Source organism: Ensifer sp. 1H6, assembly GCF_001976035.1.
GTDB classification, from domain to species: Bacteria; Pseudomonadota; Alphaproteobacteria; order Rhizobiales; family Rhizobiaceae; genus Ensifer; species Ensifer canadensis.
Genome location: NZ_MOAI01000009.1, coordinates 1 through 223140 on the forward strand (window position 1 = coordinate 1; position 223140 = coordinate 223140).

The 223140-nt window shown below is 62.3% G+C and carries 180 protein-coding genes, 13 pseudogenes and 3 riboswitches; of the genes and pseudogenes, 102 read left to right on the forward strand and 91 right to left on the reverse strand.

Annotated elements, in window-relative coordinates:
* A pseudogene (locus tag BKP54_RS12510) lies at positions 1 to 387 on the forward strand (hypothetical protein); the annotation flags it as partial.
* Positions 388 to 509: 122 nt separating this feature from the next.
* Positions 510 to 995 (forward strand): pyridoxamine 5'-phosphate oxidase family protein, encoded by a 486-nt coding sequence (locus BKP54_RS12515; protein ID WP_084814483.1) that lies wholly within the window; start codon positions 510 to 512, stop codon positions 993 to 995.
* An 87-nt stretch (positions 996 to 1082) separates the two neighbouring features.
* Here BKP54_RS12515 and BKP54_RS12520 read toward each other — a convergent pair whose 3' ends face one another.
* The 4 genes from BKP54_RS12520 to BKP54_RS12535 form a co-directional block, all read right to left on the reverse strand.
* A complete protein-coding gene (locus BKP54_RS12520; RefSeq protein ID WP_057209982.1) occupies positions 1083 to 1445 on the reverse strand; it encodes a hypothetical protein in 363 nt (120 codons plus the stop codon).
* A gap of 161 nt (positions 1446 to 1606) precedes the next feature.
* Positions 1607 to 2608: a Gfo/Idh/MocA family oxidoreductase gene (locus BKP54_RS12525; protein ID WP_084814484.1), complete on the reverse strand. Its 1002-nt coding sequence runs from the start codon at positions 2606 to 2608 to the stop codon at positions 1607 to 1609.
* 12 nt (positions 2609 to 2620) lie between these two features.
* Complete coding sequence (locus BKP54_RS12530; RefSeq protein ID WP_084814485.1) at positions 2621 to 3784, reverse strand: adenosylhomocysteinase; 1164 nt, start codon at positions 3782 to 3784, stop codon at positions 2621 to 2623.
* 72 nt (positions 3785 to 3856) lie between these two features.
* The gene (locus BKP54_RS12535) at positions 3857 to 4795 is read right to left on the reverse strand and encodes a LysR substrate-binding domain-containing protein (protein WP_244497405.1); all 939 of its coding nucleotides are present in this window, start codon (positions 4793 to 4795) and stop codon (positions 3857 to 3859) included.
* A 373-nt stretch (positions 4796 to 5168) separates the two neighbouring features.
* On the opposite strand from BKP54_RS12535, the gene BKP54_RS12540 reads away from it, so the two are divergent.
* The 5 genes from BKP54_RS12540 (at position 5169) to BKP54_RS12560 (ending at position 11347) form a co-directional block, all read left to right on the forward strand.
* Positions 5169 to 6134 carry a GGDEF domain-containing protein gene (locus tag BKP54_RS12540; RefSeq protein WP_025429400.1) on the forward strand — a complete coding sequence of 322 codons (966 nt, stop codon included), beginning with the start codon at positions 5169 to 5171 and terminating at the stop codon, positions 6132 to 6134.
* 225 nt (positions 6135 to 6359) lie between these two features.
* Positions 6360 to 6671 (forward strand): hypothetical protein, encoded by a 312-nt coding sequence (locus BKP54_RS12545; protein ID WP_025429399.1) that lies wholly within the window; start codon positions 6360 to 6362, stop codon positions 6669 to 6671.
* 637 nt (positions 6672 to 7308) lie between these two features.
* Complete coding sequence (locus BKP54_RS12550) at positions 7309 to 7830, forward strand: sigma-70 family RNA polymerase sigma factor (protein ID WP_025429398.1); 522 nt, start codon at positions 7309 to 7311, stop codon at positions 7828 to 7830.
* Positions 7831 to 7980: 150 nt separating this feature from the next.
* Positions 7981 to 8919, forward strand: coding sequence for a FecR family protein (locus BKP54_RS12555; protein ID WP_057209970.1), 939 nt, complete (start codon positions 7981 to 7983; stop codon positions 8917 to 8919).
* A gap of 184 nt (positions 8920 to 9103) precedes the next feature.
* Complete coding sequence (locus BKP54_RS12560; RefSeq protein ID WP_081789011.1) at positions 9104 to 11347, forward strand: TonB-dependent receptor; 2244 nt, start codon at positions 9104 to 9106, stop codon at positions 11345 to 11347.
* Between the two features lie 205 nt (positions 11348 to 11552).
* Here the strand turns inward: BKP54_RS12560 and BKP54_RS12565 are convergent, their stop codons facing one another.
* The 3 genes from BKP54_RS12565 to BKP54_RS12575 form a co-directional block, all read right to left on the reverse strand.
* Positions 11553 to 11837, reverse strand: coding sequence for a hypothetical protein (locus BKP54_RS12565; RefSeq protein ID WP_025429395.1), 285 nt, complete (start codon positions 11835 to 11837; stop codon positions 11553 to 11555).
* 250 nt (positions 11838 to 12087) lie between these two features.
* The gene (locus BKP54_RS12570; protein WP_025429394.1) at positions 12088 to 12396 is read right to left on the reverse strand and encodes a putative quinol monooxygenase; all 309 of its coding nucleotides are present in this window, start codon (positions 12394 to 12396) and stop codon (positions 12088 to 12090) included.
* Positions 12397 to 12624: 228 nt separating this feature from the next.
* Positions 12625 to 13638 (reverse strand): zinc-binding alcohol dehydrogenase family protein, encoded by a 1014-nt coding sequence (locus BKP54_RS12575; RefSeq protein ID WP_025429393.1) that lies wholly within the window; start codon positions 13636 to 13638, stop codon positions 12625 to 12627.
* 100 nt (positions 13639 to 13738) lie between these two features.
* Here BKP54_RS12575 and BKP54_RS12580 point away from each other — a divergent pair, with 100 nt between their 5' ends.
* Positions 13739 to 14092, forward strand: a complete 354-nt coding sequence (locus tag BKP54_RS12580; protein WP_084814486.1) for a winged helix-turn-helix transcriptional regulator — start codon at positions 13739 to 13741, stop codon at positions 14090 to 14092.
* A gap of 56 nt (positions 14093 to 14148) precedes the next feature.
* Here the strand turns inward: BKP54_RS12580 and chrA are convergent, their stop codons facing one another.
* From chrA to BKP54_RS12625, 9 genes and pseudogenes are all read right to left on the reverse strand, one after another.
* Positions 14149 to 15555 (reverse strand): chromate efflux transporter, encoded by a 1407-nt coding sequence (gene chrA, locus BKP54_RS12585; RefSeq protein ID WP_025429391.1) that lies wholly within the window; start codon positions 15553 to 15555, stop codon positions 14149 to 14151.
* A gap of 1 nt (position 15556) precedes the next feature.
* Positions 15557 to 16378 (reverse strand): sulfurtransferase/chromate resistance protein, encoded by an 822-nt coding sequence (locus BKP54_RS12590; RefSeq protein WP_025429390.1) that lies wholly within the window; start codon positions 16376 to 16378, stop codon positions 15557 to 15559.
* Between the two features lie 311 nt (positions 16379 to 16689).
* A pseudogene (locus BKP54_RS12595) lies at positions 16690 to 19921 on the reverse strand (multidrug efflux RND transporter permease subunit).
* 2 nt (positions 19922 to 19923) lie between these two features.
* A complete protein-coding gene (locus BKP54_RS12600) occupies positions 19924 to 21030 on the reverse strand; it encodes an efflux RND transporter periplasmic adaptor subunit (RefSeq protein ID WP_025429388.1) in 1107 nt (368 codons plus the stop codon).
* Between the two features lie 300 nt (positions 21031 to 21330).
* Positions 21331 to 23217, reverse strand: a complete 1887-nt coding sequence (locus tag BKP54_RS12605; protein ID WP_057222795.1) for a sugar phosphate isomerase/epimerase and 4-hydroxyphenylpyruvate domain-containing protein — start codon at positions 23215 to 23217, stop codon at positions 21331 to 21333.
* Between the two features lie 25 nt (positions 23218 to 23242).
* Positions 23243 to 24103, reverse strand: coding sequence for a shikimate dehydrogenase (locus tag BKP54_RS12610; protein WP_084814534.1), 861 nt, complete (start codon positions 24101 to 24103; stop codon positions 23243 to 23245).
* A 61-nt stretch (positions 24104 to 24164) separates the two neighbouring features.
* Complete coding sequence (locus tag BKP54_RS12615) at positions 24165 to 25181, reverse strand: TRAP transporter substrate-binding protein (RefSeq protein ID WP_084814487.1); 1017 nt, start codon at positions 25179 to 25181, stop codon at positions 24165 to 24167.
* 66 nt (positions 25182 to 25247) lie between these two features.
* Positions 25248 to 26528, reverse strand: coding sequence for a TRAP transporter large permease subunit (locus BKP54_RS12620; RefSeq protein ID WP_057209955.1), 1281 nt, complete (start codon positions 26526 to 26528; stop codon positions 25248 to 25250).
* 10 nt (positions 26529 to 26538) lie between these two features.
* Entirely contained in the window at positions 26539 to 27102 is a 564-nt protein-coding gene (locus BKP54_RS12625) for a TRAP transporter small permease (RefSeq protein WP_057209953.1), read from the reverse strand.
* A gap of 278 nt (positions 27103 to 27380) precedes the next feature.
* Here BKP54_RS12625 and BKP54_RS12630 point away from each other — a divergent pair, with 278 nt between their 5' ends.
* Positions 27381 to 28025, forward strand: coding sequence for a TetR/AcrR family transcriptional regulator (locus BKP54_RS12630; RefSeq protein ID WP_025429381.1), 645 nt, complete (start codon positions 27381 to 27383; stop codon positions 28023 to 28025).
* Between the two features lie 15 nt (positions 28026 to 28040).
* Here BKP54_RS12630 and BKP54_RS12635 read toward each other — a convergent pair whose 3' ends face one another.
* Positions 28041 to 28532 (reverse strand): Lrp/AsnC family transcriptional regulator, encoded by a 492-nt coding sequence (locus BKP54_RS12635; protein ID WP_025429380.1) that lies wholly within the window; start codon positions 28530 to 28532, stop codon positions 28041 to 28043.
* 123 nt (positions 28533 to 28655) lie between these two features.
* On the opposite strand from BKP54_RS12635, the gene BKP54_RS12640 reads away from it, so the two are divergent.
* Genes BKP54_RS12640 through BKP54_RS12645 form a run of 3 tightly spaced genes read left to right on the forward strand, consistent with a single transcriptional unit; the run spans position 28656 to position 31968 of the window.
* Positions 28656 to 31055, forward strand: coding sequence for a hypothetical protein (locus BKP54_RS12640; protein WP_084814488.1), 2400 nt, complete (start codon positions 28656 to 28658; stop codon positions 31053 to 31055).
* 16 nt (positions 31056 to 31071) lie between these two features.
* A complete protein-coding gene (locus BKP54_RS35820) occupies positions 31072 to 31248 on the forward strand; it encodes a hypothetical protein (protein WP_156407911.1) in 177 nt (58 codons plus the stop codon).
* 6 nt (positions 31249 to 31254) lie between these two features.
* Positions 31255 to 31968, forward strand: a complete 714-nt coding sequence (locus BKP54_RS12645) for a peptidoglycan-binding protein (RefSeq protein WP_057209950.1) — start codon at positions 31255 to 31257, stop codon at positions 31966 to 31968.
* Between the two features lie 125 nt (positions 31969 to 32093).
* Here BKP54_RS12645 and BKP54_RS12650 read toward each other — a convergent pair whose 3' ends face one another.
* Positions 32094 to 32513 carry an Rrf2 family transcriptional regulator gene (locus BKP54_RS12650; protein WP_057209948.1) on the reverse strand — a complete coding sequence of 140 codons (420 nt, stop codon included), beginning with the start codon at positions 32511 to 32513 and terminating at the stop codon, positions 32094 to 32096.
* Between the two features lie 166 nt (positions 32514 to 32679).
* Between BKP54_RS12650 and BKP54_RS12655 the strand changes: the two genes are divergently transcribed.
* Positions 32680 to 33648: an alpha/beta hydrolase gene (locus BKP54_RS12655; protein WP_057212826.1), complete on the forward strand. Its 969-nt coding sequence runs from the start codon at positions 32680 to 32682 to the stop codon at positions 33646 to 33648.
* A 142-nt stretch (positions 33649 to 33790) separates the two neighbouring features.
* Here the strand turns inward: BKP54_RS12655 and BKP54_RS12660 are convergent, their stop codons facing one another.
* Genes BKP54_RS12660 through BKP54_RS12675 form a run of 4 tightly spaced genes read right to left on the reverse strand, consistent with a single transcriptional unit; the run spans position 33791 to position 37749 of the window.
* On the reverse strand, positions 33791 to 34915 hold the full coding sequence (locus tag BKP54_RS12660; RefSeq protein ID WP_057212824.1) for a P1 family peptidase: 1125 nt from the start codon (positions 34913 to 34915) through the stop codon (positions 33791 to 33793).
* A gap of 2 nt (positions 34916 to 34917) precedes the next feature.
* Complete coding sequence (locus BKP54_RS12665) at positions 34918 to 35748, reverse strand: ABC transporter permease (protein WP_057209943.1); 831 nt, start codon at positions 35746 to 35748, stop codon at positions 34918 to 34920.
* A gap of 8 nt (positions 35749 to 35756) precedes the next feature.
* Positions 35757 to 36656, reverse strand: coding sequence for an ABC transporter permease (locus tag BKP54_RS12670; protein ID WP_057209942.1), 900 nt, complete (start codon positions 36654 to 36656; stop codon positions 35757 to 35759).
* Position 36657: 1 nt separating this feature from the next.
* A complete protein-coding gene (locus BKP54_RS12675; protein WP_057209940.1) occupies positions 36658 to 37749 on the reverse strand; it encodes an ABC transporter ATP-binding protein in 1092 nt (363 codons plus the stop codon).
* A 166-nt stretch (positions 37750 to 37915) separates the two neighbouring features.
* On the opposite strand from BKP54_RS12675, the gene BKP54_RS12680 reads away from it, so the two are divergent.
* The 8 genes from BKP54_RS12680 to BKP54_RS12715 all read left to right on the forward strand — a co-directional run bounded on the left by BKP54_RS12680 (position 37916) and on the right by BKP54_RS12715 (position 47627).
* Entirely contained in the window at positions 37916 to 38995 is a 1080-nt protein-coding gene (locus BKP54_RS12680) for a spermidine/putrescine ABC transporter substrate-binding protein (protein WP_082523732.1), read from the forward strand.
* 122 nt (positions 38996 to 39117) lie between these two features.
* Positions 39118 to 39972 (forward strand): MurR/RpiR family transcriptional regulator, encoded by an 855-nt coding sequence (locus BKP54_RS12685; RefSeq protein WP_057209938.1) that lies wholly within the window; start codon positions 39118 to 39120, stop codon positions 39970 to 39972.
* A 455-nt stretch (positions 39973 to 40427) separates the two neighbouring features.
* On the forward strand, positions 40428 to 41264 hold the full coding sequence (locus BKP54_RS12690; protein ID WP_082523731.1) for a MurR/RpiR family transcriptional regulator: 837 nt from the start codon (positions 40428 to 40430) through the stop codon (positions 41262 to 41264).
* Between the two features lie 24 nt (positions 41265 to 41288).
* A complete protein-coding gene (locus BKP54_RS12695; RefSeq protein WP_082523730.1) occupies positions 41289 to 42410 on the forward strand; it encodes an ABC transporter substrate-binding protein in 1122 nt (373 codons plus the stop codon).
* Between the two features lie 117 nt (positions 42411 to 42527).
* Entirely contained in the window at positions 42528 to 44213 is a 1686-nt protein-coding gene (locus tag BKP54_RS12700) for an iron ABC transporter permease (protein ID WP_128090415.1), read from the forward strand.
* Positions 44210 to 45310: an ABC transporter ATP-binding protein gene (locus tag BKP54_RS12705; protein ID WP_057209935.1), complete on the forward strand. Its 1101-nt coding sequence runs from the start codon at positions 44210 to 44212 to the stop codon at positions 45308 to 45310. Before BKP54_RS12700 ends, BKP54_RS12705 begins: the two co-directional genes overlap by 4 nt.
* The gene (locus tag BKP54_RS12710; protein ID WP_025429367.1) at positions 45307 to 45912 is read left to right on the forward strand and encodes a histidine phosphatase family protein; all 606 of its coding nucleotides are present in this window, start codon (positions 45307 to 45309) and stop codon (positions 45910 to 45912) included. The genes BKP54_RS12705 and BKP54_RS12710 overlap by 4 nt, the downstream gene beginning before the upstream one ends.
* Positions 45913 to 45941: 29 nt before the next feature.
* Positions 45942 to 47627, forward strand: coding sequence for a Na/Pi cotransporter family protein (locus BKP54_RS12715; RefSeq protein ID WP_025429366.1), 1686 nt, complete (start codon positions 45942 to 45944; stop codon positions 47625 to 47627).
* A 109-nt stretch (positions 47628 to 47736) separates the two neighbouring features.
* Here the strand turns inward: BKP54_RS12715 and BKP54_RS12720 are convergent, their stop codons facing one another.
* Positions 47737 to 47988 (reverse strand): hypothetical protein, encoded by a 252-nt coding sequence (locus tag BKP54_RS12720; protein ID WP_025429365.1) that lies wholly within the window; start codon positions 47986 to 47988, stop codon positions 47737 to 47739.
* Between the two features lie 371 nt (positions 47989 to 48359).
* Here BKP54_RS12720 and BKP54_RS12725 point away from each other — a divergent pair, with 371 nt between their 5' ends.
* Together BKP54_RS12725 and BKP54_RS12730 are read left to right on the forward strand one after the other, a co-directional pair.
* On the forward strand, positions 48360 to 48782 hold the full coding sequence (locus BKP54_RS12725; protein ID WP_025429364.1) for a RidA family protein: 423 nt from the start codon (positions 48360 to 48362) through the stop codon (positions 48780 to 48782).
* 196 nt (positions 48783 to 48978) lie between these two features.
* Positions 48979 to 49950 carry a 3'-5' exonuclease gene (locus BKP54_RS12730; protein ID WP_084814489.1) on the forward strand — a complete coding sequence of 324 codons (972 nt, stop codon included), beginning with the start codon at positions 48979 to 48981 and terminating at the stop codon, positions 49948 to 49950.
* A 256-nt stretch (positions 49951 to 50206) separates the two neighbouring features.
* Here the strand turns inward: BKP54_RS12730 and dinB are convergent, their stop codons facing one another.
* Together dinB and BKP54_RS12740 are read right to left on the reverse strand one after the other, a co-directional pair.
* Positions 50207 to 51247 carry a DNA polymerase IV gene (gene dinB / locus BKP54_RS12735; RefSeq protein WP_244497418.1) on the reverse strand — a complete coding sequence of 347 codons (1041 nt, stop codon included), beginning with the start codon at positions 51245 to 51247 and terminating at the stop codon, positions 50207 to 50209.
* Between the two features lie 100 nt (positions 51248 to 51347).
* The gene (locus BKP54_RS12740; protein WP_025429361.1) at positions 51348 to 53414 is read right to left on the reverse strand and encodes an ATP-dependent helicase; all 2067 of its coding nucleotides are present in this window, start codon (positions 53412 to 53414) and stop codon (positions 51348 to 51350) included.
* Between the two features lie 406 nt (positions 53415 to 53820).
* On the opposite strand from BKP54_RS12740, the gene recX reads away from it, so the two are divergent.
* Together recX and BKP54_RS12750 are read left to right on the forward strand one after the other, a co-directional pair.
* Positions 53821 to 54333, forward strand: a complete 513-nt coding sequence (gene recX, locus BKP54_RS12745; RefSeq protein ID WP_057212962.1) for a recombination regulator RecX — start codon at positions 53821 to 53823, stop codon at positions 54331 to 54333.
* Positions 54334 to 54652: 319 nt separating this feature from the next.
* Positions 54653 to 55387: a L,D-transpeptidase gene (locus BKP54_RS12750; RefSeq protein WP_057221919.1), complete on the forward strand. Its 735-nt coding sequence runs from the start codon at positions 54653 to 54655 to the stop codon at positions 55385 to 55387.
* Between the two features lie 55 nt (positions 55388 to 55442).
* On the opposite strand, the gene BKP54_RS12755 is transcribed toward BKP54_RS12750, so the two are convergent.
* The 10 genes from BKP54_RS12755 to BKP54_RS12800 form a co-directional block, all read right to left on the reverse strand.
* Positions 55443 to 56237: a L,D-transpeptidase gene (locus BKP54_RS12755; protein ID WP_025429358.1), complete on the reverse strand. Its 795-nt coding sequence runs from the start codon at positions 56235 to 56237 to the stop codon at positions 55443 to 55445.
* A 79-nt stretch (positions 56238 to 56316) separates the two neighbouring features.
* Positions 56317 to 57288, reverse strand: a complete 972-nt coding sequence (locus tag BKP54_RS12760) for a murein L,D-transpeptidase family protein (RefSeq protein WP_057210110.1) — start codon at positions 57286 to 57288, stop codon at positions 56317 to 56319.
* Between the two features lie 335 nt (positions 57289 to 57623).
* The gene (dhaL, locus tag BKP54_RS12765) at positions 57624 to 58271 is read right to left on the reverse strand and encodes a dihydroxyacetone kinase subunit DhaL (RefSeq protein WP_025429356.1); all 648 of its coding nucleotides are present in this window, start codon (positions 58269 to 58271) and stop codon (positions 57624 to 57626) included.
* A gap of 57 nt (positions 58272 to 58328) precedes the next feature.
* Positions 58329 to 60416: a bifunctional sugar-binding transcriptional regulator/dihydroxyacetone kinase subunit DhaK gene (locus BKP54_RS12770; RefSeq protein WP_081788964.1), complete on the reverse strand. Its 2088-nt coding sequence runs from the start codon at positions 60414 to 60416 to the stop codon at positions 58329 to 58331.
* 283 nt (positions 60417 to 60699) lie between these two features.
* Positions 60700 to 61341 (reverse strand): dihydroxyacetone kinase subunit DhaL, encoded by a 642-nt coding sequence (gene dhaL / locus BKP54_RS12775; RefSeq protein WP_025429355.1) that lies wholly within the window; start codon positions 61339 to 61341, stop codon positions 60700 to 60702.
* Positions 61342 to 61356: 15 nt separating this feature from the next.
* Positions 61357 to 62349: a dihydroxyacetone kinase subunit DhaK gene (locus BKP54_RS12780; protein WP_084814490.1), complete on the reverse strand. Its 993-nt coding sequence runs from the start codon at positions 62347 to 62349 to the stop codon at positions 61357 to 61359.
* 30 nt (positions 62350 to 62379) lie between these two features.
* The gene (locus BKP54_RS12785; RefSeq protein WP_025429353.1) at positions 62380 to 63153 is read right to left on the reverse strand and encodes an SDR family oxidoreductase; all 774 of its coding nucleotides are present in this window, start codon (positions 63151 to 63153) and stop codon (positions 62380 to 62382) included.
* A gap of 59 nt (positions 63154 to 63212) precedes the next feature.
* Complete coding sequence (locus BKP54_RS12790; protein ID WP_025429352.1) at positions 63213 to 64199, reverse strand: substrate-binding domain-containing protein; 987 nt, start codon at positions 64197 to 64199, stop codon at positions 63213 to 63215.
* 86 nt (positions 64200 to 64285) lie between these two features.
* A complete protein-coding gene (locus tag BKP54_RS12795) occupies positions 64286 to 65290 on the reverse strand; it encodes a sugar ABC transporter permease (protein ID WP_084814491.1) in 1005 nt (334 codons plus the stop codon).
* Between the two features lie 58 nt (positions 65291 to 65348).
* The gene (locus BKP54_RS12800) at positions 65349 to 66827 is read right to left on the reverse strand and encodes a sugar ABC transporter ATP-binding protein (protein WP_057210108.1); all 1479 of its coding nucleotides are present in this window, start codon (positions 66825 to 66827) and stop codon (positions 65349 to 65351) included.
* A gap of 301 nt (positions 66828 to 67128) precedes the next feature.
* On the opposite strand from BKP54_RS12800, the gene BKP54_RS12805 reads away from it, so the two are divergent.
* The 6 genes and pseudogenes from BKP54_RS12805 (at position 67129) to BKP54_RS12830 (ending at position 73348) form a co-directional block, all read left to right on the forward strand.
* Positions 67129 to 68199 carry an HlyD family efflux transporter periplasmic adaptor subunit gene (locus BKP54_RS12805; RefSeq protein ID WP_057222813.1) on the forward strand — a complete coding sequence of 357 codons (1071 nt, stop codon included), beginning with the start codon at positions 67129 to 67131 and terminating at the stop codon, positions 68197 to 68199.
* A pseudogene (gene rbbA, locus BKP54_RS12810) lies at positions 68199 to 70984 on the forward strand (ribosome-associated ATPase/putative transporter RbbA). Before BKP54_RS12805 ends, rbbA begins: the two are co-directional and overlap by 1 nt.
* A gap of 2 nt (positions 70985 to 70986) precedes the next feature.
* Positions 70987 to 72099, forward strand: a complete 1113-nt coding sequence (locus tag BKP54_RS12815; protein ID WP_057209922.1) for an ABC transporter permease — start codon at positions 70987 to 70989, stop codon at positions 72097 to 72099.
* A 3-nt stretch (positions 72100 to 72102) separates the two neighbouring features.
* Positions 72103 to 72318: a hypothetical protein gene (locus BKP54_RS36470; RefSeq protein WP_057222815.1), complete on the forward strand. Its 216-nt coding sequence runs from the start codon at positions 72103 to 72105 to the stop codon at positions 72316 to 72318.
* Positions 72312 to 72584: pseudogene (locus BKP54_RS36475) on the forward strand (phosphoketolase); the annotation flags it as partial. The gene BKP54_RS36470 and the pseudogene BKP54_RS36475, both read left to right, overlap by 7 nt.
* A gap of 266 nt (positions 72585 to 72850) precedes the next feature.
* Positions 72851 to 73348 (forward strand): pentapeptide repeat-containing protein, encoded by a 498-nt coding sequence (locus BKP54_RS12830; protein ID WP_198956834.1) that lies wholly within the window; start codon positions 72851 to 72853, stop codon positions 73346 to 73348.
* Positions 73349 to 73502: 154 nt separating this feature from the next.
* On the opposite strand, the gene BKP54_RS36480 is transcribed toward BKP54_RS12830, so the two are convergent.
* The 3 genes from BKP54_RS36480 to BKP54_RS37095 form a co-directional block, all read right to left on the reverse strand.
* On the reverse strand, positions 73503 to 73757 hold the full coding sequence (locus BKP54_RS36480; protein WP_057222818.1) for a hypothetical protein: 255 nt from the start codon (positions 73755 to 73757) through the stop codon (positions 73503 to 73505).
* A 116-nt stretch (positions 73758 to 73873) separates the two neighbouring features.
* A complete protein-coding gene (locus BKP54_RS35045) occupies positions 73874 to 74395 on the reverse strand; it encodes a hypothetical protein (protein ID WP_128090408.1) in 522 nt (173 codons plus the stop codon).
* A 309-nt stretch (positions 74396 to 74704) separates the two neighbouring features.
* Positions 74705 to 74839: a hypothetical protein gene (locus tag BKP54_RS37095; RefSeq protein ID WP_280951638.1), complete on the reverse strand. Its 135-nt coding sequence runs from the start codon at positions 74837 to 74839 to the stop codon at positions 74705 to 74707.
* A gap of 353 nt (positions 74840 to 75192) precedes the next feature.
* Here BKP54_RS37095 and BKP54_RS12845 point away from each other — a divergent pair, with 353 nt between their 5' ends.
* On the forward strand, positions 75193 to 81066 hold the full coding sequence (locus tag BKP54_RS12845; protein WP_158071691.1) for an alkaline phosphatase D family protein: 5874 nt from the start codon (positions 75193 to 75195) through the stop codon (positions 81064 to 81066).
* 27 nt (positions 81067 to 81093) lie between these two features.
* Here the strand turns inward: BKP54_RS12845 and BKP54_RS12850 are convergent, their stop codons facing one another.
* Positions 81094 to 82002, reverse strand: coding sequence for an SDR family oxidoreductase (locus BKP54_RS12850; RefSeq protein WP_057209914.1), 909 nt, complete (start codon positions 82000 to 82002; stop codon positions 81094 to 81096).
* Between the two features lie 89 nt (positions 82003 to 82091).
* Between BKP54_RS12850 and BKP54_RS12855 the strand changes: the two genes are divergently transcribed.
* From BKP54_RS12855 to BKP54_RS12870, 4 genes and pseudogenes are all read left to right on the forward strand, one after another.
* Entirely contained in the window at positions 82092 to 82691 is a 600-nt protein-coding gene (locus tag BKP54_RS12855) for a TetR family transcriptional regulator (protein WP_057221947.1), read from the forward strand.
* Between the two features lie 95 nt (positions 82692 to 82786).
* Positions 82787 to 83809: a serine hydrolase gene (locus BKP54_RS12860; RefSeq protein WP_057221914.1), complete on the forward strand. Its 1023-nt coding sequence runs from the start codon at positions 82787 to 82789 to the stop codon at positions 83807 to 83809.
* Between the two features lie 378 nt (positions 83810 to 84187).
* On the forward strand, positions 84188 to 84475 hold the full coding sequence (locus tag BKP54_RS12865; RefSeq protein ID WP_084814496.1) for a YHS domain-containing (seleno)protein: 288 nt from the start codon (positions 84188 to 84190) through the stop codon (positions 84473 to 84475).
* Positions 84457 to 84756 (forward strand): annotated as a pseudogene (locus BKP54_RS12870) (CoA transferase); the annotation flags it as partial. The gene BKP54_RS12865 and the pseudogene BKP54_RS12870, both read left to right, overlap by 19 nt.
* Here BKP54_RS12870 and BKP54_RS12875 read toward each other — a convergent pair.
* From BKP54_RS12875 to BKP54_RS12905, 7 genes and pseudogenes are all read right to left on the reverse strand, one after another.
* Positions 84757 to 84954 (reverse strand): annotated as a pseudogene (locus BKP54_RS12875) (CoA transferase); the annotation flags it as partial. It lies immediately after the preceding pseudogene.
* A 135-nt stretch (positions 84955 to 85089) separates the two neighbouring features.
* Positions 85090 to 86109, reverse strand: a complete 1020-nt coding sequence (locus tag BKP54_RS12880) for a LacI family DNA-binding transcriptional regulator (RefSeq protein ID WP_084814535.1) — start codon at positions 86107 to 86109, stop codon at positions 85090 to 85092.
* Positions 86110 to 86232: 123 nt separating this feature from the next.
* Positions 86233 to 87513 carry a D-tagatose-bisphosphate aldolase, class II, non-catalytic subunit gene (locus BKP54_RS12885; protein WP_057209901.1) on the reverse strand — a complete coding sequence of 427 codons (1281 nt, stop codon included), beginning with the start codon at positions 87511 to 87513 and terminating at the stop codon, positions 86233 to 86235.
* Between the two features lie 5 nt (positions 87514 to 87518).
* The gene (locus BKP54_RS12890) at positions 87519 to 88460 is read right to left on the reverse strand and encodes a sugar kinase (RefSeq protein ID WP_057209899.1); all 942 of its coding nucleotides are present in this window, start codon (positions 88458 to 88460) and stop codon (positions 87519 to 87521) included.
* Between the two features lie 19 nt (positions 88461 to 88479).
* A complete protein-coding gene (locus tag BKP54_RS12895; RefSeq protein ID WP_057209896.1) occupies positions 88480 to 89442 on the reverse strand; it encodes an ABC transporter permease in 963 nt (320 codons plus the stop codon).
* Positions 89439 to 90961: pseudogene (locus tag BKP54_RS12900) on the reverse strand (sugar ABC transporter ATP-binding protein). The gene BKP54_RS12895 and the pseudogene BKP54_RS12900 overlap by 4 nt, the downstream one beginning before the upstream one ends.
* Positions 90962 to 91137: 176 nt before the next feature.
* Complete coding sequence (locus BKP54_RS12905; protein ID WP_025429326.1) at positions 91138 to 92028, reverse strand: substrate-binding domain-containing protein; 891 nt, start codon at positions 92026 to 92028, stop codon at positions 91138 to 91140.
* Positions 92029 to 92371: 343 nt separating this feature from the next.
* On the opposite strand from BKP54_RS12905, the gene BKP54_RS12910 reads away from it, so the two are divergent.
* From BKP54_RS12910 to BKP54_RS12925, 4 genes are all read left to right on the forward strand, one after another.
* On the forward strand, positions 92372 to 93067 hold the full coding sequence (locus BKP54_RS12910; RefSeq protein WP_084814497.1) for an RNA polymerase sigma factor: 696 nt from the start codon (positions 92372 to 92374) through the stop codon (positions 93065 to 93067).
* Positions 93068 to 93154: 87 nt separating this feature from the next.
* Entirely contained in the window at positions 93155 to 93679 is a 525-nt protein-coding gene (locus tag BKP54_RS12915; RefSeq protein WP_084814536.1) for a DUF4142 domain-containing protein, read from the forward strand.
* Positions 93680 to 93688: 9 nt separating this feature from the next.
* On the forward strand, positions 93689 to 94009 hold the full coding sequence (locus tag BKP54_RS12920; protein WP_025429323.1) for a cupredoxin family copper-binding protein: 321 nt from the start codon (positions 93689 to 93691) through the stop codon (positions 94007 to 94009).
* 188 nt (positions 94010 to 94197) lie between these two features.
* Positions 94198 to 94482: an acylphosphatase gene (locus tag BKP54_RS12925; protein ID WP_025429322.1), complete on the forward strand. Its 285-nt coding sequence runs from the start codon at positions 94198 to 94200 to the stop codon at positions 94480 to 94482.
* An 83-nt stretch (positions 94483 to 94565) separates the two neighbouring features.
* On the opposite strand, the gene BKP54_RS12930 is transcribed toward BKP54_RS12925, so the two are convergent.
* On the reverse strand, positions 94566 to 95270 hold the full coding sequence (locus tag BKP54_RS12930) for a TetR/AcrR family transcriptional regulator (RefSeq protein ID WP_057210106.1): 705 nt from the start codon (positions 95268 to 95270) through the stop codon (positions 94566 to 94568).
* Between the two features lie 208 nt (positions 95271 to 95478).
* Here BKP54_RS12930 and BKP54_RS12935 point away from each other — a divergent pair, with 208 nt between their 5' ends.
* On the forward strand, positions 95479 to 96675 hold the full coding sequence (locus tag BKP54_RS12935) for a multidrug effflux MFS transporter (protein ID WP_057209894.1): 1197 nt from the start codon (positions 95479 to 95481) through the stop codon (positions 96673 to 96675).
* Between the two features lie 103 nt (positions 96676 to 96778).
* Here the strand turns inward: BKP54_RS12935 and nrdF are convergent, their stop codons facing one another.
* From nrdF to nrdH, 4 genes are read right to left on the reverse strand one after another with little or no spacing between them, the layout of a single operon-like run.
* Complete coding sequence (nrdF, locus tag BKP54_RS12940; RefSeq protein ID WP_057209892.1) at positions 96779 to 97768, reverse strand: class 1b ribonucleoside-diphosphate reductase subunit beta; 990 nt, start codon at positions 97766 to 97768, stop codon at positions 96779 to 96781.
* A gap of 16 nt (positions 97769 to 97784) precedes the next feature.
* Complete coding sequence (gene nrdE / locus BKP54_RS12945; protein ID WP_057222827.1) at positions 97785 to 99938, reverse strand: class 1b ribonucleoside-diphosphate reductase subunit alpha; 2154 nt, start codon at positions 99936 to 99938, stop codon at positions 97785 to 97787.
* Positions 99908 to 100324 (reverse strand): class Ib ribonucleoside-diphosphate reductase assembly flavoprotein NrdI, encoded by a 417-nt coding sequence (gene nrdI, locus BKP54_RS12950; protein ID WP_057222828.1) that lies wholly within the window; start codon positions 100322 to 100324, stop codon positions 99908 to 99910. Before nrdI ends, nrdE begins: the two co-directional genes overlap by 31 nt.
* A gap of 17 nt (positions 100325 to 100341) precedes the next feature.
* Entirely contained in the window at positions 100342 to 100563 is a 222-nt protein-coding gene (nrdH, locus tag BKP54_RS12955) for a glutaredoxin-like protein NrdH (protein ID WP_025429316.1), read from the reverse strand.
* Between the two features lie 301 nt (positions 100564 to 100864).
* Positions 100865 to 101091: riboswitch (cobalamin riboswitch) on the reverse strand.
* A 444-nt stretch (positions 101092 to 101535) separates the two neighbouring features.
* On the opposite strand from nrdH, the gene BKP54_RS35050 reads away from it, so the two are divergent.
* Positions 101536 to 102207, forward strand: a complete 672-nt coding sequence (locus BKP54_RS35050; protein WP_128090410.1) for a hypothetical protein — start codon at positions 101536 to 101538, stop codon at positions 102205 to 102207.
* Between the two features lie 178 nt (positions 102208 to 102385).
* Here BKP54_RS35050 and metE read toward each other — a convergent pair whose 3' ends face one another.
* Positions 102386 to 104740, reverse strand: a complete 2355-nt coding sequence (gene metE, locus BKP54_RS12965) for a 5-methyltetrahydropteroyltriglutamate--homocysteine S-methyltransferase (RefSeq protein WP_057222830.1) — start codon at positions 104738 to 104740, stop codon at positions 102386 to 102388.
* A 97-nt stretch (positions 104741 to 104837) separates the two neighbouring features.
* Positions 104838 to 105058: riboswitch (cobalamin riboswitch) on the reverse strand.
* 462 nt (positions 105059 to 105520) lie between these two features.
* Between metE and BKP54_RS12975 the strand changes: the two genes are divergently transcribed.
* Positions 105521 to 106465 carry a LysR substrate-binding domain-containing protein gene (locus BKP54_RS12975; RefSeq protein ID WP_057209885.1) on the forward strand — a complete coding sequence of 315 codons (945 nt, stop codon included), beginning with the start codon at positions 105521 to 105523 and terminating at the stop codon, positions 106463 to 106465.
* Here the strand turns inward: BKP54_RS12975 and BKP54_RS12980 are convergent.
* The 5 genes and pseudogenes from BKP54_RS12980 to BKP54_RS13000 form a co-directional block, all read right to left on the reverse strand.
* On the reverse strand, positions 106423 to 107160 hold the full coding sequence (locus tag BKP54_RS12980; RefSeq protein ID WP_057221902.1) for an aspartate/glutamate racemase family protein: 738 nt from the start codon (positions 107158 to 107160) through the stop codon (positions 106423 to 106425). The two genes, BKP54_RS12975 and BKP54_RS12980, sit on opposite strands and share 43 nt — an antisense overlap.
* Positions 107161 to 107165: 5 nt before the next feature.
* Positions 107166 to 107987: an ABC transporter permease gene (locus BKP54_RS12985; protein WP_025429311.1), complete on the reverse strand. Its 822-nt coding sequence runs from the start codon at positions 107985 to 107987 to the stop codon at positions 107166 to 107168.
* 1 nt (position 107988) lies between these two features.
* A pseudogene (locus tag BKP54_RS12990) lies at positions 107989 to 108819 on the reverse strand (ABC transporter permease); the annotation flags it as partial.
* A 173-nt stretch (positions 108820 to 108992) separates the two neighbouring features.
* Positions 108993 to 110291, reverse strand: coding sequence for a PotD/PotF family extracellular solute-binding protein (locus tag BKP54_RS12995; RefSeq protein ID WP_057209879.1), 1299 nt, complete (start codon positions 110289 to 110291; stop codon positions 108993 to 108995).
* Positions 110292 to 110323: 32 nt separating this feature from the next.
* The gene (locus tag BKP54_RS13000) at positions 110324 to 111412 is read right to left on the reverse strand and encodes an ABC transporter ATP-binding protein (protein WP_084814499.1); all 1089 of its coding nucleotides are present in this window, start codon (positions 111410 to 111412) and stop codon (positions 110324 to 110326) included.
* 530 nt (positions 111413 to 111942) lie between these two features.
* Between BKP54_RS13000 and BKP54_RS13005 the strand changes: the two genes are divergently transcribed.
* The 8 genes and pseudogenes from BKP54_RS13005 (at position 111943) to BKP54_RS13040 (ending at position 121749) form a co-directional block, all read left to right on the forward strand.
* A complete protein-coding gene (locus tag BKP54_RS13005; RefSeq protein ID WP_025429301.1) occupies positions 111943 to 112971 on the forward strand; it encodes a substrate-binding domain-containing protein in 1029 nt (342 codons plus the stop codon).
* A gap of 66 nt (positions 112972 to 113037) precedes the next feature.
* Entirely contained in the window at positions 113038 to 114585 is a 1548-nt protein-coding gene (locus tag BKP54_RS13010; RefSeq protein WP_057209874.1) for a sugar ABC transporter ATP-binding protein, read from the forward strand.
* A gap of 28 nt (positions 114586 to 114613) precedes the next feature.
* The gene (locus BKP54_RS13015) at positions 114614 to 115603 is read left to right on the forward strand and encodes an ABC transporter permease (protein ID WP_025429299.1); all 990 of its coding nucleotides are present in this window, start codon (positions 114614 to 114616) and stop codon (positions 115601 to 115603) included.
* Positions 115604 to 115605: 2 nt separating this feature from the next.
* Positions 115606 to 116616 (forward strand): sugar-binding transcriptional regulator, encoded by a 1011-nt coding sequence (locus BKP54_RS13020; RefSeq protein ID WP_057209872.1) that lies wholly within the window; start codon positions 115606 to 115608, stop codon positions 116614 to 116616.
* A pseudogene (locus tag BKP54_RS13025) lies at positions 116613 to 117607 on the forward strand (aldo/keto reductase). The gene BKP54_RS13020 and the pseudogene BKP54_RS13025 overlap by 4 nt, the downstream one beginning before the upstream one ends.
* Before the next feature lie 11 nt (positions 117608 to 117618).
* Complete coding sequence (locus BKP54_RS13030; RefSeq protein WP_057209869.1) at positions 117619 to 119367, forward strand: glycerol-3-phosphate dehydrogenase/oxidase; 1749 nt, start codon at positions 117619 to 117621, stop codon at positions 119365 to 119367.
* Entirely contained in the window at positions 119340 to 120182 is an 843-nt protein-coding gene (locus tag BKP54_RS13035) for a class I fructose-bisphosphate aldolase (protein WP_057209867.1), read from the forward strand. Before BKP54_RS13030 ends, BKP54_RS13035 begins: the two co-directional genes overlap by 28 nt.
* A gap of 34 nt (positions 120183 to 120216) precedes the next feature.
* The gene (locus tag BKP54_RS13040; protein ID WP_025429294.1) at positions 120217 to 121749 is read left to right on the forward strand and encodes an FGGY-family carbohydrate kinase; all 1533 of its coding nucleotides are present in this window, start codon (positions 120217 to 120219) and stop codon (positions 121747 to 121749) included.
* Between the two features lie 226 nt (positions 121750 to 121975).
* Here BKP54_RS13040 and BKP54_RS13045 read toward each other — a convergent pair whose 3' ends face one another.
* From BKP54_RS13045 to BKP54_RS13085, 9 genes are all read right to left on the reverse strand, one after another.
* Positions 121976 to 122614, reverse strand: a complete 639-nt coding sequence (locus tag BKP54_RS13045) for an outer membrane protein (RefSeq protein WP_025429293.1) — start codon at positions 122612 to 122614, stop codon at positions 121976 to 121978.
* A 201-nt stretch (positions 122615 to 122815) separates the two neighbouring features.
* Entirely contained in the window at positions 122816 to 124153 is a 1338-nt protein-coding gene (locus BKP54_RS13050; protein WP_084814500.1) for a HAMP domain-containing sensor histidine kinase, read from the reverse strand.
* The gene (locus BKP54_RS13055) at positions 124150 to 124824 is read right to left on the reverse strand and encodes a response regulator transcription factor (RefSeq protein WP_084814501.1); all 675 of its coding nucleotides are present in this window, start codon (positions 124822 to 124824) and stop codon (positions 124150 to 124152) included. Before BKP54_RS13055 ends, BKP54_RS13050 begins: the two co-directional genes overlap by 4 nt.
* Positions 124825 to 125273: 449 nt before the next feature.
* Positions 125274 to 127013 (reverse strand): M14 family metallopeptidase, encoded by a 1740-nt coding sequence (locus tag BKP54_RS13060; RefSeq protein WP_084814502.1) that lies wholly within the window; start codon positions 127011 to 127013, stop codon positions 125274 to 125276.
* Entirely contained in the window at positions 127010 to 127864 is an 855-nt protein-coding gene (locus BKP54_RS13065; protein WP_057219179.1) for an ABC transporter permease, read from the reverse strand. Before BKP54_RS13065 ends, BKP54_RS13060 begins: the two co-directional genes overlap by 4 nt.
* Positions 127865 to 127868: 4 nt before the next feature.
* Positions 127869 to 128792, reverse strand: coding sequence for an ABC transporter permease (locus BKP54_RS13070; protein WP_025429288.1), 924 nt, complete (start codon positions 128790 to 128792; stop codon positions 127869 to 127871).
* A gap of 61 nt (positions 128793 to 128853) precedes the next feature.
* Positions 128854 to 130386, reverse strand: a complete 1533-nt coding sequence (locus BKP54_RS13075) for an ABC transporter substrate-binding protein (RefSeq protein WP_057209860.1) — start codon at positions 130384 to 130386, stop codon at positions 128854 to 128856.
* A gap of 51 nt (positions 130387 to 130437) precedes the next feature.
* Positions 130438 to 132270, reverse strand: a complete 1833-nt coding sequence (locus tag BKP54_RS13080; protein WP_025429286.1) for an ABC transporter ATP-binding protein — start codon at positions 132268 to 132270, stop codon at positions 130438 to 130440.
* 13 nt (positions 132271 to 132283) lie between these two features.
* Positions 132284 to 132868 carry a winged helix DNA-binding protein gene (locus BKP54_RS13085; RefSeq protein WP_025429285.1) on the reverse strand — a complete coding sequence of 195 codons (585 nt, stop codon included), beginning with the start codon at positions 132866 to 132868 and terminating at the stop codon, positions 132284 to 132286.
* Positions 132869 to 132989: 121 nt separating this feature from the next.
* Here BKP54_RS13085 and BKP54_RS13090 point away from each other — a divergent pair.
* Both BKP54_RS13090 and BKP54_RS13095 read left to right on the forward strand, forming a co-directional pair.
* Positions 132990 to 136609 (forward strand): annotated as a pseudogene (locus tag BKP54_RS13090) (hydantoinase B/oxoprolinase family protein).
* Positions 136610 to 136892: 283 nt separating this feature from the next.
* Positions 136893 to 138794 (forward strand): methyl-accepting chemotaxis protein, encoded by a 1902-nt coding sequence (locus tag BKP54_RS13095; protein ID WP_057222835.1) that lies wholly within the window; start codon positions 136893 to 136895, stop codon positions 138792 to 138794.
* 71 nt (positions 138795 to 138865) lie between these two features.
* Here the strand turns inward: BKP54_RS13095 and BKP54_RS13100 are convergent, their stop codons facing one another.
* From BKP54_RS13100 to BKP54_RS13110, 3 genes are all read right to left on the reverse strand, one after another.
* A complete protein-coding gene (locus BKP54_RS13100) occupies positions 138866 to 140410 on the reverse strand; it encodes an aldehyde dehydrogenase family protein (RefSeq protein WP_084814503.1) in 1545 nt (514 codons plus the stop codon).
* An 18-nt stretch (positions 140411 to 140428) separates the two neighbouring features.
* A complete protein-coding gene (locus BKP54_RS13105) occupies positions 140429 to 141313 on the reverse strand; it encodes an NAD(P)-dependent oxidoreductase (protein WP_025429282.1) in 885 nt (294 codons plus the stop codon).
* Between the two features lie 243 nt (positions 141314 to 141556).
* Positions 141557 to 142546, reverse strand: a complete 990-nt coding sequence (locus BKP54_RS13110) for a zinc-dependent alcohol dehydrogenase family protein (RefSeq protein WP_084814504.1) — start codon at positions 142544 to 142546, stop codon at positions 141557 to 141559.
* 104 nt (positions 142547 to 142650) lie between these two features.
* On the opposite strand from BKP54_RS13110, the gene BKP54_RS13115 reads away from it, so the two are divergent.
* Positions 142651 to 143550, forward strand: coding sequence for a LysR family transcriptional regulator (locus BKP54_RS13115; RefSeq protein WP_025429280.1), 900 nt, complete (start codon positions 142651 to 142653; stop codon positions 143548 to 143550).
* A 159-nt stretch (positions 143551 to 143709) separates the two neighbouring features.
* Here BKP54_RS13115 and BKP54_RS13120 read toward each other — a convergent pair whose 3' ends face one another.
* The 5 genes from BKP54_RS13120 to BKP54_RS13140 form a co-directional block, all read right to left on the reverse strand.
* Complete coding sequence (locus BKP54_RS13120) at positions 143710 to 144075, reverse strand: VOC family protein (RefSeq protein ID WP_025429279.1); 366 nt, start codon at positions 144073 to 144075, stop codon at positions 143710 to 143712.
* Positions 144076 to 144182: 107 nt separating this feature from the next.
* Entirely contained in the window at positions 144183 to 145100 is a 918-nt protein-coding gene (locus BKP54_RS13125; RefSeq protein WP_245317829.1) for a LysR family transcriptional regulator, read from the reverse strand.
* A gap of 22 nt (positions 145101 to 145122) precedes the next feature.
* Positions 145123 to 146280 (reverse strand): M20 aminoacylase family protein, encoded by a 1158-nt coding sequence (locus BKP54_RS13130; RefSeq protein WP_084814538.1) that lies wholly within the window; start codon positions 146278 to 146280, stop codon positions 145123 to 145125.
* Positions 146281 to 146341: 61 nt separating this feature from the next.
* Positions 146342 to 146857 (reverse strand): hypothetical protein, encoded by a 516-nt coding sequence (locus BKP54_RS13135; protein WP_025429276.1) that lies wholly within the window; start codon positions 146855 to 146857, stop codon positions 146342 to 146344.
* A gap of 17 nt (positions 146858 to 146874) precedes the next feature.
* On the reverse strand, positions 146875 to 147690 hold the full coding sequence (locus BKP54_RS13140) for a DUF3100 domain-containing protein (RefSeq protein WP_025429275.1): 816 nt from the start codon (positions 147688 to 147690) through the stop codon (positions 146875 to 146877).
* Between the two features lie 463 nt (positions 147691 to 148153).
* Here BKP54_RS13140 and BKP54_RS13145 point away from each other — a divergent pair, with 463 nt between their 5' ends.
* From BKP54_RS13145 to BKP54_RS13170, 6 genes and pseudogenes are all read left to right on the forward strand, one after another.
* Positions 148154 to 149179 carry an ABC transporter substrate-binding protein gene (locus tag BKP54_RS13145; protein WP_084814505.1) on the forward strand — a complete coding sequence of 342 codons (1026 nt, stop codon included), beginning with the start codon at positions 148154 to 148156 and terminating at the stop codon, positions 149177 to 149179.
* Positions 149180 to 149246: 67 nt separating this feature from the next.
* Complete coding sequence (locus tag BKP54_RS13150) at positions 149247 to 150752, forward strand: sugar ABC transporter ATP-binding protein (RefSeq protein ID WP_025429273.1); 1506 nt, start codon at positions 149247 to 149249, stop codon at positions 150750 to 150752.
* Positions 150753 to 150825: 73 nt separating this feature from the next.
* A pseudogene (locus BKP54_RS13155) lies at positions 150826 to 151742 on the forward strand (ABC transporter permease).
* A complete protein-coding gene (locus tag BKP54_RS13160; RefSeq protein ID WP_025429271.1) occupies positions 151739 to 152695 on the forward strand; it encodes an ABC transporter permease in 957 nt (318 codons plus the stop codon). Before BKP54_RS13155 ends, BKP54_RS13160 begins: the two are co-directional and overlap by 4 nt.
* Positions 152692 to 153717, forward strand: coding sequence for a LacI family DNA-binding transcriptional regulator (locus BKP54_RS13165; protein WP_025429270.1), 1026 nt, complete (start codon positions 152692 to 152694; stop codon positions 153715 to 153717). Before BKP54_RS13160 ends, BKP54_RS13165 begins: the two co-directional genes overlap by 4 nt.
* Positions 153718 to 153791: 74 nt before the next feature.
* The gene (locus tag BKP54_RS13170; RefSeq protein ID WP_025429269.1) at positions 153792 to 155036 is read left to right on the forward strand and encodes a Gfo/Idh/MocA family oxidoreductase; all 1245 of its coding nucleotides are present in this window, start codon (positions 153792 to 153794) and stop codon (positions 155034 to 155036) included.
* A 75-nt stretch (positions 155037 to 155111) separates the two neighbouring features.
* On the opposite strand, the gene BKP54_RS13175 is transcribed toward BKP54_RS13170, so the two are convergent.
* A complete protein-coding gene (locus tag BKP54_RS13175) occupies positions 155112 to 155576 on the reverse strand; it encodes a pyridoxamine 5'-phosphate oxidase family protein (RefSeq protein ID WP_084814506.1) in 465 nt (154 codons plus the stop codon).
* A 275-nt stretch (positions 155577 to 155851) separates the two neighbouring features.
* Here BKP54_RS13175 and BKP54_RS13180 point away from each other — a divergent pair, with 275 nt between their 5' ends.
* Positions 155852 to 157336 carry an SLC13 family permease gene (locus BKP54_RS13180; RefSeq protein ID WP_025429267.1) on the forward strand — a complete coding sequence of 495 codons (1485 nt, stop codon included), beginning with the start codon at positions 155852 to 155854 and terminating at the stop codon, positions 157334 to 157336.
* A 166-nt stretch (positions 157337 to 157502) separates the two neighbouring features.
* Positions 157503 to 158675 carry a glycerate kinase gene (locus BKP54_RS13185; RefSeq protein ID WP_025429266.1) on the forward strand — a complete coding sequence of 391 codons (1173 nt, stop codon included), beginning with the start codon at positions 157503 to 157505 and terminating at the stop codon, positions 158673 to 158675.
* A gap of 128 nt (positions 158676 to 158803) precedes the next feature.
* Here BKP54_RS13185 and BKP54_RS13190 read toward each other — a convergent pair whose 3' ends face one another.
* Entirely contained in the window at positions 158804 to 160207 is a 1404-nt protein-coding gene (locus tag BKP54_RS13190; RefSeq protein WP_084814507.1) for a S8 family serine peptidase, read from the reverse strand.
* Between the two features lie 158 nt (positions 160208 to 160365).
* Between BKP54_RS13190 and BKP54_RS13195 the strand changes: the two genes are divergently transcribed.
* Complete coding sequence (locus BKP54_RS13195) at positions 160366 to 160908, forward strand: RNA polymerase sigma factor (RefSeq protein ID WP_084814508.1); 543 nt, start codon at positions 160366 to 160368, stop codon at positions 160906 to 160908.
* Entirely contained in the window at positions 160905 to 161717 is an 813-nt protein-coding gene (locus BKP54_RS13200; RefSeq protein WP_084814509.1) for a hypothetical protein, read from the forward strand. The genes BKP54_RS13195 and BKP54_RS13200 overlap by 4 nt, the downstream gene beginning before the upstream one ends.
* A 3-nt stretch (positions 161718 to 161720) precedes the next feature.
* Here the strand turns inward: BKP54_RS13200 and BKP54_RS13205 are convergent, their stop codons facing one another.
* Positions 161721 to 162215, reverse strand: a complete 495-nt coding sequence (locus tag BKP54_RS13205) for an Lrp/AsnC family transcriptional regulator (RefSeq protein WP_038578406.1) — start codon at positions 162213 to 162215, stop codon at positions 161721 to 161723.
* Between the two features lie 104 nt (positions 162216 to 162319).
* Here BKP54_RS13205 and BKP54_RS13210 point away from each other — a divergent pair, with 104 nt between their 5' ends.
* Genes BKP54_RS13210 through BKP54_RS13220 form a run of 3 tightly spaced genes read left to right on the forward strand, consistent with a single transcriptional unit; the run spans position 162320 to position 165992 of the window.
* Positions 162320 to 163528 (forward strand): diaminopropionate ammonia-lyase, encoded by a 1209-nt coding sequence (locus BKP54_RS13210; protein WP_084814510.1) that lies wholly within the window; start codon positions 162320 to 162322, stop codon positions 163526 to 163528.
* A 5-nt stretch (positions 163529 to 163533) separates the two neighbouring features.
* Complete coding sequence (locus BKP54_RS13215; protein ID WP_025429260.1) at positions 163534 to 164709, forward strand: M20 aminoacylase family protein; 1176 nt, start codon at positions 163534 to 163536, stop codon at positions 164707 to 164709.
* Between the two features lie 44 nt (positions 164710 to 164753).
* Positions 164754 to 165992 (forward strand): Zn-dependent hydrolase, encoded by a 1239-nt coding sequence (locus BKP54_RS13220; RefSeq protein WP_025429259.1) that lies wholly within the window; start codon positions 164754 to 164756, stop codon positions 165990 to 165992.
* 266 nt (positions 165993 to 166258) lie between these two features.
* On the opposite strand, the pseudogene thiC reads toward BKP54_RS13220, so the two are convergent.
* The 3 genes and pseudogenes from thiC to BKP54_RS13235 form a co-directional block, all read right to left on the reverse strand.
* A pseudogene (gene thiC, locus BKP54_RS13225) lies at positions 166259 to 168081 on the reverse strand (phosphomethylpyrimidine synthase ThiC).
* A gap of 94 nt (positions 168082 to 168175) precedes the next feature.
* A riboswitch (TPP riboswitch) is annotated at positions 168176 to 168307 on the reverse strand.
* 177 nt (positions 168308 to 168484) lie between these two features.
* Positions 168485 to 169846 (reverse strand): sigma-54 dependent transcriptional regulator, encoded by a 1362-nt coding sequence (locus BKP54_RS13230; RefSeq protein ID WP_025429257.1) that lies wholly within the window; start codon positions 169844 to 169846, stop codon positions 168485 to 168487.
* A 3-nt stretch (positions 169847 to 169849) separates the two neighbouring features.
* On the reverse strand, positions 169850 to 171718 hold the full coding sequence (locus tag BKP54_RS13235) for a sensor histidine kinase (protein WP_025429256.1): 1869 nt from the start codon (positions 171716 to 171718) through the stop codon (positions 169850 to 169852).
* A gap of 230 nt (positions 171719 to 171948) precedes the next feature.
* Between BKP54_RS13235 and BKP54_RS13240 the strand changes: the two genes are divergently transcribed.
* From BKP54_RS13240 to BKP54_RS13290, 11 genes are all read left to right on the forward strand, one after another.
* Positions 171949 to 173274: a dicarboxylate/amino acid:cation symporter gene (locus tag BKP54_RS13240; protein WP_025429255.1), complete on the forward strand. Its 1326-nt coding sequence runs from the start codon at positions 171949 to 171951 to the stop codon at positions 173272 to 173274.
* 250 nt (positions 173275 to 173524) lie between these two features.
* Positions 173525 to 174793 carry an ABC transporter substrate-binding protein gene (locus BKP54_RS13245; protein ID WP_084814511.1) on the forward strand — a complete coding sequence of 423 codons (1269 nt, stop codon included), beginning with the start codon at positions 173525 to 173527 and terminating at the stop codon, positions 174791 to 174793.
* Between the two features lie 37 nt (positions 174794 to 174830).
* Positions 174831 to 175706 carry a sugar phosphate isomerase/epimerase gene (locus BKP54_RS13250; RefSeq protein ID WP_025429253.1) on the forward strand — a complete coding sequence of 292 codons (876 nt, stop codon included), beginning with the start codon at positions 174831 to 174833 and terminating at the stop codon, positions 175704 to 175706.
* Positions 175703 to 176503, forward strand: a complete 801-nt coding sequence (locus BKP54_RS13255) for a hypothetical protein (protein ID WP_025429252.1) — start codon at positions 175703 to 175705, stop codon at positions 176501 to 176503. Before BKP54_RS13250 ends, BKP54_RS13255 begins: the two co-directional genes overlap by 4 nt.
* A complete protein-coding gene (locus tag BKP54_RS13260; protein WP_025429251.1) occupies positions 176500 to 177426 on the forward strand; it encodes an ROK family protein in 927 nt (308 codons plus the stop codon). The genes BKP54_RS13255 and BKP54_RS13260 overlap by 4 nt, the downstream gene beginning before the upstream one ends.
* Entirely contained in the window at positions 177423 to 178496 is a 1074-nt protein-coding gene (ugpC, locus tag BKP54_RS13265; RefSeq protein ID WP_025429250.1) for a sn-glycerol-3-phosphate ABC transporter ATP-binding protein UgpC, read from the forward strand. Before BKP54_RS13260 ends, ugpC begins: the two co-directional genes overlap by 4 nt.
* Before the next feature lie 4 nt (positions 178497 to 178500).
* Positions 178501 to 179415: a sugar ABC transporter permease gene (locus BKP54_RS13270; RefSeq protein WP_051509250.1), complete on the forward strand. Its 915-nt coding sequence runs from the start codon at positions 178501 to 178503 to the stop codon at positions 179413 to 179415.
* Between the two features lies 1 nt (position 179416).
* The gene (locus BKP54_RS13275) at positions 179417 to 180256 is read left to right on the forward strand and encodes a carbohydrate ABC transporter permease (RefSeq protein ID WP_084814512.1); all 840 of its coding nucleotides are present in this window, start codon (positions 179417 to 179419) and stop codon (positions 180254 to 180256) included.
* 37 nt (positions 180257 to 180293) lie between these two features.
* Positions 180294 to 181379, forward strand: a complete 1086-nt coding sequence (locus tag BKP54_RS13280) for a Gfo/Idh/MocA family oxidoreductase (protein WP_084814513.1) — start codon at positions 180294 to 180296, stop codon at positions 181377 to 181379.
* Positions 181380 to 181414: 35 nt separating this feature from the next.
* Positions 181415 to 181975: a TetR/AcrR family transcriptional regulator gene (locus BKP54_RS13285; RefSeq protein ID WP_084814514.1), complete on the forward strand. Its 561-nt coding sequence runs from the start codon at positions 181415 to 181417 to the stop codon at positions 181973 to 181975.
* Between the two features lie 41 nt (positions 181976 to 182016).
* Positions 182017 to 182868 (forward strand): cupin domain-containing protein, encoded by an 852-nt coding sequence (locus BKP54_RS13290; protein WP_084814515.1) that lies wholly within the window; start codon positions 182017 to 182019, stop codon positions 182866 to 182868.
* A 33-nt stretch (positions 182869 to 182901) separates the two neighbouring features.
* On the opposite strand, the gene BKP54_RS13295 is transcribed toward BKP54_RS13290, so the two are convergent.
* Positions 182902 to 183618: a YafY family protein gene (locus BKP54_RS13295; RefSeq protein WP_084814516.1), complete on the reverse strand. Its 717-nt coding sequence runs from the start codon at positions 183616 to 183618 to the stop codon at positions 182902 to 182904.
* A 76-nt stretch (positions 183619 to 183694) separates the two neighbouring features.
* Here BKP54_RS13295 and BKP54_RS13300 point away from each other — a divergent pair, with 76 nt between their 5' ends.
* On the forward strand, positions 183695 to 184306 hold the full coding sequence (locus BKP54_RS13300; protein ID WP_084814517.1) for a glutathione S-transferase family protein: 612 nt from the start codon (positions 183695 to 183697) through the stop codon (positions 184304 to 184306).
* Positions 184307 to 184390: 84 nt separating this feature from the next.
* On the opposite strand, the gene BKP54_RS13305 is transcribed toward BKP54_RS13300, so the two are convergent.
* The 4 genes from BKP54_RS13305 to BKP54_RS13320 all read right to left on the reverse strand — a co-directional run bounded on the left by BKP54_RS13305 (position 184391) and on the right by BKP54_RS13320 (position 188849).
* A complete protein-coding gene (locus BKP54_RS13305) occupies positions 184391 to 185308 on the reverse strand; it encodes an aldose 1-epimerase (RefSeq protein ID WP_158071692.1) in 918 nt (305 codons plus the stop codon).
* Between the two features lie 7 nt (positions 185309 to 185315).
* A complete protein-coding gene (gene araH, locus BKP54_RS13310; RefSeq protein ID WP_025429241.1) occupies positions 185316 to 186266 on the reverse strand; it encodes an L-arabinose ABC transporter permease AraH in 951 nt (316 codons plus the stop codon).
* Between the two features lie 2 nt (positions 186267 to 186268).
* Positions 186269 to 187795: an L-arabinose ABC transporter ATP-binding protein AraG gene (gene araG, locus BKP54_RS13315; protein ID WP_084814519.1), complete on the reverse strand. Its 1527-nt coding sequence runs from the start codon at positions 187793 to 187795 to the stop codon at positions 186269 to 186271.
* 70 nt (positions 187796 to 187865) lie between these two features.
* Positions 187866 to 188849 (reverse strand): arabinose ABC transporter substrate-binding protein, encoded by a 984-nt coding sequence (locus BKP54_RS13320; protein ID WP_084814520.1) that lies wholly within the window; start codon positions 188847 to 188849, stop codon positions 187866 to 187868.
* A gap of 198 nt (positions 188850 to 189047) precedes the next feature.
* Between BKP54_RS13320 and BKP54_RS13325 the strand changes: the two genes are divergently transcribed.
* The 6 genes from BKP54_RS13325 (at position 189048) to BKP54_RS13350 (ending at position 195599) form a co-directional block, all read left to right on the forward strand.
* Entirely contained in the window at positions 189048 to 189809 is a 762-nt protein-coding gene (locus BKP54_RS13325; RefSeq protein ID WP_025429238.1) for a FadR/GntR family transcriptional regulator, read from the forward strand.
* A gap of 71 nt (positions 189810 to 189880) precedes the next feature.
* Positions 189881 to 191029, forward strand: coding sequence for a galactonate dehydratase (gene dgoD / locus BKP54_RS13330; protein WP_025429237.1), 1149 nt, complete (start codon positions 189881 to 189883; stop codon positions 191027 to 191029).
* A gap of 38 nt (positions 191030 to 191067) precedes the next feature.
* Positions 191068 to 191844 carry an SDR family oxidoreductase gene (locus BKP54_RS13335; protein WP_025429236.1) on the forward strand — a complete coding sequence of 259 codons (777 nt, stop codon included), beginning with the start codon at positions 191068 to 191070 and terminating at the stop codon, positions 191842 to 191844.
* 292 nt (positions 191845 to 192136) lie between these two features.
* Positions 192137 to 193852, forward strand: a complete 1716-nt coding sequence (locus BKP54_RS13340) for an IlvD/Edd family dehydratase (RefSeq protein WP_084814521.1) — start codon at positions 192137 to 192139, stop codon at positions 193850 to 193852.
* A gap of 12 nt (positions 193853 to 193864) precedes the next feature.
* On the forward strand, positions 193865 to 194773 hold the full coding sequence (locus BKP54_RS13345; RefSeq protein ID WP_025429234.1) for a dihydrodipicolinate synthase family protein: 909 nt from the start codon (positions 193865 to 193867) through the stop codon (positions 194771 to 194773).
* 115 nt (positions 194774 to 194888) lie between these two features.
* The gene (locus tag BKP54_RS13350; RefSeq protein ID WP_084814522.1) at positions 194889 to 195599 is read left to right on the forward strand and encodes a FadR/GntR family transcriptional regulator; all 711 of its coding nucleotides are present in this window, start codon (positions 194889 to 194891) and stop codon (positions 195597 to 195599) included.
* An 18-nt stretch (positions 195600 to 195617) separates the two neighbouring features.
* Here the strand turns inward: BKP54_RS13350 and BKP54_RS13355 are convergent, their stop codons facing one another.
* The 4 genes and pseudogenes from BKP54_RS13355 to BKP54_RS13370 all read right to left on the reverse strand — a co-directional run bounded on the left by BKP54_RS13355 (position 195618) and on the right by BKP54_RS13370 (position 201439).
* Entirely contained in the window at positions 195618 to 196118 is a 501-nt protein-coding gene (locus BKP54_RS13355) for a hypothetical protein (protein WP_025429232.1), read from the reverse strand.
* Between the two features lie 477 nt (positions 196119 to 196595).
* Positions 196596 to 197516: a response regulator gene (locus BKP54_RS13360; RefSeq protein WP_025429231.1), complete on the reverse strand. Its 921-nt coding sequence runs from the start codon at positions 197514 to 197516 to the stop codon at positions 196596 to 196598.
* A pseudogene (locus tag BKP54_RS13365) lies at positions 197509 to 200894 on the reverse strand (ATP-binding protein). Before BKP54_RS13365 ends, BKP54_RS13360 begins: the two are co-directional and overlap by 8 nt.
* A gap of 113 nt (positions 200895 to 201007) precedes the next feature.
* Positions 201008 to 201439, reverse strand: a complete 432-nt coding sequence (locus BKP54_RS13370) for an OsmC family protein (protein ID WP_025429229.1) — start codon at positions 201437 to 201439, stop codon at positions 201008 to 201010.
* A 300-nt stretch (positions 201440 to 201739) separates the two neighbouring features.
* Here BKP54_RS13370 and urtA point away from each other — a divergent pair, with 300 nt between their 5' ends.
* The 7 genes from urtA to BKP54_RS13405 all read left to right on the forward strand — a co-directional run bounded on the left by urtA (position 201740) and on the right by BKP54_RS13405 (position 209626).
* Positions 201740 to 203032 carry an urea ABC transporter substrate-binding protein gene (gene urtA / locus BKP54_RS13375; RefSeq protein WP_025429228.1) on the forward strand — a complete coding sequence of 431 codons (1293 nt, stop codon included), beginning with the start codon at positions 201740 to 201742 and terminating at the stop codon, positions 203030 to 203032.
* A 187-nt stretch (positions 203033 to 203219) separates the two neighbouring features.
* Positions 203220 to 204836: an urea ABC transporter permease subunit UrtB gene (gene urtB, locus BKP54_RS13380; RefSeq protein ID WP_084814523.1), complete on the forward strand. Its 1617-nt coding sequence runs from the start codon at positions 203220 to 203222 to the stop codon at positions 204834 to 204836.
* Entirely contained in the window at positions 204833 to 205996 is a 1164-nt protein-coding gene (gene urtC / locus BKP54_RS13385) for an urea ABC transporter permease subunit UrtC (RefSeq protein ID WP_057219099.1), read from the forward strand. The genes urtB and urtC overlap by 4 nt, the downstream gene beginning before the upstream one ends.
* A gap of 5 nt (positions 205997 to 206001) precedes the next feature.
* Positions 206002 to 206766 carry an urea ABC transporter ATP-binding protein UrtD gene (urtD, locus tag BKP54_RS13390; RefSeq protein ID WP_057221052.1) on the forward strand — a complete coding sequence of 255 codons (765 nt, stop codon included), beginning with the start codon at positions 206002 to 206004 and terminating at the stop codon, positions 206764 to 206766.
* 40 nt (positions 206767 to 206806) lie between these two features.
* Complete coding sequence (gene urtE / locus BKP54_RS13395; protein WP_057219095.1) at positions 206807 to 207502, forward strand: urea ABC transporter ATP-binding subunit UrtE; 696 nt, start codon at positions 206807 to 206809, stop codon at positions 207500 to 207502.
* A 300-nt stretch (positions 207503 to 207802) separates the two neighbouring features.
* Positions 207803 to 208261 (forward strand): Rrf2 family transcriptional regulator, encoded by a 459-nt coding sequence (locus tag BKP54_RS13400; protein WP_025429223.1) that lies wholly within the window; start codon positions 207803 to 207805, stop codon positions 208259 to 208261.
* A 138-nt stretch (positions 208262 to 208399) separates the two neighbouring features.
* Positions 208400 to 209626: an acyl-CoA dehydrogenase family protein gene (locus BKP54_RS13405; protein ID WP_084814524.1), complete on the forward strand. Its 1227-nt coding sequence runs from the start codon at positions 208400 to 208402 to the stop codon at positions 209624 to 209626.
* A gap of 330 nt (positions 209627 to 209956) precedes the next feature.
* On the opposite strand, the gene BKP54_RS13410 is transcribed toward BKP54_RS13405, so the two are convergent.
* Together BKP54_RS13410 and BKP54_RS13415 are read right to left on the reverse strand one after the other, a co-directional pair.
* Complete coding sequence (locus tag BKP54_RS13410; protein WP_084814525.1) at positions 209957 to 211354, reverse strand: LLM class flavin-dependent oxidoreductase; 1398 nt, start codon at positions 211352 to 211354, stop codon at positions 209957 to 209959.
* Between the two features lie 82 nt (positions 211355 to 211436).
* Positions 211437 to 212654, reverse strand: a complete 1218-nt coding sequence (locus BKP54_RS13415) for an SfnB family sulfur acquisition oxidoreductase (RefSeq protein WP_084814526.1) — start codon at positions 212652 to 212654, stop codon at positions 211437 to 211439.
* Between the two features lie 392 nt (positions 212655 to 213046).
* On the opposite strand from BKP54_RS13415, the gene BKP54_RS13420 reads away from it, so the two are divergent.
* The 10 genes from BKP54_RS13420 to BKP54_RS13465 all read left to right on the forward strand — a co-directional run bounded on the left by BKP54_RS13420 (position 213047) and on the right by BKP54_RS13465 (position 223015).
* Positions 213047 to 213433 carry a hypothetical protein gene (locus BKP54_RS13420; RefSeq protein WP_084814527.1) on the forward strand — a complete coding sequence of 129 codons (387 nt, stop codon included), beginning with the start codon at positions 213047 to 213049 and terminating at the stop codon, positions 213431 to 213433.
* Between the two features lie 218 nt (positions 213434 to 213651).
* Positions 213652 to 214554: a LysR family transcriptional regulator gene (locus BKP54_RS13425; RefSeq protein ID WP_084814528.1), complete on the forward strand. Its 903-nt coding sequence runs from the start codon at positions 213652 to 213654 to the stop codon at positions 214552 to 214554.
* 153 nt (positions 214555 to 214707) lie between these two features.
* Entirely contained in the window at positions 214708 to 215196 is a 489-nt protein-coding gene (locus BKP54_RS13430) for a GAF domain-containing protein (protein WP_084814529.1), read from the forward strand.
* Positions 215197 to 215257: 61 nt separating this feature from the next.
* Positions 215258 to 216385, forward strand: coding sequence for an NAD(P)-binding domain-containing protein (locus BKP54_RS13435; protein ID WP_128090412.1), 1128 nt, complete (start codon positions 215258 to 215260; stop codon positions 216383 to 216385).
* Between the two features lie 345 nt (positions 216386 to 216730).
* Positions 216731 to 216910 (forward strand): hypothetical protein, encoded by a 180-nt coding sequence (locus BKP54_RS13440; RefSeq protein WP_057221051.1) that lies wholly within the window; start codon positions 216731 to 216733, stop codon positions 216908 to 216910.
* A 264-nt stretch (positions 216911 to 217174) separates the two neighbouring features.
* Positions 217175 to 218119 carry an ABC transporter permease gene (locus tag BKP54_RS13445; RefSeq protein WP_084814531.1) on the forward strand — a complete coding sequence of 315 codons (945 nt, stop codon included), beginning with the start codon at positions 217175 to 217177 and terminating at the stop codon, positions 218117 to 218119.
* The gene (locus BKP54_RS13450; RefSeq protein WP_025429213.1) at positions 218116 to 218934 is read left to right on the forward strand and encodes an ABC transporter permease; all 819 of its coding nucleotides are present in this window, start codon (positions 218116 to 218118) and stop codon (positions 218932 to 218934) included. Before BKP54_RS13445 ends, BKP54_RS13450 begins: the two co-directional genes overlap by 4 nt.
* Entirely contained in the window at positions 218931 to 220559 is a 1629-nt protein-coding gene (locus BKP54_RS13455; RefSeq protein ID WP_084814532.1) for an ABC transporter ATP-binding protein, read from the forward strand. The genes BKP54_RS13450 and BKP54_RS13455 overlap by 4 nt, the downstream gene beginning before the upstream one ends.
* Before the next feature lies 1 nt (position 220560).
* Positions 220561 to 221418: a serine hydrolase gene (locus BKP54_RS13460; RefSeq protein ID WP_025429211.1), complete on the forward strand. Its 858-nt coding sequence runs from the start codon at positions 220561 to 220563 to the stop codon at positions 221416 to 221418.
* Between the two features lie 52 nt (positions 221419 to 221470).
* The gene (locus BKP54_RS13465; protein ID WP_084814533.1) at positions 221471 to 223015 is read left to right on the forward strand and encodes an ABC transporter substrate-binding protein; all 1545 of its coding nucleotides are present in this window, start codon (positions 221471 to 221473) and stop codon (positions 223013 to 223015) included.
* Positions 223016 to 223140 lie beyond the last annotated feature (125 nt).

Here is a 223140-nt window from a genome sequence, read left to right on the forward strand (position 1 = left end):
GGCCTCGGGCTGATGGCGATCCCGGGCGTCGGCCCGGTGGTGGCGGCCGGTTGGCTGGCGGCAACAGCCGCGGGCGCGGCCGCCGGTGCCGTTGCCGGTGGTGCCGTGGGCGGCATTATCGGCGCGCTGACGGATTCCGGCGTGCCGGAAGAAGATGCCCATGTCTACGCCGAGGGCGTTCGCCGCGGCGGCACACTGGTTACTGCACGCGTCGCCGACAGCGATGTCGCCGAGGCCGAGGCGATCCTCACGCGCTCGAATTGGGTCGATGTCAACGCACGCCGCTCAGCCTACCGCGCGGAGGGCTGGAGCAGGTTCGATGAGAACCTCGATCCCTATAGCCCGACGCAGATCGAAGAGCAGCGCGCCCGATACGCCAACCGCTAAACCCGCGGATAGCATAGCAGACGCCGGCCGATCGGCCGGCGTCTGGTTTCGCGCCGTCTCACGAAGGCCATCCCAAAAAGGTGGGCAACGTCGGCGCGTCGAACCGTCAAGGAGATACGGCAGTGGCAACTCCCGAAGAACTCAAGAAGAAACTCTGGAAGACCTTGAAATCGGACATGACGGTCATGCTTGGCTTGTCCGAAAAAGAGCATGGGCACACGCGCCCGATGACGGCGAAGATCGAGGGCGAGCAGGGTCCGATCTGGTTCTTCACCGTCAGGAGTGCCGTCGTGGCCCAGAATGTCGCCGCGAACACACCGGCCATGTTTGCTTTTGCATCCAAGGATCATGAACTGTTCGCGACCGTTCACGGGCGCCTTCGCCTCGACAATGACCGCACTGTTATCGATCGGCTGTGGAACCAGTATATCGCCGCCTGGTACGAGGGTGGAAAGGACGACCCCGAACTGGCCCTGCTGCGTTTCGAGCCGAGCGAAGCGGAAATCTGGCTCAACGAGACCAGCCTGTTTGCCGGTATCAAGCTGCTCCTGGGCAGCGATCCGAAGGAAGAGTACAGGGAGAAAACCGCGAAAGTGGAGCTCTCCTAGACTGCCTGTCCAAAACAAAACACCTGCAACGGGCACATGCCCACTGCAGGTGTTTTCATGATAGCCGAGCGCATTCCGCCGAGAAGGTTACTTGGCTTCGGTCAGCGTTTCGGTGCCGCTGCCATCCTTGCCGGTGATCGTCCAGGTGCCATCAAGCGAACCGTCTCCGTTGACCTTGTAGACGACAAGGCCAAGGGCATCGCCGAGCACATAGGCTGCGGCGAAGGCATTGCCGTTGAGCATGCAGACGCCGGTCGATTTTACGCCGGCCGTGTCCCATTCGATGACGCAGGTGGTTTCGCTTGCAAGCGTGATTTCGGCCGTGCCGGAATAGCTGGAACCATCCAGGTTCGTGCCTTCGACGATGTATTTTCCGGCGTTGACGGTCTGGGCGTTTCCGGCCGCGGCCGCGGCGAGAAACAGCGCTGCGGTGAGCAACAATCTTTTCATAAGTCCCCCAAGGAAGCCGCGCGCCCCTCGCGCGGTTCGCAATTGTTACGCACAAACCATGACGTTTGAAACGGCGCGCCAGGTCCGCTCGCATTCATTTTTGGTGGGGTCGCGCGCCTTGTGGCTGGGTGCCTGAAAACAGGCTGTGGCGGGCGGGGATGCTACGCGCCGCTTGTCGATGACAGCCTTGCTTGGTCGTCCCAGGCGGAGAGCAAAGACATGATCTCGAGCGAATCGGTGAGTTGTGGTGCCGGACGCGGGGCATCCTTCAGTCCTGCCTTCAGGCAGTTCTCCACCAGTCGCACCTGATGGCCGAAGGCGTCATGGTCGGAAAGCACGACGATTTCTTCCGGAGCGCGGCCATATTCGCAAAGCTCGAGGCGATTTTCGCCAGCCACCGGCAGCCAAGGATTGGTTAGGAACCGCAGGGCGCCGCGCTCTCCATGGATGGAAAAGGCGAAGGACATGCCGAAGCTGTCGGTGGACTGAAGCGTGGCGAGAACGCCATTGTCGAAACGAACCGACAGGCTTGCGTCGCAGATATTGCCGTCGTGCGACGAGGCGTTTCCGAAGGCGCTGGTCGACCGGCTGGAAAAGGCATGCTGCCCGCATGCCGTCTGGATCACGTAGTGCAGCAGCGAGGCCGGGTAGCAGCCGAGATTGAAAATCGTCCCCTTGCCCATCGGGTTGACGAACTTCCAGATATCGGCGGCGTAGAGACCGGAAACCGAGCGGATCGCACCGAGCCCGGACTGCAGGATTTCGCCGGCCTTGGCCATCAACGGATGGCAGAGATACATCAAGCCTTCGAGAAAGAAGATACCGCGGTCACGCACGGCCTGCGCCAGGGCGTCGGCTTCGGCCATCGTCGTGGCCAGCGATTTCTCCGACAGGACGGCCTTGCCCTTTTCCGCGGCGCGGATCACCGCCTCATGATGCATGTTGTTGGGCAGACCGATATAGACGACATCGATATCAGGGTCGTCGAGCAGCGCGTCGTAGCCGGAATAGTGCTTTGCGATGCCGTGTCGCCCGGCAAAATCCGAGAGCCGCTGCGGATCGCGCCCGGCCACCGCTTCGATGCGGGACCCGTCGCTCGCAGAGATGGCCCCGGCCATCGTGTCGGAGATGAAGCTCGTTCCAAGGATTCCCCAGCGCAGCATCTGTCAGTTCCCTCAGCGGTGCAGTTCGAGATAGGCGGATGCCACCATGGCGTCGATGTCTCCGGGCACCGGCACGACACACATCGAGGCGTCAAGCGTGCGGCTCGCCACCCGCTCCAGGCAGCGGGCCTGGAGCGCAAAGCCGAGATCCATGGATTCGACCGAATTGCCAAGTGCCCTTGGTCCGGCAAGATTGGCCATGTGGCCTGCGCCGAGAATATGGATGCGCCGCCCATCGGCAAGGACGAGCGTCTCGATGCCCTCGTCGGCGTAGGTTTCCACCGCCACCACCGCGTCATCGGCGCGCATGCCGGCAACGTCGATCTCGTGCGGGAAGTGTCCGCCGTTGAGGAGGATCACGCCGTCCTTGAGGACCGCCAGATCGGACGTCCTCAAAATATCTGCGGAGCCCGTGACCGTGACGATGACGTCGGCCGAGCGTATGGCGTCATCGCGTCTCGGCGTCGAGAAACCGTCGAGATGGGCCTCGAGTGCTGCGACCGGGTCGACATCTACGACGCTGACCGCGCTGTAGGCACTGCGAAAGCAGGCGGCCGTGCCTTGGCCGCAGGCGCCATAGCCGAAAACCGTCACGCGCTTGCCATTGGTCGAGCGGTTGGTGAAGCGCATGTAGCTTTCGAACAGGCTCTGGCCGACCGCATGGCGGTTCTCGGCAAACTGCTTGATGGGGCTGTCGTTGATCACCAGCACCGGCAGGCCGATGGCACCGCGCATCGGCTCCAACCGGGTCCGACCGGAGGTTGTCTCCTCCGTGCCGCCGAGCAGCTTGCGATAGGGCCGCTCGGCCACGCGGGCGAAAAGGTCGCCCCCGTTGTCGAGCAGCAGGTCGGGTTGATGACCCATAAGGGCGTCGATGAAGCCGGAATGGGCAGTCGCATCGGTCGTCTGCCCACCGATGACGGTGATGCCCTGACGTTTCAGATAATCGACCGTCGCCGGCTGGGTGCTGTTCAGGTTGCCGGTCGCCACGAGCTGCGCGCCGCCGGCCCTGAGCGTCATCAGCAGCGCTATGGTCTTTGGCTCCAGATGGATTGCCGTTCCGATCGTCAGGCCCTTGAACGGGAGGGTTGTTTCAAACTCGGCAGCAATGGCGCGCAGAAGCGCGCAGCTTTGCCCGACCCACTCGATACGGGACGGATGGCTGGAGGTGGTCATGGTGAGGGTCCTGGCTGTCTGTCGATGGTGCCGGCAAAGATAGTCCGGGCAGCCTGTCCTATGGCAGAGACATTAAACTGCGGCGGAGGGCAGTTTTCCTTCCTGGCGCCGCCCCTCTGCGAGCAGCCAATTCCGCAGGGCAGCAATCGGCTTGCGGTCCCTGTCGGCAATGCGGCAGCAGAACCGATAGCCGGTCGGCCGGCTGACAAAACCAAACGGCGCTTCGAGCGCGCCGGAGGCAAGGTCCGTTTCGATCGATGCCGCCGGCGCGATGGTGACGCCAAGCCCGCTGCGGGCGGCACTGAGGGCCAGCGTCAGATCGTCCACCTCGATCCGTTTGCGGAAGCGGACCGGAGCATTGCCGCTTTCGCGAAACCAGTCGTCCCAGAGATAGGGCACCGTGCGGGCGACCAGTGCGGTCATGTCCGCGAGATCGGGCGGCGTAAGGCCGGGGGACGGTTGCCCGACGGTGAGCACCGGGCCAAACCGGTCGTCCATGAAGGCGGTCGCGGCTATATCGGGCAGCGGTCGGTATTCACCGCCAACGATCAGGGCATCGATTTCAGGCATGTCAGTCAGCGACTGGTTGACGGCAACCGGGATGATATCGACCTCAAGGCCCGAGACGGCGCTTTGCAGCGTTGCCAGGCGCGGCATAAGCCATGCCGAGGCCATCGGCATCGGCACGCCGAGCCGCAGCCGGACGGTGCTGCCGCTCGACGAGATCTCTTCCGCCGCACGCGAGACGATGGCGAAGGCGACACCGACGGCATCGGCGAGCCGCCCTCCGGCCGGATTGAGGGTCACGCGGCCACCGTCGCGATCGAGCAGGGCAAAGCCGAAATGCTCCTCGAGGCTTGCAAGCTGCTGGCGCACGGCACCGGGCACGACGCCGAGCTCGATTGCGGCTGCGCGCAGGCTGCCGCACCGGGCCAGCGCATCGAAGGCGCGCAGGGCGTTCAGCGGCGGCAACGGACGCTGGGATTTCAGGTTCAGGTCGTCTGTCTGCATCATACGCCTCGGCCAACGGCCCTTCTCGACCTCGTGCATAGCCTATCCGGAGACCGGCTGTCGAACATTGCGTTTGGGATGAACGAGCCGTCTGCTCAGCGGGTGCGCAGACAAGAGCGCCTATCCGCTCGGCAGCGAGAAGGCGTGCGTGCTTGTCCTATGTTGTTGTCACACTGATATGCCTATTTTCCGGGCATGGCTTGCGTTCCAGCTCGCATAGGGATGCGCTCCATGCTCGCTTAGGGGCGCTGGTGGATGTAGCTTAAAAAATTGAATATTTCGAAGGTTTTTTGCGACAGCATCACTTTGAGCCAAGTCTGTACCGCCTGCTCTTTCGTCTATGGGCCGAGGAGACAAGGGAAGAAGATAATGCATGGATGTCATCGTCATGAGCGTATCGCCTAGTCGTGCCGCCGCGGATGCACCTGTGAAGAACGAGGTGCGGTTTTCCCGCGATCAGCTCACTCTCATTCTTGCCGCCTTGCCCGACCCGGCGTTCATTCTGACGCGCAGCGGCCGTTATGCGGCCCTGTTCGGTGGGGCGGATCACCGCTACTATCACGATGGCAGCAGTCTTGTCGGTCAGAGTGTTTTTGATGTCCTTGCCCATGACAAGGCGCTGTGGTTCGCACTGGAAATCGAAAAGGCGCTCGGCTCCCGGGCATTGCACATCGTCGAATACAGCCTCGCCGGAAGCGACGTTAAGGGCCTTGAAGATGCTGGGCCCGATCATCCGATCTGGTTTGAAGGCCGGGTCCAGGCGCTCGATTTTCCTGTCGACGGCGAGGACGCCGTGGTCTGGGTTGCCAGCAATATCACCGAGAAGAATGCCATTGAGCATCAGTTGCGCCAACAAAGCGAAACCGATCCGCTGACCGGCCTCTACAATCGCCGAAAACTGCTCGACGTGCTTGCGATCGAGTTCGATCTGGCCACGCGCACCCGCCGTCCGACATGCCTGCTGATGTTCGACGTCGACAATTTCAAGGCAGTCAATGACGAACTGGGGCATTCCGTCGGCGACGAGCTGCTGGCGACGATTGCCACCGGCTGCCGGCGGGCACTGCGGTCTGACGACGTGCTGGCACGTCTCGGCGGCGACGAGTTCGTGGTGTTGATGCCGGCGACGACGCTCGACGAGGGCGAGCCGATCGCGGACAAGCTGCGCCAGCAAATCTCGCTTGAACTGCAGAACAGGCTGGAGCTTTTCTCTACGATCAGCGGCGGTCTCACCGAAATGTCCCGAAGGGATGCGACGATCGGCGATATTTTGCGACGGGCTGACGAGGGCCTTTATCAGTCCAAGCGCAACGGTCGAAATCAGATCACGGTCGTTTGACGCCATTGCGATCGGTGTCGCGCGATGTCGGTAAACTCGCCGGGAAAATGTGTCGTCGGTATCGCCCGTGTCCGTTCCCGCTCTTTTTACGCGCGCAACCTGTCTAGAGGGACTAAGGTTCCACCGTATGACGGATGTATGGCCGCCTTGATGCCCGTCTTGGTGCGTTGACCCGTGTCGTGCCTGCGTCGATCCTGTTGTTCTGAGTAAGAGTTGGGGGCAGCGATGTGTGAGGCGTGGCAGCGTTCGTTGATCGAAGAAGACGAGCTCGTCAAAAAGGCGGCGACAACCATACCAAGGCTGTTGGATCATCCCGGCATTACGCTCGACCAGCTATCCCGGTTGCACCTGAATATTGACGAGTGCGTCGAGCGAATGGATGTGCTGATCGAGACGCTTGAGGCGAACGGCATCGACCGATCCTGGATCCAGATGGCGACAACGATCAGAAACAGCTGGGAGATGCTTGCGGAAGACGCGGCAAAGAAGGGGCTCGTCGTCAGTGGCGATACCATGCGAAAGACAATGGGGGGCTAGCCGCCAATCCGTAGACGGCAATATGGCGGGGCCTGCAGCAAGCCCGTTGCCAAACACCCCGGCACTGGCCCACGCTTCGCGGCGATGATCCTTGAGGTCTTCGCACTGATTGTCGATTGATGCGTCGTGCGAAGCCGCAGCGTCCTGTTCGAACTGGCCGGACGCCAGCGAACAACCATCGGATTTCACGCGCTGCGGCCAATAATGACCTCCCGCCGAGATCAATCGTCACATGTCGTGCTCTGCACGTGACCGGCGCGCGTCTGGCTGGATGCGCGTTTCGCTTCACGTGGCGGCGCTGCGGCCATCAAAGACCAAGCTGCTGGGGCGGCTAAATTTTCATGCTACAGGATTGCCACAAACGCCAATGGCGCAAGGCTTTGACGATGCCATTGGTTTTTGCGATAGCCATCTCGCGTCTCTAAAACCGGCCGTCTGCAGGCCGTCCGTGGCGCCTGCCGCGCCCAACCGTAGTGGCGTGCACGATGGCGGCGATTGAGACACACCCTCGTTCTTCTCTGGGAAAAGTTCGCCGCTGACCGAATTTTAAACTTGACTATTATAGACATGTTTCCAATTTTACGCCCGTTCGCGCAAAGCAGTCGCCGCGGACGAACCCGCTCCCGGCCAGGATCCTATGACGACCGAGACCCAATCCGAAACGCGCGTCGATATCTTTATTGCCCATCGTCCGGCGCTCATCGCCTATGCGGTCCGCCTGCTAGGCTCGCGCGATGCTGCCGAAGATATCGTCCAGGATGCGTTTGTCCGGTTTCTGCCTTCCAGCACCCGGACGGTTTCAAAAGGCCAGCTCCTCGCCTATCTCTACCGCACGGTCAGGAACCTCTCGCTCGATGTGCTGAGGCGCCGGAAGGTGGCCGCGATCGGCCACCAGGACGATGTGCCGTTCTGGTCGGTTCCTGCCGACGTGCCGACGCCGGAACAATCGACCTTGCTGTGCGACGACGTTCGCCGGATTTCGCAGATGCTCTCGGAATTGCCTGTCGAGGCGCGGGTCGCCGTCGAGATGCACCGCTTCGGCGGCTACACGCTTGAAGAAGTGGCATCGCATCTGGGCATATCGACAGCCAGCGCCCATCGTTACGTCACGGCAGCGATGATGAAGATTGCCACGGCACTTCTGGTCAACGCGACTTAAAGTGGTCGCTCCCTGAGAAAAAAAAGCGCGTCATTCGTCTTTGTCAAAAGAGGGAATGTTCGGGTAGAAGTGCCTCGGAAGAGGCCCAGACCGGCGTAGGATATATTGACCCAGGATCAGGAAATCGCAGCCGCTACACTGGAAGAAGCCATGGACTGGTTTCTGCGGCTGAAGGGTGAGCCGAATTGTCCCGAGCTCACCGCCGACTTCCAGCGGTGGTTGCATCGCTCTGATGATCATCAGCGGGCCTGGCAATATGCGTTGAGGACCTGGCAGTTGATGGGAGAAGCGGCTCCGGCCCATGAACATCTGTGGGCAGGCGCGGCGCGCGCCAACGTCATTTCGATCACCAGGCGTCGTTGGCGCCGCCCGGTCATGAGCGCAGTCGCTGCCATTGCCGCGACCCTATTCCTCGTCCTTGCCGGCCCGTCGCTGCTGATCCGACTTCAGGCGGATCACATCACCGCCACCGGCCAGAATGCCAGAGTGACGCTGGAGGATGGAACGCTCATCGAGCTTGGCGGCGACAGTGCCATCAAGACGGAGATGACCGCCGCCGGGCGCCACGTCACGTTGCTTTCCGGTGAGGCGTTTTTCGATGTCGCGCATAATCCGGCGCGGCCCTTTACGGTGGAGGCCGGAGGCGTCACGGTTCTGGTCGTCGGTACCGCCTTCGACGTTCGGCTTGCGGGAGGGGAAACGACCGTCGAGCTGGAAAGAGGCGTCGTTCAGGTCTCGGTCGAGGACGCCAGGGAAACGTCGGACTTCAGGCTGCTTCCGGGCGAGATGGCTGTCGTGAATGCGAGCGACGGCGCGGTTACCCGCAACACCATCCAGCCCGATCAGGTCGCCGCCTGGCGCAGCGGCCGGATCTTCGTCAAGGATGCGTCCATCAGTGCGGTCGCCGAGCAGCTTCAACGTTACCACTCGGCGTGGATAGCGGTGCCGGACCGAAAGCTCGCGGGTCTTAAGGTCACCGGTCTGTATGATCTTCATGATCCGGACGGTGCGCTGAAGGCGCTGGTCGAACCCTATGGCGGCCGCGTCCGCACCTTTTCGACCTATGGTCGCGTCCTGACGCAATACTGAAAATCCTGACAATAAAATTCAATTTTTCTGAGAAAAGAAACTGAGGTCCTCGTCTTTGTTGAAAAGCGCTCGGCAACGGAGCGCAATTCAAGGAGATGAGACTACGATGTGCATATCGCAAGGCCGCAAGGGATCCCGTCGTTTGAATTGGGGCGACGACGGCGGGCGTCCGATGGGACGGCTGATGGCAACGACGGCAATGGCGATTTGCCTGGCCTCGTCGCTGAACTGGCCGAGCCCGGCATTTGCGCAGGATGCACTGGCACAAGTGAGTGCCGATCGCAACTTCAACGTGCCGGCACAACCGCTTGCCGACGCGCTCAACGTCTTTGGCCGGCAATCGGGCCTGCAGGTGACGCTTGCCGCTTCGGTGTCCCGTGGCGTCATGTCCAAGGCGGTCGTCGGTTCCTACGCGCCGGAGGAGGCGCTTGCACGGCTGCTTTCCGGCACGGGCATCGAGTATCGCATCTCCGGCGGGCGAACGGCCGTGATCGGGACAGGGACGGCCGGTGGCGGCGCGGCAGTGGCGCCGGCCGACGGCTCTACGGCGCTTGATCCGATTTCGGTATTCGGGGACGCCACCGGCGTCGGTGAAATCGTCATCAGCCAGAAGGAGCTCGAACTTCTCAACCCGGCGAATATCGCCGACGTCTTCCGCGGCGAGCCAGGGATCGAGGTTGGTAGCTCGCTGCCGATGTCGCAGAAGGTCTATGTTCACGGCATCGAGGAAAACAATCTCGCCGTTACCATGGATGGCGGCCGCCAGAACAACAAGGTCTTCCATCACAACGCAACCAACCTCATCGATCCGAGCCTGCTGAAGGCCGTGCGCGTCGATGCCGGCATCGCGCCTGCGGATGTAGGACCAGGCGCGCTCGGCGGCGCCATTGCCTATGAAACGAAGGATGCCCGCGACCTGCTCGACGGCGACGGCTATGGCGGCTTCGTCAGCTCCAACTACAACTTCAACAGCAAAACCTTCCAGACCGGAATCTCCGCCTACGGCATGCAGGAAGGGCTCGAATTTCTCGGCTACTTCAATTTTGCCAAGGGGGACGAGTTCAAATCCGGCAACGGCAGCATCGTCGAGGGAACGCGCACCGATCTCCTGAGCGGGCTCGGCAAGGTGGCATACGAGTTCGAGAGTGGTGATCGTTTCGAGATCAGCCATGAACGCGTCTACGACGACGCCCCGCGCCCGTTCCGCGCCAATACCGGCTTCATCTCGGGCCGCCCGCCGTGGGAACCGCGCGTGCGCGACTATACGCTCGACCGGCAGAACACGGTCTTCTCCTATACCGACAGCACGCCTGAGGATTGGTGGGATCCAACCGTGGTGTTGGCCTACAGCTCGACGCGGCTAGAGATCCCGATCTTTCCTCGCCCGGTGCCGCCAAGCACGATATCGGTCCCCTATCCCGGCGCCGGCGAAACCGGCAGCTTCAACGGCAAGTTCGAAAACAAGTTCAGCTTCGATCTCGGCAGCATCACCGCCGGCGTCGATTTCTACAACGACAAGGCCGAACTCGAAGATCGCTTCGATGCCTCGACCGAGCGCGCGCGAAATGTCGGCATCTATGCGCAGGCGCGGCTCGAACCCTGGGAACGCACCCGGCTTTCCTTCGGTGCGCGCGGCGACCAGCAATGGTTCACCGGCACCACAAATGAGAAGTGGGACAATGCCGGTTTCAGCGGCAACGTCTCCGGCGAATATGATCTGATCGAGGACCTGCTGACGGCCAAAGCCGGCTACTCCCACGTCTGGGCCGGCGTCCCGCTTGCCGAAAACTTCATCATGAACCCGAACTGGAACTATGGAACCGGCCCGGAGCCAATAACGGCCGACAATTATGCCTTCGGCCTTGTCGCCAAGCATGACGGTTTCACCGTGGAAGGCAGCCTCTTCCACACAGATATCGACGACGCACGCACAGCCAAATACGCGGTCGCAAGGGCCATCGAGAATCATGATGTGCGCTCGAAGGGCTTCGAGCTCGGTGCCGGATACGACTGGGGCGACGGTTACTTCAAGGTCAAATACGCCAATATCGATGTCTCGATCGACGGCAAGCCGGCCGACTCCGACACCGGTATCTATCTGGCGGCCCCGGCCGGTCAGTTCATCACGCTCCTGGCCGCGCACAGCTTCATCGATTGGGGTGTCACCATCGGCGGCGATGTCGAGATCGCACTCGACAATGACGATGTTGCCGCCGGCACCCCGCCTCTTGAGGGCTACAAGGTGTTCAACACCTTCGTCGAGTATCAGCCGCCGAGCCACAGCAATCTGACCCTGCGCGCCGAGATCAACAACATCTTCGACGAGACCTACTCAGAGCGCGCCACCTACGGTCAGGAATTCGGCACCGTCACGCCACTCTATGAACCCGGCCGCTCCTTCATCCTGAGTGCCAAGGCGACATTCTGAGACGACATCGAAGGAAGAGGCATCATCGATGCCTCTTCCACCTTGCCGGCGAGTTGCCCACCGCATGTTTCCTCAAATCGTATTCGATTTAAGGATAAAAACATGCAGCCATTCAAAGTGCTACAGCGACCTTTGCGCGTCTAATAAGACGCGCGGCGCTGTAGCCAGATGCCTATAGTTTTCGTGCTGAAATCTTGCTGTTACATTACAATTTACTGAAATCGATGCTCATTTCCGCCCAGGCATGCTCGAACTTCGATCTCGCGATCAGCCAGGGAGGCATCGCTCTGGAAGCCGTCAGCCGCGCCAACAGCCGACCCTCGGCATTCTCTACCGCGACGATGACGCCATGATAGTCATCCTCCTCAGCAATTTCGTCCGCCACCAGGCGGCCGTGTTCGACGGCCTGGCTATCGTTGGCAAGCAGGGTGCCGACTTTGTCGCGGCTGGTAACGCCTGCCAGGTGGATGTGAAAAAGATAGCGTTGCATGATCTTGCTCAAACCATACGGCGATTGACGACAAACACTCGCGCCGCTGCGGGTATGGTTGTAGTAACACGCCTCTTATCTGTTTGCGCGTGACCGACGCGTGACACGCCTTTGCGTGCAATTCGATCTCTGGCCGACGGGCAATCGCAGAGTGGTGATCGCCAGGGGAAAGCGGGCTACTGTCGAATGCGGAAACGCCCTGCGAACGGTTTGGTACGGCACATCGTCGAGGACGAAACTTCGATTTTTCTCAGGTAGAAACCTGGTTGAGGAACACCAACTGCAGAGGGCGGGCAAGCAGGTCATCCGCCGTCGCTGCGAATGCCAGGAAGTGCGGCGTCTGAAAGTGCGCGTCGAGGGCGGCTCCGTCTGTGAACGCTTCTCGCATGTAGAACGTGCCCGGCTCTTCCTGCATTTCGAACAGGACGTAGTCGAGGCAGCCGGGCTCGTTGCGGGTCGGCTCGATCAGGGCGAGCAGCCCGTCACGCAATGCGTCGCGTTTGCCGGGTTCTGCGGTCAGTATTGCCAAGGAAATCACCTTCTCGGCGGAATGTGTCATCATTGCAATCCTTGTGGATAGGGACGCCTGGCGGCGCGAGAGGCTCGGTTGGCGGGATGGCGTCGGGTCTGGAGCAGGCGGCAAGTACGGTCGTCGAGGCAGCCTCCTCCCCATGACCTCTTTTGATCTTTTTGCGCACACACGCCGGCCGTGGCCGCCCCGATGGGGCGGTTTCGCAGCAGGCATCATGCTTTTGCGAAAGAGGAAGGCGGCGCTTCGCCCGCTCGTCTAAAAACCGGAGAGCACGATCTTGCCCTTGGCCCTACCGGACTCGATTACCGCGTGCGCGCGCTTCAGGTTGGCCGCATTGATCGTCCCGAAATGCTCGTTGAGCGTGGACTTGATCTTGCCTGCGTCGACCAGATCCGACACTCTGTTCAAGAGGACATTCTGTTTCTCGATATCGGCGGTCGCAAACAGCGAGCGTGTGAACATCAGCTCCCAATGCAGCGAGATGCTTTTGCGCTTGAGTGGAAGCGCGTCGAGTTGCTTGGGGTCGTCGATCAGGCCGAAACGTCCCTGGGGCGCGATCAGCTCGACGATCTGATCAAGGTGATCGCCGGTATTGGTCGTCGAGAACACGAAGCCCGGCTGGCCAAGCCCGAGGGCTTCGATTTGTGCAGCAAGCGGCTGCCGGTGATCGACAACGTGATGGGCGCCGAGCGATTTTACCCATTCTACCGTTTCGGGGCGAGACGCAGTGGCGATGACAGTGAGGTCCGTCAGCGCTCGTGCGATCTGTATCGCGATCGAGCCGACGCCACCGGCGCCGCCGATGATGACGATCGCATTTGCAGCGCCTGCGACCGGGCGGGTGACGTCAAGACGATCGAACAGCATTTCCCATGCGGTGATCGAAGTCAGCGGCAGGGCGGCGGCGGCAGAAAAATCCACCGACCTCGGCTTTCTGCCAACGATACGCTCGTCGACCAGATGAAATTCGGCGTTGGTGCCGGAGCGGTTGATGGCGCCTGCATAGAAGACTTCGTCGCCCGGCTTGAAGAAGGACGCATTCGGCCCGACGGCGCTGACCACACCAGCGGCATCCCAGCCGAGCACCTTCCACTGTCCGGGTTCGGGCTTCACTCCGCGGCGGATCTTCGTGTCGACCGGATTGACCGAGATCGCCTTGACTTCGACGAGGATGTCCCGGCCCTCGGGTTCCGGGCGCTGCAGTTCGATATCGACCAGCGACGTTTCGGCTTCGATCGGTTGGGGGATTTGGTAGGCTACGGCTCGCATTGAATGCTCCATCGGTTGAACGTGGCCAAGATGCGCACTATGCTGCAAGATCGCAAGAACGCACATAAAAAGCCCATAGTGTCGAAAAGGATACCATTGGATGGGACGCACACGCCACGATCGTTTCGACTGCAGTCCGGGATGTGCCGTCGAAGCGACGCTCAGCCTGATCGACGGCAAGTGGAAGGGGGTCGTTCTCTACAACCTGATGTCGGGCACCATGCGCTTCAACGAAATCCGCCGGAAGCTGCCGAACGTTACCCAGCGCATGCTGACGAACCAGTTGCGCGAGCTGGAGGCCGACGGCCTGATCACGCGCAAGGTGTTCGCCCAGGTTCCGCCCAGGGTCGACTATGATCTCTCGGAACGTGGCCGCACGCTGGAGCCCGTCATCCTTGCGCTCAAGACCTGGGGGGACGCCAACATGCCGTCGACCGGGAGTGTTGCGGCCTGATTGCCGCAACGGGAGGGCCATACTCACAGGTTTCCACGGTGTCCCACGCCACGACCCTATGCAGTGACAAGCACCCACATCATGCCGGCGAGCGCCGAGGCCAGCAATGTCGCGATCACCGAGGTGTTGAAGCGGAAGATCGCCAGCGCCGCCGCAAGCGTCAGCAACAGTGACGGCAGCACTAGCGAGCTCAGGACAGGCACATCGAGCGCAAGGCTGCCGACGCTCCACGGGACGACCTGCGAAAACAACGTGTGAAGGCCGAACCAGACCGCAAGGTTGAGGATGACGCCGACGACCGCAGCAGTGATGGCCGACATGGCGCCGGTCAGCGCGACATTGCCCCTCAGCTTCTCGATGAAGGGCGCCCCGAGGAAAATCCAGAGGAAGCAGGGCACGAAGGTCACCCACGTCGTCAGCAGCGCGCCCAGCGTCGCTGCCGTCATCGGAGAAAGCGTGCCGGGGTCGCGATAGGCGCCCATGAAGCCGACGAACTGGACGACCATGATCAGGGGGCCAGGCGTTGTTTCCGCCATGCCGAGACCATCGAGCATCTCGCCTGGTTTGAGCCAGCCGTAATATTGCACGGCCTCCTGCGCGACATAGGCGAGCACAGCATAGGCACCCCCGAAGGTGACGACCGCCATCTTGCTGAAGAACCATCCGATTTCGGTGAAGACACTGTCCGGCCCGACGAGCGCAAACAGCAGCGCCAGTGGCGCGAGCCATAGGGCGAGAAACACCGCGGACACCTTCATCGACCAGGCGAGGTTGGGGCGGGCGTGGATCGGTGTTTGTTCACCCAGGGCCGAATCCTCGTCCTTGAGGATCGGCCCGGTTGTTTTGCCGTGGCCGCCGCCGATGCGAAAGAGCGGCGAGCCCAGGCGTCCGCCGATGTAGCCGGCAATGCCGGCCGTCAGGATGATCAGCGGGAATGGGACGCGGAAGAAGAAGATCGCGACAAAGGCTATCGCCGCGATACCGATCATCAGCCTGTTTTTCAGCGCCCGGCTGCCGATGCGGAAAACCGCCTGGACGACGACGGCAAGCACGGCCGCCTTCAACCCGAAGAACAGTCCTTCGATCACGCTGACATTGCCAAAGGCGGCATAGACGTAGCTCAAGGCCAGGATGGCAAGGAAGCCCGGAAGCACGAACAATATGCCGGCGATGAGGCCCCCGACGGTGCGATGCATCAGCCAGCCGATGTAGATTGCCAGCTGCTGCGCCTCCGGACCGGGCAACAGCATGCAGTAATTGAGCGCATGCAGGAAACGGTGCTCGCCGATCCAGCGTTTCTCGTCGACGAGGATGCGATGCATCACCGCGATCTGGCCCGCCGGGCCGCCGAAGCTCAGGGCCGCGATCCGAACCCAGACCCAGAACGCTTCCGCAAGCGAGATGCCGTGGCCATGGGGCGCCGACGCCTTGCTGGCGTCGGCGGTGTGAACGACATCGGTCATTTCATGCACCCTTTTTCGGCGTGGGCCAGTTGTGCGTTTCACCGGTCGCATCGCGGCACCAGCGGTAGAAGGCATCGTAGAGCAGCATGCCTGCCTGCAACTGCTCATGATCGTCTGCATACATGCGGGAGAGCCCGAGCGAAACCGCAAGCAGGCCGGCGGCCTCTGGAGCGAGATCGAGGCGCGAGGTGTCTGCGCCCCGCACGATGGTTGCCAGCTGCAACATCGGCTCCGTTGCCAATCCGAATTCTTCGACCATCACGTCGAAGGTGCAGAGGTCGCCCCGATGACTCCAACGGATCGGGGCGTCGATGTCAAAGGGCGTGGCGTCGAAGCGGTCCGCGACAGCTTCGACTTCGGCGGGTGCCACGAACAGGAAGACGGCGTTTGGATCGACGAAGCGCCGAATAAGCCAGGGGCAGGCGATGCGGTCGATCTTCGGGCGCGCGCGCGTGACCCAGAGCGTGTGTCGGTTCGTCTGACGTTTCGGCACAGCAGAGACGGGCACGGACGGATAGCCGGTTTCGACCCAGGCCTCAAAGCCGCCTTCCAGGACATCGGCCGGAATTCCCGCGTGCCGCAGCCAGGCGGCGACCCCGTGGCTCAGCTTCTTGCCGCGCTGGCAGATGATGACGGCGGATCGTCCCGCGAAGTCGTTGCCCCAGTTCTCAACGAGCCGGTAGTCGCGCCGGAGCGATCCGGGGATCAAGCGCGGATCGGCATCGAAATCCTCGCCGATCCTGACATCGATCAGCGCGGGACATTTGGGAGTACCAATGAGGCGGGCAAGTTTGTCCGGGGAAATTTCAAGAGGTGACGGCATAACGCGTCCTCCGTCTGAGCGGTTGAATGGACGCGATACTTCGGCTGTCGCCTCGTGGGGTGATCGCGACCCCATGGTGATATTTTTCCGCTGTTTCGCGCAGGCTGTCAAGCAGTTGTACGGTGCACCGGGGGGGATTGACGACCGCCGTGTCATCCGGCCGCGTGCAGGCGCCTTTATCTCAGCCTGTTGCTGAACCGGCCCTCCCTCTAGAGCATTTCCAGGAAAAGTGCGAAGCGGTTTTCCGTCAGGAAATGCGTAAAAACAAAGAGATATAGCGTTTCTACGACTCCGCTTAAACCGGAAACGCTCTAGGGACTGCCTTGCTCGATTGTGGCCGGGCGCGCTTGTTCGTCGTCCTCCGCGGAAACATGCTTGGCCTCGGTATCGCTCGTCGTTGCCGGTGCGTGCACCCCGCCTGTGGTCGAAAGACCGGCAAGCCGATGGCCGCGCTCGCGCAACGATTGAAACACGACATAGAGGGCAGGGATGATGAAGATCCCGATCAGCGAGGCCGCAAGCATGCCACCCGCGACCCCCGTGCCGACGGCCCGCCGGCTCAGCATGCCTGCCCCTTGCGCCGTGACCAGAGGGACGAGGCCGACGATGAAGGCGAAGCTCGTCATCATCACCGCGCGGAAGCGGGCGCGTGCGCCTTCGACCGCGGCCTCGACGATGCCAGCACCCTTCTCGCGATGGAATTTGGCGAATTCGACGATCAGGATCGCGTTCTTGGAGGCGAGTGCGATCAGCACGACGAGGCCGATCTGGGCGTAGATGTCGAACGACAAGCCCGCCACGAGAACCGAGACCAGGGCGCCCGCGACGCCGACGGCCACCGACAGCAACACAGGGACCGGGATCGTCCAGCTTTCGTAGAGCGCGACGAGGAACAGATAGGCAAACAGCACCGCAAGCGCGAGGATAGCCGTCGTCTGTCCCGCCGCTTCAAGCTCCTGCAAGGCTGTGCCGGTCCACTCGTAGCTGTAGCCCGCTGGCAGGGTCGTTGCCGACAGGGCTTCCATCGCGGCGAGCGCCTCGCCAGACGATACGCCAGGGGCGGGCTGCCCATTGAGCGTGATCGAGCGATAGTTGTTGTACCGCACGATCGACTGCGGGCCGATGACGTATTCGACGCGCGCGACCGAGGCGACCGGGACCATGCCACCGGACGCGTTGCGGACGTGCAGACGCGAGATGTCGTCGACCGAACTGCGGTCGGCTTCGGCCGCCTGCAGATTGACCTTCCAGCTTCGTCCGAAGAGGTTGAAGTCGTTGACGTAATAGGACCCGAGCGTTCCCTGCAGGGTGTTGAAAAGGTCGCTCACGGATACGCCGAGCGCCTGCAGGCGATCCCGATCGAGATCGAGATAGAGCTGCGGCGAGCTTGCGGAATAGGTGGTGAAGGTGGGGCCAAGCAGCGGATTTTGATTGGCGGCGACGATCAGGCCGCCGGCGGTTGCAGCGAGCTCTGCGGGCGGGCGGCCCTGCAGGTCGAGCAGCTGGTATTCGAAGCCCGACCCCGTGCCGAGGCCCATGATCGGCGGCAGGTTGAACGCGAAGATCTGCGCGCCGCGGACGGCCGTGCCCTTGGCCATGGTCGTTGCGATCGCCGCATCGACGGAACTGGCCGCGCTGGTCCGCTCGGCGAACGGCTTCATCGTGACGATGGCAAAGGCGCTGTTCGATTTGGCCAGGCCATCGAGGAAGCTGTAGCCGGTAACCGTAATGACGTCGGCGACACCATCGATGCCGCCGAGCATCTTTTCGACGTCGCGCACAACCGCATCCGTGCGGTTGTAGGACGCGCCCTCCGGCAGCCGTATTTCGGTGAAGTAGGCGCCCTGGTCTTCGCTTGGCAGAAAGCCGGTCGGCACGACACGGAAAAGCCAGCCGCTGGCGCCGATTGCGACGGCCAGGAGCAGGATGCCGAGGATCGCCCGACGGGCGATATGCCCGGCGACAAGGACATAGCCATCGCGGCCGTTATCGATCCGCCGCGAGAGCCAGCCGAGGACGCCGCGCTTCGGCCCGTGATGCGGCTTGAGCAGGATGGAGCAGAGTGCAGGGCTCAAGGTCAGCGCATTGATGGCGGAGATCACCATCGACACGGATACGGCCACGGCAAACTGCTGGAACAGTTGCCCGCTCAATCCCGGAATGAATGCGACGGGAACGAATACCGACAGCAAGACGAGCGTAATGGCAACGATCGCTCCGGTGATCTCGCCCATGGCGAGACGCGCCGCCTCGGGCGCTGCATGCCTGGGTTCTCCTCCATCACGCGCTCGATGTTCTCGACCACCACGATCGCGTCGTCGACGACGATGCCGATCGCCAGAACCATCGCCAACAGCGACACCGTGTTGAGCGAAAAGCCCATGGCAAGGATGATCGCGAAGGTGCCGATCAGCGCGACGGGCACGGCGACGAGCGGGATCAATGTCGCCCTGACATTGCCGAGGAACAGGAAGACGACAATGATGACGAGTACGAACGCTTCCAGCAGCGTATGCACAACATTCTCGACGCTCGCCTCGACGAACTGGGTCGTGTCGTAGGAGACGGAATAGGTCAGTCCCTCAGGAAACGACTGGGAAAGGCGCTCCATCGCCTGTTTGACGCCTTCGGCGGCCGCAAGCGCATTGGCTCCCGGTGCCTGGTAGGTGCCGATCATCGCAACCGGCTTGCCGTTGAAGCGGGCGCTCGAGTCGGAGCTCGCGGCACCCAGTTCGACTTTGGCAATATCGCGGATGCGCACGAAGGACCCGTCCGGCTCGGCCCTCAGGACCACGTTCTCGAACTGGGCGGGGTCGGTCAGACGTCCCTGGGTCTGCAGGTTGAGCTGAAACAGCGGATCGTCGGTCATCGGCTGCGCGCCGATCCGGCCGATTGCCGCCTGGACGTTCTGCGCCTTCAGCGCGTTGATCACATCGGTCGGCGTCAGACTGAGATTGGTCAGGCGGTCGATGTCCAGCACGATGCGCATGGCATAGTCTTTGGCGCCGAACAGCGAGGCATCCCCGACGCCCGGAACCCGCTTGACCGTGTCCATCAGGTTGATCGTGGCGTAGTTGGACAGAAACAGCGAATCGAAACTGTCGTCCTTGCCGTAGATGGTGATCACCTGCATCAGGGCAGATGATTTCTTGCGCACGCTGACGCCGGTCTGCTTGACCTCCGCCGGTAGCCCGGCCTCGGCAAGCGACACGCGGTTCTGCACGTTGACGGTGGCGATATCGGGGTCCGTGCCGACGGCAAATGTGACGGTGAGCGTGTAGGAACCGTCAGCGCCGCTCGTCGACTTCATGTAGAGCATGTCGTCGACGCCGACGATCTTGCTCTCGATCGGTTGGGCGACGGTGGTTTCGACCACCTCGGCGCGGCGCCGGGGTAGCTTGCGGTGACGCTCACCTGTGGCGGCACGATGTCGGGAAACTGCGCGATCGGCAGCCGGGTGAGCGCGATCAGGCCCGCCAGCGTGAGGACGATCGAGATGACGGCAGCAAAACGCGGGCGATCGATGAAGATTTCGGAGATCATGCTCAGCCACCCGTCGCCGCTGCCGCGTCAACGACGATGCCCGGTCTGACCTTGCCGACACCTTCGGTGATGACGTTTTCGCCTTCTTTGAGCCCCTTGCTCACCACGGAGAGGCCGCGAGCGGAGCGGGAAACGTCGATGCGGCGCAGCTCGACCTTGGAGGCAGCATCGACCACCATGACGAAGGCGCCCTGCTGGTCGCGCTGGACCGCCTGCTCAGGCACCGCCAGAACGTCCTGCTTGTCGGACTGCTCAAGGATAACGCGCACGAGGGTGCCGTCGAGCAGCAGGGAGTTCGGGTTGTCGAACTGCGCGCGCACTGTCACGGTGTCGGTTCCTTGCGCGACGTTGCTGGCGATGAAGTCGATGGTGCCTTTCAGCGGATATTCGGTACCGTTGGGCAAGGTCAGCGCGACATTGGCGCCGCCGGGCATCTCGCCCTTCTGCACCCGCTCCCGGTAGGTCAGGAGCAGCGAGGTGGACACCGGAAAGACGACATAGATCGGATCGAGCCGCGTCAACGTGACAAGCGGCCCGGTATCCGGGCCGACCAGTGCGCCGACATCGGCGGTCGTCAGGCCCAGCACGCCGTCGAAGGGGGCGGTAATCCTGGTATAGGAGAGGTTGAGGTCGGCGCTCTGCTTGCTGCCCTTGAGCCGTACGAGTTCCGCCTCCGCCTTCTTGACTTCGGCGTTAGCGGTATCGACCTTGGCCTGGGAGATCGTATTGCTTGTGATCAGCTGCTTGGCACGGTCTCGTTCGAGCACGGCAAGATCGCGCTGGGCCTCGGCCGCCTGGATCGAACCCTCTATTTCCTGTACCGCCGCCCGATAGGCGCCGTCCTCGACCTGATAGAGCATGGTCCCGGCCGTTACCGTCTGCCCTTCCTTGAAATCGACCGCCTCCAGGAAACCGGCGACGCGTGCGCGGATGTCGACCTTCTGGGTCGCAACGACGCGGCCCGTCAGATCGACGCTTTCACGCAGGTCGACGATCCTGGCGGGCGCCACGACCACGGCCGGCGCCTGCTGCGCGTGAGCGGGCGACAAACTGAATGTGATTGCCAGAAGGAAGGAAAAGACAGAGAAGGCGACTTTCGGCACGGTCATGCCAGGTCCTTTCAGCAACAAGGCCAGGTTCAGTCCCACGTGGTCTGCTCAACCGCACACTAGTCAGGAAAGCTCTTCCTTTGAAGAGTAAATCGCCTTTCTGTAACTGTTACGTCGGCTTTCGACGCACGGTAGCGCGATGCGCAAACCGTGAGCGCCGCCTGGCAGCATGTGGCGTTTGATGCCGAAGATCGACGAGGTGGCGCCGCGATCCACCGGGACGTCAATCCCCTGGGCGCGGACGCATCCCTGCAGTGCGAACGCATCTCTCGGTGCGCACGCCCGGCGCATACCTGACGCTTATGCGCGAGGCATGCCGGCCGGCTCCAGAAACTTGCGAAGTGCTGCGATCCTGAAGATCGCGTTGGCCGCGCCATAGCCGCGGTATCCGCGCCGCTCGACGATCTCGAAGAAGAATCCACCAGAGAAGGTCGGGCTGTAGAGTTGGAAATACTCGCCGTGCTCGTCCTTGTCGTAGAGGATGTTGTGCGCCTTCAGCCGCTCGGTGAAATGCGGATCGAGCCCGAAACGGGCTTCGAGGTCGTCGTAATAGTTGGGCGAGATCGTCAGCGAGACAAAGCCGCGCTCTGCAAGCACGTCTGCAGTCCTGAAGATATCGTCCGTCTTGAAGGCCAGATGCTGAATACCCGAGCCGAACGTGTCGGCGATGAAACGACCGGCAAGCGTGTTGCGGTTCTCGGCGCCATTCATTGTGATGCGCAGGGATCCGGCGGCGTTCTCTACCACCTGGCTGCGCACGATGCCCGAGGGGTCGATGATGTCGACAAGCGGGGTCTTATGGGCTTCCAGCAGCGAGGTATAGAAGAGCAGCCACGTCAGCAGTTCGTCGTAGTGCATCGTCTGGGCGATGTGGTCGATCGATGACAACCCGGCCGAGGTCGCGCTGAGGTCGTCGACCGGATCGAACTCGACGTCCCATATGCTGCCGAGGTCACTGTGGCGATCGAGGAAGTAGACGATGCCGCCGCCGACCCCGTGAACGGCTGGCATCTCGATCTCGCCCTCGTCCACCGGCTGGGCGAAGGTCTCGGCGCCGAGCGCCAGCGCCCGCCGGTGCGTGGCCCGGGCATCGTCGACGAGCAGGCCCATCGCATAGGCCGAAGTGCCGTGAACCAGGTAAGAAGAGTTGGCAAAGCCGCGGCTTTCCGTGTTGATCACCAGCCTGATATCGCCCTGCTGGAAGACGGTGACGCTTTTCGTCTTGTGACGAGCGGCCTTGCGGAAGCCGAGTGTGCGGATCAGCGCCTCGAATTGCGGTGCTTCGCTTTCGTCGATGGTGAATTCGATGAAGGCAATGCCTTCGACGCCTGATCGAGCCGGCATTTCGGGAACGGGGAGGGCAATGTCGGGCTCAGTCCGCCGGACCTGGTCGCCGAGATAGAGCAGCGAGCGCTGGCCATCGACCGAGATCGCCGTCGCCGAGCCGCCGCGAAACTGATCGTTGAAGATCTCGAGCGACAGATAGCCGTCATAGCCGGTGGCCGCGACAGCTCGCATGAACTCGAGAACGGGCAGGTCGCCTTCGCCCGGCATGTTGCGGAAGTGCCGGCTCCAATAGAGCAGGTCCATGTCGATCAGCGGCGCGTCCGCCAGCTGGATGATGAAGATCTTCTCCTTGGGTATGGATCGGATCGAGTTGACGTCGATCTTGCGCGCCAGCGTGTGAAAACTATCGAGGATGAGGCCGACATTGGCATGATCGGCCCGGCGCACCACCTCCCAGGCATCGCGGTGGTCGTTGATGTGGCGTCCCCAGGCGAGCGCTTCGTATCCGACCCGCAAGTCCCGCCTGGCCGCCCTTTCCCCCAGTTCGCGAAAATCGGCGGCAGCCCGGTCAAGACCGCCGAGTGCGGCGGGAGAGACATTGGAGCAGACGAGCACCAGGTCGGTTCCCATCTCCTGCATCAGGTCGAATTTGCGTTCCGCACGGTCGAACGTCCTGCTTCTGAGCGGCTCCGGCATGCCCTCGAAATCGCGGAACGGCTGGAACAGAGAAATCTCCAGGCCATGGTCGCGCACCATCTGGCCGACCTGGCGCGGACTTTCATCGAAAACCAGAAAATCGTTCTCGAAGATCTCGACGCCATCGAAGCCGGCCTTTGCTATCGCCTCCAGCTTGCTGCGCAGGTCGCCGCTCAGAGAGACGGTCGCGATCGAGGTTTTCATGCGTGTCTCCTTCGATGCCCTGTCGTCAGGCGGTCAGGGCCTTGAAATGGGCAAGCATGCGGGCCGCATCCGGCTCGCGCCCGGTAAACAGACGAAAGGCGCCGACCGCCTGAAACACCGCCATGCCGCCGCCGTCGAGCGTCTTGCAGCCGCGCCGCTTGGCCTCAGTCAGCAGTTCGGTTTCCAGCGGGAAATAGACGACTTCCGCCACCCAATGATGTGGTTCGAGCAGTTCGGCTGGAAGTGGCAGGCCGGGATATTTCGCCATCCCGGTTGGCGTAGCATGGAGCAAACCGTCCGCTGCTCTCATAGCGGATGGAAGGTCGGTGCCGGCAACAATGTGTGCTTGTGGAAACAGCGGCGACATGCTGGATACCAGTGCTTCTGCGCGCTCGATCTCCCGGTCGAACACCGTCAGTGAAGTTAGCCCCATCGATAGGATCGCGTAGGCTGTCGCAACGCCGGCGCCGCCGGCGCCGAGTTGCACCGCGTGCGACAGCGCTACTCCGGGCAGACCGCGGCGAAAGCCTTCGGCAAATCCCCACCAGTCGGTGTTGTGGCCGATGCGGCGACCCGCCTTGAGCACGACGGTGTTCACAGCACCGAGATCTCGGGCCTCGTCGGACAGCTCGTCGAGAAAGGGAATGACCAGTTGCTTGCACGGGTGCGTGATGTTCAATCCGCAAAGGCCCCGCTGTTCGGCCTCCCGCAGCAACTGCGGCAGGTCGTCCGGGCTCGCGCCGCGCTGCGTCAGGTCGATCAGCTCGTACTCATAGGTAAGGCCCTGTGCCGCACCTTCGCGCATATGCATGGCCGGTGTGAGCGAGGCTTGAATGCCGGCGCCGATCAATCCGGCTTTCAACGGTTTCAGAAGGGTCTCAGTCATCTCGACGGCTTTCATCAATCGGTTGGTTGCCGACCCGCATAAAAGCGGGCCGGCGGCAGGCTTACTGGCCGCGAAGCGTCTGAAGCTCCTTGAACAGGGCTGCGACAGTGTCGGGACCGATTTCGGCGCTGAACTTCTCGATCATCGGCTTGACTGCGTCGCGCAGCTTCTGGGTTTCCTCCGGCGAAAGCTCACTGACTTCCATGCCGGTCGCCTTGATGTCGGCGATCGCTTTGGCGTCGAACTCGCGCGAGACCTGGCGCTGATAGTCGCGGGCCTCGGTGGCCGAGGTCTGCAACACTACCTTCTCCTCGTCGTTGAGACCGTCCCAGAATTTCTTGCTGATCAGCACGATCTGCGGATTGTACTGGTGACGGGTCACCGTCATGTACTTCTGCACCTCATAGAACTTGGCGTTGAGAATGTTTGCGGCCGGATTTTCCTGGCCGTCGACCGTCCCGGTCTCGAGCGCGGTATAGAGCTCGGTATAGGGCAGCGGCACGGCATTGGCGCCGAGATTGTTGAAGAGCTCGATCGGGATCGGCGACTGGATCGTGCGGATCTTCAGGCCCTTGATGTCCTCGATCTTGGTGACCGGGTGACGATTGTTGGTGAGATTGCGGAAACCGAGCTCCCAATAGCCCAGCCCAACGAGCCCGGTGTCCGGCAAAAGATCGGCAAGGCCGGTGCCGAAGGGGCCGTCCATCACCTTGTCGGCCTCTTCGCCATTGTTGAACAGGAAGGGCAGATCGACGGCGCCGAACTGCTTGACGTTGCTTGCCAGGATGCCGGCGTTCAGAACCGTCATTTCGATCACGCCGCCCTGCAGCGCCGATACGGTCTGCACGTCGCCGCCGAGCACGCCGCCCGGAAACAGCTTGACCTCGATCTTGCCGCCGCTCTTGTCCTTCACCAGTTCGGCGAACTTCTCCATGCCCATCACCTGGGGATGGCCCTTGTTGTTGGCGGCGGCGAACTTGAGCTGGTGCTCGCGAATCTCGGCCAGCGCCGGGCTCGCTGCGATCAGCGCTACCGGCACGGCGAGCCCGAGCGCGATTTTCATCAGTCTGTTGAACATGTTTTCCTCCCATATTTGGCCGGGTTCTCCCTCCGGCCGGTTGAACTTTGCATGTGTTTTTTGTGCCTATCGCGCAAACCAGGAAACCGGCGCGGTCACCAGTTGCGGGAACAAGACGAGCAGGAACAGGACGATCAGCTCGGCGATCAGGAACGGCATGACCCCCCTCATGAGGTCTTCCATCTTCAGCTTGGAAACGCCGCAGATGACGTTGAGCACCGTGCCCACCGGCGGTGTGATCAGGCCGATCGAGTTGTTGATGATGAACAGCACGCCGAAATAGACCGGATCGATGCCCGCCTGCTTGATGATCGGCATCAGCACCGGCGTCATGATCAGGATGGTCGGGGTCATGTCCATGGCGGTGCCGACCACGACGACGAGCACCATGATCGCTAGGAGCAGGAGCGTCTGGTTGTCCATCAGCGGCTCGACCAGGGCGGCGAGGTCGCCGGGCACGTCGGCAACCGTGATCAGCCAAGCCGAAACGGCCGAGCAGGCAACGAGGAACATGACGATGGAGGTGATCTTCGCCGCAGCCACGAAGACCTGGAACAGCTTGGCCGGCGGCAGCTCGCGATAGATCACCATCGACACGAACAGCGAATAGACGGCGGCGACGACGCCGGCCTCCGTCGGGGTGAACACGCCGAACTTCAAGCCGACGATGATGATAACAGGCAGGAACAGCGCCCAGAGGCTGTCGATGAAGGTCTTCATCCTGACGGCGCCGCTCTGGCGCGGCGGCAGTTGATGCTGCTCCTTGCGCGACACGATCAACCAGGTCACGCAGAGGGCGGCTGCAATCATCAGGCCGGGGAAAATGCCGGCCAGGAAAAGCTTGGTGATCGAGACACCGCCGACGACGCCGTAGAGGATGAAGCCGATCGACGGCGGAATGATCGGGCCGATGATCGACGCGGAGGCGAGCAGGCCTCCGGCGCGGGCCGGATCGTGGCCGGATTTCAGCATCATCGGCAACAGAAGTGCGCCGAGCGCTGCCGCATCGGCAACGGCCGAGCCGGAAAGGCTCGCCATGATGCAGGCGGCAAAGATGGCGACGAAGCCGAGCCCGCCGCGGATATGGCCGACCAAGGCCATGGCAAGATCGACGATGCGCCGCGACAGGCCGCCGGTGTTCATCACCTCGCCGGCGAGCATGAAGAAGGGCACGGCCATGAGCGGGAAACTGTCGGCGCCGTTCAGCACGTTCTGGGCGACGATCTGGGCGTCGTAGAGGCCGAGATACATCATCAGCGCGACACCGCTGATGATCAGGGCGAAGGCAATCGGCACACCAAGGGCCATCGGACCAAGCAGAGCGCCGAGGAAAATGGTAACGGTCATCGTCGTCTCCTCAGGGCTTTGCGATGGGTTGGGCGAGCGAAGGCGTCGGGTGGTCGTCGAGGACGGCCTGATCCTCGCTGTCACGCACGAACTCGGCCGTGGCCACATCGATGCGACCCGTGAGCACGCAGAACGCGTCCCAGAGGATGATCAGAAAGGCGGGAATGCCGAAGGCGAGGCCGGCGCCGTAGAAGAAGCCCATGGAAATGCCGGTGGCCGGTGCTGCGACATGCAGATTGATCAGTGTCTGCGTCCAGCTGCCGCTGATCATCAGCCATGTTGCGCCCAGCATCAGTGCGTGACCGCAGAGAATGGCGACCTTCGCGCCGAGCGGCGGCAAGCGGCGCAGCAGCGAGTCGACGCCGAGATGGGCATGTTCCCGCATGGCAATGACGGCGCCGAGAAAGGTCAGCCAGATGAAGAAGATGCGCGACAGTTCTTCGGAATAGGTGATGCCCGTGTTGAAGGCGTAACGCAGCACGACATTTCCGAAGACCAGCACCACCATGCCCGCAAGTAGAAGCGCGATGGCGACCTTCAGCATCAGGAAGCAGAATTCGATTATCCTCACCATTTCGCTCCTCCCAGGCGATCAACCGCGACTTGCGGTCTGTGACATCCGTCATCGATCAGGACATCCAGGCGCGCAAGGCTGGCATGCCGATCTCTCCTCCAAGCGACCAGGATGCCGTTTCAAAATGTACTAACTAGTTCGAATGTCAAGCGGCATGTCTTGAAAGAAACCGGCAAGCCCAATAAGACTTTGGGCAGGACGCGGAGTGGAGCCGCGGTCAATGCGTGACGGCCACGGCCGTTTCTCGTTGAAAATCAAGGGTGAGGAAGTAATTGGGCATGGCGGCGCGAGCAGAGAACGGACGCAAGAACGATCCACAGCGCACGAAGGAGGACATCCTCATCGTCGCGACGGACGAGTTCGCGACCCATGGTCTCGCAGGCGCCCGAGTCGACGCGATCGCCGAAAAGACCCGAACCTCCAAGCGGATGATCTACTACTATTTCGAAAGCAAGGAGGGGCTCTATCTCTCCGTACTCGAGCGGTCCTACCGCAAGATCCGGACGCTGGAGGCCGATCTGCAACTGTCGAGCCTCGCGCCCGAGGCTGCGTTGCGCACCCTGATTTCAACCACCTTCGACCACGATCAGGCCAACCCGGAATTCGTGCGGCTGGTCAGCATCGAAAACATCCATCACGCCGCCCATATGATGCGCTCGGAAGCGATCCGCGATCTCAACGTCTCGGTTATTGAAACCATTGCCGGCATTCTGGAACGCGGTGTTGCCGAAGGTGTGTTCCAGCGCAAGGCAGATCCGATCGACGTGCACATGTTGATCAGCGCGTTCTGCTTCTTCCGTGTCTCGAACCGCTACACGTTCGGCACGATCTTCCGCCGTGACCTTTGCGAGCCGGAGACGATGCAACGGCACAAGGGGCTGATCGCCGATGCCGTGTTAAGCTACCTCAAAACTCAGGAATAGCCCGACAAAACATGTTCAGGCGTTGCGCAGGTGCTCTGTCGGCAACGCGGTCGTATATTTGATCTGGCTGAGCGCGAAGCTCGATCGGATGCTAGAGACGCCAGGGATTGTCGTCAGAAAGTCGACGACGAGCGCCTGATATTTCATCAGATCCTCGACGACGACGCGCAGCATGTAATCCGACTCGCCCGTCATCAGGTAACATTCGACGATCTCCGGCTTGGTCTTGATGGCAGTGCTGAAGACATCGAGCGAGGCGCGGTCCTGCTGCTTGAGCGAGACGTGCACGAACACGTTGACCGCAAGGCCAAGGGCGAAGGCGTCGACGAGCGCGACCGAGCCCTTGATGACCCCACTCTCCTTGAGTTCGTTGACCCGCCGCCAACAGGGAGAGGCGGACAGTCCGGTTGCATCGGCGAGCTCGGCCGTGCTGATCTCGGCGTTCTGCTGCAAGAGATCGAGAATACGGATGGTCGCGGCGTCAAAGCTTGGCGTCTTCTTCGGCATGAAATTTCCTAAAATGGCGTTTCGGCGGTCAGTATTGCCGGTATCGGCAAAAATTCCAACAAAGATAGATCGGATATTTCGCGTCGCTGGGTGTAGCGTTTCCGGGTTCTGGGAGGAGCCGACATGGAAGAGCAGATTCTTTCGACCGCCACGCTGAAATGCCTGAAGGATCTTGAGCGACAGGTCCTCTGGCACGCATGCTGGATGATCCACAACGCCAATCACATCCGGGAAAAAGGCGAGGTGAAAGTCGGCGGGCACCAGGCGTCGTCCGCCTCGATCACCTCGATCATGACGGCGCTGTACTTCCACACCCTTCGGCCGGAGGATCGCGTTGCCGTCAAGCCGCATGCCGCGCCTGTCTTCCACGCAATTCAGTACCTGATGGGCAACCAGACGCGCGAGAAGCTGCAGAATTTCCGCGGCTTCGGCGGCGCGCAATCCTACCCCAGCCGCACCAAGGATATCGACGACGTCGATTTTTCGACCGGCTCTGTCGGTCTGGGTGTCGGTATCACCGCCTTCGCCTCGATCATCCAGGATTACATCGCCTCGAAGCCCTGGGCGCAAAAGCGCAGCGACGGTCGCATGATCGCGCTCGTCGGCGATGCCGAGCTTGACGAAGGCAATATCTATGAGTGCCTGCAGGAGGGCTGGAAGCACGATCTGCGCAACACCTGGTGGGTGATCGATTACAACCGTCAGAGCCTCGATGGTGTCGTTCGCGAAGGTCTGTGGCAGCGGATCGAGGCCATCTTCACCGCTTTCGGCTGGGACGTGAAGGTCGTCAAATATGGCGCCTTGCAGCAATCGGCGTTCAAGGAACCCGGTGGCGAGACGCTGCGCGCCTGGATCGACCGTTGCCCCAACCAGCTCTATTCGGCCTTGACCTTCCAGGGCGGCGGCGCCTGGCGCAAGCGGCTGCAGGACGAGATCGGCGATCAGGGGAATGTCAGCAAGCTTTTGGCTTCGCGCAGCGATGACGAGCTTTCCGAGCTGATGAGCAATCTCGGCGGCCATTGCATCCAGACGCTTGCTGAGACCTTTGCCAGTATCGACCATGACCGTCCGACGGTCTTCCTTGCCTATACGATCAAGGGCTGGGGAACGCCGCTGGCGGGGCACAAGGACAACCATGCCGGCCTGATGACCAAGGCACAGATGCAGGACTTCCAGCAGAAGATCGGCGTCAGGGTCGGCGCGGAATGGGAGGAGTTTGCGGCAGTCGCCGATGCCGGAGCTGCGAAGACCTTTTCGAAGAGCGTGTCGTTCTTTGCCCAGGGTACCCGGCGGTTCAAGTCTGAACCGGTGCAATCGGCCGGGCCGGTTTTGCTCGATGACCGCGAACTTTCCACCCAGGCGGGGTTCGGCAAGATCCTCGATGCCCTGGCGCAGCGCGACGATGCGCTTGCCGCCCGCATCGTGACGATGGCGCCTGACGTGACAGTCTCGACAAATCTCGGCCCCTGGGTCAACCGGCGTGGCCTTTTCGCCCGCGACATGCAGGCCGACACGTTCCGCGACGAGAAGGTTCCCTCGGCGCAGAAATGGGCCTTCGGCCCTGGCGGTCAGCATATCGAGCTCGGGATTGCCGAGATGAACCTCTTCCTGCTTCTGGGGGCTGCCGGCCTTTCCCATTCGGTGTTCGGTGAACGCCTGCTTCCGATCGGCACCGTCTACGATCCGTTCGTGGCGCGCGGGCTCGATGCGTTGAACTACGCCTGCTACCAGGATGCACGGTTCATGATCGTCGGCACGCCGTCAGGCGTCACACTGGCGCCGGAAGGCGGCGCTCACCAATCGATCGGCTCGCAGCTGATCGGCATGAGCCAGGATGGGCTTGCCAGTTTTGAGCCTGCCTATCTCGACGAACTCTCGGTGATCATGGATTGGTCCTTCGACTATATGCAGCGCGATGGCGATGCCGTGCACGACGAACGGACGTGGCTGCGCGATACGACTGGCGGTTCCGTCTATCTCCGGCTGACGACCCGTCCGCTCGAACAGATGCAGCGCCGCGAGGATGCGGCCTTCCGCCAGGGCGTGATCGACGGTGCCTACTGGCTGCGCGAGCCGCGACCGAACACCCAGCTGGTGCTGGCCTATCAAGGTTGCGTCGCCCCCGAGGTGCTGATGGCGGCGGGGCGACTTGCGGAACGTCACCGCGATGTCGCTGTGCTGGCGGTGACGTCCGCCGACCGGCTCAACGCCGGCTGGACTGCGGCACAGCGTGCCCGTCGTCATGGCCACCACAGCGCCGAAAGTCACATCGAGGCGCTGCTGGCGCCGCTATCCGATAGCTGCGAGATCATTGCCGTGACGGATGGTCATCCCGCCACGCTCGGCTGGTTTGGATCGGTGCATGGCCACCGAACCGTCTCACTCGGCGTCGAGCATTTCGGGCAGACGGGCACGATCGCCGACCTCTATGCGCATTTCGGCATCGATACGGACTCGATCATCGAGGCGGCGGAGTCGATCGCTCTCGGTCGCAATCGCCGCAAGTTCAGGCAGGCGGGATAGGCTCGTGACGCGCTAAGTGGACGTGCGACATGCCCCTTTTTGCCACGGCCGCGGCCTCGCCGAAGCGCTTGCGCGCTTCTCGCGCAAGGTCGGCGTCGATGATGCCGCAAGCGAAGAACTGCGGTCGCCCTTGGCAGCCATGGCGCAGGAGCAGCGTGAATTCGCCGACCGGCCGGCCAGGGCGGCGGTCTAGACGTCGTTGATCGGCGCCGGTTTCGACACGGGAACGGTCGCTGGCAATTTCGGCAGCCAGACCCGCCTCGCCATCACATCGTTCCAGCGCGCCCGCGGCCTCGTGCAGACCGGTTTCGTCAATCAGGAAACGGCCGCAGCACTTGGTTTGGCGACGACGGCGCCAAAGCAGGAGATCCTCTCGCTTGCGACAGCCCGCCGATATGACGCGGCCGACCTCGATGGCCTGGAGGATGCGCGGGTGGTGGAAATGGTGCGCTGTCTCTCCCCGCTCGCCCTGACCTATGGCCGTTTCGACGGCCATCTCTATGCTGCCGCCTACAGGGCCGAACATGTCGCCTGGGAGGATGCAAGCAACACGGCCGTCCGCTGCGGCGGCTATCTCGCGACAATCGGCTCTGCCGAGGAGAACGCTTTCGTCGCATCTCTCGTCAATGGAGACGGACATTTCTTCGACAGTGCTTTCGAGGGTGGCGAGCACCGGCGCGTCGGCCCCTGGCTGAGCCTTGTCAAGGACGATGCTTCTCGCCCATGGCGATGGGCAAGCGGTGCTCCGCTCGACTACACCAGATGGTTTCGCCAGGTTCCGAAGGTTGGCGGGGCCGGTATCCTCTATGTGGCTTATCGCGCCAACCAGCTGCCGCTGACGGCCACGATCGAAACATGGGGCGCTCGCGATCGGGCGCTGCCGACACCGGGCTTCATCGCCGAGTTCGACTAAAGCATTTCCAGGAAAAGTGCGAAGCGGTTTTCCGTCAGGAAATGCGTAAAGACAAAGCGATAGAGCGTTTGTGCGGTCCCGTCTAAATCCGAAACGCTCTGGGCCCCAAGGTTCCTCGGGCGCGCTTAGCGCGCTGCTGTAAATTCCCGGGCAATCTGCGCCAAAGTCAGCTTGCCAAACTCGTCGTTGAGCACCGTTTCCGCCGCCAAGAACGCCTTTGACAGATGCGCGTTGACGGCCCGCTCAACGGGGCATCCTGCATGATCGGCGGCCAGCCCCAGCGAAAAGACGGATTTGTCGTTGAGCGCCTTGTGGACATCGAGAACGGATATTTCTTCCGCGCCGCGGGTCAGCAGCCAGCCGCCACCAGGCCCGCCTTCCGAGCCGACGATACCATGCCGTTTGAGTGCCGCCATCGTGCGACGGACCACCACCGGGTTGGTGGAGAGCATCAAGCCGATCGTCTGCGACGTTTCGGTGCCGCCGAGCAGATGCATGTGAACGAGCACATGCAGCATTCTTGAAAGGCGGTTGTCCTGTGGCATCGACCACTCCTATGTGTAACTTAATTTGTTATGAATTATTGACCTGTCGATGTTCGTAACATATTGTGTTGCGCATAGGAATGAAGCGGACAAGGGCACGGGTTTTGATTTCTGTAGCGATATCGTTTCGTTCGAAGCCCGATCGCGGAACTGTTTGGAGAAGAGAATGCAGGAGCGCCTCGTAGACGCGAATGGAATTCGTTTGAACTTCCTGGAGGCGGGCGAAGGGCCGGCGGTCTTGTTGTGCCATGGCTTTCCAGAAACCGCTTATGCATGGCGACATCAGGTTGCGGCCCTGGCGGCCGCCGGGTTTCGTGCGATCGCGCCGGATATGCGCGGCTATGGCAAGAGCAGCCGCCCTGACGAGGTCGATCAATACACGCTCTTCCATCTCGCCGGCGACATGGTCGGGCTGCTCGATACGCTCGGCGTCGAGAACGCGATCATTGTCGGCAATGACTGGGGCGCGAGCGTCGCCTGGCAGGCGGTGCTGCTGCGACCTGACCGCTTCACCGGCGTCGTGGCCATCGGCGTGCCGATGATGTCGCAACCGCCAGCTCCACCGACGCAGATTTTCCCGAAAACCGCGGATGCACTGTTCTATGCGCTCTATTTTCAAGAGCCAGGTGTCGCCGAAGCCGAGTTCGAGCGGGATGTGGCGTTGACGCTGCGCAAACTGATGTTTGCCGCGTCCGGCGAGGCCGGACCGCGCGACGACGACAGGACGCCAAATCCCTTCGGCATGGTGTCGAAACGCGACGGTCTGCTGGCCAGCCTTCCTGTCCCCGCAAAGCTTCCGGACTGGATCGGCGATGCAGAGTTCGAGAATTTCGTGCACGCTTTCCGGCAAAGCGGCTTTTCCGGAGGGCTGAACTACTACCGCAATCTTGATCGGAATTGGGCACTGCAATCCTGCCTGAAGGGAAAGCTCGTCGACGTTCCGGCAGTATATCTGATGGGGGAGCGCGATACCGGATTGGCCATTCCCGGCATGCGCGCGATCATCGCCGAGATGCCGCGACTGGTGCCAAAGCTGGTGGATACCATCTTCCTACCCGACTGTGGGCACTGGGTGCCGCAGGAGCGGCCCGATGATGTCAGCACTGCCATCATACGGTTCGCTCAGGGCTTGTAACGGAACCAAGAGCCAGCCGTTACCCTCGCCTGTCAGTGCGGCGTCGCCGACAAATCCTAAGCCGGTAGAAGCGCGCCGAAAAAGGCACGGCATCGAAGCTGCCTTGGTCGGCAATCTGGGCGGGAAACACAGGGAAACCGCATCAGCGCCCGTACTTCCGCATGACCTCGAGAAGTGGTTCATGTCTGATGGCTTCGATCTTGAACCGGTCATGCGCGGTGCCGCCTGAATCTTCCGCTGCGATCATGGCGTTGACCACCGCCTCTTCGACGGTGTCGACCGTTGCCAGATAGACGGGATCGAGCATTTCGTCATTGACGATCTCAAGCGCGAGGCGCGGCGGAGCGCGGTGCGCCATCGGCTGCGGGTTGGCGGTCGAAAACGCCAGGAAGATGTCGCCGGAATTGTTGCCGCCGGGCGTGCCGTTGCGGCCGATGCCGATCGAGGCGCGACGGGCGAGGCGTTGCAGCTGGTGCGGGGCCATCGGCAGATCGGTGGCGATCACGACAATGATCGACCCGCGCTCCTGCATCTGGCTCTGCGGCGTGCCATCGCGCATGTGCTCGCCGACCGGTACGCCGCAGATTGTCAGCCAGTCCCGCTGGCCATGGTTTGCCTGCACCAGCGTGCCGATCGTGTAATCACGCCCGCCAAACTCGACGACCCGAGAGGCGGTGCCGGTGCCGCCCTTGAACCCATAGGCGATCATGCCGGTTCCGCCGCCGCAATTCCCCTCCTTAACAGGTCCGCCGCTGGCAGCGTCGAGTGCTGCCCGGACCTCGGCTTCGCCGATGGGCTGGCCGTTGATGTCGTTCAACACGCCGTCATAGGTCTCTGCGACCACAGGCATGATCCAGAGAAAATTGTCGCTGTCATAGGTGGAGGCATAGCGCTCCAGCATCCACTTGATCGTGGCGTGATGGGTCATGCCGACCGCATGGGTGTTGGTGATCATCACCGGGCCGAGGAAGAAGCCGCCATCCTCGATCCAGTGAGTGCCGGTCATTTCGCCGTTGCCGTTGAAGCGATGCACGCCCGCATAAACCGGGATGGGCACGGCCGAGCCAGCATGTGGCAGGATGGCGGTGACCCCGGTTCTGACCGGGCGCTTGCGCCCCGGGCGCGGCACGTCTTCTGAGATTGTGTGGAAGCCGACGGCGATCCCTGCGACATCGGTGATGGCGTTCAGGGGGCCGGTCCGGCCCTTGAATGGCAAGCCGAGGTCCCGGGCGCGTGTTTGAGAGACGGTTTTGCGTTTGTTGTCCATGATCATTTCTGCCGGGAGCGGAGGTAGAGGCCGAGAGAGGCGACGACGAAGGAGAAGGTCAGCATCATCACCGCGATCGCATTGATCTCCGGCTTGATGCCGCGGCGAAGCATGGCGAAGATGAACATCGGCAGCGTCGTCACATCGACGCCGGCGATGAAATAGGTGATCACCAGATCGTCCATCGAGATGATGAAGGCGAGCAGCGCGCCGCCGACGATGCCGGGCAGGAGCTGTGGCAGCACCACCCGTCGAAAGGTCGTCCATTCGTCGGCGCCGAGGTCGGCCGAGGCGTTTTCGAGTGTTCTGTCCATGCCGGCCAGCCGCGCTGAGACAACGATGAAGACATAGGAAATCAGGAAGGTGCACTGGCCGATGACGATCGTCGTCAGGCCGAGGCTGATCCCCGAATTGACGAAGAAGATCAAAAGCGCGATGCCGAGCACGATGTCGGGCATCAGCATCGGCATGAACATGATCACCCGGTAGAAACGCTGACCGAGAAAGTCGAAACGGTAGAGGCCGATCGCGATGGCCGTGCCGAAGACGGTGGCGATCAGTGTCGTGGAGGTGGCGATGACGAGGCTGTTCCACACCGCCTGAATAAGCTGGCCGGTCGATTCGATATAGAGCGCATTCTCGGAGATCGTCGTCTTGAAGCCGAGCACCTGGGCGTACCATTCGGTGGTGAAGCCGGTCCAGGTCATCATGTTGACCGGGTTGGCGTTGAACGAATAAACGGCGATCACCACCAGCGGGATGTAGATGAAGGCGAAGAAGAGAGCGGTGTAGGCGAGCAGGCTTCCGCGGAAGAGGGATTGAGCGATCTTCATGGGGGACCTCAGCGAGCAAGTGCTGCGTCGGTGCCGCGGCGGCTAGACGCGAGCACATAGACGAGCAGCAGCACCAGCATCACGCTCATGACCATCATCGCCAGCGCCGAGCCGAACGGCCAGTTGCGGGCGGCCAGGAACTGCTGCTCGATGAGATTGCCGAGCATCATCACCTTGGCGCCGCCGAGAATGGCCGGGACGACGAAATTGCCGAGCGCCGGAATGAAGACGATGATCGCGCCGCCGGCAATGCCGGGAGCCGTCAGCGGTAGGATAATGCGCCAGAATGTGCGGATAGGCCCGGCGCCGAGATCGAGCGAGGCACGCACCAGCGTCCAGTCCAGCTTCTCGACGCTGGCATAAACAGGCATGAACATGAACGGGATGAAGACATAGACCATGCCGAGGATGATCGCGCCGTCCGTATAGATCAGGTCCAGCGGCCGGGCGATCAGTCCCGTCGACAGCAGCATCTCGTTGACGAGGCCGGTCTGGCGCAGGATCAGCACCCAGACGAACAGCCGCACGATCAGGCTGGTGAAGAAGGGCAGGGTGATGAGGAACAGGCAGAAATTCTTCCATCGCTCCGACAGGCGGGCGATGCAGAAGGCCGCGGGATAGCAGACCAGCAAAGCGGCAATAACGGTGAGTGCGGCGATCTTCACCGAGCGGATGAAGATGGCGATATAGACGGGATCGAAATCCTCGAACATCGGATCGGCAAAGCCGAGGATGCGGCCGAAATTGTGCGGGTAGAAGGTCCATTCCACGCCACCGTAGAGGCCTGGCGCCAGAAAGCTCGTGACCATCATGATGGCGAGCGGACCGAGGAAGAAGACGGCGAGGAACAGGGAAACGGGACCGAGCAGGACGGCGAGCTGGACGCGGCGGCGAATGGCGATCGACATGTCACGCCTCCGCGCAAGGGTGAATGAGGTGTACGGCTGCCGGGTCATAGGCGAGCCGGGCGCGGCGCGTCCGCTCGATGTCGCCGATCAGGCTGCGACGGCCGGCGGGGATCTCGGCGACGATCTTTCTGCCCGCCTGTGTGCGGCCGAACAGCTCGAACGTCGAGCCGACGAAGACGATGGCTTCCAGGTCGATGTGGAGACAGGGAAAGGGCTCGGCTTCATCGGCGAGGAAGAACTGCTCAGGCCGGATCAGCGCCGTCGCTGCACCCGATGCCGCTGACGGCGTTCGCCGATGGCGGATTTCCGTACCGTCGCTGGTCATCAACCGGTCGCCATCGATCCTGCCTTCGAAGAGATTGCTTGCACCGATGAACGTCGCGACGAAACTGTTGACCGGGCGGTCATAGATCGCGCGGGGCGTATCGAGCTGCTGGATGCGCCCACCCGAAAGAACGGCGACGCGATCCGACATGGTGAGCGCTTCCTGCTGGTCGTGCGTCACGAAGATGAAGGAGATGCCGAGCTCGTGCTGCAGTGTCTTCAGCTCTATCTGCATGGCCTGGCGCAGGTTCTTGTCGAGGGCCGAAAGCGGCTCGTCGAGCAAAAGCAGTTTCGGACGCGCGATGATGGCACGCGCAAGCGCGACCCGTTGCTGCTGGCCGCCGGAAAGCTGGCGCGGGCGCCGGCCCTCCATGCCCTCAAGGCCCACCATCTTCAGGGCGGCTGCCACCTGCTCGCGCCGCCTGGCCTTGGCGACGCCGGCGACCTCAAGCGCATAGGCGGTGTTTTCACCGACCGTCATGTGCGGGAAGAGCGCGTAGTTCTGGAAGACCGTGTTGACGGGGCGGCGATAGGGTGGCCTGTCGGTCATGTCCTCCGCGTCGATCAGGATGCGTCCGCCGTCGAGCTCGACGAAGCCGCTGATCGCCTGCAGCAACGTGGTCTTGCCGCAGCCGGATGGTCCGAGAAGTGTGAGGAACTCGTTGCGCCGCACCTGAAGATCGATGGCATCAAGCGCTGTCACGCTCCCGCCTTCCGGAGTGGCGAAGGCTTTGCTCGCCCCCTCCAGCCGGACAATGGAATCCTGCATCTGTCATTCCCCAAAATGTTATTTAAATAACGCTTGTGCGTTTTGGATATATGGATACCATTTACTCATCGGTGTCAACGGCCGCAGAAGCCGGAGCCGGCAAGGACCAGGGAACGGTCCGATCCTGGGGGCGCAAGTCCCCACGAACCATCAGAGGAGACTATCTATGACGAAAGCAAGCCGCGTCGTCCGGGCGACCAGGGCCAAACTCTTCGGCCCCGCACGGGCCGCCGCATTCTCGCTGTCCGCCTTGATCGCCATGACCGGCCTCGGCCATGCCGCCGAGCTCAACATCTACAACTGGGGCGAATACATCAATCCGGCGGTCCTGAAGAAGTTCGAGGAGGAGACCCAGATCAAGGTCAACCTCTCCACCTATTCCTCCAACGAGGAGATGCTGGCGAAGATCCAGGGCGGCGCGACCGGCTATGACGTCGTCTTTCCGTCGGTGCACATGCAGGACATCATGTCCAAGCTCGACCTTCTGGAGAAAACCGACATCAATGCCTATGAAGGTTTCAAGAACATCGACCCGGCGTTCCTGAGGGCTAAGAGCGACCCCAAGGGCGAGTTTTGCCTGCCCTACGCCTTCGGAACCGTCGGCATCGTCTACAACCGCAAGGTCCTGGGCAAGGACGTCGTCGGCTGGAAGGACCTGATTGCGACCGTCAAGGAAAAGGGGCTGAAGTTCACTCTGCTCGACGACATGCGCGAGGTTCTGGCCGTGGGCTTGATCCTCAACGGCCACAAGGTCAACTCGACCGACCCCGCCGAGCTGCAGCAGGCGGCCGATACGATCATCGCGATGAAACCTGACGTCGCTGCCTTCACCTACGATACCCGGCCGATGGTGCAGTCCGGCGACGTCGCCGCCGGTCATTTCTTCGTCGGCGCGATGGTCGACGTCTTTGCCAACCAGAAAGACCTTGGCTACGTGATCCCCGAGGAAGGCGCGACCATGTACCAGGAGGATATCTGCGTCCTGAAGACCGCGCCGAACAAGGATAGCGCCATTAAGTTCCTGCAGTTCTACACCCGTCCGGAAGTCGCCGCGCTCAACGTCTCCCAGCAGACCAACGGCACCGCCAACGTACCGGCACGGCAATTGACCCCCGACCAGATCAAGAATAGCAAGGAAATCAATCCGACGCCCGAAACGATGCAACGGCTGCAGATCTTCGAGGACCTGGGCTCCGGCGTGCGCCAGCTCGATCGTGTCTGGACGAAGGTGAAGACGGCGCAGTAGCGGCGACAAAGATCGGCAATTCCGCCCGCCTGCCGCAAGTTAAAAGGCGTTGCAGCGTCGTTTGCGCGTCATATCCGACGCGCGGCGCTGTCAGCGGGCGGAAGTATCTCCGGGGAGGGGACGTGGCACAACGAATCCTGAAGCTCGTGCAGAGCGAGGAACTCAGGCGGTCGAAATCCGACAAGCTGATTGCCCATTACATCGAGCGCAATCTGGCGGAGATCCCGTTCGAAACGGCAAAGTCGATCGCAAGCCGTCTCGAGCTGTCGCCGATGACCGTCGGGCGCTACCTCCGGCGCATGGGCTTCGACGGCCTCGACCAGCTGAAGCACGAGCTGCGGCGCGGCAGCTCCAACCCGGCCTGGCAGGTGAAGGGTCCGGTCGACAGGCTGCGCGAAGACATTCGCGAGGGCAAGCTGCTTGCAGGCTTGATTCAGGAGCAGATCAACAATCTCGGCATGGTCTACGAGTTGACGACCTCGCCGGAATGGCAGCAGGCGATCGACGCGCTGATCGGTGCCAGCGAAGTCTATGTCGCCGCCTATCAGAACGTGCGCGGTATCGCTCAGTATTTTGCCAGCCAGCTCTCCTATACCCGCTCGCGGGTGCAATTCGTCGATGGCCTGAACGGAACCTATTCGGAACTGCTCGATGGTTCGGTGGAGGGCCGCGTGCTCTTTCTGCACGACGTGCGCCGCTTTGCCGCCAAGGCGAAGCCGCTCGCGATGGAGGCGCGCCGGGCCGGCGTCAAGGTCATCCTCTACACGGACGAATATTGCCCCTGGGCAGCAGAGGTGTCGGATATCTGCCTTGTGGTCCCGGGCTCGCATGGCCCCCTGTGGGATGGTGCTGCCACGACTATTGCCGTCATGGACCTGATGCTCAGCAACATCATCGTCGTCCTGGGTGACGAGGTCAGCGAACGGGTCGGCATGCTGACGCGGCTGCAGGATGTGTTCGGCGATTTCGAGGCCTGAACGGTGCGAAGGGCGCTTCGCTTGCGCTCCTTCCCTCGTCGTCGCGGGAGCTCTGTTGCCTCGCTTCCCGGAAAGCTTCCCCACCGGTCGCCGTTGAACGTCGAGGCCGCCAGTGAATGTCATGCTGCCCGGGCCGATGCGTCGCTGCCGACAACCTTGCAGCCGCCCGCGCCTTCGACCGCCGTTCTGCAATGAGCGGCAGCACGGCGTCCATTCCTTTGCGGGTCTTTGCAAAGATTTTTGTCGGCGACGTTCCACACTGTCGCAAGCGCCAGTTTTCTGCCCACTTTGGCGTGGATTTCGTCCGATAGCCGCGGGAAACCCTAGAGATTAGACTGATTTTCGAGTGCTGGGCCAAGCCTTGCAGAGCCTTGCAAGGATTCTTGCGGGTGTCGCCTTGACTGCAAGGTCGTTTGCTTGAACGATGTGTCATGCAAAGAAACTTGTAGAGCGCCATGACACTCATCGATCGCATAAAGGCACAATCGAAAAGGCTGACCGAGGCCGATCAAAAGCTGATCGCGACGATGCTCGAGAACCGGGCGGAGGCTGCGTTTCTGTCCGGCCCGCAGCTGTCGCAGCGGGCCAGCGTTCATGAGGCGACGGTCACCCGTTTGGCGCAGAAGCTGGGTTACCGCGGCTTTCCGGATCTGCGCGCACAGCTGCAGCGCGAGGTGCTTGATGATCAGGATGCCGCGACCCGCATGCGCCGCTCGGTCGCCAAGGTCGAGCACGGCGATTATCTGACCGATCTGATTGCCGCGGAGATTTCGGCCCTGGAAACGCTCGCGCGCTCGGTGCCGCAAAGTGATGTGGATCTCGCTGCCGACATCATCTTCGAAGGGCGCCGGGTGTTCGTGTTTGGCCAGGGGCACGCACAGTCCGTCGCCGGCTTCCTGCAGCGTCGCCTCGACCGGTTCGGCATGACGACGATCGCGCTCACCGGCCGCGGCCGGGACATCGCCGAGCGCATGGTCAGCATGGACAAGAGCGACGTCGTCATTGCGCTCGCCTTTCGCAAGCAGCCGCAAAGCTATGCGCCGCTGGTGCAGCATGCCCGGCGCGTCGGCGCGCGAACGATTTTGATTTCGGACCTTGCCGGACCGCTGATGGAGCCGATTGCGGACTTGATGCTGGCCGCGCCGCGGGGGCGTTCGGGAAGCGAGTTTCAGACACCGACCATCCCCTTTGCCATCGTCAACGGCATCGTCCTGACGATTGCCGGCAGGCATGAACGCGAGGTGATCGGCAGGCTGGAGAAACTGTCGGAGCTGTTCAACGACTTCGATTGACTGGGGAAAATGGAGGAGGAAACCATGTTGAAGCGACTGATGAAGTCCGCGCTTGCGGCCTGCGTCGTGCTGCCCACGGCAGCAATGGCGGCAGATCTGGATAGCATGACGCCCGAACAACTGCTGCCGCTTGCGCAGAAGGAGGGCAGCGTCACCGTCTTTTCGTTGTCGAGCCGGATCGCCAAGATCGAGAAAGCCTTCGAGGAGGCCTATCCGGGCGTCGACCTGATCGGCCTCGACATGAGCTCGACAAAGCAGATCGCGCGTCTGGAGGCAGAGCAGCAGGCAGGCGTTCATGCCGTCGACGTGCTCTATATCGCCGACACGCCCGTCGTCTTCAGCAAGCTTCTCGAAGCCAAGCGCATCGTCAACTATGTGCCGCCGCGCGTCGCCGCCCAGATCGACGATCGCTACAAGGGGCCGCTGCTCACCCAGCGTCTTTCGACCAAGGTGCTGATGTACAACGAGAAAGCCTTTCCCGGGGGTTCACCGGTTACCAACCTGTGGCAGCTGACCCAGCCGGAGTGGCAGGGCAAGGTGCTGATGGTCGATCCGAGCCAGCGCGGCGAACTGCTCGACCTCCTGACGGAGATTGCGCTCCATCCGGATGAGATGGCCGCGGCCTACAAGGCGCAGTTCGGCAAGGACATTGCCGTTGATGCCGATCTTCAGGGCGCCGGCGAGCAGTTCATCAAGGACCTCTTTGCCAACGACCTGATCCTCGTCCCCAATAGCGACGTGCTCAACAAGTCCGTCGGCGATGCCACTGCCAAGAACCCTCCCGTCGGCTTCGGCACCTATTCGGACCGGCGTGACAATGAGAAGGAAGGCTGGGCACTGCAAGTCGCCAACAATGTCGAGCCCGCCAACGGCATCCTGTTTCCGGCCGTTCTGACGATTGCTGAAAAGGCGCCGCATCCGGCCGCCGCCCGGTTGCTGATCGACTTCATGTTCGGCGACGACACGCCGACGGGAGGTGCCGGCTTCGAGCCGTTCAACGTTCCCGGCGACTATGCCACGCGCACGACCATCGCCCACCATCCGGACTCCGTCAAACTCGGCGAGCTGAAGGCCTGGACCATCGACCCGGCAAAGACCGCCGCTGCCCGCGGGCGCGTCTCCGATCTCATCATCACGCTTCAATAACGGGCTTATTGCCGGCGCAACTTAGGCTGCGCCGGCAAATGCCGAGGTTCGCAAATGACATTCATATCTACCTTTGCGCCATCGGGCGGTCGCCGGCTGCTCCGATCAGGCTTCGTCATGCCGGCAATCCTCGTTGCCATCGTCGCCATCCTGGTGGTGGCGCCGCTTGTGCGCATCCTTCTGTCGACGCTCACCCCTGCAGGCATCGGGGCCTGGCAGGCGGTGCTCTTCAGCCCGCTGTCCTTCAATCTTTGGTGGCGCCCCCTGTTCAACACCATGGTCCTCGGCTTCGGGGTCGCCAGCGGCTGTCTTATCCTCGGCGGGTTTCTGGCCTGGCTGGTGGTCCTGACCGACGTGCCGGGACGTCGCCTGCTCGGACTGATGGGGACCTTGCCCTACATGATCCCGAGCTTCGCCGCGGCGCTTGCCTGGGGGACGCTGTTTCGAAACTCACGGCTCGGCGGCTCCGCCGGCTTCTTCGAAACCAATGGCCTTGCCATTCCCGACTGGCTCGCCTGGGGGCTGGTGCCGACCGCGATCGTGCTGATCGCCCACTATTATTCGCTGGCCTATGCGATTATCGCAGCGGCCCTGAGTTCGGTCGGCGCCGATCTCGTTGAAGCCGGTCAGATGGCTGGTGCGAAGCGTCCGCGTATCTTCTTCGGCATCATCCTGCCCGTCGTCACGCCGGCGCTGATCGCTGCCGCTTCGCTTACCTTCGCCGGCGCCGTTGCCAATTTCGCCGCACCTGCGCTCCTGGGATTGCCGGTGCGCATGCAGACGCTTTCGACCCGCCTCTTCGGCATGATCGAAACCGGCCAGAACGAGCGCGGCTTCGTGCTTGCGCTGTTGCTGATCGCCGTTTCCGCACTGTTCCTGTGGATATCGGACCGCATCGTCTCCGGCCGCAAGGCCTTCATCACGGTCACCGGCAAGGGCGGACGCACGAAACGGTTTCCCCTTGGCGCCTGGCGCTGGCCGCTCTTTGCCGTCGCCGTGCTCGTCGGTCTTCTGACCACGGTGACGCCGGTCCTGGTGCTTGCGGCCTCAAGCCTTGCGCCTCAAAGCGGGGCCCTGTTTTCGAACTGGACGCTGCATTTCTGGATCGGCGAAGGCGGCGGCGAAATTGCCCAGGGGCAGGCGGGCATCTTCCGCAATCCCGTGCTGATCGACGCGATCTGGAATACCATCCGCCTCGGCCTTGTCGTCGCGCTGACGACGATGCTGCTTGGCCTGGCGCTCGCCTATACCATCGTCCAGCGCCGCGGCAGTCTGCTCGCCACGATCCTCAGCCAGCTTGCCTTCGTTCCGCTTCTGGTGCCGAGCATTGCCTTTGCAGCCGCCTATATCGCGCTCTTCGGTGCGCCGATTGGTCCGCTGCCTTCGCTTTACGGCACCTTCGCGTTGCTGGTGATTGCAGCCTCTGCCCACAATCTCCCCTTTGCCGTGCAGTCCGGCCGCTCGGTTCTCGGTCAGATCTCCGCCGACATCGAGGAAAGCGCGCGGCTGACCGGGGCCGGCCTGCTCCGGCGGCTGTTTGCGATCATCTTCCCGCTGGCGATCCGCGGCCTTTTTGCCGGTGCGATCCTCGTCTTCGTCAAGATGGTGCGCGATCTCTCGCTGGTCGTGCTGCTGTTCACCGCGACGTCGCCCGTACTCAGCATGGTCGCCTATCGTTATGCCGCCGAGGGCTTCATGCAGTTTGCCAACGCCATAACCCTCGTCATCCTTATCGTCTGCCTTGCGGCCTCGTTTCTGGCCCACGGCCTCCAGAACCGCGTCCAGAAATGGAAAGAGTCATGAACGCCCTAGCAACCGGCGCTGCGGACGCCATAGAGATCCGCAACCTCGTCAAACGATTTGGCGCCTTCACGGCGGTCAAGGATGTCAACATTTCGGTCCCGGCCGGCTCGTTCCTGGTACTCGTCGGCCCGTCCGGCTGCGGCAAGTCGACATTGCTGCGCATGTTGGCAGGCCTGGAAAGCCCGAGCGAAGGCGAGATCGCCTTTGTCGGCCAGACGGTCTCCAGTGGTGCGGGAGGCGTCATCGCCGACGCGGGGCGGCGCAACGCCGGCCTCGTCTTCCAGAGCTACGCCCTTTGGCCGCACATGACCGTCGCCGGCAACATTGCCTGGCCGTTGAAGGTCGCGCGATGGCCGCGCGAAAGACGCGACCGCCGCGTCAAGGAGGTGCTTGCCCTGCTTGGCATTGGTGCCCTTGCCGAACGTTATCCAGCGGAAATCTCCGGCGGCCAGCAGCAGCGCGTCGCCATTGCCCGCACGATCGCGCCCGAACCCAGCATCCTGCTGTTCGACGAACCGCTGTCGAACCTCGATGCCAAGCTGCGCATCGAGATGCGCAGCGAATTGATGCGGATACACCGGGCAACGGGCGCCACGTCGGTTTATGTCACCCACGACCAGGTGGAGGCGATGACCATGGCGACGCACGTCGCAGTGCTCAACAATGGTCGTGTCGAGCAGTTCGGCAAGCCGATCGAGCTGCTGCGCAACCCGGCAACGACCTTCGTCGCCACCTTTCTTGGCACGCCGCCGGCCAACCTCCTACCGGCGCGCCGGGTTGGAGAGACTTTCGTGTTCAATGATACGCCATTGGTGTCGGGCTCGATCGCCGCTGGCCATCCAGAGGTGCAGCTTCTCTATCGGGCCGAGGACGTCTGCGTCGGCGCGGTGCCGGACAAACCGTCGGTCACCGCGCGGTTTGCCGAGGCAGCACCGATCGCCGGACGCACGATGGTCACCGCCATGCTCGGCGATCTGCGCATCACCGGCATGGCGGAGGGTTACTTCAGCGCAATGCCCGGGGACGCCGTCACACTGTCATTCATCAGGACCCCTGACGCTGTCTTTGCCGTCAGCGGAGAAAGGATAAATCAATGAGGCTGATCCTCATGCGCCATGGCGAAACCGAGTGGAACGCCGAACAACGACTGCAGGGCCAGGACAACTCGCTGCTGTCTGAACGCGGCGTTGCCCAGGTCCGGCGTTTCCGCCCCTATGCCAAGGCGCTGCAGCCCGCCCGTATCATCGCATCGGATCTCGGCCGGACGCGGCAGACCGTTGCGCTGATCGGACATCCGGACGCGCCGTCCGACGAGCGGTTTCGCGAGCTCGACATGGGCGAATGGACGGGGCGTCGCAAGCCGGAGCTGATCGCCGAACGTCCGGAGGACTACACCGCCTGGCGCGCCGGCACCTTTACGCCGGCCAACGCCGAAACCTGGATCGCCTTTCGCAACCGCGTCGCCGACGGGGTTCGTGACTGGATGTCGCGCACGGATGGCGACCTGCTGGTGGTCGCCCATGGCGGGGTCATTCGCGCAGCCTGCCACGAGTTTCTGGACCTGCCGCCCTCGCGCGTCGTTCCCGTGACGCCGGGCACGGCAACCATCCTGAATTTTCCCGTGCCGGACCGATCTGCAGCCCAGCTCGAAGGCTACAACATCGGATCTGTCGCTCCCGACATTTCCGTCGCCGATTGATCGCTTCGAGCGGAAGGACCTTGCTGGACATGAATTCCGGAACGTTTGTCATTGTGGAGCTGCTCGGCGGCGTCGCGCTCCTGCTCTGGGGTGTGCGGATGGTTAGAACCGGCGTCATGCGGGGATGGGGCGATCGGCTGCAGCTGTTCGTCGAACAGCGCCTGTCCAACCGGCTGACAGCATTCGGTGGCGGCATCGCCGCCACCGCTGTTCTCGGCAGCGCCACGGCCATGGCCCTCATTATCGCTGGCCTGGCTGGTGCCGGTGCGATCGGGGCGACGACGGGCCTTGCGGTTCTCCTCGGTGCCGATATCGGCTCGGCGCTCGTATCCGGCCTTTTCGCATCGGGCTCATCGCTGGCAACGACGCTGGCGCCGCTTTTCCTGTTTGCCGGCTATCTCACCTTCGGAGCGTCGAACGAGTTTCGCCCGCGAAACGCCGGCCGCATCATGATGGGGCTCGGCCTCATGTTGCTGGCACTGAAGGTCATCGTTTCGGCGACCGCTCCGCTGCGCGAGGCGACGCTGTTTCACGACGTTCTCGCCGCGATCGCCAACGAGCCGGTGCTCGGTTTCCTCGTCGGCGCCGGTCTCGCCTGGTTCTGCCATTCGACGCTCGCGGTCATCTTGTTAATCGCTTCGCTGCTGACCAATGGCAGTCTGGAAGTGGCCGGCGCCGTGCCCCTGATCCTCGGCGTCAATTTCGGCGGCGGCCTGCCGGCCGTCAGCGCGACCCTCGACCAGCCATCTGTCGCCCGAAGGCTCCCAGTCGCCAATCTGCTTTGCCGCGGCCTTCTGGCAATCGCGCTGCTGCCGTTGGCGCGACAGATCGTCGATGCTGCCACCGGTGTGCCGCTGGACCCCTTGCATGTCGCGGTCGGACTCCATGCGGCGTTCAACTTGACGGTCGCCGCCGTGTTCCTGCCGATCTCCCCTGTCGTCGTGCGCTTCGTCGACCGGTTGATCCCCAATGCTTCGGCCGCCGATGATCCCTTGGCCACACCGCGCTATCTCGACAGCGCTTCGTTGACGACGCCGGCCGTCGCGCTTTCCAATGCCACGATCGAGACGATCCGGATGAGCGAACTGCTGGAGCGCATGTTCAAGATGTCGCTCACGGCGTTGTCGTCCAGTCGGTTGGAGACATTGAAGGAGGTCAACGCCATCGATTTCAAGCTCGGCACCTACATGGGGTCGGTCCATGCCTATCTCGGCCGGCTGGCCCAGGGCGAACTGTCGGGTGGCGATACGCGCCGCGCTTTTGAGATCATGCTTTTTGCCAGCAATCTCGAACACGCGGGTGATGTGATCAAGCTCAACCTCGCCGACCGCATCCGGGCAAAGATCAAGCAGGACATCCAGTTGGCGCCGAGCCAGCGCGAGGCCCTCGATATGCTCTGCGACGAGGTCGCGGTGTCATTACGCCTTGTGCCGGTGGCTCTTTCGTCGCGCGACGTCGGCGCTGCCGCCCGTCTGGCATCCCAGAAAGATCGCTTCCGCGCGCTCGAGGAGCGCGCGATCAATGAGCATCTCGGCCGGGAAGGCATGGAAAAGGGCGTCAGTCTTAGAAGCAATGCTCTGTTCATCGATCTTATTGGTGACCTGCACCGGATCAATTCGCACATAGCGGCCGCGGCTTACCCGCTGATCCAGGCGGCCGGCCTGTTGAACACCACCCGTCTTCGCACGTCTGCCCTCAGCGAGCGGCTGGCGTGAAAGTCGCCCCGGGCGCTTTCAATGGCGGGAGGTTCGACCCGGGAGCGGCGCCGGTCACTTTATCGGTCGTGGCGCCGTTCGGCCCGGAGCCGGAAAATATGGTAGCTCGTCAGTGCAGCGCCGAAGGCATCACGAACACGGACATGCCATCCTGCTCGACGGCGCTGAGAAATTCGGCGAGCGCTGCGGCATCCGTTGCGAAGAGATCCTCCCAGCGTGTCGACATGCCCTGGGTATCGATGACTTCCAGCGCCCACTCGTTGCCGTCCTCGATCCGGGAGATTTCGACGGTCACAGTGATGCCGTCGCGGGAGAACTCCTGCGAGAGCGGGGACAGGACGATTTTCGGTTCTTCGTTCATGGGGCACCTTTCGCTGTGATGCGGAGACGGTTAGACCGATTTGTCGAACCGACTGCCTCTAGCTACGCCATTGCTGTTAAAGCAATCAAGGCCGTCGTCGGGTTGGGCAAGAAGCTACCCGATCTGCCCTGTTCGAACGCAAGCAGTTCAATCATCGCGTCGCGCGGGATCCGGCACCCGTGACCGCCTGTGTCTAAATGCGAACGCTCGCAGCCAAAAAGAAATCCACTCGCCCGCGTCACGGGAAGCATTGCTGGATCGTCAAAACGATATGGAGCCTGAACGCGCTGTCCGGCACGCCGACCCACAACGTCGGCGATCCTCCATACGGCGTTTCCACGGCTTCGTCGTGCAACAACGGAAAGCAAAAAATGTCGTCTACAACTACAAAATCGCCTATTCGCCTTTTCAATCCACCTGGGCTTTATGATGCATCGGTCAATGGTTACTCCCATGTCGGCCTGGTCCCGGCGGGCGTGCGGCTGGTCTTTGTCGCCGGCCAGGGAGGCGAGGACGTGCAAGGGGCTCTCGATCCGGATTTCCGACTGCAGGTCCGCCAGGCGCTCGCCAATCTGCGCACCGCGCTTGGTGCCGCGGGCGCTGATACAAGCGACATCGTCAAGCTGACGGTGCTGATCGTCGACCACTCCGAAGAACGGTTGCATATCTTCGGCGCTGAAATGGAAGCGGCGCTGGGTGAGGGCGCAAAACCCACATGCACACTGATCCCGGTGCCGCGGTTGGCGCTTGACGGGATGCTGTTCGAGATCGAGGCTGTTGCCGCGCTCGGCTAACCGGACCCATCGCGGGCGCCGTGAGTGGCGCCCGTTCGACCCTTCCGGGCCGAGATCTTGCCGCTTGGCGGTCCGCTCACAGGTTTTCCCGGGTTAAATCCGGCCCGCTCGCCACAGGTTGTTGACAGTGTGGGAAAGTGATGGCGCGATGGGCGCTCGGTCTTCCCTTTCGCCAAAAGTTCCGGGAGAAGGGCTGATGGCATTGCAATACGACATGTTTGTTTCGTCCGATCCGGACGAGAAGGGCGCACGCTCCAAGCGCGCGTCCTCACGCGCGGCTGCCGGCATGAGCGCCGGCGCCATGGTCGATCATCTGGAGGCGACGGGTCGCTACCGCGTTCTGCAAAAGCTGGAGCCGCGCCCCGTCGTGGCCGCGCCGCGCGCCGAGTTTCCGCTCGTCGGCGTCATCCTCGACACCGAGACCACCGGCCTCAACCATCGCAAGGACGAGATCCTCGAGATCGGCGTCATTGCGTTCACCTTTGACGCTCAAGGGGCCATCGGCGACGTGATCGACGTCTATGGCGGTCTGCGGCAGCCGAGCGGCTCCATTCCAGCCGAGATCACGCGCATCACCGGCATTACCGACGAAATGGTCGCCGGCGAAACCATCGATGTTGCCCGGCTTCAGGCGATCATTGAGCGCGCCGATCTGATTATCGCCCACAATGCCGGGTTCGACCGGCCGTTTTGCGAAGCTTTTTCGCCGATCTTCGAGAAAAAGGCCTGGGCCTGCTCGGTCTCCGAGATCGGCTGGAGCGACCGCGGCTTCGAGGGCACGAAGCTCGGCTACCTCATCGGCCAGGCGGGACATTTCCACGACGGCCATCGCGCCGTCGATGACTGCTTTGCGCTGCTTGAGGTGATTGCGGGCTCAGCCGCTGATCCGCAAGAGACACCTTTTGCCGAACTCTACGCGGCAAGCCAGCGATCGCGCGTTCGCCTCTATGCGGAAAACAGCCCCTTCGAGATGAAGGACCACCTAAAGGGCCGCGGCTACCGCTGGTCCGACGGCAGCGATGGGCGCCCAAAATCCTGGTGGATCGAGATCGGCGAAGAGGGGCTGGACGAGGAGCTGCGCTACCTCAGAACCGAAATCTATCGCTGGAACGAGGCCGATCCGCCGATGGTGCGGCTGACAGCCTTCGACCGCTTCAAGGTGCGCTGAGCCGCCTGACCGGCGCAACACGCATGGCTGGTCTGCGAAGTCAGATCTACGAAATCGGTAGGTTTCTTGTATAGTCAACTCATCGAAGCGATGCATCTCCTCCCGCAGGACTTCGAGTGTGCAAGTGCTTTCTCCTCCTCCTAACGAGCGCTTGCCGGAATGGCGACACTCCTCCTCCCGGTTGCCATTCAATCCTTTTGAAAGCCTGCCGCACCTCCTCCCGCGGCAGGCTTTTTCTTTTGGCATGGCCTGATCGTCAGAAAGAAAGTTCCAGCTGCGAGCGGGCTTCTTCTTCGTTGCCATTGAGCGACGATAGCGTGACCCCCAGCAGGCGCACGCCGCGCTTGAACGGATGGACCGATGCCAGCAGCGAAACTGCAACCTCAAGGATCTCGGACGCTCCTGCGACCGGTGTGCCGAGCGTCCTGCTGCGTGTCGCCTGGGTAAAGTCCGAGTACTTCACCTTGACGGTTACCGTCTTGCCGCTCATGCCCTGCGCCTCGCAGTAGCGCCAGACCTTGTCGGCCAATGGCAGCAACTCGGCACATGCCGGTTCGAACTCGAAAATATCCTCGACGAATGTGTCTTCCGCACCAACCGATTTGCGCACCCGGTCCGGCTGCACCCGCCGTTCGTCGATGCCGCGGGCGATGCCGTAGAAATACGGCCCGGACTTGCCGAAATGCTCCTGCAGGAACGCCAGGGTCTGCTGCCGCAGGTCGAAGCCGGTTTCGATACCCAGGCGCTTCATCCGCTCGGCCGTTGCCGGCCCGACGCCATGGAACTTTTTCACCGGAAGCGCCTCGACGAAAGCCGGTCCGTTCTTGGGCGTGATGACGAACAGCCCGTCCGGCTTTCGCTGGTCGCTCGCCATCTTGGCGAGGAACTTGTTGTAGCTGACGCCGGCCGAGGCCGTCAGGTTCGTCGTTGCCTTGATCTTCGCGCGGATCTCCTCGGCGATCTCGGTCGCGATCTCCATGCCCTTCAGATTGTCGGTCACGTCGAGATAGGCCTCATCGAGCGACAGGGGTTCGATGACAGGCGTATATTCGGCAAAAATCTCGCGGATCTGCTGCGACACGCTCCGATAGACGTCGAAGCGCGGCTTGACGAAGATGAGATCGGGGCATTTTCGCTTCGCCGTGACGGATGGCATGGCGGAATGGACGCCGAACTTGCGTGCCTCGTAACTTGCCGCGGCGACAACGCCGCGCGCAGCCGCGCCGCCGACAGCAACCGGCTTGCCGCGCAGCTCCGGATTGTCGCGCTGTTCGACCGAAGCATAGAAGGCGTCCATATCGATATGGATGATCTTGCGCTGCCGCTCCGTTCCCGTCGCATCGGCTGTAGTCTGTCTTCCGATCACGGTGTCGCTAGGCTCGGCCACGTGCCGCTCCTTACTTCCACATGGTCCGCATGCGCGCGCCGACATCGATGCGGATCTGCCTGGCGCTGCGCTCGGACGCTGAGGCGCTGACCACCGGCCAGGATGCCGTCTCGAAGAACTGCAGGAGCGTTGCCGGAATGAACCGCGTGCGCGAGGCGTAGACGTGGCGATCGCCCTGCGCATGCTGGCCGCTCGTGAAGAACCGTTGCGGGGTGATCAGTGTGAGGCTGTCCTTTGCCCGTGTCATGCCGACGTAGAGCAGCCGGCGCTCCTCTTCGATCTCATGCGTGGTGCCGACGCCAAGATCGGAGGGGATGCAGCCGTCGACGACATTGAGCATGAAGACCGAGCGCCATTCCTGCCCCTTGGCCGAATGGATCGTCGAAAGGATCAGATAGTCCTCGTCAAGCAGCGGCACGCCGGCCTGGTCGCTGGTCGCATCAGGCGGATCGAGCGTCAGTTCGGTCAGGAAGCGTTCCCGGCTCGGATAGCCGCCGGCGATCTGCTCCAGTTGCAGGAGGTCGGCCTTTCTGGTGTCGGCATCCTCGTGGATGCGGTCGAGATGCGGCTCGTACCATTCGCGTGCCTGGGCAATTTCACCCGGCCAGCCGCCTGCCTGTTTGCGCAGCCCTTCGATCAGGGTGACGAAATCCCGCCAGTTGTCGCCGGAACGCGGCGGGGCGGGGATCTCCCCGAGGGCTGCCAGCGGTTCCGGATCTGCGGCGATCGCGTCAAGGATCTTGCCGGCAGTCTGCGGGCCGACACCGGGGATCATGTGCAGCAGGCGAAAGCCGGCGACCCGATCCCTCGGGTTCTGCGCAAACCTGAGCACCGCCAGCATGTCCTTGACATGGGCGCTGTCGAGAAACTTCAGCCCGCCAAATTTCACGAAGGGGATATTGCGCCGGGTCAGCTCCACCTCGAGCGGCCCGCTGTGGTTCGACGAGCGAAACAGCACCGCCTGCTGCTTCAGCGTCATGCCGATCTCTCGGTTCTCCAGAACCTTCTCGACGATATAGCGCGCCTGGTCGGCTTCATCCGCGACCGCCAGCAGCTTGGGCCTTTCCGCCGACTGCCGCTCGGTCCAGAGGTTCTTGGTGAAGCGTTCCCGGGCGAGATCGATGACGCCGTTGGCAGCGGCAAGGATCGTCTGGGTGGAACGATAGTTTCGATCAAGCGTGATGACGTCGGCCGGAGGGGTGAACTCGCCCGGAAAATCCAGGATGTTGCGCACTGTCGCTGCCCGGAACGAATAGATCGACTGGGCATCGTCGCCCACGACCGTCAGGCCCCTGCCGCCTGGCTTCAACGCCATCAGCACGGATGATTGAAGCCGGTTGGTATCCTGATATTCGTCGACCAGCACATGGTCGAAACGGTTGCCGATGTCCTCGGCCAGTTCCGGCACGCTGACGGTCTGCGCCCAGTAGAGCAGCAGGTCGTCGTAATCGAGCACGTTCTGCGTCTGCTTTGCCTCGACATAACAGGAAAACAGCTGCTTCAACTGCTCCTCCCAACCGGAAACCCAGGGATAGTGCGCGCGCAAGACCTCGCTCAGCGGCGTCTCGGAGTTGACCGCCCGCGAGTAGATCGACAGGCAGGTGCCCTTGGTCGGGAAGCGGCTCTCGGTCTTCGAGAGGCCGAGCTCATGCCGGACAAGGTTCATCAGGTCGGCACTGTCTTCCCGGTCATGGATCGTGAAATCGACATTCAAGCCGATTTGCTCGGCATAGATGCGCAGCAGGCGCGCGCCGATGCCGTGGAATGTTCCGGCCCAGGTGAGCGCATCGGTGGCAACAGTGGCGTTTGCCCCAAGCACCTGGGCGCAGATGCGCTCGACCCGTCGCGCCATTTCGGAGGCCGCACGGCGCGAAAACGTCATCAACAGGATGCGGCGGGGGTCGGCGCCATTGACGATGAGGTGGGCAACACGATGGGCGAGCGTATTCGTTTTGCCCGACCCGGCGCCGGCGATGATCAGGAGTGGCCCTGCAATCGTTTCGCCGGGTGCGGTTACGCCAAATTCGACGGCATCGCGCTGTCGATCATTCAATTTTTCCAGATAGGCCGCCGCCACGCCGAAGTCCCCGGTAAGTCTCTGCCGATTCTACCTCTCGCGCTGAACGCTGGCACCGATTGCTCGGCCCTGCGGGCGACGCCGAGGCATCCCCGCGCTCGATATGAGAGATTCACGACGGGGAACGAATTAGGAACATATCAGCCGCAGATCACATTGCAAAGGCCCGGTTGGCAATGGCTGAAATGCCCATCGGTTTCCGGTCGCAAAATGCCGGGCTAGCGTTACCGCAATCAATCCCGCCCGTGGCGACTACCGAAGCGCCACGTTTGCGGCTATCTCTGTGGGCGAAATATCGCCCATCAAGCGCATCCCAAAAGAGCCCGCCCACCCCGTGACATCAAACGATCTACAAGCCGACGATCCGCCTTCTGACACGCCGCCCTCCGACGCGCCGACCGCGCGCATGCTGTCCTGGGCGCGCAATTCGGCGGTCTATCGCCTCGAACGACAGATGATGACGGAGAAACAGTTGTTCGACGCCATCACCCGGAAGGCGCGACAGAAGTTCGAGGATATCAGCCAGCAGCAGCTCAAGGCCGTTGCCGAGTTCGCGGTCAAGTTCGCCTATGATCTGAATGCCCTGAACGACGCGGATTATGCGCAGCTCAGCACGCAGTCGGCGGTGCGCAGCGGGAAGTCGAAACGGGCGATTGCGCAGAAGCTTTCGGCGAAGGGCATCGACAGGGAAACCGCCGCCGTGGCGCTGGAGGAGACCGACGATCTGTTTGCTGCCGTGGTCTTTGCTCGCAAGCGCGCTTTCGGCCCCTTCCGCCGCGGCGAGCTCGACGACAAGCGCAAGGCCAAGGAGCTGTCCGCATTCGCTCGCAACGGTTTCGGGTTCGAGATAGGCAGAAAAGTGTTCGAGATGAGCTCGGAGCAGGCCGAGAGTGTGCTGCGGAAGGACGCTTTCACCTAAAGCGCGTCGCGATTTCCAGGATTCGCTTGCGCGCTTTAAGCTCTTGTTTTTGTGCATGTCGTTATCGCAAAACCGCTGCGCACTTTTGCGCGATATGCTTTAGACCAACTGCTGGGCTGAACGCGACATGCCGCTTCCGTCTGCCGTCAGGATGACTCCCCGCTCGCGCCCGACCGGGTGAATTTTGCAACACTCAGTTGGCGGCGAGCGACTGGCGAGGATCATCCACCAAAGAGATCGGCTTTGACCACATTTCGGTCACGAATGGGACCAACAGCCACAACTCTCTCCTCGCATACATCCAACCCGGAATAAAAAAGTGTCTTTTCAATTGTCCCGCCGATCACTGCTTGCAGTGGTCGCAAGCTCTATTTTGAGCGCCTGCACACAGGTCCCCAAGCCCGGTCTCGAGCCAAATGCCGCCGACAAGACCAGCAAGCACGTCATCACCCCGCCAGAGAAGGCCCCGATCGAGCTTGAGCGCAAGGATGAGCCGGCGCCAAAGCTCGATTACGCCCAGATCTACGGTCCGGTCAAGGACGAGGGCTATGATGTTCCGGGGGTGCAGTTCGATGCGATAAAGCCGGAATTCCTGCGGCAGGAGGTCGCCTATGCGACCAACGAGCCGGCCTATTCGATCGTCGTCGATACGCAGAAGATGTTCCTCTACTGGGTGCTGCCCGGCGGCAAGGCGATCCGCTATGGCGTCGGTCTTGGCGCACAGGGACGCGCCTGGAAGGGCAGGGCGGTCGTGCACTGGAAGCGCAAGTGGCCGCGTTGGACGGTGCCGGACGACATGGTCGCGCGCCAGCCGCACCTGAAGAAATATGGCATCGAGGCGGGCGGCATGGATCCGGGCCTCAGCAATCCGCTCGGCGCGCGGGCGATGTATATCTTCCAGGATGGCCAGGATACGCTCTACCGCATCCATGGGTCGCCGCAGTGGCGCTCGATCGGCAAGAACGCTTCGGCCGGTTGCGTGCGGATGCTGCAGCAGGACGCAATCGACCTCTATAATCGCGTCCGGGGAAAGACGCCGCTGCTCGTCATCTGAGGCCAGCTGTCGACCGTGGGAGCGTTGAATGCTCCCACGGTCGACAGCGCCGGTCCTAATAAATCGGCGGGGGTGCGCCGGGGATGCCGCCTTCGCCAGGCAGGAGATTGTCCTGCGGCTGGGCCGGTGTTTGCGCCGCCATTCCGCCGCCCGAAAGGTCCGTCACCACGACCGGCGTGCCGTTCGGCACGCGGTCATAGAGATCGACGACGTCCTGGTTGATCATGCGCACGCACCCCGACGACACCGACTGGCCGATGGTCCACCATTCCGGGGAGCCATGGATGCGGTAAAGCGTATCTTCCCCGTTCTGGAAGATATACATCGCGCGGGCGCCAAGCGGGTTCTTCAACCCCGGCTCCATGCCGCCGGCCTCGATGCTGTACTGCTGCAGTTCCGGCTGGCGTGCGACCATTTCGTTCGGCGGTTTCCAGCGCGGCCAAGGCCGCTTGTACTGGATGACGCCGCGACCGGCCCAGGCGAAGCCGGCCCGGCCGAGGCCGACGCCGTAGCGCATCGCCTGGCCGTTCTCATAGACGCGATAGAGGAAATGGTTGCCGACATCGACAACCAAAGTGCCGGGCCGCTCGCCCGTCGGATCGGGCACCATCTGCCTGTAATATCGCGGGTCGATCTTTTCGTAAGGGATCGCCGGCAGAGGATAGGTTTCTCCCGGCCGTTCGCCATACATCTCGGAGAGCACGGTGTTGGCGGCGGGCACCGGTTCCGGCGCCGGGGCGTATTGCTGTGCAACCCGCTCGCGCGTCGAGCCGCACCCCGCCAAACCGAGCACCGCCATGCCGGCGGAAAGCTTGAGGAAGGATCGGCGGCAGACGTCACGTTGCGGCATGGGGAACCTCAATTACCTGTGTTCGGTGACTACCGGGGGAATGGCGCATCTAGCGCTGCTCATCTCCCGCCGCCACCGATCACAGGCCGGCATAGGGATCTGCCAGCGCCGCGTCCGGTCGGCTAATGGGGTATTTAGTTCCCGAGATCTTGGCGGCCAGCTTTTCAGCGCCGTTTTTCTCAAGCAGCGTCCGGAAGCTTGGATGCATGCCGCCATCGACATAGGAATTCACCGGAGCGGGCGTCTGATTGGCGACTATGCCCGCGACCTTGGCGTCTTCCGTTTGCAGCCTTGCCATCAGCCCGGCGTCCGATGTTGCCGTGGTCGCAGGGCAGGCGCCAAGCGGGTCGGTCGGCTCGCCGTTGGCAAAGTCGGTGTTGAAGACGTAACGACCGCCACAGACCGAAACCTTCGGCTGGCGCTTCGTCGCTTCAAAGATGTCGTAGCCTTGTTTGATGTTCTTCCAGAAATTGAAGTTCGGGTCACCGCTGTTCCGCGCCATATTCGTTGCCGTCATGCGGAACGGATAGGCCTGCACCTGGAATTGCCCCTGACCGCCCGCGAGCGCGCGCTGGACGACGGGATAGATTTCTCCGACCCCCTGGTCCGTCAGCGCGTAGCAACCGGATGACGAACAGGCACCATGCACCATCAGCGCCTCACCGGTGTAGCCGAGAGCCTGCTCGAGCCGGTTGGGGTAGCCGAGATTGAACGACAGATAGAATTGCGACTTCGGATTCAGCATGCGGGCGGACACGTGGTAAAACCCTTCCGGCGCCTGGCGGTCGCCCGCCTTGGTCTTCGGCCCAAGCTTTCCAGACCAACGGCACATCGGATAGGTTTTGAGGAGCGCATACTGCCCGGATTTGTTCTGTTTCCAGATCTCGAGTTCGCTTTCCTGCTTGAAGATGCGAACGAGCACCGGGCTTTCCGGCTTGGAGCCGTTCTTGGCCATGGCGCCGATCAGTTTCGCCGGGATCGGCGGCGGTGCACGAACTTCGTCAAAGGCTGACATGCAGCCGGAAAGGGCGATGGCGATCGTCGCGGCCATCGCGGCGCGCCGGGCGGGCTTCGTCTTGCCCAGGAATTCGCCGGCGTTTGCGGGCGAAAGGGAAAGAAGGTGTCTCGTTATGCGCCGCATGCGGGCTCCTTGAAATGGCGACCGGACCATAAAACCTCTAGCGGCTTTAGCTGCAAGCGCTTGCCGCTGGCTTTCGTCTGTCGGCAGTTCAATAAAACTTGAACGCCGGACATCCCCACTGCTCACCAGCCTTGGCATGTGATGGTAAATTTTGTCCAAACAGCGGCATCACGTGCGCGTTACTCGCGAACACAGGTTCGCGTTACTCCCGAACCTCGGTTGCGGCTGTTGGTCGGCGCCGCGCGCTAGGCCGCCCTGTTGAGCGAAGATGCCATGGCGCGCAGGATCACGACGGACGAGGCGGCTCCGGGATCGACATGACCAAGCGAGCGCTCGCGCACCCTTGCGGCGCGTCCCTTTGTAGCGATCATCGAGCGCGTCGCGTTGGCGCCGGCCTCGGCCGAAGCGACAACGTCGCGCCAGAAACCGTCAGCTCCCTTGTTGTCTGCAAGGGCTGCTGCGGCGGCATCGGCTGCCGGCAGCCAGGCGTCGAGCATCGTCTTGTCGCCGCGTTGTCCCTTGCCGCGCTCGCGCATCCCCGAACCCATGGCATCGATGATGGCGGCGCAGGTGGCGAGATCGAGCTCCGTCTTGCCGGCGACGGCTTGTGCGGCGCGGCGAAAGGCCGTGGCATAGAGCGGTCCGGTCGAGGCGCCGACGGCATTGAGGAAAGCGCCCGCCGCCGTCGCCATGACGTCGGAGATCTGGGCATGGTCGAGGTCGAGCTTGGCCAGTCCGGCCTTCACCGCCAGGAAGCCGAGCGACATCGTCGTGCCGTGATCGGCATCGCCAATGGCGCCGTCAAGCTCCGACAGATGATCCTTTTCGGCTTCCACGGCCTCGGAGATCGCCTGAAACATGCTGACCAAGCGGCGCGCCGCATTTTCCGACATCACTGTCCTCCCAGAACGCCCGGTACCCATGCTTGACCATGGGTCCCTGACGGAATGCTAATTGATACGCAGGAAAGCCGTTTCGCAAGGGTGATGCAGCAGATCGGTCAGTTCCTGGTCGAGATGGAGGATCGAGATCGATGCACCGACCATATCGAGAGACGTGCAATAATGGCCGATCCAGTTGGCTTCAATCTCTATGTTCTTGGCGGCAAGGCGCTGCGCAACCCGCCGGTAAAGGATGTAGAGTTCCATCAGCGGCGTCGCGCCGAACGAATTGATGAGCACGGCGACACGATCTCCGGCCGAAGCTTTCATCTCCTTGAAGATGTTGTCCATGATCGCATCGGTGATGTCGTCGGCCGGCTTGATGTGCTCGCGGGTCACGCCGGGCTCGCCGTGGATGCCCATGCCGATTTCCATGTCGTCGGGGCCGATCTCGAAATTGTGGCGTCGGGTCTGCGGCATCGAGCAGGGCTCGAGCGCAACGCCGACCGTATAGGTGCGAAGGTTGGCCTTCCTGGTCACGGCCTCGCAGGCGTCGAGAGAAAGTCCCCGATCGCAGGCCGCACCGGCGATCTTGAAGATGAAGAAATTGCCGGCAACGCCGCGCCGACCCTCGCGATCCTCGATCGGCGAGGAGGCGATATCGTCCGTGGTCAGGACGGTACGGACCTTGATGCCCTTTTCCTCGGCGATCTCGGCTGCCATCTCGAAGTTCATCACGTCACCGGCGTAGTTGCCATAGACGAAAAGCACGCCCTCGCCGCCCGATGCGGCAACCGCACATTGGACGATCGGATCAGGCGGCGGCGAGGAGAAGATGTTGCCGACCGCCACGGCGTCGGCGAGGCCCTTGCCGACATAACCGAGGAAACAGGGTTCATGGCCGGTGCCGCCGCCGATGACGAGGCCGACCTTGCCCGGCCGCGGTCCGGTCTTGGCAACGAGCGCGCGATGCGAACCGTTGATCGGCTCGATATAGTCCCGGTGTGCCCTGACGACGCCGTCGAGCATCTCCTCGACAACCTCATTGGGGTTGTTGAGGAACTTCTTGACGTGGGTGCGGTAGGAGCTGGGCGTCTGGGCAAGCTTCGGCCGCTGCGAGATCCTCGTGTCGAGGCCGGTGACGCCGTCTGCCCTGAGGATGCCGTGACCGGTCGCCGCGTCGGTAATCAGCACGTTGGCGTAACCACCGCGCAGCGCCGCAAGCAGCGCCGGAACCTTGTCGAAGCCGCCGGCAACGGCAATGCGCGTGCCGATCCGGCGTAGCATGTCGAGCGAAATCCCAACTGTCCTGTCGTCGAGTGGTCCCGCGACGGGCCGTCCGCGCTCGTCGATGAACCGTCCGGCGACGACGCCGACGGCGCCGGCTGCGAGATAGTGTTGCAGCGAGACCGATTCGAAGAAACCGCTGGTATGGATGGTCGAGTTAGGGCGCAGCGACGAGATGCCGAAGAGGATGCGGTTCGCCTGTGCCAGCGTGGCGAATTGTTCCTGCAGCAGCGGCTCGTCGAGCAGCATCTGCCGCAATTCCGGCGACTTGACGATCGCCGGCGCGGTTATGCCGACGCAGCGCGCAGAGATTGCACGGGCGATCGAAGCGGCGCAGAGCTCCGGCGTATAGGAGAACGCCGCCGTCGTGCCGCCGGTCGCCTGCACCACGGTCGCGTCCTGGAGCGCATGCACATCGGCATGCTCGCCCACCGACATCACCGTGCGTCCCCAGGAGACCGCCAGCGTGTCGCCGGATTTCACCAGCTTCTGCAACGCCATTGCGCCGGCCACGCCGAGCCGGTCGATCAGCGGCCGGGCGTTGTCGTCGCTTGGAACGACGAGACAGTCGGCGAGGCCGAAATGGCGCTTGAGTTCCTGGGCGATCGTGAGCGACGCAAGACGCGCCGGCTCGAGCGAGATGTTGACGATGCCCTTTTCCCGGGCTTCGGCGAGGTAGCTGTTGACGGTCGCACGCGAGACGCCCATCGCATCGGCGATCTCGCCCTGGGTCATTCCGTCTTCGTAGTAGAGCCAGCAGGCCCAGACATAGGGATCGTCACCATAGCGCAGGGGGATGGCGTCCGACGTATCGGTCGCGCCGCTCCTGCTCGCACCGCCCTTGCGTGGTGAGGATGTCTTCGATGTCATCTGGTTGCGTTCGTTCCCTGTTTTGGTTGGTGAACATGGAAGCAACGTCGTGCTTTTGCAACCTTACTGCACCGTTCCTTAGGTCGGGTCTGATCGAAGTGCAGGTTTATACAGTAGATTTGGAATGTCGCGCATTCAGCCATCTGTGCCGGCCGGCACCAGCAGCTGGTATGACTGTCGTCGCGGTGTGCGATCCCGCTGTTTTTGAGCGGGATCGCACCGGCCTTGGGAGGCGAAGGTGTCTGGCGAAGGCACGGAACCGTGCCGTCGCCTTCGGCAGGGGTTACGTCAGGCGTGCGCGTGCGCCCAGCGAAAGTTCCTTCAGGATGATCGCGCAGGAGGTCGCACCGGCGTCGAGCACGCCGAGCGAGCGCTCGCCGAGCCGGCTGGCGCGGCCGATCTTGGCGACGAGGTCGCGGGTCGAATCGCGGCCAGCTTCGGCTGCGGAAACAAGCGCATCGAGCGCCTCGTCGAACGGTTTGCCGCTCGCGGTCGCACCGTCAAAGGCTTCCACGGCCGGAACGAGCGTGTCGATCAGCGTCTTGTCTCCGACCTTGGCCGAGCCGATCGACTGGATGCCCTCGAGGCCGGCATGCAGCATGAGGCTATAGGTTGCCGCATCGATGGCAGGCACACCGTCGAGCTTTTCGGCGAACTCGGTGAACATCACCCCGTAGAGCGGGCCCATGGATCCGCCGATCTCGGTCATCAGCACGGTTCCGAGCGTATCCAGCGCCTCGGACAAGGTTGCCTCCTTGCCCTTCAGCCGATCGGCGGCCATGCCGAAGCCCTTGGCCATGTTGACGCCGTGGTCGCCGTCGCCAATCTTGCCGTCGATCTCGCTCAGATAGGCGCGGTTCTCGATGATGCGCTCTGCGAGCGACAGCACGATCGCGCCTGAGTTGGCGTTGCTAAACGTCTGCATGATGCGCCTCTTTCGTCACAGGATGGTGGTGCAGCGAACCTCGACGTCGAGGAGCGCCTTGAGTTCGTCGTCGAGCGCCAGCACGGTCAGCGTGGCGCCGACCATTTCCAGCGAGGTGAAGTAGTTGCCGATATAGGTCCGGTAGATGCGAAGACCGCGACCGGTGATTTCCTTCTCGATCGTGTCATTCAGGATATAGAGTTCGTTGAGCGGCGTTGCGCCGAGACCAGAGACCAGCACCGCGACCTCGGTACCTGACGCCAGGTTGTGATCGTCGAGCACGATCTGGCACATGTCCTTGGCGACGTCGTCGGCGGTCTTCAGCGCTTCGACGCGTACGCCCGGTTCGCCGTGATGACCGATACCGACTTCCATCGTGCCGGGCTCGATCTGAAAGTTCGGATGGCCGACCGCCGGAAGCGTGCATGGCCCGAGACCGACGCCGATCGAACGGCAATTGTCGATGGCCTTCTGCGCGGTTGCACGCACCTCCTCGAGGCTTGCGCCTTCAGCCGCCTTGGCACCGCCGATCTTCCACATGAAGATTTCGCCGGCCACGCCGCGGCGCTTCTCGCGCTCCTCCGGCGGTGCCGAGCAGACGTCGTCATTGGCAACGACGGTCAGGACGTCGATGCCGTCCTTGGCGGCGAGCTTCATCGCCATCTTCACGTTCATGTTGTCGCCGGCGTAGTTGCCATAGAGGCAGACGACGCCCTTGCCGCCATTCGCTTCACGGATGGCATCATGGAAGCTCTTGGCGGTCGGCGACGAAAAGAGTTCGCCGACGGCGACCGCGTCCAGCATGTTGCGGCCGGTGTAGCCGATGAAGGCAGGTTCGTGGCCGGAACCGCCGCCGGTGACGACGCCGACCTTGCCGGCAACCGGTGCGCCCTTGGCGACGACCACGCGCGGGTTGTCAGCCAGGCGCACGATGTCGAAGTGCGCCTTGACGAAGCCCTTGACGGTGTCCTCGACCACCTCGTCGGGATTGTTGATGAACCTTTGCATGGTGTCTCCTGTAGATGGGGTCGTGCGTCGTCAGAGAATGGTGTAGCCGCCGTCGATCAAGAGATCGGCGCCGTTGATCATGTCGGCTCCCGCCGACGACAGGAACACGGCAGCGGCCGCGATTTCCTCGGGATAGGCGAAACGGCCGGCCGGAATGCGCTTCTTGGCGGCTTCGCCCTTTTCGCCGCTCCAGGCCTTCTTGCCGAGTTCGGTCAGGACGATGGTCGGCGAGATGGTGTTGACGGAGATGCCGTGTTTGCCCCATTCGGCCGCAAAGGTCTTCGACATGCCGATGACGCCGAACTTCGAGGCGCAATAGGCGACATGGTCTTCGATCGCGACGGTACCGGCCTGCGAGGCGAGGTTGATGATCTTGCCGCCCTTGCCGGCGGCGATCATCGCCCGGCCGACGGCCTGGGTGACGAGGAAGCTGCCCTTGAGGTTGATGGCGATGGTCTTGTCCCAGTAGTCGAGCGACAGCTCTTCGGCAGGCGCCAGAAGCGCTACGCCGGCGCTGTTGACGGCGATGTCGATGCCGCCGAAAGCGGCGACCACGCCCGACACGGCCGCATTGACCGAGGCTGGGTCCGAGACGTCGCAGACGAAGGGTCTTGCATCAGCCCCGAGAGCCTCGGCTTTTGTGCGCGCGACATCCTCGTTGATGTCGAGCACCGCCACTTTCGCGCCCTTGGCGGCAAAGGCGCTGGCAATCGCCGCGCCGATGCCGGAGGCACCGCCGGTGACGAGGGCAACCTTGCCCGTCAGCGGGAAATTGAGGTCGATCTGCGGTGTGGTCTCGGTCATGTCGTTTTCCCTCGGCGGTTGGAAAGCGGGGCGGGCAGGCCGCCCCGCTTGAGTTGGCGTTACTTGCGGGCTTCGAGCAGCTTGTCGACGTTTTCGGTCGTGACCGGCGTCCACGGAACGTTGTATTCCTTGTCCTTGCCGTCGTTGAACGGCATGTCCGGATACTGCGCCCAGATGTCCGACTGTGGCTTGTAGTCACCCTTTTTCGCCTGGAAGATCGCGAGGTCGAGCGCGCCCTGTGCCTGCGCGCGGGCATCCTGCAGGATCGAGGTCATCGTGCCTTCCTTGACGGCCGTCAGGGCATCGGTCACGCCGTCGATGCCGGCAATGGCGAAGTCGTCGACCTTGAGGCCGGCCGACTTGATCGCTTCGATCGCGCCGAGCGCCATCTCGTCGTTCTGGCCGATGACGCCGTTGATCTGGCCTGAATGGGCCGTCAGCCAGTTTTCCATCAGGGTCTGGGCTTCGGCGCGCGACCAGTTGGCCGTCTGCTGCTCGAGAACTTTGACGTCAGGGCACTCGGCAAGCGCCTTCTTGTTGCCCTCGAGGCGGGAGATCTGCGCCGACTGGCCGATCGGGCCTTCGATAATGACGACGTTGCCCTTGCAGCCGATCTTGTCGAGCACGGTCTTGGCTTCCATGTAGCCGGAGACGGTGTCGTCGGAGCCGACATAGGCGGTCAAGAGGTCGGAGTTGACGCGGGTGTTGGATCCGACGACCGGGATCCCGGCATCATGCGCCGCCTGAACGGCGGTTGCGCCGGCCTCGATGTCGATCGGCACGAAGATGATCGCGTTGAACTTCTGCGTGATCATCGTGTTGAACTGTTCCTGCTGGACCAGCGCGTCGTAGCGACCGTCAAACACGGTCAGTTCGACTTCGCCACTCTTGACGGCGGGGTGCTCTTCAAGCGCCGCCGACCAGATCTGCATGAATTCGGCATTGAGTCCGTAGGGCGCTGCACCGATCTTGAGCTTTTCCTGCGCGACGGCTGATGACGCGAAGAGGGCCGTGGCGGAAGCCAGGGCGATCACGAGTTTCTTCATGCTACTCCTCCATATTGTGGTTTCCGCGACCTTCATGGCGCACGGATTGGTTCATGGCAGCCGCTCGGCGGCCAATCTCTTAGGGGTCAAAGACCCTGATTGCGTTTCTGGTCGAGCATCACGGCGCCGACGATCAGCGCGCCCTTGAGGACCTGCTGGTAGTAGGATTGGATGCCCATCAGATCGAGGCCGTTGTTCATTACGCCGATGATCAGCGCGCCGATCAGCGTTCCCGTCACCCGGCCGACGCCGCCAGAAAGGCTGGTGCCGCCGATCACGACCGCGGCGATTGCGTCGAGTTCATAGGCGATGCCGGCCTGCGGCAGGGCCGAGCCCGTCCTGGCAGAGAGCATCATGCCTGCAAGGCCCGAAAGACCGCCGGAAATGACGTAGACGAGGAAGCGAATGCGAGTGACATTGATGCCCGAGGTTTTGGCCGCATGCGGGTTGCCGCCGACGGCGTAGATGTAGCGGCCGAAGCGCGTGCGGGTCAGGATCCACCAGGAGGCCAGGAAGACGATCGCCAGCAGGATGACCGGCATCGGGATGCCGAGGATGTTGCCCGTTCCGATCCAACGGAATTCCAGCGTCAGCGCCGGCACCGGCTTGCCGCCGCCATAGATCAGCGTCATGCCGCGCGCCGCAGACAGCATGCCGAGCGTGGCGACGAAGGCCGGAACAGAGAAGCGCGAGACGATGAAGCCGACGATGATACCGCAGGCGACGCCGACGAGAATGCCGATCGCCAATGCGATGAAGAAAGGGTAGGGCGCGCCGGCGATGCCTGCCGTCGCCGAGGTCGTCGCGAAGCTGGCGCTCACCATGCCGGCAAGGGCCACGACCGAGCCGACGGAAAGATCGATGCCGCGCGTCAGGATGACGAAGGTCATGCCGATGGCGAGCACGCCGTTGATCGACGTCTGCAGCAGCACGTTCGAAATGTTGCCCGGCGTCAGGAAATATTCGTTGGAGAGCGAAAGGATGAACGCCAACAGCAGGAAGGCGAGAAAGATGCCGTATTCCTGGATCATCGTGCCGCGGTTTTCGGCATTGAACCAGCTGCTGGACGATTTGTTTTCGATATTGGACACGGTTCTCAGGCCCCTTTGATGTCGGACAAGCGCTTCTGGCGTCGATCTCGCGGGTGGTTCAGGTCGACAGGTGGACGAGCGAACGGGCGTCGGTCGCCCGGCGGTCATAGATGCCGGCGGATTTTCCCTGGCGCATGACCAGGATGCGATCGGACATGCCGAGCACCTCGTCGATCTCCGAGGAAATCATGACAACGGTGCCACCGGCCGCGGTGAAGTCGCAGATGATGCGGTAGATTTCGCGCTTGGCACCGACGTCGACGCCGCGGGTCGGCTCATCGAGCAAGAGCAATCTCGGCTGGCGCAGGAACCATTTGCCGAGCACCACCTTCTGCTGGTTTCCGCCCGAAAGGCCCGAGACCGGCATCGTGTCGCGGGCGGCCTTGATGCCGAACCGGGCGATCATCTGGGCGCTTGCCGCGGCCTCGTCTCGGCGCTTCATGACGAAGCTCGGGCTCATCTCCGGGAGGCTTGCAAGGCAGATATTGCCGCGAACGCTGTCTGCAAGGTTGAGGCCGCTCACTTTCCTGTCTTCGGTGACGAAGGCGATGCCGCTGGCCATCGCGTCGGCTGGCTTGGTGACGTTGACCGGTTCACCTTCGAGCCTGACGTCGCCTTGCGACGGGCGATCGAGGCCGAACAGGCAGTTGAAGATTTCCGTGCGGCCGGAGCCCATCAGCCCGTAGATGCCGAAGATTTCGCCCCTGCGCACCGAAAACGAGATGTCCTCGATTTTGCCCGGCAGCGTCAGGCCCGAAACCTCCAGGCCGATCTCGTCGGTCGGGTCGTTGGTCTTGATATATTCTTCGCCAAGTTCGCGCCCGACAATCATCTTGATCAGGCCCGGGCGGTCGATATCGGCGAGCAGGCCGCTGCCGACATAGCCGCCATCGCGAAAGACAGTGTAGCTGTCGGCAATCTGGAAGATCTCCGACAGCCGGTGCGAGACGTAGACGACGCCCTTGCCTTCGGCCTTGAGGCGGGCAACCGCAGCGAAGAGGTGCTGAGCTTCCTTCTCGCCGATCGCCGATGTCGGCTCGTCCATGAAGATGACTTCGGCTTCATGGCTGAAAGCCTTGGCGATCTCGACCAGCTGCATCTGCGCAACCGAAAGGGTCATCATCGTCTGGGTTGCACGGATGCCGAATTCGAGCCGATCCAGCAGTTGCTGGGCATCCCGGTTCATCTTCTTGAAGTCGATGCCGCCGAAGCGCCCCGAGGGCTCGCGGCCGAGATAGATGTTTTCGGCGACCGTCATATGCGGGACGGGGCTCAGTTCCTGCTCGATGATGGCGATGCCGGAGGCGAGCGCTTCGGCGGGGTTGCCGTAGTGCACTTCCTTGCCGCGGCGCCAGATTGTGCCACCGTCGCGCTGCTGGATGCCCATCAGGATCGACAGAAACGTCGACTTTCCGGCGCCATTGCCGCCGCAAAGCGCATGAACGGAGCCGGCTTGAAGCTCCAGGCGGCCGTCGCGCAATGCAGCAACGCCCCCGAATGATTTCTTCAGTCCTTCAACCTTCAAAAGCGGTTGCATGGTGTCCTCCCACGCTGCGATGGCGATTTTGCCACCATCGATTTCGACAAAAATCACACGATGATCGACATCTGTCAATATCAGCTTTTTACTTTTGATTTTTTCAATCGTCTTTTGTCAAATGGCAGTGCCTGTCTTGAGCCCAATTGACATGAGTCAATGCGATGACCTGCTCCTTCGCGTCTGCTTTAGCGATCCGTTTACGCCGCGGTGACGGTTCCCCGCGCCAGGCCTATTCCCGGTTGTGTTTGGGTGACCGCGGTCTATTGTCGTGGGATGCATTTGAAGGTGGGACGCTGATATGGAAAAAGCCCGGAAGAATTGGCTCGTGATCGGTCTGGTCGTTCTTGCGCTGGCGGGCGGCTACTACGCCTGGCAGAATCTGGATCGCAATGCGCTACCCGCCGGGATCGCCAGCGGCAACGGACGCATCGAGGCGGTCGAGATCGATATCTCGACGAAAACGCCGGGCAGAATCAAAGAGATCATGGTGGACGAGGGGGACTTCGTCACTGCCGGTCAGGTGCTTGCCCAGATGGATACGGTCCAACTGGAGGCCCATAAACGGCAGGCGGAAGCACAGGAGAGGCGCGCCGTCATCGGCGTCGAAGCGGCAAAGAACCTTGTGACCCAGCGCGAGGCGGAAAAGGCGGCAGCCGACGCCGTTCTGGCACAACGCCGGGCACAACTGGACGCTGCCGAGCGGCGGCTCGCCCGTTCCGAGCAGCTCGTCAAGACGAGCACGGTTTCACAGCAGGTGCTCGACGACGACCGGGCGACGGCAGAGGGGGCAAGAGCTGCCGCCAGTGCCGCGGAAGCCTCGCTCGCCGCGTCGAATGCGGCGATCAATTCGGCGAAATCCCAGGTCGTCGATGCCGAAGCCTCGGTCGAGGCAGCCAAGGCATCGGTCGAAAGCATCGTCGCAGACATCAACGATAGCACTCTGGTCTCGCCGCGTGATGGCCGCATCCAATATCGTGTCGTCCAGCCCGGCGAAGTGTTGGCGGCGGGCGGCCGTGTGCTCAATCTCGTCGATCTCGGCGATGTCTACATGACATTCTTCCTGCCGACGGATCAGGCGGGGCGTCTATCGATCGGCAGCGAGGTCCGTCTCGTGCTGGATGCAGCGCCGCAGTACATCATTCCCGCCAAGGTTTCCTATGTCGCCGATGTCGCGCAGTTCACGCCGAAGACGGTCGAGACGGCCGAGGAGCGGCAGAAGCTGACGTTCCGCATCAAGGCGCAGATCCCCAAGGAACTCCTGAAGAAGTATATCCGCATGGTGAAAACCGGTCTTCCGGGCGTTGCCTATGTGAAGGTCGACCCCAATGCTGAGTGGCCGGCGAGCCAGACCGGCACGCTGGTGCAGTGATGGCGGATCCCGACCGGGCCGGCCTGCCGCCGGCGGAGCCCGTGGTTCGCCTGAGCGCCGTCACGCTTTCCTATGGGAAGACGAAGGCGCTGGACGACGTGACGCTCGATATACCCTCGGGCTGCATGGCCGGCCTGATCGGGCCGGACGGGGTGGGAAAATCGAGCCTGCTCTCTCTCGTCGCCGGTGCACGCGCCGTGCAGGGCGGACGCGTCGACGTGCTCGGCGGCGACATCGCCGATGCCGGCCACCGGCGCCGCACCTGCCCGCGCATCGCCTATATGCCGCAGGGCCTCGGAAAAAACCTTTATCCGACGCTTTCTGTTTTCGAGAACGTCGATTTCTTCGGCCGTCTGTTCGGCCACGATCGCGAGGAGCGTAAAAAGCGGATCGCAAGCCTGCTCGAAAGCACGGGTCTGGCTCCCTTTGCGGAGCGTCCTGCGGGCAAGCTTTCCGGCGGCATGAAGCAGAAGCTTGGGCTCTGCTGCGCGCTGATCCACGATCCCGATCTCCTGATCCTCGACGAGCCGACCACCGGCGTCGACCCCTTGTCGCGCCGCCAGTTCTGGGAACTGATCGACGACATCCGCACTGAGCGGCCGGGTATGAGCGTCATCGTCGCAACCGCCTATATGGAAGAGGCGGCGCGCTTCGACTGGCTGGTGGCAATGGATGCCGGCCGGGTGCTGGCAACGGGCACGGCCGGTGAACTGCTTGAAAAGACTGGCGTCGACACGCTCGACGCGCCTTCATCGCCCTGCTTCCCGAGGAGTTGCGGCGCGAGCATCATGACGTCGTCATTCCGCCGCGCCCGGAAGGTGTTGGCGAGGATATCGCCATCGAGGCGAACAACCTCACCATGCGCTTTGGCGATTTCGTCGCGGTCGACAATGTCAGCTTCCGCATCGGCCGCGGTGAGATCTTCGGCTTTCTCGGCTCCAACGGCTGCGGCAAGACGACGACGATGAAGATGCTGACGGGCTTGCTTGCCGCCAGCGAAGGCACGGCAAAGCTGTTCGGCCGCGAGGTTGACCCGCGCGACATGGAGGTCCGCCACCGTGTCGGCTACATGTCGCAGGCCTTCTCGCTCTATACCGAGCTTACGGTTCTGCAGAACCTCGAACTGCACGCCAAGCTTTTCGGCATGGCGGCCGATACCATTCCTGACCGAATCGAGGAACTTGCGGCACGCTTCGACCTCTCAGGCGTGATGGAGGCTTTGCCGGACGCGTTGCCGCTCGGCGTGCGCCAGCGGCTCTCGCTCGCGGTCGCCCTGATCCATTCGCCCGACATCCTCATCCTCGATGAACCGACATCGGGCGTCGATCCCGTGGCGCGTGACAGTTTCTGGCAGATCCTCGTCGACCTCTCCCGCAACGAGCAGGTGACGATCTTTATCTCCACCCATTTCATGAACGAGGCGATGCGCTGCGATCGCATGTCGCTGATGCATGCGGGCAAAGTGCTGGTGAGCGATACGCCCGCCGACATCATGAAGAGCCGCTTGGCAGCGACATTGGAGGAGGCCTTCATCACCTATCTGGAAGAGGCGATCGCCGGGGCGAAGCAGGCGGCTCCCGCGGTAGTTCGGGCAAAGGCCCCCTCGGAGCCGGTCGTCAAGCCTGAGGCCCCAAAGCGGCCCGCCTCGAAATCGGGGTTTTTCGATGTCGGGCGCATGTTCAGCTATACCCGCCGTGAGGCGCTGGAGCTGGTTCGCGATCCGATCCGGGCGACGCTTGCCACCATCGGCACCGTGATCCTGATGTTCGTCATCGGCTACGGCATCAACATGGATGTCGAGGACCTGACCTTCGCGGTGCTTGATCATGACCAGACGACCACCAGCCGCGAATACATTCTCGAGATCGCCGGTTCGCGTTACTTCATCGAGAAGGACCCGATCACCGACTACGCCGACCTCGACCGGCGCATGCGCAACGGCGAACTCAGCCTGGCGATCGAGATCCCGCCGGGTTTTGCCCGCGATGCGGCCCGTGGCGATAAGGTCGAAATCGCCGCCTGGATCGATGGCGCCATGGCCAGCCGGGCCGAAACGGTCAAGGGCTATGTCCAGGGGCTGCATGCCCATTGGCTGACCGGCAAGATCCGCGAACGCTACGGCAATGCGGCAACCACCGGCACCTTCAAGATCGAGACGCGCTTCCGCTACAATCCTGACGTCAAGAGCATCGTCGCCATGGTTCCCGCAGTCATTCCGCTTTTGCTGATGTTGATACCGGCCATGCTGTCGGCGCTCAGTGTCGTGCGCGAGAAGGAACTGGGGTCGATCGTCAATCTCTATGTCTCGCCGGTGACGCGGCTGGAATTCCTGGTCGGCAAACAGATCCCCTATATCGCGCTCGCAATGCTCAACTTCGTTCTGTTGACGGCGTTCGCGATCTTCGTCTTCCGGGTGCCGTTTACCGGCAGCCTCGTGACCTGGACGGTCGCGGGACTGATCTATGTCTCGGCGGCGACGGCGATGGGGCTTGTCATCTCCACCTTCATGGCGAGCCAGATCGCGGCGATCTTCGGCACGGCGATCCTGACGCTCATTCCGGCGATCCAGTATTCCGGCATGATCGATCCGGTCTCGTCGCTTGAAGGGGCAGGCGCATTCATCGGCCAGATCTACCCGACCACGCATTTCATGACGATCGCCCGCGGCACCTTCTCCAAGGCGCTCGGCTTCAGCGATCTTGCCGGCGCCTTCGTGCCGATGCTGATCGCGGTGCCGGTGCTGCTCGCCATCGGCACCCTGTCCCTCAAGAAGCAGGCGAGGTGACGATGCGCCTGTCCCACATCTATCAACTCGGCATCAAGGAACTCTGGGGCCTCTGGCGCGATCCGATCCTGTTGATCCTGATCGTCTATTCCTTCACGCTGTCGGTCTATACCGGCTCGACAGCGATGCCGGAAACGCTCAATCGGGCGGCCGTCGCCATCGTCGACGAAGATCGCTCGCCGGTTTCGACGCGGATCGCCACAGCTTTCTATCCGCCCTATTTCGTGCCCCCACAGATGATCACGCCGGCGGAAATGGACCGGCGTATGGACCAGGGCCTCGACACCTTCGCCCTCGACATTCCGCCGAATTTCCAGACGGATCTCTTGGCCGGGCGTTCGCCGACGATCCAGCTCAATGTTGATGCGACGCGCATGAGTCAGGCCTTTTCCGGCAATGGTTACATCCAGCAGATCGTCACCGGGGAGGTCTCAGGCTTCCTCGATCGCCATCGCAGCGAACAGTCACTACCGGTCGATCTTGTTCTTCGTGCGAGGTTCAATGCCGAGCTGAACAAGGGCTGGTTCGGCGCCGTGATGAACGTCATCACCAACATCACCATCCTGTCGATCGTGCTGACAGGTGCTGCCCTCATCCGCGAGCGCGAGCATGGGACGGTGGAGCACCTGCTGGTCATGCCCGTGACCCCGTTCGAAATCATGGTCAGCAAGGTGTGGTCGATGGGACTTGTGGTGCTGTTGGCCTCGGCGGTTTCGCTGGTCTTCATCGTCAAAGGGGTGCTCGCCGTTCCTGTGCAGGGCTCATTCATCCTGTTCCTGCTGGCAACGGCCCTGCAACTCTTCGCCACCACGTCGATGGGCATCCTGCTTGCGACCATCGCCGGCTCCATGCCGCAGTTCGGTCTGCTGCTGATGCTGGTGCTTCTGCCGCTGCAGGCTCTCTCCGGCGGCATGACGCCGCGCGAGAGCATGCCTGAAATCATCCAGACCATCATGCTTGCGGCGCCGAACACCCATTTCGTCATTCTGGCCCAGGCAGTTCTTTTCCGCGATGCAGGGCTGGACGTGGTCTGGCCGCAGCTCCTTGCTTTGCTGGTGATCGGCGCCATTCTCTTTGCCTTCGCCATGCGACGCTTCCGGGCATTCCTGAAATAGCTCATGCGCCACAAGCCTCCAGCCAAGCGACGGAGGATATGCGCGATCTCATCGACGAGATTCCAGCTCATTTCGACATGCATCGGGTGGAAAACTGCCGGCCATGGTGTCGTTCATGGCGGCGATCGCTTCCAAGGGGCGGTCCGGCTCGACGATGCAAACATCGCGGCGATCGAAAAACTCACCGATCTCGCGCCGCTGCATCAGCCGCAAGGCTGACCTATAGGCGCACCAATCACGAGAATTTCCACGTACGCGGCTTCATCGAGGAAGGCACGACCACGATGCCCTTTGACATGACGGTGCTCAACGAGCTCGACCGTTTTCATCTGGCGCTGGAGGCGATCGCCCGGGTTTCGGGGCTGGCGGAAAAGGTAGCGGGTGTCGTCGTCGAACTTCACGGCAAACTCGACGAGCACCATCGCTATGTCCGCGAACATGGCGATGACATGCCGGAGATCCAGAGCTGGCGCTGGCCGGGCTAATCTTCTCCGGTGCGGTTTGTGCAGGCCGTTGAAGGCGCTGACGGAGTGCTCTACAGCAATAGACCGGCAACGGCAGTCAAGGCCGATGCAAGGGCCGCCATCGTGCGCCAGACGATGCTTGAATTGGGGAAGGGCGGGGGAAAATGGCCGAACGCAAACACGGAGAAGCAGTCCCCGCAACGGAAACCCCCCTTGCGGGCGTAGACTGGTACGGTCTGGATATCTCCGACCGTAACCATAGCCGAACGCTTTTCTCGGATCTTGATATGACCGAGGCAACGAGCGCCGGTGCCGTCTTCAAGGAATGCACCTTCCGTCGCGCCAAGTTCAATTGCTCGCGCCATGAGGGCAGCGCCTTCATCAACTGTACCTTTGTCGGCTGCAATTTCTACGACGTCATCTTCAACGACTGCAAATTCGTCGGCAGCATGTTTGACGGCTGCAAGTTCGACGCGATGAGGGTCAAGGGTGGGAACTGGTCCTTCGTCGGATTGCCGGGCGCGGACCTTCGCAGTGCTGTTTTCGCCGACACGGTCATGCGCGAGGCCGACCTCACTGGCGCGCGTTGCGACGGCGGAACGATGAATGGGCTCGACTTGTCGGGTGCCTGGCTTCACAGCGTCAATTTCAGCGGATGTGATCTGCGCGGTAGCGATATAAGTTCAATCGAGCCTGAAACGGTGACGCTGAAGCGCGCCGTCATCACGATCGAGCAGTCGGTGATGATCTGTGAGGCTTTGGGCCTGGTGGTCCGGGCGTCTTAGAGAGCATTTCCAGGAAAAGGGCGAAGCGGTTTTCCGTCAGGAAACGTGCAAGAACAAAGGGATAGAGCGTTTCCAGAATTCCGCCTAAACCGGAAGCGCTCTAAATCGCCTTCCAACGATTTGTGTGTCGATCGGCAGGCAGGCGGAACCTCGTTTAGTTTCGCGGTTCGCCACTCGGCGCATAGACCGTCTTCTGCTTGAAGGCGAAGATATGGCCGCAGCGGCACCGCATCATGTGTTTGGCAGGATCGCTCGACGGGCGCTCCGTCGAAAAGCCCGTTGGCATCTGGTCGATGAGAAAACCACGGGTCCTGCTTTTCGGATCGTCGTTCTCCGAGGCTTCTGCAAAGCCGGACGCCCCACATTTCGAGCATTCCAGTTTTCTCGAATAACGATCTCTCGACACGATTGTCCCAATCCAAAATCAACTCGGCACCCGGACTATAGGAGGCGAGAGGCGCGTTCAAGGCCGTCGACGGAAAACCGCGCTAGGCTGAGGCCGGGTTGACGGCGGCCTGTTGCCGATCAGACAGTATCCTGTCGGCGCCGCATCTCGGCTGCGATGGTCGCCTCGTCCTGCCGGAGCGACAGGCGCCTGGCTGCGGCAAGACCCTGAGTCCAGGTCGACAGCGCGCGCTCCTTGCTGTCGTCCAGCCAATGCGCCAACCCGCACCACAGCCCGTATTGCGCCGTACCCACCGGGAAGACCCGGCAATAGCGCGAAAGCTCATGCAGAACCTGGCGCTCCCAATGACCCCATTGCTCGTACTCGCGCGATAGCCCCTCCTCCCGGCCGCGAAACAGCACTTCGACGCCGGAGATGCCGATCAGCGCGCTGTGGGAGGAGGGCCGGCGCATGGCGCGCAGCAGACGAAGCGTGTCGACGGCGGCCTCGACGCTTTCTGCGTGCCTGCCGATGCGGGCGAGCGCCAGCGCCAGCGCACCGCGCGCCGATATCTGTGCGGCAAGATCGACGGAGCCGAGCATGGCCGAGGTGATCAGCCTGAGCACCTCCACCGCCTCGCGCGGTCGATCCATGTGCAGCACGCAGAGCGCCTTGCAGCGCAGGGCCCATATTTCCTGCTGGATGTTCCGGCGTTCTGGGCCCGCGATAAAAGCGTCAGCGCCGCAGGCTCTAACGCGCTCCAATCTCCGCGATAATAGAGCGACCAGAAACGGATGCCCTGCGCATTGCACCAGCGCAGCTGTCTCCGGCGCTGAGAACGAGCGTCCGAGAACCTCGCCGCCCCGGCTGCAGATCTGTTCGGCGCAGCGGGCGTAGGAGAGCGTGAGCAGTTTCGGGATCTGGTCCAGGCCGTCCTGTCCGCGCCGGGCCAATTGTTCGACGAGGGCCGTTTAGCGCGACACATCCACGAACAGCACCGCGGCCGGAAATGCGACGGCTGCCGGGCGGTCGCCATTGGCGCCGTGGATCCTGCCGAGCAGTTCCAGCGGCAGGAAGCCCTCCAGGAGCGGATCGTTTTTTCCCATGACTTCTTTCTCACGGCTGCAGAAAGACGGAGGAAGCGCCGGGGCGCCCAATTCGCTCACACGATGGGGTGAGGAGCCTACTACTTCTGGATTAGTGGTTCCCCTCTCACGTATCTGCAGACTTTCGCATATAATTCACCCGGCGCTAAGAGGGGGGCGTCAACCTCAGTCGAAATCAGGACATGGGTCGGAAGGGCCAATGCGGCGCTTTGTGCTCATGTACAACCCAAGGTTAAGTCGATATCTTCTGGCTTCGACGCATGAAATGGATGCGAGCATATTTTGCGGGCGTGGAAAGACCGGAAGAAAGGCGGCTGCGACCGAGGGTGGCGGCACATCTGGTGGAGAACTCTGTGCAGAGAAGCGACATTGGCAAAGGCAGATCGCAGACCGACAAAGGATCGGAGGCCGTCATCGACGAGGCGTTGCGGCAGCTTGCCGGAGAGGTCGGCATGAGCGACCTCGACACGGAATCGAAAACGGCCTGGATATCGCAGGGATTCGAACGGTTGGTCGATCGTGTTCGCAAGGCGCCCGCCAATGTGCACTTCGATGTCCTGATCATCGGCAGCGGGTATGGCGGTGCCGTTGCCGCATCGAGCTTCGCCGGTCGCATGCATGAGGGCAGGCCGATCTCCGTTGGCGTGCTCGAGCGCGGGCGTGAATATCTGCCAGGCTCGTTTCCGACAGGGCTTGGTGAATTGCCGCGCCATATTCGCAGCGACAACAACAAGGAGGGCCTGATCGACATAAGGATCGGTGCGGAGGTCGTTACCGTCGTCGCCAATGGCGTGGGCGGCGGCTCGCTGATCAATGCCGGGGTCATGGAAACGCCGCTGCCAAGCATATTCCATAGGGGATGGCCAGCGGCCCTCAAGGACCTCTCGGTCTGGAAATCCTATTTCGATCGCGCCCGTGATCTGCTCGGCAGCACCATCATGGGCACCCCAAACACCATTGCAAACCATGTTGATGGCGTGCCGCAAAAGTTTCGCTCCGTTCGCTCCATCGCCCCGGACGGCAATTTCCGCCCCGCCTCGATCACGGTCGCGATGAGCGACACCGTCAGTTCGGGCAATGTACGCCTTAACAAATGCGTGCGCTGCGGCGATTGCGCCACCGGCTGCAATGGGGGTGCGAAGAACTCGCTCGACGTCAATTTGCTGGCGCGGGCACACGAGTACGGTGCGGAAATTTTCAGCGGTGCGACCGTGCTGACCATCGCCAGGGATGGCGAGGCGGGCTGGATCGTCAACAGCGTCTACACCGACGCAAAATTGCGAAAGCGCGACGGCGGGACGGTGCCGATCAGGGCGCGCAAGGTCGTGCTTGCCGCCGGTACTCTCGGCTCCAGCGAAATCCTGATGCGGTCACGCGGATTGGGCCTGCAACTGCCCGACAAGAACCTCGGAACACGGTGCTCGACCAATGGTGACATGCTGGTTGCCGACTATGCCACTACAGCCACTGTCAACACTGTCGCGGATGAAACGGTCAAACCCTCGGCCCGGGCGATCGGGCCGATGATTACCGGCGTGATCGACTTGCGTGCCTCCGCCGGTGTCATGATCGAGGAAATGTCGGTGCCGGCCGCCCTGCGCATCGCCTTTGCCGAGGTTTTTGCCACGCTCAATACGCTGCACGGCCTCGCCAGGCATGACGGCAGCCGTCACCGGCCGGGGTTTCCGGATGACGATATCTACGCAGTGCCGCCGGCACGCATCGGCCACTCGGCCCTCTACGCCGTCATGGCCGATGATGGCGCGGCGGGCCGGATCGAGCTCGACGGCGATCTCATCGCGACCGATCGCGACGGCATCGCGCGGATCCGCTGGGACAAGCTGCAAGGCCTGCCGATCTTCGACAAGGAGATCGAGGCGCTCGCGGCGCTGACCAAGAACTCAGGTGGCCGCCTCATCCCCAATCCGGTCTGGAAACTGTTGCCGGCCGATCTGACCTGGCTGCTCAAAGACCAGCGCGGACCGTTGGCAACCGTCCAACCGCTTGGCGGATGCGTGATGGCCGATACCGGCGCGGACGGTGTGGTCGACCATCTGGGGCGCGTCTTCACATCGGCGGATTCCGATGCTGTGTATGACGATCTCGTCGTGCTCGACGGATCGATGATTCCAACGGCCCTTGCAACGAACCCTGCCTTGACGATTACCGCGATCGCGCTACGCGCGGCCGAAACGTTGGCGGACGAGTGGGGCTATGCGGTGGCCGAAGCCCGGCCCATGGGTCCACCACTGGTTCGTCCGGTCTTTCGCAGCACCGACGTCGCCGCACGGGCGCAGTCGAGCGAAGTGGAAATCACCGAACGGCTTGTCGGCCCCATTCGCCTGACGCCCACTGATGGGGTCGAGGAAACCCGGATCGTCGAGCTGACCATGCGGTTTACACCGACGAGACTTGGACAATTGACGCCGAACAATGGCGGACATCCGATCCTTCGTGTCGCGACCGAAGTGCCGGATCGCGCCATCAGAAGCCAGATCCGGATCTTCCCTCGGGAGGTCTGGGAAACGCTCGAGACAACCTGGTTGCCTTTGCATGTGAAGGAGCAGCGACTCGACGCCGCCGTCGAGTTCAGCGCGCCGATTTCCGGCAGCCTCAGGATATTCGAGCGGCAGGAAAGCACGTTGCTTGGGCGGGTGTGGCGTGCCGGCAAGGCGTGGACGCTGAACCGGGGCCTTCGCGACGGCTACCAGGCTCTTGTCGATGGGGATGACGGCCCCGGTATCTGGTCGCGGCTTAAATCTGCTTTTGCGATCGCCAGCCGCTCCGGCGAGATCAGGGCGCTCAGCTATGATCTGACCATTGGGCCACGGGACGTCGGCGGCAAGATCACGCTTGCTGGCAACCGTATCGTCGGCACCAAGACCTTCACCTATGAGAGGCGCTGCAACCCCTGGCGCCAACTCATGGAGGTGAGGCTCGACAGGTTTCCAGGCCTCAGCGCTGACAGCGGCGAGCGCGTGCTGAAACTCGATGTCGGCTATCTCGCGCGGATCGGCCTGCCGTTATTCCGGATCGTCAATCAACGCGATGGCGCCAACACCATCGGCGAATTGCTGACATTCTTCGGCTTCGTCACGCGGCTTCTGCTTGGTCTGCACATCTGGAGCTTTCGTTCTCCCGACCAGGACAAGCGGTCAAGCGAGGCGATCGTCAACCGCCTGCCGCCGACCACCCTGAAGCTGCCTGGCGGCGCATCGATCACCGCCGAACTGCACCGCATCGCGCTTGCGCCCGAACGGCCGGATGGCGGAGGCAACGACATCCCCGGCGAAGTGCGGCTGACGCGCTATCGTCATCCCAACACCAAGAAGCGGCCGCTGGTGATGTTCCACGGCTATAGCGCCAGCGGCACGACGTTTGCGCATCATGCGGTCAACCCCAACTTCGCCAGCCATTTCTGGTGCACCGGCCGTGACATCTGGATCGCCGATCTGAGAACCAGCGCTGGTCAGCCGACCGCGACGCAGGCCTGGAGTTTTGACCAGATCGGCAATGTCGACGTGCCGGCAGCCCTGAAGACGGTGGCGGCGACGTCGCCGGACGGAACGGTCGACGTGATCGCCCATTGCATGGGAACCGTCGTTTTCAGCATTGCGGTTTTGAACGGCCATGCGACCGGGCTCGTCAATCGCGCGGCGTTCACGCAGGTCGGCCCGCTCGTGGTCTTCGCACCGGCCAACATCTTTCGCGCCTATGTCGTGCGCTATCTCATCGATTTCCTGCCGGACTGCTACAGCTTCAACCCGAAGGAGCCGACACTGGCCGACGATCTTCTCGATCGGCTGCTTTCGACACTGCCCTATCCCGTCGAGGAATTCGACGTCGAAAATCCGCTATGGCCGACGAAACGAACGCCCTGGACGCGGACGCGGCACCGCATGGACGCGCTTTACGGTCGCGATTTCAACGTGCGCAACATGGAGCCCGAGATGCTGCGCTATATCGACGAGCATTTCGGTCCGCTGAGCCTGTCGACGGTGTCGTCGACACTGCATTTCGTGCGCTATTCGACGATGACGGACTTTCATGGGCGCAATCGCCTGGTCTCGCGCCAGAATCTGGAAAAGCACTGGTCGTTCCCGACCTTCAGCGTGCATGGGGCGGAAAACGGCCTGTCGCACGTCTCGACCGTTGATCGCATGCGCCAGATTTTTGGCGATGCTGGTCGGGTCTATAGGCCTCCCTTCGTCAACCCGGGTGCGGGCCATCAGGATGCTCTGGTGGGAACGACGCGTCATGCGACCTTGCAGCAGATCCAGCAGTTTCTCGACGCCGACATACCGACGGGTGTAATCAAGGCCGACAGCGAAAAAGTGGTCTATCCGCCCTGGATCGGTCCGATCCTCACTGAAGAGCGCCCGAAGACGCCGGCGCTGGTGATCCGCCTTGGTTCGGCGCCCTCGCACCGGGCGACGGAAGCCGCATTGTTGCTGCGCATCCGGCTGGTCAACGAACGTATCTGTCGACCGGATGATGCGGCGAAGCCCTGGGATATCCAATATCTCATCGAACACCTTGTGGCCTATACCTCCAAGGCGCTTGAAGACGATGGCTGGGACGCATTCGAAGCCCCGCTGCCGGCCCGCATGCCGGGCAACGCTGGTGCGGGTCGCGGCAATGCGCTTCTGGTCCTGTTGGTCTACGACGAGGATGCGGCGTTGGCGGCACCGGACCTCGATCATGAGGAGCCACCGCCGCCGCTTGAACCCATTGCGGCACCACCGCCGGTGATCGTGCTGCGCGAGACCGCCGCTCCGCGTGATCCGATTGCTGGTCCTGGCGGCGGGCTGTCGTTGCCGACCTTCGATTTCGACAGGCATCTGGCACAGCCCGGCCGTGCCGGGCAGGGGCCAGCCTACGGCTATTTCGTTGCCGATATCGCGAAGAAGCAGATGCGCCGGCTGGATCCGACAGGTGCGGGCAATGCCGCGAGCAAGCAGGCGATCGCCTTTGCCTTCAGTCGATTTGAAGAAATGGCCGTCGCTGTGGAGCGTGCGCTCGCCTTTCCCACTCCGAATACAAAGCGGCAGGGTTTCATGCAGGCAGCGCCTCTTCCCGTTGTCGAACAGGATTTCGACTTGAGGGACGGCGTCATTCCCTACGATCCGCCGGTGCAGCCGCCCCTGGAACCGACGCCGAACGGCACCAGTTTTACGCTGTCGTCGTGCCAGTATCCGGCCGGATTTCTCGACGAGGCCGTCGCCTACCATTCCTATCGCCGCATCGGCGAGCGGCTCGAGGCCAATGTCGGCATCAAGCCGCGCTTCGCGCTTTTCGTCGGCGACCAGGTCTATGTCGACCCGACAGCGGGCCTTTATGACCCGACCCGGCGGGACGATCGATATCGTCTGCCCTATGAAGCCTGGCTCAACCAGCAAAGCGTGCGCAACGTGCTGCGGAAGATCCCGTCCTTCATGCTGCTTGATGATCATGAGATCGACGACAATTGGGAGCCGATTTCCGATCCCGACGACGATGACAACGCCGAAAAGGTGACGCGGGGCATCGAAGCCTACAGGAAGTATCAGCGCGGCATGCATGCCAAGCTCGAGATGTTCGATTTCGACGGCTTTCATTTCTTCATGCTCGACACACGGACGCAGCGCACACACCGCAAGGTCGGCGACGGTCTTAGGACGGCGGCGATGATTGCGCCGGCGACGATGGACAGTTTGAAGCAATGGCTGTTGCTGGCGCCCGCACCGAAGTTCGTGGTGTCGCCGGTGATGTTCCTGCCGCGGCATCGGCGCGCCATCCAACGCGACCGCAGCCTGTCGTGGACGAACCTGAGTGCGCTGCATTCCGACGGCTGGGACGGTTATCCCAACACGCTTCGCGAGGTGCTTGCCTATATCGCCGAGAACCGGGTCGAGCATGTGGTGTTTCTCTCGGGCGATGAACATCGAGGCTGCATCGCCACCGTCGATCTATGCGATGAGGATGGCTCTCTCATCACTCGTCTACACTCGATCCACACGGCGGCGATGTTTGCGCCCTATCCCTTCGCCAACGGCATCGACGAGGAGATCGTCGACAGCGAGGCGATCGAGATCCGAAATGGTGCGAAGACCTACCGCTGCGTCGTCAATGCAACGCGCCCGGCGGCTGGAGACGGGGCGACATTTCTGCGTGTGCGTGCCGCTGCAGCCGGTTGGGAACTCGATTGCGAGTTCGGTGACGGTGCGATCCAGACACTGACGATCTGATCGCTGGACGCCTTCGCGTGAGATGTTTCAGCGATAGCCCGTCGCGTCGGCGGGCTTGTTCTGCTCCATCACCTCGCGCATGTAACGCCAGCAATCGGGGCGCGAGCCGTCGAGGTCGGTGAAGCCGTATTCCTGGGCAAGGCTGCCGCTCGACAGCGATTGCCCGTTCCACCGGGCCTTCTGCGGATCCGCGGCCAGCGCCGCGATGGCGCGGCCGACGAAGCGTGGACTTTCGGAAATGACGAAATGCGGCTGGATCTTCGTTGCCTCTCGCCAGGTCTCTTCCGTCACTTGGAAATGCTCCAGCATCATTTCAGAGCGCATCCAGCCCGGGGTAATCGAGATGGCCGTGGCGCCGTACGGTTCCAGATCCTTGGCATGTGCCCAGGCCATGCGGTTGGCCGCGACCTTGGCGAGGTCGTAGAAGGGCGAGAGCCGATAATGCTCGGCATTGTACTCGGCCGTTCCGTCCGTCACCTCGACAAGCAGCCCGCCGCGATTTTCGATCATCAGCGGCAGGGCATGGTGGGCGGTGATCAGATGCGTGTCGATCGCCAGGCGCAACAGCTTCAAGCCGTTGTCGAGATCATGTTCCCATACCGCCTTGTTCCATTCGAAGAGGTTTTCTCCACCCCAGACGTCGTTGACGAGAATGTCGAGCCGACCGTGCTCGCGCCGGATGCGTTCGATGAGAGCCTTCACCTGCGTGGATTGCAGGTGGTCGACCTGCACCGCGACGCCTTCGCCGCCGAGTTCGCTGACGAGTTCCGCCGTCTCCTCGATGGTTTCGGGGCGCTTGTATTCCGACTGCTGGCTTCTCGTGGTGCGGCCGGTGACATAGACGGTTGCGCCCGCCGCACCGAGTTCGGCGGCAATGCCGCGTCCGCCGCCGCGAGTGGCGCCTGCGACCAATGCAATTTTTCCCTTGAGCGTCATATTTTCCTCCATCGGTGATCGAGGCCATCTGGTCGTGGCTATGAGAATAGGATATATAAACGATTATTCGGTTATTAATGCGAGTCAAGATGCCACGCCCCAAAACAATGCCTGATGAAGATGTGTTGGCAGCCGCGTTGGCGATCATGCATGCGAGCGGCCCGGAGGGCCTGACCTTCGCCGCTCTTGCCACGGGCACCGGGCTCTCCGCCTCCACCTTGGTCCAGCGGTTTGAGAACAAGCAGCACCTCGTTCGGCGCACGCTTTTGCAAGCCTGGGACGGGCTCGACCGATTGACTTCAGAGCTTTCCGCGACCTTGCCGAAGACACCGGAAGGCGCCGTCGATCTGCTCGTCGGACTGTCCGGCGACTATGGCGGCATCGAAACCTATGCCGACGGGCTTCGGATCCTGCGCGAGGATTTGCGCGATCCGGCGCTTCGCGCCCGCGGCGCGCGATGGCGCGATGCGCTCTCACAGGCGCTGGATGAACGCCTCTCCGGTCCATCGGGGCCGGTACCCGGCATTGGCCTCCTGATGGCGTCCCACTGGCAGGGGGCCCTGCTTTGGTGGAGTTTCGATCCGCAGATCCCGGTTGCGGATTTCGTCCGGCAGAGCCTGCGCCGTTTCGTGTCGGTCCTCGCCACAGGCGCATCCGCTCCACCGCTGCTTGAAGTGCTGCGCGACTGAGTCACGACAGGACCGGCCGGTCACCCGGCTTCAAATCCGCGTGACATTGCGCGCGGCCCCATGACGCGGCCGCGCATTCATCCTAGATCGAATGCATGATCAGGTTTGCTGCCGCATTTTTTTCTCTACTGCTGATGTGCTCGCTGGCGGTCGCACAGGATCGGCCACCGCTTGCGGCGCTGTTGGACGGCCTTGCGGCGCGCGACGACCTCAAGCCATTGAAAACCGTGATCGTCTCACAAGCTGGCTCTGTCCTTGCCGAGCGCGGCTACCGGGGCACCCGCCCTACGGACACCAACAACATCAAATCGGCTTCCAAATCGATCGTATCGGCTCTGGTCGGCATTGCGATCGACAAGGGCTTGCTTGAGGGCCCGGACCAGAAGATCGCTCCGATCCTCAAGCCGGACCTGCCGGCTTCGCCCGATCCGCGGCTTGAGGACATCACCATCGGCAATCTGCTTTCGATGCAGGCCGGTCTCGGAAGGATGTCCGGTCCGAATTACGGCCGCTGGGTGTCCAGCCGGAACTGGGTCCGCTCCGCACTCGCGCAGCCGTTCGACGACGAACCGGGCGGGCAGATGCTTTATTCGACCGCGTCCACCCATTTGCTCTCGGCAATCCTGACCAAGGTCAGCGGCAAGTCGACGCTTGCTCTCGCCCGCGAATGGCTTGGTCCGATCAAGGGTTTTCGCATCGATGCCTGGGACCGCGATCCCCAGGGCATCTATCTCGGCGGCAACCAGATGGCCATGAGTGCGCGATCTCTGCTTGCTTTCGGCGAGATTTACCGCAACGGCGGCAAAACGGCAGATGGAAGACAGGTGGTGCCGGCGCAATGGGTCGCACTTTCCTGGCAACCGCGCACCAATTCTCGGTTCTCCGGCGACATCTACGGCTACGGCTGGTTTCAGCGTCAGATCGCTGGCGAGACCGTGCATTTCGCCTGGGGCTATGGCGGCCAGATGCTCTATATCGTTCCGGCGTTGGATCTGACCGTGGTGATGACGTCTGAGGAGAGCGGCCCGTCGGCACGCACCGGTTACCGCGATGCGCTGCATCTGCTGCTCGGCGATATCATCGACACGGTCAGGGCGTCGCCGCGTCTCGGCGAATAGCTGCGTTTTCCACCCCATCACCGGCGAAACCTGCGGTGCCGGGTGCAGCCGCCGTGTCGCGTGCGTGGCTTCGTGCGGAGCGAACCTGCTGTGGATGAACGGCGTCTCCTTTTCCTGATGGGCTCGTGGGCCGCCGGCCGGCAAACGCAGGCTTGCACGGCAATTCAACGGCGCCGGCACCGGAGATATCGTGCGCGCCGAGCGCGGGACGGGCCGTCATTTTGTCGGACGCTGTAACGCGTCCCCCTGATCGTAGTCTAACGATCAAGAGAAATAGAGATCGCAGGAGAAACACCGGTTTCGCGCAGCCGATTCATTGGATGCGCCGTATGTCTGCAACCAGGAAGACGCAGCAATCTGTCAACGTGGAGAAGCACCATGACAATTCCCAGACCCCTCCTTGGAGCCCTTATCGTTGCTCAGCTGGCAACTGTCGCCGTGGCCGGAGAGATCAACGAGAAGAGCGGTGTGGCGATTTCGGGCTATGATCCGGTCGCATATTTCGTCCAGAGCAAGCCGGTTGAGGGCAAAGCGGACCTTGCCGTGACCTACCGTGATGCCCGCTTCCTGTTCGCCTCGGAGGAAAACCGCAAAGCCTTCGAAGCAAACCCGGGAAAATATGCGCCGCAGTATGGCGGCTTTTTGTTACCGGGTACGTTTTCCTGATCCAGGCCATGGGCGGCATCATGAGCATTACAGGCGAGCCGGACACGGCCGGTGGTTCTCCGGTCAAGACCGGCGTCGGGATAGCAGACGTGATGTGCGGCATGTACGCGACCGTAGGCATTCTGGCGGCGTTGCGCCATCGCGACCGCACAGGGCAAGGCCAGCAGATCGATCTCGCCCTCTACGACAGCCAGATCGCCTGGCTGATCAATGCGGCAACCAATCATCTGGTATCCGGGCGTGTGCCGGGCCGCATCGGCAACGCCCATCCTGCGGTGGCTGTAGGGGCCGGTCTGGCCAAATCCCGAGATCGAGCACCAGATCAGATCGGGCTTGATGGCTGCCAGATCCTCATAGGCAAGGCCGCGGCGCGCCAGATCGCCCGGCTTGTAATTTTCGACGACGATATCGGAAATCCGCGCCAGGCGACGCACGAGGTCGACGCCTTCCGGCGTGGCGATGTCGATTGCGATCGACTTCGTTAGTCATGGGGACTGAGTGTTAGACCGGAGCCGAGCGTCAAGTATTGACGTTTGTCTCGATTGTTCTCGGAGAGTTCAAAGATGGCTTCCGGCGTTGTTCTATCCAGACGAACACGTCTTGAAAGGGCACCGCTAGGCCGAGCCGCGCAGCATGATCTCGGCGCTGAGCAGAATGCGCTCGTCCGCGGGGAAGGCCTGGTCGTCGTTCTCAGTTTCGCCGAGCTTGAACAGTAGCAGCTCGATCGCCAGCCGGCCGATCTCGTTGTAGTTCTGCGCCACAGTCGTCAGCGGTGGACAGGTGTAGCGCGACAGCGGATGGTCGTCGTGGCCTGCCACCCGCAGGTCACTGTCCGGTTCGCGGCCGACCTTGACGCCGGACTGGAAGGCCGCCGCAATCACGCCGAAGGCAACGCGGTCGTTGGCGCACAGCACCGTCTTCGTCGGAAAACCGCCTTCTCCCAGAATGCGCAGCGTTTCGTCGTAGCCGAACTTTTCGAAATCCCACGAGGCGTTCGGCGCCGTCGGCACGATGACGGGATCCTCCATCTTCAGCTGCTGCATCGCCTCCTCATAGGCGTGTTGGCGGGCGAGCGCGTTGTTGTTGACCGGCGGCATGCCGAAGTAGCAGGGCGGTGCGCCGGACCGGCAGAGATAATCGACCATCAGCTTGAAGCTCTGGCGGTTGTCCGTGCCGACGAAGGAGGAACTGCCGTCGAGCGGCGAGTCGACATAAACAAGCGGGATGCTCTCGCCGAGCGAGGTGAGTTTTTGGTGATGGGACTGGACGCCGAGCGGGGCGATGATCGCGCCGGCGACATTCATCGACTTGAAGGTTTCGATGGCGCGCTCTTCCATCTCCGGCTTGCCGTCGGAGGAGAGAACGAAGGCGAGAAAGCCCGCCTGGTTGGCGATATGTTCGATCCGCCGCGTCAGCGCCATGTAGAACGGGTCGGTCGAATTGGGAACGATGACGCCAAGAATATTGGTTCGCCGCCGGTTGAGATTGACGGCGAAGATGTTGGGCCGGAAGCCGGATTGCTTGATCGCGGCCTCGATGGCGTCGCGGGTCTTCTTGCGAACCGAAGTCGGATCGTTGAAGTATTTGGAGACAGTGGGGCGCGACAAACCGACGAACTCCGAAAAATCCTCCATCGTCTTGATTTGTCTGTCCACGGTCGAAGCGCCCCCATTCTTCTTTTGGGTTTCGTTTATAGATTTATTTCCGAGGGATAGGCAGTGTCGACTACGAAATATTCACGGAATGAACGGTCGGATCTATCCTTTGCAGGCGGTGAAGTAATCCTCCAGAACCGCATCGACGGCGGCAATCGCCAGGGCCTTTGCTTGCGGCGGCACCTGACCGTCTCGCACGCGCTCGTAACTGCCCGAAAGATACTGGCTGATCAGCGTCTCGGGGATGGTGACGCCATCGAGCAGGCGAAGAAGCTCTTCCACTGCAGTCGCGACCTTCGGGTGCGGCCAGTAATAGCGGATGCGGTCGCTGTAGGAGAAATGGCGCTGAAGACGCAGCGCGTCGGGCGAGCCGTGATAATACTTGCCCCAGTTGCCCGGCTCCTCGCGCATGACCTCTTCGGTGACCTCGGCCAGCGTTTTGGATCGCGCATCGGGAAACAGGAACGCGGCGATCTGGTCGAGCCCGTAAAGCGCTTCACGCAATGCAAACGTGAGGCCGGGGCCGACCTTGAGGATGGCAAAACCATCCGTCACCAGATCACGAAGTGCTTCTTGCGTCTGGTAGTCGGTGGAATGCGCCTCGAAGACGAGGCCGTTTAGCTCGGCCAGGCTTGCGCTCAACTGAGCGGCCCTCGGCCGGTCATAGGCGATCACGTTCTCGTTGCCGAATTCGACGCCCGGCTGGACGACGGCGCCGACAACCCGGGAGAAGGCCTCGCCGGCACCTGCATCGCTGAACGCCTGCCGATGAATATCGACGGTCTCGACGGCTGCTTCGGGTGCGGTAACTTCGAGCGTATCCAGTTCCTCGAGCGCGCCGCCGGGAACAGGCACCTCGGTGCCGATGATGTAGACCGGGGCGATGCCGTTACGTCCGCGGATGGCATCTTCGGCGGCGGCGGCAAGCCGCGCGGCACGCAACGCCGTCGTCGCATCGGGAAGGGCGACGGGTTCGCCGGCGCAGCCCATGCTGGTATCGAGATGCAGCTTGGTGAAGCCGGCCGCGGCATAGGCGCGGATCATCGCTTCCGCCTTGTCCATCGCCTCATCGGCCGGCAGATGTTTCCACGGGTTGGGGCCGAGATGGTCTCCGCCGAGGATGATGTTTTCGATCGGGAAGCCGGTCTTTGCGGCGATCTCCCCGACGAAACGGGTGAAATCGGCGGGCGTCATGCCGGTATATCCGCCGTCTTGATTGACCTGGTTGCAGGTCGCCTCGATCAAGAGATGGGTGTCTTCCCTAAGGGCACGCAGCATTGCGGCCTCGATGACCAGCGGATGCGCCGAGCAGATCGAAGGAATACCGCGCAGGCCCGGACGGTCGCGCCACTGGGCAATGTCGATCAGATAATTGGGTTTCATGGTCTTCAATCCTTTCGCGCGCTGATGAAGGCTTCGAGTTCTGCTCTCGTCGATGCGCCCTCCATCGGGCCGGAGATCATCACGGCGCGAGCGCCCGACGCGTTGGCGAGTTCAAGCGCTTCGCGGGGGCTGGCGTCATTCAGCCAACAGGTGACGAAGGTGGCGCCGAAGCAGTCGCCCGCGCCGGTCGGATCGATCTCTTCGACGGCAAAGCCGGGCAGGGAGAGCGTCGTTTCCGCATCGAAGTAGCTGGCGCCTTCGGCGCCGCGCTTGACCACGATGACCCTGATGCCGGAGGCGAGAAGTTCGGCGATGGCGTCCGCCTCGGTTTTCGCTTCAGTGAACAGGAAGAGTTCGGCGCCGCTCGGCAGGAACACGTCGGTCTTGGCAAGGACTGTCCTCAGCGCTTCCCGCATCCCCGGGCTTTCGAGGATTTCTGCGCGAAGGTTCGGATCGAAGGAGACCGTGCCACCGGCTGCCTTGATGATGTCGATTGCGGCGAGAATGCTCTCGACCACGCTCGGAGCGTAGAGCGACGACCCCATCACATGCAGGTGGCTGCAGCTTTGAACCAGCGCGATTGCGTTGTCATCGAGGGAAATGGTGCCGCAGGCGCTGTCGCGGATGTTGAAGACGAAGGCACGGCTGCCGTCATGACGGTAGCGAACGAAGGCGCTGCCGGTTGTGGCGAGCGGATCGACCGCGATGCCGGAGGTATCGACGCCGTCCGCCTCAAGGCGGGCGAGGTTGACGTGACCGAAGTCGTCGCCGCCAACGCGGGAAATGATCGCGCTCGCCTGGCCGAGCTTGCCGACCTGGTCGATGAAGATGGCGGGCGCGCCGGAAGGGAAAGGCCCGACCAGTGGTGTCGCCTGCCGGAAGCCGTCGCCCTTTTCGGTGGCGATGATCTCGACGAGGATCTCGCCGATCGTCAGTATCTTGTGCATGGGTTTCACTCGTGCCGGGTCAGCGCTTTGCCTGTTTGGCGCGAACGTCGAGCCAAACGGCGACAAGGATCACGAGGCCCTTGACGATGAGCTGGTAGAAATAGGGGATGGAAAGCATGTTCATGCCGTTGTTCATCACGCCGATGATGAGCGCGCCGATGAGCGTGCCGACCATGGTGCCGACACCGCCAGCAAGCGAGGTGCCGCCGAGAACGGCCGCGGCGATGGCATCGAGCTCGTAGCTCATGCCGGCATTGGTCTGGGCGGAAAAGAGGCGCGAGGAGAGCAGCACGCCGCTGATCGCCGCCATCACGCCCGAGATCATGAAGATGATGATCTTGAGGCGATCGACCTTGATGCCGGAATAAACAGCCGCTTCGCGGTTGCCGCCGGTAAGATAGGCGCGACGACCGAAGCTCGTCTTGCTGAGCACGATCTGGTTGATGACGAAGAGCACGGCAACGACCCAGATGATGGTGGGCAGGCGGAGGAAGCTCTCGGTGCCGATGGCGGTCCATGTCGCGTTGTCGATCATCGCCGGCGCGCCGTTGGTCGGCAGGCTGACGAGGCCGCGATAGATGCCCATCGTGGCGACGGTGACGATGAACGACGGCAGTAGCAGTTTTGCCGTCAACACGCCGTTGAGCATCCCCATCAGCGCGCCCGCCACGATAGTTACCGCGAGTGCCGGGCCGAAGCCGAGCCCGAAGGCGAAACATTGCGCCCCGACCATGCCGGCGACTGCGATGATCGAGCCGACCGACAGGTCGATCTCACCGAGCAGGATCACCCAGGTCATGCCGAAGGCGGCAATCGCGATCACGGCCACCTGCTGCAGGATGTTCATGAAGTTGACGACCGACATGAACCGGGGATTGAGGAACGAGAAGATGACGCAGAGCATCACCAGCGAGAGGAAGATGCCGCCATATTGCTTCAATGCCCTGACGAGGGCGGCCTGGGCTGCAGTTTGCTGGGTCATGATTGGAAACCTGTCGCGTGCGCCATGATCGTTTCGGGGGTAAGGTCGGTGCCGGCGAGGGTCGCGCCGAGCACGCCTTCATGCATGACGACCACGCGGTCGCTCATTCCAAGCACCTCCGGCAGCTCGGAGGAGATCAGCAGGATCGCCGTTCCTTCGGCCGCCAGCTGGCGATGATCTTGTAGATTTCGAATTTCGCGCCGACGTCGACGCCGCGGGTCGGCTCGTCGAGGATCAGCACCTTCGGCCGGGTCAGGAGCCATTTGGCGAGCACGATCTTCTGCTGGTTGCCGCCGCTGAGAGAGCCTGCCGGCGTGTCGAGCGAGCGCGTCTTGATGGCAAGCCTGCCGACCTCGGCTGCCGCTGCCTTGCGCTCGGCGCTGCCGCGGGTAAAGCCAAACGGGCCGGTGAAGTCAGGCAATGCCGCCATGGAAATGTTCCACTCGACGCTGTGCCCGAGCACGAGGCCTTCTTCCTTGCGGTTTTCGGTGACGAAGCCGATGCCGCGGGCAATCGCTTCGGCCGGCGAGCGGAAGCGAACCTCCTTGCCGTCGAGGCGAACCGTGCCGCTCGCGTTCTTCATGCCGAACAGTGCGTTCATCACTTCGGAGCGACCTGAGCCGACGAGGCCGAAGAAGCCGAGGATCTCGCCGGCGCCGACCGTGAAGGAAATATCGGCGAATTCCTCGTCGCGCGTCAGACGCTCGACCGCCAGGACCGGAGGCTGATCCGAAGTAATCTCCGTCGAGCGAACGTGGATTGGGGGCGGATAGATCTCCTCCATCCGACGGCCGACCATCAGCGCAATCAGCGCCTCGATCGTGACGTCGTTGCGATCGTGAGTGGAGACATACTCACCATCGCGGATGACGGTGATGTCGTCGCTGAGCCGCATGATCTCTTCCATGCGGTGGGAAATATAGATGACCGCGACGCCGCGGCTTTTCAGCCGGCCGATGATGTCGAACAGGATCTCGGCCTCGCTGTCGCTGAGCGACGAGGTCGGCTCGTCGAGAATGACGACCTTTGCCTCATGGCTGAGGCCCTTGGCGATCTCGACCAGCTGCCGCTGGGCGATCGAGAGATTGCCGACCTTCTCGGTGACGTCGATCGGCAGCCCGAGTTCAGCGACGATCGACCTTGCCCTGGCAACGAGCGCCTTATCGTTGATGAAGCCGAACTTGCGCGGCTCGCGCGTCGCCAGAATATTCTCCGCCACCGTCAGGTTGTTGCAGAGGCTCAATTCCTGGAACACGATCGCAAGCCCGAGCGCTGCTGCCTGCTGCGGGTTGGTGGGGCGATAGGGTTGATTGTCGAGGGTAATGTCGCCTGACGTCGCGCTGTGAACGCCGGCAAGAATTTTCATCAATGTCGATTTGCCGGCACCGTTTTCGCCGAGCAGCGTATGCACGCGGCCGCGGCGGACATCGAGCCGCATGCTCTTCAACGCGGCAACCTGCCCGAATGACTTCGTGACATTGCTGATCTTGAGAACGGTGTCCGTGGTCGAACCATGCATGGCGGCCTCCTTGGATCGCGCCGAGAAGCGCCTCCGGGCTGCAGCGCAACGTGTCTCATCAGACGCGCAAAGGTCGCTGTAGCACTTCGAATTGCTGCCCGTTTTTGTCGGCAGCAGGCGGAGGCGTTCGTCGTGTTGGTGCCGCCGCCCTCGGGCGGCGGCTGTCCTGGGAGGACTTACTTTGCGGTGTAGACGCCGGGCACGATCGGCTGTTCGGCCGGAACCTGTTCGCCGGCGGCAACCTTGACGGCAGTGTCGACGGCCTGCTTGCCCATCTGGTCGGGGAACTGCTGGATCACGCCGACCATCACCGGGTTGGTGTCGACAGCGTCGCGGGCTTCCTTCATGCCATCGAAGCCGATGACCTTGACCTGGGATTCGAGGCCCGCCGCCTTGACGGCAACCGCTGCAGCAAGCGCTGCGTCATCACCGAAGCCGAAAATGCCGGTGATGTCAGGGTTGGCCTGCAGCATGTTCTGTGCCGCTGCGAGTGCTTCGGCGCGGGTGATGCCGGTCTGGATGGCGACGATTTCCATCTCCGGATGCTTGGCGATCGCTTCCTTGAAGCCGTTGACGCGGTTCACGACCGACTGGACGGTTGGGTAGTCGATAACGGCGACCTTGCCCTTGTTCTCGAGAACCTTTGCCATCAGTTCGCCAGCCTTGACGCCGCCGGTGAAATTATCGGTGCCGATATGCGAGGTGACGGTCGCGCCGTTGGCAGGCACGTCGACGGTGATCACCTTGATGCCGGCCTTCTCGGCCTTTTCGATCGCGGCGCGCACGCCCTGGCTGTCGACCGGCGAAATGACGATCACGTCAACGCCCTTGACGATGAAATCCTCGACGTCGGCGAGTTGCTTGTTGAGATCCTGGTTGGCAATCGCAACTTCGAGCGCGACGTTCTTCTCTTTCGCCTCGGCTTTCATCGCGTCGGCAAGCTCGATGTAGAACGGATGCTGCTGGGTCAAGAGCGAGGCGCCGATGCCTTCGGCCGATGCGGCGGAAGCAATCAGGGTCAGTGCCGTGCCGGCGACAAGCGCCTTGAGAATACGGGGCATGTTCATGGGTTTCCTCCCTTGGAAACGATGTGGGCCTTTGGTCTTGGCGGCCAAGCAGGAGGGGCCTCCCATCACCGTCTTGGCGATGATGTAAAAACCATAAAACTTTGCGCGCGTCAATTTTTAAAAGTACGCGATGAAAAGAATAACAGGGTAACGCGAGAAATTTAGACGCCTCTCGCTTGAGTGGTCGGCAGGCCATTCGACGTCAGGCGGCCAAGGCAGGACCACAATGGCGCAACCGCATTCTCTGAAGAGGTTCCAAAAAGAACGGCACGGTGTCTGCAATTGGAAAAATGACGGGAACCTTTGGCGGAACCGTGCATCTAATGCTGCGGGAGGCTCGGCCATGGCAGACATTCGAACAGGCGCGCTGGCGATCACGGACCCGACCGCGGATGTGGCACTGGCGCAAAGGGCGATCGCCGGTGACGGGCAAGCCTTCCTAGCGATCATGCAGGTTCACAACCAGCGCCTCTACCGCATTGCCCGAGGCGTCGTTCGAAACGACAGTGAAGCCGAAGACATCGTGCAGGAAGCCTATGTGCTGGCCTTTGCGCATCTCGCAAGCTTTCGTGGCGAATCGTCGCTTGGAACCTGGCTGTCACGCATCGTCATCAACGAGGCGCTCGGCCGGTTGCGCCGGGGACGCCGCAAAGCCGACGCCCTGGGCTCGATCGGCGATGGCCGCAATGCGACGATCATCCAGTTCCCGCTGCCGGCAAGTGCCGATGATCCCGAACGCACGATGGCGCAGCGGCAGATCCTGCAACTCGTCGAACGGGCGACCGACAATCTGCCCGATATCTACAGAACGGTTTTCGTCGCGCGGGTGATAGAGGGGCTGAGCGTGGAGGAAACGGCTGATCTGCTTGGGTTACGCCCCGAGACGGTCAAGACACGGTTGCATCGGGCGCGGCAGCTGGTGCGCAAACAGTTGCATGAGCAGATCGGCCCGGTTTTGCTCGATGCTTTCCCCTTTGCCGGGCGGCGCTGTGCGCGGCTGACCGCGGCGGTCATGAAGCGGCTTGGCCTTTCCAGCTGACCGGCGGGAACCTTTGCGGGCAGGCGGCATCCAATGGATGTCAACTGCAAACAGGGTCCGCGCCCTGCGCGGAACAAGGAGGTTTCCATGAACATTCGGCCAATGACCGCGCTCGTCACGCTTTGCCTGCTCGGGCTTGTGATCCCGGCACAGGCAGCGGATAAGCCGACCGACCCACAGATCGCTCACATCGCCTATACGGCCGGAGTGATCGATGTGGAAAATGCCAAGCTTGCGATCTCGAAGTCCGGCAACAAGGACGTCGTTTCGTTTGCCGAAGATATGATGCGCGACCATGAGGCGGTGAATACGCAGGCGCTCGATCTCGTCAAGAAACTCAAGGTGACGCCGGAGGACAACGATACCAGCAAGGCGCTCTCGAAAGCAGCTGACGACGAACGTGCCAAGCTTGCCACGCTCGACGGCGCGAGCTTCGATAAAGCCTATGTCGACAATGAAGTCGCCTACCACAAGCAGGTGAACGGAGCCCTGGAGACCCTGCTCATTCCATCGGCCAGCAATTCCGAACTTAAGGCACTGCTTGAGACCGGCTTGAAGATCTTTCAAGGCCACCAGCAGCATGCAGAACATGTTGCCGCATCGCTGAAGTAGGGCGCAGCCATGCGATCCGGGTTTTATCTCGTTGCCATTGCCGGGCTCCTGCTCGGCAATGGCGCAGTGGATGCTCAAGCAGAGACAATCCGCGTGACGATCGAAAAAATGGCGTTTGTTCCCGCAGAGATCGAGGCACGCATCGGCGACACGATCGAGTGGGTCAACAGGGACATCCTCGTCCATACAGCGACCGTGAAGGGTGGTTGGGAGGTGTTGATCCCGGCGAAGAAGACCGCAAGTCTCGTCGTGCGGGAGGCGGGGCTGATCGATTATTATTGCCGCTTTCATCCCAACATGAAGGGACGCATTTTGGCGGCGGCGCCATAGGAAATTTCCAGGAGAACTGCGAAGCGGTCTTCCGTCCGGAAATGCGTCAAAACAAGGCGACGGAGCCATTCCGCAACTTCGCCCGATGTGGAAACGGCCCGGCGTCGCAGGCGCCCGCAACGTCAGGTGGCTTGTCTTTGTTCGCCTTCGCTCCAGTTTCTCTTCTATAACAAAAAACAGGTGCGATCATGATCAGAGAGCGCAAGGCGATGCTGGTTCGTGTCAGCGGAAGGGTACAGGGCGTCAGCTTCCGTATCTGGACCCGCCGCGAGGCCGAGCGCCTCGGCGTGACCGGCTGGGTGCGCAACGAGCGCGACGGATCGGTGGCGGCGATGATCGTCGGCTCCGATGCTGCGCTCGCAAACATGGTCGAGCGGCTCTGGATGGGGCCGGCGGATGCCTCTGTCGTCAGCGTCGAAACCGAACCGGTCGCCCTGCCCGATCCGGTGCAGGGGTTCCAGATCACTGGTTAGGTGATCGGAGATGCGGAGGGGCGTTGGTCTTAGGTGCGTCGCGAAGACGTCAGGGTGACTGAATTGGTCAGAGCGACTGGCGGTCAAGCCGATTGGTCGAGGCGACCGGCTTTTTTCTGGGCTCGTTCGGTCTCGACCCTGCCATAGGCGCGCAGGAAGGTCCTGACGGCGTTGCGGGCAGAGGTCTGCAATTGCTCCTCCGTTGGAGCTTCGCCAAAAGGACCGGCTATCTGCATGTCCGCCTTGATCAAGGCCAGGAATTGCCGAGCGGCCAAGTCGAGGTCGTCGATCTCAAGCGGGGCCGCGTGGGCAAGCCGGGCAAACAGTGCCGAGAGTGCCGCGCCGATCTTGCCCGGTCCCTGTTCGCGCCAGATCCTGATCAGCTCGGGATATCGCTCTCCCTCGGTCTCGACCAGCTTCTGGATGAACTTGCCGTCCTGATTGCAGATGCAGTTCCTGTTGAGGCGCACTGCAAAGGCAGTGAGGTCGTCCTCGAGATTGTCTGCCCGTTGCGGGAAGGTCGCGAGGATCGAGAACAGCGCGGCGTTGGTTCGGTCGAGGATATCCTGCACCACCGCCATGAACAGCGTCTCTTTTTCGCGGTAGTGATTGTAGATGGTCTGCCTGGAAACACAGGCTTCCGCGGCGATTTCGTCTATGCTGGCGCCGGAAAAGCCTTCGCGGCAGAAGACCTCTGCGGCGGCGTCGAGGATCGAGATGCGTTTGGCGCATTGACCCTTCTGGGTGGGGCCACCGGCGGTCGGCAAGGCGGCTTGTCGTTTTTTCATGATCCGACGATAGGACATGTTGACGGTTTGGACAATAGTGTCTAATTTGACATGTGTGTCCAAAATTATGGACCACATAGGTCAGCGCAGGATGCGTCTCCCGGACGTTCGATCCTGGCACGACCGGCTCATTCCAGTTTCAATCCCGGCGGCAACGAATGCAGGCGCGCGTCCTCGTTCGTTTCGCGACCTCTGAAAGATCATCACCATGACGGCGTCCTTTCTACGCACTGCCATAGTCCTCGGTCTGATTTCAGCGATCGGGCCTTTCGCAATCGACATGTATCTCCCCGCGCTGCCGTCGATCGGCAAGGATCTCGCCGCAGAGACCGGTGTCGTGCAGCTTAGCCTGCTCGCCTTCTTCATTTCCTTTGCAATTTTCCAGCTCGTCTATGGCCCACTCTCGGATATGTGGGGCCGCAAGGCGCCGCTCTATCTCGGCATCGGCCTGTTCGCGCTGGCCAGCATCGGCTGCGCGCTCGCGACCGATATCGAAACGCTCATCGCCTTCCGCTTCCTGCAAGGTATTGGCGGTGCCGCCGGCATGGTCATTCCGCGCGCCATCGTTCGTGACATGCACACCGGCGTTCAGGCGGCACGCCTGATGTCGCTGCTGATGCTGGTGTTCAGCATCTCGCCGATCCTGGCGCCTCTGACTGGCAGCGCCGTCATCGAGTTCTACGGCTGGCGCGGCGTTTTCTATGCCGTCATGATCGCAGCCTTCATTGGCCTGATCCTGCTGTCGACCCAATTGGCTGAGACCCGTCCGAAGAAGGACAGGGCCGACAGCAATTTCGGCAGCGCGATTGCCGCCTACCGGCTGCTTCTGAGCGACCGGAACTTCCTGACGCTCACCTTCATCGGTGGCCTCGGCATTTCGAGCTTCCTCGTCTACCTCGCAAATTCGCCCTTCGTGCTGATCGATCATTATGGCCTGACGCCGACGCAATACAGCTTCGCCTTCTCGATCAACGCGGTATCGTTCTTCGCGGTCTCGCAGGCAACGGGTTGGCTTGGCGATCGTTTCGGTCTCGTCCGGGTCATGCAGCTTGCCGTCGCCGGCTTTGCCTTGACCATGGCCAGCATGTTCATCGTCATGAGCCTCGGCTTCAACCAGTTGCCGGTCATGGCCGTATTCCTGTTCGTCGGCTACGGTGCGCTCGGTCTGGTCATCCCGACCTCCGCGGTGCTGGCGCTCGAGGATCACGGCGAGATTGCCGGCACGGCATCGGCGCTGATGGGGACGCTGCATTTTGTCACGGCGGCTGTCGCCATGATCGTTGCTGCCGTCTTCTTCAACGGAACGGCGCTTCCGATGGCCGCGGGCATTGCGATTTGCGCGGTCAGCGCGTTCCTGCTGACACAGGCAACCATCGGCCGCAGCCGTGTCGTGCCGGCGGAGTAACACCACCTCGCTTCGCGCAGTTGAAACAGGACGGCCGGTGAAGACCTTCTCGTCTTCACCGGCCGCTTTGCTATTGGCTCAGCAACGGAGTGCGGCGCGCTTGTCAGAAATCCCAGTCTTCGTCTTCGGTCGCAACCGCCTTGCCGATGACATAGGAGGAGCCTGACCCCGAAAAGAAGTCGTGGTTCTCGTCGGCATTCGGCGACAGCGCCGACAGGATTGCCGGATTGACCTTGCAGGCGTCGGCCGGAAACAGCGCCTCATAGCCGAGGTTCATCAGTGCCTTGTTGGCGTTGTAATGCAGGAACTTCTTCACGTCCTCGGTCAGGCCGACGCTGTCGTAAAGCGACTCGGTATATTTCGCCTCGTTGTCGTAGAGTTCGAGCAGCAGGTCGAAGGCGAAATCCTTCATCTCCTGCCGACGCTCGTCGCTTAACCGCTCCAGGCCCTTCTGGAACTTGTAGCCGATGTAATAGCCGTGCACCGCCTCGTCGCGAATGATGAGGCGGATCATGTCGGCGGTGTTGGTCAGCTTGGCGCGGCTCGACCAGTACATCGGCAGATAGAAGCCGGAGTAGAACAGGAAGCTCTCGAGGAAGACGCTGGCAATCTTGCGCTTCAACGGATCCGCTGTGCGATAGTGCTCGAGAATGAGCGCCGACTTCTTCTGGAGGTGTTCGTTCTCCTCCGACCAGCGATAGGCGTCGTCGACGTCAGGCGTCGAGCAAAGCGTCGAGAAGATCGAGGAATAGGAGCGGGCATGCACCGCCTCCATGAAGGAGATGTTGGAATAAACAGCTTCCTCATGCGGCGTGATCGAGTCCGCCATCAGCGTCGGCGCGCCGATGCTCGTCTGAATCGTGTCGAGCAGGGTCAGGCCGGTGAAAACGCGGATCGTCAGCTGCTGCTCTTCCGGCCGAAGTGCTGCCCAGGAGGGAATGTCGTTGGAGAGCGGCACCTTTTCCGGCAGCCAGAAATTGCCGGTGAGCCGGTTCCAGACCTCGAGGTCCTTGTCGTCCTCGATACGGTTCCAGTTGATGGCGCGCACGGCCCGCGGGCTCTTGGGCGCCTTGGTCTTCACTTGGATGTTCATCGTGTTCCCCGGAGTATCACAGTGCGCAGGAGACGCAGCCCTGCACTTCCGTGCCGGACAGTGCCATCTGACGAAGGCGGATGTAGTAGATCGTCTTGATGCCCTTCTTCCAGGCATGGATCTGCGCGCGGTTGATGTCGCGGGTCGTCGCCGTATCCTTGAAGAACAGCGTCAATGACAGGCCCTGGTCGACATGCTGGGTCGCCGCCGCATAGGTGTCGATGATCTTCTCCGGGCCGATCTCATAGGCATCTTGATAGTAGTCGAGATTGTCGTTGGTCATGAAGGCGGCCGGATAGTAGACACGGCCGATCTTGCCTTCCTTGCGGATCTCGATCTTCGAAACGATCGGGTGGATGGAGGAGGTCGAATGGTTGATGTAGGAGATTGAGCCGGTCGGCGGCACCGCCTGCAGGTTCTGGTTGTAGAGGCCGGAGGTGATCACCGCCCTCTTGAGTTCCAGCCAGTCTTCCTGCGTCGGGATCTGCACACCAGCGGTTTCAAACAGTTCGCGCACCCTCTCGGTTGCCGGCTTCCATTCCTGCTCGGTGTATTTGTCGAAATACTCGCCGGAGGCGTATTTCGAGTTCTCGAAGCCCTTGAAGCTCGACCCGCGTTCGACCGCGATGCGGTTCGAGGCGCGGATGGCGTGGTAGGTCACCGTGTAGAAATAGATATTGGTGAAGTCGATGCCTTCTTGCGAACCGTAATAGACGCGTTCGCGGGCGAGATAGCCGTGCAGGTTCATCTGGCCGAGGCCGATCGCATGGCTGTCGTCATTGCCCTTCTCGACGGAGGGAACCGAGGCGATATGGCTCATGTCGGAGACCGCGGTCAGCGCCCGGATCGATGTCTCGATCGTCTTGCCGAAATCGGACGAATCCATCGCGGCGGCGATATTCAGCGAGCCGAGATTGCAGGAGATGTCCTTGCCCAGGTGCTTGTAGGACAGGTCGTCATTGTACTCGCTGGCTTCGCTGACCTGGAGGATTTCTGAGCAGAGGTTGCTCATGGTGATGCGGCCGGCGATCGGGTTGGCGCGGTTCACCGTGTCTTCGAACATGATGTAGGGATAGCCCGACTCGAACTGGATTTCGGCCAGCACCTGGAAGAACTCGCGCGCCTTGATCTTCTTCTTGCGGATCCGGCTGTCGGCGACCATTTCCCGGTATTTTTCCGTGACCGAGATGTCGGTGAAGGCAACGCCGTAGACACGCTCCACGTCATAGGGCGAGAACAGGTACATGTCCTCGTTGTTCTTGGCGAGTTCGAAGGTGATGTCGGGAACGACGACGCCCAGCGACAGCGTCTTGATACGGATCTTCTCGTCGGCGTTCTCCCGCTTGGTGTCGAGGAAACGCATGATGTCGGGGTGGTGGGCGTTGAGATAGACGGCGCCGGCACCCTGGCGGGCGCCAAGCTGGTTGGCGTAGGAGAACGAATCCTCCAGCAGCTTCATCACGGGAATGATGCCGGACGACTGGTTTTCGATCTGCTTGATCGGGGCGCCGGCCTCGCGGATGTTGGTGAGCGACAGCGCCACGCCGCCGCCGCGCTTCGACAATTGTAGCGCCGAATTAATGCCGCGCGCGATACTCTCCATGTTGTCCTCGACCCTGAGCAGAAAGCAGGAGACGAGCTCGCCGCGCTGCCTCTTGCCGGCGTTGAGGAAGGTCGGGGTCGCAGGCTGGAAGCGACCGGAGATGATCTCGTCGACCATGTCGCGCGCCAGCGCCTCGTCGCCGCGCGCCAGCGTCAGCGCCACCATGCAGACCCGGTCCTCGTAGCGCTCGAGGTAGCGCTTCCCGTCGAAGGTCTTCAGCGTGTAGCTGGTGTAATATTTGAAGGCGCCGAGAAAGGTCGGGAAACGGAACTTCTTGTCATAGGAGTGATCGAACAGGTCGCGCACGAAGTTGAACGAATACTGGTCGAGAATCTCCTGCTCGTAGTAGCCCTCGGTGACGAGGTAATCGAGTTTTTCGCGCAGGTTATGGAAGAACACAGTGTTCTGGTTGACGTGCTGCAGGAAGTACTGCTTTGCCGCCAACCGGTCCTTGTCGAGCTGTATCCGGCCGTCCTCGTCATAGAGGTTCAGCATGGCGTTCAGCGCGTGGTAATCGAGCGCCGATTCCGTCGCCTTCAAGGGGCGTTCGAGTGTTGAGACGTCCAAAATCGTTCCATCCCGTTTTTGACATTGGCGACGTCCTCATCGGTTCCCAACAGTTCGAACCGGTAGAGATAGGGCACCTGGCACTTGGCCGAGATCACGTCGCCGGCGATCCCGTAGGTCGCGCCGAAATTGCTGTTGCCCGCGGCAATCACGCCGCGGATGTGGGAGCGGTTGTCCGCATTGTTGAGGAAGCGGATCACTTGTTTGGGCACGGCACCCCGACCGTCGTCGCCGCAATAGGTCGGGACGACGAGCACATAGGGTTCGTGCACGTCGAGCGGCGCGTCAGTCGTGCTGACGGGAATGCGTCTGGCGCGCAGGCCGACCTTGCCGACGAAGCGATGGGTGTTTTCCGAGCGGGTAGAAAAATAGACGATCAGCCCCATCGCGCCGTACCTCGGCTTCAGGACAGCGCGCTGATCTTGTCGGGGCGGAAGCCTGCCCAGTGCTCCGGACCGGCGATGACGACGGGAACCTGCATGTAGCCAAGGCCCTTGACCGTCTCGAACGCGTCCTGGTCGACCGAAATGTCGATCACCTCGTAGTTGACGCCCTGGCGGTCGAGCGCGCGATAGGTTGCGGTGCACTGGACGCAGGCGGGCTTGCTGTAGACGGTGACGTTCATTTCTTCCTCGTTTGGTCGGCTGGATCTGGGCATGAAAAGGCATGCGGATACGCACAAGCGATCCGGCGAAATGCAGGACTGGCAGGATGACCGCTTGCTCGGGTCGAGAAGACCCGGGCGCGGTTGTTCGTCAGATTCGCGGCTTCCCGCGCCTCTTCATTGGCGAATGATAGGAATTCGATGACGCGGACATGACTTCACCCCGAAGTTGAAGACGGCGCTTCCGGGGAGACGTCGAGACGATCAGGCAGGTTTCATCCTGCCCCATGCACACCTCTGACCTCTCCGGACACCCCGCCCGTGGACGTTTATCGATCGAGGCAGGTCTCCTGGCTCACGGGTCGGTGCTTCTGTCCGGACCTTCCCGAAGCATCATGCTTCAGTGGCCGAATGCTGGACAGTTGCTCGCCGTTTACAGTTGCGGGGGCAGCCACGGCTTAGCCAAGCGAAATCGCTACGACGGCACCGTATTCCCATCTTCGCTCCCAATCCTTGCGAATCGGGAGAACCTCGAACACTAGATATAGTATATGTCGGGAAAATTGCGTCAATAGGTTCCATGTCGAAGCCACCTGGGAGGCGGACAATATTTTTTCGGGTGTGGATAGCGGGGAGTAAACGACAAGTGTCGGCGAAGCCTGTGGATGGCGGCACACTCATCTCGTGAGTGCCGCCAGTTGGGAACGTGACCGTGCCATTCAGATCGTGAGCGCCGGTCGAAGCTTTTGCGGCCCAGGACTTGATATTCACAGGGCCCGCGATGGGTCCGCGCCATCGGTGCGATCTTACCGGCATCAGGTGTGGCACGATGTTGGCGTTCGAAGCGAGCTGGGGAGATAAGGTTGTGTTAGTCTCCGCGCTCTCGCTTCGGGTGCGGTCAGGTGCTATGGCGAGTGCGGGCAGACGATCGTGAAGTGTAGGGCATGCGCTTCCTGGCGTTCAAGGCTGGCCCCAGCTTGTAGGGTTTGTTCTGTGACTGAAAGAAGCATCGTCAGGCAATATTTCTTTTTGGCCGGGCTGGCTGTTGTGTGCAGCATTCCTGCTCCCGCTTACGCCTCTCAAAATAATGACTTTTTTGGCCCAATGCGTGGTGAAGTCTTACATTTTGTACCCTTTCCAGAGTATATTGGAATTGGTCTAAGTGGCGGATCATTAAATCAAAGAGACGTGGCATTCTCTGTCATAAAATTGCTAGCCGTTGCGGCGAGAGTTGATACGAGACCAGAAACGAAACTTGGGAAGAGTTCAATTAGTATAATTTTTGAAAATAAAATTATTGTCAGCGGGAAAATAGACTATAAAAAATTGGCCTCGTTCCATTTCGATGGGGATGTCAAGAGTATTTTGGATGGTTCTGCGAATGCCGGTTCTGGCGACTGCGCATCCTATATCAATTTCTCAGAGGACGGACTATTCGATAGAGGGCTCGTTATAGCGAACGATGATGTAAGAGAATTGGAGCTAGCGACTTGTGTTGCCGATGCGCAAGCTCACGTGTTTGGAGTCAGCACGCGAAGTTCTAACAACAAGGATTTTTCCCGCTTCCTGACAAGGATAATGAATCTTGTTGAACAGAAGTGGAAGTGCCTCGACGCAGGGATAACGGAAGCAACGTGCAAGTTTGTGGATGGACCGGGCGAGTAAATAGAGGCGACGCCGTCGAGGTGTAATTTGCTTGAGATATCGGCATGGCTCGATGGCGGGTTCATAATGCCTCTGAGGTAGCCTTCGATCAAATTTCATTGCCCGTTTGTCCAAGGCTGCACCCAGGTGGCAGGCGCCGGGGGTTCCCCCGGCGCCGTCTCGATAGTGCTGTCGCCCATCATGCGTTTGCGGCTTCTCGCCGGGCGGCAGCAAAGGATCGCCGCAGCGCTTGCGCCGCCTGCACCATGTTGACGAGTGCCGGGCGAACTTCCTCCCACCGCCTTGTTTTCAGACCACAATCCGGATTGACCCAGATCTGCGCCGGCGTCAGACCGTCGGTCGCCTGTTCGATCAGATGCACCATCTCGTTGACAGTGGGTACCCGCGGCGAGTGGATGTCGTAGACGCCGGGGCCGATCTCGTTCGGATAGGCCTGATCGATAAAGGCGCCGAGCAACTCCATCTTCGAGCGCGAGGTTTCGATGGAGATGACATCGGCATCCATTGCCGCAATCGCCGCCATGATGTCGTTGAACTCCGAGTAGCACATGTGGGTGTGGATCTGGGTTTCGTCACCGACGCCGGAGGCGCTGATGCGGAAGCACCCGACCGCCCAGTCGAGATAGGCCTTTCGATCGGCCTGTCTCAGTGGCAGTCCCTCGCGCAGCGCCGGTTCGTCGATCTGGATCACGGCGATACCGGCCGTTTCCAGGTCGGTGACTTCGTCGCGCAGCGCCAGTGCGATCTGCCGGCATACGATCGACCGGGGCAGGTCGTCGCGCACGAACGACCATTGCAGCATCGTCACCGGGCCGGTGAGCATGCCCTTCATCGGCTTGTCCGTCAGCGACTGCGCATAGGTTGCCCAATCGACCGTCATCGGGTTCGGGCGCGAGACATCGCCGAAGATGATCGGCGGGCGTACGTAGCGCGAGCCGTAGCTCTGCACCCAACCGCTCTGAGTGAACCCATAGCCGGAGAGCTGCTCGCCGAAATACTGCACCATGTCGTTGCGCTCGAATTCGCCGTGCACCAGCACCTCGATGCCGATTTCCTCCTGCCAGCGCACGGCCTTCTCCGTCTCCTGGCGCAGGTAGGCGAGGTAGTCGACATAGCTGAGCTCGCCCTTGGCATGCAGCGATCGTGCCTGGCGCACCTCTGACGTCTGCGGGAAGGAGCCGATCGTCGTCGTCGGGAAGAGCGGCAGTGCCAGCCTGTCTTCGTGCCGGCGCCGGCGCGTTGCAAAACTCGATTGACGGCGGCTGTCTGCTGCCGTCAGGTTCTTCAAGCGTCCGGCAACGAGTGGATCGTGGACCTTGAGCGAGGTCAGCCGTGCCTCGACCGCAGCAATCGATTTTGCAAAGACCTGCTCGGGATTGGCCAGGCCCGGCTCGAATGCGCGGGCAAGCAGGCTGAGTTCGTCCAGCTTCTGCAGGGCGAAGGCAAGCCAGGAGCCGAGCTCCGGATCGAGCGCTCGTTCGAGATCGAGGTCGATTGGCACGTGCAGCAGCGAGCACGACGGTGCAAGCTCGATGCGATCGCGGCCATGCGCCTCGATCAACGGCTGCAGCCGGCGGAAGAGGCCGGCAAGATCGGTACGCCACACATTGCGGCCATCGACGACGCCGAGCGACAGCACAAGCTGTGCCGGTACCGTCTGAAGTAGCAAGTCGAGCTGTTGCGGCGCCCGCACGAGGTCGACATGCAGCCCGGCAACCGGCAGCGAAAGGGCTGTCGGCATGTTGTCACTGACCGCGCCGAAATAGGTCGCGAGCATGATTTTCAACTGCGGAAGTTCCGAGGCGAACGTCTGGTAGGTCAGCGCCAGCGCCTGGCGTTCCCGCTCAGTGAGATCGAGCACCAGGCATGGCTCGTCGATCTGCACCCATTCGACGCCGGCTTCCCCAAGCTCGGTGAGAAGCTTCGTATAAACAGGCAGCAGCCGCTCGATCAGATTGATGGTGTCGAATCCGCCGGCAAGCGCCTTGCCCAGTTTCAGGAAGGTGACGGGGCCGAGGACGACAGGGCGGGTGACATGCCCGAGCGCCTTGGCTTCGAGGAAGGCGTCAAGCGGCGCATTGCGCGTCAGCTCGAAGCGCTGATCCTCCGCGAATTCCGGAACCATGTAGTGGTAGTTCGTGTCGAACCACTTGGTCATCTCCAGCGCCTGGTTGCCCCCGTCGGGCCCGCCATGCGTGCAACCGGACGCGCAGGCGGCAGTCGTCGAACCGCGCGCCATGGCGAAATAGGCGTCGAGGTCGACCGGGCCGCCCTTCCAGCCATAGGCCGGTGGCACCGCACCAACCAGCACTGATGTGTCGAGAACCTGGTCGTAAAGCGAGAAGTCGTTCGATGGAATGATCTGGATCCCACGCGCCTTTTGCGCGGCCCAGTTTTCGGCCCGCAGCCTGGCGGCGACGTCGAGCAGGTCCTGTCTCTCGATCTTGCCGGCCCAATAGCGCTCCAGCGCGAACTTCAGTTCACGGTGGCTGCCGATACGTGGAAAGCCGAGATTGGCTGTCTTGATGGTCATTTCCTTACCCCGAAGGTTGTGGGCAAGGCTTTGAATGCGACGCATCCACGACCGAGACTGGCTCGCTCGTCAAGGCGACACATCGGACACCCCGCCCGTGGACGTTATCTATCGCGGCAGGTCTCCTGGCTTGCGGGTCAACACGAACCGTCCCGTCTTCCCGAGGCGTCTCCCTCAGTGACATCATTGGACGACCGCTCGCCGCTTACAGTTGCGGGGGCAGCTCCGGCATGAGCGCCTTGCGGCGCCGCACCGAATTCCCTCTTAGCTCCGGCCTGTCGTCAGACGAGCCGCAGAACCACGATTGTTCGACAATGCCCCGCAAAGTCGACGGCGTCAATCGTATAAAGAAATGTTTATGTCTTTATTTTCTCCATTCGGCCGAGGTCGAAAGTTTGTCGCAAGGGCGGCGACGCGACTTCATCATTTGGCGTCTGCGGCGAAAGGGCACCGCCCGGATCAGAGCCCGCTACGTGCTGCCACGGATCAGCAACATCGCCCGCGCGCGCCCGGATGCTGTCATTGTCTCGCGTCAGGCCGATGTCCCTCAGTTGGAACTCGCTGAATGTATCGATGGTCGTCGTGGCGTCGGCAGCTCTCTTGGCCGAAGTCCAGACGTGGAGGATGATCGATCGCAGTGCGCTAAGCATTGCTAACCCCTTCAGTTCTGTGGTGATGTGTTCGCGAGAAAATTGAGGATTTTGGTGGTTTCGCGCAAAGCGATTTCTCGCATGCTGCCATAAAGAATGCTTATCTCACTTCATGAGCAAGATTCCCCCCATGAGTGCGGTGCGCGCGTTCGAGGCCGCAGCCAGGCACTTGAGTTTCACCCGCGCGGCGCAGGAGCTCGGCATGACGCAAGCCGCTGTCAGCTATCAAATCCGACTGCTGGAGGACCGCACCGGCACGCCGCTGTTTGTCCGTCTGCCACGGGAAGTGCGCTTGACGGCTGCCGGACGGCAGCTTGCGCCGAAGGTGACCGAGGCGCTCGATCTACTGGGTACGGCGTTCTCCGAGATTGCCGACAAGACCGAGCATCACCTGCACATCTCGGTACTGCCAACCGTCGTCTCAAGTTGGCTTGGTTCCAGGCTCGCCTCGTTTCAGACAGCCCATCCAAACATCAGCATTCGCGTGCACATGTCCACGGAGCTGATCGACTTCAAGCGCGATGCGATTGATCTCGTGGTGCGCAGCGGCAACGGCGACTGGTCGGGCAATGAAGTGTTTCCTCTTTTCCCGATCGAATACATGCCCGTCTGTACGCCGACGTTCCTGGAAAAACATCAGCTGAAGGATCCGGCCGACGTTCTCACGGTGAGGCGCTTCGGCAACGCCAGCTGGTGGCGGCGCTGGATGACCGAAGCGGGCGTGGAACCGCCGGCCAGCAATGGCACTGAGCTGATCTTCGACGTCCAGGCAATGGATGTGGCCACCACATTGCTCGATCATGGCATTGCCATGGTCGTCTCCACCTTTGTGATTGAGGAGCTTCGCAGCGGAAAACTCGTCCGGCCGTTCAACCATGTGGTCAGGGATGGCCGTGCCTATTGGCTGGTCTATCCGCAAAGCCACCGGCGGCAGAACAAGATCCAGGTGTTTCGCGAGTGGATCATTGCCGAAGCCGCCACATCGAACGCGCAGCTGGCCGCCGTGGCCGGAGAGCTTCCCTCGGTACGGTCTCAAGCCGAGATCGGTGCGAGCGCGCTCATAAGACCTGAATAGGATTTGCTGAGCGGCGGAGCATAGGAGCCGCGCTTGCTGGTCGTCAGTCCTTGCGACACCAACGCCTCGGCCTGCTTGACGGCTGCCGATACGCCATCAATGACCGGAACGCCGTATTCGGCTTGAAGTGCGCGCGCAAGATCGGCCATCCCGGCGCAGCCAAGCACGATCGCCTCGGCGCCGTCCTCAACGAGCGCCAGCTCGATTTCGCATCGCAGCTTCGCCAACGCGGGCGAAGCCTTGTCCTCAAGCTGCAGCACCGGGATGTCCGCAGCGCGAACCTTCGTCCGGGCACTCATCCCATAGCGTATGACCAGGTTCTCGATAAGCACACGCGACCGCTCGAGTGTGGTCACGACGGTGAAACGCTGAGCAAGCATGGCGGCCGTCGCCACAGCGGATTCGCAAAGCCCGACCACGGGGATGCGGGCAAGCGCGCGGGCTGCTTCCAGACCAGTATCGTCGAAGCATGCGATGACGGCGGCGTTGGCGCCTGCCGCTTCGCCGTCCCGGATTTCGGTGAGCACGCCCGGAAGCGCGATCGCGCCATCATAGTGGCCTTCGATCGAAGCCGGTCCGGACTTGGACGTCCTCGCGATGATCTCCGTGTTCGGGCCCGCGACGGCGCGGGCTGCGGCCGCCGCCTTCTCGGTCATGGATAGGGTGGTGTTCGGATTGACGATCAGAATGCGCATCGAACCTAGCTCATTTTTACCTGCCGCCGACGAAGCGTCAGAATGACGGCAAGCGCGACGAGGATGGTGGTGAAGGAGAAGAGCGTCGTGACCGTGCCCAGCGCGTAAAGCACCGGCGTCGTCACATTGGTGGTCATTCCGTAGATTTCCAATGGCAGGGTGTTGTAGCTGCCCGAGGTCATCAGTGTACGGGCGAACTCGTCGTAGGAAAGGGTGAAGCCGAAGAGGCCGACCCCGATCAGGCTCGGCGCTATCATCGGCAGCACCACATGCCGAAACGTCTGCCACGGGGTGGCGCCGAGATCGCGGGCCGCCTCTTCATAGGCCGGCGAAAAGCGGTTGAAGACGGCAAACATGATCAAGACGCCAAAGGGTAGGGTCCAGGTAAGATGTGCGCCGAAGCCGGAGGAATACCAGGCGGGCTTCAGGCCAAACTGCTGGAAGACGACACCGATCCCGAGCGAGATGATGATCGAGGGCACGACCAGGCTGGCAACGGTCAGGTAGAAGAGGGCCGTCGCCCCCTTGAAGCGGTGGCGAAAGGCAAGGCCGGCGAGGAGCGCCACGACGACGTTGACCACCATCACCATCAGTCCCAGCGTGAATGAGCGGCGGAAGGACGCGCCGAAGTCGCCGACCGCCTGTTTCTCGAAGAGATTGTAGAACCAGTGCAGCGAAAGTCCGTTCAACGGAAATGTGAGACCGCCATTCGGCCCCTGAAAGGACAGGATCAGCACCGCCGACAACGGCCCGTAGAGAAACAGCACGAACAGGGCGAAGAAGCCCGCGAGCAGGTAGAATTCAAGGGTGCGCCGCTCATGGTTCATCTCAGAGTTCCTTTCGGATATCAACGACCCGAAGGATCGCGGCGACCATCAGGAGCACGACGATCAGCAGCACTACCGCATTGGCGGCCGCAGCCGGATATTGCAGCAGTGACATCTGGTTCTTCATCATCAGCGCGACCGAAGCGCTCTGTCCGCCCGACATAACTTGAACCGTCGAGAAGTCGGCCATGACGAGGGTGACGACGAAGATCGAGCCGATGGCGATGCCGGGCTTGGCGAGTGGCAGGATGACGTTCCAGAGCACTTGCCGGCCGCTGGCGCCGCAGTCGCGCGCCGCTTCGATCAGCGAACGGTCAATGCGCATCAGCGTGTTGAAGATCGGCGTCACCATGAAGAGCGTATTGAGGTGAACCATGGCAAGCACGACAGCAAAATCGGAATAGAGCAGCCACTCGATCGGTTGCGTAATGATGCCGAGGTCGATCAGCGTCGAATTGACGAGGCCATTGCGTCCAAGCACCGGGATCCAGGAGATCATGCGGATGATGTTGGAGGTTAGAAACGGCACGGTGCAGATGAGGAAGAGCACCATCTGCATGGTCGTCGTGCGCACGTGGAATGCGAGGAAATAGGCGACCCAGAAGCCGATCAAGAGTGTGAGGCACCAGACGAGGGCGGTGAATTTCAACGTGTTGAGATAGGTCTTCCACGTCACCCACGAACCGAGCGTGTCGACATAGTTCATGGTCAGGAAGTCCGGATAAAGCCCGGCAAAGTCGTAGTCCCAGAAGCTGACGACAAGAACCGTCAGGATCGGCAGCACGAAGAAGAACCCGAGAATGAGGATGAGCGGCAGCGCCTGCAGATAGGCGCCCAGCCTTTGCAGCCAAGCACGGACACTGCTGGGTCTACCGGCCAAGGCCTCCGATGGCTGCGAAATTGCCACTACCGCCATTGTTCATCCTCTCGCGTTGCTCGTCAGGTTCCGCTCGCTGCGGGCGGCCCCATTCGAGGGCGCGCCGCAGCGAGGGCGTTTCGTCTGCCTCAAGCCGCGATGAACTCGTTCCAGCGCTTGATCATGTAGCGATCCTCATCCATGACCGAGTTCCAGCAGGCGACCTTGCCCATGCGGTCTTCGAAGGAGCCGCCATCGCGCACGGCACCGGCCTTCTCCATGACCTTGCCCTCCGGCGAGAGGATATCGCCCTTTGCCGGCTTGCCCTCGACCCAGTAACCCCACTCGTCCTCGGACATGAAGCCCTTGGCCGTGTCCATGGCGGCCGAATAGTAGCCCTGACGGTTGAGATAGGCGCCGACCCAGCCCGACAGGTACCAGTTGATGTATTCATAGGCCGCGTCGAGCTGGGCGCCCTGGAGATGAGCGGCAAGGCCGAGGCCGCCACCCCAGGCGCGATAGCCTTCCTTGAGCGGCTGGTATTTGCACGCGATCCCCTTCGAGCGGACGGCGGCGACGGCCGGTGACCACATGGACTGGATCACCACTTCACCGGAGGCCATCAGGTTGACGCTCTCGTCGAAGGATTTCCAGAAAGCGCGGAACTGACCGTCCTGCTTGGCCTTAATGAGGAAGTCGATCGTCTGGTCGATCTCATCCGTCGTCATGTTGCCCTTGTCGGCATATTTGACGTTGCCCAAGGCTTCCATGATCATGGCGGCATCCATGATGCCGATTGACGGGATGTTGAGGATCGCGGCCTTGCCCTTGAAGGCCGGATCCATGATGTCGGCCCAGCTCGTGATGTCGCGGCCGACGAGATCCGGGCGGATGCCGAGGGTATCGGCATTGTAGATCGTCGGAATGAGCGTCATCCACTGGGTCGGCGACTTCGCGAAGGTCCTGGAAGCCTGCGCCTCGACAAAGCCGACGGTGTGCGGGGCGGTGCCTTGGGCGATAATGCTTTCGGGCTTCAGCTTGCCGTCGATGAACAGCGGGACGATCTTGTCGTAGTACTTGATTTTCGAGACATCCATCGGCTGCATCACTCCGGCCGGGAAGACCTTCTTGGCGATCCAGTATTCGATGTCGGCGATGTCGTAGGAATCGGGCTGCGTCACTGCCCGCTGGGCCGCGGCGTCCGAATCCGTCGCAGTCATTTCCAGTGTGATGCCGAGATCCTGTTTGCACTTCTCGGCAATGGCATTGATGTTGGAAACGCCGGTGCCGAACTGGCGCAGCGTGATCGGGTTTTGCGCCCAGATCGTCGGAAAGCCGGTGATCGCCCCGGACCCGGCAATCGCGCCGATTGCCGCCGCACCGGTCTTGAGCAGCGTGCGTCGGGACAGGCCCTCCTTCGAGGTCTTCGGTGTAGTTTCATTCGTCATGCGCAGTTCCCCTTTTTTTGATGGTTGGTCACTCATGCTGAAAGGCGACCGAGGGGGACGACATCCTCCAGGGCCCAGCTCAGGGACACCGCGTCGCCGACCGACACGGTTTTGTTGAAATAGTCGGCATCGCTGACGATCACTGTGAAGTCGTCGCTGCCGGCGCCACTGACGGTCAACTTCACCGAAGCGCCGCGATATTCGATGTTGGAGACCACCGCCTGAAAACCGAGGGTCTTTTCCGAGGCAGGCTCGAGGCGAACGCGGTCGGTGCGGATGCCGATGTCGATTGGCGCACCGATTTCCTGTGCGATGTCGCGAACGGCAAACCTCGGGCCACCGGCCGCCTCCATCTCGACGATCCCGTCACGGATGGCGCTCACTCGGCCCGAAAGCACATTGTGGTCGCCCATGAACCGGGCGACGAAGGCGGTTGCCGGCTGCTCGAAGACGATACGTGGCGCTGCCGCCTGCTCGATGCGGCCATCGTTCATCACCACGATCAGGTCGGCCAAAGCCATGGCCTCTTCCTGGCTGTGCGTGACATGGACGAAGGTGATGCCCAGCGTTTTCTGCAGCTTCTTCAGCTCTGCCCGCATGCGGATCTTGAGGAATGGATCGAGCGCCGACAATGGCTCATCGAGCAGCAGAGCTTCCGGTTCGGTGATCAAGGCGCGTGCGAGTGCCACCCGCTGCTGCTGTCCGCCCGAAAGCTGCGCCGGCCGACGGCCGGCATAGGCCTCCATCTGCATCAGCCTCAACATGGCCAGCGCCTTGGCCCGGCGTGTTTCCTTGTCGACGCCCTTCATCTTCAAGCTGAAGGCGACATTGTCGACGAGGTCGAGATGAGGAAACAGGGCGTAGGACTGGAACATCATCGCCGTATTGCGGCGGGCCGGCGGGAAATCGGTCACGGCGACATGGCCGAGACGAAGGTCGCCGGACGAAATGCTCTCGTGGCCGGCAATCATGCGCAACGTGGATGTCTTCCCGCAGCCCGACGGCCCCAGAAAACAGCAGTAGCTGCCTGCGGGGATCTTGAGGCTGATGGCGTGCACGGCGGTTGTCGCGCCGTAGATCTTGGAAACAGATACGATATCGATTTCGGCGGCTTTCGGCATGATGGCTTCTCCTGATGACAGGGAAGAAGCATCAAACGTGCCAATCTCGTGCGGCGACGATAACTCTATATTTTCGTTTAGGAATCTAGTGTCACCGCCGAATCCGCAGTATCCGGCGCAACAACCTTCTGCTCACGAAATGAGCTTTTGTCGTCAATATTCGCCAATTATTGTATACGATCATGTGAATTTTTGAGCACAGGCACCACGCGCCTTTTGGCGAGAAGCCAGTCAGGACACGTGACACGGTTGCCAACGAGCAGCCGGCCTGAAAGGCGATTTGCTGAAGGGTTGCCATTTGCCGGTTCTAGCGAACATCCGTGACAGGAAATTGAACCGATTGCGCCAACCACTGCAGAACTGGCGTGAATTATTATTCATGCCATGAATTATATTGACAGAAGCCTTGGTCGTCGTTTTAATCACCACAGTCGGAAGTCGAGGAGGAGTTCCGGCAAACTCACACATCAGCGGTCATTTCTGACTGCACGATTGGTTTTTGGGAGGGGCTTTGGCCTCGAGGAGGACGCTTGCGCACTTTTTTGAGCTCGACCGCACTGGCGGTCATTGCAACGACGTTTCTGGCTGGCCCTGCCAGCGCGGAGACGGCCAACCCGTTTCGCTGCGAACCCGGCGAAAAATACGTCATGAACGTCATGGTTTCGGGCGTCGAATACTGGTTCCCGGTCTATGAAATGTTCAAGCAGGCCGGCCAGCAGTTCGGCTGCGAGACCGAATATACCGGCACCCCGGAATATGACGTCAACAAGCAGATCGCCACTTTCGATCAGGCGCTGGCGCAGAACCCGGCCGGTATCCTTGTTCATCCGATGAACTCGGATCCGTTCATCGAGCCGATCAACCGGGCGATCGACCAGGGCACCGCGGTCGTCACCTTCGCCGCCGACTCGCCGCTCTCCAAGCGCATTTCGTTCATCACCTCGGACAATACCCGCGAAGGCGTTTATGCCGCCGATGCGATCGCCGAGAAGATGGGCGGCAAGGGCGAATATGCCGTTCTGGAAAACCCCGGCCAGGACAACCACGACAAGCGCATCGCCGCTTTCGTCGGCCGCATGGCTGAAAAGTGGCCCGACATGAAACTCGTCGGCCGCGCCGCTTCGAACCAGGATCCGAACAAGGCCTATCAGGGCCTGATGAGCCTGATCCAGGCCAACCCGAACCTTGGCGCGGTCTTCATGCCCGAAGCCAACTCGGCGATCGGTGCCGCACAGGCCAGCAAGGAAAGCGGCGGCAAGGTTCTCGTCATGTGCGCCGACGTCAACGCCAACATCCTCGACATGATCAAGGCCGGCGAAGTGTTCGGCTCGATCAACCCGAACCAGGGCATGCAGGGCTATATGGGTTTCATGTTGCTGTGGCTGGCCAAGCACCCAGACCTCATCGACCCGATGAACGACGCCAAGCGTTCCGGCTTCAACCCGATGAGCATTCCCTTCGTCGACAACGGTCTCTCCATCGTCACCGCCGCCAATGCGGATGACTTTTACTGGGACAAGTACCTGAAGCGCCGCGGCACCAAGGGCATTGACGAGTAAGGGGCTTTTGACATGGCTATCCGGATGTCCGGATAGCCGGTCAAACGATTGAGAGTGGAGAAGGCGATGATATCGCAGCCGGTCCTTCAGGTCCGCAACGTCACCAAGCACTTCGGGGCTGTGAAGGCGCTGACCAATGTGGATTTCAACCTCGAAAAGGGCGAGATCCATGCACTTTGCGGCGAGAACGGCGCCGGCAAATCCACGCTCATGAACATCATCGCCGGCGTGCTGCAGCCGAATGAGGGCGAAATCCTCGTCGACGGCACGCCGACGAAGATCTTATCGCCGGCCGCAGCTCAGTCGCTCGGTATCGGTCTTGTCCACCAGGAGATCGCGCTCTGCCCGGACGCGACGGTGGCGGAAAACATGTTCATGGCCGCGACAAACCGGCGGCGCTCGCCGCTGATGCACTACGCGTCGCTTGCCCGCGATGCGCAGACGGTGATGAACCGGCTGGCGCCGATCGACGTGCGCCGCAAGGTCGCCGACCTTACCATTTCCAGCCAGCAGCTGGTCGAGATCGCCAAGGCGCTGACGCTCGATTGCCGGGTGCTGATCCTCGACGAGCCGACGGCGGCGCTGACGGAGGCCGAAGCGCAAGCGCTTTTCGGCATCATCCGCGACCTGAAGGCTGCGGGCATTTCCATCATCTATATCAGCCATCGCATGGCCGAAATCTTCAGCCTGTGCGACCGGGTTACCGTCTTTCGCGACGGTCGCCACGTCTCGACGGAACGCGTTGTCGATGTGACGCCCGATGATGTCGTTCGCCGCATGGTCGGCCGCGAGATCACCCAGCTCTATCCGCCGAAGCAGGCGCGCGCCGAACAGTCCGGCGACGTCATCCTGTCGGTTCGCGGTCTTGGCGACGGCGAACGCATCGATGATGTCGGCTTCGACCTGCGCAAAGGAGAAATTCTGGGGATAGGCGGGCTGATCGGCTCCGGCCGCACAGAGATCGCCGAGGCGATCTGCGGGTTGCGCCGGAAGGTTCGCGGCGACGTGCTGCTGCACGGCAAGAAGCAGACGATCGGCAACTACAGAAACGCGGTCGACGCCGGCATCGTCTACCTCTCGGAGGATCGCAAGGGCTCCGGCGTGTTCGTCGACATGTCGATCGCTCAGAACATTTCGGTGCTGGATCTGAAGACGCTGACCGGGCCGCTCGGCTTGATGAACGCGAAGGCGGAAGCGGACCTCGCCCGCGATTTCACCCGGAGGCTCGGCGTGCGCATGGGCGGTATCGCCATGCCGGTATCGTCGCTCTCGGGCGGCAACCAGCAGAAGGTTGCTATCGCCAAGCAGCTCGCGGTGCGGCCGAAGGTCATTCTCATGGACGAACCGACGCGCGGCATCGACGTCGGCGCCAAATCGGAAATTCACCGCCTGTTGCGCGATCTCGCGTGCTCGGGCATCGGCATCGTCGTCATCTCGTCGGAACTGCCCGAACTTCTGGGGCTGTGCGACCGGGTGCTGGTTGTGCGCGAGGGCGGCATTGCCGGCGAACTCGGCGAGGCCGAGATGACGGAGGAGGCGGTGATCCGCCTTGCCTCCGGGGTCGGGCAGCACGGCGAACCACAGAAAATCAAGGCGGCCGAGCATGTTGCCTGAAACAAGCAGACGGAATGGGGAGGCGGAAATGGCAGTCGATACGGTGGTTGCAACGCAGGTTCAGGTTCCGGCCTGGCGACGGATCGGCACAATGCGCGAGGCTGGGCTGATCGCCATCATTCTTGCGCTCGGCATCGTCATGAGCTTTGCCTCGCCACACTTTCTCACCTTCGGCAACATGCGCGCGATGCTGATGAGCTTCTCAGTCGAAGGCATCGTCGTTGTCGGCATGACGATCCTCTTGATCGTCGGCGGCATCGACCTTGCGGTCGGCTCGGTCGTCTGCTTCGCCATGGTGCTCGCGGGGTCGCTGTTCCTCGCCGGGGTCGATCCATGGACGGCCTCGCTCTTCGGGATACTCGCTAGCAGCCTCATCGGCGCCATCATGGGCTTCTTCGTCACCGTGGTCGGGCTCAACCATTTCATCACGTCGCTTGCGGCAATGGTGATCGTGCGCGGACTTTGCCTCGTCATCACCAAGGGCACACCGCTGTCGCTGTTCACCATGCCGGCATCGTTCAAAGCCGTCGGCCAAGGCACCTTCCATGGCGTGCCTTATGTCATCCTGATCTTCGTCGCCGTCGTGATCCTGTTCGACTTCCTGCTGCGCCGTGCGACCGCATTTCGCAAGGTGTTCTACACCGGCAGCAACGAGAAGGCGGCGCTCTATTCCGGCATCAAGACCAAGCAGGTGAAGTTCTGGGTAACCGTGCTCTGCTCGACGCTCGCCGGTGTCGCCGGCGTCATCTACATGTCGCGCTTCGGCGCCGCCACGCCCACCTTCGGCGTCGGCATGGAGCTCAACATCATCGCGGCTGCTGTTATCGGCGGGGCCTCGCTCAACGGCGGATCGGGGACGATCCTCGGCGCCATCCTCGGCATCGCGCTACTGTCTGTCGTCACCAGTTCGCTGATCCTGCTCGACGTCTCGGTCTATTGGCAGGATATGATCAAGGGCTGCATTCTACTTGCCGCCGTCTCCATCGACCATTTCCTGCATAAGCGGAAGGCCATCTGAACATGCCGATCGCCAAGCCCAATCAGAACCTCATTTCCAGTGCACGCGAGGAACTCGTCGTTGCCCGGCAGATGCATCAGGCACTGGTGCTGCACTTCCTCGAGGGCCTGACGCAGTCGCAGATTGCCGACCGGCTCGGCATCTCGCAGCCGACGGTCAACCGTCTGATCAAGCGCGGACGCCAGCTCGGCCTGGTTGAAATCAAGATCAAGTCGCCCGTCGAACCGCTGGTCGACATGGAGGAGCAATTGCTTGCGCTTGGCGGCATCAGCCGCGCCGTCGTTGTTCCCACCGTCTCCGACAACCAGCAGACGGCGCTGCAGGCGGTGGGCGAGGCTGCGGCCCGGCTGCTGATGGAAGAGATCGCCGACGGCGACACCATCTGCATCACCGGCGGCAAGGGCGTCAGCGCCGTCGTTGCCGGTCTGCACCCGTCACGGCGCCTGGATGTCGAGGTGATCCCGGCGACCGGCTGCGTGCAGGGCAAGCACTATACCGACGTCAACCACGTCTCGACCCTCCTGGCGGATCGGCTCGGCGGCAGGTCCTATCAGATCCATGCGCCGCTCTTTGCCGACAGTGCCGCGGAGCGCGCCATGCTGATCAACATGCGCTCGGTGGCCGACGTGTTCAAGCGCGCCAGGGAAGCCAAGGTCGCGATCGTCGGCATCGGCTCGATCCTTTCCGACGATTCCAGCTACTACGACCTGCACCCATCTTCGAGCACCGATCGTGACGCGATCAAACGCTCCGGCGCAAGCTGCGAACTGCTTGCGCACCTGCTCGACGACCAGGGACGGGTCTGCGACTACAGCCTCAACCGCTCGCTCGTCTCGCTGACGCTCGACGAGTTCGCGTCGATCCCGACCAAGATCGGGGTGGCGAGCGGACCGAACAAGGCCGGCCCCATTCTCAGCGTCCTGCGCGGCAGGCATCTCGATACACTCGTGACCGACGAGGCGACCGGCGAGCGCATCCTTGCCATGGCAAGCGAAAAGGGACTTTCGGCATGAGCAATGAACAGTTGACGCGCGAGATCGGCCGCACCGGTGTCAAGGCATCCGCCGTCGGGCTCGGCACCTGGGCGATCGGCGGCTGGATGTGGGGCGGAACGGACGAAGGCGAATCGATCGCCGCGATCCAGGCCTCGCTCGATGCCGGCGTGACCCTGATCGATACGGCTCCCGCCTATGGTCTCGGGCGTTCGGAGGAAATCGTCGGCAAGGCGTTGGCCGGCCGCCGCGACAAGGCGGTGATCGCAACCAAATGCGGCCTCGTCTGGCATACGACGAAGGGGCGTCATTTCTTCGACCAGGACGGAAAGCCTGTTCATCGCTACCTCGGTCGCGACGCCATCGTTCACGAGGTCGAAGAGAGCCTGAAACGGCTCGGGACGGACTATATCGACCTCTACATCACCCATTGGCAGGACCCAACCACGCCGATCGAGGAGACGGTGCGGGCGCTGGAAGACCTGAAGAATGCCGGCAAGATCCGCGCGATAGGCGCCAGCAACGTCGACCGGTCCGAGCTGGAAGCCTATATCGCCACCGGCCGCCTCGACGCGATCCAGGAGCGTTTCAGCATGATCGATCGCGAGATCGAGGCGGAACTGTTGCCGCTGACGACTGCAACGGTGTCGCCACGCTCAGCTATTCCTCGCTGGCCCTGGGCCTCTTGTCCGGTACCGTCGGCCCGGACCGGGTGTTTGCCGGAGACGATCAGCGCCGCGACAACCCGCGCTTCTCCGTCGGTAACCGTGAGAAGGCGACGGCCTTTGCCGAGGCGATACGGCCCATCGCCGAAAAGCATGCGGCCAGCATCGCCCAGACGGTCATTGCATGGACGCTTGCCCAGCCCGGCGTGACCTTTGCGTTGTGCGGCGCGCGCAATCCGGCGCAGGCGCTCGACAACGCCCGTGCGGGAACAATCCGGCTCGACGGCCAGGACCTCGCGGCGATCGATGAAGCGATAGCGGCGAAGCTCGCTCACATGGATAGGTAACGGACGCCATCATGAACCGAGAAGAGATTTTTGACGGGCTCCGCCAGAGCCCGAAGGTGGACGTCTGCGTCCTCGGCGGCGGCATCAACGGCCTCAGCGTGTTTCGCGAGCTGGCGCTGCAGGGCGTCAATGTCGTGCTCGTCGAGAAACACGATTTCTGTTCCGGCGCCAGCGCCGCGCTGTCGCGCATGGTTCATGGCGGATTGCGCTATCTCGAAAACGGCGAATTCAGCCTGGTGCGGGAATCGCTTGTCGAGCGCGACCGGCTCCTTCGCAACGCGCCGCACTATGTCGGTCCACTACCGACGACGGTTCCCGTGTTCGACGTGTTCTCCGGCATCGCCAACGGCGCGGTCCGGTTCCTTGGCTTGAGCCGGCGGCCGAGCCGCCGTGGCGCCGTCGTCATCAAGGCAGGGCTTGCGATCTACGATTTCCTGACGCGCAAGCGCGCCATTATGCCCCGCCACGAGTTTCGCGGTCGGCGCGCGACGCTTGGCCGATGGCCGGCGCTCAATCCCGCGATCAAGAATTCCGCGACCTATTATGACGCCTGGGTCAGTCAGCCCGAACGTCTCGGCATCGAACTGCTTGAGGACGGGCTGTCGTCTGGTACCCATGCGCGCGCTGTCAACTATGCCGAGCTGAAGCTGGTAGCTCCGGGGTGCTATGCCGTCAGAGACAATATCGCCGGCACGGAGGTCTTGATCGAGCCGACCGTGATCATCAACGCCACCGGCGGCTGGATCGACATCGCCAATCAGAGCCTGTTTTCCGAACCGGCCCGGCCGGCACCGTTGATGGGCGGCACCAAAGGGTCGCATCTGATCATCGACAACGACGATCTGACCCGCGCGCTCGATGGACACATGATCTACTACGAGAATGAGGACGGGCGCATCTGCATCCTGTTTCCCTATCTCGGCAAGGTTCTGGTCGGCTCCACCGACATTCGCGTCGACGATCCGGAAACCGTGCGCTGCGAGACGGCGGAACGGGACTACATCCTGCAGTCGCTCGCTTTCGTCCTGCCGACGATCAAGGTTCGTCCCGATGAGATCGCCTTCCAGTTTTCCGGGGTCCGGCCGCTGCCGGCGAGCAAGGACAGTTTTACCGGCCGCATCCCGCGCGATCACTATTGTACCTTCGTCGAGACCGCCGATGCCGGGCCGCCGGTCTTATGCATGATCGGTGGCAAATGGACGACCTTCCGCTCCTTCGGAGAGCTGGCTGCCGATCTTGTGCTCGAACGACTGGATCAGCCTCGCCGCGTGGCCACGGCCGATCGGGCGATTGGTGGCGGCCGGGATTTTCCCGCCGACCGGGAAGCCTGGATTGCGCGGGTCGCCTCGGCGGCGGCCCTTGCGCCGACGCGCGTCGCCACGCTCTTTGAGCGCTATGGCACGGATGCCGAGCGCATCGCCGCCTTCGTCGCTGCCGCGCCCGACGCTCCGCTTCCGCATCCTGATTATTCGACCCGCGAAATCCAGTTCCTGATCCGCAGCGAGAAGGTCGAACAACTCGACGACCTCTTGCTTCGGCGCACGACCCTGGCGATCACCGGCGAGCTTTCGCTCGAAATGACGGACGCCGTGCTCGCATTGCTCGCGGCCGAAAAGCACTGGCCAGTGGCCCGCCAGGCGCTTGAACGCGCCCGTTTTCTCACCCTTCTCCTCGAACGCCACGGCGTCGATGAAGACATGCTTTCCGCACGGAACGAACAAAGGAGTGCATTATGCGAAACAACCGCAAGGTCCGGATGAACCGTCTTTTTGGCGCAGGACGCTGCCTGGACGTGGCCATCGACCATGGCGTCTGCAACGAACCGTCGTTCCTCGACGGTCTTGAGAACATGGAATCCGTGGTGAGGGCCCTGGTCGACGCTAGGCCCGATGCGATCCAGATGAACTATGGCCAGGCCGATCTGCTCCAGGATCTTCCGGGCAAGGACAAGCCGGCTCTGGTCATGCGTATCGACATGGGCAACCCGTATAATCGCATCCGCCACCGCGACATGTGGGCTGTGCTGCAGAACGAGGCCGAACCGCTGGTCGGCGCTTTGGAGATGGATGCCGCCTGCGTGGTCGTCAATCTGTTCATGCTGCCCGACGAACCGGACCTCTTTCGCCAGTGCGTAGCCAACATTTCCCGCGTCCGTGCCGATTGCGAAAAATACGGCATGCCGCTGATGATCGAGCCACTGGTCATGCAGCCGGTCACCGAGCGCGGCGGCTACATGGTCGATGGCGATGCGGAAAAAATCGTCACGTTGACGCGGCTCGCCCGTGAGATGGGCGCCGATATCGTCAAGGCCGACCCGACGACAAATGCCGAGGATTTCCACCGCGTGGTCGAGGCAGCCCGCTGCCCGGTTCTGGTGCGCGGCGGCGGCAAGGAGGACCTGCGTGCCGTGTTCGACAAGTCTGCGGCCTTGATGCGGCAGGGCGCTGTGGGCATGGTCTATGGGCGCAATATCTACCAGCATGCAAACCCGAGCGCCGTCGTTCGCGGTTTGATGGCCATCGTGCACGATGACGCCGATGGCGCAGCCGCCTTCGCCCTGTATCAGCAAGGCTGAGAAAGACGATCCGAACCTTGGGAGGGGTTCTTCAATGGCAGACTATCTTTTAGGACTCGACGCCGGAAACACCGTCATCAAGGCGGTGATTTTCGACCTTGAGGGCAACGAGATCGCGGCGGCTGCGCAGGAGGGGCACAGCCGGGTTCCGCGGCCCGGGCATGTCGAGCGGGGGCTCGAAGAGCTGTGGACCCATGCCCGGGCAGTCATCCGCCAATGCGTCGAACGTGCCGGCATCCGTGCCGAAGAGATCGTGGCGATCGGTTGCGCCGGTCACGGCAACGGCCTTTATGCTCTCGACCAGGGCGGTGAGCCGCTTCTCGGCATCCAGTCGCTCGACACGCGTGCCGCCGGGCTAGTGGAAGAATGGAAGGCGCAGGGTGTCGGCGACCGCACCTATGCCATCGGCCGGCAACGGCCCTGGCCGTCGCAGACGCCGACCTTGCTTGCCTGGCTCAAGCGTTTCCAGCCCGAGACCTATGCCAGGATCGGCACGGTGTTTCTGTGCAAGGATTTCATCGTCAACCGACTGACCGGCAAGCGGGTCAGCGACGTCTCGGATATGACCGGCTGCGGCCTCCTTAATGTCGTCAACCGCCGCTACGACCGCGATCTGATGGCGGCCTTCGATCTCGGCGAGGCAACCGGCCTCTTGCCTGACCTCGCCGAAAGTGCGGATGTGGTCGGCACGGTCACGCCGGAGGCGGCAGCACAAACCGGTCTTGCTGCGGGCACGCCGGTGGTCGGCGGTCTCTTCGATGTCGTCGCCTCGGCAATCGGCTCGGGCGTCACGCGCACCGGCGCTGCCTCGATCATCGCCGGAACCTGGAGCATCAACCAGGTGATTATCGATGGCCCTGACCTTTCGGGCCCGGTGTTCATGTCCTCCACCTTTGATCGCGGCCGCTACATGGCAATCGAATCGAGCGCGACGTCGGCGGCCAATCTCGAATGGCTGGTGCGCGAGTTCTTTGCTGACAGCGGCATCGACGACGGCCGATCGCCGTTTGACGTCTGCTGCTCGTTTGCATCCGATATCGAACCGGCCGCGAATGACCCGATCTATCATCCCTTCCTCTATGGCGCGCAGCAGGACGGTAACGCCCGCGCCGGGTTCTATGGCGTCGCCGGCTGGCACACGAAGGGTCACCTGGTTCGCGCGGTTCTCGAAGGTGTCGCCTTCGGCCACCGCCAGCACATCGCCACGATGCGGGCGGCGGGCGCGACCTTCGACGAGGCGGTGCTTTCAGGCGGCGGATCGCGCAGCCTGATCTGGCCGCAGATCTTTGCCGACGTGCTCGGGGTTCCGGTGTCGGTCGCCCGTTCGCGCGAAACCGGCGCGCTCGGCGCTGCGATTGCCGCGGGCACGGGGGCAGGGATCTTTGCCGATTTCTCGGAAGGTGCGGCAGCCATGGTGAGGACGGAACGCCACTACCGCCCGAACGCGGCGATAGCGCGCCACTACACGCGACGGTACGAGCTTTATCGGGACATCGCCGACGCAATGGCGCCGATCTGGCGGCGGCTTTCGAATGCCGAAGCCGAGGTTTCGGAGGCGGCGGCTTAGAGCATTTCCAGGAAAAGTGCGACGCGGTTTTCCGTCAGGAAATGCGTAAAAACAAGGAGATAGAGCGTTTCTGACTCCACTTAGACCGGAAACGCTCTAGACGCGGGCCAGCGAAAGAGTGAAGCCGAGGGCCGGGACCGGCCTTCGGCTTGATCGTTCCACGTCGAACCGAGCGCCGCTGACCCAGGGAGGATCGGGTGACGGCGCTGCGATCGCGTGGGAACAATCAGAACCGCATGTTCACGCCGGCCTTGATGACGTGGCTGTTGATGTCCTTCTCGCTCGACCCGAAGGCCGTGTTGGTGCGGACGTCGGGCGTGGTGATGTAGTTGTATTCGATCTTCGCCGAGAGACCGCCGGCGAAAGCCTGCTCGACGCCGGCGCCCACCAGATAACCGCCCTTGAAGCCGACATCGTTCTGGACGCCGCCGCCCTTCTTGTAGTTGGTCATGGCATAACCGGCCGTGCCGTAGACGAGTGTCTGGTCGAACGAGAGGCCGGCCTTCGCCTTGATCGCGCCGCGCCATTTTTCCTTGAGTTTGCCGCCGCTGACCTTGTGTTCGGTGTCGCCGAGATAGGAGCCTTCGATTTCGGCACCGACGATGCCGGGACCGACCTGCATGTTGTAGCCGGCCTGTGCGCCGAAGACGACGCCGTTGCGGTCGGAAAACGGATTGGGACTACCGGTAAAGCCGAGACCGCCATGGGCGCCGACATAGGCACCGCTCCAATTGAAGGCAGGCGGGTCCTGGTAGGACGAAGCCGGTTCCGGCGAATAGGGGTCGGCGGCCAGTGCCTGTTGCACACCGGCTGTGGCCAAAAAGGTGATGCCGAGCCAGAGGGGAAGTTTGTGACGTTGCCGCATGGCGTTGCTCCGTGGATTGGACTAGGCGCCGGTCGCGGCGCATTTATCTTCTCTCTTCGCTTCGCGCCGGCTGGCACGATTATCGACGCTGGAAGATGTGCGCATTTGTGCGCCGCACGGATTGCATCAACATTGCAAATATCGACTAAATCGCTGATTTTGTTATTAATAACCTGTTAGACTCTATGGCCCCAAAGTCTCTCACGCGACCGGCAGGGTCATGCGGAAACAGGCGCCACCGGTCGGCGCACAGACCACCGATATGTGGCCCTTGTGACGGTTGACGATCTCGCTGACGAGATGCAGCCCAAGGCCAGCACCGTGGTCACGCGGTTGCAACCGGTGAAACGGCTCGAAAATCCGCTCCCGTTCGCTTTCGGGAATGCCGGGCCCCTCGTCGCTGACCTCGATGATACCACCACGCTCGACGTGAATGGAGATCAGGCCGCCAGCATGCTCGATTGCGTTGCGGACCAGATTGGTGACGGCACGCTCCAGCGCGCCAGCGTCTCCCCGCGCGCTAACCTGAGCGGGCCCATGGGTAAAAGAGATGTCGCAATCGGCCGACAGTGCGAGAGGGGCGAGGTCGGCGGCGACGTCGCGGCAGAGCGAAACCAGGTCGAGGGGTGCGAAATGCGCGCCGTCGCGGTCGATGCGCTCGAGGTCGAGCAGCTGTTCGGCAAGGCCGGCAATACGGGCGGCATCAACAAGAAGACGGGCGCGCAACGGCCCGATGTCCATGCCCTCCAGCCGGGTCTGCAGGATCGCGACCGGGGTCCTCAACTCGTGGGCTGCATCCAATATGAAGCGCTGGCGGCGCTCGTAACCTTCGTCCAAGCGCTGCAGCGCACCGTTGACGGCTTCGACCAGCGGGCGCACCTCGCCCGGCACGCGGCCATCGGGCAGACGGGCGCCCCGGCGGTCGACGTCGATGCTTTTGGCGTGGTCGGCGACCTCGGCGAGGCTGGAAAAGGCACGGCGCACAATGATCGGAATGGGGAAGGCGGGAATGAGCACGAGGATGAGCACGATCGGCAGCAGCAGCAGGTTCGTCAGGAAAAACACCGCGAACGAGGCGCTCCACAGGCGTCCGCCGCCGGTCAGAACCGTGTAAGTGCCGTTCTCGGTCTCGATCGCGCGAACGATCGCCGAGAGCAGGTAGGGTTCCAGTCCGTCGCGGATGTCGGCGAAGGCGACGCGGTCGAGATGCTCGCCGATGCCGCGATAGGCATCGGGGACCGGCCCGCTTTGGATCGTGTCGCCGCGCTCGTTGCGCACGACGAACCAGAAGCCCGGCGTTTCGGCGAGCAGGGCCTGAAGCTGCGGCGTGTTTTTCAGCCTCAGTTTCTGGTCGGGGGTCACCTCGACGGCACTGGCGGCAATCGACGCCGAACTGGCATCAAGGATCATGCCGCCGAGATCGGCCCGGATCAAAAGCGCCATGAAGCCTGCAATGACGGCAACGAGCAGCAGCACCTGAAATGTGAGGATGTGCCAGATGAGCCGCTTCTTCAGCGAGTGGTTGGGGTTGTCGCTCATGACATCGGTCTCAGCAGGTAGCCGACCCCACGAATGCCGTGGATCTCCACGCCGGAGCCGGACTCCAGCAATTTCCTGCGCAGTCTCGAAACATGGGCGTCGAGCGAGTTGGACTGGATTTCGTCGTCGTACCCGTAGACGGATTCCTCCAGCGTCGAGCGTTGCACGGTGCGCCCCTGCCGTCGCGCCAGCGCTTCGAGCACAAGCAGTTCCCGGCGGGGAAGCTCGAGCACGCGGCCGTCGATCCGCGCTTCCAGAGCGCCGAAATCGAAGACAAGATTGCCGATGCGCGCGGTCATCGGTGCGATATCGGGTGCCCGCCGCATCAATGCGCGAAGCCGTGCCAGCAGTTCCTCGACCGCGAAGGGTTTGGCGAGATAATCGTCGGCCCCCATGTCCAGCCCCTTGATCCGCTCGTCGACGGCGCCACGCGCCGTCAGCACGATCACCGGGATGCCCGACTTCAGCGCGCGAACACGGGGAATGAGCGTCAACCCGTCTCCGTCAGGCAATTGCCGGTCGAGAATGATCGCGTCATGGACCTGATTGGCCATCGCGGCGATGGCGTGATCGAGCGACGGCGCATGGTCGAGGATCATGTCGTAGCGGCCAAGGGCAACGCCGAGCGCGGCAGCCATCTCAGGCTCGTCCTCAACAAGGAGTAGGCGCATGTCTCGATTCTCCAACGTGTCTGTGCGGTAGGCGCACATTTGCTTGAGGACCATTGCCGCAAAGTTGCGGTTGGTTCGCGCTCTGACTGCATCATTTACAGGCTGGCGCGCAATGCGGCCGCAACGCTGCGGCGGCAGCCTTTACGGTATCCGGCGGCTCCAAGCGATATGAGAGGCAGGTATATGCGCGTCTTGGCGAAAGGGCGTTCGTGCAGGGATTATCACGGAGGCGATCGTCATCGGCGCATCGAGGAAGCAGAGAATGCGCGAGAGCCTGCCGTATGGCCGCACCGAACAGCACGCGCGCTGCGCAGTTCGCTACCGCACGTATGAACCGCGCAGTAGCTCATTCACCGGGCATGGCGGCGGCGATACGCATGCCGGTGAAACGGGCAGATGTGACGGCCCCGAAAGCCCATCACATCCTTGAAAGATTTGCCGGGCGAAGCCTAGGCGACTGCCATCATCGACTGGAACGCCTCGTAGGCGGCCAGAACCGTCTCCCGTTGCGCGTCATGGCCGGAAACGAAGGCGTCGCCATAGATGGTTTCGTCGGGAAATTCCGTGATCAGCGTCAGCGGCGCCTTATGGCGATCGTCGACGGAGATCATGCAGGGGAAGCCGTTGATGATGCGGAAGCCGGTCTCGCCCGCATGGGTTTCGTAAAGCGCGATCTGCTGATCATTGTAGGCGAGAAGACCGGGCACAGTGGCGAGTCGAGCCGTCACCGCTTCGATCAGCTGTTCGGCACGCGCTTCCCAATCGGCGTGGTGGCGCATGATCAGGAAGAAGCCCTTCGGCAGCGTCCACATGGCAAAGCCGCGCGGCACATAGCCGGACAGCGGCCGTGTCCATTCGTGCGAGGGGTAGCCGTGCAGGTTGATATGAAGCTCGGCGCCCGACAGGGCTTCGGCGTCGTTGCGGATCGCCCGCTCGTTGAGGGCAGTGCCGGCGCGATATTCAAGATCGTCGCCAAGCGCAGTGTAGCGGGCGGCGTGATGCATGTGCAGCGGGTTATCGGCACGCAACCGCTGGTGAACGGCATAACCGTCGGGGTTTTCGAGCGGAGATATCGTGAAGTGCGTGCTGGGGAGAGTGGCCAGCGTCTGAGCCGCGCGCAATGCGCCGACGATGCCGGTGGTCTCGTTGGGGTGCTGGCCGCCGCTGATCATCACGGCAGCATCGGTGCCTTTGTGATAGCGCGCCTTGACCGGGCGACCGGCCCGCGAATGTGCTTCAAAGGGCTGGCCTTCGATCTTTTCCAGTTCGGCATGGATCTGCGCAACCGCGAGCGGTGCCTGAGCCGTGTCGAGAGGTTGGATTTCGCCGTCGGCGTCCGTCGTCGCGAGCGGTCGGGTTTCGACGCGAACCGTGGGTTTGCCATCGGCAAAGACGATTTCGGGGACGATCTGGCCGGGTTTCAGGCCACGGTCGCCCAACGGACGGCCCGACTTCTTCTGGAAGACTTCGAGCAGCGAGAAATAGAAGTCCTCATGCATCGCTTCGCGCAGGCTGACGACCTCTTCGCCGACCGGCAGCTGCAGATCGTTGATCGGCAACGTCGCACGGATGTTGAGTTCGTCGAAATAGGGTTCGCTGTCGCCCCAGCCGTGCTCGGCGATTGCACGCATGGCGCCTGCAAACAGCCGCTCATAGTCAGTTTCGAGGTGGCATTCCCTCCGCTTGCTGCTGCTGTCGTCGAGACGGACCCAGCCGGTCGGAGACAGGAGTGTTTCGCCGATGAAATCGGTGTGCTGGCGGTTGGGCGCAAACACCGTATGGGCTTCCGTGCATCCGTCGGCAAAGGTCAGCGCGACGTCGTAGGTTAGTGCCGTATCGCTGCCGCCGACAAAGACGATCTCGGCGTCGCCGACGAGCGCTGCCAGCGGATAGGCTTCGAGCAGGAAGCGGTTCGCCGGGCAGTTTTCGGGCTGCGGATAGCGGATATCGACGCGCTTCAGTGCCTTGCGGTCGACCTCCTCGAGAAAGAAGTGCAAGAGCGGCTTGTAGGCGCTCCTGAGCTTTGCCTCGACGCCGAAGGCACCAAGCTTCTGCTCGGCCGCCCTGCGGCTTTCGCGATCATCGAAGAGCCATGCCTCCAGCCGGGTGCCGCGAGCAACCTCCTTGCCATAGGTTGCGAGCATGGTGTCGAGCGTGCGCTCGAACGTCCCTTCGAAAATTGTGGTCATCGTGAAGTTCTGCCTGTTGGGTCGAGACTGTCGCGCAGCCAGTCGCCGAGAAGGTTGAGGCCAAGGACGGTAAGAAGGATTGCAAGGCCTGGGAAGACGCTGACCCACCAGGCGTTCTGCAGGTAGGTGCGGCCGTCGGCGAGCATGCCGCCCCAGCTCGGGATCAGCGGGTCGACGCCGAGGCCGAGGAAGGTCAGGCTGCTCTCGAGCAGGATGTTGTTGGCAACGTTGAGCGTCATCAACACGATGACCGGGCCGATCAGGTTCGGCAGCAGATGCTGGAACAGGATCTTCACATCGCGAACGCCGATGGCGCGGGCCGACTGGATGAACTCCCGTTCGCGCAGCGACAGCACCGAGCCGCGCACGAGACGGGCATATTGCACCCATTGCGAGATGATCAGTAGCACGATCGTGTTGGTCAGCCCGCCGCCGACGATGGCGATGAAGGTGATGGCGAGCAGGATGAAGGGCAGCGCCAGCTGCACGTCGGCAAATCGCATGACGACCATGTCCCAGAAGCCGCGATAGTAGCCGGAGACGAGGCCCATCACCACGCCGATTACGACGGCACCGGCTACCGAGGTGAAGCCGACGAGCAGGGAAATCTTGCCGCCGGCAACGACGCGAGCAAGCACGTCACGGCCGAGCGGGTCGGTGCCGAGCGGATGTGCCCAGTTGACGAAGGGCGGCGTCAGCCGCGCCATCAGATCGATTTTGTCGGCGCCGCCCGGAAAGAGCACACCTGACAAGAGAACAGCGAGGCACATGCCGCCGGCAAGCAGCGCGCCGAGGATGAATTCGAGGTTGCGGAAACGGGCGAAACGGGTGTTTGCGGCCTTGGTGGTCATCGGCTCACTCCGTCCGGATGCGCGGGTCGACGAGGCCATAGGCGATGTCGACGATGAGGTTGACGCCGACGATCATCAGCGAGAGCACGGTGATGACGGCCTGCAGCACGGGATAGTCGCGGGCGCCGACGGCGTCGAAGGCAAGGGTGCCCATGCCTGGCCAGTTGAACACCCGCTCCACGACGACGATGCCGCCGAGAAGACCGCCGAACTGGAGGCCGAAATAGGTGATGAGCGGGATGGCACAGTTACGCAGCGCATGCTTGTAGAGCACCTTGCTTTCGCTGAGGCCCTTGGCGCGGGCCACCATGATGTATTGCGACTGCAGGGTTTCGAGCATCGCCGTGCGCACCAGGCGGACATTGGTTGCCGTCAGGATGATGCCCATGGTGACAGCCGGCATGATGAAGCTCGCAAACCCGTCCATGCCGCTCGGCGGCAGCCATTTGAGCGTGATCGAAAACAACAGCACCAGCATGATCGCCAGCCAGAAGTTCGGGAAGGACAGGCCAACGAGCGAGAGGATGCGGATCGCCTGATCAGCCCATTTGCCGCGGGCGACAGCCGCCTTGATGCCGAGCGGGATCGAAATGATGATCGAAACGATGAGTGACGCGAAGGCCAGCATCATCGTTGCCGGCAGGGCGGCGGCAATCAGCTGCGAGACCGGGGTGCCGCCCATGAACGAGCGGCCGAAATCCAATGTGAACAGGCCTTTGATGAAGGCAAAATACTGCGTCATGAAGGGTTGGTTGAGGCCGAGCGCCTCGCGGATGCGCGAGAGGTCTTCCTCGGTGACGCTACCCGCACCTTGGGCGAGCATCAGTGCCGGGTCGCCCGTCAGGCGGATGGCAAAGGAGACGATGAGCGTTACGACGAAAACAACGAACACCGCCTGCAGAACACGTTTGATCAAAAATCCGGCCAACTTACCCGCCCTTCATGAAGACGACCCGCCGCTCGCTGTTGGGAAGCGGCGGATCTGATTGTTACTCGACCGTGACGTCCGTCAGCCGCAGGCGGCTGTCGGGAACAGGCGTGAAGTTCTTGACGCGCTTGCTCACGCCGAAGATGGCGTTGAGGTTGTAGAGCGGCATTTCCAGCGCACGGTCGGCGGCGTAGTTGGCGATCTGCTTGAGGATTTCCTCGCGCTTGGGCTGATCGGTGATCGAGCGCTGGGATTCGAGCAGCTTGTCGAGTTCGGCGTCGCTGTCGTACGGGTTCCACTTTTCACCCGAGTGGTACATCGAGTAGGCCGTGTTGTCGTAATCGAGCGTCCAGCCGCCCCAGGCCTGCTGGAACATCGCGCCCGTCTTGCCGGCCGGGATGATGTCGTTCAACAGAACGTTGGTTTCGTAAGGCTTGATCGTCGCGTTGATGCCGACGAGCTGCAGGTAGCTGGCGACGGCCTGAACAACTTCGTTGAAGGTTGCGTCGTTGCCGCGCACGTCGATCTGGACGGAAGCACCCGGCGCGACGCCCGCTTCCTTCAACAGCGCCTTCGCCTGCTCCGGATCGTATGGCAACGGCTTCATGCTTGGGTCGAAGCCGAACGACAGTTCGCCCTGGAAGCTGGCGATCGGAGCGGCCTGGCCGCCGAGGATCGACTGGATGATGGTGTCGCGGTCGACGCCGAGGATCAGCGCCTTGCGGACCTTCGGATCCTTGGTGATGCCGTCGCGGGTGTTGAAACGCAGCGCATAGACGGTCGGGCCGGGGGTCGAGACGAGTTCGAGCTTGTCGTCACCCTCGATCGTCGGGATCATGCCGATCGGGATGGTCGGCGGGATGACGAGATCGACGCGGCCGGCCTGCAATTCGGCAACGGCGGTTGCCGGCTCGGCGATGAAGCGGAAGTCGAGGTTGGAAAGCTTCGGTGCGCCGCCCCAATGATCGGCGAAGGCTTCGAGCTTGATCGCCACCTTCGGCTCATAGGAGACGAATTTGAATGGGCCGGTACCGACAGGATGGGTGTTGAAATAGTCCTCACCCTTTTCCTGGATGTATTTCGGCGGCACGATCATCGCGCCGTAGCCGGCGAGCTTGGTCAGTAGAACAGGATCCGGTGACTTCAGGTGGAGATCGACGGTCTTCTCGTCGACGATCTCGACACGCTCGATGACCGCATAGTTGGATTTCTGTGGCCCCTTGGAGCCTTCTTCGCCGAGCAGGCGATCGAAGGTGTATTTCACGGCTTCGGCGTTGAAAGGCTCGCCATTGTGGAACTTGACGCCTTCGCGCAGCGTGAAGCGCAGGCGCTTGCCGCCGTCGAGCTCTTCCCAGGCGGTTGCAAGGCCTGGAACCAGCTTGCGGTCAGGGCCGCGATAGGTCAGGCCGTCGAAAATGTTGGTGGAGACAGATGCCCAGTTGACGAGGAAGGTGTCGACCGGATCCCAGCTGCCCGGATCCTGTGGCGACGAAACCGTCAATGTGCCGGCGGCAAAGGCCGGCGCGGCCGTCAGAAAGCTGCCAGTCAGCGCAAGCGCGATGAAGGCGGCGTGGATCCCCTTTTTGTTGATCATTTTTTACTCACTCCTGTTTCGACTGCCTTCCCCTGAAAAGAGAAAGCGGCTTTACGCGTCCAGGGCCACGAAATGGCCCGGCGCGATCTCCTTGCGCGGAAGCACCGCGGGTTCTTCTCCGACACGCCGGATCGGGCTCGGGATCTCGCCTTCGATCATCCCCCGGTCGCGCCCCTTGCCGGGATCGGCGACCGGAACGGCCGATAGCAGCCGGCGGGTATAGGGATGGGTCGGGGTTTCGAACACCTGGCGGCGGCTACCGAATTCCATCACCTGGCCGAGATAGAGCACGGCGACGCGGTGGCTCATGCGCTCGACCACGGCCATGTCATGGCTGATGAAAAGATAGGCGAGGCCTTCCTGTTCCTGCAGCTCCATGAACAGATTGATGATCTGGGCCTGGATCGACACGTCGAGCGCCGATAGCGCCTCGTCGGCGATGATGAGCTTGGGCCGGGATGCGAGCGCCCGGGCGATACAGACGCGCTGGCGTTGACCGCCGGAGAACTCATGCGGGTAACGCTCGGCATGGGCGGAGGTCAGCCCCACCCGCTCGAGCAGTTCGTGAACGCGCTTTTCGATTTCCTTGTTGCCAAGGATCAGCCCATGGGTGCGGATCGGTTCGGCAATCGAGAAACCGACGGTCTTGCGCGGGTCGAGTGAGGCGAAGGGATCCTGGAAGATGTACTGGATTTCCTGTTTCAGCCGCTGGCGCTCGGCAAAGCTCATGGCGGAGACCGGGCGTCCGCCGAAGAGGATTTCACCTGAGGTGGCGCTCTGGAGCTGCTGGATTGTACGGCCGATCGTCGACTTGCCGGAACCGGATTCGCCGACAAGTGCCAGGGTCTCGCCCGGGAAAATGTCGAAGCTGACATTTTCAATTGCGTGAACGCGGTGCGTGGCCCTGCCGAAAAGGTTCTTCTTGACGTCAAAGCGTGTAACGAGATCGCGCACGGAGAGGATCGGTGCTGCGTCGTAGCGGGCGGTGCGCTGGATATGCTCTTCGCCGACAAGCTTCGGCGCGCCGTCGATCATCATCGTCAGCGGCATGCGCTTGGGGAAGTCTTCGCCGGTCATGCTGCCGAGCTTCGGCACGGCGGAAAGAAGCGTCTGGGTATAGGGATGTTGTGGATTGGCGAAGATCTCGGCGACCGGACCTTCCTCGACCTTGCGGCCCTTCCACATGACGACGACATCGTCGGCCATTTCGGCGACGACGCCCATGTCATGGGTGATGAAGATCACCGCCATGCCGAGCTCCTTCTGGAGGTCGCGGATGATGGTGAGGATCTGGGCCTGGATGGTCACGTCGAGCGCCGTCGTCGGCTCGTCGGCGATCAAAAGCTTCGGGCGACAGGCAAGCGCCATGGCGATCATGACGCGTTGGCGCATGCCGCCGGAGAGTTGGTGCGGATAACGGCCGACGAGCTCGGCGGAATCGGGCAGCCGCACCATGTCGAGCAGCCGGCATGTCTCGGTGAGAGCTTCGGCTTTCGTCATCTTCTCGTGCAGCATCAGCACTTCGGCGATCTGGTCACCGATCGTGAACACCGGATTGAGCGACGTCATCGGCTCTTGGAAGATCATGGCGATCTCCTTGCCGCGAATGCTGCGCATCGCTTTCTGCGGTTCGGCCGTCAGGTTCACCGCGCCGTTCTTGCCCTGGAACAGGATGCGACCGGAGGGGAACCGACCTCCCATCATGTCGGCAAGCCGCATGATCGAAAGCGAGGTCACCGATTTGCCGGAGCCCGATTCGCCGACGATTGCCAGCGTCCGTCCCGCGGTGACCGAAAAGCTCAGGTCTTCGACGACGGCATTGCCATTGAAGGCGACGGACAGGTTTTCTACGGCCAGCAGCGGGGGTGTCGTATCAGCGGTCACGCGATCTTCCTTGTCACAATGTGGTCGCGGCACGCGCGGACTGTTCATAGGCCCCCGACATGAAGCGCAGCACAGCGGCGATTTCCGAGAGTGTCTCCTCGGAAGGGCGGGCATTGGCCGTCGAGGTCACGAGCAGGCGCTCGCGGATTTGCGCATAACGGGTGCAGGCTTCCGCGCCCTTGTCGGTGATCTGGATGGTCTTTTCCTTGCCCGCCTTGCCTGTGGTGACAAGGCCGGCCGCCTCGAGCTTGCGGATGGCATAGGTCGCCACATGCGTGTCTTCGATGTCGAGCACGAGGCAGATATCGGCGAGCTTCTTGCCGCGGTCGCGGTGGCGGATCGTATGCAGGATGAGAATTTCTGTGGAGGAAAGGCCGGGCACACCGGCGGCAGCCATGCAGCGCACCATCCAGCGATGAAACGCGTGAGAAGCGAGAATCAGACCGTACTCGACTTCCGAGAGCCCTGGGGACCCGCCTTCGGCCAGATGTGCGGAGGAGACGATCGGTCCGATCGCGGACACGGGCTTCATGTGGTCGGGCAAAGCGTCTTGCGCCCATTCCCTCCCTTCAAAGCTCTCCTCAGACTTCTTCGTCATTCAGCACTTCCTCATCTTGACGATTTTATGTCATCATTTTATCGACATTTTGTCAACGAACTGCTTTGATGAATTTCGGAGCCGACCCGAGCTGGCGGCAGACGAGTGAGAGGGATGGACGATGAGCGCACGCGAAACCGGCAGCTGGGACTTCTGGATCGACCGTGGCGGCACCTTCACCGACGTGATCGGCAGGGACCCGCAAGGCGTTCTGCATGCGCGCAAGGTGCTGTCGGAGAATCCGGAAGCCTATCGTGATGCCGCCGTGCACGGCATCCGCCTGCATCTTGGCCTGCCGACCGGCACGCCGATCCCGACCGGGCTCATCAGCGAAGTGCGTATGGGCACGACGGTCGCGACCAATGCGCTGCTTGAGCGCAAGGGCGAACCGCTCGCACTGGTGACGACGCGCGGTTTCCGTGACGCGCTCAGGATCGGTTACCAGGAGCGCAAGAACATCTTCGCCACCGAAATCATCAAGCCGGAAGCGCTCTACAAGGATATTGTGGAGCTCGGCGAACGGGTGCTGGCCGACGGCACGGTCGAGCAGGCACTGGATGAGGCCGAGGCGCGCCAGGCGCTGACGGCGCTTCGCGACCAGGGTTACAACACCGTCGCGATCGTCTTCATGCACGCCTATAAATATCCGGAGCACGAGGCGCTGGTCGCCCGGCTTGCCCGCGAAATGGGCTTCGAGCAGGTGTCGGTCAGCCACGAAGTCTCGCCGCTGATCAAATATGTCGGTCGCGGCGATACCACCGTCATCGACGCCTATCTCTCGCCGGTGCTGCGCCGCTATGTGGCGCAGGTGTCGAGCGAACTCGACGTCGAGCGCTCCGGCGCGCGGGTCATGTTCATGATGTCGTCGGGTGGCCTGACGGCCGCCGACATGTTCCAGGGCAAGGATGCGATCCTCTCTGGTCCGGCTGGCGGTGTCGTCGGGTTGGCGAAAACCGGTGAAGCGGCCGGTTTCGACCGCGTCATAGGCTTCGACATGGGCGGCACCTCTACCGACGTTGCCCATTTCGACGGCGAATACGAGCGCGCCTTCGAAACCGAAGTCGCCGGCGTGCGCGTGCGCGCGCCGATGATGCTGATCCACACGGTTGCCGCCGCGGCGGCTCGATCCTGCATTTCGACGGCGAGCGCTTCCGCGTCGGACCGGATTCCGCCGGCGCCAATCCGGGCCCTGCCTGCTATCGCAACGGCGGGCCGCTTGCGGTCACAGACGCCAATGTGATGCTTGGCAAGCTGATGCCGGAATTCTTCCCGGCGCTGTTCGGGCCGGAGCAGAACGAGCGTCTCGATGTCGAGACGGTGCGTGAGCGTTTCGCCGCGATGGCAGCCGAAATCGGCGATGGCCGGGCGCCTGAGGATGTTGCCGACGGTTTCATCCGCATTGCGGTCGCCAACATGGTCGAGGCGATCAAGAAGATCTCGGTCCAGCGCGGCTATGACGTGACGCGTTACGCGCTCAGCTGCTTCGGCGGCGCCGGTGGCCAGCATGCCTGCCTTGTCGCCGATCAGCTGGGGATGAAGAGCATTCTGGTGCATCCTATGTCCGGCCTGCTGTCGGCCTATGGCATGGGGCTCGCCGATATCCGCGCCACCCGTCAGAAGGCGCTCGGCGTTGCGCTCGACGACAAGGCGCCTTCGGCGCTTGCCGAGCTTGGGTCCGACCTGCAGGTCGAATGCCTCGGCGAACTCGAAGCACAGGGCATCGGCCGCAACGAGATCCGCACCCATCTTCGCGCCCATATCCGCTATGCCGGCACCGACACGGTCCTGGCTGTCGATGCGACCTTCCCCGGGCATGACGATATCGCCCGCCTACGCGCCGAATTCGAGACCTTGCACAAGCGCCGCTTCGGCTTCGTCGCCGACAACAAGGCGCTGGTGATCGACGCTGTCGAGGTCGAAACCGTCGGCGGCGGCGCTGCCCAGATGGAAGGTGAAGGCCTGGCGACGACGGCAGGTGCGCCCGCGCTTAGCCGCAGCACCCGCTTCTATTCCCAGGGCCAGTTCCACGATGCGCCGGTGGCGCTTCGCTCCGAGATCAAGCCGGGCCAACGCCTTGACGGTCCGGCGATCATCATCGAGCCGAACCAGACCGTTATCGTCGAGGACGGCTGGCAGGGGGAACTGACTGCCAAGGACCATATCGTGCTTCGCCGCGTCAAGGCGCTGCCGGCGCGCAGCGCGATCGGCACCAAGGCCGATCCGGTCATGCTCGAGATTTTCAACAATCTCTTCATGTCGATCGCCGAGCAGATGGGCGTGACTCTGCAGAACACCGCCTACTCCGTGAACATCAAGGAGCGTCTCGATTTCTCCTGCGCGGTCTTCGACAACAGGGGCAATCTCGTTGCCAATGCGCCGCACATGCCGGTGCATCTGGGCTCGATGGATGCCTCGGTCGCAACTGCGATCCGCGAGAACCCGGTCATTCACCCCGGCGACGTCTTCCTGATCAATGCGCCCTACAACGGTGGCACACATCTGCCCGACCTGACCGTCTGCACGCCCGTGTTCGACGACCAGGGCAGGGAGATCCGATTCTGGGTCGCAAGCCGCGGCCATCATGCCGATATCGGCGGAATTTCGCCCGGCTCAATGTCGCCGCTGGCGACCAACATCGAGGAAGAAGGCGTCTATATCGACAACTTCAAGCTCATCGATGCCGGCCGCTTCTGCGAGGCCGAACTTGAGGCGTTGCTCAATGGCGCGCGCTATCCGGTTCGCAACATCGTGCAGAACGTCAACGACCTGAAGGCGCAGGTTGCCGCCAACGAAAAGGGCGTGGCGGAACTCAAGAAGATGATCGCGCAGTTCGGCGAGGATGTCGTTGAGGCCTATATGGGCCACGTCCAGGACAATGCCGCCGAAAGCGTGCGCCGCGTGCTGGACCAACTGCCTAACGGCGAATTCTCCTACGAGATGGATCAGGGCTGCAAGATCGTGGTGAAGATCACCGTCGATCGTGACAAGCGCGAGGCCACCGTCGACTTCACCGGCACGTCGGAACAGCGTTCGGACAATTTCAATGCGCCCGCTCCGGTCACTCGGGCGGCGGTGCTTTATGTCTTCCGCGTTCTCGTCGAGGCCGATATCCCGATGAACGCCGGTTGCCTCAGGCCGATCCACATCGTCATCCCGGAAGGCACGATGCTGACCCCGCGTTATCCCGCAGCGGTCGTTGCCGGCAATGTCGAAGTCAGCCAGGCTGTCACCAACTGCCTCTTCGGTGCCGTCGAAAGCCAGGCAGGCGCTCAAGGCACGATGAACAATCTGACCTTCGGCAACGCGCACTACCAGTATTACGAGACGATCTGCTCGGGCGCGTCGGCGGGGCCGGGTTACAATGGCGCCGATGCGGTCCACACCCATATGACCAATTCGCGTCTGACCGATCCGGAAATTCTTGAGACCCGCTTCCCGGTGGTGCTGGAGGACTTCCACATCCGCCGCGGCTCCGGCGGCAAGGGTAAGTGGTCGGCCGGCGACGGCACGAAACGCACCATTCGTGCCCGGGAAAAGCTCGACTTCGCGATCCTTTCCGGTCACCGCCGTGTTGCACCCTTCGGCATCAAGGGCGGTGAGCCCGGCAATCTCGGCCAGAACCTCGTCCGTCGCAACGACGGGCGAACCGAAGAGCTGTCGGGCTGCGCCCATACGGTTCTGGAAGCCGGCGAGGCCTTTACCGTCGTCACGCCCACGGGCGGCGGCTACGGCAAGAAATGATCTCCCAAGACTGCTGCGGCGGTCTGCGGGCGGGCGAGAAATCGCCCGCCCGCTTTGCGTTTGAAAGGCCGTTCGGATGGGCGCCGCCTTGGCCGGGCCGATCCTGATGTTGCTGTTTTAACGCTAATTTAAATTCGCAATTACTAAGTATCTCTCGGTCGGTGCGCTTGAGATCTCCGCCTCCTCCCTCGGAGCGCGCGCAACATTCCGGGTCTCCTCCCACCGGTTTGGCCGACCATGTCCTGCAAACCAGCGCGATCGCGACATCACAGGAGTCACGGCAGTGGCGTTCAAGAATTTATCGATATTGACCAAGGTCGGCCTCGTGGTCGTGGTCATGGGCATTTCGTCAACCCTGATCGCCCTTGCCGGTGCGCGCGGGCTCTCTTCACTCGGCACGACGATCGTCGAAGTCGGCGCCCGCGAAGAAGCCGCGCGCGAGGCGATGGACCTCAGGGTCGATATCATCGCCATCAGCCGCATGACCTATCAATTGGCCGCTACGCCCGGTAAGGCTTCGGAGTTCGGTGCGGAAACGGAAACGCGCGCCGCTGAAATGCTCGCTCGCGTCACCAAGATCGAGGCGGTCGCCGACGATGCCGAGGACAAGCTTCTCAACGACATCCGCACGACGCTGAACAGCTATTTCGACGAGATCCGCGCAATGATTGCCGTCGCCGGATCGAATGGCGCCGACGCCGCTGCCGTCAAGGCCGCGCTCGACAAGGCGCTCGACGCCCAGAAGACCGTGACGTCCGCCGTCAAGGCCTACAGCACCTATTCCGGCGATGCTCTTGCCGCTGCTCGCGCCGAGGCGCTCGAATCTTCCTCCGTCGCGATGACGATCCTCTTGGCTGCAGCCGGCGCCTGTATCGTCTTCGGCGTGGCCGTCAGCCTGCTCGTCGCGCGCCGCGGCATCGTGCTTCCGGTGCAAACGCTGACGTCGATCATGAGCGAACTTGCCGACGGCAAGCTTGATGGCGATGGCGCCGACCCTTCACGCCGCGACGAGATCGGCGAGATGGGCCGCGCCGTCGAAGTCTTCCGCAAGAACGCCATCAGCATGCGCGACATGAAGGCCCAGGAGGCGGCGCTGCATGCACGCAGCAGCGATCTCCAGTCCAACATCAGCATCGTGGTTGCCGCGGCCGTTGCCGGCGATTTCACCGGTCGCATCACCAAGGACTACGATAACGAGGACCTCAACCGCTTTGCCGCCAGCGTCAACGAGCTGGTATCGAGCGTCGATTTGACGGTCAACGAGGTCCGCCGCGTCGTGGCAGCACTCGCAGACGCCGACCTGACGCAATCCATGCGCGGTGAATTCCACGGCGCGTTCGCCGAGCTTCAGACCAACGTCAACGCCACGATGGTGACCCTGCGCTCGACGATGCAGAACGTCCGTACTGCGGCGGGCACGATCAACGACAATTCGGTGGAGTTGAGCTCGGCGGCTAACGATTTGTCGAAGCGTACCGAGCAACAGGCGGCAGCACTCGAAGAGACAGCGGCGGCCCTCGACGAAATCACCTCGACGGTCCGGACCGCGTCTGCGCGGGCCAATGAGGCGCACGAGATGGTGCGCGCCACCAAGGACAGTGCCGGACGATCGGGTGCGATCGTGCGCAGCGCAATCGACGCCATGGGCCGCATCGAGGATTCGTCGAACCGGATCAACCAGATCATCTCGGTGATCGACGAGATCGCCTTCCAGACCAATCTACTGGCGCTCAACGCTGGCGTCGAGGCCGCCCGTGCCGGCGAGGCCGGACGCGGCTTTGCCGTCGTCGCCCAGGAAGTCCGCGAGTTGGCGCAGCGTTCGGCGAACGCCGCCAAGGAGATCAAGACGCTGATCCACAGCTCCGCAAGCGAGGTCGAAAACGGCGTGTCGCTGGTGCGCTCGACCGGCGAGGCGCTGTTGGAGATCGAGACCCTGGTCAACAATGTCAGCGGCCACGTCAATACGATCGCGACCGCCGCACGCGAACAGGCAACCGCACTGCAGGAGATCAATACCTCGGTCAACCACATGGACCAGATGACCCAGCAGAATGCGGCAATGGTTGAAGAAACGACGGCTGCGAGCGGAACGCTCGCCGAAGAAAGCCGCCAGCTCCGCACGATGCTGGCGAAGTTCAAGCTGGAAGGTGTTGCAACGCGCGAAAGCTGGAGCCGCGCCGCCTGACGAAACGGCCCCGAGCAAGAGAGAAGGGTCGGCGTCGCCGGCCCTTCTGTCATTTCATTCGCTCGACTGCCTTACGCCTCCGGGGCATAGCCGAAGACGACGGCAGGATTTTCCGCGGTTTCGACCCAGACGCTCTTTGTCTGGGTGTAGGCGAGCAGCGCGTCGCGGCCGCTGGAGCGGCCGTATCCGGAGCGGCCGAAGCCGCCGAAGGGCGACATCACGCTGATCGTCTTGTAGCCATTGATCCAGAACGTGCCGGCGCGCACGCGCGCGGCCATGCGGTGGGCTCGCCCGACGTCCCGTGTCCACACAGCGCCCGCGAGACCGTAAGGGTTGTTGTTGGCAAGCGCCACCGCTTCTTCCTCGTCGTCAAAGACCGTGACGCCGACGACCGGGCCGAAGACTTCCTCGCGCGCGATGGTCATGTCGGGCTTGACGTTGTCGAGGATGGTCGGGGCAAAGAAGAAGCCGTCGGAGGACGAAAGCGCTGCGGGCTTGGCGCCGCCGGTTGCAAGCGTTGCGCCTTCGGCAACACCCTGGCGCACCATCTCGTCGATCTTTGCCCATTGGCGGGCATTGTTGATCGGGCCAATCTGGGTGGCGTCGAGATAGGGATCTCCGACCGGGATGCGTTCGGCGGCGCGGGCATAACGCTCGACGAATTGCTGATGCACCGAGCGGTGGATCAACAGACGGGAACCGGCAACGCAGCTCTGGCCGGCGCCCGAGAAGATGGCCGACTGCGCGCCGACGATCGCCCGGCCGACATCCGCATCGGCAAAGACGATGTTGCCGGACTTGCCGCCGAGTTCGAGAATGCAGGGCACGACGTTCTTCGCAGCTGCTGCCGCAATCGCAGATCCGGCCTGGGCCGAGCCGACGAAGACGACGAGCGCTGTCTGCTGATGGGCAACCATCGCGGCGCCTGCGGTCACGCCCTGGCCGGCGATGACGTTGACGAGTCCGCGCGGTGCGCCGCCCGCCTCGCAAAGTGCTCCGAGGACAAGCGTGCTGAGCGGCGTCAGCTCCGACGGTTTGATCACGACGCCGTTGCCGGCGCAGATCGCCGGTGCAATCTGCCAGCCGCCGGTAAAGAGCGGCGCGTTCCAGGGCGTGATCTGGGCAACGACGCCGACCGGTTCGTGCCTGATGTAGTTCAGGTGTGAGGTCGGGACCGGAATGACCTCGCCGTGCAGCTTGTCGCACCAGCCGGCATAATATTCGAACATCTCGGCGACCCGCAGCGCTTCGCCGCGGATATCGCGGATCGGCCGGCCAGCGGAACGGCTTTCGAGCTCGGCCAGATCAGGTGCGCGCTCACGGATCTTGCGGGCGATCTCGTTCATCACCCGGCCGCGGGCGGATGCCGTCATGGCCATCCACTCGCGCTGCGCCCGCGTCGCCGCTTCCATGGCCGCATCGATGACGTCGTTGCCGGCGTCCTTGAACGTGGCGAAAACCTCGCCGGTCGCCGGGTCGGTCAGGTTCTGCTCAGGCCCGGAGCCTGCCACCAGCACGCCGTCGACATAGCTTCCGATCTCGCTGCCGGGCAGGAAGCCATGAAACAGCGCGCGGATGCGCTCGGCCTTGGCGGCCGGCATGGTCATGTCGTTCATTGTCTTCCCCTTGTCGTCTCAGTTGTCGTTGGCCGTGGCGCGAAAGGCGCCCATGCGGGTGAAGTCGTCGGCATTGTCGAGCGGGCTTTCGGCCCAGAGCCGAGCGACTGCCGCCGAAAGCGGCAGTGCGGCGCCGGTGCGGGCGGCAAGCTCACTTGCAAGCCGCACGTCCTTGCGCATCAGGCCCATGGTGAAGCCGCTGTCGAAGCGGTCGTTCATCACCCAGGTCGGGAAATGCACTTCGCTGATCATCGATTTGCCCGAGGCGGCGTTCAGCACCTTGAGCGCCTGTTCGGGCTCTAGCCCTGCCGAAAGCGCCAGCTTCAGGCCCTCGCCCGTCGTCACCATATGGGCGGCTGCAAGCAAGTTGTTGACGAGCTTGGCGACATTGCCGGCACCGCTTGGGCCCACATGCAGGGCCTTGGCCGCCATCGCATCGATCACCATTTTCGCGCGGGTAACATCGGCGTCACTGCCGCCGATCATCATCGTCAGCATGCCGCTTGCAGCACCCGCCGGCCCGCCCGAGACGGGCGCATCGAGGAAACCGTGGCCAAGTGCGTTGAGACCGGCGGCGAGATCGCGCGAAACGTCGGGTTCCGACGTGGACGTGTCGATGATGACGACACGGTCGTCGGCAGCCTTCAGGGCGTCAAGATTGGCCTCGACGACGGCTGCGACGTCCTTGGCGGTCGGCAGCGAGAAAACGATGAAATCGGTATCGACGAAGACGTCGGCAAGCGTTTCGCAAGGCGCCACACCGCCTTCGTCCGCCAGCTTGCGTCTGCCGTCGGAAAGGTCGAAGCCCTTCACCGCAAAGCCGTTGCTGGTGAGCGTGGTCGCCATGCCGAGCCCCATGGCTCCAAGCCCGACCACGCCTATCGCTCTCTCTTTCGTCGTCATATCCGGTGTCACCCTCAGCGTTTGTTTTGGTGCTGAGAAGGTGGCACGGGGTATCCGGGGCGGGTAGACGGCGGGGCCGGTACACTGCGTTGCTGGCGCCGCAACGTCGGTGGTTCAGCGGATGCCGGCCCGAGGCATCGAGCGTTTCCGGTTTTGGCGGAGTGGCAGAAACGCCCGATCCCTTTGCTTTAGGCATTCCCGACGGAAAACCGCTTGGCTCTTTTCCTGGAAATGCTCCAATCGTCAGATTGTCACGACGATCTTGCCGAACTGTTCGTTCGTCTCGAGATAGCGATGCGCCTCGACGATCTGCTCGAACGGAAAGGTCCTGGCGATGACCGGTTGCAACGAACCTGAGGTCAGCCCGTCGAGGATGAAGGCCTTGGCCGCCTCCAGCCGCTGGGGATTACCGATGATCTCGTGGACGAGGTAACCACGCAACGTCAGCGTCTTGCTGAGGACGGCAAACAGCGGAAAAGGCGTGGGCTCAGGGCTGAGGCCGCCATATTCGATCAGGATGCCGCCATGTGACATCGCCGCCGTCAGCGGTTCGAATATCGGCCCGCCGATCGGGTCGAATACCACGTGGATGCCCTGCGGACCGGCAATCTCCTTCAGTCGGGCTTCCAGGTCTTCCTCCGCTGAGGCGATCACATGGGCTGCGCCGAAATCGCACAAGGCCTGCTTCTTGGCAGAGGTTCGCGTGACGGCAATTGCGGTTGCGCCGACCAGGTTGGCGATCTGGATGGCCGCCAATCCGACACTGCTCGAGGCGGCGGTGATCACGACCAAATCTTGCCTGCCGAGCTTGGCGATGTCGATCAGGGCGCCATAGGCCGTGAGATATTGCATCCAGACGGCTGCTGCCGCTTCCCAGTTGAGCGACGGCGGATGCTTGACCACCTGCGCGGCAGGGACGGTGACCAGCTCACCATAGGCGGGCCAGCGGACCATCGATATCGGCGGAATGATGCTGACGGCGTCGCCTGGCGCGAAACCGTCGACCCCGCCGCCAATCGTTTCGATCACCCCCGCAGCCTCGAGGCCAAGACCGGACGGCAATGTCGGCGTCTCGATGTACCGGCCCGAGCGCAGCAGCGCCTCGGCGCGATTGAGGCCAAGGGCCTTGACGCGAATCTGGACCTCGCCGGTGCCGGGTCCGGCAACATCGTGATCCTCAATGCGCAGAACCTCCGGACCACCATGCTCATGAAAACGAACGACGCGTGCCATCAGCCATAAACTCCGTAATGATTGAACTGAATAAGCTATGCGCGTCGGCTGGAATTCGATAAATGTCGGATTTGGCAGAGAAGTAGAAACCAGGAGTTTCGAATATGGATCGCCTTACGAGCATGGCGGTGTTCGTCAAAGCCGTGGATCTCGGCTCGTTTGCGGCCGCCTCGGAAGCGCTCGACCTTTCCGGGCCGATGGTCGGCAAGCATGTTCGGTTTCTCGAAGAGCGGCTCGGCGTGCGTCTGATCAACCGCACGACGCGTCGACAGAGCCTGACCGAATTCGGTCGCGCCTATTATGACCGCTGCCGTGTCATCCTTGCGGAGGCCGAAGCGGCAGACGCACTTGCGGCCGATCAGCTTTCCGAGCCGCGCGGTCGGTTGCGCGTCACCATGCCGGCGCTGCTCGGCCGGCGGTGCGTCGCGCCCATTCTGATGGAGTTTGCCCGGAAATACCCAAGGCTCGAGCTTGAGCTCTCCTTCGGCGATCGCATCGTCGATCTCGCCGAGGATGGTTACGACCTTGCCATCCGCACCGGCACTCTGGAGGACAGGTCCGGGCTGATCGCCCGTCGGCTTGCCAGCCACAGCATGGTTGTGTGCGCATCGCCGTCCTATGTCGAGCGCCATGGCACCCCGAGACAGATCGACGATCTGGGCGGCCATCATGCGGTGACATATAATAGACCTGGATGGGTGCATCCCTGGCTTTTCCCGCGCGACGGGCAGCAGGTTTTGGAAGTGACGCCCGCCAATCGCTTGCGGCTGGACGATCTCGAGGCCATCGCCGATGCTGCGGCTGCCGGAATGGGGCTGGCCTGGTTGCCGTCGTGGCTCGTTCGCCACCGCATCAAGTCCGGCGTCCTTGTCGAAGTGTTGCAAGGCGAGCCGGGATATGTGTTCGACAACTATGCCCTTTGGTTGCGCACGCCGCACTTGCCGCTGAAAGTCCGTCTTGCGGTCGATGCGCTGGTGGCCGCTTTGCCCACGGCGATGATCTAAGCCGTGAACCCATATACCGGACGACTGAGATGGGCGTGGATTCCGGCCCGTCCGTTTGGTCAAAGACGGGAACCTGACGTCGGTGGCGGAACGCGCCATGACCATGAGCAGACGACGTATCGAAGGCAACCGCCCGCCGCCATCAGCTTTACGTCAGGTTCAGTCCTTCTTGAACTCGAATAGCTCGATGACGTTGCCCGACGGATCTTCGAGTAGGATGGCGCGGCCGGCACCGCCGTCGCTGATTTCACCACGGAATCTTGCATCAGCGCGGCGCAACCGCTCAATGAGGACATCGACCTCGTTTGTAATGATCATAAATCGGTTCCACCCGCCCGGCTTCGGATCACCGCCGGCCTGACCACCGCTCCCGGCACCTGGGGCGCTGAGATACAGCGTCAGGTCGTCGCGCAGCAGCGCGGCGAACTTGCCCGGGTTGTGCTTGTCGATCTTGAAATCGAGATTGTCTCGATAAAACGCGACCGCCTCGTCGACGTCCGCGACGATGTATCGGACGGATGCCATTCAACCTTCTCCTCTGTCCTGGAGCTACAACGGTCAACTCGCGTAAAGGTTTCCTGTCGGTGGAACTGAGTGCAGAACGGGCCGTCCGGATGCCGGTTCGGTAAGCCTCAGGCTTTGAAGGACTGCATTTCCTGCGCGAGATGCTGGCCGAGTTTTTCTACCGAGAGCGGCAGGCGGCGATGCGCACGCACCATCAGGTGAGCGCTCGCCTCGCGCAGCAGCGGATCTTCAAGGTCGACCGCCTGCATGACGCCGCGGTCGATTTCGCCGGAGACGGCGGTCCTCGGCAGGAAGGTGACGCCGAGACCGGAGGCGACGAAACGGCGCAACACTTCGATCGAATGAGTTTCGAGCAACGGCGCCAGTGCCATGCCGGCGTCGGCGGCGACGCGGGCAACGATCTGGGTGACGCCGTTGCCTTTGCCGAGCATGGCGCAGGGCGAGGTCAGACAGTCCGCCAGTTTCAGACCGGTGCGGCTGGCGAGGGCATGCCCGATCGGAGCAATGACGCAAAGCGGCTGGCGGGCGATTGCCAGCGCCCGGATGCGCGGGTCCGTCAGCGGTGTGTAGGCGATGCCGATATCCGCGTCGCTGTTGGCGATGGCATCGACCACGTCCTCGGTGCTGCCGAGTTCGACGATATAGCGGACATATGAATGCGCCCTCGAGAATGACGACAGCCCGTGTTCGACAAGGTCCGCCATGAAACCTTCGCCGCAACGAATGCGGATGCGCGTCTGCTGGACGCCGCGGATCTGGTCGAGCTGTTCGGCGAGCAGGCCGTTGTCTTCAAGAACACGCTTGCCGTGTTCGAGAACGAGTTCGCCGGCATCCGTCAGCACTGTGCCGCGTGCTGTTCGTTCGAACAGCCCAAGGCCGATCTCGCGTTCGGTGTCGGCGATCTGGCGGCTGACGACCGACGGCGCCAGCCCCATGTGTTCGGCCGCGCCCCGGATCGATCCGATGCGGGCAACGGCCATAAAAATCTTGAGCGCTTTCGCGTCGAGCACGTCCATGGTGGTCATGTGCGACGGAAACGGTTTGAGGTCAACGACCAAGAGATGTGGCGATCAGCCTTGTCCAGAGGTCGACGCCCTGCGGAACGATCGCATCGTTGAAATCGTAGTGCGGTGAATGCAGGCCGGGGTTGGCGCCTTCGCGGCGTGCGCCGAGCCAGAGGTAACAGCCGGGGCGTTCCTCCAGCATGAAGGCGAAATCTTCCGCAGCCATGCTGGGGGCGGCATCGACGACCGAAAGGGCACTGTCCTTTGCTGCGACCGAGCGCACGAAGGCGGCCGATGCAGCATCGTTGATCGTGGCGGGATAGCGGTACTGATAGTCGAGATCGGCGCTGCAGCCGAGGCCCTCGGCGATGGCCGCCGTCAGCGTCCGCATGCGCTTTTCGAGGATTTCTCCGACTTCTTTCGCAAACCAGCGTGTCGTGCCGCGGATGACAGCTTCCTGCGGGATGACATTCCAGGCATCGCCGCCGTGGATCTGGGTCACGGAGACGACGGCTGCGTCGAGCGGCGAGACGTTGCGGCTGGCAATCGTCTGCAGCGCGGAGACGATCTGGGCTGCGGCAACCAGCGGGTCGGCGCCCTCATGCGGCATCGCCCCGTGGGCGCCTCTGCCGGTGATGCGGATTTCGAACACGCCGAAGGCGGCCATCATCGCGTCGTCGCGGGCAACGCAGGTGCCGACGTTAAGCGCCGGCCAATTGTGCAGGGCATAGACTGCGTCAGCCGGAAAATCACGGAAGAGGCCGTCGGCGACCATGGCGCGGGCGCCACCTTCCGCTTCTTCCGCCGGCTGGAAAATGAAGTGTACGGTACCGTCGAAATCCATCTCGGAGGTTTGTCGCGCCGCGGCGAGCAGCATCGAGACGTGACCGTCATGGCCGCAGGCATGCATCTTGCCGGATGTTTGCGACGCGTAGGCAACGCCGCTGGCTTCGACGATCGGCAGCGCGTCCATGTCGGCGCGGATGGCGATGGTGCGCGACGAGGTGCCGCGCGACAGCGTGCCGACAAGGCCGGTGCCGCCATAGCCGCCTTTGACGGCAATGCCCCACTCCGAGAGCTTGCTTGCAATGAAGGCCGACGTTTCCCGTTCCTCGAAGGCAAGTTCGGGGTGGGCGTGCAGGTGATGGCGCCAGGCGATCGTTTCCGCGATGCGGTCAGGGCTGATTTCGTGGCGGCTCATCTCGTTCATCCTGTATCTGCAAATTGAAGGCCGCCGCAAAGCGGCCGGCCACAGTTCTATCCTACTGGCCCAATCTCAGGAACAGGTCGGCAACGACGACGGAGCCCATATAGGTTCCGATCATCACGCAGATCGCCACGATGACGATCTTCCAGCCCGAACGACGGGCGATGGCGAATTCGCTCGCTGTCAGCGCCAGGCCGCCATAGGCAAGCGCCGGCGTGGCGAGCGCCAGGAAGTTCAGGTGCTCGACCTGTTCGCTGACCCAGGCAGCCCCCGGGACGCCGGGAATGGTGATCAGGATCGCGATCAGCGATACCCAGGCGACACCAGGCAGGTAAAAGGGTACGAAGCGGGCAAAGCCGAGGCCGATGATGCAGGCGACATAGAGCACCGCCATGCCCGGCAGGGCGATGAGCGGCGACGTGCCCGTTCCGACCCAGTTGGCGATCAGGCCGATGGCGCAGGCGATCAGCAGCAGCCCGGAGTGTTTGACGACATCGATCTTGCGCTCATCTTCCGCATTCAGCGGCAGGTCATCAGCAAGATTGGCGGTGGTGTTGGTTTGATTGGCCATTGTTCCTGTCTCCCCGATCAGGCTGTTTTGCGGTCGGACGGGCGGGCTTTGTTGTAAAGCCATTCCGTCAGCGGCAGGGCGACGAACATGCCGACATAAAGGCCGGTCGCGTAGGTCAGGATGTTGCTGGCCGCTGCCAGCGCCAGGATGATGTCCTTCTGGTCCGGAACGACGGCGACGAGACCGCCGGTGCAGGCCGCAAGCATCGAGCCGGAGCCGACGCCGCAGGACATGGCAAGAGCGCGCACGTCGAAGATGCCGAGGCCGTGGACGAGCGGCGGCATGATCGCGAAGACGAATGTGCCGATGAGTGTGCCGGTGGCATAGACGCCCATGGCGCCGGCGCCTTCCGGCGAGTTGAGGCCGTATTTGTCGGCGATCAGCGCGATGTTGGGCTCGCGATCGATCGAATAGGTGGCGCCGACGGCTTCGCGGCCCATCTTGAGGAGGAACACGGCGACCGGGAAGGCGATGAGGATCGTGCCGAGATTGCCGAGTTCCTGGAGCACGAGTGCCGGTCCGGCCTCGATGATCTTGGAGATCTGTGGTCCGACTGTTGTGCCGAACTTGGCAATGAAAGGCATGATCGCAACGGTGATCATGGCGCCGGACAGCTTGACCGCATCCTTGGAAATGAACTTGGCGCTCGCCTTGAAAATGGCGGGATTGAGCATGATGCCGAGTGCGAAGGCATAAAGGATCGGCAGGAAGATCACGGTGCCGAGGCCGATCGACAGGCGTTGAATGCCGATCAGCTCGGAGACGATGACGATCGCGAGCACAAGGATGTGCAGATAGAGCCCGCCTGCGGCGGCTCCGGGTTTTCCGGTCATGATGTTCTCCTCTGGTTGGGGACCAGTTGTTGTTCTTTGCCCAAACTTAACACTATTGGCTGAGGGCAAATGCCGGCTAGCCGGTCGGCGAGCAACGAAGTGTTGCAGTTCCAGCAACAGGTCGCTGGGTTGAAGGCGGCTTCTGCAAAACCGCTCATCGCTTCTGTCATTTCATGGTCGCGGTCCTGCTTTGGCCGAGTGCGGATGCGAATCGAGCTTTCGCCTTGCCTTGCTTTTGCATGTGCCGCCTCGATGGCCAAGGACACATACGGCCAAGTGGGGACGAGCGGCACGGAAAGCGCCAACTTTCCCCAGCAATCCGGGCGATTGGCCCGGCCAGATCACACCTTGCGCAGGTTCACGACGGAAATTCGAAAAACCCATCAAAAATCGCTGAAAACCCCCATTGAAATCGATTACATTTTCTGGCTTCATGGTTCTCGCAAGATTTTGGGAGGATCTTATGAAGAAGCTTATCGCCGTAGCACTCGGCACCGTCGCATCCATTGCCATCTCCGCCTCGCTCGCCAATGCCGAGACCTTCAAGATTGGTCTGTCCAATGGTTGGGTCGGCAGCGAGTGGCGCACGCAGATGATCGACGAGGCCAAGGCGGCCGCGGAAAAATGGAAGGAAAAGGGCGTCGACGTCGAAGTCAGCGTCCAGAGCGCCAATGTCGACGTGCCCGGGCAGATCGCCCATGTGCGCAATTTCATTGCCGAGGGCGTCAACGCCATCATCATCAACCCCAACAGCCCGACGGCCTTCGACCCGATCTTCGCGCAGGCGAAGGAAGCGGGCATTCTGGTGATCGCCACTGATGCCGAAGTCTCTTCGCCGGATGCCACCTATGTCGGCATCGACCAGACGGCATGGGGTGCGGCCGGTGCCAAGTGGCTTGCCGAAACGCTCGGTGGTAAGGGCAAGGTCGTGGCGATCAACGGCGTCGCAGGCCACCCGGCAAACGAGATGCGGGTCGCCGGCTATAAGAGCGTCTTCAAGGACTATCCGGATATCCAAGTCGTCAACGAGGTCAACGCCAACTGGGATCAGGCGCAGGGCCAACAGGCAATGCAGAACATCCTGGCGACCTATCCTGACGTCAACGGCGTCGTCGTGCAGGACGGCATGGCTGCCGGCGCCTGGAAGTCGATCATGGATGCCGGCAAGGCCAGCCAGATCGCAGCAACCGGCGAGATCCGCAAGGACTTCATCGATCTCTGGAGCAAGGATAAGCTGAACTCCGGCGCGACCGTCAATCCGCCCGGCGTCATGGCAAGCGCGCTCAATGTCGCCGTCCTCATGCTGCAGGGCAAGGAACTGAAGGAACCGGCAACGGCTGGCCAGTACAAGAACGCCATGTACCTGCCGATCCCGTTCATCGACTCCAAGAACCTGGCGGATGCCGCCAAGCAGGTCGACGGCAAGCCGGGCTACTACTCCTACACCAGCGCCCTTTCAATCGAAGACGCTGCAGCGCTCTTCAAGTAAGCGCTCAAGACTGGGCGGATCTCGTGGTCCGCCCGGCGCTTCTGACCCGATCATACGGACGATCCTCATGTCGAAACTTAAGATGAACGGCGTAAGCAAGGCTTACGGCGCCACCCTGGCTTTGCGCCGCGGCGACCTTGAGATCGCCGCCGGCGAAGTCCATGTGCTCATGGGCTCGAACGGCTCGGGCAAGAGCACATTGTGCAAGATCATTGCCGGCAGCGTGCGCCCCGATGGCGGAGAGATCCTCATCGACGGTCGGCCGGTCACGATATCAGGGCCGCAATCGGCCAGGGCGCAGGGCATCGGCATCTTCTACCAGGAGCTCAGCCTTGCCGGAAACCGCTCGGTCGAGGAGAATATCTGCCTTGCCATGCTGCCGGTCAAAGCCGGAATCTTTATCGACCGTGCCGCCCTGAAGGCGCGCGCGGCGCGCTACATCGATCTTTTCTCCGGCGTTTCCGGTGATGGTTTTGCGGCCGAGACGCTCGTCGGCAATCTGCGCGCCGATCAGCGACAGCTTGTCGAGATCATGAAGGCACTGGCAAGTGAAGCCCCGATCCTGATCTTCGACGAGCCAACCTCGGCACTCGACAGGGCACAGGTCGACCGCTTCTTCGATATCCTGCGCGGGCTAAAGCGCGACGGCCGCGGCATCATCTTCATTTCGCACCGCATGGACGAGATCACCGCGATCGGTGATCGGGTGACGATCATTCGCGACGGTGAGACGATCAAGACGCTCAATCTGAACGAGACCGATCCTGCCGCGGTCATCCGGCTGATGGTCGGCGGCGCCGGCGACATGCCGGCCTCGCAGTCCTCAGTGCCTGCCGTGGCAAGCTTTTCGGCCGGCGACGCCATGACCGTCGACAAGCTGTCGGGTGCCGGTTTCCGCAATGTCAGCTTCGAGGTCGCCAAGGGTGAGATCCTCGGTCTCGGCGGGCTTCACGGCCAGGGGCAATCGGCGGTGTTGCGGGCGATTTTCGGCGCCGGCTCCACAACTGCGGGCGAAATCCGCATCGGCGGCGATCGTCTCGATGCGAGAAGCCCGCGCGACGCCATCCGGCGCGGTTGCGCCTATGTCTCGGGTGACCGCGGTCGCGACGGCGTCATTGCCGGCAGACCGATCATCGAGAATGTGACGCCCATCCATTACCTGCGTGATCGGCTGATGATTGCACGTCCGTCAACGCTCAAGGAAAAGGCGATGCCGGCGCTTGAGGCGATGCATACGAAGTTCGCGAGTCTCCTGCATCCGATCAACTCGCTTTCCGGCGGCAACCAGCAAAAGGTGATCATCGCCCGCTGGCTGATCGATCGGCCGGATGTGCTGCTGCTGGACGACCCCACCAAGGGCATCGACCTCTCGGCCAAGGCCGATCTCTTTGCCCTCATTCGCCAACTGGCAGGCGAGGGGCTCGGCATCCTGCTCTATTCCTCGGAGGACGCCGAATTGCTCGGGAATGCCAACCGCATCCTCGTCTTCAACGGCGGGTCGGTCACGCGCGAGCTCACCGGCGAGGATCGCACCCGCTACAATCTTTACCAGGCTGCATACGAGGCCGCGTGATGACACCGACCACGACAGAAATTCGACCTTCCCGCGCGGTGGGCTAAAACTCTGGCTCGAGCGCTATCCGTTCCTGCCGGCGCTGGTCATTGTCGTCGCGCTTCTGGCGTTGAACGGCGTGTTCTCGCCCAACAGCTTGAGCTACCGCTCGCTGACGGGGCTGCTCAGCACCTATATGGCGCTGATCATGCTGGCGATCGCCCAGACCTATGTCGTTTCCGCAGGGGATATTGACCTGTCGGCCGGTGCGACGCTGTCACTCGTCAATGTCGCCATTGTCGTTTTGATGGAAAAATGGGGTGGTGGCGCCGGCGCGTCATCGGTGCCTTGATCTGTGGCATTCTGCTCGGGCTCGTCTGTGGGGTTATCAACGGCATCGTCGTTGCAGCGCTCAGGCTGCAGGCGATCGTCGCTACCTTTGCGACCAGTATCTTCTTCACCGGCGTTGCGCTCTATGTCATGCCAGTGGCCGGCACGCCGGCGCCGGCGCTGTTCTGGCGGACCTATGGCGGGCGGTTGCTCGGTCTTCCCTTCGTCTTCTATGTGCTTGCAGCACTCGCTGTTCTGCTCTTCCTTTTGTCGCGCACCCGCCTCGTCACCCAGCTTCTGGCCGTCGGTGACGACCAGCAGGCGGCCTACCAGACCGGTCTTCCCGTGGTCCTGGTCCGCATCAAGGGTTATGCGCTCTGCGGCCTGTTTTCGGCGCTCGCAGCGTTCTGCCTGACCGGCGACACCGCCAGCGGCGATCCGCTCGTCGGTGGCAAGATGACGCTCTATAGCGTCGCGGCCGTCGTGCTCGGGGGCAGCGCGCTTGCCGGTGGCTGGACGACCGTGGTCGGTTCTCTGCTCGGCGCGCTGACGATCGGTCTCGTCAACTCGCTCGTCTTCTTCATGGGCACGCCGTCGGAGTGGCAGAACTTCGTTCAAGGTCTCGCCATCCTCCTCGTCTTGATGGCAGGCGTGCTTGCCGGCCGGAGGGCACGCGCATGAACGCCGTTATTTCCTTCCTCAAGAAGCCGCTGGTCATCGCGCTGCTTTTGATCGTGGCACTTCTCTATCTTGGCGAAAGCCTGTCACCGGGCTTTGCCTCGGCCGACCAGATCCTGCGCCTGCTGATTGTCGCCTCGCTGCTCGGCATTGTTGCGGCCGGCCAGAACGTCGTCATTCTCGGCGGCCGCGAAGGCATCGATCTCTCGGTCGGCGGCGTCGTTTCGCTTTCGGCGATCATTGCCGGCAATGTCATGAACGGCGCCGACGGCGGCATCCTGCCGGCGATCCTTGCCTGCGTGGCGACCGGGGCTTTCTTCGGCCTCCTGAACGGGCTGGGTGTCACGCTGCTGCGTATCCCGCCGCTGGTCATGACGCTCGGCATGCTCGGCGTGCTCCAGGGCCTGCTGGTCGTCATCCGCAACGGCATTCCCTCCGGCCGCGCGGCACCCGGCCTTTCCGCCTTCGTCACCCAGCCGCTGGTGTTCGGCATTCCCGGCATCATCTGGCTCTGGATCGCCGTCGGCCTGTTTATGGCCTTCATGCTCAACCGCACCGTCTTCGGGCATCGCATTTATGCGATCGGTTCCAACGAACATGCGGCCTATATGGCCGGCGTGCCGGTCCGCCGCATGCGCATCGGCCTGTTCATGATCTCCGGCATGTTCGCGGCGATCGCAGGCCTCTGCCTGCTTGGCTATTCCGGCTCGTCCTTCGCCAATGTCGGCGAGCAATACATGCTGTCCTCGATCATCGCGGTCGTCTTTGGCGGTACGTCGCTTGCCGGCGGCAAGGGCGGATACACCGGCACCATGGCAGGCGCGCTGTTGCTGGTGATCCTCCAGGGCATCCTGACTACCGTCAACATCGATGAATCCGGCCGTCAGATGGTGTTCGGCGCGACATTGCTGCTCTTGATGCTGTTTTACGGCCGCGGAAAGGCGATGCGGACATGAGCGATCACAGGCCGAAGATCAAGGATATTGCCGAGCGTGCCGGCGTTTCCGTTGCCACCGTGTCGCGGGCGCTCAGCGATTCCGGCCTGGTGACGGCGGAAACGCGCCAGCGCATCCATGCGCTTGCCCGCGAACTCAACTACCGGCCGAACGTCAGCGCCCGCAACCTGCGCACCCGCAAGTCGATGTCGGTGCTCTTGGTCGTGCGCGACGTCGGCAACCCGTTCTATCTCGACATTCTGAAAGGCGTCGAGGCGACGGCGCGCGAGGCCGGCTACTCCGTGCTCATGGGCAACACCGAGAACGATCCGGATCGCGAGACGGAGTATTTCAACATGCTGCGCGATGGCCATGCCGACGGCATGATCCTGATGACCGGCAAGCTGCCGCCGGCAGGGCATGATGCTGGTCTCGACCTGGCGCATCTGCCCGTCGTCGTCGCGCTGGAAATGATCGACGACTCGGGGCTGCCGCATGTGCAGGTCGACAACCTTGCCGCCGCCAGGGCTGCGGTCGAGCATCTGATCTCGCTTGGTCACCGCAAGATCGCCCACATCGCCGGGCCGCTGCCCGAAGTGATGGCCATTCACCGCCGAGACGGTTATCGCGCCGCGATGCACGAGGCCGGCCTTGCGATCCCTGACGGCTACGAGGCTCGGGGCGATTACCTGCTTGAAACCGGCCAGCTCTGCTGCGGCCAATTGTTTGCCTTGGCCGAGCCGCCGACGGCGATATTCGCCGCCAACGACGAAATGGCCTATGGCGCCATTCACGAGTTGCGTCGCCTCGGCCGTGATGTGCCTGGTGATGTTTCCGTCGTCGGCTTCGACGACCTCTATCTGAGCAAGGCTTTCTATCCGCCGCTGACCACGGTTAACCAGCCGCGCGCCGACATCGGCAGAACGGCGATGTCGCTGCTGCTTCGTATGCTTTCCGGCGAGGAGGTGGCGCATGCGCCGCCCATCGTGCTGCCGACGACCCTGAGCATTCGGGCCAGCACCACCGCGCCACGTCACTCATAAGGCGAGCATGATGTCGACCGAAACCGCTTACACTTTCGGCATCATGCTCCGGCCGAAAAATCTGGGAGAAGAAAATGACACAGCTACCGAAGCACACGCTGCGCGTGGGTTTCGTCGGAACGGGCTTCATCGCCCATTTCCACCTGAAATCGATGATCGGCGTGCGCAATGTCGAAGTGACGGGCGTCTTCAGCCGCAAGGCGGAAAACCGCGAAAAATTTGCGAAGGAAGTCGAAACGCTCGGGCTCGGCACCTGCCGCACGCATGAGAGCCTGGAAGCGCTGCTGTCAGCCGACGACGTCGACGCGATCTGGATCCTGTCGCCGAACTATACGCGCCTCGACGTGATGCGCGCCCTGCACGGGGCGATCAAGTCAGGCCGCAGCAAGGTCTTTGCGGTCGCCTGTGAGAAGCCCTTGGCGCGCACGGTGGCGGAAGCCCGCGAGATGCTGACGCTGGCCGAAGATGCCGGCCTCAATCATGGCTATCTCGAAAATCAGGTGTTCTGCACGCCGGTGTTGCGCGGCAAGGAAATCATCTGGCGTCGCGCCGCCTCCACCACCGGCAGACCCTATCTTGCGCGGGCGGCAGAGGAACATTCCGGTCCGCACGAGCCCTGGTTCTGGCAGGGCGACAAGCAGGGCGGCGGTGTTCTCTCCGACATGATGTGCCACAGCGTCGAGGTGGCGCGCTATCTCTTGACCGCGCCCGGTGCGCCGCGCAATTCACTGAAGATTAAGTCGGTCAACGGCACCGTCGCCAACCTGAAATGGACGCGTCCGAACTATGCCGAACAACTGCGCAAGCGCTTCGGCAACGATGTGGACTATCGCAACCGCCCTTCGGAGGACTTTGCGCGCGCGACGGTGACGCTCGAGGATCAGGAAGGCAACGAACTGATGATCGAAGCGACGACCTCCTGGGCCTATGTTGGTGCAGGGTTGCGCATCCAGCTCGAATTGCTCGGCCCGGAATATGCGCTCGAATACAACTCGCTGAGTACGGGCCTGAAGATCTTCATGTCTCGCGAAGTCACGGGTTCGGAAGGCGAGGATCTGGTCGAAAAGCAGAATGCCGAGCAGGGGTTGATGCCGGTGCTTGAGGACGAAGCCGGCGTTTACGGCTACACCGACGAGAACCGCCACATGGTCGAATGCTTCCGCAAGGGCCAGAAGCCGCTCGAAACCTTCGAGGACGGTCTTGCGGTGGTCGAGATGCTGATGGGGCTCTATCGCTCCGCCGAGATCAACGCCACCTTGCAGTTCCCGGCGCCGGAACTCGAACATTACGTGCCCGTCGTCGCACGCAAGGGCGCTTGACAACCTGGATCTGAGATTGGCGGGAGAGCGGCAAAGTCGGCTCCCGCCACCAGTCTGCCATGGCCAAAGGTTTCGCTACGAGGTCGTGGCAGGTTCGGCGCTTGCCGCGCGCCCGGTCATCTCATCGATTTCGATTGCATAGAAAAGATGGGGTGACGTGCCGACGACGCTTTGTTCCGCCGGTTTCAGTCCGCCCGGCTCCCACCAGTTGATCCGCTTCTCCAGAAGTGACCACGCCTGAAGGCGTTCATGATGCGTCTGGTTCGTGTCAGGCAGTTCCCTGTAGCTGCCGTAGATGACGACGCTTTTCCAGCTTTCCCTGTCGGCGAATTCGTCGATCTGCACGCAGACTTTCGCGTTGTCGCGCATCCAGTCGATCTTTTGTCCGGGCATCGAGAAGCCGTAGAGCCGGCCGGTTGTAAAGGCGTATTGGATAGGGACGATATAGGGATGGTCATCCCTGGCGCAGGCAAGCCGGCCGATATGGCTTGCGGTGACAAGGGCGATGCATTCCGGCCGCGTCATTTCTCTGACGAACATGATCCGTTCCTCTCAACGATGAGCTCCACAGGCAGGGTTTCAGTTTTGATCGGTTCCTGCCTTGATATGGCTCAAGGCTTGCGCATTGCCAGCCGCAGGCTTTTTACGGGCCGCGGTTACGGGGCAGCCGGTGCCGACAATTTCGGCGCTTTCGAACCGTCGTCGGGAATAAACCGCTGCGGCTGCCGTTATGCCCCTATCGAGAAAACAGGACGACCGGCTCGCGCGGGCGAAATTCGCCGCGAACTGGGCGGGAAGCAGCAAAGGATTGGGTCATGATGAGCACCGTTCGAGCAATCGCATCGGGAAAGGATATCGTCATCTCTTCCGCCAACGAGGCGGGAGGTTTCGACGGTCAGATGCCGGTCCGCCAGGTGCGGCTGTTGACCGGGTCGATGCTGCTGGTCTTCGCGGCGATCCTGATCTTTGTTGCAGCTGACGGGCTGACCACGCCGATGCGTCTGGCGCTGATGGTGTTTGCGACCACGCTTGTCTGCTGGACGATCTTCGACCTGCCTGAAACGCCGGTGGCGCTTGGCGGAGCGCTGGCTTTGGGCGCCACCGGTACCGTCAGCGAAGAGGCGGTGTTTGCAGCGCTCGGCAACGATATCGTCTGGCTGATGATCGCCGCCTTCGTCATCGCATCGGTGCTGCAGGCATCCGGACTGGTGGAACGTCTCACCTTCCGGCTGCTGGCGCCGTTCCAGCGCGTCAGCAGTCTTTTCTGGGCGGTCACTCTGACAATCTTTGCGACCGCCTTCATCATCCCATCCACGTCAGCACGGGCGGCGATCTTCATGCCGGTCTTTCTGGGGCTGACGGCCGCCGTCGATCGGCCCCCCGTGACACGGGCGCTCGCCCTGATTTTCCCTTCGGTGATCCTGCTTTCGGCCGCCGCCTCGCTGACCGGTGCCGGCGCACATCTGGTGGCGGTCGATTTCATCCGCCGCAGCGGCGGCAAAGCGCCGGATTTCCTTGATTGGGCCATGCTGGCTGCCCCGTTCGGATTGGTCACGAGCCTGATTGCCTGCGGCCTCATCCTACGGTTTTTCCTGGGCGCCGAGGATCGTAATGCTGCTTTCGAGCCGGGCTCGCCCGCTGAAACGCAGCCGCTCCTTGCGCAGGAGCGGACGCTGCTGGCGGTGACGGCGCTCATCGTTCTGGCGCTTGCGACATCGGGCCTTCATGGCGTTGCCTTGCCCTTCGTTGCCTTGATCGGCGCCCTCGTCATGGCCTCTGAGAAGGTCTCGGGGTTGCCCTTTCGCAAGGCTCTGAAATCAGTCGAGTGGAACCTGCTGCTGTTTCTCGCCGGCACGCTCGTCATCGGCGAGGCGCTGATGAGCACCGGCACGGCGGCTTTGCTCGCCGACCGCGCCATCGGCCTGCTCAGCCTCGTCGGCAAACCGCCGGCTTGGCTGGTGATCCTGTTCACCGTAATCCTTGCCACGTTCGCGCACATCGTCGTCGCCTCCCGGACGGCGCGGGCAACGGTGCTGATCCCGGCGCTCGCCCTGCCGCTGGCAGGGCTCGGCGTCAATCCGGCCGTTCTCATCATGGCGGCAACACTGGGTAGTGGCTTCTGCCAGACGCTGATGGTTTCGGCCAAGCCCGTGGCTCTCTTCGGCGGCATGGAGCCACCCGCTTTCACGCCGTCTGACTTGATGCGCCTGGCGGCGATGCTGCTTGTTCCCTTCATTGGGCTCCTGACGCTTGTTGCCGTCTTCATCTGGCCGCTCATGGGGGTTGGGCTATTGATATAAGTCTTTGAAAACGTGTTTCTTTGCCAAGGCCGGAGCCAGCTTAGCTCCGGCCTTTGTTGTTTCCGCTCAGGCAGCGAAATAGTTTCGTATCCGGCGGAATAAAGTCTCCGAGCGACCGTTTCTCCCTTGCATCCGCATTGTCACAAAAACGCAAGGAGACTGTCACATGACACTGACCATTCTGGTTGCACCGTCTGGTTTCAAGGAAAGTCTGTCGGCGGAAGAAGCGGCCGATTGCATCGAGAAGGGTGTGCTGCGCGCCTGCCCGCAGGCAAAGGTTCTGAAAGTGCCGATGGTCGATGGCGGTGAAGGTTTCACCAAGGCTCTGGTCGCGGTCACCGGCGGCACTTTGCACGAATGCGTCGTGACCGGGCCGCTCGGCACACCGGTCTTGTCGCATTTCGGATTCCTCGGCGGGCAGGACGAACCGGTCGCCATCATCGAAATGGCGGCCGCCGCCGGCCTCAGGCTGGTACCGCGCGACCGCCGCAACCCCTGCATCACCTCAAGTTACGGTGTTGGCGAGCTGATCCGGGCAGCCCTCGACGCCGGCGCGCGCCGCATCCTTCTTGGCTGCGGCGACAGCGGCATCAATGACGGCGGCGCCGGCATGGCCCAGGCGCTGGGGATCGAGCTGCTCGACAAGGACGGTCGGCCGCTGCCATCAGGCGGTGGTGCACTTGGTCAACTGGCTCGCATCGATCTCTCGTCCCGCGATCCACGCCTGAATGCGGTTCGGATCGATGCAGCCGTCAATTGGCACAATGTGCTGCTCGGAGAACGCGGCGTTGCCCGGGTCTTCGGCCCGCAGAAGGGGGCTACGCCTGAGCAGGTCGAACTGCTGACCCATGCGATGGAGACCTATGCCGGGGCGATCCACGGCGCCACCGGTATCGACGTCGGCAGCGCGCCGGGCGCCGGGGCCTCCGGCGGCCTCGGCGCCGCCGTCCTCGGCCTGCTCGGCGGCAAGCTGCACCCGCGCTACGACATTGTCATGCAATATCTCGATCTCGACAGCATGATCGCCCGGGCCGACCTGGTGATTACGGCGGAAGGCAGCCTCGATGGCCAAACACCCTTCGGCAAGGTGCCAGCGGAGGTCGGCCATCGCGCCAAGGAAGCCGGACGTCCGGTGATCGCGCTGGCCGGAACGATCGGTAAGGGCGTCACCCTGAACTTCGAGCACGGCATCGATGCTTTCGCCTCGATCCTGAAGGCGCCTTGCAGCCTTGACGATGCCATAAGCGCCGCGCCGAAACTGCTGGTGCGCGCCGCGGAAGATGCCGTTCGCATGGTGCGGGTCGGCATGCTGCTCACCGAGCGAGGCCTTGCCGCCTGATCAATTCAGGGCATGACGGCTCCGGCGGAAAGGAGGTGCGCAGTCGGCACCTTCTTTCCGCCGGAGTTTTTTCAATGTGCCGCCTGGAAAACCATCGGGCGTTTATCGTGTTCGCTGAAGCCCGGCCGTTACTGCCGGCAGAGTTCGCGGGCGTTTAGGACACCCCAGCCGAAAACTGGATCCTTGCCAGGCGCACCGACATCCTCAGTCGTTTGCGCCACAAGCTTGCCGATCTCTTCGGCCGAAAGCGAAGGGTTCGATGCCCTCAGAATGGCAACGGCGGCGGTCACGAACGGGGCGGCAAAGGAGGTGCCCGTGCGCGGCCGTCCACCATCGACGGAGGCGGCGGTCCAGACACCGGTGCCGAGTGCTGCAACGTCGATGTGGTCGCCCTGCGCCGCACGGCGATAGGGGCGGAAATTGCGGTCGACGGCGGTCACCGCGATGAGTTCAGGGTAGGCGGCGGGATAGACGGGCTTTGCCCTCGGGCCGTCATTGCCGGCCGCCGCCACCTGCAGGATATTGCGCTTCGCGACCAGATCGACGGTCTTTTCAAGCAACTGATTATCCGGCCCCGATAGGCTCATGTTGATCACCGTCACCCCGCGGGATGCCAGAAGATCGATCGCCCTGACCAGATCATAGGTCTCGGCGACATCCGCGTCGCCCCTGGTCTTCTGGAAGGCGTCGACTGCGATCAATCGCGCATCGCGTAACAAACCGGGAGCCCGGCTGTCCTGCCGGCCGGCGATGAGCGCTGCAACGGCGGTGCCGTGCTGGCGTCCGGACTCCGGCGCTTCGTCGGCCGCCAGACGGACGATATCGAGGTCGACGCCTTGAAGAGCTGGATGCTCGGGATTGATCGCAGTGTCGATCAGCCCGATCGGGCCGGCGGCGGTGCAGGCCTTGCCGGCATGGGGCTCGGGCCAGCCGATGGCTGTGCGCACAAGCGCACAACGGCCTTCGCCGCACGGCGTCGGCTGAACAGCACCTTCGTTCGGTTCGAAATAATGGTTGAGATCGGCAATGGCGCCCGGCGAGGCAGCCGCGACCTCCTGGCGTGCGGCCCCGAGCGTCATTCCCGTGGGGATCGAAAGCTTGACAATCTGCGAGCCGGAAAGTCCGAAGGGATGGCGGCTGCGCGCCGTGAAACCTCGTTCGCCAAGACGCTGGATTGCAGCATCCTCGAGACCGAGGACGACGATTTCGCCCGGTACATACGTCGGTTTGCGCACAGGTGGCGGGCGTCGGGCAGTTCGCTTTTCCGGTGCGCCCCGGAAGAGGTCAAACAGATTACCGCCGCCGCGCCAGACGCCGCCGGAGCCTCGGTCCGAGGAGCGACCAGAAGACGAACTGCCACCGCCACCACCGTCATCATCTCCGCCGCCATCGTCATCAGCATGGGCCGGTGTGACAAAGGCAAAGGGAGCGGTGGTCGCCGAGCCGGAAATCCCTGATGGCACGAGGTCGCCATTGGCGACGGCCAGGCCGCAGATCGATGCGGCGGTCAATCGAAGCAGGCGTTTCTTCAAGGTTTTCTCCTTGTCCCAACCGTGCCCAGTGGGGTCAGCTTACCGTGAAAGGCATGCCCATCGGTGGTGACTTTTGCGTGTGCTTCACATATCGCTCAACGGATGAATGGACAAATTATTCCCCCGCGTGCACGCCGAAGCGCCGGAAGGAACGCGAAATGACGGATCAGGATATCGCCTTCGGCGAGCGCCTCGTCGCTTTCCTGCCTAACCTGCGCCGCTTTGCCATCTCGCTTTGCCGCTCCCGCGATATTGCCGACGACCTCGTGCAGGCCGCCTGCGAGAAGGCGCTTGCCGGTTCGGAGCGGTTCGAGGAAGGCACGCGCTTCGACGCGTGGATATTCCGCATTCTGCGCAACCTGTGGATCGACCAGCTTCGCCGCCAGAAGACGGCCGGCCCGATCGAGGAGATCGAAGCCCAGCCGGAACTTGCCGTTCCATCAGGCGAAGCGGGCGCCGAGGCACGAATGACGCTAAAGAGCGTGGCCGCAGCCATCGATGATCTCGTGCTTGAACAGCGCGAGGTGCTGCTGCTGACGTGTGTGGAGGACCTCTCCTACAAGGAGGCGGCCGATGTGCTCGGCATTCCGATCGGCACGGTGATGAGCAGGCTTGCCCGCGCCCGCAAGAATCTTGCTGAAGCCGCGGGAATAGAACCGGCGGCCGCGCGTTCACCGGATATGAGAGGCGGGGCGAGATGAGCGACATGGTATTCACCGACGAAATCCTGATGGCCTTTGCCGACGGCGAACTCGACGACGAGACGACACGCCTCGTCGAGGCAGCGATCGAGACAGATGACGATCTGATGATGCGCGTAGCCATGTTCATGGAAACCCGGGCTGCCACCAGCGAGGCCATGAAGCCGTTGCTCGACGAGCCTGTACCTGACCATCTGGCGCAGAAGGTGCGCGCGATGGCTGCCGACGTTGCAGCGAGACGTGACGACAGCCAGACCGTTGCTGCGGCCGATGACAGTGCGAATGCGGACAATGTCGTCGCGTTTCGCCGCCCGGAGCCCGCGGCACAGGCGCCGCGTCGCCCGTCGCAATGGATGATGGCGCTTGCCGCCTCGCTGCTTATCGTCGTCGGTGGCGTCGGAGGGTATCTTATCGGAGGAGCGGGCCAGGTAGATGTCGCGAACCCGCAGGTCGCGGGGCTGGTCGACCCTGAAGTGTCGGGCATCCTCGACCAGCGCGCGTCGGGGGAGGAAATCGCGATCGGCGACGGAGAGGCCAAAGTTCGATTGGTCTCGACGTTCCAGGCGGGCGGCGAGCGGCTCTGCCGCGAATATGAGATGAAGCGGCCGGATCAGCCGGATTTCGTGTCGGTTGCCTGCCGGAACGCCGGACGCTGGCAGACGCAACTGGCGATCGTCACAGCGGAAACCGGTGAGGGTTTCGCGCCGGCCTCGTCGCTTGAAACCGTCGATGCCTATCTGTCCTCGATCGGTGCCGGCGCGCCGCTGGAGGCGGCGGCGGAGAAGAAGGCGCTCGCCGGACGAAAGTAGCCTTCAGCGCGGCATTTCTACCGGTACGGAAAGGCCGACCTTGACGCGATCCATGGTGACGAAGGTTCTAAAGCGCCGGATGTTGGGGTTGCCGAAGAACATCCGGCGGGTGAAGGCCTCGTAATCGCCCATCGTCGGCACGATCACGACAAGTATGAAGTCCACGTCGCCCGTGACGTAATAGCATTGCTGGACTTCCGGAGCGGCCGAGAAGGCGGCCTTGGCCGCATCGAGCAGGTCGATCTGCTCGCTTTCCACCTCCACTTCGACAAGGATCGTCAGGGCCTGGTTGACCCGCGCCGGCTCGATCACCGCGACATTGCTGCGGATGACCCCAGTTTCTTCCATGCGCTTGATCCGCCGTTGCACGGCCGGCGCAGACAGGTTGACGGCCTCGCCGATCTGTCGCTGTGGCGTCGTGTTGTCCTTCTGCAGGATTGAGAGGATTGCCAGGTCGAAGCGGTCGAGCTCCGCCGATGTGCTCTTTGAAACGGCCATCATTTCCTCATTGTCATTTACAAACTTGCGTAAGGGCTCTCCATTTAGAGCGCATTTCTCTCGTTCGGTGAAATATAACTTCATCAAACGAGGAGATTGCCCACATGCTCATTCGCAACCACCATGCCGATTTCGGATCGCCGCTGCTGCCTGACGATGCCGAAATGCTCTCGATTGCTGCGGCTGCAGAGGTTGAGCGGCAGCTATCGCGCCGTGACGATCATCGGCCGACGCCGCTTCATTCCTTGCCGGCGCTTGCGGCCGAACTCGGGGTCGGAGCAATCTTCGTCAAGGACGAGGGCCATCGGCTCGGGCTCGGCAGTTTCAAGGCGCTTGGCGGATCCTACGCGGTGATCCGGCTGGTGCTTGACGAGGTCCGGAAGCAGACAGGCCTGGACGTCGACATAGACGATCTCACGCGCCCTGACGTTCGCGCGGTCGCGCGCGAGATGACGTTCGGCTGCGCCACGGATGGCAACCATGGTCGCTCAGTGGCGATGGGCGCTGAGCTTGTCGGTGCGAAATCGGTGATCTTCGTGCATTCCGGTGTCAGCCAGAAACGCATAGAGGCGATTGCGCATTACGGCGCCGAGATCGTCCGGGTCGAAGGAACCTATGACGACTCGGTGGAGTTTGCGGCGAAGGTCTGCAACGAGCGTGGCTGGACCGTCGTATCGGACACCTCCTGGCCGGGATACGAATATATTCCCGGTCTGGTCATGCAGGGATATACGGCGCTTTTGTGCGAAGCCTTGCGGACGATCGACGCACCACCGACGCATGTCTTCGTGCAAGCCGGCGTCGGCGGAATCGCTGCTGCAACGGCCGGGCACCTAGCGCTGCGTTACGGTCATGACCGGCCGCGCTTCGTCGTAGTCGAGCCGGCCCGAGCTGCCTGCCTGCTGGAAACGGCAAGGGCCGGCCATCCGGTGAAAGTGCCACATGGCGAGCCAACTGTCATGGCGATGCTCGAATGTTACGAGCCTTCTCTTGTCGCCTGGCGCATTCTTTCGCGTGTTGCCGACGCCTTCATGATGATCGACGAGGAGGATGCCGTTTCGATCATGAACCGCCTCGCTCGCCCGAAAGGGGGCGATCCGGCAATCGTTGCTGGCGAAAGCGGCGGTGTCGGGCTGGCTGGCCTCATCACGGTCGCCGGAGACCCGAACATGCGCGCCGCCCTCGGCCTTGATGCCAATTCGCGGATCCTGGTGATCAATACCGAAGGTGCCACGGATCCTGAACGCTACGAAGAGCTGGTTGGCCTCGCGCCGGCTGATGTCGCCGGGGCTGAGAAATTGGAAAGGGTATGACGCGGATGGCAAACACGGATATCGACAAGCTTGTGGCGGAGATGACGGCGTGGCGTCATGACCTACACGCCCATCCGGAATTCGGTTTCGAGGAAAAGCGGACAGCGGCCTTCGTTGCCGCCAAGCTGCGGGAATTCGGCCTTGACGAGGTCGCCGAAGGTATCGGTGGCACCGGGGTGATCGGCACGCTGCGGCATGGAACGGGAAATCGCGCCATAGCGCTGCGTGCCGATATGGATGCGCTGCGTATCGCGGAACAGGGGACAATTGCCTATTGCTCCACCCGGCCCGGCACGATGCACGCCTGCGGCCACGACGGCCATACGGCGATGCTGCTCGGCGCAGCAAAGCTGCTGGCCGAGGAGGGCGGCTTTGACGGGACCGTGCGCTTCGTTTTCCAGCCAGCTGAAGAATGGGGGAAGGGTGCACTTGCCATGCTCGCCGATGGCATGCTGGAACGCTTTCCCTTCGACGAGATCTATGGGCTGCACAATATGCCGGGCCTGCCGGTCGGAAAGTTCGAGACCCGTGCCGGCGCCATCATGTCGGCCGAAGACAATTTCGAGATCACGCTCAAGGGCGTCGGCGGCCATGCCGCGCGACCTCACGCGGGCAACGAGACGCTGGTCGCTGCCTGCGCGACAGTGGTCAATCTCCAGACCATCGTTTCGCGAAGGCTCTCTCCGGCCGATATCGCCGTCGTCTCCGTGACCGAATTGATCACCGACGGCACGCGCAATGCCTTGCCAGGCCTGGCCCGCATTCTCGGTGATGCGCGCAGCTTCCGACCTGAGGTGAGCGCCAGGATCGAACAGCAGATGCGCACCATCGCCAAGGGGACGGCGGATGCCTATGGCTGCGAGGTCGAGGTGACCTATACGCGTGAGTTCGTGCCGTTGCTCAACGATCCGGCTCTCGTCGATCATGCCTTCGCAGCGGCCGGTGCGGTGTTTGGGACGGACAATGCCGCCGTCGCCGCCGAGCCGATGACCGGCTCGGAGGACTTTGCCCGGTTTCTCGCGCATGTGCCGGGCTGCTTCGTCTTTATCGGCAACGGCCAGGAATCCGCGCCGCTGCACAATCCGCATTACGACTTCAATGATGATGCCTTGATCTTCGGTGCCCGGTTCCACGCCGAAATCGTCCGGCAACGGCTGGCCGCACCGGATGTGGGGCAGTGAGAGTCGCGATGCTCAACACAAACACGATTGAAGGCGGCGCCGTCATGTCTCATCAGTCCATTAATGCCGAACGTCTGCTTACCCGTATCCGCGAACTCGGCGCGATCGGGCGCAACGATCAGGGGCAACTGACACGGCTTGCTGCGTCTGACACCGACAAGCTCGGGCGGGACCGCCTAGTCGCTTGGCTGCGGGCTGCGGGGCTGGAGATCGCCGTCGACCGCATCGGCAATATCTTCGGCGTCTGGCAAAGCCAGGATAACGCCGGGCAATCGCCGTTAATGCTCGGCTCCCATATCGACACGGTCATCAATGCCGGCATCTACGATGGCAGCTACGGCGTGCTGGCCGCCCTCGAAGTCATCGAGACACTGAAGGAGCAGGGATTCGCGCCTGTCCGCCCGATCGTCGTCGCGGCCTTTACCAACGAGGAGGGGGTGGGCTACGCGCCCGATATGCTGGGGTCGCTTGTTCATGTGGGCGGCCTTGCGGTCGAAGCCGCGCTTGCGACGGTAGGAACCGATGGCACGACGCTCGGATCGGAACTCAAACGCATCGGCTACGCCGGAAGCGTCGAGCCTGGCTCGTTGAAACCTCATGCCTATGTTGAATTGCACATCGAGCAGGGGCCGGTGCTTGAGCGCGAAGCGACCACGATCGGCGCCGTCGAAAATCTGCAAGGGATTTCCTGGCAGCGCGTGACCATCGACGGCGTTGCCAATCATGCCGGCACGACGCCGATGGCGATGCGCTGCGATGCGGGCCTTGCTGCCGCGCGCGTCGGCCTGTTCCTGCGCGAGCACATCGCGCGATCAAACGCGCCGAGCGTTGCGACGATCGGAACCATGCGCTTCGAGCCGGACGCGATCAACGTCATCCCCTCGCGCGCGGTCTTTACCATCGACCTGCGCGACCCGGACGAGGATCGCCTGAGGGCGCTTGAAAGCGCGCTTTCCGGCTTTCTCGACCGGCTTGAGCAGGAAGAGCATGTGACCGTCTCTGTCGAGCGTCTCGCCCGGTTCGAGCCCGTCAGTTTCGACGGTGCGGTCGTCGCGGCGATTGAAGTTTCCGCGAAGGCCCGTGGGCTGAAGAGCCGGCGGATGACCTCCGGCGCCGGCCACGACGCCCAGATGATCGCGCGCATCGCGCCGGCGGCGATGATCTTCGTGCCGAGCCGCGACGGGATCAGCCACAATCCGCGCGAACACACGGATCCGGCAGACCTCGTCGCCGGTGCCAATGTCCTGCTCGACGTCGCCGTCCGGCTTGCAGGTAGCCCTTAGGGCGCCGGAAGGGGCCGGGTGCGACCTCCTTGGAGCGATCAAGATGCTGATGCGGCAGCAATTCCTCTCACACCGTCATGCTCGGGCTTGACCCGAGCATCCAGCCGGCACCTCTGTGTCAGCCTCGTATCGACAAGCCGGCTGCCTCCAATGTGGATGCTCGGGTCGAGCCCGAGCATGACGAAGAGATGGGCCATTGCGTAAAGAGTGCCGGAGCCCGCCGGGCGCCAGAAGGGGCGGGGTCGCCGCCCCTTCTGGCGTGGTCGTTATCCCCGAACGTCTGCCTCGCTGTCGACCGGCATATAGAGGTCGCCACCCTCACGATACTTGGCCGCCATCGCTTGAAAACCTTCCTTCTGCGCCTCGGCGCGGATGTCGTGCGAGATCCGCATCGAGCAGAATTTCGGCCCGCACATGGAGCAAAAATGCGCGACCTTGTGCGCCTCCTTCGGCAAGGTTTCGTCGTGGAAGGAGCGGGCGGTTTCCGGATCGAGCGACAGGTTGAACTGGTCCTCCCAGCGGAACTCGAAGCGGGCGCGCGACAGGGCGTCGTCGCGGGTGCGGGCCGCCGGGTGCCCCTTGGCGAGATCGGCGGCATGGGCCGCGATCTTGTAGGTGATGACGCCCACCTTGACGTCGTTGCGGTCGGGAAGCCCCAGATGTTCCTTCGGTGTCACATAGCAGAGCATGGCCGTTCCGAACCAGCCGATCATCGCGGCACCGATGCCCGAGGTGATGTGGTCGTAGCCGGGGGCGATGTCGGTCGTCAGGGGCCCAAGCGTATAGAACGGCGCCTCCCCACAGACAGCGAGCTGCTTGTCCATGTTTTCCTTGATCTTGTGCATCGGCACGTGGCCGGGGCCCTCGATCATCACCTGGCAGTCTTTCGCCCAGGCGATCTTCGTCAGCTCGCCCAGCGTTTCCAGTTCGGCAAATTGCGCCGCGTCATTGGCATCGGCGATCGAGCCCGGACGCAGGCCGTCGCCGAGCGAAAACGAGACGTCATAGGCGCGGCAGATGTCGCAGATCTCTTCGAAGTGCTCGTAGAGAAAGCTCTCCTTGTGGTGGTGCAGGCACCATTTCGCCATGATCGAGCCGCCGCGCGAGACGATGCCGGTGACCCGGTCGACGGTCAGCGGGATATAGTGCAGCCGGACACCGGCATGGATGGTGAAGTAATCGACCCCCTGTTCCGCCTGCTCGATCAGCGTATCGCGATAGACTTCCCATGTGAGATCCTCGGCGATGCCGTTGACCTTTTCCAGCGCCTGGTAGAGCGGCACGGTGCCGATCGGCACGGGCGAGTTGCGGATGATCCATTCGCGGATGTTGTGGATGTTGCGGCCGGTCGAAAGGTCCATCACCGTATCGGCGCCCCAGCGAGTGGCCCAGACCATCTTCTCCACTTCCTCGGCCATCGACGAAGTGACGGCGGAGTTGCCGATATTGGCATTGATCTTCACCAGGAAATTCCGGCCGATGATCATCGGTTCGGATTCTGGGTGGTTGATGTTGGCCGGCAGCACGGCGCGGCCGCTGGCAATCTCCTGGCGGACGAATTCGGGCGTGACGTGATCGGGGATATGGGCGCCAAAGCTTTCGCCGTCGCGTAGCGCGGCGCGTGCAGCGTCGCGGCCAAGGTTCTCGCGGATGGCGACGAACTCCATCTCGGGCGTGATGATGCCGGCCCGCGCATAGGCAAGCTGCGTCACCGCGCGCCGGCCGGTTGCGCGCAGCGGCGCGTGACGGAGGGGAAAGGTCGGCGTCAGCCGGTCGCCGGAGGCAAAGCCGTTGTCTTCCGGCCGCACGTCGCGCCCGTCATAGGCTTCGACATCGCCGCGAGCGATGATCCAGTCGCGGCGCGGTCTTGGCAATCCATCCTCGATGCGGATGTTGGCATCTTCTACGGTGTAGGGACCGGAGGCGTCGTAGACGGTGACCGGCGGCTCGCCGACGTCGGGTGCAGGGTGATTTCGCGCATGGGAACGCGGATGTCGGGATGGATCGTGCCTGGCTTGTAGACCTTTTTCGAGGCGGGAAGCGGGCCTTTTGTGACCGAGAGTTCTGCGGGTTTGGTGGCAATATTCATGATGAGGCTCCAAGTTTGCGGTTGGAGACCCAGTTCTGAAGCCGGAAGGAAAAGACATGTTTGCCTGAAATTCCGCGCGAATGACGGAATCGTGGCGTCAATGTCTGCACCGTCCCTACGCCAGTATGAACTGGATCAGGTTCAACGGGTCACTGCGCCTCGGTCGGCAAAGCCGATCCGCCCAGCAGTATCTCAGCCCCTTGACGGGACCCCCCTGGTGAATGCCTAGAGATAGCCATCGATCCGGATGCGCCGTCAAGCGTTAATCCGAAGGTTGCGTGTCAGGCCTGTTGATTGCCCGGTAGAGCGTTTCCGGATGAGACGAAGCCGCGGGCACGCTCGTTCTTTTCGTTTTTACGCATTTCCTGACGGAAAACCGCTCCGCACTTTTCCTGGAAATGCGCTAGCGGCCGGACTTCTCTGATCCCCGGCGATCGGCATAATCCGCACGGTTGATGCCGTGCCGCTGCAGCTTGTCATAGAAGGTCTTGCGCGGAATGCCGAGCGCTTCGATCGTCGCCTTGACGTCGCCGTGCTGCGCCCGCAGCGCTTCTTTCAGAATTTCCGCCTCGTAGCGCTCGATCCGCTCGGGCAGGCCGGCACTGGTCGGCGCGGCGGCAATCGGTTGGCCGAGCGAACCTTCGACGCCAAGGGCGACGCGCTCGGCGAAGTGCGAGAGCTCGCGCACATTGCCCGGCCAGGAATGAGACCTCAGATAGTGGCTGACGGCCAGCGAAAGCGTCGGCACGTCGCGCTTGAAACGCTCGGCTGCCCGCGTCAGGAAATGCGAGAAGAGAAGGGGGATATCGTCCCGGCGTTCGCGCAGCGGCGGGATCGACAGGGTGACGACGTTCAGCCGGAAATAGAGATCCTCGCGAAAATCGCCCCGCTGGGCCGGGTCGCCGAGGTCGATCTTGGCCGCGGCGATGACCCGAATATCGACGGGGCGCACGATATTGGTGCCAAGCGGCGTGATCTCACGGGCTTCAAGCACTCGCAGCATCTTGACCTGCGTTGCCGGCGGCATCGCCTCGATCTCATCGAGGAAAAGCGTGCCGCCGCTCGCATGCTCGATACGGCCGACGCGCTTCTTCAGTGCACCGGTGAAGGCGCCGGGCTCGTGGCCGAAAAGCTCGCTCTCGATTACCGTTTCCGGCAGTGCGCCGCAGTTCAGCGCCACGAAGTTGCCGTTGCGGCGCCGGCTCCAATTGTGCAGCAGCGTCGCCACCACCTCCTTGCCGCTGCCGGTTTCGCCGGCAACAAGCACATCCACGTCGGTGTCGGCGATATGCCGCAAGGTCTGGCGCAGCCGTTCCATGACCGGTGTCTGGCCAATCAGCGGCAGGCTCTCACCGGCGACTTCGGCTGCGCGTTTCAGCGCGCGGTTTTCCATCACCAGCCGGCGTTTTTCCAAGGCGCGGCGTGCGCTCTGCACCAGACGGTCGGCGGCAAAGGGTTTCGGGATGAAATCATAGACGCCGTCCTTAATGGCCTGAACGGCCATCGGGATATCGCCGTGGCCGGTGACCAGAATGACGGGCAGGTCGGGGTCGAAATCGGCGATCCGGCGAAACAGCGTGAGGCCGTCGATCCCGGGCATGCGGATATCGCTGATGACGATCCCGCTAAAATCCGGGTTGAGGATTGCGAGCGCTTCCGCCGCGCCGGGAAAGGCGGAGACCGCGAGGCCGGCAAGCTCCAGCGTCTGCTTCATCGCCCGCCTGAGTTCGCTGTCGTCGTCGACGAGGCATACGGATTGCTGCATCGCTCAGGCCCTCTTCAAACGCACGGTGAAGACGGTGCCCTCAGGGCTGGTCTTGACCTCGATGTCGCCGCCATAGTCGGCGACAATCTCCTTGGAGATGGCAAGGCCGAGACCGAGACCTTCATCCTTGGAGGTGTTGAACGGCGTGAAAAGGTCTTCGAGGATATCGGGCCGAATGCCCGGACCATTGTCGGCGACAACAAGCGAAACTGTTTCGGAGGGGCCTAACTCGCACCGCACACGGATCTCAGCGTCTGCCCGATCACCGAGGGCTTCCAGGGCATTCTGCAACAGGTTGATCAGCACCTGTTCCAAGCGGATGCGATTGCCGAGCACGCTGAGGCCGTTATCAGGCAGGTCGATGACGATCGCGTCCATGCGGCCGGCAAAGCGGCTGCGCAGCAGCATTCGAGCGCCTTCGATCACCTCCCGCATCGCCGTCGGTTCGGCGACGAAACGGCCCTTGCGCGCAAAGCTGCGCAGTTCGTCGGTGATGGTGCCGACCCGCTCGGTCAGCGCAGCGATGCTTTCGAGATTTTCGACGGCGGTTTCTTTTTGGCCGCGGTCGAGGAAGGTGCGCGCATTGTCGGCATAGGCGCGGATGGTTGCGACCGGCTGATTGATCTCGTGGGCAACGCCCGCCGCCACCTGTCCGAGGATTGCCAGGCGGTTGGCCTGGACCAGTTCCTGCTGCACCGCCTGCAGCCTCTCGCCCGTGCGCCTGTGGTCGGCGATCTCGGTTTCGAGGTGATCGCGGGCGAGGCTTAGGTCCTGTGTGCGCTCGGCCACTCGGCGTTCCAACTCATCGCGCGCGGCGCGTTCGTTGGCCGCGACCTGCGTCAAAGCCTGGCGCCGGCGAAGAAGGAATGCGGCAAGCGCCAGCAGCGGCACGATAACGGCAAGGGCCAGCAGCCTTGCCTCGCGGCTCGCGGCGCCAAGGGCTGCGTCTAGCGGTGCCAATTGCTCCAGCCGCCAGCTGGTCGAGGGAACCATGGTCTCGACCCTGAGGTATTGCCGCTCGCTGCTGCCGGGCAGAAGCGCTGTCAGCACGCTCGATCCATTGCTCGTTGGCTCGATCCGGCGGAACGGTAGCGGCAGCAGGGAGGCATCGCCGAACTGCAGGCTGTCGCGGATGGCGGCGAGGCGATCCCCGGGGATGGTACGGGTCGTCATGAAGCGCCAGGACGGGAAGCTGGTGATCAGCACGATGCCGCGCCGGTCGGTGACATAGACCGGCTTGCCGGAGGCGAGCCAATCGGCCTCGACCCCGCCGAATTCGAGCTTGGCGACCACGACGCCAACCGGGCCGTCAGGCCCGTCGACACGTCTTGATATGTAGAGGCCTGGCCGCTTGCTGACGGTGCCCATGGCGAAATGCTCGGCCTTGCCATCGCGCATCGCCAGCCGGAAATATTCGCGGAAAGCGTAGTCATTGCCGACGAAGCTGGTTGGCTCGCGCCAGTTGCTGGCAGCCACCGCCACGCCGTCGAGGCCAATCGCGTAGATCACCGCCGCATCCGTATTGGCGGCCAGCGCCTCGAGCTTTTGATTGAGCCGCTGCAACGGCTGGTCGCCACCCTTCTCAAGCGCCGTCTTCACCTCTACATCGTCTGCCAGTACCAGAGGCAGCGCGCGCTGCCGCTCCAGCACTGCCCTCAGCAGCGAGGCCTTGAGATTGGCATCGATGCGGCTCTGGATGTCGACGGTTTCAAGCGCCTTGTTTCGCCCATATTCGCCGGCGAAAAAAAGCCCCGCTGCCAGCAACACCAACGCTAGCGCGGCAAAAATCAGCCAGGCGCGGCGCATGTGCCGGTCGAGATCCTCTGGATTGATAGGGCTGGGCGCGGGCATGGACATGGCGGAATTGTGCATTATTCCGCGCAAGTTTCCAGATGATCTGTGCGGATATCCGCTCAAATATTCGTGTGCGTGATCCAAGATTCTCGAAAAAGTGGCGATATTTCAATGGCCTGATCAGCTGTGCTGCGATCTGGCACGCCCATTGCAGATGACATCCTCATGACAGCCCGAGCTGTCGCGCTTCGGAAATAGGGCCTGGGAGGCCCGGCATGACGCCGGACTGGGCCTAAGTGGAGGATATCATGATTATCGACCAATCCGCGGAACCGCGCGGCAAGACACCTTTCTATCGTCATCTCTATGTCCAGGTTCTGGCGGCCATCGCCGCAGGCATCCTGCTCGGCCATTTCTACCCGGAGGTCGGCACGCAGCTTAAGCCGCTAGGCGATGCCTTCATCCGCCTGGTGAAGATGATTATTGCCCCGGTCATCTTCCTGACCGTCGCCACCGGCATTGCCGGCATGACCGATCTCGCCAAGGTCGGGCGGGTCGCCGGCAAGGCGATGATCTACTTCCTGACCTTCTCGACGCTCGCGCTCATCATCGGCCTGATCGTGGCCAATGTGGTGCAGCCCGGCGCCGGCATGCACATCGACCCCGCGTCGCTCGACGTCAAGGCGGTCACCTCCTACGCCGAGAAGGCGCATGAGCAGTCGATCACCGGCTTCCTGATGAACATCATTCCGACCACGCTCGTCGGCGCATTTGCCGAGGGCGATATCCTGCAGGTGCTGTTCATCTCCGTCCTGTTCGGCCTGGCCCTCGCCATGGTCGGCAAGAAGGCGGAGCCCGTCGTCGACTTCCTGCACGCGCTGACGCTGCCGATCTTCAAGCTGGTCGCGATCCTGATGAAGGCGGCGCCGATTGGTGCGTTCGGCGCCATGGCCTTCACCATCGGCAAATATGGCGTCGCTTCGATCGCCAATCTCGCCATGCTGATCGGCACATTCTATTTGACCTCGCTGCTCTTCGTCTTCGTCGTGCTCGGCGCGGTTGCCCGCTACAACGGCTTCTCGATCGTCGCTCTCATCCGCTACATCAAGGAAGAGCTGCTGCTCGTTCTCGGTACATCCTCTTCGGAAGCGGCGCTGCCGGGACTGATGAGCAAGATGGAAAAGGCCGGTTGCAAGCGCTCGGTTGTCGGGCTGGTCATTCCGACCGGCTATTCCTTCAACCTCGACGGCACCAACATCTACATGACGCTCGCCGCACTCTTTATTGCCCAGGCGACCGACATTCCGCTGTCGCTCGGCGACCAGGTGCTGCTGCTGCTCGTGGCGATGCTGAGCTCCAAGGGTGCAGCCGGCATTACCGGCGCCGGCTTCATCACGCTTGCCGCCACGCTTTCGGTCGTGCCGGCGGTGCCGGTAGCCGGCATGGCGCTGATCCTCGGCATCGACCGCTTCATGTCGGAGTGCCGGGCACTGACCAACTTTGTCGGCAACGCGGTTGCGACCATCGTGGTCGCCAAGTGGGAAGGCGAACTGGATGAGACCCAGCTTGCCGCAACCCTTGGCGGCCGGGCGCTGCCGGAAAGCCCGGTTCCGGGTCTTCAGCCAGCCGAATAAAGCTGCCTCCTAGGGCAAGACCGCATCTCGGTGCGGCAAGGCGTGGTCCACTTTCCGGTGGGCCACGCCTTTTTCTTTTGTGGCCTCGCCCCGTGGCGTTTCCGCACTAGGTCATAGGCTGGTGGCTTGCCCTCGGCTCTCCAGCGATCTTGTGATTTTCTCATTTTCCTCACTTTACTGTACCGTCTGGACGGTATAGTAATTTGCCATCACTGATCGAAGCACAGCGTTTTCTGGGGAGGAGACGAGAATGCATTGGACGAAGTGTGTGAAGGCGGCCGCCTTGGCCACCGCGGCGTTTGCCGCATTTCCAGCGGCTGCGGCCGAAGTATCGATTTTCTGCAGCTCGGCCGGCGCGGAGCTCGAGCTCTGCCAGTCGGCCTCCGAGGCCTGGGCCAAGGAAACCGGCAATACTGTCAAGATCAACAAGATGCCGGCCAATTGGGGCGAGGCGCTGCCGCTCTACCAGCAGCTGCTCGCCGGAAAATCCGGCGACGTCGATGTCCTGACCCTCGACAATATCTGGGTCGGAACGCTCGCATCGCACCTCGTCGATCTCCGGCAGAAGGTGCCTGCCGACGAAGTTTCCAGCCATTTTGAATCGTCTCTTGCCGATGCGACCATCAATGGCCAGTTGCTGGCAATGCCGTGGTTCGTCGACGCCGGCCTGATGTTCTATCGCAAGGACCTTCTGGAGAAGTACGGCAAGGCCGAGCCGAAGACCTGGCGGGAGCTCACCGAGACGGCGAAGCTCATCCAGGACAAGGAGCGGGCATCGGGCAGTCCCGACATGTGGGGCTATGTCTGGCAGGGGCGGGCCTATGAAGGGCTGACCTGCGACGCGCTCGAATGGGTGGCATCCTACGGCGGCGGAACCTTCATTTCGCCCGAGGGCGAGATCACAGCCAACAATCCGAAGGCGGCCGAAGCGCTCGATATTGCCCGATCCTGGATCGGGGGGATCAGCCCGGAAGGCGTGTTGAACTACGACGAAGAAGGCTCGCGCGGCGTGTTCGAAGCCGGGAACGCGGTCTTCCATCGCAATTGGAGCTATGTCTGGGGCACGACGCAGGCCGACGGATCGTCGCTGCGCGGTAAGGTCGGCGTCATGGCGCTTCCGGTTGGGGCTGAAGGCGGCAAGTCGAGCGGATGTTACGGGGCGGGTCTTCTCGGTGTGTCGAAATACGCCGACGATGTAGACGCTGCCGTCAGCCTGGTGCGCTATCTCACCGGCGCCAAGGAACAGAAGCGCCGCGCGCTCCAGGCCTATAGCCCGACACTGAAGGCGCTCTACGAAGACAAGGACGTTCTGGCGGCCAATCCTTCGCTGCAGTTTGCCGAGAAGGCCTATGCCGAAAGCGCCTCGCGTCCGTCGCAGGTCACCGGCGCGTCCTACAACCGGGTGTCCCAGCGGATCTTCAATGGTGTGCACAATGTGCTGAGCGGCAAGGAAAGCGCGGACGATGCCCTGGCGAAGGTTGCGAGCGACCTGGAACGTCTAAAGGCGCGGGGCTGGTAAGCCCCCGCCTATTTCCCACCGATCGAGGACATCACCCGTGAACATTGCGATAGCACCGTGCTGCTGGGGCGTTTACTGGCCCGAAGGCAACGAAATCAACTGGACCGACTATCTCGACCGCATCAAGGCGGCCGGTTACCGGCACACCGAACTTGGACCCTACGGCTTCTTTGCCACGGATCCAGAGGTGCTTTCATCCGAGCTTGGCAGCCGCGGCCTTTCGGTCGTCGCGGCGGCCCATGTCCACACACTCGCCGATCCCGCCTCCTGGCCGGTCCTTAAGGAAAAGACGCAAGCGATCTGTCGGCTGCTGTCTGAGGTCGGCGCGACGCATTTCATCCTGATGGACGAGTCGGAGTTCTATCCGAAAGACAGGATGGGCGTGGTCGATGAAGCAGGCTGGCGCTCCGTCGTCGAGCAGACCACGGGCGCTGCACGCATCGCCCGCTCGCACGGGCTGGAGTTCAGCTTTCACCCGCATGTGGGCACCTGCGTCGAGCTCGAACCGCAGATCGAGCGCCTGCTTGCCGAGACGGAGCCAGGCCTTGTCGGGCTCTGCCTCGATACCGGTCACCACGCCTATTGGAAGGCCGATCCGACTGATTTCCTTGTCCGTCACCGGGATCGGATCAACGCCATCCACCTGAAAAACGTCGATGGCGCCTATCGTGAACGGGTTCTGGCCGAAGGCATCCACAGCGACCGCGCCTTCGAAGAGGGTATCATGACCGACCTCGATCGCGGCGTCGTCGACATTGCCGCTTTCGTCGATGCGCTGCGGCAGACGGGCTACGATGGCCCGCTCGTGGTCGAGCAGGATCTTGCGCGCGGCCATCTCGACACGCCGGAAACCATCGCCGAACGGAATTTCCGCTTCGTTTCCGAGCTTTTGGCTGAGCGGGCAAAGGCATGAAGGTCGAAATCCACGATACGCCGCTATCGATCGGAGAGCATCTGGCGGAGCGGATCATCGATGGCATCCGGGCGCGAGGTTCCGAAGGCCGTGCTTATGTGCTCGGCTGTCCGGGCGGGCGCAGCCCCATGCCGGTCTACGAGGCGATCGGCCGGCGGCTGAAGGTTGAGCCGATCGATTGCTCGCGGCTGGTCATCGTCATGATGGACGAATACTTGCAGGCCAGCGGCGGCGACCGTCTGACGCCACCGCCTTCATCGGTGCATTTCTCCTGCCGCGGGTTCGGCGAGCGTGAGATTGTCGGGCGGATCAACGCTGGCCTACCTGCCGAACTTCGCATTCCTCGGGCAAACTTCTGGATGCCGGACCCAAGCAATCCCGACGACTATGATGCCCGCATCGCCGCTGTCGGCGGCATCGATCTTTTTCTGCTCGCTTCCGGCGCCGGCGACGGTCACATCGCGTTCAACCCGCCAGGCTCGGCGCGCGATAGCCGGACGCGGGTGGTCGCTCTAGCCGAGCAGACGCGGCGCGACAATCTCGCGACCTTCCCCGACTTTCGCTGCATCGACGAAGTACCGTCGCACGGCGTGACCATCGGTATCGCCTCGATTGCGGAGCTGTCGAAATCCGTAGCGATGATCGCCTGGGGCGAGGGCAAACGCCACGCCTGCGAACGCATGAGCGGCGCCACGGCCTATGACGCCACTTGGCCGGCGACGATTGCCGCCGAATGCCGGGCCGCCGAATTGCACATCGATGCCGCGGCGGCCGGTCGATTGGGAGCGCGCCCGTGAGCCAGCACGCGATCGGCATCGATGTCGGCGGGACGAAGACCAAGGCTTGCCTCGTGCGTCTGGCCGACGGTGCCGTTATCACTGAGCGCACGGCCGCGACGCCCTGCCAGCAAGGCGGCCGTGCAGTCCTCGAACTGGTCGGGGTGCTCGCCGAGGCCATGGAGGCCGAAAGCAGCGCACGCAAGCTCGATACCGCAGGCCTCGGCCTTTGCCTGCCGGAACTCGTGACCGGCGCCGGCGAACCGGCATCGGCCTGGAATTTCGATTGGCGCGATCTCGACTACCGCCAGCATCTCAGCCGCTTCGGTGTTGTTCATATCGACAGCGATGTACGGGCCGCGGCCTACGCCGAAGGCTGGATCGGAGCTGGCGTCGATGCGGATCCCTTCGTTTATGTGACGATTTCGACCGGCCTGTCGCATTCGCTGGTGATCGGCGGCACCCCCTATGCCGGCGCCCGCGGCTTTGCCATCCATTTTTCCGGTAGCGACCTCGTGGCGTTTGGCGGCGAAGATCAGGACCTTCAGGTACGCCACAATCTTGAGCTTTTCGCCAGCGGCAAGGCGCTCGGCGAGCGCTACGGCAAACTCATCGACCGTCCGGGGACGACCGCGCTGCAGCTCTTCGAAGCGGAAGCACACGATCCGAGGGCGGCCACGATGGTCGGCGACGCGCTTTTGTCGCTTGCCTCCTATCTCGGGCAGCTCGTCAACACACTCGACCCTGAAATCCTGATCCTTGGCGGCGGTATCGGCGGCGACCCTTCGGTCAACGAGCGCCTTGCTAGCCTGACGCGCCCATTCATCTGGGCCGATGGCGCCCGGGATCTTCCCATTATCAGAAGCGTCCTTGGCGACACGGCCTGCGCGGTCGGCGTGGCGGCGCTTGCAAACAAAGCTCGCAAACAGGCGGTGCGCATATGAGTGGAATTGACCTAACCGATGTCGTCAAGCGCTTCGGCGCGCTGACCGTGATCGACAAAGTCAACCTGAAGGTTGGCGAAGGAGAGTTCGTGGTGTTCGTCGGCCCGTCGGGCTGCGGCAAGTCGACCTTGCTGCGGATGATTGCCGGGCTCGAGGAGATTTCCGACGGCGAACTGCAGATCGGCGGCAGGCGCATGAACGAAACGCCGCCGGCCGAGCGCGGCATCGCCATGGTGTTCCAGTCCTACGCGCTCTATCCGCACATGAGCGTCGAGCGCAACCTCGGCTTCGCGCTGGAGACAGCGCGACTGGGCGCCGGCGAAATCAAGGAGCGGGTCAGCAAGGTCGCGCGCTTTCTCAAGATCGAACATCTGCTGCACCGTCGACCCGCCCAGCTCTCCGGCGGGCAGCAGCAGCGGGTCGCCATCGGCCGTGCGCTGGTGCGTTCGCAAAAGCTCTTTCTCTTCGACGAGCCGCTCTCCAACCTAGATGCCGATCTGCGCATGGAAATGCGCGTCGAAATCGCGCGTATTCACCGCGAGCTCAAGGCCACCACCGTCTATGTCACCCACGACCAGCTCGAGGCAATGACGCTTGCCGATCGCATCGTCGTCCTGAAGGACGGCCGGATTGCCCAGGTCGGCACGCCGATGGAACTTTATGAGCGGCCGGCGAGCAAATTCGTCGCCAGCTTCATCGGCGCACCGCGGATGAATTTTCTGCCGGGCACGTTGCATCGCGAGACAAGCGCGAGCCGGCTGGAGGTCATGGGGGGCACCCATACGCTCGGCCGTATCGACTATGACGGCGAGATCAGCATCGGCCTGCGGCCCGAGGATCTGATCCTTGGCGGCGGCGAGGTGCAGATCCCGGCGCAGGTGCTGCTCGTCGAGCCGCTCGGTGGCGAGGCATTGGTGCACGCGCGTGTCGGCGATGGCCAGATGCTGGTGATGAAGGTGCAGGGCAAGCCGGATCTCCGGCCGAATGCCGACATCACCATCGGCTGGATGCAGTCGAAGGCGCATCTGTTCGGGGTCGACGAAAGTGCGCTTCGCGCTGCGGAGGCTTGAGACGATGACGTCAGGGGCAGTAATAAGATCTCTCGGATTGCGGCAGGCCCGCGCCCGCACCGCCTGGTGGTTTCTGGCGCCGAGCCTGTTGGTGCTGACCGCCGTCGCCCTCTGGCCGCTCGGGCGCACCTTTGTCTTTTCCTTCACCGACGCGCTGCTGACGGAGCCGGACTTCTACAGTTACATCGGCTTCGACAACTATCGGGCGCTGTTCGAAGATCCGCTGTGGTGGCAATCCGTCCGCAATACGCTGTATTTCACCGTCATTTCGGTGTCGATCGAGACCGTTCTCGGGCTGACGATCGCGCTCCTTCTCAACTCCCACATCGCCGGGCGCGGCGCCATGCGGGCGATCATCCTGATCCCCTGGTCGATCCCGGTCGTGGTCAGCGCCCGCATGTGGCAGTGGATGCTGCATGACCAGTTCGGCATCGTGAACCACGTGCTGAAGATGGCCGGTTTCATCGACAGCGGCATCGCCTGGACTGCCAATGCCTCCCTGGTCATGCCGGTGATCATCGCCGTCGATGTCTGGATCACCACGCCCTTCATGGTGCTTTTGATCCTGGCGGGTTTGCAGATGCTACCGCGCGGCATCTACGAGGTCGCCGCGATCGACGGCGTGCCGGCATGGAAGCAGTTCACCTCGCTGACGCTGCCGCTACTGGCGCCAAGCATTGCAGTTGCCGTGCTCTTTCGCCTGCTCGATGCGCTGCGCATGTTCGACCTGAGCTTCGTGCTTTCCTCCAACAGCGACGACACCAAGACGGTGTCGATCTATGCCCGCGAGGTCCTCGTCAATTTCCAGGACATGGGGGTGGGCTCGGCTGCTAGTACCGCCGTCTTCCTGATGATCGCCGTCGTGACAGCGATCTACGTCACCGTCTTCCGTCTCAACCGCCGTCTGCTGGGAGTTTGACATGGTCAGAAGCAACGCCCGCAAACGCCTGCACAGGATCGCGATATACAGCCTCTTCGGCGTCGTCGCGCTCTACACGCTGTTTCCGTTCTATTGGATGATCGCCTCATCGCTGAGATCAGGTCAGGCGATCTTCGACGTGACGTTCTTCCCGGACCTGAAGTTCAACAATTATGCGGCGATCCTGTCGGACGGCGTTTTCCTGCGCAGCCTCTTGAATTCGCTGGTCGTCGCTTTCTCGGTCGTCGCACTCTCGCTGGTGCTGGCGATTGCGGCCGCCTATGCGCTCGGCCGGATCGACTTTCGCGGTCGTTCGCCGATCATGCTGCTGGTGCTCGCGGTCTCGATGTTCCCGCAGATCGCGCTTCTGTCCGGCCTGTTCGAGATGATCCGCTGGCTCGGGCTCTACAACACGGTCGGTTCGCTGATCTTCTCCTACATGATCTTCACGCTGCCGTTCAACATCTGGGTGCTGACCACGTTCATGCGCGATTTGCCGAAACAGATCGAGGAGGCGGCGATCATGGACGGCTGCTCGCCCTTGCGGATCGTGCGCTGCATCTTCCTGCCGATGATGGGGCCGGCACTGATCTCGACGGGACTGCTGGCCTTCATCGCCTCGTGGAACGAGTTCATGTTCGCGCTGACCTTCATCCTGACGGACGAGAACCGCACCGTGCCGGTGGCGATCGCCCTGATCTCGGGCTCCAGCCGGTACGAATTCCCCTATGGCGCGATCATGGCGGCATCGACGATCGTCACCGTGCCATTGGTCATCCTCGCTCTCATCTTCCAGAAACATATCGTCTCCGGCCTGACGGCCGGTGCGGTCAAAGGTTGAATTGTTGCCTCGTTCGTGAGGCGGAAAGGTTGCTTTCATGCGTGTCGTTCGCGTTGGTTTGATCGGGCTTGGCGAAGTCAGCCAGCTCATGCATCTGCCGATCCTTTCGGATCACCGGAACTTGTTTGAAATTGCTGGCGTCTACGACGTCTCGCCGAGCCTGACGGCCTATTGTTCGGCGCGCTACCCCGGTGCAAAGCCGTTCGAGACGGTAGAGGCGCTCGTCTCTTCCCCCGACATCGATGCCGTTTTCATTTTGACGCCGGACCAGACGCACAGCTTCTATCTCGAACTGGCGCTCAAAGCCGGCAAGCATGTCTTCCTGGAAAAGCCGGCCTGCCTCACGCTCGGTGAGATCGACGCGGTCGCGCCGCTCGCCAAGGCCACCGACAAGCTGCTGTTCGTCGCCTATATGCGCCGCTATTCGCCGAGCTTCCTTCGCGCCAAGGCAATGATGCCGAAGCCGGAAGAGCTCCGTTACGTCCGCGTGCGCGATATCATCTGCGAGGGCCCGTTCTTCATCAAACAGACCCGTAACATCTTCTACCCAACCGATCTGGACGCCGCGTTCCTCGCCGAAACCCGCGCGCAGACGTCGGCGCTCCTGAAGCAGGTCGTCGGGGAGGATGCGCCCGCCGACCTCATGCGCGCCTATCAGGTCCTGACCGGGCTGTCGTCCCACAGCCTTTCGGCGATGCGCGAACTGATCGGGCTGCCGAAGCGGGTGATCGCGGCCCATCACAAGGCCAATGGGGAATCCATCGTCGCGCTTTTCGACTATGGCCATTTCACCGCGATCTACGAGGCGATGATCGACAACGTTGCCCGCTTCGACGCGCGCATCGAGGTGCTGTCCGACCGGCGGCAACTGCGTGTCAGCTACGACACGCCCTATATCCGCAACCTGCCGACCTCGCTGGAGGTGATCGATTCGACCGACACCGAGACGGAGACAAGGGTCTTCGGTCCTGATTATACCGACCCCTTCGCGCTCGAATTGCGCGCCTTCCACGATCATCTGGTCAAGGGCACGCAGCCGAAAACCACGCTCGACGATTCACGCAACGATCTGGCGCTGATGGCCGAGATCGTCGATCGCCTGCGGGAGAGTTCAGGGATATAGCGTGCGCAGATCTTTCAACACTGGATTGTACCGACATGGCAAAACGTGAAAGCGCACGGGACCGTATTTTGACTGCCGCCGAGGCGATCGTCGTGGGCAAGGGCGTTTCCTCGCTCACCTTCGACGAGGTCGCGGAGCAGACGGGCCTGAGCAAGGGCGGTATCCTCTATCATTTCGCCAGCAAGGACGCCCTTGTGCGCGCCATGGTCGAACGGTTCGTCTACCGCTTCGAGACCGGTCTTGCCGGCATCGAGCATGAGGACGAGGATCCGCACGGCCGCTACACACGAGCCTATGTCGGCGCGACGCTTGGGGAAGCCGCAAGTACCGGCGAGCAATACGACCGCCTCGGCGCCAGCATCACGGCGGCGCTCTCCAACTTTCCCGATCTGCTTGAGATCGTGCGCGAGCAGAACATCCGCTGCCAGGCAGCGGTCGAAGAAGACGGTCTGGATCCGGTCGACGCCACGATCATCCGCCTTGCCGTCGAGGGCCTGTGGATGGCGGAGGTTTTCAACGTCATGCATCTCGACCCGGAAATGAAGCGCAAGGTCACCGCCCGCCTGATCGAGCGGACGCGCGCGCCATCAACCTGAAAATAACGCGCGACGACGCGCCCGCAGCCAAGGAGTTACCGATGGGCTACAAGCCTTCACCGCGTCCCGTATTCGACCGCGCCAGCCATATTCCCTATGCCGGCGTCACCCGGCACCTCTGGGGCGAGGAGAATGCCGGCCTCGTCGACGACTGGATTTATGCATCCACCGACAGCATCCACCAGATCGTCTTCGGCATGCAGCCCGGCGGCTGCTTCAAGCATACCGACGCCTTCCGGACGATTTTTGGCGCCGATGAAGTGCTTTATGTGCTGAGCGGTACGCTTGGTCTCGCCAATCCCGAAACAGGGGAGTTCTGCATCGCGCAAAAGGGCGAGGCGCTGTTCTTCCGCAAGGATACCTGGCACCATGGCTTCAACCTCGGCAATGACCAGGTCCGGGTGCTGGAATTCTTTGCGCCACCGCCGGCAAAGGGCACGTCCGGTCCCTATGCCCGCACCAAGCCCTATCTCGAGCTTGCTCAGTCGCGTTACAGCCAGGGCGAGTTTTTCGGCCGCTGGCCGATGGAGGCGCAAGCCCACCGCGACGCGCGCACCATCCATCCGATGCGCGATGCCGATCTGCTGTGGAGCCTGGACCAGGCGACGCAAGGCGCCTTTACCGGCCTTTATTGCGCCACCGATCAGCTAACTGTCGGAAAGACGACGCTGCTTGCCGGCAAGCGCACCGGCGTCGAGCGCCACAAGGGCGACGAATGCCTCTACGTCGTTTCCGGAACGCTCAACATTCACGTGCCCGACGCGGAAGGCCAGGCCTGGTTCGAGCTCAATCCGCGCGACGGGTTCTATATTCCGGCCGGTACCGATCACCAATATTACAACATGTCGGGCGAGCAGGTGGAGTTCGTCTTCGGCGTAGCGCCGGACTTCTGAGAGCGTCTCTACACTGGCGTTGGCGGCGTCGACTTACCCTTTGCGTTGGGCCGGCGCCGCGTCCGTCGCGCCGGCATTCATGCGGGCAATGAACTCGCGCAGCATCGGCACGCGCCGCGGCCGGAAACTTTCGTCCGTCGGCCTTATCTCGGCGATGCGATCGATACGAAACTTGCGGAAATCCTCACGCAGGCAGCACCAGCCGAGCAGCACCAGCACATTTTCGAGATAGACGATGCCGAGCGGCAGCACGCGCCTTTCGCTATGCTGGCCCCCGGCGTCGACATAGTCGATGACGATTGCCCGCTCCTGCCAGCAGGCCTCGCGAAGCAGCCCGACGTCGATATCCGGCGCCTGCCTGTGCTCGAAACGGTGAACCTGCGAGACGGCATGGACCGTCTGCTGCTGCAATCGGTCGGGCAGGGTGGCGATAATCTTCGAGAGCACGGCCTCGGCCGCCTTCGCCAATTCCGGTTCGCCCATGTGGCGAACTTCGCCTAGCCCCAGCACCAGGGCTTCGATTTCAAGGCGCGTGAACGTCTGGGGCGGGAGGGCGATATCTTCGGTGAGGCGATAACCAAAACCGCGCTCGCCGTCGATGACGGCACCGGCGGCGCGCAGGCTGTCGATATCGCGGTAGAGCGAGCGCTGCGACACGCCGGTTTCCTCGGCGAGCCTGGCTGCCGTCACCGGCGGTGGCAGGCTGCGAAGGGCCTGGAGAAGACGAAACAAACGATCGCTGCGCGCCATGAGCCTACTGACGAAAATTGACAGTTGGGTCGTTTTATAAAGAGCCCAGACAGAAACCGCAATCCGAGGACTTTCCATGTTGACGCTCTATCACGCCCCGCGCTCCCGCTCTTCGCGCATCATCACTTTGCTTCGCGAACTGGATGCGCTCGACAAGGTGAACATCGAAATCGTCGGCATCACCCGCGGCGACGGCAGCGGGGCCAAGGATCCGAAAAACCCGCACCCGGAAGGCAAGGTGCCGCTGCTTGTGCACGATGGCGTCGTCATTTGGGAAAGCATCGCCATCATCCAGTATCTGACCGATCTTTTCCCGGCCAAGAAACTGGCGCCGCTTCCCGGCGATCCCAAGCGCGGTCGTTATCTGAGCTGGCTTGCCTGGTACGCCGGCGTCGTCGAGCCGGTGCTGATCGTCGAAGCGGCGGGGCTCTCGCATCCCTATCTGCAGTTCACGTTCCGCAGTTCCGCCGAAATGGCGCATCAATTGGAGACGGCGCTCACGGCCAGCCCCTATCTGATGGGTGACCAGTTCTCCGCTGCCGACCTGCTGCTCTATTCACCGTTTGCATGGTTCCCGGAAGCGACGCCTGACGTGCCTGCCGTCAAAGCCTGGATCGAGCGCTGCGCGGCGCGGCCGGCCGTGCAATGGGCGGCAGAATTCGATGCATCGTCGCTCGCTGCGGCATAGGCACGAAATCGGTTTGAGAGTCGATACAATGAAGTGCCGCGCGTCATCGTTGGCGCGCGGCACTTCATTGTTTGAATTTTCAGCTTAGCTTTGGCTCGCGGACCGTCCCGCCTCGCGGCGTTTCACGGATGAGATCGGTCGGGGCGAGAAGGTCAACGTACCGGTCAGGCTTTGCCCTTGCTCGACGACTGCTAGACCGCCGAGGCCGGCCAGGTGATGACCATTCGGCAGGTGCGTCATCGGTTCGAAGCAGAAGAAGTCTGCGTCCGTAGGCGAATAGAGCATGAAATGACCGAAGACCGGCTGAGCGTCGATTTCAAGGTAGAGGTCGTGTTCCGGCCACTCGATCACGGCCTTGCCGTCCCATCCCTCATAGGCGTTGTTCAGCCATCGGCGCGGCAAGAGATTGCCCCGCTCGAACTCAAGAGTGTGCGGTATCGGCCCGGGCCGGTCGGGCAGGTGACCTTCTCTTTCCGTCCAGAACCGTTCGGCCTTCGCGATCAGCCGTGTGCTGGCGGTTTTCGGGAAGAAGGGATGGTGGCCGAGGCCGATGGGCAGAGCGAAGCCCGACCTGTTGGCGACGGAAAGCGTGACGGTCAGGCGGTCATCTTCAACAGTGAAACGCTGAACGGCTTCATAGGCATAGGGATTGGGGGCAACAGCCTCGTGCGCATAGCGCAGGCATGCTTCGGTTTCGCTGTGCGAGACGACCTGCCATGCCGCCAGCCAACCGTCGCCATGCAGATAACAGGGGTCGCTGGCGTTGCGAGCTAGGACGAAGCGATTGGCTGAGAAGGTGAAGCTGTTGCCCTCCAACCGGTTGCCGAAGGGAACGAGCGGAAAGCTTGCCTCCTGACCGTGGCGCTGCGAGCCAAGCCCGCCAGTCGAGGTGGCTTGGAAGATCGGCACGTCGCGATAGGAGCCTGCCAGAATTGAACCGCCGAAGCGGCTCAATTCGATCGAAAGCTCTCCGTCGCGAAGCTGCAGGACGTCCGAGGACATGCGGCTGCTAAACGCGTCGGCCAACGGCGGACGAGCGCAGGTTGTCGAGCAGAACGGCCAGCAGCAGGATGAAGCCGCGCACGACATACTGGTAGAAGGCCTGGATGTTGAGCAGGTTCATGACGTTTTCCGCAATGCCCATGATCAGCACGCCGACGATGACGCCGGTCATCGCCGCCCGTCCGCCGGCAAGCGAGACGCCGCCGAGCACGCAGGCAGAGATAACCGAAAGTTCGAGGCCGGTCGCCGCATTCGGCTGGCCCGAGGTGATGCGCGACGCAAGCAACACGCCGGCGACGGCGCAGACGAGACCCTGCAGCGCGAAGATCCAGATGCGCATGCGCGCAACGTCGACGCCGGCTAGGCGCGACGCTTCGGGATTGCCGCCGATTGCCAGCGTGTTCTTGCCGAAGACGGTGCGGTTCAGCAAAAAGCCGAAGGCGACGAAGAACAGCGCCATGACCCAGATCGGCGTCGGGATGCCAAGGAAGCGCGAAAGGGCCAGCTGGTAGAAGCTCGGATCGTTGATGCCGACGGCGCGGCCGTCCGATGCGATGAGCGCCAGGCCACGCACGATCTGCATGGTGGCAAGCGTCGTGATCAGCGCGTTGATGCGGAAACGGGCGATGACGACGCCGTTGACCGTTCCGACGAGACCGCCGCACACCAGGGCCGCGACCAGGCCGAGCAGGATCGATCCGGTCGCATTTGAGGCCATGACCGCGACCATGCCGGAGAAGGCAACGGTCGAGCCGACCGAAAGGTCGAAGTCGCGCGAGGCAAGGCAGAACATCATGGTGCAGGCGACAATGCCGATGGTGACGACCGACTGCAGCAGGCCGAGCATGTTTCGCTCGGTCAGGAAGTTGGGGACCGTCAGCGACACGACGGCGAAGGCGAGTGCGAAAATGACGACGAGGCCCTGTTCGCCAAGAAGGAGTTTTTTCAAGGAGGTCATCGTCACCGTACCTGTGCGTGAGAAGGAGTGTTTAAGTTTTGAACGTCCGGCAGGGCGGCGGCGAGAATGCGCCGCTCGTCGAACTCGGCTCTGGGAATGTCGGCGGCGACGCGGCCCTCGCACATGACCATGATGCGGTCGGCGATGCCCATGACCTCAGGCAGTTCGCTGGAGATCACCACGATCGCCATGCCCTCGGCGGCGAGCTCGTAGAGAATTTCGTAGATTTCCGACTTTGCACCGACATCGATGCCGCGTGTCGGCTCGTCGATAGCAAGCACCTTGACGCCCTCTTCGGACAGCCAGCGGCCGAGGATGACCTTTTGCTGATTGCCGCCCGACAGATTGATGATGTCCTGGCGGCGCGACGGTGTACGCACGCGAAGCTTGGCGATGAACTTGTCGGCAAGCGCGCCTTCTTTCGCAGGGTTGATAAGGCCGAAGGGCGAGAAATGGCGACGTGAGGAGATCGTCATGTTCTCTTCGATCGATCGTCCCTGGACGATGCCATCGAACTTGCGGTCTTCCGGGCAGAGCACGATGCCCGACCGGATGGAATGGGGTGGGCTGTCAGCCTGGATCGTGACGCCATCAACCGACACCGAACCGCCGTTGCGGGCATCGGCGCCATAGACGAGGCGGGCCATTTCGCTGCGGCCGGCGCCGATCAGGCCGAAGAAGCCGAGGATCTCGCCTCGCCTGACGGAGAAGCTCAAGGGTTGGCGAAGTTTCGCTCCCGAAATGCTCTCGACGCGCAGCCGCTCTTCACCGAGGCTGCGCTCGCGCCAGCCCCAGATATTGGCGATCTCGCGGCCGACCATTTCCGAGATGATCTGGTCACGCGTCACCTTCGAGATTTCGGGATGATGGGCGGCGAGTTTCCCGTCGCGCAGCACCGTCAGGCTGTCGCAGAGGCGGAAGATCTCATCGAGGCGGTGGGAAACGTAGAGAATGACCGTGCCGTTGGCGCGCAGGCGATCGATGAGGGTAAAGAGGATCTCGCTTTCTCGCGAGGACAGCGACGAGGTCGGCTCATCAAGCGCGATGACTCGCGCGTCGAGCATCACCGCCTTGGCGATTTCGACCATCTGCCGCTCGCCGATCGAAAGCGAGGCGACCTTGATGGCCGGATCGACATCGATGCCGATCTCGGCAAGCTTCTTTGAAACGACCCCGGTCAGCTGCTGGCGATCGATGACGCCAGCCTTGCCCGGAAAGCGCCCGAGCCAGAGGTTTTCGGCGACCGTCAGTTCCGGGACGAGCTGCAATTCCTGGTGGATGACGATGACGCCTGCATGAAAGGCGTCGCGCACCGAGCGGTAGTGCTGAGGCTCGCCGTCGATCAGGATTTCGCCGGTGTCGGCGGACTGGTCGCCGGAGAGAACGCGGATGAGCGTCGACTTGCCGGCGCCGTTTTCGCCCATCAGGCCGTGAACTGCGCCCTTTTTCACAGAGAAAGAGACGTTCGACAGCGCTTGAACGCCAGGGTAGCCCTTGGAGATGGATCGGAATTCGAGGAAGTCTTGCATCTGCGACGCTCCGGGAATGGGGCGCCCGGCGGTGTCGAACCGCCGGGCTCAAAGTCATCCAAGACGACGATTATTCGATGCCGAGGTCCTTGCGAACAGCTTCATAGTTATCGCGCAGCGCGATCTGGCCGGCCGTCAGCGTCAGCTTTTCCGGCTCCTTGCCGTTGGCGACCCACTCGTACATGTTGAGTGCGGTCTCATAGCCGTGGCGCTTCGGCGAGATGATCACGGTGCCGTAGAAGCCGGTTGCTGCGGGCTTCTTGAACTCGTTGATGGCCGAGTCCGCACCGCCGATGCCGACGCCGATCATGCTGTCGGGGGCAATGCCGACGGTTTCGGTGGCGCGCACGGCACCGAGGACCGCCTCGTCATTGAGGCCGACGGCGACCCACTTCTTGATGCCGGCATTCTTGTTGAGAACGACGGTTGAGGCGTTGAGTGCGGCTTCGGTATCGGTCTTGGCCTGCGGAGCGTCGAAGATGTTTGCTTCCGGGAAGCCGTTTGCCTTCAGCACTGACAGTGCGCCTACGACACGGTCGACGGCCGTCGGCAACTGGTCGTAGGATACGCGGATCGCGCCGACGTCCTTCATGTCCCAGCCGCGCTTCTTGATCTCGTCGACGATCGACTGGCCGACGGCTTCGCCGATCTTGGTGGCCGAGATGCCCATATGCGGCACGTCTTCGATCGGGCTGCCGTCGGCGTTGACCAGGCGGTCGTCGACCGTGATCATTTTGAGATCGTTGGCGGCCGCCTTGGCGATGATGCCCGGGCCGAGTTTGACGTCAGGCGTGCAGATGATGAAACCCTGCGCGCCTTGTGCGCCGAGATTGTCGATCGCGGACTGAACCTTTTCGCCATCTTCCGCGCCGATCTTGACCAGCGTGAAGCCCTTTTCCTTGGCAGCGACGTCGGCGAACTTCCATTCGTCTTGGAACCACGGTTCCTCGGGCTGCTTGACGATGAAGCCGATCTTGACGTCGGCGGCGAAGGCCGAGGTTGCGGCGAATACGGCGACGGTGCCGGCCAAAATGGCGGCCTTGAAGAAGCGCATGATTTCTCTCCCTGGTGAACTGCCTCCTGCAGTTGCCATTTGTGTATGATGAATCATCATATCCGTCAATTGCCTTTGTATGATGAATGAGGTAGTGATGTATAATAATTGTCGAAACGCTCCTTGGATCCCTGTCGCGAGGGAAGGTGATCTGGGATAAAAGCGTCGGCAGATACGAAGGCATGGGTGGAGATGCAGATGGAAGGTCAGGAGCCGCAGGGCGCAGCGGAGATGCAGGTGCAGCGCCGGCCGCGCGTCCAGAAGAACGTGACGCGCACCATCGCTTCCGACATCTGCGCCGATATCTTTCCTGTCGGCTCCTATCTGCCGCGCGAAAACGATCTGTGCGAGCGTTATGGCGTCAGCCGGACCGTTATCCGGGAATCGCTGAAGATCCTCGAATCAAAGGGCATGGTGCGTGGCCGTTCGCGGGTCGGCACCGTCGTTTGCGGCAAGGACGAGTGGAACATTCTCGATGCCCAGGTGCTCGAATGGATCGGCGAACGCATCTTCGAATTCGACCTGTTGAATTGCATCCTGGAAGCGCGCCGGGCGATCGAGCCGGTTGCCGCCGAATTCGCCGCCGAGCGTGCGACGGTCCAGGAAATCGCCGATCTCGAGCGAGCCTGGCAGGCGATGCGTGACGGCGAGAGCGATATTGCCGGCTTCACCGACGCTGACGTGGCGTTCCACACCTGCCTGCTCAGGGCCAGCCATAATCAGGTCTTCCTGCAACTTGTGGGCATCATCCAGGCGGCGCTCAAGTTTTCGCTGCATGCATCGAACGAAGCCGCCGAGCGGCGCGACGAAGCGATCGACGTCCATCGCGAACTGGTCGAAGCGCTGCGCATGCGCGACAAGTCAGCGGCGCGCGACTGCTCGATCCGCATGCTCGATCTTGCCGCGCGCGATCTGGCAACCGCAGTCAAGCAACACAGCCCTGCGAAACCCACCCTCTGAAATCCCGGTCGCGGTGAGCCCGGCAGGGCTCGGCCGTGACAAGCCATCCCCACCGAACTGGACCTCAACTCATGAAGATCACCAAGCTTACCACCTATATCGTTCCCCCGCGCTGGCTGTTTCTCAAGGTGGAGACCGACGAAGGTATCGTCGGCTGGGGGGAGCCTGTCGTAGAGGGACGGGCGCTGACGGTCGAGGCTGCGGTGCACGAGCTTGCCGACTATCTCGTCGGCAAGGACCCGTTCCTGATCGAGGATCATTGGAACGTAATGTATCGCGGCGGCTTCTACCGCGGTGGCGCCATTCACATGAGCGCGCTTGCCGGCATCGACCAGGCGCTTTGGGACATCAAGGGTAAGGCGCTGGGCCAGCCGGTGCACTCGCTGCTCGGCGGGCAGTGCCGCGACAAGATCAAGGTGTATTCCTGGATCGGCGGCGACCGCCCGAGCGATGTCGCCCGCAACGCCAAGGATGTGGTGGCGCGCGGTTTCAAGGCGATCAAACTTAACGGTTGCGAGGAACTGCAGATCGTCGACACCAACGAGAAGATTGACAAGGCGGTGGAGACGATCGGCATCATCCGCGATGCGATCGGCCCGAATATCGGCATCGGCGTCGACTTTCACGGCCGGGTGCACCGGCCGATGGCCAAGGTGCTCGCCAAGGAACTCGAGCAGTTCAAGCTGATGTTCATCGAGGAGCCGGTGCTTTCGGAAAACCGCGAGGCGCTGAAGGAAATCGCCAACCATTGCTCTACGCCGATCGCGCTCGGTGAGCGGCTCTATTCGCGCTGGGACTTCAAGTCGGTGCTTGCGGACGGCTATGTCGACATCATCCAGCCCGATCTCTCCCATGCCGGCGGCATCACCGAATGCCGCAAGATCGCCGCCATGGCCGAGGCCTATGACGTGGCGCTGGCGCCGCATTGCCCGCTCGGGCCGATCGCGCTTGCCGCCTGCCTGCAGATCGATGCCGTCAGCTACAACGCCTTCATCCAGGAGCAGAGCCTCGGCATTCATTACAACGAGGCCAACGATATTCTCGACTATGTCTCGAACAAGGACGTCTTCCACTATGAGGACGGTTTTGTCTCGATCCCGCAGGGTCCGGGCCTCGGCGTCGAGGTCGACGAGGCCTATGTCATCGAGCGCGCCAAGGAGGGCCATCGCTGGCGCAATCCGATCTGGCGCCATGAGGACGGCAGCGTCGCCGAGTGGTGACGGTTGCGCGGGATCATCAGTCGAGGGAGGCAGAAAATATGAGCAAGCGGCTCGCTGGAAAACGCATTGTCATTACAGGGGCAGCCCAGGGCATTGGCCTTGCCATGGCCGAAGCGTTCCTGAAGGAAGGCGCCAGCCTCTTTCTGATCGATCGCGACGGGCCGCTGCTCGAAAAGGAGACGGCCCGGCTTGCGGCGGAAGGCGGCACGCTTGCCTCGACGACGGCAGATATCACCGATGCCGATGCGATTGCCGAGGCCATCCGCCAGGCCGAAAAGACGATCGGCAGGCCGAATGCGCTGGTCAACAATGCCGGCATCAATGTCTTTTCTGAGCCGCTAGCAACGACCGATGCCGACTGGCAGCGCTGCTTTGATGTCAATCTCAAGGGCGCCTGGAACTGTAGCCGCGCCGTTCTGCCCGGTATGATCGAGGCGGGCGGTGGGGTCATTCTCAACATCGCCTCGACACATGCCTTCACGATCATACCGCATACGTTTCCCTATCCCGTGGCGAAACATGCGCTTCTCGGCATGACCAAGTCGCTCGGCATCGAATATGCCTCCAGAGGCATCCGGGTGAATGCCCTTGCGCCTGGATACGTGCTGACCCAGAAGGCGGTCGAATACTGGAACAGCTTCCCGGACCCGGTCGCCGCCGAGGCGGAAACGATGAAGCTGCACCCCGGCGGCCGCATCGCCACGGCGGATGAAATCGCTCGCGCCGCACTCTTCCTGGTGTCGGACGAGTGCACCTTCATCAACGCCACCTGCCTGACCGTCGACGGTGGACTGAGCGTTTTGCATCATCCTTAAGCCAAGTCACGCCGCCATGCCCCGATAGCTGTCCGCCGTGCATCGCCGCGGTGGTGCGGCGCCTGCCGTTCGTGCGGCCAGGGGGCGGCACGCTTTGCCCCCCGTGACCGGTTTCGCCCGCGATCTCGAGACGTCATTTCATCTTCTGCGATGTGCCCGCCCACTCCCGCATAGGCTGGTGGGCACGGGCAATTGTGCGTGGTAGATGCTTGACCGCGAATAACTCCGATTATATGAGAAATAAAAATGCCCGTCGGCCAACACATGGCAGGGTACGTAGGGAGAGCTGAACGTGTCGAGAAAACTGAGATCGCAGCATTGGTTCGGGGGGCTCGATAAGGATGCCTTCATTCATCGCAGCTGGATGAAGAACAACGGCCTGCCGGATGACGCCTTTGACGGTCGCCCGGTGATCGGCATCTGCAATACCTTTTCCGAACTCACGCCGTGCAACGCTCATTTTCGCGGCCTGATCGAACATATCAAGGCGGGCGTGCTGGAGGCGGGCGGCCTGCCGCTGGAGTTTCCGGTCTTTTCCTGCGGCGAGTCCAACCTGCGTCCGACCGCCATGCTCTTTCGCAACCTTGCGTCCATGGATGTGGAGGAGGCAATCCGCGGCAACCCGATCGACGGTGTCGTGCTGATGGCCGGCTGCGACAAGACCACGCCATCCCTCGTCATGGGAGCGGCATCCTGCGATCTGCCGGCGATCGTCGTCTCAGGCGGACCTATGCTGAACGGGCGGCTCAAGGGCAGGACCATCGGCTCGGGCACCGATGTCTGGAAATTCTCCGAGGATGTGCGCGCCGGTGTCATGACGCCGGCCGACTTCATGGCGGCGGAAAGCGCCATGTCGCGTTCGCCTGGCCATTGCATGACAATGGGCACGGCTTCGACCATGGCGTCGATGGCAGAAGCATTGGGCTTGGCTCTGCCAGGCAACGCCGCCTATCCTGCCGTCGATGCACACCGCGCGCGCCTGGCGCGGCTTTCCGGCAGGCGGATCGTCGCGATGGTGGCCGAGGACTTGCGCCCGTCGCATATCCTGACGCGTGCCGCTTTCGCCAATGCCATCCGTGTCAACGGCGCTATCGGCGGCTCGACCAATGCCGTCGTTCATCTGCTAGCGATTGCCGGACGGGTGGGAACCGAACTGACGCTCGAAGATTGGGACCGATTTGGCCGGGATGTCCCGACGATCCTCAACCTCATGCCTTCAGGCACGTTCCTGATGGAGGATTTCTGTTACGCCGGCGGTCTTCCCGCCGTCATGAAGGAAATCGCCGATCTGCTCGATCTCGACAACCCGACGGTTACCGGCCAAAGCGTCGGCGCAAACATTGCGGATGCGGAGAATTACAATCCCGATGTCATCCTGCCGCGCGACGTGGCGTTGACGCAGCAGGGCGGGATTGCCGTCTTGAAGGGCAATCTGGCGCCGCAGGGGGCGATCCTAAAGCCCTCCGCCGCGACCCCGGCCCTGATGCAGCATCGCGGCCGCGCGGTCGTCTTCGAAACGATCGATCACTACAAGCAGCGTATCGACGATCCCGACCTCGCTATCGACGAGACATCGATCATGGTTCTGAAGAATTGCGGCCCCAAGGGCTATCCCGGGATGGCCGAGGTGGGCAACATGGCGCTGCCGCAAAAGCTGCTGAAGAAGGGCGTGCGCGACATGGTGCGCATCTCCGACGCTCGCATGTCGGGCACCGCCTTCGGCACTGTCGTTCTGCACGTCGCGCCGGAGGCTGCGGTCGGTGGTGCCTTGGCGCTGGTCAAGGACGGCGACTGGATTGAACTCGACGTGGCCGGGCGCCGGCTGCACCTCGATGTCGACGAGGCGGAGCTAGCGCGCCGGCGGGAGGAATGGACACCACCGGAAATCGCCATGCCCGGTGGCTACCAGGGCCTTTATGTCGAGCGCGTGATGCAGGCCGATCGCGGCGCCGATCTTGATTTCCTTGTCGGTTGTCGCGGGCACGCCGTGCCGCGCGAGAGCCATTGAGGAGGAGCGACGATGTCTCGGTTCGATCCTGCCGACCTGCATGGCATCCACGCCATCCTCTACGCGCTGTTTGATGACGACGAAAAGCTCGATCGCGAGGCGATGCGTCGGCAGACGGAAGTCTGTCTCGTTGCCGGCGTGCACGGCATGGCAGCGCTTGGCCTTGCGACCGAAGCCTCGAAGTTGAGCGAGGCCGAACGCATGGCCGTGATGGAATGGCTGGTCGAGGACACGGCCGGCCGCGTGCCCGTGGCGCTGACCATCTTCGGCCCGTCGGTCGAAGAGCAGGTGCGCCAGGCGCGCCATGCCGTTGGCGCCGGTGCTGACTGGTTGATCCTGCAGCCGCCGATCGTCGGCCAGTTCTCGGCCCAGGAATATATCCGTTTCTTTGGTCGCGTCGCCGATGCGATCGACGTGCCCGTCGCAATCCAGAATGCGCCAGCCTTCATGGGCAGAGGGCTGACGGCGACCGACATCGCCGAGCTGGTCCGCCAGCATCCAAACATTACCCTCATCAAGGGCGAGGGGCCGGTGGTCGATATCGCCACACTGATCGAGGTCACAGAGGGCCGCCTGCCCGTTTTCAACGGTCGCGCCGGTCTTGAACTCATCGATAACCTGCGTGCCGGATGCCGCGGCTTCATCCTTGCGCCCGATTGCATCGACCATGCGGTGAGGGCCTATGAATTCTATCGTGACGGCTGGGACGAGGAGGCGGAAGCCGCCTATCGCGATATCTTGCCGGCGGTGGTGTTCACCATGCAGGGGATCGAGAACCTGATGTGCTACGGCAAGCGTCTCTTCGGCGAACGTGCCGGCCTGCCCGTCTTCGATCGCGCGCCTGCGCTGCGCCCGACCGAGACAGGATTGGCAATGGTTCGGCGTTTTGCGGGCGAGCTTGGTCGTCTCGGCGAAGTGTAACCGCCTTCGCCCAGGCTCAACCTGGCTTGGCCGTGTTGGGGCGTGGCAACGGCTATGGTAGCAAGGGGTCGAATCGCGCCAGAATGCGCGCCGGGATTTCGGAAACGGACGGCTGATGACGACATTTACGATCGGTGACCGCGGGCTGCCCGCGCAGATCGCGGCGGAGATCGGCCGGCGCATCGCGCTTGGCGAACTTAAACCCGGCGACATCCTGCCCAAGGAATCCGAGATGCTGGGCAATCTGCGCGTTAGCCGGACGACTTTGCGCGAAGCGCTGAAGATCCTCTCGACCAAGGGGTTCATCGAGGCCAAGCCGCGCCTGGGCACCCGTGTCCGCGCACCGGAGCATTGGAACACGCTCGATCCGGTGGTGCTCTCCTGGCATGAGGGGGCGGAGGATCGGCAGCAACTGGCTGAAGAACTGTTTGAAATCCGCCTGGCGATAGAGCCGATGGCAGCGGGCCTTGCTGCCCGCCGAGGATCGGCGGACGAACTTGTGCGCATCCGCGCGGCCTATTCCCGGATGACCGAAGACCACGCGACGGTTTCCGCCGCCATCGAAGCCGACATCGAATTCCATCTGGAAATCATCCAGGCGGCGCGCAATCGCTTTCTCTTGCCTGTCTCGTCGGTGATCCGCACCGCACTGACGATCAGCATTCCCCGGACACTCAGGACGTTTGGCGGATTGCAGCACTCGTTGAAGATGCACGAAGCGATCGTCGACGCCATTGAAGCGCGCGATCCGATGGCGGCGTCCACCGCGGCGGAATCACTGTTGAGCGCTACATATCAGCGCAATTTTCAGGCCGGAAAACGATAGGCGCGCGCTGAAAAGGCGTCACTTGCGGCGCAGGTTGATCTCGCTGGTGACGACCTTGTCGCCGGATGCGGGGTCGACGTCGACGGTGGTCAGCCGCATGCCGTTGGCGCCGACCTTCTGTAGCGTCAGGTTGGCGCTGCGGTCGCCGTTGACTTCCTTTGCCCAGCGAATGGTGAGATTGATGGCGTCGCCGCGACGGCTGCCGCTCAGGCCCGCCCGTCCGCCGCGCGGACCCAGGTAGGATCCGCTGTATTTCGTGCCACTGAACTTCAGTTGGGCATCAATCGATTTTGAAATCAGGATCAATCCGCGACAGACGCCTTCCATTGAGAGTGCCAACCCTTGGGATTGGGAATCGAAGTTGCAGGAAACATTGACGGGCGACATATAGGTGCGGATTCTGACCGTCCCTCCGCCCGTCCAACTGCCCTGCAGCGACTTCAGGAATGCACCTTCATCCGCTTGAGCAACACCGGCCAGGGACGTGGTCGCGGCGGCAAGTACAAGCCATCGCAGCATGTCGCAACCCTCCGTTCAGAAACCGCCATGGTACACCAGCAAAGGCCAAGGTCACCAGCGGCAACGTGTGCGGCGGCCGGATGTTCCGCACGCGACGCTCGGTCAGGCGTGGCCGGCTGCACTGTTCCAATACCTATGCCGGAGCGTTGCTTGTGCAAGAGTGGGTGGAGGCTTTAGGCCGATATTGTGTTTATAGCGGCGGAATTTGTCCTACTTCGATTGATCTATACGCCCGAAAAGCGCGCTGGCGGCAGATCGCTCTGGCGATCATAGGCGCGCTACGTGTTCGCGCGCGGCGTGCGTTTGCTGAACAGGTTCTTCAGCCTAGCTAGAGCACTCGGCGGCAACGCCGGAAGCAAGGCGATCCCCATCACTCTCTCGCTCTCCGGATTCTCGGACGCCCTTCTCGGGCCCAGGGAAATGCGAAGAAGGCTAGCAGCGATTGAGTGAGGTGCGGTGCGGCCGGAACGCTGTTGCTTATATCCCGTGCAGGACCTGTGTCGCCTTGACCGCCGCCGAGGCACGGTTTTCGACGCCGAGCTTCACATAGATCTGTTCGAGATGCTTGGTGACTGTGCGTGAACTCAGTCCGAGAATCTCGCCGATATCGCGGTTCGATTTCCCCTTCGCGATCCAGAGCAGCACTTCGGATTCGCGCTGGGTCAGCGAGAAGTGCTGCCGCAGCATCTCGTCGTCGCTGCGTCGGCTCTCGGCCGTCAGGCGGAAGAGATATTCGTTGGCGCCGATCGCGCCGAGGAAAGAGATCTGCAGTCCCGCTTGACCGGGCTCTTCGAGGGTAAAGCTGTTCTCCCGCTTGCCGCCTGTCTCGGTTTTTTCCATCCAGGCGGCGATGCGCCGAGCGATCGTCGCAAGGCCCTCGTCGCTGCCGGTTGCGGCGTTGACGAGGCGGTTGGCCTGCGGTGTCGACCAGCGAACACTGCCGTCAGAGCGAACGGCAAGCAGATGGCGCCCGGCGGCGTCTAGCGCAACGCGGGCGCTTTGCGCCGAGCGGGCATTGGAGAGATGAACACGGATGCGGGCCCTGAGCTCATCGATGTTGATCGGTTTCGTCAGGTAGTCGACGCCACCGGCTTCGAGGGCGTGCACCACATGCTCGGTTTCCGTCAGCCCGGTCATGAATAGCACCGGTGTCTGGCCGACGGAGGCGTTGGCCTTCAGTCTCAGGCAGGTTTCAAACCCGTCCATACCGGGCATGACAGCGTCCAGCAGAATGACATCGGGCGTAATCCGGTCGGCAATCGAAAGTGCGGCACTGCCCGAGGTGGCGATCAGTACAGAAAAGCCCGACTGCTCCAGCGCCTCGGTCAGAAAGCCGAGGGCCTCCGGGGAATCGTCCACCAGCAGTACGATGTCGCGACGATCGTAAGTCTCAACCACGGGTGACAGCTCCATTCGCCGCTTTTTTCTTCAGGAAGGCGTCATAGCCCGTGAGGTCGAAGGCCTGGACATAGGCGCGAGCAGCATCGACGAAGAGCTGATGTTCGGGCTCCAGCGCGATCTCCGTCAGCTTGGCCTCGATGCCTCTGACGTAGCCGATCTCGCCAAGCCGGATCAACTCCTCGACATGGTGCTCGTCGGGCAACGTCATCGCATCGGCATTTGCCGCTCTCGGCTCCTCGGACGCTTCGCCCTCGTGGATCCAGGTGAGGCCAAGTTGAACGGCGAGCTTGTCTGCGAGCTGGCCGACGCCGAAGGGCTTGGCGAGTGTGTCGTTGTGGCCGACAAGGGCGCCTGTCGTCGAGCCGTCGCCGATATTGGCCGACAGCATGATGATCGGCGCCGTCTGGCCGTTGCGGCGCAATTTGTCGACGAGTTCCCAACCGTTCATACCAGGCATGGAGATATCGACGAGGAAGATGTCCGGCGCCAGCGCTCGACCATCGCGAGGCATTGCCCGCCACTTTCGGCGGCAAGCACCGTAAAGTCCATCGGCTGCAGGATTTCGCGCATCAGTTCGCGGTGATCGGCGTTGTCGTCGACAATCATGATTGTGCGCCGCGGGCCGAGATAGGAAGTGATCCGGCGCACCGCTATCAGCGGCGCCGGCCGATCGACGGCGGAGAGCATCAGCCGGACCCTGAAGGTCGTGCCACTGTTCGGTTCGCTGGTGACGGCTATCTCGCCGCCCAGCGTCTGCGTCAGCAATCGGGTTATGGTCAAGCCGAGACCGAGACCCGGCATGCTGCCGAGATGTTCCGCCTCGCCGCGCTGGAATGGGTCGAAAATGCGCGGCAGATCCTTCTCGGCAATACCACGGCCGCTGTCGGCAATCGTAAACGTCGCAACCTGACTGCGATAATCGATATCGAAGCGGATCTCGCCGCGCTCGGTGAACTTCAGGGCGTTGGAGAGCAGGTTGACGAGGATCTGGCGCAGCCGCTTTTCATCTGTCTTGACGTAGCGCGGCAAGGCGGGCGCGCGTCGATGTTCGAAGGCGATCCCCTTCGCCTGTGCTTGCGGGCGGAACATCTCGACGACCTGATCGAGGAAATCATGGATGTTGGTCTCGTTGGAATAGACCTGCAGCTTGCCGGCCTCGATCTTCGAGATGTCGAGAAGTCCGTCGATGAGCCCGGAGAGGTGATCGGCGCTGCGCTTGATGACCTTGATCGCGCCTTGTCGGGCCGGTGGGATCGTTTCATCGCGCTCGAGCACCTGTGCGTAGCCGAGCACGGCATTGAGCGGTGTGCGCAGCTCATGGCTAAGGCCGACGACGTAGCGGCTCTTGGCACGATTGGCCGCCTCGGCGGTCTCCTTTGCCTGCTGCAGGGCGGCATCGGTCTTCTTGTGTGCGGCGATTTCCTTCAGCAGCAGCGTGTTCTGCCGTGACGATTCTTCTTCGGCGACGACGCGGCTGTCGTGGGCGAGCACATAGAACCAGCAGACGATGCCGGCGAGCACGGCAAAGACGAAGAAGACGACGGCAATGGTGCGCTCAACCACTGTTGCCGTCTCGGGCGAAGCGTTGCCGGTCTGGTGCGCGATCATCGCCAGGATCAGGCCGATGCCTGCGATCGAGAGCACCGCCGAAATGGCGTAGCGCCCGAGCCGCGTCGTGAGCTTCGCCGTTACCTCTTCGGGTAGAAGCGCGTTCGCGACCGTTGCCACCTGCGCATTGAAGCGTGCCTTCGGCTTGCACATGTCGTGGCAGCGGCTGTCGAGCGAACAGCAGAGCGAGCAGATGGGCGCCGCATAGGCCGGGCACCAGGCCATATCCTCCGGCTCGAAGGGATGCTCGCAGATCGAGCAGGTGATCTCGCTTTCGCTCGCCCAGCTTCGTCTCGGCTTTCGGGCGAGGTAATATTTGCCCCCGGTCGCCCAAGCGATCAGCGGCGAGGCGATGAAGGCGACAAGCAGCGCAATATAGGGCGCAAGCGATGCGGCAATGGCGCCAAAGGCACCGAAATGCGCCGCCAGCGCGATCGTCGCCGAAAGCGCCATGGCACCGAGGCCGACCGGGTTGATATCGTAGAGATGGGCGCGCTTGAATTCGATGCCGGGTGGCGAGAGGCCGAGTGGCTTGTTGACGAAGAGATCGGCCGAAATGGTGCAAAGCCAGGCCATGGCGACGATCGAGAAGACGCCGAGCGTTTCCTCAAGGAGCTTGTAGATGCCGAGTTCCATCAGAAGCAGCGCGATCGCCACGTTGAACACCAGCCAGACGACGCGGCCGGGATGGCTGTGGGTGAGGCGCGAGAAGAAGTTGGACCAGGCAAGTGACCCGGCATAGGCGTTCATGACGTTGATCTTCAACTGCGAAACGACCACGAAGGCGACCATCAAGAGGAGGGCGGCGGTCTCAGACGGGATCATGTAGCCGAAGGCGGTGTAGTACATCTGCGCCGGGTCGGCCGCCCGCGTCGACGGAACGCCGGAGGAAAGCGCCAGCACGACAAGGAACGAACCGGCCAGAAGCTTCGGTGCCCCGACGAGCACCCAGCCGGAGCCGGCCAGGAAGATGGCGACGCGGTGATGCAGCTTGCGCTGGCCGTCGGGCGGCAGGAAGCGCAGGAAGTCGACTTGCTCGCCGATCTGCGCCATCAGCGCAAAGATCACCGCCGAGGCGGCGCCAAACTCGATGAGGTCGAAGGGCGCGAGCGTGCCCGGTGGACCGGATGCATGATGCATGCCGGCATAGGCAAGCCAGGTGGCGACCTTCTCCCAGTCCGCAAAGGCGATGAAGATAAAGGGCAGGATATTGAGCACGATCCAGAAAGGCTGGGTGATCAGCTGGAACTTGCTGATGAGCCGCACCCCATGGGTGACGAGCGGAATGACGACGACCGCGCTGACGATGTAGCCGACCCAAAGCGGTATGCCGAGCGCCAGCTCGAGCGCACCCGACATGATCGAGGCCTCGATCGCAAAGAGGATGAAGGTGAAGCTCGCATAAATCAGCGAGGTGAGGGTCGAGCCGATGTAGCCGAAGCTGGCGCCGCGGGTCAGAAGGTCGATGTCGACGCCGTGGCGGATCGCGTAACGGCTGATCGGCAGGCCGACCGTCAGGATCATCAGGCTGGCGATCAGGATGGCGACGATGGCGTTGGTCGTGCCGTAGGACATGGTGATCGCGCCACCGATCGCCTCCAGCGCCAGGAACGAGATCGCCCCGATCGCCGTCTGAGAGATGCGCTCGGAGGAAAAGCGCCGCGCACTCTTGGCGGTGAAGCGCAGCGCATAGTCTTCAAGCGTCTGGTCGGCGACCCAGCGATTGTATTCGCGTCGAACGGGAATGATGCGCTGGCGTGCCGCCATGTTGCCTCGTCATCTCCAGCATTGCCGACACATATGTGCCTATTTTCACGGCACGCACATTCCGTGCGTGAAATTTATGCAATGCGGAGATGGCGAAAGCAAGTGTGAAAGGATCATCCGCTCACTGCTGATGTGTCGACGACGACAAAATCATGGGTAATCCTCGCGGACTTGGCGAGCATGGCTGACGCCGAGCAGTATTTTTCAAGCGAGAGGGCGACCGCGCGCTCGACCTTCTTTTCCGAGAGGCCACGCCCCTTCACCACGAAGTGCATATGGATGCGGGTAAAGACGCGCGGGTCTTCTTCTGCGCGGTCGGCGTCGAGCTCCACGGAGCAATCTTCGACCGGCTCGCGACCCTTTTCGAGGATATGAACGACGTCGTAGGCCGAGCAGCCACCGGCGCCGATCAACATCAGCTCCATCGGGCTTGGTCCAGGCGTCCGCCCTTCCGGACCGGATGCCGTCCCGAGGACGATCTTGTGACCGCTTCCGGACTCGCCGACGAATGTCCGCTCTTCAACCCACTTGATACGTGCTTTCATGATCTCTCACCTGTGTTGAGCTGCTGTTGATGGCCAGTCGGCCTTCGATGTTTCAATAGCCGGAAAAGCCATCCTGCGGCCAGACTGGCACGTTGATTTCAACGTCATGGCCTTTGCACAATTCCTGCACGGCGGCGTGAACTCCGGATCGCCCATATCGCGGCAGCTTCCTCTTTGCCCCCTCGACCTACGTAGAATGACGTATGTGCAGTGCAGCACGACTGGCGGATGATCCCTCAAGCAACGGTCAAAAGGTACGAAGCCTCGTTGCGGCGATCAGAACGAGAGGGGTTCAATCAGATGAATATCAAGGCACGCGTCACCGGCGCTTTCCTGGCAACGATCTTGTCGACGACGGCATTCAACGGCGCCTTTGCGGCCGACGACACGATCAAGGTCGGCATTCTGCATTCGCTGTCGGGAACGATGGCGATCTCCGAGACGACGCTGAAGGACGCCATGCTCATGCTCATCGACGAGCAGAACAAGAAGGGCGGCCTGCTCGGCAAGAAGTTGGAAGCGGTTGTCGTCGATCCCGCGTCCGACTGGCCGCTCTTTGCCGAAAAGGCGCGCGAGCTCGTTTCCGTCGACAAGGTTTCGGCGGTCTTCGGCTGCTGGACGTCAGTCTCGCGCAAATCCGTCCTGCCGGTTTTCGAGGAGCTTAATTCGATCCTCTTCTACCCGGTGCAGTACGAGGGTGAGGAAAGCCAGCGCAACGTCTTTTACACCGGCGCCGCGCCGAACCAGCAGGCCGTTCCGGCGGTCGACTATCTGATGGAAAACGAAAGCGTCGAGCGCTGGGTTCTAGCGGGCACCGACTACGTCTATCCGCGCACGACCAACAAGATCCTCGAGGCCTATCTCATCTCCAAGGGCGTGAAGCCCGAGGACATCATGATCAACTACACGCCGTTCGGTCATTCCGACTGGCAGACGATCGTGTCCGATATCAAGAAATTCGGTTCTGCCGGCAAGAAGACGGCGGTCGTCTCGACGATCAACGGCGACGCAAACGTGCCGTTCTACAAGGAACTGGCGAACCAGGGCGTGAAGGCCGAGGATATCCCGGTTGTCGCCTTCTCCGTTGGCGAAGAGGAACTCGCCGGTCTCGATACGGCCCCGCTCGTCGGCCATCTCGCCGCCTGGAACTACTTCCAGTCGGTCGATACGCCTGCCAATGCCGAGTTCATCAAGACCTGGAAGGGCTACACCAAGAACGACAAACGCGTCACCAACGACCCGATGGAAGCCCACTATATCGGCTTCAACATGTGGTTGAAGGCGGTCGAGAAGGCCGGAACGACCGACACCGACGCAGTGCTTGACGCCATGATCGGCGTATCCGTGCCCAATCTCTCCGGCGGCTATTCGACGATGATGCCGAACCACCACATCACCAAACCGGTGCTGATCGGTGAAATCCAGAGCGACGGCCAGTTCGAGACGGTTTGGGAAACGCCCGGTCTCGTGGTTGGTGACGAATGGTCCGATTACCTGCCTGACTCCAAGGACCTGATCGCCGATTGGCGCGCGCCGATGTCCTGCGGCAACTTCAACGTCGCCACGGGCAAATGCGGCGGCAAGGGCTCCTGATTTCATCACCAAACGATAGTTTCCGGGTCGTGGCCAACGCCTCGCTCCCCTTTGAATGACGAAATCATAGGCAGGCATACCCTTCGCCCAATGCTCCCGTTGGGCGAAGGGATCTCGAAATTCCATGCCGCGGTGGCCGCGCCTGCCTGGCGCTGCCACAGACGAGCGAGACCCAAGCGAGAGGGCGATGTATCGCATTCTGCAAACCCTGATGATCACCCTTTGCCTGCTGGTTTCAGCCCATGTCACGGGCTCGCGCGCCGCGGACGATCTCGGCGCGCTCGTCAGTGCGCTCGGAACGGCCAAGCTGGCCGAGCTCGATGATCGCATTGCCGCGCTTGCCAAGAGCGGCGATCCACGTGTCATCCCGGTTCTCGAGGCACTTGGGGAGGGCAATCTCTATGCGCGAAAGACCGACGGCGGGGTCTTCCTCACGACGGAGAAGGGCGCGAGCCTTGTTCTAGTCAATCCGCTTGATGGCTCTGATGTCGGCGAAGTGCCGAAGGGCGAGCTGCAGAAAATCAAGGTCAACAACGCCGTCCGGCGCGCCGTTCGAGGCGCGCTCGGTGGACTGACGCTTTTCAGCGCCGATACGGGCGCAAGGTTGAAGGCGGCGCAATCCATGCGGCAGACGCCGAATGCCGACGCGCTCGAGGCGATCGAGACGGCACTCGCCGCGGAAAAGGACGCAACGGTGCGCAAGGCGCTCGACGAGGCGCGCGCGGTGACGCTTCTGGTTTCCGACCGTTCCGACGACGACAAGCGTGCGGCGATCAAGACGCTGGCAGAAGGCGGTGGCCGCGAGGCGCTTGGCGCGCTGACCTCAGCGCGCTCATCGGCGGACGTGAGCCTGAAACCGGATATCGAGGCCGCGCTGCAGCGCATCGAACAGGCGCAAGCATTCTGGAACGCCGGCCAGAACGTCTGGTACGGGTTGTCGCTCGGTTCGGTGCTGCTGCTCGCGGCAATCGGTCTTGCCATTACCTTCGGCGTGATGGGCATCATCAACATGGCGCATGGCGAGATGGTCATGCTCGGCGCCTATACGACATTCCTGGTCCAGGACGTCATTCGCACCTCCTATCCCGCTCTCTTCGACTGGTCGCTGGCGATCGCCCTGCCGCTCGCCTTTCTCGTCACCGGGATCATCGGCCTTGCCATCGAGCGCAGCGTCATCCGCTTTCTCTATGGTCGGCCGCTCGAAACGCTGCTGGCCACCTGGGGGATCTCGCTGATCCTGCAGCAAGCGGTTCGCTCGATCTTCGGGCCGACCAACCGCGAAGTCGGCAATCCCTCCTGGATGGCCGGCGCCTTTGATCTCGGCGGCTTGACGATCACCTGGAACCGTCTCTGGATCATCGTCTTTGCGCTCGCCGTCTTTGCAGCCCTTCTGTTCCTGCTGAAGCGAACGTCGATGGGGCTGAGGATGCGGGCCGTGACGCAGAACCGCCGCATGGCGTCGTCCATGGGCATCCGCACGCCCCTGGTCGACGCTCTGACCTTTGCTCTCGGGTCCGGCATCGCCGGCATGGCCGGCGTGGCGCTGTCGCAGATCGACAATGTTTCGCCCAATCTCGGCCAGGGCTATATCATCGACAGCTTCATGGTCGTCGTCTTCGGCGGTGTCGGCAATCTCTGGGGAACGCTCGTCGGCGCCTTCTCGCTCGGCATCCTCAACAAGTTCCTCGAGCCCTATGCGGGCGCCGTTCTCGGTAAGATCCTCGTTCTGGTGCTCATCATCCTCTTCATCCAGAAGAAGCCGCGCGGCCTCTTCGCACTCAAGGGAAGGGCGGTGGAGGCATGATCACCTCGTTTCTGCTCAAGTCGCTCGATCGCAGCATCGTCACGGTTGTGGCGCTACTGCTGGCTTTTGCCATTGCCATTCCCGCCCTCAACCTGCTGACGGCGCCGGATCACCCGCTGCACGTGCCGACCTATCTGGTCTCGCTGTTCGGCAAATATCTGACCTACGCGCTTCTGGCGCTGGCGCTCGATCTCGTATGGGGTTTCTGCGGCATCCTCTCGCTCGGTCACGCCGCGTTCTTCGCGCTCGGCGGCTATGCCATGGGCATGTACCTGATGCGCCAGATCGGCGCGCGCGGCTCCTATGGCAATCCTTTGCTGCCGGATTTCATGGTGTTTCTCAACTGGAAGGAGCTGCCCTGGTTCTGGCAGGGCTTCGACATGTTCTGGTTCGCGGCACTGATGGTGGTGGTGGTGCCCGGACTGCTTGCCTTCGTCTTCGGCTGGTTCGCCTTCCGCTCGCGGGTCAACGGCGTCTATCTGTCGATCATCACCCAGGCGATGACCTATGCGCTGCTGCTTGCCTTCTTCCGCAACGACATGGGTTTCGGCGGCAACAACGGCCTCACCGACTTCAAGGATATCCTCGGCTTCAACATCCAGGCTGACGGTACACGCGCCGCACTTTTTTCGGCATCCGCGGTGACGCTTGCCCTGTGCCTGGTGCTGACGGCGGCGATCGTCCGCTCGAAATACGGCAAGGTGCTGGTCGCCGTGCGGGATGCGGAAAGCCGCACGCGCTTTCTCGGTTATCGCGTCGAACACATCAAGCTCTTCGCCTTCACCGTCTCGGCGATGATGGCGGGCATTGCCGGCGCGCTTTACGTGCCGCAGGTCGGCATCATCAATCCCGGCGAGTTCGAGCCCGGCAACTCCATCGAGGTGGTCATCTGGACCGCGGTCGGCGGACGCGGGACGCTGATCGGCCCGATCGTCGGCGCGATCCTGGTCAATGGCGGCAAGAGCATCTTCACCGCAGCCTTTCCGGAGTTCTGGCTGTTTGCGCTTGGCGGGCTGTTCGTCCTGGTCACGCTGTTCCTGCCAAAAGGCGTGATTGGGACCGCGAGCGCTTATCTTACCCGCCGCAAGGCTCACCGCCGCGCGGCAGATGCCGAGAGCGCGCGCGACAACCTTGTCGCTGAACCGATGGCAGCGGAGTGATTGGCATGAACCAGACGATCAGCCAGACGAAACCGAAAAGCCTGCTCTATCTCGATGGCGTCTCGGTCTCCTTCGACGGGTTCAAGGCGCTCAATTCGCTCTCCTTCGTCATCGAGCCGGGCGAGCTTCGCGCCATCATCGGCCCGAACGGCGCCGGCAAGACGACGATGATGGACATCATCACCGGCAAGACCCGCCCGGACGAGGGGCAGGTGTTCTTCAAGGGCGATATCGACCTGACCAAACGCGATGAAGCCGAAATCGCCAGCCTTGGTATCGGCCGCAAGTTCCAGAAACCGACGGTCTTTGAAAGCCACACCATCTGGGACAATCTGGAACTGGCGCTCAATCGCAGCCGCGGCGTCTTCCCGACGCTGTTCTATCGTCAGACGGCGGACGACAAGGCGCGGATAGATGAGATCCTTACGACCGTCCGGCTCAGCGCCCGGCGCGACGATCTTGCCGCCAACCTGTCGCATGGCCAGAAGCAATGGCTGGAGATCGGCATGCTGCTGGCGCAGGAGCCGGAACTGCTGCTGGTCGACGAGCCTGTGGCCGGCATGACCGACGCGGAGACGGCCGAAACGGCAATCCTGCTCAAGGAGATCGCCAGGACACGCTCGGTCGTCGTCGTCGAGCACGACATGGGCTTCATCCGCGAGCTCGGCGTCAAGGTGACGTGTCTCGCCGAAGGCTCGGTGCTGGCCGAAGGCTCGATCGATTTCGTCAGCAGCGATCCGAAGGTGATCGAAAACTATCTCGGCCGCTGACACCGGTCGCTTGCCAACCGCCCAAGGAAAGGACGCCTTCATGCTGAGCGTCGAAAACGTCAATCTCCACTATGGCGCCGCCCAGGCGCTGCGCAACGTCTCGATCGGTGCCGAGATGGGCAAGATCACTTGCGTGCTTGGCCGCAACGGCGTCGGCAAGTCGAGCCTGCTTCGCGCCATCACCGGGCAGCATCCGGTCAGTGCCGGGGCGATCGCCTTCAATGGCGTGGCGCTCGGCGGCATGGCGCCCTATCGCCGCGCCAAGGAGGGCATCGGCTATGTGCCGCAGGGGCGCGAGATCTTTCCGCTGCTGAGTGTGAAGGAGAACCTCGAAACTGGTTACGCGCCGGTCAAACGCGGCGATCGTTCGATACCGGAGGATGTCTTCAACCTGTTTCCCGTGCTTCGCTCGATGCTCGGGCGGCGAGGCGGCGATCTCTCCGGTGGCCAACAGCAGCAATTGGCGATCGGCCGGGCGCTCGTCACCCGTCCGCGCATCCTCGTGCTCGACGAGCCGACCGAGGGCATCCAGCCGTCGATCATCAAGGATATCGGCCGGGCGATCCGCTATCTCCGCGATTCGACCGGCATGGCGATCCTGTTGGTCGAGCAATATCTCGATTTCTGCCGCGAGCTCGCGGACCACGTCTACATCATGGATCGCGGTGCCGTGGTGCATGAGGGGCCGCCGGAGACGCTGGACACGGTCGAGGCGCGGCGTCATCTCACGGTCTGAAGCGGAACGGTCTCGTCACCATAATCGATGACGGCGGGCCCGGAATTTTGCCGGCGGCAATCACCAGCGAAGAGGCGTCGGGCCAGATGAGCAAATCATTGCTGCTCCGCCTTAGATTCGACAATAAAATTCACAAAATCTATGCAGAAACTTACGTAATTTCTTGAGAGTGACCCGGTTTCGGTGTATGGCATCTTAAGCGAAAACAGTGCGGCCGTCACAACCCGTTGCCTCCGGTGATACCAACGTCGGTGCGGAACGGACTTGTGGCGGCCTTTGTGTTCAGGAAAGCGAAGTGCAATGTTGACCAAGAAGGGTAAATACGGGCTGAAGGCTCTTGTCGACCTGGCTCAACTGGAGCCCGGCGAAACCGCCTTCATCACTGAAATCGCCACCCGCAACAATATTCCGAAGAAGTTCCTCGATGCCATCCTGCTCGAGCTTCGCAATGCCGGGATCCTGCGCTCGAAAAAGGGGCCGGGCGGCGGCTATTCGCTTTCCAGACCGGCGTCCGATATTCGCATCGGCCAGGTCATCCGCACGCTGGACGGGCCGTTGGCGCCGATCCGCTGTGCGAGCCGCACGGCGTTCGAAGCCTGTGACGACTGTTCCGATCCGGTCAACTGTCATGTGCGCAAATCGATGAGCGACGTGCGTGATGCCGTTGCGTCGATCCTCGACAATATGACGCTCGAACAGTTTGCAGCCAACGACAACGCCACCGAGATCGTAGCGCTCAGAGATGTTGAAGTCGGCTGACCGTCTTGAGGTCAACGGCCGTCTTCTCGGCAGCGGCGGGTAGGACTTTCCCGCTGGCGCCTGCGAGTTGAAATCCCGTTTCTGTTATTGTCTATAGAATAAATGCACTATTTCGCCACAACCAATGGAGAGAGGCGAATGAGCAACGTGCATTTCCTCCGGGAACCCGAACCGGCCAATACCGAACAGGAAGAAAAGCGCCAGCTTCTGTTTGCGCAGGCGAGCGAACTGTCGGGCAAGTTCGCCCGACGCGGCGCTGAACTCGATCGCCTGGGCCTGCCGCCCCGCGACGAAATCGAAGCGCTGCGTCAGGCGGGGCTGCTGACGGCATTGCATGCGCCTGACGTCGGCGGCGCGGGCTTGAGCTGGGTGGACGGCTTGCGTCTCGTCCGGATCATATCGCGCGGCGAAAGCTCGATCGGCCAATTGCTCGGCTATCACTATGTCAACAGCCAGTATGTCTACTGGGCGGCCGCCGATCCGAACCAGGCCTGGGTGCTCGGCGCCGAAACAGTCGAGCGGCAGCTCTATTGGGGCGCAGCCGTCAATCCGCGCGATCCCGGGCTGGTCCTTGAGCGGCGCGGTGGCCACTATGTGCTCAACGGTCGCAAGACGTTTTCGACCGGCGCGCACGTTTCCGACCGCATTAATGTCAACGCTGAGTTCGAGGGCAAGATCGCCAATTTCGTCGTGCCGACGGACCGGCCGGGTTATGTCGCCCATGACGATTGGGACAATATCGGCCAGCGCCTGTCCGACAGCGGCAGCGTCGAGTTTCGAGACTTTCCCGTCTACGAGCGTGATTTCATCCTGCCGCTTGCCGACCCGTCCGATCCGCCCGCGGTGCAGGCGACGTTCAACACGCCGCTGATCCAGCTGGTGTTTGTCAATTTCTATCTCGGAACGGCGGAAGGCGCGCTCGCCGCCGCAATCGACTATGTCAGAACCACCACGCGACCCTGGATCACCTCAGGCGTGGCTCGTGCCAGCGACGACCCCTACATTCTCGAACGCGTCGGCGAGTTGCAGGCTACCTTGAAAGCATCCGTCGCTTTGGCCGACGTTGCGGTGGGCGTTGTCGAGGCTGCGTTGTCGAAAGGGCGGTCGGTGACGGAGCGCGAGCGCGGGGAAGCAGCGCTTGAAGCCTATGCCGCCAAGGTCAACGCCACCCATGTGGCGCTCGATGTGACGACGAAGGTTTTTGAACTGATGGGTGCGCGTGCCACGGCAGCACATTATGGCTTCGATCGCTACTGGCGCAACGTTCGCACCCACACGCTGCACGACCCTGTTTTCTACAAGGCCCGCGAGGTCGGCGACTTTGCTTTGAATGGCCGAATCCCGCCTGTGAGCCTATACAGCTGACCTCGAGAGGTCGGGGCCCGGTGGACGGACCATCGGGCACTGGCACCGATGGAACGCGCTCGGATCCTTCCGGGCGCTTGGGCTGCTGACAGGGTCCGGCCCGCTGACGAGCAAGGCGCTGGCTTTGATCGGCGTCTGTCTGTCTTTCCGTCATGCTCGGGCTTGACCCGAGCATCCCCGCGTTTCTCGCGATGGGCGCATCGATCCTCGGGTGAAGCCCGAGGATGACGGCGAGAGGCGTACGACTGCCACGTATGCATAGTTATACTCTTGCGCGCACCGAGGATCCGAGCGCCCCCAGCCATCGAGCAATTTCTGCCGAGTATGCCCCTATGCGGAAGCCGCGATCGCCTGCGCGTTTCCGGTGAGTTTCCGATAGCCTGCGCCGGGATGGGGTGCTGAGAGCCGTGGGCCGGCGCCGAACAGCTTTTCCCGCAGCGTGCCTTCGCGATAGCTGGTCTTGTAGACGCCGCGCTTCTGCAACTCCGGGACCAGCAGATCGACCGCATCCTCGAAGGTTTCGGGCGTGACGGCATAGGCAAGGTTGAAGCCATCGACATCCGTGTCTTCGACCCACTCCTGCAGCAGATCTGCGACCGTTTGCGGTGAGCCGACGAAGACGGGGCCGAAGCCGCCGATACCGACCCACTCGGCCATTTCGCGTACGGTCCAGACCTTATCGGGATCGATCGTCGTAAAGGTCTCGACCGCAGATTGGACCGCATTGGTATATCGGTGGCGGAGCGGTTCGTCCGGCGCGAACTGGCCGAAATCGATGCCGGTCCATCCGGAGATTAGCGCCAGCGCGGCTTCATAGGAAACATGGCTGCGATACTCATCGAACTTCTTCTTCGCCTCCGCATCGGTTTCGCCGAGGATCACGGTTTGGAGATTGAATGTGAGGAGGTCGCGCGGATTGCGCCCCGCACGCTCGGCCGCCTCGCGCACATTCGCGACGTATCGCTTCAGAACGGTTTTCGAGGGGGCTGCGACGAAGACGCACTCGGCATGGGTGCCGGCAAAATCCTTGCCGCGGCTGGAGGCGCCTGCCTGGTAGAGGACAGGTGTGCGTTGCGGCGACGGTTCGCTGAGATGGATGCCCGGCACGGTGAAATGCCGCCCTTGGTGGTTGATCGCATGCACCTTGTCCGGATCGGTGAAGATGCCCCCTATCCGGTCGCGCACGACCGCGTCGTCTTCCCAACTGCCTTCCCAGAGCTTGTAGCAGACCTCGAGATATTCCTCCGCGATGTCGTAGCGATCGTCGTGCCGAGTCTGCTGCGCCTGGCCGATATTCAGCGCACCGCTGTTGAGATAGGAGGTGACGATGTTCCAGCCGACGCGGCCCTTCGTCAGATGATCGAGCGTCGAGATCCGCCGTGCAAAGGTGTAGGGATGTTCGAACGACAGCGAGGCCGTCAGCCCGAAGCCCAGATGCTCAGTCGCGTGGGCCATGGTTGGTACCAGTTGCAGCGGGTCGTTGACCGGAACCTGGGCGGAATGTCGGAGTGCTGCGTCTAGATTGCCGTTCAGCACGTCGTAAACGCCGAGCACATCGGCAATGAACAGCCCGTCGAACTTGCCGCGTTCGAGCGTCTTTGCCAGATGCACCCAGTAGTCGAGATCCTTGTAGCGCCACGACTGGTCGCGCGGATGCGTCCAAAGCCCTGGCGATTGATGGCCGACACAGTTCATGTCGAAGGCATTCAGCCGGATTTCGCGGCTCATATCCGTCTCCTCGTAGAAAGCTGCATACGTCCCCGGCAGATCGGTGCCGATCTCCCGGGGAAGGGCGGCATCAGGGCAGGGGTCAGAGTGCCCCGTTCTTCGGTGGGGCGACGCCGTTCAGGTGATAGTTGCCGACGACGTGATACTTCCAGCGCACGGGATCATGCAGCGTGTGGGTGCGGGCGTTGCGCCAGTGGCGGTCGAGATTGAGACCGATGCGGGTGGACGACGTGCCGGCGAGTTCGAAGAGCGTGTTGGTGGCTTCGAGCGCGATTTCTGTTGTCAGCACCTTGGCGGCGGCGACCGCCAGCGTCGCCTCGATGATGCCCTCCTCGGTGCCGTTGATCTGGGCGATGTCGACCTTCTTGCCGGCACGCTCGACGATGGCGGTCGCCGCCTCAAGGCGGATTGCGAGTTGTCCGATGCGGGCGATTGTCAGTGGATCGTCCGCTGCCCTCTCGACGCCGCTATCCATCCAGGGCCGTGCCCGGTTGCGCACGAAGTCGAGCGTCTCGGCGAAGGCGGCGCGCGCGATGCCGAGATCGATGCCGGCGTGGATGATCTGGCCGACCGAGCCGATCGTCGTCGGACGTTCGAAGCCGCGGTGATGGCGAACGATCGCGTCGGCCGTGACGTAGACATTCTGCAGCACCGTCGTGCCGCTGCCGGTAGTGCGCTGCCCGAAGCCGTCCCAGTCGTCGATGACCTGAAGGCCGTCGGCACCGCGCGGCAGGAAAGACATGGTGAGTTTCTCGTCCTGGTCGAGTGCGAACACGACGATCCATTCGGCAAAGAGCACGCCGGTCGAATAGAACTTGCGGCCGTTGAGGCGGTAGCCGAGACCATCAGGCGTCAGGCGCGTCGCATAATCGCCGACGGTCTTGGTGTCCTTCTCGGAGAGCGCATTGCCGAAGCGGTCGCCAGCGAGCGCGCGTGCGAAGAAGAATTTCTTCTGTTCCTCCGTGCCGTCGGTGCGCAGCGCTTCGAGAATATAGAAATGGTTCTGGGGGATCTGGCCGATCGAACTGTCGGCTTCGGACAGGATGGCGGTGATTTCCGCCAGCACCGCGTTGGAAACGTCGATGCCGTCATAGTCGGAGGGCACGGTGATTGCGAGCAGCCCGGACTGGGCAAGGGTGTCGAGTTCGTCGAAAGGCAGGATCCGGTCGGTATCCCGCTCGTTTGATCGCCTGGCAAATTCGCCCGCGAGCTCGCGCGCGATTTCCAGCGCCTCCTCCTCGCTTCCGATCCGGTATGCCGGGAGCTTCGTCTTCTCGGAAAGCTGCGAGATCGTTCCCATGTGATCGCTCCATTTCGATAGTGGCGCATATCTGTGAATTATCTGGCGTCTTCAGGTAAGATCGTATATTCTATGGAATATATGGATATTAGTTTTTCGTTCCTGATGTTCTGACGAATGGTCGGCCCTTTCAAGCCGATACAGCGATATGGAGCACGAATTGGCTGTCGACCGGGCGTGGCGGGTGCAGTTCCAAAACCGCCGTCCTCAAAGAATTTCAAAAAAAGTTGCCGGTCGCTTGGAACCATTGTCGCGCTTCTGCATTTCGCCATGGCCTGCAGTCTACCGATTGTGTGGTCGTCAAAGTACCGGCCACACGGCACGATGGCAAAAACATGCTGACAGTATTGGCCATTCGCGTTTCCCGGCCTTAACCACTGAAGGAGACACAAATGACGAATTTGCTGCCCGCTCTTCATGAAGGGCATGCCTCCATCATCCTGCAAAATCTCTTTCGAGATGCCCTTGAGGCCTATGATGATTGGGGCGAGGGGATGCCTGAACCCGTGGTTTCGTTTGAAGGCAAATTGCTGCCGATCAGGGTCGTCTTCGACTGGATGAAACGTTGCACGGATATCATGCCTGCAAACATGATCGGCATCGTCACCGATCGATTAAGCAAACCCTGGATTGGCGACGGTCCGCTCGATAAAATGACGTTTTCGACGGCGGCGCGCGTCATGTCCGTTCTGACCAAACGTCAGTTGCGTCGTTATGGCAGCGGCTCGATCGAGGTCTTTGCCGAGCGCTTCAAACCATCGCTACGCGTCGACGTCTGATCGACGACGAGACAGCCTGAACAAGCCGGAGAGCGCACGCGTGCTCTTCGGCACCCACCACCTCCATATCCTAACGGTCCATCCTGGCCTTGCGCATCAGTTGTTCTGCCCACGCGGAGTAATCGCACGCCTGCCGCTGCCGTCGAATACGGCTTCCTAGATTGTCCGCCTTTTCGTAAACACGGAGAAGATGGCAATGGGATGGATGCGGAGCCGGCATGAATTTTCGACAATTGGAAGTGCTGCGCACCCTGCTTGCCACCGGCTCGACGATCGCGGCGGCAAAAACCATGGGGCTCAGCCAGTCCGGTGTCAGCCGTCTGCTGCAGCAACTGGAAGAGGACCTGTCGCTGACGCTGTTTGCGCGCGACAAGGGCCGGCTGATCCCGACGCCCGAGGCGCTGAAGCTATCCGAAGATGCCGAGCATATTCTGCTCGGGATCGATCGTTTCACCAATCTCGCCCAGGATCTTCGCAGCGGCGCCGTCGGCCCGGAAGTCGTGCGCATCGGCCTGCCGAACAGCATGTCCGAAAGCTTCGCCCCGGCGATGCTGGCGGACTATGCCAAGGATTTCCCCGGCGTGCGTGTGGAAACCTTCTTCGATACGACCGTGGCGATTGCCCGCCTTGTCGAACAGCGCATCATCGATTTCGGCTTCCTGCGCTACGAAGGGCAACTGAGCGCCAGCCTCGAAATGCAGCCGGTGGCGGGCGGCGTCAGCGTCTGCGTCATGGCGAAGAACCATCCGCTGACGGCGCTCGACCACGTCACCCCGAAGGAACTCAGGGGCATTCCGCTGATCCTGATCGGTCGCCGGCGGCCGACCCGGGTCATGCTCGACGAGATCTTTCGAAAGGCGGGCGTGCCGCAAAAGGTCAAGATCGAGACGCACAGCAACAGCTCGGCCTGCGCCTATGCCGCCCATGATCTTGGCGTTGCGATCATCAGCAGTTTTTTCGCCAACCTGCATCGGCATCTGCCGATTGAAATCAGGAGTTTTTCGCCACACCTGACGCAGGATTTCGGCGTCGCAACCGCCGCCGGCGTGCCGCTGTCGATTGCGGCTCAGGCGATGATCGATTGCCTGAAGCGACAGGTCGCCACTTCACAAGAGCCGTGAGGGTCTGAATCCGGACATCGGCGTCGGGTCGCGTTTGTCGAACCGTTTTCCGCCAGCGCTCCGTTTCGCCGTCGGCGCGGACGCGCTGCAATTGGCAAATGTCGGGCGCGGCACTACATTGCCAGTCCGTATGATGAGAGAGTGAAAGAGATCATGTTCCAGGCGGCGGTAATCGACACAGGCGACAAGACCGAATTCTATCGGGAGTTGGCGCAGCAACTCGAAGCGCTGCTGCATGGCGAGCCCAATATGATCGCGAACGCCGCAAACACCTCGGCGCTGATGTATCAGACGATGCCCGATCTCAATTGGGCCGGCTTCTACTTTCTCGATTCCGATGACGAACTGGTGCTCGGGCCATTTCAGGGCAAGCCAGCCTGCGTGCGCATTCCTGTCGGCCGCGGCGTCTGCGGCACGGCCGTAAAGGAAGGGCAGTCGATCCTGGTCGAAGACGTGCACGCCTTTCCTGGCCATATCGCCTGCGATGCGGCGTCCCGCTCCGAACTCGTGGTTCCCGTCCGACGCCATGGCCGGGTGATCGGTGTCATCGACCTCGATAGTCCTAAACCGGCGCGTTTCGACCGGGACGATCAGGCCGGCATCGAGAAACTGGCCGCGATCTTTGCCGCGGCGATTGGCTGAAAGTCGCCGCCGTGGATGATCTGATGAGCAGTGATCAGCCTTCGGTCTTGGCTGCGTGATGATGGACATCCAGAACGCCTTTGCCCCCGCCAGCGAGGCCGAGACGCATGCGCGCGTCGCCCGCAAGATCGACATCGTCGTCATCGGTGCCGGACAGGCGGGTCTGTCTTCGGCTTATCATCTGAGCCGGTTCGGGCTATCGCCTCAGATGCAATATGTCGTTGTCGACCGATCGCCACAGCCGGGCGGCGCCTGGCAGTTTCGCTGGCCGTCGCTGACGCTGAGCACCGTCAATGGCGTTCACGATCTTCCCGGCATGAAATTCGCCGACGCCGTCGATACCAGCATGGGCGAAGTCCACGCTTCCGTCGCCGTCCCGCAGTATTACGGCGCCTATGAGAAGGCATTCGACCTTCCCGTGCACCGACCGGTTGCCGTCAAGGTCGTTTGCGAGCGGGGCGAGCGTTTCAGGGTCGAGACCGACGCCGGCGTCTATGCCGCCCGCGGCATCATCAACGCCACCGGCACCTGGGAGTCTCCCTACATTCCACCCTATCCGGGATCGGATCTCTTCAGGGGGCGTCAGCTGCACACCAAGGACTACCAGACCGCCGGGCAGTTTGCCGGGCAGCACGTGCTGGTCGTCGGCGGCGGCATCTCCGCGATCCAGCTGCTCGATGAAATATCCAAGGTGACATCGACCACATGGGTCACGCGCGAGGAGCCGGCCTTCCGTGAAGAGCCGTTTACCCCCGAGGTCGGACGCGCTGCCGTTGCCATGGTCGAGGAACGCGTACGCCGCGGTCTGCCGCCGGGCTCGGTCGTCTCCGTGACCGGTATTCCGGTGACGCCGGCGATCCTTGCCGCACGCGCACGCGGCGCACTCGAGCGCCAGCCAATGTTTGCCGAAATCACCGAGCATGGCGTGCGCTGGCCGGATGGTCGCGAGCAGCAAGTCGACGTCATTCTCTGGAGTACCGGCTTTCGAAGCGCGCTCGATCACCTGGCGCCGCTGCAACTGCGCAATGCCGATGGCGGCATCCTGATGACCGGCCGGCTTGCGACACAGGTGGCAAAAGACCCGAGGATCCATCTCGTCGGTTACGGCCCGTCGGCTTCCACCATCGGTGCGAACCGGGCAGGCGGTGCCGCGGCCCGCGAGCTCGCCGATCACCTTCAGCTGCTCTAATCGCCGGCCGACGCGATCTCTTCGGCGTTGACGTCGGTGTCCCGCAGAGATTGTGCCCGGCACATCCATCGGCCCGTCACGGCACCGACCCTCGGGCAATGCGTCCAAAGGATGCGACCCTCGATATCAGCCCAAAACTCCGCTTGAGCCGGACGTTGCGTCATACCTTAAACGTGATTCCCGAAGGCGCTTTGAAGAGCCAAGCGTCGAGCCAAAGCGACCCCAGCTTGCGGGAATTACTCCCGTAAATGCCGGCCGATGCGCGTGGCGTTTCACGTCATCGGGCAATGAGACCAGTGATTTCGTCTGGTCGTGCTCGAAAGTGATGCAAGGATACGGTCGCGGATGATGTTGCAGGCAACGCAGAAGAAGCGCCAACCGGCCGCCATGACAGTTCGGTTTGTGTTTGCCGGCATCGTCTTCGGCGTGCTCATGGTCGGCATCGCCTCAGCCATCAGCGCCACGGGCAAGCGCGGCGGCCACCTGTTTCCCGATCTCAAGATCGGTTTCAACATCCGTTGGTGATTTAAAGTCCATCGCTGACTGTCTTATTGCGTCGGCATCGCAGGGCAATGCTCCCCGACTGCAAGCGCGACTTCCGCCCAGCGCATGATGCCGCACGTTATCGGCCCCTTTGGCAGCTCCCATGTCATCCCTTCGTCATAGAGCTATGACGATTCCTCATAATATTGCGCGGTTTTTTCCATTCGATCATAGTCGTGTCAAGAAAAGCCGGCAGGAGGGCCGAATCGCGATGTCGCGCCAGGCTGTTCTCAGTACGGGGAACCCATGATCAAGTTCATACTCAATCGTCTCGTGATGGCGATACCGACGATCGTCATTGTCTCGGTTGCCGTCTTCACGCTCATCCGTCTCATTCCCGGCGATCCGGCCGCGCTGATGCTCGGCGATATGGCCGAGCCGCAGCAGATTGCCGAAATGCGCAGCGTGCTCGGCCTTGACCGAAGCATTCCCGAGCAGTTCGTCATCTGGGCCGGCAACATCCTGTCCGGCGACTTCGGCCGCTCGATCGTCACCGACGAGCCGGTGCTTCATCTGGTGCTGAGCCGCTTCATGGTGAGCGCCGAGATCGTCGTCATCGCCGTGTTCCTCGCGAGCCTGATCGCCGTTCCCGCCGGCGTCATCGCCGCCTGGCGGCAGAACAGCCTGACGGACCTGGCGCTGGTCGGCACGGCCACCGTGCTTCTGTCGATCCCGACCTTCTGGCTCGGCCTGCTATTGCTGCTTGCCTTCGGCCTGAAGCTCGGCTGGCTGCCGGTGCTCGGTTACGTGCCGATCTCGGAAAACTGGACGGCGGGCCTTCTCTACCTCGTCCTGCCCGTCATGACGCTGGTCATCCACGAAATGGGCGTGATCATCCGCATGGCGCGCGCCTCGACGCTCGAGGTTCTCCGGCTTGATTACATCACCCATGCACGGGCCAAGGGACTGTCGGAAAGCGCCGTCCTCTGGAGGCATGCGTTCAAGAATGCGTTCGGCCCGACCTGGACGATGATCGGCCTGATCCTCGGCAATCTGCTCGGCGGCATCGCGGTCATCGAGACGGTCTTTACCATTCCCGGCCTCGGCCGCCTGATGGTCGACAGCATCTTCCAGCGCGACTATCCGGTCATCCAGGGCTGCCTGCTGCTCGTCGCCTTCTCCTATGTCGTCGTCAACCTCGTGGTCGACCTCCTCTATCCTCTCTTCGATCCGCGGGTGGTGGCAGAATGAGAAAGCTCACTTTCAACGGCGTCATCGGCGGCGGACTGATCGCCGCTCTGGTCATCACCGCGCTGATCGGCGTGTTCTGGACGCCCTACGATCCCAGCGCGCTGGGCTTCACTTCGCGTCTGGCCGCCCCCGGTGCCGCCCATTGGCTCGGCACCGACGAGTTCGGACGCGACGTTGCCAGCCGGTTGATGATCGGTGCCCGCGCCAGCGTCTGGATCGGATGTCTGACGGTCGCCTTCGCGGTCGTCTGCGGCACCCTGATCGGCCTCATCAGCGGCTATGCCCGCGGCTGGGTCGATGGCGTCATCATGGCCGTCAACAACGCACTGCTCGCCTTTCCGGGCATCCTGCTGGCGCTCGGGCTGCTCGCGGTCTTCGGGGCTAACCAGTACGGCATCATTTTCGCGCTTGGCATCGCCTACACGCCGTCGATGGCGCGTGTGGTGCGCGGCGCCGTCTTGTCGCTGCGCGAACGCGAATTCATCGAAGCCTCGCGTGTCATGGGCAATGGCGAAATCTACACCATGCTGCGCCACATCCTGCCGAACTGCCTGGCACCGATTACCGTGCTGGCGACCTCGATGTTCGGCTGGGCAATCCTGTCGGAAAGCGCGTTGTCGTTTCTCGGCCTTGGCGTGCCGCCACCGGCGCCGACCTGGGGCAACATGCTGGCTGCGGGCCGCCCGTTCATCGAACAGGCCGTCTGGCTCGGTTTCTTCCCCGGCCTTTGCATCGCGCTGACGCTACTCGGCATCAACCTTCTCGGCGACGCGCTCCGCGACAAGCTCGACCCCCGCATGCGAGGCCTGAAATGATCGGCAGTTCCCTACTCAGCGTTCGCGACCTGTCGCTGGCCGTTACCCATAATGGCAACCAGGTGGTCAAGGATGTCAGCTTCGACGTCGGCCCTGGCGAAATCGTCGGCATCGTCGGCGAATCCGGTTCCGGCAAGACGCTCGCGACCCGCGCCATCATCGGGTTGATCCCGCCTGCCGTGCGCCATGCCGGCGGCACGATCAGTTACCGCGGACGGGATGTCCTGTCGATGAAAGATCGCGACCTCCGGCAGTTGCGCGGCGGCGAGATCGGCGTCGTGTTCCAGGAGCCGATGACCTCGCTCAACCCGTCGATGACCATCGGCAGGCAGCTTGAAGAAGGCCTGATCCTGCATACGAAGAAGAGTGCCGACGAGCGTCGGGCTGCGATACTCGACATGCTGAAGCGCGTCGGTCTGCGCGAGCCGGAGCGGGCGCTTGCCGCCTATCCGCACGAGTTTTCCGGCGGCATGCGCCAGCGCATCATGCTTGCCTCGGTGATGCTGCTGAAGCCGGCCCTGCTGATTGCCGACGAGCCGACGACCGCGCTCGACGCCGTGGTGCAACGTGACGTCATGGAGCTGATGGTCGAACTGACCAAGGCGGAAGGCACGGCCGTTCTCCTGATCAGCCACGACCTGCCGATGGTGGCGCGCTACACCAATCGCTTCGTCGTCATGGAAAAAGGCGTGATCGTCGAACAGGGCACGACCGAGGACATTCTGAGCGCACCGGAGCATCCCTATACCCGCAAGCTCCTGTCTTCGCTGCCGTTTCGGGCGGCACCGCGCGAGCTCGACATGTCCCGCACGCCGATGGTGTCGGCCCGCAACATCGTGGTCGAATATCCCGGCCGCAAAGGGCTCTTCCGCAAGCAGGCGCCGAAGCGCGCGCTTCACGGCGTCAGCGTCGACATCCATGTCGGCGAAGTCGTCGCCCTTGTCGGCGGCTCCGGCTCGGGCAAGACGACGCTTGGCCGCACGATCGCCGGTCTCGTCCAGCAGACCGAAGGCGAGATCCTCTTCCAGGGGCGCGAGCGCAGCGCTGACTGGCGTGATTATCGGCTGAACTGCCAGATGGTCTTCCAGGATCCCTACTCTTCGCTCGACCCGCGCATGACCATCCAGGCGCTGGTCGAAGAAGCGCTCCGGCTGGTGCCCGATCTCGACGGTGCGGCCAAGCGCAAGCGCGCGCTCGAAACGCTCGAAGAAGTTGGTCTTAGCGGCGATTTCGCCAGCCGCTATCCGCATGAGCTTTCCGGTGGTCAGCGCCAGCGCGTCGCCATTGCCCGGGCGATTGCCCGGCGGCCGAAGTTCCTCATCGCCGACGAACCGGTCTCGGCGCTCGACGTGACGGTGCGTGCGCAGGTGCTCGAACTCTTCTCCGATCTGCAGAAGCGCTACGGGTTTTCCTGCCTGTTCATCAGCCATGACCTCGGCGTCGTCGAGCAGGTCGCCGACCGGGTGATCGTCATGCAGGACGGCCGCATCGTCGAGCAGGGCGATCGCGACCGGATCTTCGACCAGCCACAGGAAGCCTATACGCGCAAACTGCTTTCGGCGATCCCCGCGCTCGATCTCAATCACACGGGTGGCGTCACCCTCAAATGGCGCCTGGAGGCCTGACATGACCGTAGCGATCAAAACCGCCACGACAGCCGAACGGCTTAATGCCATCGCCGACGCCCAGCCATTCATCACCCGCTTCCTCGTTCGCAACCTTCAGACCGGCGAGACGATCGGACGGGGCGAAAACGAGGAGACGCCTTCGGCCAGCACCCGCAAGACGTCGATCATGATGGCGGCGCTGAAGGCAGCGCACGAGGGCCGGCTCGATCTCGACACGCCCATCACCTACGAGGAGCGGCTGAAGCATGAGGTTGCGAGCGGCATGTTCCGCTACATGACGCCTGGCATCGTCATCCCGCTGCGCGACGCCATCGTCGGGATGATGGTCTTGAGCGACAATGTCTGCACCAAGATGGTGCTGGAGCGGCTGACGCTGGAAGAGGTCGACAGCTACTGCAAGGCGATCGGCATGGCCGGCACTCACCACCGTTTTCTGATCCCGCCGCTTGGCCTGAAGCCGGACCATTCGCTCGGCGAGGTGACGACGACGACGGCTGGTGACCAGATATTGCTGCTCGAACTGATCCTGGCGGCACAGGACGATGGGGCCGCGGCTGCGCGTCTCGGCACATCGGTCGAGCTCTGCCGCTTTGCGCTGCAGACGCTGAAGAACCAGGTGCTGCGCTACGGCATCCGCTCGCGCCTGCCTTTCGAGACCGTCGTCGCCAGCAAATCCGGGCGCGGTAAGCGCGGTCGCATGGACGCAGGTCTCGTCTATCGCAACAGTCGGCCGCTCTACGGCATCGCCGTCTTCACCGACGCCGTGCCGCAAGTGATGGCCGATGGCACGCCTGGCTACACAATTGCGCTCGAAACCATCGGCCAGCTGTCGCAGGCCTGCTGGGACGCGTTTTGAGCCGAAACAACCGCAACAAACCAACAAGAAACAACTGGAGAAGAGTGGAACCATGAAAAAAATCTTCCTTGCCGGCACCATCCTGATGAGCGCCGTCGGCTTTGCCGAAGCGCGTGACCTTGTGGTCGCGCAGAGCTCCGATATCCGCAGCAACGTCCCGGGCGTCAACCGCGACGGCAACACCGATTCCGTAATCTTTCACATCGTCGAAGGTCTCGTCGGGTACGCCGAGAACGGCGAGGTAAAGCCGCTCGTCGCCAAGAGCTTCGAAGTGTCTCCCGATGGCCTGACCTATACGTTCAAGCTGCGCGACGACGTGAAATTCCACAATGGCAACGCGGTCACGGCCGACGACGTCGTGTGGAACTGGAACCGCTACATGGCCGCGGACACCAAGTGGACCTGCGCCGGCGATTTCGACGGCAGCAAAACGATCAAGGTGTCGGCCGTCACGGCTGTCGATCCGACCACGGTAACGATGACGATCGAAAAGCCTTCGGCGGTCTTTCTCGGCCTGATGGCGCGTCCAGAATGCGGCTATACCGGCATCATCGCCAAGGAGTCTGTCGGCGCCGACGGCGCCTTCGTTGCTCCCATCGGTACCGGGCCGTTCAAGTGGGCCGAGTGGAAGAAGGGCGAGTATGTCCGTCTCGAAAAGAACGAAGCCTACGTCTCGCCTGCCAATGACGGCAAGCCGGATGGTATGGTCGGCTCCAAACGGCCGCTGGTCGACGGCATCAAGTTCATGGTCATCCCCGATGCATCGACGGTGAAAACCGGTCTGCTGTCGGGCGCACTGGATACGGCCGAAGTCTCCGCCGACCTGATTTCGGAGTTCAAGGACAGCGAGACGATGCAGCTGATCGTCAAGCGCAACAACGGCAAGAACCTGCTTTACTTCCAGACCCGCGACAAGGTTCTGAGCAACGTTGCCGTGCGTCGCGCCATGGCCGAAGCGCTCGATCTCGACCAACTGGTTGCTGCGGTCTCGAACGGTACGGGCGAAACCAATGCCTCGATGGTGTCGGCAGACTCGATCTTCTATTCGGACGCGCAGAAGACGAAGTTTCCGATGGACCTGGAAAAGGCCAAGAAGGACCTGGCGGACGCCGGCTACAACGGCGAGCCGATCACCATCATCGCCAACAAGCGCGGCAATGTGCCGAGCTTCCCGGCCGCCGTCGTCGCCCAGGCGATGATGCAACAGGTCGGTCTCAATGTGCAGATCGAAGTGCTCGACTATGCGACCCAGGTCGATCGCCGCCGCTCGGGCAACTACCAGGTGATCTCGCAGTCGGTGGCACCGCGCCTCGATCCGGCACTGATGTACAGCTTCTACGTCGGCAACAAGGACAAGAACGCCTCGCTGATGTGGGATAATCCCAAAGCGATCGAGTTGATGAAGTCCGCCTATGTCGAGGCCGACCAGGTAAAGCGTCAGGCGATCTTCGACGAATTCCACAAGCTGATGCTTGAGGAAGTTCCCGGCATCTTCATGTACGACATGGTCGACATCTGGGGTGCGACGAAGAAGCTGCACGGCGAGCCCGTCTGGCAGTCGAACACCCGGCTCTGGGAAGTCACGCTCGACGACTAAGATTCCATGGGGAGTGAATAGCGGCCGGCGCTCTGGCAGAGTGAGGCTGCAATAACGCACTCACCTCATAGGAGACGCCGTCATGGAAGCTGGAACTTCCCAACCGCATTCGCCGACCGCTATCC

Coding starts and splice junctions, on each gene's coding strand:
- BKP54_RS12520 (WP_057209982.1), bottom strand. CDS start 1,445: ATGAAAAGATTGTTGCTCACCGCAGCGCTGTTTCTCGCCGCGGCCGCG.
- BKP54_RS12525 (WP_084814484.1), bottom strand. CDS start 2,608: ATGCTGCGCTGGGGAATCCTTGGAACGAGCTTCATCTCCGACACGATG.
- BKP54_RS12530 (WP_084814485.1), bottom strand. CDS start 3,784: ATGACCACCTCCAGCCATCCGTCCCGTATCGAGTGGGTCGGGCAAAGC.
- BKP54_RS12535 (WP_244497405.1), bottom strand. CDS start 4,795: ATGCAGACAGACGACCTGAACCTGAAATCCCAGCGTCCGTTGCCGCCG.
- BKP54_RS12540 (WP_025429400.1), top strand. CDS start 5,169: ATGGATGTCATCGTCATGAGCGTATCGCCTAGTCGTGCCGCCGCGGAT.
- BKP54_RS12545 (WP_025429399.1), top strand. CDS start 6,360: ATGTGTGAGGCGTGGCAGCGTTCGTTGATCGAAGAAGACGAGCTCGTC.
- BKP54_RS12550 (WP_025429398.1), top strand. CDS start 7,309: ATGACGACCGAGACCCAATCCGAAACGCGCGTCGATATCTTTATTGCC.
- BKP54_RS12555 (WP_057209970.1), top strand. CDS start 7,981: ATGGACTGGTTTCTGCGGCTGAAGGGTGAGCCGAATTGTCCCGAGCTC.
- BKP54_RS12560 (WP_081789011.1), top strand. CDS start 9,104: ATGGCAACGACGGCAATGGCGATTTGCCTGGCCTCGTCGCTGAACTGG.
- BKP54_RS12565 (WP_025429395.1), bottom strand. CDS start 11,837: ATGCAACGCTATCTTTTTCACATCCACCTGGCAGGCGTTACCAGCCGC.
- BKP54_RS12570 (WP_025429394.1), bottom strand. CDS start 12,396: ATGACACATTCCGCCGAGAAGGTGATTTCCTTGGCAATACTGACCGCA.
- BKP54_RS12575 (WP_025429393.1), bottom strand. CDS start 13,638: ATGCGAGCCGTAGCCTACCAAATCCCCCAACCGATCGAAGCCGAAACG.
- BKP54_RS12580 (WP_084814486.1), top strand. CDS start 13,739: ATGGGACGCACACGCCACGATCGTTTCGACTGCAGTCCGGGATGTGCC.
- chrA (WP_025429391.1), bottom strand. CDS start 15,555: ATGACCGATGTCGTTCACACCGCCGACGCCAGCAAGGCGTCGGCGCCC.
- BKP54_RS12590 (WP_025429390.1), bottom strand. CDS start 16,378: ATGCCGTCACCTCTTGAAATTTCCCCGGACAAACTTGCCCGCCTCATT.
- BKP54_RS12600 (WP_025429388.1), bottom strand. CDS start 21,030: ATGACCGTGCCGAAAGTCGCCTTCTCTGTCTTTTCCTTCCTTCTGGCA.
- BKP54_RS12605 (WP_057222795.1), bottom strand. CDS start 23,217: ATGAAAACCTCGATCGCGACCGTCTCTCTGAGCGGCGACCTGCGCAGC.
- BKP54_RS12610 (WP_084814534.1), bottom strand. CDS start 24,103: ATGACTGAGACCCTTCTGAAACCGTTGAAAGCCGGATTGATCGGCGCC.
- BKP54_RS12615 (WP_084814487.1), bottom strand. CDS start 25,181: ATGTTCAACAGACTGATGAAAATCGCGCTCGGGCTCGCCGTGCCGGTA.
- BKP54_RS12620 (WP_057209955.1), bottom strand. CDS start 26,528: ATGACCGTTACCATTTTCCTCGGCGCTCTGCTTGGTCCGATGGCCCTT.
- BKP54_RS12625 (WP_057209953.1), bottom strand. CDS start 27,102: ATGGTGAGGATAATCGAATTCTGCTTCCTGATGCTGAAGGTCGCCATC.
- BKP54_RS12630 (WP_025429381.1), top strand. CDS start 27,381: ATGGCGGCGCGAGCAGAGAACGGACGCAAGAACGATCCACAGCGCACG.
- BKP54_RS12635 (WP_025429380.1), bottom strand. CDS start 28,532: ATGCCGAAGAAGACGCCAAGCTTTGACGCCGCGACCATCCGTATTCTC.
- BKP54_RS12640 (WP_084814488.1), top strand. CDS start 28,656: ATGGAAGAGCAGATTCTTTCGACCGCCACGCTGAAATGCCTGAAGGAT.
- BKP54_RS12650 (WP_057209948.1), bottom strand. CDS start 32,513: ATGCCACAGGACAACCGCCTTTCAAGAATGCTGCATGTGCTCGTTCAC.
- BKP54_RS12655 (WP_057212826.1), top strand. CDS start 32,680: ATGCAGGAGCGCCTCGTAGACGCGAATGGAATTCGTTTGAACTTCCTG.
- BKP54_RS12660 (WP_057212824.1), bottom strand. CDS start 34,915: ATGGACAACAAACGCAAAACCGTCTCTCAAACACGCGCCCGGGACCTC.
- BKP54_RS12665 (WP_057209943.1), bottom strand. CDS start 35,748: ATGAAGATCGCTCAATCCCTCTTCCGCGGAAGCCTGCTCGCCTACACC.
- BKP54_RS12670 (WP_057209942.1), bottom strand. CDS start 36,656: ATGTCGATCGCCATTCGCCGCCGCGTCCAGCTCGCCGTCCTGCTCGGT.
- BKP54_RS12675 (WP_057209940.1), bottom strand. CDS start 37,749: ATGCAGGATTCCATTGTCCGGCTGGAGGGGGCGAGCAAAGCCTTCGCC.
- BKP54_RS12680 (WP_082523732.1), top strand. CDS start 37,916: ATGACGAAAGCAAGCCGCGTCGTCCGGGCGACCAGGGCCAAACTCTTC.
- BKP54_RS12690 (WP_082523731.1), top strand. CDS start 40,428: ATGACACTCATCGATCGCATAAAGGCACAATCGAAAAGGCTGACCGAG.
- BKP54_RS12695 (WP_082523730.1), top strand. CDS start 41,289: ATGTTGAAGCGACTGATGAAGTCCGCGCTTGCGGCCTGCGTCGTGCTG.
- BKP54_RS12700 (WP_128090415.1), top strand. CDS start 42,528: ATGCCGGCAATCCTCGTTGCCATCGTCGCCATCCTGGTGGTGGCGCCG.
- BKP54_RS12705 (WP_057209935.1), top strand. CDS start 44,210: ATGAACGCCCTAGCAACCGGCGCTGCGGACGCCATAGAGATCCGCAAC.
- BKP54_RS12710 (WP_025429367.1), top strand. CDS start 45,307: ATGAGGCTGATCCTCATGCGCCATGGCGAAACCGAGTGGAACGCCGAA.
- BKP54_RS12715 (WP_025429366.1), top strand. CDS start 45,942: ATGAATTCCGGAACGTTTGTCATTGTGGAGCTGCTCGGCGGCGTCGCG.
- BKP54_RS12720 (WP_025429365.1), bottom strand. CDS start 47,988: ATGAACGAAGAACCGAAAATCGTCCTGTCCCCGCTCTCGCAGGAGTTC.
- BKP54_RS12725 (WP_025429364.1), top strand. CDS start 48,360: ATGTCGTCTACAACTACAAAATCGCCTATTCGCCTTTTCAATCCACCT.
- BKP54_RS12730 (WP_084814489.1), top strand. CDS start 48,979: ATGGCATTGCAATACGACATGTTTGTTTCGTCCGATCCGGACGAGAAG.
- dinB (WP_244497418.1), bottom strand. CDS start 51,247: ATGGACGCCTTCTATGCTTCGGTCGAACAGCGCGACAATCCGGAGCTG.
- recX (WP_057212962.1), top strand. CDS start 53,821: ATGCTGTCCTGGGCGCGCAATTCGGCGGTCTATCGCCTCGAACGACAG.
- BKP54_RS12755 (WP_025429358.1), bottom strand. CDS start 56,237: ATGCCGCAACGTGACGTCTGCCGCCGATCCTTCCTCAAGCTTTCCGCC.
- BKP54_RS12760 (WP_057210110.1), bottom strand. CDS start 57,288: ATGGCCGCGACGATCGCCATCGCCCTTTCCGGCTGCATGTCAGCCTTT.
- dhaL (WP_025429356.1), bottom strand. CDS start 58,271: ATGTCGGAAAATGCGGCGCGCCGCTTGGTCAGCATGTTTCAGGCGATC.
- BKP54_RS12770 (WP_081788964.1), bottom strand. CDS start 60,416: ATGACATCGAAGACATCCTCACCACGCAAGGGCGGTGCGAGCAGGAGC.
- dhaL (WP_025429355.1), bottom strand. CDS start 61,341: ATGCAGACGTTTAGCAACGCCAACTCAGGCGCGATCGTGCTGTCGCTC.
- BKP54_RS12780 (WP_084814490.1), bottom strand. CDS start 62,349: ATGCAAAGGTTCATCAACAATCCCGACGAGGTGGTCGAGGACACCGTC.
- BKP54_RS12785 (WP_025429353.1), bottom strand. CDS start 63,153: ATGACCGAGACCACACCGCAGATCGACCTCAATTTCCCGCTGACGGGC.
- BKP54_RS12790 (WP_025429352.1), bottom strand. CDS start 64,199: ATGAAGAAACTCGTGATCGCCCTGGCTTCCGCCACGGCCCTCTTCGCG.
- BKP54_RS12800 (WP_057210108.1), bottom strand. CDS start 66,827: ATGCAACCGCTTTTGAAGGTTGAAGGACTGAAGAAATCATTCGGGGGC.
- BKP54_RS12805 (WP_057222813.1), top strand. CDS start 67,129: ATGGAAAAAGCCCGGAAGAATTGGCTCGTGATCGGTCTGGTCGTTCTT.
- BKP54_RS12815 (WP_057209922.1), top strand. CDS start 70,987: ATGCGCCTGTCCCACATCTATCAACTCGGCATCAAGGAACTCTGGGGC.
- BKP54_RS36470 (WP_057222815.1), top strand. CDS start 72,103: ATGCGCCACAAGCCTCCAGCCAAGCGACGGAGGATATGCGCGATCTCA.
- BKP54_RS12830 (WP_198956834.1), top strand. CDS start 72,851: ATGACCGAGGCAACGAGCGCCGGTGCCGTCTTCAAGGAATGCACCTTC.
- BKP54_RS37095 (WP_280951638.1), bottom strand. CDS start 74,839: ATGGGAAAAAACGATCCGCTCCTGGAGGGCTTCCTGCCGCTGGAACTG.
- BKP54_RS12850 (WP_057209914.1), bottom strand. CDS start 82,002: ATGACGCTCAAGGGAAAAATTGCATTGGTCGCAGGCGCCACTCGCGGC.
- BKP54_RS12855 (WP_057221947.1), top strand. CDS start 82,092: ATGCCACGCCCCAAAACAATGCCTGATGAAGATGTGTTGGCAGCCGCG.
- BKP54_RS12860 (WP_057221914.1), top strand. CDS start 82,787: ATGATCAGGTTTGCTGCCGCATTTTTTTCTCTACTGCTGATGTGCTCG.
- BKP54_RS12865 (WP_084814496.1), top strand. CDS start 84,188: ATGACAATTCCCAGACCCCTCCTTGGAGCCCTTATCGTTGCTCAGCTG.
- BKP54_RS12880 (WP_084814535.1), bottom strand. CDS start 86,109: ATGGAGGATTTTTCGGAGTTCGTCGGTTTGTCGCGCCCCACTGTCTCC.
- BKP54_RS12885 (WP_057209901.1), bottom strand. CDS start 87,513: ATGAAACCCAATTATCTGATCGACATTGCCCAGTGGCGCGACCGTCCG.
- BKP54_RS12890 (WP_057209899.1), bottom strand. CDS start 88,460: ATGCACAAGATACTGACGATCGGCGAGATCCTCGTCGAGATCATCGCC.
- BKP54_RS12895 (WP_057209896.1), bottom strand. CDS start 89,442: ATGACCCAGCAAACTGCAGCCCAGGCCGCCCTCGTCAGGGCATTGAAG.
- BKP54_RS12905 (WP_025429326.1), bottom strand. CDS start 92,028: ATGAACATGCCCCGTATTCTCAAGGCGCTTGTCGCCGGCACGGCACTG.
- BKP54_RS12910 (WP_084814497.1), top strand. CDS start 92,372: ATGGCAGACATTCGAACAGGCGCGCTGGCGATCACGGACCCGACCGCG.
- BKP54_RS12915 (WP_084814536.1), top strand. CDS start 93,155: ATGAACATTCGGCCAATGACCGCGCTCGTCACGCTTTGCCTGCTCGGG.
- BKP54_RS12920 (WP_025429323.1), top strand. CDS start 93,689: ATGCGATCCGGGTTTTATCTCGTTGCCATTGCCGGGCTCCTGCTCGGC.
- BKP54_RS12925 (WP_025429322.1), top strand. CDS start 94,198: ATGATCAGAGAGCGCAAGGCGATGCTGGTTCGTGTCAGCGGAAGGGTA.
- BKP54_RS12930 (WP_057210106.1), bottom strand. CDS start 95,270: ATGAAAAAACGACAAGCCGCCTTGCCGACCGCCGGTGGCCCCACCCAG.
- BKP54_RS12935 (WP_057209894.1), top strand. CDS start 95,479: ATGACGGCGTCCTTTCTACGCACTGCCATAGTCCTCGGTCTGATTTCA.
- nrdF (WP_057209892.1), bottom strand. CDS start 97,768: ATGAACATCCAAGTGAAGACCAAGGCGCCCAAGAGCCCGCGGGCCGTG.
- nrdI (WP_057222828.1), bottom strand. CDS start 100,324: ATGGGGCTGATCGTCTATTTTTCTACCCGCTCGGAAAACACCCATCGC.
- nrdH (WP_025429316.1), bottom strand. CDS start 100,563: ATGAACGTCACCGTCTACAGCAAGCCCGCCTGCGTCCAGTGCACCGCA.
- metE (WP_057222830.1), bottom strand. CDS start 104,740: ATGACCATCAAGACAGCCAATCTCGGCTTTCCACGTATCGGCAGCCAC.
- BKP54_RS12975 (WP_057209885.1), top strand. CDS start 105,521: ATGAGTGCGGTGCGCGCGTTCGAGGCCGCAGCCAGGCACTTGAGTTTC.
- BKP54_RS12980 (WP_057221902.1), bottom strand. CDS start 107,160: ATGCGCATTCTGATCGTCAATCCGAACACCACCCTATCCATGACCGAG.
- BKP54_RS12985 (WP_025429311.1), bottom strand. CDS start 107,987: ATGAACCATGAGCGGCGCACCCTTGAATTCTACCTGCTCGCGGGCTTC.
- BKP54_RS12995 (WP_057209879.1), bottom strand. CDS start 110,291: ATGACGAATGAAACTACACCGAAGACCTCGAAGGAGGGCCTGTCCCGA.
- BKP54_RS13000 (WP_084814499.1), bottom strand. CDS start 111,412: ATGCCGAAAGCCGCCGAAATCGATATCGTATCTGTTTCCAAGATCTAC.
- BKP54_RS13010 (WP_057209874.1), top strand. CDS start 113,038: ATGATATCGCAGCCGGTCCTTCAGGTCCGCAACGTCACCAAGCACTTC.
- BKP54_RS13015 (WP_025429299.1), top strand. CDS start 114,614: ATGGCAGTCGATACGGTGGTTGCAACGCAGGTTCAGGTTCCGGCCTGG.
- BKP54_RS13020 (WP_057209872.1), top strand. CDS start 115,606: ATGCCGATCGCCAAGCCCAATCAGAACCTCATTTCCAGTGCACGCGAG.
- BKP54_RS13030 (WP_057209869.1), top strand. CDS start 117,619: ATGAACCGAGAAGAGATTTTTGACGGGCTCCGCCAGAGCCCGAAGGTG.
- BKP54_RS13035 (WP_057209867.1), top strand. CDS start 119,340: ATGCGAAACAACCGCAAGGTCCGGATGAACCGTCTTTTTGGCGCAGGA.
- BKP54_RS13040 (WP_025429294.1), top strand. CDS start 120,217: ATGGCAGACTATCTTTTAGGACTCGACGCCGGAAACACCGTCATCAAG.
- BKP54_RS13045 (WP_025429293.1), bottom strand. CDS start 122,614: ATGCGGCAACGTCACAAACTTCCCCTCTGGCTCGGCATCACCTTTTTG.
- BKP54_RS13050 (WP_084814500.1), bottom strand. CDS start 124,153: ATGAGCGACAACCCCAACCACTCGCTGAAGAAGCGGCTCATCTGGCAC.
- BKP54_RS13055 (WP_084814501.1), bottom strand. CDS start 124,824: ATGCGCCTACTCCTTGTTGAGGACGAGCCTGAGATGGCTGCCGCGCTC.
- BKP54_RS13060 (WP_084814502.1), bottom strand. CDS start 127,013: ATGACCACAATTTTCGAAGGGACGTTCGAGCGCACGCTCGACACCATG.
- BKP54_RS13065 (WP_057219179.1), bottom strand. CDS start 127,864: ATGACCACCAAGGCCGCAAACACCCGTTTCGCCCGTTTCCGCAACCTC.
- BKP54_RS13075 (WP_057209860.1), bottom strand. CDS start 130,386: ATGATCAACAAAAAGGGGATCCACGCCGCCTTCATCGCGCTTGCGCTG.
- BKP54_RS13085 (WP_025429285.1), bottom strand. CDS start 132,868: ATGACGAAGAAGTCTGAGGAGAGCTTTGAAGGGAGGGAATGGGCGCAA.
- BKP54_RS13100 (WP_084814503.1), bottom strand. CDS start 140,410: ATGAACGACATGACCATGCCGGCCGCCAAGGCCGAGCGCATCCGCGCG.
- BKP54_RS13105 (WP_025429282.1), bottom strand. CDS start 141,313: ATGACGACGAAAGAGAGAGCGATAGGCGTGGTCGGGCTTGGAGCCATG.
- BKP54_RS13110 (WP_084814504.1), bottom strand. CDS start 142,546: ATGGCACGCGTCGTTCGTTTTCATGAGCATGGTGGTCCGGAGGTTCTG.
- BKP54_RS13115 (WP_025429280.1), top strand. CDS start 142,651: ATGGATCGCCTTACGAGCATGGCGGTGTTCGTCAAAGCCGTGGATCTC.
- BKP54_RS13120 (WP_025429279.1), bottom strand. CDS start 144,075: ATGGCATCCGTCCGATACATCGTCGCGGACGTCGACGAGGCGGTCGCG.
- BKP54_RS13125 (WP_245317829.1), bottom strand. CDS start 145,100: ATGACCACCATGGACGTGCTCGACGCGAAAGCGCTCAAGATTTTTATG.
- BKP54_RS13130 (WP_084814538.1), bottom strand. CDS start 146,280: ATGAGCCGCCACGAAATCAGCCCTGACCGCATCGCGGAAACGATCGCC.
- BKP54_RS13135 (WP_025429276.1), bottom strand. CDS start 146,857: ATGGCCAATCAAACCAACACCACCGCCAATCTTGCTGATGACCTGCCG.
- BKP54_RS13140 (WP_025429275.1), bottom strand. CDS start 147,690: ATGACCGGAAAACCCGGAGCCGCCGCAGGCGGGCTCTATCTGCACATC.
- BKP54_RS13145 (WP_084814505.1), top strand. CDS start 148,154: ATGAAGAAGCTTATCGCCGTAGCACTCGGCACCGTCGCATCCATTGCC.
- BKP54_RS13150 (WP_025429273.1), top strand. CDS start 149,247: ATGTCGAAACTTAAGATGAACGGCGTAAGCAAGGCTTACGGCGCCACC.
- BKP54_RS13160 (WP_025429271.1), top strand. CDS start 151,739: ATGAACGCCGTTATTTCCTTCCTCAAGAAGCCGCTGGTCATCGCGCTG.
- BKP54_RS13165 (WP_025429270.1), top strand. CDS start 152,692: ATGAGCGATCACAGGCCGAAGATCAAGGATATTGCCGAGCGTGCCGGC.
- BKP54_RS13170 (WP_025429269.1), top strand. CDS start 153,792: ATGACACAGCTACCGAAGCACACGCTGCGCGTGGGTTTCGTCGGAACG.
- BKP54_RS13175 (WP_084814506.1), bottom strand. CDS start 155,576: ATGTTCGTCAGAGAAATGACGCGGCCGGAATGCATCGCCCTTGTCACC.
- BKP54_RS13180 (WP_025429267.1), top strand. CDS start 155,852: ATGATGAGCACCGTTCGAGCAATCGCATCGGGAAAGGATATCGTCATC.
- BKP54_RS13185 (WP_025429266.1), top strand. CDS start 157,503: ATGACACTGACCATTCTGGTTGCACCGTCTGGTTTCAAGGAAAGTCTG.
- BKP54_RS13195 (WP_084814508.1), top strand. CDS start 160,366: ATGACGGATCAGGATATCGCCTTCGGCGAGCGCCTCGTCGCTTTCCTG.
- BKP54_RS13200 (WP_084814509.1), top strand. CDS start 160,905: ATGAGCGACATGGTATTCACCGACGAAATCCTGATGGCCTTTGCCGAC.
- BKP54_RS13205 (WP_038578406.1), bottom strand. CDS start 162,215: ATGGCCGTTTCAAAGAGCACATCGGCGGAGCTCGACCGCTTCGACCTG.
- BKP54_RS13210 (WP_084814510.1), top strand. CDS start 162,320: ATGCTCATTCGCAACCACCATGCCGATTTCGGATCGCCGCTGCTGCCT.
- BKP54_RS13215 (WP_025429260.1), top strand. CDS start 163,534: ATGGCAAACACGGATATCGACAAGCTTGTGGCGGAGATGACGGCGTGG.
- BKP54_RS13220 (WP_025429259.1), top strand. CDS start 164,754: ATGTCTCATCAGTCCATTAATGCCGAACGTCTGCTTACCCGTATCCGC.
- BKP54_RS13230 (WP_025429257.1), bottom strand. CDS start 169,846: ATGCAGCAATCCGTATGCCTCGTCGACGACGACAGCGAACTCAGGCGG.
- BKP54_RS13235 (WP_025429256.1), bottom strand. CDS start 171,718: ATGCACAATTCCGCCATGTCCATGCCCGCGCCCAGCCCTATCAATCCA.
- BKP54_RS13240 (WP_025429255.1), top strand. CDS start 171,949: ATGATTATCGACCAATCCGCGGAACCGCGCGGCAAGACACCTTTCTAT.
- BKP54_RS13245 (WP_084814511.1), top strand. CDS start 173,525: ATGCATTGGACGAAGTGTGTGAAGGCGGCCGCCTTGGCCACCGCGGCG.
- BKP54_RS13255 (WP_025429252.1), top strand. CDS start 175,703: ATGAAGGTCGAAATCCACGATACGCCGCTATCGATCGGAGAGCATCTG.
- ugpC (WP_025429250.1), top strand. CDS start 177,423: ATGAGTGGAATTGACCTAACCGATGTCGTCAAGCGCTTCGGCGCGCTG.
- BKP54_RS13270 (WP_051509250.1), top strand. CDS start 178,501: ATGACGTCAGGGGCAGTAATAAGATCTCTCGGATTGCGGCAGGCCCGC.
- BKP54_RS13275 (WP_084814512.1), top strand. CDS start 179,417: ATGGTCAGAAGCAACGCCCGCAAACGCCTGCACAGGATCGCGATATAC.
- BKP54_RS13280 (WP_084814513.1), top strand. CDS start 180,294: ATGCGTGTCGTTCGCGTTGGTTTGATCGGGCTTGGCGAAGTCAGCCAG.
- BKP54_RS13285 (WP_084814514.1), top strand. CDS start 181,415: ATGGCAAAACGTGAAAGCGCACGGGACCGTATTTTGACTGCCGCCGAG.
- BKP54_RS13290 (WP_084814515.1), top strand. CDS start 182,017: ATGGGCTACAAGCCTTCACCGCGTCCCGTATTCGACCGCGCCAGCCAT.
- BKP54_RS13295 (WP_084814516.1), bottom strand. CDS start 183,618: ATGGCGCGCAGCGATCGTTTGTTTCGTCTTCTCCAGGCCCTTCGCAGC.
- BKP54_RS13300 (WP_084814517.1), top strand. CDS start 183,695: ATGTTGACGCTCTATCACGCCCCGCGCTCCCGCTCTTCGCGCATCATC.
- BKP54_RS13305 (WP_158071692.1), bottom strand. CDS start 185,308: ATGTCCTCGGACGTCCTGCAGCTTCGCGACGGAGAGCTTTCGATCGAA.
- araH (WP_025429241.1), bottom strand. CDS start 186,266: ATGACCTCCTTGAAAAAACTCCTTCTTGGCGAACAGGGCCTCGTCGTC.
- araG (WP_084814519.1), bottom strand. CDS start 187,795: ATGCAAGACTTCCTCGAATTCCGATCCATCTCCAAGGGCTACCCTGGC.
- BKP54_RS13320 (WP_084814520.1), bottom strand. CDS start 188,849: ATGCGCTTCTTCAAGGCCGCCATTTTGGCCGGCACCGTCGCCGTATTC.
- BKP54_RS13325 (WP_025429238.1), top strand. CDS start 189,048: ATGGAAGGTCAGGAGCCGCAGGGCGCAGCGGAGATGCAGGTGCAGCGC.
- dgoD (WP_025429237.1), top strand. CDS start 189,881: ATGAAGATCACCAAGCTTACCACCTATATCGTTCCCCCGCGCTGGCTG.
- BKP54_RS13335 (WP_025429236.1), top strand. CDS start 191,068: ATGAGCAAGCGGCTCGCTGGAAAACGCATTGTCATTACAGGGGCAGCC.
- BKP54_RS13345 (WP_025429234.1), top strand. CDS start 193,865: ATGTCTCGGTTCGATCCTGCCGACCTGCATGGCATCCACGCCATCCTC.
- BKP54_RS13350 (WP_084814522.1), top strand. CDS start 194,889: ATGACGACATTTACGATCGGTGACCGCGGGCTGCCCGCGCAGATCGCG.
- BKP54_RS13355 (WP_025429232.1), bottom strand. CDS start 196,118: ATGCTGCGATGGCTTGTACTTGCCGCCGCGACCACGTCCCTGGCCGGT.
- BKP54_RS13370 (WP_025429229.1), bottom strand. CDS start 201,439: ATGAAAGCACGTATCAAGTGGGTTGAAGAGCGGACATTCGTCGGCGAG.
- urtA (WP_025429228.1), top strand. CDS start 201,740: ATGAATATCAAGGCACGCGTCACCGGCGCTTTCCTGGCAACGATCTTG.
- urtB (WP_084814523.1), top strand. CDS start 203,220: ATGTATCGCATTCTGCAAACCCTGATGATCACCCTTTGCCTGCTGGTT.
- urtC (WP_057219099.1), top strand. CDS start 204,833: ATGATCACCTCGTTTCTGCTCAAGTCGCTCGATCGCAGCATCGTCACG.
- urtD (WP_057221052.1), top strand. CDS start 206,002: ATGAACCAGACGATCAGCCAGACGAAACCGAAAAGCCTGCTCTATCTC.
- urtE (WP_057219095.1), top strand. CDS start 206,807: ATGCTGAGCGTCGAAAACGTCAATCTCCACTATGGCGCCGCCCAGGCG.
- BKP54_RS13400 (WP_025429223.1), top strand. CDS start 207,803: ATGTTGACCAAGAAGGGTAAATACGGGCTGAAGGCTCTTGTCGACCTG.
- BKP54_RS13405 (WP_084814524.1), top strand. CDS start 208,400: ATGAGCAACGTGCATTTCCTCCGGGAACCCGAACCGGCCAATACCGAA.
- BKP54_RS13410 (WP_084814525.1), bottom strand. CDS start 211,354: ATGAGCCGCGAAATCCGGCTGAATGCCTTCGACATGAACTGTGTCGGC.
- BKP54_RS13415 (WP_084814526.1), bottom strand. CDS start 212,654: ATGGGAACGATCTCGCAGCTTTCCGAGAAGACGAAGCTCCCGGCATAC.
- BKP54_RS13420 (WP_084814527.1), top strand. CDS start 213,047: ATGACGAATTTGCTGCCCGCTCTTCATGAAGGGCATGCCTCCATCATC.
- BKP54_RS13425 (WP_084814528.1), top strand. CDS start 213,652: ATGAATTTTCGACAATTGGAAGTGCTGCGCACCCTGCTTGCCACCGGC.
- BKP54_RS13430 (WP_084814529.1), top strand. CDS start 214,708: ATGTTCCAGGCGGCGGTAATCGACACAGGCGACAAGACCGAATTCTAT.
- BKP54_RS13435 (WP_128090412.1), top strand. CDS start 215,258: ATGGACATCCAGAACGCCTTTGCCCCCGCCAGCGAGGCCGAGACGCAT.
- BKP54_RS13440 (WP_057221051.1), top strand. CDS start 216,731: ATGATGTTGCAGGCAACGCAGAAGAAGCGCCAACCGGCCGCCATGACA.
- BKP54_RS13445 (WP_084814531.1), top strand. CDS start 217,175: ATGATCAAGTTCATACTCAATCGTCTCGTGATGGCGATACCGACGATC.
- BKP54_RS13450 (WP_025429213.1), top strand. CDS start 218,116: ATGAGAAAGCTCACTTTCAACGGCGTCATCGGCGGCGGACTGATCGCC.
- BKP54_RS13455 (WP_084814532.1), top strand. CDS start 218,931: ATGATCGGCAGTTCCCTACTCAGCGTTCGCGACCTGTCGCTGGCCGTT.
- BKP54_RS13460 (WP_025429211.1), top strand. CDS start 220,561: ATGACCGTAGCGATCAAAACCGCCACGACAGCCGAACGGCTTAATGCC.
- BKP54_RS13465 (WP_084814533.1), top strand. CDS start 221,471: ATGAAAAAAATCTTCCTTGCCGGCACCATCCTGATGAGCGCCGTCGGC.